Raw genomic sequence first — 193,224 nt, forward strand, 5'->3', positions numbered from 1 at the left:
CCCCCGTCGATCTTGCACTTTCTGTCGCCGCATAAGCCGCATAAGCTCACGTATCGGCGACCAGAAGTGCAAGATCGACGGGGCTGGGCGGGACGGGACAGACCCAGGGGACGGGGACGGGGCGGGGGAGAGGGGAGGCAGGGGTGGGGGTGGGGGAGGTTCGGGCGGCGCTTGCGGGGGTGGCGGATGCCGAGCGGGCGGCGGGGGTGAGTCGGTATCTGCAGATGGTGCCGGGTGGGTACGGCGAGGGGGATCGGGCCATCGGTGTCAGCGTGCCGGAGCAGCGGCGGGTGGCTGGGCGGTACTGGCGTCAGTTGTCTCTGGACGATGTGGCGACGCTGTTGGGTGGCGAGGTGCACGAGGAGCGGCTGACCGCGATCTTCGTCCTGGTGCGCAAGTTCGCCAAGGGGGACGAGGTGGAACGCGAGGCCATCTACCGGCTGGTGCTGGCCAACACGGAGCGGATCAACAACTGGGACCTGGTGGACTCGTGCGCGCCGTACCTCGTCGGGCCCTGGCTGATCGACAAGGACCGCGCTGTCCTCGATCAGCTGGCCGGCTCCGAGCTGGTGTGGGAGCGGCGAATGGCGATCATGGCGACCTTCGCCTTCATCAAGGCCGGCGACTTCGGGTGGACCCTGCGGCTCGCCGAGCGGTTGCTGGGCGACCCGCACGACCTCGTCCACAAGGCCGTCGGCTGGATGCTGCGTGAGGTGGGCAACCGGGACCGGGCAGTGGCCGAGGAGTTCCTGTCCCGGTGGCACCGGGACATGCCTCGGGTGATGCTGCGGTACGCGATCGAGAAGTTCGAGCCGGAGCGGCGACGGCAGTATCTGTCCGGTGTGCTCACCCCGTACCGGTGAGGTACGCCGGCTACAGCCAGCCCTTGTGGTACGCCACCCGGGCCGCCTCGTGCGGGTCGGGCGCCCCGGTCTTCGACACGGCGGCCACCACGTGCGCCTGGAGGGTCGCGCTCGACAGCCCGAGGACCGACCGCAGCGCCGCTACCGGCATGCCGTCGTGCAGCGCGGACAGGATGCCGCGTTCGCGCTGGGTCAGCGGGCCGGTTCGGGGACGTTCGGCCGGTCCGGCCGAGGCGGAACTGCTGTCGGCGAGTTCGATGTCGATGACCCGGCGTCCGGCGTACACGTCCCGGATGGCGCGGCACAGCCGGTCGCTCGGCGCGTCCTTGACCAGGAAACCGGCCACCCCGGCCTGCATGGCCCGGTCGAAGTTGCCCGGCGTGCCGACGCTCGTCAGCACCAGGATGCGGACCGGCGAACCGGCGTCCTTGAGCCGCTGGGCGGCGGCGATCCCGTCCATGCCGGGCAGGTCGATGTCGACCACCGCGACGTCCGGCCGGTGCTGTTCGATCTCGGCCAGGATGGTGTCCCCGCGCGCGGTCTCCGCCACCACGGTGATGTCGCTCTCCAACGACATCAGGGCCACCAACGCACCCCGGATGAGGTTCTGATCCTCAGCCACCAACACCCTGATCATGGCTTCTCCTCGGTTGTCAGCAAGGTACGAGCACGGTGAGGACGAATTCGCCGTCGGCGCGGTGCCCGGCGGTGAGGGTTCCGCCCAGCGGGGCCAGTCGTTCGGCCAGACCGGTGAGCCCGCTGCCACCGATGTCGTCGGTGGGTGCGGGGGAGGCCGCGCCGTCGTTGGCGACGTCGAGGCGTACCTCGTCGTCGGAGCGGTGCATGCTGATGCGGCAGCGGCTGGCGCTGCTGTGGCGCAGCAGGTTTGTCGCCGCCTCACGGACGGCCCAGGCGAGCACCTCCTCGACCGGTGCGGGCAGGGCCTCGGCAGGTGTCGCGACCTCGCACCGCACGCCGGCGGCGACCAGGACGGACTGCACGCCCTCCAACTCCCGTTGCAGCGAGTCGCGGCGGTAGCCCTTGACCACGGTGCGGACATCGCGCAGCGAGTCGCGGGCGATGCCGTATACGTCGTTGAGTTCCGACCGGGCGCGGACCGCGTCGCGATCGAGCAGTCGCAGGGCGAGTTCGCTCTTCAGCGCGATGGCGGAGAGGTTGTGGCCCAGGGTGTCGTGCAGGTCGCGGGCGAACCGGACCCGTTCCGCGTCGACTGCGAGGCGGGCGACCTCGGCGCGGGCGGTGAACAGTTCCTCGATGAACGCGACGAGCACGATGATGCCGGCCAGGGCGGCACCGGTGAGCACGTCCTGCACGGTCAGGAAGACGACGCCCGGGGTGTCGAGCATGATCCGTTCCACCGTGATCAGGATGAGCACCCCGATGGCCAGGAGCAGGCCGTAGCGGGGACGGAAGGTGACCGCCACGGCGGCGAGTGCCAGGAAGCCGATCACCTGCCAGTTCCGGTCGACGAGCACGGGCAGCAGCAGCACGATGCCGGTGACCAGCAGGGCGTCCTCACGCCTGCGGTTGCTCCACGGATGGCGCATGGCGTGGGTGACGAGCCGGATGAAGGCGGTGGCGACGACCGCGAAGCCGCCGGCGCCGACGATCACCACCCACCAGGAGCGGCGCTCGGTGACTGCGGTGACGATCGGCAGCAGACCGAAGCCGAGCATGACGACCGTGAAGACGTACGCGACGGTACGGGTGACCACGACCGCCCGAGCCCGGCGGACCTGCCCGGCGGCGGGCGATCCCGCGCCCGCCGCCGGAGTGATTGACTGAACGGTGCCGGAGGTCATCTCAGGCACTCATTCCGACACAGGCGCCGGGGCAGCTGACGGTGCCGATCGTGGCCATCGCCGCGCCGGCGGTGGTGCTCAGGTCCTCGACGGCGATCTCGCCCGGTGCGGGCGGCAGGTCGGGGATCTCGTCGCCGGCGCCGAGCACGATGCCGTACTCGGCCAGAACGGCGGTGGGGTCGAGCTGGTATCGATCGGCGAGGGTGGGATCGGACCACGCGTCGGCGACCAACCGAGCAAAGCGGGTGCGGTGTTCCGCCGGTACAGAGGCCATCGGTTTTCTCCCTTCCACGCGATCGGCTGGGGCGCCCCGCGCTGCCTGCCGCTGACGGGGGGCAGCAGGACAGGCTGCGCGGGACGCCGGCACCGGGTGGGTCAGTTGGCGATCGGCTCTTCGATGCTGAACGTGCCGGCGGTGCTGGCCGTGAAGGCGGTACCACCGATGGTGCTGATCGAGCTCGCGCTGCCCAGCGTGCCCTCGGCGGCGCCGGCCGCGACGGCCTCCAGCGCCTCCATGCTCAGGTCGCCGCTCGGCTTCGGCGGCAGCAGCGGCGGGGCGACCGCGGCGGGGTAGTCGATGCCGTGCTCGGCCAGCACCTCGTACGGGGTGTTCTGGTAGCGGTCCGCGAACTCGGTGTCGGACCAGGCGCTCGACACGATCTTGGCAAACTTCCGGCGGTCCTCGTCCGACAGGACGTAGATCCCTTCGGCCATGACGATCCTCCTCGTACCGCGCCGGCGGGGGCCGGCGCTTGGGGATGTGCGAGGAGCGGACATCTGGACTGTCCGCTGCTCCGGTGGACGCACGATTGCGGCACCGGGCCGCCTCCGGAGAGTCACCGGTCTGCTGCTCTCCGGCGGATCGGCCACACACATGGTGGCGTCAGGCGAGCGATCTCAAACAGTCATCATCGACACGACCTGTGCATGACGAGTGTCATGTGCAACCGCCGGACCGTGGACACGACGACGCCACCCTCGCGCGGTGCGAGGGTGGCGTCGGTCCTGGTCAAGCGCTGATCCAGCCCCGGTCGCGGGCAATGCGGATCGCGTCCACCCGGTTGCGGGCCCCGATCTTCGACATGATGGCCGACAGGTAGTTGCGGACGGTACCCGGTGCGAGATAGAGCTTCGCGGCCACATCGGAGACGTCGGAGCCCTTGGCGACGTGGGTGAGGACGTCTCGTTCGCGTTCGGTGAGCGGGTTGGGGCCATGGTGGAACGCCGCCACGACGATCTCGGAGTCGATCACCCGTTCGCCCCGGTGCACCCGTCGGATGGCGTCGGCCAACCGGGCCGGCGGGGCGTCCTTGGGCAGGAAGCCGGAGACCCCGATCAGCATCGCCCGGGCGATGTTCGCCGAGTCGGCGTGGCTGGTCAGCATGATGGTCCGGCAGGTCGGCAACTGTTGACCCAGCGCGCCAGCCGCCGCCAGGCCGTCGATGCCGGGCAGTCCGATGTCGAGTACGGCCACGTCGGGCCGGTGCGTCAACGCGTTGGGCAGGATCGCGGTGCCCTCGGCCACCTCCGCCACCACCTCGAGGTCCGGCTCCAGGGACAGCAGCGCGACGAGCGCACCGCGAACCATGTGCATGTCCTCGGCCAGCAAAATCCTGATCATCGGGTTGCCTCCACCATCGCTGCCTTCGTGGCCATGCTCGGCACGAAGACCACAAGTTCGAAAGATCCGCCACCGACCGGGCCGGCGTGCAGCTGCCCGTCCAGTTCGAGCAGCCGCTCCCGCAGACCTTCCAGACCGCTGCCCGCCGGATGCGGTGGTCCGGGAGGTACGCCGTCGTTGACGATCCGCAGCACGAGGCCGTCGTCCTGCGGTCGTAGGGTGATCGAGCAGTGCCGGGCGATGCTGTGCCGCAGCACGTTGGTGGCACCCTCCCGCAGGGCGAACGCCAACGGGGTGGCGGCGTCGGCCGGCAGAGTGTCCAGTGGCACGGTGTCCACCTCGCACTCGATGCCGGCCGAGGTGAGCACCGAGGTCACCCCGGTCATCTCACCGGCGAGCGAGACGCTGCGATACCCGGCCACCACCTCCCGGATGTCGCGGTGCGCCTCCCGGGCCAGCCCGATCACCTCGTTGATCTCCCGCTCCGCGGACTCCGGGCGGCTGTGCAGGACGGCGGCGGCCAACTCGCCCTTGAGCGCGATCGCGCAGAGCTGGTGCCCGAGCACGTCGTGCAGGTCGCGGGCGAAGCGCAGCCGCTCGACGTCGACGGCCCGGTGGGCGAGCGTGGCCCGCAGCCGGTGCACCTCCCACACCAGGGTCGCCATCTTCACGAAGCCGAAGACCACCGCGCCGGTCAACGCGACGCCGAGGGTGGCGTACGCGATGTCGCTGGGTTCCTCATGCACGAGCAGGGCGAACGGGATCTCCGCCAGCACCACCGCGAGGTAGGCGACGTAGGACAGCGGGGAACGCAGGGTGATCAGCAGCGAGGCGGCCAGGAAGGACGGCACGCCCAGCCACGCGTCGCCGGCCAGCGGGGCCGGCGCGTACGACAGGATCGCCTGCAACAGCAGGGTCCACGACCAGGTGACCGGCGGCTCCCCACGCAGCCCGTGCCAGGTGTGCCGGAACTGCAACAGCGCCACACCGGTCAGGGCCAGCAGGGCCAGCCCGGCGTTCGGCACCGGCTGCGTGGTGATCACACGGGAAGCGGGAATGCTCAGGTAGGCGATGGAGAGGAGGAAGACCAGCGTCTGGGCGGTCCGTACGGCGACGCCTGTCGTCGCACTCGCCGCATGGGGCGCACTGCCCACGTCGACCATCTCTAGTTACCCCCAAGCACTTGCCCGGAAATCCTCACATCCATCGATGGGGGCAACAACCAGCCGAACAGATGCCGTTATTCGACCGCCCTACCGCTTTCCTTCCCAGCGGAAGAACCGCCGGGTGGTGATCACACCCACCGCCCACCAGACCCCGAGCACCGCCGCGTCCCGGGGCAGCGCGCCGCCGCCGTAGAACGCCGCCCGGACCGCGTCGGCCAACGCGGTGACCGGCAGTAGTTCCGCGATCGTCCGTAGCCAGTCCGGGAAGACCGACAATGGAACGAATATTCCCGAGCAGGCGAAACAGGCGAACAGCACGGGAATGCAGAGAATCTGAGCGCTTTCGGCATTGGGGATGAGCGCCGTGTAGGCGGCCGCCAACACGGCGAACACCGCGGTCCCGTACGCCAGGGCCACCATCAGCAGGATCGGATTGTCCGGCGCCGGCACGCCCAGGGCGAGCAGCCCGATGGTCAGCAGCAACACCAACTGCAACCCACTGAGGACGTACGCGGTGAGCACGTTGCCGGCCAGGATCGACCGGTTGGACAGCTCGGTGCCGCGTAACCGTTTGAGGATCAACGCGTCCCGGCGGCTGGTCAACGTCACCACAAGCGTGGTGAACGTGGAGTACACGGTGATCATGGCGATCATGGCGGTCAGGAAGTGACCCCGGTAGGGCACCCCGTCCCAGTCCAGGCCCGCCGGCACGGTGAACGGGATGCTGACGCACATCGCCACCGGCACCAGGAACGTCGGCACCACCAGGGCCCGGTTGCGCCAGAACAGCCGCTGCTCCAGCCGCCACACCGCCACCGACCCGCCGACCACCGTCACCGCGCTCATCGGTGCCCCACCTTCTGCGGCACGGTCTCCACCGGACCGCGTTGCCGATCCTCGGTCAGCCCCAGGTAGACCTCTTCCAGGCTGGCCGGTCGGACCGCCACCTGCGGCAGCACCCGACCGCCGGCCGCCGCCCAGGCGAACACCTCGGCGGCCGTGTCGTCGAGCGTCCGGGTACGGATCACCACGCGACCGGCGGCGTACTCGGCCAGCCAGCCGGCGGGCAGATCCTCCGGCAGCCGGTCCGCGGCGAAACTGACAGTGCCCGTCCCGGCGGACAGCACGGTCGGCAGGTCGCCGGAGACCGTCAGCCGCCCGGCCTCCATCATCAACACCCGACCGGCCAGCCGCTCCGCCTCCTCCAGGTAGTGAGTGGTCAGCAGCACGGTCGTGCCGGCCTGCGCCAACCCCTCGATGACCTGCCAGGTGTTCTGCCGGGCCTGCGGGTCCAGCCCGGTGCTCGGCTCGTCGAGGAACAGCACCCGAGGCCGGTGCAGGATCGCCAGCGCCAGGTCCAGGCGGCGTCGCTGCCCGCCGGACAACCGGCCGACCCGGATCCGGGCCTGGGCGCGCAGGTCCACCAGATCGAGCACCTCGTCGCGGGGCAGCGGATCGCGGCCGAACCGGCGCCACGCCTGCACCGTCTCCGCCACTGTCAACTCACCGAGAAAACCGGCCTCCTGCAACATGATGCCGACGCTTCTGCGCACCGTCGCCCGGTCCCGGTACGGGTCGCCGCCGGCCACCCGTACCCGCCCCGACGTCGCCGCCCGGTGCCCGGCCAACACCTGCATGGTGCTGGTCTTCCCGGCACCGTTGCGGCCCAGCAGGGCCACCACCTCGCCGGGCGCCACCTGGAAGCTCACCCCTCGCACGGCGTGCACCGAGCCGTACGCCACCGTCAGCTCCTCCACCTCGATCATGACGGTTCCTCCGACGCGACGCGGTCGTGGCGGGCGGCGCTGAGCAACCGACCGGCCCGTCTCGCCCAGTCCGGGTCGTTGGCGCCGCGCCAGTTGGTCCGGCCCTGGTGCGGATCGGTGCCGTCGGCCCAGCGCGGCAGGCTGCCGAGCATGAATTCGCCGACCGACGACTCGACCTGCCAGTCCAACCCGAAGACCCGCGCCGACAGGTGGGCGTCGCCGCTGCCGAGGCCGCAGGGGGCCAGCCCCATCGCGGTCGCGACCAGGTACGCGGTCTGGTAGGCCACCCCGACGTGCTTGAGGGTGGCCGCGTACCCCATCGCGTCGTACTTCCAGGTCAGACGGCCGAAGCGGGAGGTGAAGGTGATCAGCGCGTCGGGGGTGGGGGTGCCGCCGGTGGCCTGCGCGGCACCGGCGAGCAGCCCCTGGATCAGCGTCGGATCGTCGCAGACCTGGACCAGCCGGTGTTCCCAGGCGTCGTAGTGGTAGGCGGCCCGCGGCAGACCGGCCACCCGGTGCGCGGTGACGTAGATTTCCAGGTCGCCGGAGGCACCCCCGGTCGGGTACGGCCGGTCGACGCCCTCGTACGGCATCCGGTTGTCGTGGTCGGGCCCGTACACCGATCGCACCCGACCGACCCGGTAGAGGAACTCGCCGAGTTGCGCAAGCGTCATCGGCTCGACACCGAATCCCCGCACCGACCGACGGGCCTCCTGCACCAGCACCAGCGGCGGATCGGTGGCCCGCAACGCGTCGAAGTCCGGTCGGGGCAGTGCGACGGCCGGGCCGTCCGGGGCCGGTTTGACAGGCGGCAGCGGTGGTCGTACGTCGACGAAGGGGAAGGTGGCCCCGAACGACTCGTCGGTGCGCCCGCACCGGCTGCGGGAGTGGAAGTACAGCTCGTGCGGGTCCCACTGGTCGGCGGCCGGGTCGACCGCGTCGGTGAGCTGCGCGGCGGCGAGGAAACCGACCAGGTGCCGGATCGCGGTCTCGTCCAGCCCCAGCCGGACGGCCAGGTCCGCCACGGTGCGCGGCTCGGTGAGCGCGCCGACCAGGGCGAGCGCCTGCTCGTGCAGCACACTGACCCGAAACGGCGCGAGCCCCGACTCGACCACCATCCGGCCGTCGCGGCGGCGCAGCAGCGCCAGCCGGGACAGCGCCACCGCAGCATTGCCGGTGTACGGGCGGTGGGTGAACCGCAGGTCGCCGGTCAACGCGGTCACCCGCAGCCAGCCCGGCTCACCGGCCGGACCGATCTGCTGCTGCAGCGCGTTGCCGATCCGGTCGAGCAGCCAGTGCAGCCGGGCCAGCACGGCGATCTCGTCGTCGGTCGCGGTGGCCCCCGCGGTGGCCAGCGCCAGCCGCTCCAGGTCGGTAGGTGTCACCTCGGTCGTGGCGAGGGCCTGCAGCACCGCGACCATCGGCCGGTCGCGTTGGCCCACGGCGACCCGGCCGAACCGGGACCACAGGGTGAGCTGCCCGCCGCCGGGGGTCAGCCGGCTCGACGGGTCCAGCCGCAGGAGTCGCTCGTACGGCCGGGTCGACTGTGTCAGGGTCATCGCACCCCTTTCAACAACCATGGACGGGGTCACAGGAACATCGGAATGGGATTGAGGGCGTCCTCGGGCGTGGCCTGGTCGAGCCAGCCGAGCCGTACCGGTACGTCGTAGAGCCGCCCGGCACCGAACCGGGCCCAGAAGTGCCGCATGCCGGGCACGATCACCTTGACCACCGGCAGTTCCAGGTCGGGCCGGGTCTGGTCGAGCACCAGCATCTGCATGCCGGCCCGCTCGACGAGCCCGCGTACGGTGTCCACGTCGGTCTTCAGGTCGTCGGAGGCCAGGTTGCGGTGCGTGGTCGCGGTGGACACCTGCGCGGCCGGCGCCAGGTAGCCCTCCGAGGCCAGCGTGGCGTGCCGCCACCAGCCCTGCTGGACCGGGTCCGGGTAGGCGTAGCCGCTGCCGTCGGGCTGCACGTCGATGACCGCCGGCAGGAACTGGTTCATCTCGCTGAGCGCCCGCTGCACCGCGGTCTTCGCGTCCAGGTGGGCGCCGAAGGCCATCAGGATGTCCTCGGCCGGCTTGTCGGTGCGGCGACTGATCGCGGCGGCCACCGGAATGCCGAGGTCGGCGGTCAGATCCAGCACCCACAGCTCGCGGTTGAGCCCGGCGTAGACCTCGCGGAACTCGTCGAACCACGGCTCGCCGAAGCTGTCCAGGTCGAACCGCGGCATGGTGAGCCGGTTGTACCACCACAGCGCGACGCTGTCGCGTTCGACAAGTTCCAGGAAACCCTGCAGCACGGCGTCCTCGATGCTCGACCCGGCGGCGTTGCCGTTGGAGCAGGCCGACGCGAACAGCTCACCGGGCCGGCTCGGGTACTGGAAGTACAGGTGCGCGGTCGGCACGTGGAAGTGCCGCTCGTGGGTCAGCGACCAGACCGGACTCCACTCGATCGGCCGGTCGGCCGGCAGCGGGTCGCAGACGATCTGGAAGCTCGACCGTTGCGCCGCGTTCCACGCCACCCGGTTCTCGTGCTGCCGGGGGCTGTAGAGCTGCAAGTCGTTCGGGGCCAACGCCCGGTCGCCCAACTCCGCCAGGGTGGCGGTGATCCGGGGTTCGTCGCCGACGAACAGGCCGCTGTAGCGTTCGATCGCCTCGCAGATCGCGCTGGCCCGGGCCTGGGTGTCGGTGGTGCCCTTGCCGGCCGCCATGCTGCGCAACCCGCTGCGCAGATGCCGCAGGTTGTGCACCCGGCGGGCGAAGTTGTGCCCGGCGTAGTACCCCTTGACGAAGTCCCGGCCGGTGGCGAAGGGACGCAGTTCCCGTACCACGCCGGTGACCGAGCTGACCTGCGGCGAATACCGGGCGAGCACCTCGTCGGGCCGCTGGGCCCGGTGGCCGCCGTCACCGGTGTAGGTCTTCGCCCGCGACTGCAGGCGTACCGGTGCGGCGAACCGCCGGGCGACCAGTTCCGGTTCCCCGCAGGACGGGCACTGCGGGCGGCGGTGCAGCGGATGCCGCTGGGTGTCGAAGTAGATCGTGTCGAGGGTGAGGATGCCGTCCTCCTGCTCGGTGCCGAGGCCGGCGACGTGCTTGACCGCCTCCAACGCGGTGAGCCGCGCACCGATGTCCCGGGTGGTCGGCAGGTCGGCCAGCGGCACCCGCAGCGGGCCGACGTGTTCGAGCTTGTCGCGCAGGTACTCGTCGACCTGCCGGTGCCCGGCCAGCCGGAACGCCACGCACGCCCAGCAGCCGTGCTCCCGGCTCGCCGGCTTGAACGTCGGGCCGATCCACAGCACCGAACCGACCGGCTTGGTGAGCAGCCACGGGCGACCGCTGCGCAGCGCCGCGTCGTTGAGCTCGGCCAGCTCCGGGTTGAGGTAGTTGTCGGTGGCCACCACCGACAGGTCGACCGGGCTCGCCGGGCCGGCGCCCACCGGCGTGACCCGCAGACCGGCGGCCTCGAGCGCGGCCAGCAGCGGCTCCGGGTCGACCTCGCCGACGACCGACAGGCCGACCGTGGCCGCGGCGAGCCTGTCGGCGACCACCTCGGCGCTGGTGCCGGCCATGTCCCAGAAGGCCGATTCACGTTGCGGCAACTCCGGGTCGACCCGCAGCACGACCCCCATCCGGACCAGCCGCTCGATGAGGTAGAGCACCCGCTCCGGCGGTTCGTCGGCCAGGGCGTCGAGCACGTCGTCGACGTCGTGCTTGCCATCCAGCAGCGGCAGGACCCGCTCGGTCAGCTCGCCCTCGATGACCTGGTGGCCACGCTCGGAGAACACGTACACGGCCTCGCCGGGCAGGTTCTCCACGCGCAGGTTGCGGCGTACCCGTGGACGGATCGTCATGGCATATCTCCCGTCAGCTCATCGTGCGAAGCGAGGTAACGTCCTCTTCGGCCAGAGCCAGGCAGGCCAGCCCGGCGGCCGCGAGACCGTCCACGGCGGACAACTGGGTCCGGTCGGCGCGCCGCCGGTCCGGGAACCAGCGTCCCTGGCTGGCGCGGCGGCTCAGCAGCGTACGGGCGGCGGCGTGCGCGGCCGTGTGCTGCTGTTCGTCTCCGTCGCCCCGCCAGGCCGCCAGGCCCAGCTCGATCCGGTCGAGCAGGTCGACGCTGGACGGTGACCCGGTCGGCGTCGGTGGCTGCGCCTGCGCGGGCCGGGCCCGGCCGAGCGCCGCCGAGGCCACCGTCGCCGCCAACCGGCCCCCCGGCGTGGACCCGACGGCCGGCGCCAGGTGCTCGTCGTCGAGGCTCAGGCCGTGCCGCTCGGCGTAGCGGGCCAGCGCCATCGCCACCCCCGGCGCCCCGGACGGCAACGCGTCGAGCAGCGCGACCCCGGCCGGGTAGACCGCCGGCACTCCGCGCGGCAGCTCGGTGAGGAGCTGCTCGTACAGGCTGGCGGCCAACTCGTCGGCCGCCGCGCAGGGCTGCGCCTCGGTGAGCTTGAGCAGGGCCAGCAGCAGCCCGGCCCGGCCGGTCACCGGGTCGGCGACGCTGGTGCCGGCGGCCAGCAGGTCACGGGCGGTGGGCACCAGGCTCTGCGCCTGGGCCAGCAGCTGCGGGTCGCCGATCACCTGCCCGCAGCGGGCCAGTGCGTAGATGGTCGCGCCGATGCCGACGAACCCGCCGACGGGCTGCCGACCGCCGGCCATCCGCCGGTAGAGGCTGGCCTGCCCGGCGACAGTGGTGAATTCGGTGGTGGCGGCCAGCGCGTCCTGCGCGAACGCCCAGTAGGTCGGCTTGCCGGTGGTCTGGTAGAGCTCGGCGAGGAAGACCGCGATCCCGGCGGTGCCGGTGAGCAGGTCCCCGTGCAGCGGTTCGAGTTGGTCGAGCCCGAACGCCGGGTAGTGGACCGCACCGACCCAGCCGTGCTGCCCGTCGCCGACCGGTACGGCGGCGGCGATGATGTCGTCGGCCGCCGCGCAGGCGCCCGCCAGGAGTTGACCGTGGTCGACCTCGGCCCGGAACGCCTTCGGGTGGTAGACCGAGATGCCCAGCAACGCCGGGTCGCGGCGACCGTCGGGGTCACCGGGCGGCGGGGCCCAGATCGGCCGGCCGCCGGAGGCGAAGTCCAGGCAGGCGGCCAACGCCTCCTCCGGCATCGGCGTGCCGCACTCGGCCCGTTCGACGAGTTCGTCGAGGCGGTCCCGCAGCCGCTGCCAGGCGGTGCCGGAGAAGTGGTTCTCAACCCGCGAGCCCTCCGGGGTACGGACCGTCGAGGTCATCGGCTCGGACTGGAACAGCGGAATGTCCAGCCGGCGCAGCGACTCGATCTCCCGCTCAATCATCTCCAAACTGTCGGTGCGGCGCGGGTCGGTGTGCAGCACCTCGCGGGCGCCCCGGAACAACCGGGCCAGCACGATCTCCCGGGCTACCCCGTCGGTCAACGCCAGCGGCCCGGACGCAACCTGGAGCATCGTCAGGTAGTCCCAGGTGCTGCGCCAGATGTAGCGGACCCGGGCCTGGGACAGCAGGTGCAGGGGACCACGTTCGGCGGCCAGCGCCCGGGCGTTGGCGACCAGGCAGGCGTCCATCTCGCGGTAACCGGTCAACACGTCGTCGGCGTGCGCCGCCGGGTCGACGTGACGGCCGTCGACGATCGGCCGGTACGGCGGCGGCTCCCACCCGTCCGGGAAACCGTCGGAGTCGACCGCCAACTGTTCCTGCATCGGCGCGCAGCAGCCGATGTCGTGTGCCCGCCGGCCCGGCATCCCGATCCTCGGGTACGACACGACGGCGGTCTTCGCGACGCTCTCCTCGATCTCGTGCCAGAGCGCCTCGGCGCGCGGGCCGAGCAGCACCGGCTTACGCATCCGGCCCTGAAGCACGTTCTCCAGGTCGATGAACATCGGCCGTTCACCGATGGCGATGAGGTTGTCCGCCCACAGGTCGCGGCACTCCAGCAGCTGCGCCAGCCGGGTGAGCATGCCGAGCCGTCGGTAGAAGCGGGCCGGGTCCTCGCCGCTGACGCAGGGCCGCGCCACGACGTACTCCTCCCAGCCGTAGCCGTCGCGCAGCAGCACCCGCCGGGTCGTCAGGTCCAGCGGCAGCCCGTGGGTGTTGAGGAAGGTCAGCACGTCCATGAAACCGGCGACGCTGCTGAGGTCCTTGGGCTTGTAGACGACCCGCTGGCCACCGGCGAACGACAACAGGCTGACCGTACGGCCGCTGTCGTGCAGGTCACCGGAGTCACCGGAGTACGAGGCGAGGGCGCCCGGGTCCGCCCAGGCCCACAGTTCCCGGCGCAGCATCGGCAGGTCCTGGTGCAGCCGGTCGAAGATCTCACCGACGGCCCGCTTGTAGTTGAGGCAGGTCACCCCGATCAGGTACGCCAGACCCGGCAGGCTCTCCAGCCGGCCGAGCCAGCCGAGCCGGCTGACGTCGATGCCGGCGCGCCCGTACCAGTTGACCGGGGTCGCCGCACCGTCGGCGATCTGGAGTTCGAAGCCGAGCGCGGCGTGGCACACCTTGATCAGGCGTTGCACCAGTTGCCCTGTGACGTCGTCGGCGGCCTCCGGCGTCAGGGCGACCCCACGCAGGTTGTTCTGCCGCAGCCCGGTCAGTCGGATCGCCGCCCGCTGGAAGGAGACGAACACCCCGCCGACGAGTTCGGCCGCCGGGTCCTGTGCGGCGGTGGGTGGCTGGGCGAGCAGGAAGTCCACCAGGGCGTACGCCCAGTCGGGCAGCTTGCCCGGGTCGCGGACGACCACGTCGACCAGGCCGGCGCCGAGGTCCCGGTTGGTCTGCTGGCGGTGCAGCAGCAGGGCCCGCAGGGACACGTCGTCGTCGGCGACGGCCGAGCGCAGCCAGCGCTGCGACCGTTCGGCGAGCTTACGACGCCCGCCGGTGCGGACCGGAGCGAAGTAGACGCCGGCCTCCCGCTCGTCGAACGGCGCGGCCAACGCGATGACGTTGAGCAGTCGTTCGTCGGCACCGCCGAGACCGAGCAGGGTGTCGGGAGCGGACATCGCACCCAGACCGAGGGATGCACTTGTTGTGGTCATCAGGTGACCTCCTGCCTGGCGACGAGTCGAGCGAACAGCGGTGCGGTGGCGACCAGATGGTCGAAGGTGCCCTCGGCCACGATCCGTCCGTTGTCCAGCACGTAAATGCGGTCTGCGGCACGGATGGTGCTGAGCCGGTGGGCGACGACGATCCGGGTGACGGCGAGATCGGCGATGCGGTCGGTCACCTTGCGTTGGGTGATGTTGTCCAGCGCGCTGGTGGCCTCGTCGAGCACCAGCACCGGCGGCTGCTTGGCCAGCGCGCGGGCCACCATCAGCCGCTGGATCTGACCGCCGGAGAAGGCCTTGTTGTCCTCGCTGACCATGGTGTGCAACCCCATCGGCATGTCCCGCACCTCGTCGGCCAGACCGGCCAGCCGCAGGGCCTGCCAGATGGCTTCGTCGGTGAGGTCCTCGGTGCCGGCGGCGACGTTGTCCCGGATCGAGCCGCGTACCGCCCGGGCCTGCTGGAGCACCACGCCCAGCTGCGCGCGGACCGCCCGTACGTCCAGCTCGGACAGGTCGCGCCCGTCGTAGCGGACCGCGCCGGAGCTGGGTGGGACGAGGCCGAGCAGGAGCCGGATCAGGGTGGACTTGCCGGCCCCGGACGGGCCGACGACGGCGATGAACTCACCCGGTTCGGCGGTGATGCTGACCCGGTCGAGGACGGGCCGACCGGTGCCGGGATAGGTGAAGGTGACCTCGTGCAGCTGCACCCGACCCCGCAGCCGCCCAGGATCCGCCGCGCCCGGCGCGACATCCGGCGGGGCGGTCAGCACCGGCACCAACCGGCGGTACGCGGCGACCAGGGAGAACGCCGAGATCACACCGCCCTGGAGCATGCCGACCGAGGCGGCGAACTGGCCCACCGCGATGCTGGCCGCGACGAAGGTGCCGAGCGCGACGTCCTGGCGCAGGGCCACCACGATGCCCAGCGTGGCCAGCAGGATCGGTTGCAGCGCCGCCGAGCAGGCCGCCACCCGCGCCTGCCAGCGCAGCGTCGCCGCGTCGGTGGACCGCTGCCGGGCGTATCGCTGCGCCCAGCCGGCGAAGATCCGCTCCTCCCGGGCCGCGACCTGGATCTTCTCGATCGCCAGCAGGGCGGTGTGCAGGAAGCCGGCAACGGCGGCGAACGCCTCCCGGTTGGCCAGCTCGTGGCGCTGTTGCCGGATGGCCGCATAGCTCGCCGCGGCCATCAACAGCACGGTCGCGCCGAGCACACAACCACCGACCACCGGGTCGACGAAGATCAGTGCGGCCAGGCTGACCAGACCGAAGGCGCTGCCGAGGACACCGGCGGCGACGCTGTCGGACAGCGCCTTGCGCATCTCGGTGACCGAGTTCGCGCGCTGCACCAGGTCACTGGTGCCCATCTCCTCCAGCGCGCGCAGGTCCCGGCTGAGCAGGTGACTCCAGACCGCCGGCTCCAGGCGGAGCTGCAACCGCCCCTGCAACCGGACCAGAGCGGCGTTGCGGGCCGAGAGCAGCAGCGCGTTCGCCACCACGAAGCTGGCGATCAGCGCGGCCAGGCTCCACAGCAGGTGGCCGCCGACACTGCCACCGGCCACCCCGGTGATGATCCACGCCGACAGGAACGGCAGGACACCACCGATCAGCGCGGCGAGCAACCCGGCAGCCAGCAGGAAACGCAGGTCGGGCCCGGTGCCCTGGGCGGCGAACCGGAGCAGGTGACGGGTGGTCACCGGTTGCCCGGCCGACAGTGGAGGGTAGACCTGCCAGGCGGTCCGGCCATACTCACCGGCGTCGGCCGCGGTGACCCGACGCCCGTCGGCGGTGCGGTAGCCGCGCCGGGCCGGCAGGAGCGCCACGGCCGGACCGGAAGCCGGGAAGACGATCAACGGTGCCGCACCGCGCCGGTACCAGCGTCCGTCGAGCCGTACCTCGGTCCAGTGCAGACCGGCGGCGCGCAACGCCGTGACCAGCCCGGTGCCGGGGGTGGGCGGCGGTAGGTCGTAGTGGGCGGCGAGGATCCGCGCGGCGTCGTCGTCCGGTCGCTCGGGCCGTTCGGCGGCGGCCGCGGCGAGCCGCCGCCAGGCCTCGTCGACCGCGGCGAGATCCGCGGTGGCCCGGCCGACGACGGTGTCGGACCGCTCAGCGGTCAGCGTGTCCATGATCGGGTCGACGGTGGTCATGCCGACCGCCCGTCGGTGGCCAGCCGGCGGTAGACGCCGTCGGTGCCGATCAGTTCCGCATGGGTGCCGCGTTGCACGATCTCACCCCGTTCGAGCACCAGGATCAGGTCGGCGTCCCGCACGGTCGAGATCCGGTGGGCGATGAACATGCAGGTGACCCCCCGTCGGCGAAGTGCTTCCAGGACCGCGAACTCGGTGGTCGCGTCGAGCGCGCTTGTCGCCTCGTCGAGCACCAGCAGCGGCGGGTCGGCCGCCAGCGCCCGGGCCAGTTCCAGGCGCTGCTGTTCCCCGCCGGAGAGGTTGCGGGCGTGTTCGTTGACCGCGCCGTGGTCCAGGCCACCACGCTGCTCGACCAGGCGGTCGATGCGGGCGTCGACCAGGGCGGCCCGCAGCCGCTCCTCGGGCAGGGTCGGATCCCACAGAGTCAGGTTGTCGCGCAGGTTGCCCTCGAAGAGTCGCAGCTGCTGCTCCACGTAGCCGATCGACGCGGCAAGCGTCCGGCGGGAGTAGCTCTCGCGGGGCCGGCCGTCGAGCAGCACCGCCCCGCTCCACGGTTCGGCCGCGCCGACGGCCAGCCTGGCCAGGGTCGACTTGCCGCTGCCGCTGACACCGACCAGGGCCACCCACTGGCCCGGCTCGACGGCGAACGAGATGTCCCGGACCAGCGGCGGGCGGTGCCGGTCGTAGCCGAAGCTGACTCGGTCGAACTCAATGCGGCCGGAGAGCCGGGCCGGCTGGGCGGGTTCCGGCGGCGCGTCCGGTGCCAGCACGGTGGCACGGGCCGGATGCGGACTGGCGGCCAGGGCGTCGTCGATCACCGAGACGTGCACCCGGGTCACCTGGATCTCCGAGCCCAGCCCGACGAGCAGCCCGAGCGGGGCGAGCATCGCACCGCCCACCAGTTGGGCGGTGAGCAGCGTACCGAGGTCGATGCGGCCGGCGGCGACGTCGTGCGCGCCGACCAACGCCAACCCGGCCAACGCGGCCGGGCCGACCGCCGCGCTGAGCGCCATCACCCCCAGCGTCGCCGAGGCCAGCGCGTTGGCGGCGTCCAGGGTCCGGCCGGCGGATCGCGCCCAGGAGGCGAAGAGCCACCGCTCGGCGCCGTCGGCCTTTACCGACTCGATCATCTTGAGTCCGCTGTGCGCGGTGCTGTCCCGCCGCAACTGCTCGAACAGCAGCCGCTGCTGGTGCGGGCCCGCCCGCCGTCGGACCACGTTCAGCAGCACGATCTGTGCCGCCATCGCCAACGACATCACCACCAGCAGCCGGGGTGCCAGACTGCCGATGAACAGCCCGTACCCGGCCACGGTCACCGCGGCGGCGGCGGGCAGCACCACCCGCTCGGACAGCGCGATGGCCAGGCCGTCGTTCATCTGGGTGCGATTGACCAGGCCGCTGAGGTGCCGGCGGTGGAAGAACTCGCCGGGCAGCCGCAGCAGCGCGGTCAGGTAGCGGCTGGAGAAGCGGGTGGCCATCGCCGCCAGCGCGGTGGCGAAGATCCGCTGCTGGGCCCATCCGGCCAGCGCGGCTAGCATCGCACCGCCGACCAGGATCGCCAGCAACGCCGGCCGCCAGGCCAGGTCGCCGAGAATCAGCACCCGGTTGAGCACAGCCCGCATGGTCAACGAGGCCAGCAGGGTGGGCACCGCGGCGACGCCGCCGAGCAGCGCCCCGGCGAGGATCATCGGCGCGTACGGTCGGATGCGCTGCGCCACCGCGCGGGCGAACGGCCAGCGGTCACCGCCCGGCTCGAACTCCGGTGTCGGCGTGGCGACAAGTACCGGGCCGTTGGCTCGGGTGGCGAACTCGGCCGGGGTCAGCGGTAGCCGACCGACCGCCGGGTCGTTGATCCAGGCCCGACCGCGTCGGACGCCCTCCAGCACCGCGTAGTGCCGGCCGTCGAGGAACACCACCGCCGGCACCGGCACCCGGGCGGCCATGTCCAGGTCGGAGGTCTCGATCCAGCGTCCGGTGACCTTGAGTCCGTAGCCGGCGGCGGCCCGCGCGAATCCGGAGGCGGTCATCCCGTCCCGACCGACCCCGCAGCGGTCCCGCAGTTCGGCGAGCGGCACCCGTCGGCCGTGGTGGCTGAGGATGATGCTCAGGCAGGCCGCACCGCAGTCGGCGTCCTCCATCTGCGGCGTCTCGACGGTGCGTACGGCCCGCTGCCGGCGTGGCTGCGGCTGCGGTTCCTCCGACGGTGGCGTCGTGGCCTGGCTGTCGGCGAGCACGACCATCAGCGACCACCTCCGAGCAGCACGTCGACGGGCCGTTCGGCACCGACGATGAGGTCCAGCCGGATCGGGGTCAGGGTGGCGCCCGGCCAGGCCGACACCCCGAGGTCGACAAGGACCGGCCGGACCAGCCGCTCGTCGTCGTGTCCGGGCAGTCGCGCGATGCCGTACCGGCCGGCGAGATCGGCCGTGCTCAGCGGGTACGCCTCGACATGGGTGACGGTGCCGGTCAGGCCCGCGCCGCGGACCTGCGTCCCGGCCGGGACGGCGGCCGGCTGACCGGCGTCGAGCAGCAACAGCGCGGACAGCCGCTCATCGGCGCGGTCGACGACGCCGAGGGTGGCACCGCCCTTGACCTGCGTGCCGGGGCGGGCGGTCAGGGTGGTGAGGATCCCGGCCACCGGGCTGGTCACCGTCACCGCATCGTCGTCGTCCCCGCCGTGCAGGGTCAGCAGCACCTCTCCGGCCGCGACCGGCCGGCCGACGACCGCGCTGACCGACGCGACCGTGGCCGAGGCCGGTGCGGTCACCAGGGCCGGACCCGCACCGGCCAGCAGGATGCCGTCCAGCGACACCGTCGACTCGATCCGGGCGACCACGGCCCACGTCGTGCCGGCGCCGAGCGCCAGCAGCACGGCCGCCAGCAGGGCCCAGCTACGCCGAGTGGTCAGGCGTACGACGTCGTCCAATTCACCGGCTCGTGGCATGGAGCCTCGCCTCCGCTCGCCTCGACAGGGGCTCGCCGGCCGGCGTGACCGTCACCGGCAGCGAGTCGTACGTGTTCAGGGCGGCGGTGTGCCGCCGCCGGGCCGGACCGGGTCCCGCCCGCAGGTGCTCGTACGCAGCCAGTTGTCGCAGCACCTCGGCGGCCTGGACCCGGGCCATGGCCGCGCCGAGACAGTGATGCGGCCCCCGCCCGAACGCGAGATGACGACCGGCACGGCCGGCCCGGAACTCGTCGGGATGCGCGAAGACGGCCGGGTCCCGGTTGGCCACCGCCCAGAGCAGGAACACCGGATCGTTGGCCTCGATCACCTGACCATCCACCTCGATCGGTGCGAGCGCCCGCCGGGCGGCCAGCCACACCGGGCTATCGAGGCGCAGGCACTCGTCGACCACCTCCGGGGCGTGGTCGGGCTCCCGGCGCAGCCGTGCGGCCAGCTCCGGGCGGCGCAGCAGCTGCGCCACACAGATCGAGATGGCTGCGGTGGCCGTCTCCAGACCGTTGATGAACAGCAGCACCACGAACGAGACGAACTCGTCGTGGCTGAGCCGGGCATCGGCGCCCTGGGCGGCGTCGAACAGTTCCGCGACGAGGTCACCGCCGCGATCGCGGCGGTGCGCGGCGAGATCGTCGATGAACCGGGTCATCTCGTCGACCTGGCGATGCACCTCGGCCAGCTGGTCGGCGGACTGACCGAAGCGGAACAGTTGGCCGGTCAGGGTCCGGGCCCACGCGTCGACCCGGGACCAGTGCTCGGTCGGCAGGTCGAGCAGCCGGCAGGTGGTGAGCACGGGCAGCCGCTCGGCGATCGCCAGCACCACGTCGAACTCTGCGTCGCCGGCCTGCGCGACCAGGTCGGCGACGAGGTCGCGGACGGTCTGTTCGAGGGCGTTGGTGCGGCGGGCACTGAACGCCCCGGACACGAGCTGCCGCAGCCGCCGGTGGGCCGCACCGTCGCGGAAGCTGAGCATCCGACCGAAGATCGACTCCAGTCGTTCCGACTGGGTCAGGGGCAACGGCGGGTCGCCGGCCCGCGGGTCGATCACCAGTCGCGGGTCACCGGCCAACCTCGACACCTGCTGGTAGCCCGACACCAGCCACAACCCGGCGGTACGCAGAACAGGCGCCTCGGCGTGCAGGCGCCGGTAGAGGGTCGGGTCGTCGCGGGTGGACGGGTCGAGCAGCAGCGCGTGCCCTGCCGAGGGCAGCCCGGACATCGGTGTTACTCCGGCAACGGCGTGCCGACCCAGCAGAACGTGCCGAGGCAGAAGCACGGAACCGGCTCGGTCGGCTCGGTGGCCAGGTTCTCCACCCGTAGCAGGTCCTGCGGGGCCCCGGCCTCACCGTCGAGCCAGGAGGCCGCGAGCGCGGCGGCCCGCGCACGGATCACGCTGATGCTGTCTGCTCCGAAGTCGCGCATGTCGTCTCTCCTGAAGTGGCGCATCGTGGTTCATGCACGGGCGAGCAATTCCGGCTAGGATGAAGCCAGCTGTGGGTATCTGGACTACCCACAGCTGTTTCGTGTCGGCTGTCCCGCGTGAACGGGCAGCCCGTCCTCACCCGACTGCTCTCCGTGCCACTGTCGGCTCGGCTGCGTTGCGGATCAGTTTTCCCGCACCCCCTCACCAGCGGTAGGGCACCGCGCACCTCCCACCCATGACACTTGTCATCCCCCACCCCACCCCACCCACTCATCCCCGCCGATCTTGCACTTCCCGTCGCGACATAAGCCGCAAAAGCCACGTATCGGCGACCACAAGTGCAAGATCGGCGCGGGGGAGGGGGTGGGGTGGGGTGGGGGCGGCCTAGGGTGGGGTGGTGGGGGGTTCGGTGCAGCGTTCGACGACGGTGGCACGCCTTGGTTCGGGGGCGGTGGAGTACCGGTTGGATCGGAGGGGCGACACCGTCGTGGTGGTTCTGCACGGTGGGCATCTACGGGCCGGGCTGGTCTGGGACGAGACCGTGTTCGTCGACGCGGGGATCACCGTGTTGGCGCCGTCGCGTCCCGGCTACGGGCGGACCCCGCTGTCGACAGGTACGACCAGAGCGGGGTTCGCCGACGTCACCGCCGAACTCTGCCGGCACCTCGGGATCGACAAGGTCGCGGCCGTGCTCGGCATCTCCGCCGGCGGCCCGACTGCGATGACCGTCGCTGCCCGCCACCCTGGCCTGGTCGAGCGGCTGATCCTCCAGTGTTCCCAGGGCCCGCACTGGCCGAGGCGTCGTGAGCGGTTACTGGCGAACCTGATCTTCTCACCGGCTGCCGAGCGGCTGACCTGGGGTAGCCTGCGCGGGCTGCTGCGTCGTGCACCGGACACCGGCCTGCGGATGCTGCTCGGCGGGCTGTCCACCGTGCCGCCCCGGCAGTTGCTCGCGGGCATGTGGCCCGAGCATCGCGCCACGTTGATCGCCCTGTTCTCGGCGATGCGCTCCGGTGCGGGCTTCCGTCAGGACCTGCGACCCTACACCGACGTCACCGCCGAGATCGGGCAGCCGACACTGGTGATCGCCAGCCGGCACGACGGTGCCGTCTCCTTCGACGACGCCGAGCACCTGGCCACCGCGATCCGTCGGGCCGAACTGGTCGAGAGCCGGTCCGACAGTCACTTCCTCGAACTCGGCGCGGACTGGCCCGCCATCTCCGAGGCCATCCGTGTCTTCCTGACCTCCGAGCCGCGCGATTTCGCAGCGCGCGGCTGACTCCGGCAAACCAGCTTCCTCAGGTGTCGATTGGGGGCAGGGTTGACCGGCACTATTCCCACAAGGAATAGTGGGGTGATGTCGACCGCACATGTGCTGCTTGGTGTCCTTGCCGCTCAGGGGGTCAGCCATGGTTATGAGCTCAAGCACGAGCACGACCGCAGGCTGCTCGGGGTCAGGCCGTTGGCTTTCGGGCAGCTGTACACGACGTTGGCCCGGATGCTGCGCGACGGGTACATCGTGGAAGCGGCCCACCAGCGCGTCGGTGGGCCGGATCGGGTGGCCTACCGGCTCACGCCGGAGGGCATGACCGCGCTGGACGGGTGGCTGAGTCGGGCCGTACCGCCCGCGGTGCATGTGTCGGGCGAGTTGTTCGTCAAGGTCATCGTCGCGTTGCTCGCCACCCCGGACGAGGTGACCGCCCGGTCGTACCTGGCCGCGCAGCGCGCCGCCCACCTGGCCCGGATGCGGGAGTTGACCGCCGTCAAGACCGGTGGCAGCGCCTCGGTGACGGAACTGGCCGCCGCCGACTACCTGCTCAATCACCTCGATGCCGACCTGCGCTGGATGGCGACCACGTTGGACCGGATCGGTCAGCTTCGCTCGGAGGTACGGTCATGAGCGCACCGATTCTGCACGCCGAGCACATGGAGAAGTGGTACGGGCCGACCGCAGCCCTACGCGACGTGTCGGTGAGCATCGACAAGGGCGAGATCGTGGCGGTCACCGGCCCGAGTGGCTGTGGCAAGTCGACGTTGCTGCACTGCCTGTCCGGCATCCTGGCTCCGCAGCGGGGCAGCGTGCGGTTCCAGGGGCGGGAGATCGGCACCGCCGGCGAGGCGGAGCGCTCCCGGTTGCGTCGTACCGTCTTCGGGGTGCTCTTCCAGTTCGGTCAGGTCGTGCCGGAACTGACCGGGATCGAGAACGTGACCCTGCCGCTGCAACTCGGCGGCCTCGGCTACCGGGACGCCGCGGTACGAGCACGGGCGCTGCTCGACCGGCTGGGCGTGGGTGACCTGGCCGGTAAGCGGCCCGGCGAGATGTCCGGCGGTCAACAGCAGCGGGTGGCGTTGGCCCGTGCTCTGGTCACCGAACCGCAGGTGCTCTTCGCCGACGAACCGACCGGGGCGCTGGACAGCCTCGCCGGTGAGCAGGTGATGGTGGAGCTGGTCCGGCTGGCCCGTGAGCACGGCACGACGGTGCTGGTGGTGACCCACAACGCGCAGGTGGCCGCGTACGCGGACCGAGAGATCACCATGCGCGACGGCCGCGTGGACAGCGACGGCCGCAGCGACAACTACGGCCGGGACAACAGCAGCGACGGTCGGGGCGACGGTGACCATCGGGTCGTGCTCCGCGGGGAGGTGCGGTGAGACCGGGCACCCTGTTCCGTCTGGCCTTCGTCGGCACCCGCAGCGACCGGGCCCGGGTGCCGGTCACCGCCGCCGGTGCGGCGATCGCGGTGCTGGTGCTGCTCTGCTGCGCCACCGTGCTCAGCATCGAGCCGGCTGCCGGGCGGTACCACAACCGGATGCTCACCCAACCGGGCCTCCTGCTCAACGTCGCGGTGGCGATGCTGCTGTTCAGCATCCCGGTCCTGTTCCTGGTCGGGCAGTGTGCCCGGCTCGGCGCGCCGGCGCGTAACCGTCGGCTCGCGGCCCTGCGGATGGCCGGCGCGACGCCGAGGCAGATCGCCTGGGTCGCCGCCGTGGAGACCGGGCTGGCCGCGACGATCGGCGCGGCGGCCGGCACGGCCGGCTACTTCGTCGGGCGGGTGCTGCTCGACCGCCCGGACCTCGCCGGGGTACGGCCCCTGCCGACGGACGTGCTGCCGCCCGTCACGGCGATCGTCGCCATCGCGGTAGGGGTGCCGCTGCTGGCCACGCTGCTCACCGTCGCGTTGCTGCGTCGAGTGGCGATCACCCCGTTCGGCGTGCTGCGGCAGAGCCGGCAACAGCCGGTACGGGCTTGGCCCACGTTGCTGCTGGGGATCGGCCTGCTCGGCCTGGTGGCGATCAACGCGGCGATGCGCAGCGAATACGTCCGGCAGGGCGGGTTCGGTGCCAACCGCGACGACCTGTTCGTCATCGCGCTGCTCGGCTGCACCGTCGTGATGCTGCTCGGCCTGATGTTCACGGTGGCCTGGATCGGTTACCACAGCGCCCGGCTGCTGCTGCGGGTCACGCGGCGGCCCAGCGCGCTGATCGCGGCCCGGCAGATCCTCGCCGACCCGCATGCCGGCAGCCGCAGCTTCACCGTCATCCTGGTCGTCACCGCCTTCGGCGCGGCCGCGATGATGCTGCACTCCTGGCTGGTCACCGACGTGGCGGTGCGGACCGCCGCGATGCTCGACCCGGCCCTCGGCTACGACCGGCCGCCACTGGATCTCAGCGGCACCGCCGCCTTCCGCTCGGACGTCCACACCATCGTCAACACGGTGCTCATCGGCCTCATCGGGGTGGCCGCGCTCACCCTGCTGATCGCCCTCGTCGAATCCGGCGTCGCCCGCCGACGGGCCATCGCCGCCCTGGTCGCCGGTGGTACGCCGCGCGCCGTGCTGGCCCGTGCCCTGTGTTGGCGGGTTCTCCTGCCGGCGGTGCCCGGCATTGCCATCGCGGGGCTGGTCGGGATGCTCGGGATGCGCGCGTTCACGACCACCGCCACCGCGGGTTGGAGCCGGACGGTCTGCGTCGGCACCCCGGCCGAGTGTGCCGGGCCGGACGCCGAGCGTCACCTGGAGTACCGCGAGGTCACCCACACCCTCCAGACCTCGGTGCCCTGGGCCGAGGTCGGGGCGGTCATGTCTGTCGCGTTGCTGGCCGTGCTCCTGGTGATCGGGGCGAGTGTGCTGATGCAGCGCTCCACCACCGATCCCGCCGAACTGCGTGCCGGCTGAGCAGTCAGGACGGCTGGCTGAGCAGGACGGCTGGCTGAGCAGGACGGCTGGCTGAGCAGTCAGGGCGGCTGGCTGGGCGGGCGGGGTGGCCGGTGATGCCGGCTGCCCCGCCCCGGCGGTCAAGGCGTTGGGGTGCCGTCGGGGGCCGGCACAGCGGGTGACCAGGGAACTGTCCCTTGTGGCCGATCCGGGTGCGGAAGCGGTCCAGGGGTGTCATAGGCTGCCGTCCGGTCATGAGCCGACGAGGAGTGATATGACGCGTACTGTCCGTGGTCCGTTGCACCGGCTCGCCGCCCGGTGCCAGGCCCTCGTCGGCGCCTCCTGGTTCAACCTGGCCAGCTTCGCCGTGGTCATCGTCAACGCGATGGCGTTGGGCCTGGAGACGTACGGCGGGGTCGTCGCAATCGTGGGGACCGCGCTGCGGACGGTCGAGTACGTCTGTCTCACCCTGTTCGTGCTGGAACTGCTGGTGCGCTTCGGTGCCCACGCGCCGGCTCCCGGCGGGTTCTTCCGGGACCGGTGGAACGTCTTCGACCTGGTGATCGTGGCCGCGCCGCTGCTGCCCGGCGTCCGGGAGAACGTGACCCTGCTGCGGTTGTTGCGGCTGGCCCGCATCGTCCGGGCGTTCCGGCTCTTCCCGAGCCTGCGGGTGATCCTGGTCGGCATCCGGCGCAGCCTGCCCGGGCTGGGCAGCTTCCTGCTGGTCACCGCGCTGCTGCTGTACGGGTACGCGATGCTGGGCTGGATGCTGTTCGGCGCCGCCTACCCGCAGGAGTACGGCAGCGTCGGGCAGGCCATGCTCACCCTGTTCCTGCTGCTGTCGCTGGACGGCATCACCGACACGCTCCAGGCCGGCCGGGAGGTCACCGGCTGGGCGGTGCTGTACTACGTCTCCTACATGGTGGCCGCCTGCTACCTGCTCACCAACCTGCTTGTGGGTCTGGTGCTGACCGCTCTGCAGGAAGCGCACCAGGACGAGCAGGTAGCCGCCCAACGGAGCGGTCGCCCGACCGATGGACACCCGGAGGACGAACCGTCGGTCCGCGAGCAGTTGGCCCGGGTGCAGGCCATCATCACCGACCTCGAACGGCGGCTGCCCGAGCAGCAGCTCATCGGTCCGCCGGCCACCGGCCGGGTGACCGCCGAGGCCGGCACGCTTGTGCTGTCCAAGCCGCAGGTAGGCCAGCGGTCCCGGACCAGAGGCCGCCGCAAACGCCGCTGACCATCACCGCAAAGCGCCAGGGCATGTTCGGCGCTACCGCGTGGCGGCCAACGTCACCGGTACGGAGACCAGCTTGGTGGGGCTGCCGTCGGCGGCGGACACCTCGTAGGCCTCGATGGTGCCGGGCTGTTCACGGTCCAGCCGGTAGCCGATGGTGACCCGGTAGCCGCCCCGGCAGCCGGTGCCGCAGGTGGCCGTGGTGAACGCGGTGGCCAGTTGTCGGCCGGTGGCGTCGCGTACCCGGACGCTGACGGTCGCCTCGAACACGTCGGCGCTGCCGCTGACGGTGACCGGGCTGGTCACCCGGTCTCCGATGACCGGGTGGGTGACCACGATCGCGGGCAGCAGGTCGGCGTAGTCGACGCGTCCGGCCGGTGCCGCGGTGCCGAAGGCGACCCGCCGGACGGTGGGGAACTGGGTGAGCGTGTAGACCACCTGCGCCTCGCGCAGCCGTGCGGTGCCCGGATCGGGGGCATCGGGCAGGCGTACCGTGGCGACCCCGGCCTCGATCCGGCTCACCTCGGCTGCGGTCAGCAGGGTGACCAGACCGGCGTCGGCCTCCGCCCGGTTCGGTCCGGCGACCAGCTCGGCAAGTGCCAGCCGTGAGGTGGCGACGGTGGTGGGGCGGGTACGACGGGTCGGGGCGAGACGACCGTCCCGGACGTACCACAGCTCCAGGGTGAGGTTCGCAGGCCGGCTGCTGGCCACGGGCCCGGCGCTCGGCGGCGGGGGAGCGGAGGTGCCGGCGGCGGTCGTGGCGGTGGCGGCCGACGAAGCGACGCTGGCGGGCCCGCCGGGCACGGCGGCGGTGGTGGGTACGCCGGTGGTGGGTGCGGGCACGGCCGGTGCCGGGCCGAGCGATCCGGACCGTGACGGCGCGCATCCCACGGCCAGGACCAGCACCACGACGGCAACGGCCGACAGGTGTCGGAACCGCCACGGTGCCGCCGCGCCGACCGGGTGCCGGCTCACCCGGCACCACCGGCGGTGACGTCCGACGAGCCCGCGTCACACCGATCGGTGCCGGCGTCCAGCCGGTCGGGCAGGTCGAGACGGTCGGGCAGGTCGAGACGGAACCGGGTGCCGCTGCCCGCGGCGCTGTGCACGGTGAGCCGGCCGCCGAGCAGTTGGGCGTTCTCCTGGGCGATGGCCAGGCCGAGCCCGCTGCCACCGCCGGAGCGGGCCGGGTCGACCTTGTGGAAGCGGTCGAACAGGCGCGGCAGGTGTACGGCGGGGATGCCGGGCCCCTGGTCGTCGACGTCGAAGAACACCCGGTCACCGGCCCGCGTGACCCGGGCACGGATCTCGCCGTCGCCGTGCTGCACCGCGTTGGCGATCAGGTTGCCCAGCACCCGTTCCAGTCGGCGCGGGTCGGTGCGCAGCCGGACCGGCTCGTCGTCGACCTCGACCCGGCCCTGCCAGCCTCGGGTCGCCACGATCGCGCGCAACAGGGCCGGTGCGTCCACATCGGCGACCACGACGGCCTCCTGCCCGGCGTCCAGTCGGGAGATCTCCATCAGGTCCTCGACCAGGCGTCGCAGCCGGACCACGTCGTCGACCAGCAGCTCACCGGCGCGTCGGGCGTCGCCGGGCAGTTGGTCGAGGTGCTCGCGCAGCAGCGAGGCCGCGGCCACCAGAGCGGTGACGGGGGTACGCAGCTCGTGCGCGACGTCGGCGGTGAACCGCCGCTGGAGATCCTGCGCCCGGCGCAGCGCGACGATCTTCGCCTGCAACGCCTCCGCCATCTCGTTGAACGAGGCGGCCCAGGCGCTGAACTCGTCCCGGCCACGTACCGGCAGCCGGGTGGCCAGCAGCCCTTCGGTGATCGCCCGGGCGGCCCGGCTCGCCCGCCCGACCGGTTCCAGGGTGCGCCGGGCGAGGGTGTGTCCGATCGCGGCGGCGAGCACCGTCACCAGGACCCAGCCGGCCGCCAGGGCGTTGCGCAGCCGATCGAGGCCGGTGGCGACGTCGTCCTCGCCGGTGATCACGTACAGCTCGGCGGTGGAGCCGGGAATCCGCCCGCCCACCACGAGCAGCCGGGGTGGCCCGTCGCTGCGCTGGTAGCCGAGTTGCCCGGCCGCGACGGTGGCCCGGAGCGGTTCGCCCAGTGTCGGCGCGTGCTGCGGATGCGAGGGCCACACGTCCCCGGTGACCAGCACCACGTGCCGGCCGCTGCCCTCGAAGCTGGTGAGCAGTTCCGTGCGGCGCTGCTCGGTCAACGGCAGGAACTGCCCGGCCAGCACCAGCCGGTACCGGGCGTCCGCGGCGGCGGCGTGCAGCGAGGCGTCGTAGCTGGCCTGCCGCAGCAGCAGGTACGACCCGCCGGCGAGCACCCCGGCGGAGACCCCGGCGACCAGTACGAACGCGACGGTCAGGCGGCGACGTAGCCGGCCGGGACGTACCGGGTCCGTGGCCATCGCCGTCGCCCGCTCAGCTCGCGGTCAGCTTGTAGCCGGCACCGCGTACGGTGCGGATCAGGCGTGGACTGGCCGGATCGTCCTCGATCTTGGCCCGCAGCCGCTGCACGGCCACGTCGACCAGCCGGCTGTCGCCGAGGTAGCCCTGCTCCCAGACCCGTTCCAGCAGCAGCTCGCGGGTGAAGACCTGACCCGGGCGGCGGGCCAGCTCCAGCAGCAGCCGGAACTCGGTGGCGGTCAGCGGCAGCTCGTGACCGTCGCGGCGGGCCACGAAGGCGCCCGGGTCGATCTCCAGGCGACCGATCCGCAGCGGGCCCGGCTCGGGTGCTGCGACGGAGCGGCGTAGCAGCGACCGTACCCGGGCCACCAGTTCGGGCAGGTCGAAGGGTTTACGCAGGTAGTCGTCGGCGCCGCACTCCAGCCCGACCACCACGTCGATGGTGTCGGTGCGGGCGGTGAGCATGAGGATCGGCACCGCGCTGCTGCGCCGGATCTCCCGGCACACCTGCAGACCGTCCAGGCCCGGCAGCAGCACGTCCAACACGATCAGATCGACCGACCCGGCCCGCCAGGCGGCCAGACCCTGTCGACCGTCGGCGGCGGTGTCCACCCGGAACCCGGCGCGGCGCAGCCCGAGGGCGGTGACCTCCCTGATGGAGGCGTCGTCCTCGACCACCAGCACGCGGCCGTCCATGACGTACCCAGGGTAGTCCTGCTCACCCCGGTCGTCGCTCGCCGTGACGGTCGGGGGCGGGTGCCCGAACGCCGGACACCCGCCCCAGTTGCCGATCACTACTGCCCCTGCCCGGTCACTGCTGCCACTGGTGTGCCACGTCGAGGACGATCCGGCTGTGGGTGCCCGGCCCGGCCAAGACGAGGACCCGGAACGGCAGCCGGGCCCGTACGCCGACGGCGAAGGTGCTGTAGCCCTCGAAGCTGCCGCCGAAGACCACGTCGCGCAGCGTCTGGTAGCGCAGCACGTTGGCCACATGGTCACCGACCCGGTACGGCACGGTGGCGAGGTGCTCGTCGTCGTACGCGGGCGCCCGCAGCGACACCCGCAGCAGCGCGCCACCCGCGGTGTACGGCGACAGGGCCAGCCCTTCACCCTCGGTGTACGTCTCGCCGTAGCCGATCGAGTAGCCGGTGACCGTCCCGTCGAACTCGAACACCACCCGGTCGTAGCAGTCGTGCCGTCCGGTGCGTACCTCGGTCAACGGGGCGTCGCTCAGCGTGCCGGCCACCTTGTCCCCGCTGCCCCAGGTGATTCCGCAGTACGGCTCGCCGGTCGCGGCGGCTCTTGTACCGGCGGTGCCCGTCGTGCCGGCAGTGCCCGTCGTGCCTGAGGTGGTCGTCGTGCCGGCGGTGGCCGTTGTCCCGGCGGTGGTCAGGAGGACGGCGCACGCCACCGTCAAGGCGGCGAGAGTTCTGCTGATTCGCATCGTGGATCTCCTCTCCGCTGCCGGCCCGCCCGCGCGGGCCGGTGATGCTCGTGGAGTCCACCGTCGACACGCTTCGCCACCGCGCCTTCACCGGGACGTAACAGCCGGGCAACAGCCGGTGCAGGCGGTATGACACTTCCGTGATGACATCTATTGACTGATGTCTACTAATATCCACGGACATCGATCGCGGTGCGTCGATGTGCCGCGGGTATCCGCAGGGGAGTACGAGATGATCCGACACAGACTGCTGCGCGCGGCCACCGTCGCGCTGGCAGCGGTGCTGACCGCGACCGGGCTGCAGGTGGCCACCGCCACCAGCGCCTCCGCCGCCCGAACCGTCTACTACGACGCGAGCCGGGCCGGGGAGTTCCGGACCAACTTCGACCAGGCCGCCCAGATCTGGAACAGCAAGGTCAGCAACGTCCGGCTGGTGCCCGGCACCCCCGCCAACGTCACCATCCTGGTCGACACCGGCTGGCCCCGGGCGCAGGTCACCGGCTTCGGCTCCGGCCGGATCTGGATGGGCTGGCAGGCAGTCAACCAGGGCTACCACCGCACCCGGATCGCCACCCACGAGTTCGGTCACATCCTCGGGCTGCCCGACCGGCGTACCGGGCTCTGCTCCGACCTGATGTCCGGCAGCAGCGCGCCGGTCTCCTGCACCAACGCCAACCCCAGCGCCGCCGAGGCCAGCCGGGTCAACCAGCTCTTCGCCGGCAGCCGCAGCACCGCCGAGGTCGCCGAGACGTACACCTGGACCGGGGACGAGGCCGGAGGGATCGGCACGCTCGTGGTCAACGGGCGCCCGGCCACCGAGAACTACCCCTGGCTGGTCTACACCTCCGGCTGCACCGGCACCCTGATCAAGGCCAACTGGGTGGTCACCGCCAAGCACTGCTCGACCCCCTCCTCGGTGCGGGTGGGCAGCATCAACCGCACCAGCGGCGGCACCGTCGTCGGCGTGAGCCGGGCGGTCAACCACCCGAGCATCGACGTCAAGCTGTTCCAGCTCTCCAGCTCGGTCAGCTACGCGCCGGCCCCGATCCCGACCACCTCGGGCGCGGTCGGCACCGCCACCCGGATCATCGGCTGGGGCCAGACCTGCGCGCCCCGCGGCTGCGGCTCCGCGCCGACCATCGCGAACGAGCTGGACACCTCGATCGTGGCCGACAGCCGGTGCCTGGGCATCAACGGCCCGTACGAGATCTGCACCAACAACACCAACGGCAACGCCGGCGCCTGCTACGGCGACTCGGGCGGCCCGCAGGTGCGGAAGATCAACGGCGTGTGGAACGTGATCGGTGCGACCAGCCGCGCCGGCAACAACAGCTCCACCTGCGCCACCGCCCCGTCCATCTACGGTGACCTCCCCTCGATCCGCTCCTGGATCAACACCCAGGTCGGCGGTCTGCCCGCCTGACCCTGACACCGCTCGATCACCTGGTGCCCGCGAGCCCGGACAGGGCTCGCGGGCACCAGGCCGCTTGCGCAGGGCGGCGGGGGCCGGCGGGTGCCGCCGTGGAATAGTGGCTGGTCGTGAAACGGTATGGGGTGCTGATTCTGCCGTCGAGTAACCGGGTGTACTCGGGGGCGGCTGTCGAGTTGACGCGGGCGGAGCTGGAGATCTTCGGCGGGGCGGTGCTCGGCGGGCGACTCGGGGCGGTGGAGACGACCACCGTGGGTGGCGTCCCGTACGTCACGTTCGGTGTCGAGGGCGGGCTGGGCGAGCGGGACGTGGCGTTGCTGAGCAACCTGTCCAGCGCGTACGCGATCTTCGAGTTCGTCGACGATCTGCTGCGTCCGGTGCCGCTGACCCGGCTGGACCGCTACGACGACGACCTGGTCACCATCCAGAAGTACCCGGGCAAGACCAACGAACAGTTCACCAAGCTGCTGCTCAACGTCACGCTGCTCGCCTCGACCTGGGCCGACGAGCTGCTGACCCGGCGGTTCCGGGTGATCGATCCGCTGTGCGGCCGGGGGACCACGGTCAACCAGGCCATGATGTACGGCTTCGACGCCGCCGGCCTGGACCGCGACAGCAAGGACTTCGAGGCGTACCAGACGTTCCTCAGTACCTGGCTCAAGCGCAAGCGGGTCAAGCACCGGGTGCTGGAGTCCGGGCCGGTACGCCGGGAACGCAAGGTGGTCGGCCGGCGACTGCGGCTGGAGGTGGCGGCCTCGAAGGAGGCGCACAAGGCCGGCGACGTGCAGACCGTGGACGTGGTCAACGCCGACACCACCCGGATCGGGGAGTTCTTCCGCCCGGAGAGCGTCGACCTGGTGGTCGCCGACGCGCCGTACGGCGTGCAGCACGGCAGCCGTACCGCCGACGGTCTGGCCCGTGACCCCCTCGCCCTGCTTGCCGCGGCCGTGCCGGGCTGGGCGCGGCTGCTGCGCCCCGGCGGCGCTCTCGGCATCTCCTGGAACACCAACGTGGCCAGCCGGGAGGCTGCCGCCGAACACCTGACCGCCGCCGGTCTCACAGTCCTGGACCACGGCCCCTGGCGCACCCTGTCCCACCGCGTCGACCAGGCCATCGTCCGCGACATCCTCGTAGCCCAAAAACCCACCCCCTAACCCCTAACCGCCACCCGCCCCGCCCGTCGCCTTGCCCCTCGCCACCCCACCCGCCCCGCCCGTCGCCTTGCCCCGTCGATCTTGCACTTTCGGTCGTCGTGATGAGGCTTTTGCGGCGTATGCGGGGACACAAAGTGCAAGATCGACGGGGTGGGGCGCGGCGGGGTGGGGCGCGGCGGGGCGGGGTTGTGGGCGGGGTGGGGGAGGGGAGTGGATGTTGACGGGGGTCGGTGGGGGTGGGAATATCGACTGTTGTGAGTGTTAGCGCTCACACTGTTGGGTGCGCTGAGGACTAGTGGCAGGAGTGGTGATGGGGATGAGGGTGCGATGGCTTGCGGCGGTGGCCGCGGTCGGGCTCGCGGTCAGTGCGGTGGTGACAGCGGCGGGGACCGCCAGTGCGGAGTCCAACGGTGGGGTACGGGTGATGCCGCTCGGTGACTCGATCACCGAGGGCACTCAGATCCCGGGCGGCTACCGGATCGGCCTGTGGCAGCGCCTGGTCAACGGCAGGTACACGGTGGACTTCGTCGGGTCGCAGTTCAACGGGCCGACCAGCCTCGGTGACCGGGACCATCAGGGGCATCCTGGCTGGCGGATCGACCAGATCGACGCCAACATCGTCAACTGGCTGAACACGCAGCGACCGCAGACCGTGCTGCTGCACATCGGCACCAACGACATCCTGCAGAACTACAACGTCAGCAGCGCACCGAACCGGCTCTCCACCCTGATCGACCGCATCACCAACACCGTCCCCAACGCGGAGGTGTTCGTCGCGCAGATCATCACGCTGTCGAACACCAATCAGGCGGCGGCGGTACGCACCTTCAACGCCGCGATTCCCGGCATCGTGCAGAGCAAGGTGAACGCGGGCAAGCGGGTGCACCTGGTCAACATGCACGCCGCGTTGACCACCGGCGACCTGATCGACGGCGTCCACCCGACCGCCAACGGCTACGACAAGATGGCCGCGGTCTGGTACAACGCCCTGCAGTCGGTGCCGGGCAGCATCGGCACCCCCGGTAACGGCGGCACTCCCACTCCCACCCCCACCCCGGGTCCCACCAACGGCGCGATCGTCGGCAACCAGTCCGGCCGGTGCGTCGACGTGCCGGGCTACAGCACCGCCAACAGCACCCAGTTGCAGTTGTGGGACTGCCACGGCGGCACCAACCAGCAGTGGAGCTACACCTCCGGCCGGGCGCTCACCGTGTACGGCAACAAGTGCCTCGACGCCGAGGGTTACGGCACCTCGCCGGGCACCCGGGTCACCATCTACGACTGCCACGGTGCGACGAACCAGCAGTGGAACGTCAACGCCAACGGCACCATCACCGGCGTGCAGTCCGGCCTCTGCCTGGACGCCAACGGCGGGGGCACCGCCAACGGCACCCGGCTCGTCCTCTGGACCTGCAACGGCCAGGCCAACCAGCAGTGGAGCCGGCGGTAGTCACCACCACCGGCCCCACACCCTGACCGGCCCACGCCCCGGCCCCACGCTCTGACCCGGCCCCACGCTCTGACCTGGCTCGGCCTCAGCGGGACTGCGCCTGCGGCCGGGCCGGGGCGGAGCCGAAGGTGGTGAGGAAACGGTCGCGGAAGGAATCCATCGACCAGACCGGGGCGGCGGCGTCCGGGGTGAGGCCGTCCTGCCAGCCCCAGTCGGCGATCCGCTCCAGCACGGCGGGATCCTTCGCGATCAGGTGGATCGGCACGTCCGGGCTGGCATTGTCCCCGGTGACCACCGGCGCGGGCTGGTGGTCACCGAGGACCACCAGCACCGTGTCGTCGTCACCGTGGGTCTCCAGGTAGGAGATGAGGGTACGCAGGCTGTAGCTGACCGCGTGCCGGTAACCGGTGCGGGCCTGTGCCGTCGGCGTACCGATGATGCCCTTGCGGAACACCTCGCCGTCGTCGATGTCGTCCCAGTCGACGAGCGAGGGCACCTTGGTCCAGGGGGAGTGGCTGGAGACCAGCGCCAACTCGGCCATCACCGGCCGATCCCGCGGCCCGACCCGCTCCCGGGAGTGGAACTCGTTTATCGCGTACTGGTCGGGCATCGGGGAGAAGGCGAACCGGGGACCCCGGTAGCCGAGGTCAGGGCCACTGTAGAACTGCTCGTAGCCGTAGAACTTCCCCTCCGGCCAGGCCTGGTTGACCGCCGGCATCACCCCGACCGTACGCCAGCCTGCGCTGCGGAAGGCGTCGCCGAGGGTGAACCGGTCGCTGGCCAGCAGGCTCTTGTGCCGCTGGTTGTTGTCGATCCACAGCCCGGACAGCAGGGTGGCGTGTGCCAGCCAACTGCCGCCGCCGATGGTCGGCGAGGTGAGGAAGCCGCTGCGCGAGGAGAAACCGGCCGCCTGCAACCGCCCGGCGCCGTCGTCGAGCAGCCGCTGCACGGAGGCGAACTCCGGGTCGGAGACCGCGTCGCGGCCGTAACTCTCCACGAAGGCGATGAGCACGTCCTTGCCGCGCAGCCCGGTCAGCAGCTGGTCTGCGGGCACGTCGCGGAACGGGTCCGCACTCACCTCGGTACGGAACGCCGCCCGGTCGTTGATCCGTTCGCGGACCTCCGAGACGTGCTCGTAGACGATGGTGCTGGCGTTGCTGTCGGCGACCAGCACACCGGTCACGATCCGGGCCTGGAACGCGGCAAGCAGCGCCCAGACCAGGACCAGCGACGCGACGACCCGGGTGCCGGCGGTACGGTGCCGCGCCAGCAACCGGGACAGCCGCACCGTGGACAGCGCGGTCAGCACCGGAACGGCCAGCAGCACCAGCACGACGCCGACGGCGATGGCGATGGCACCGGGCCGGCCGATCGACTCGGCCACGAAGGCGAACGCCTCGTCCAGCAGGGACCAGTCCAGCACCAGGTCGAACGGCCGCCCCAACGACGAGTAGAACCCGAGGTCGCCGATCTTCACCAGCACCACCAGGCCGAGCAGCACTCCGGCCACGGCGGCGACCAGCCGGCGGGGTCGGCCGGGCAGCGCGAGCAGCGCGGCGGCGAGCAGCAGCGCCTCCAGCGGAATCCGCAGGAACGCGCCGGCCTGCATCCGCCACGGCTGGTTGGGCAGGGTGAAGGCGGCCAGGACCAGCACGACGGCCAGTACGGTGACCACCCGGGCCAGCATCCGTCGGCGGCCGGACGCGGCAGGGGCGTCGGAGGCTTCGGTCACCGCCTCGGCGTCCGGGAAGTCGGTCGTGGGAAGGCGCTCGGCGGTGTTCGTGGCGCGCGCAGCATCGGAGGTCGACAAGGGGTTCTCCTGGGTCAGCGCAGCGACAGGACAGGCGCGGGGGGCAGGTCGGGTTCCTCGACCCGGTCGAGCGGACGACCGCGCAGCGGCACCGTCGCGACGACGATCGGGGAGACGGTACGCGGCAGACGACGCCGCCACAGCCAGGCCACGTCCCGGCCGAACGACTCGACCAGCAGCCCGAGCGCTGCCAGCAGCACCAGCAGGGTCACCGGGGCGGGCAGCAGCTGGGAGGCGGCGACGGCGAGCACGATTCCCTGGACCGCGGCGACCACCTTCCGCCAGTACCGGGGCGGAAGCTGCGCGTCCATCCAGGGCAGCACCCAGCTCGCGGCGAGGAAGGCGTACCGCATCAGGCCGATGGCGAGCACCCAGACCCCGACCGACGGCGCCACGTAGAGGCTCAACATCAGCACCAGGATCGAGTCGACCTCCATGTCGAAGCGGGCACCGAGCCCGCTGACCGTCCCGGTCCGCCGGGCCACCTTGCCGTCGACCGCGTCCAACGCCAGCGCGACCCCGGTCAGCACCACCAGCACCACCGTCGGCGCGGGCCGGCCGGCGATCAGCGCGTCGGCGATCAGCGCGGTCACCGCCCCCACCAGCAGCCCCCGACCCATGGTGACCCAGTCGGCCGGGCCCAGCCGGGGCGAGTCGGTGCGCCGCAGCGCCCGGATGAGTGCCAGGCAGGTCACGGCACCGTACGTCAGGCCCGCGAGCCAGCCGGCGACGCCGAGGCCGACCGTCGTGGCGAGCCCGCCCAGCAGGACGACCTGGACGAGCATCCCGATTTGCGGACCGGTTCGAACTGTGGACACCGTGCCTCCGTGTTTATGATCGACGACCCCTGTCAGGAAGTACGGAAAACATGACGGATCGGTTCGGTCCGGACGCAGGTGAGGAGAAGAACCGGTGACGCGACCCGCTCGCGCCTTCTGGCTGCGCGCACCCGGTGCGGGAGAGATCCGACCGGTGACGCTACCCGAACCGGGCTCCGACGAACTGCAGGTACGCACCCTGTTTTCCGGAGTCAGCCGAGGCACCGAGACCCTGGTGTTCGCCGGCAAGGTGCCGGACAGCCAGTACGCCACGATGCGCGCCCCGTTCCAGGAGGGCGACTTCCCGGCCCCGGTCAAGTACGGCTACCTCAACGTGGGCGAGGTCGAACAGGGCCCGGCCCACCTGCGCGGACGTACGGTGTTCTGCCTGTACCCGCACCAGAGCGCGTACGTGGTGCCGGTCGACGCGGTGACCGTCGTACCGGAGCAGGTGCCGGCGTCCCGCGCGGTGCTGGCCGGCACAGTGGAGACCGCGGTCAACGCGCTGTGGGACGCGCCACCGCTGCTCGGCGACCGGGTCAGCGTGGTGGGCGCGGGCATGGTCGGCTGCGCTGTCGCGGCGCTGCTGGCCCGCTTCCCCGGCGTGGCGGTGGAACTCGTCGACACCGACCCGACCCGGGCCGAGGTGGCCGCCGCGCTCGGCGTCGACTTCGCCACCCCCGAGGCGGCGACCGGCGGCCGCGACCTGGTGGTGCACGCCAGCGCCAGCGCCGCCGGCCTGCAACGCAGCCTGGACCTGCTCGCCGCCGAAGGCACCGTGCTCGAACTGAGCTGGTACGGCGACCGCCAGGTGCAGCTCTCCCTCGGCGCGGCCTTCCACTCCGGGCGGCTGACCATCCGCAGCAGCCAGGTCGGCATGGTCGCCCCCGCGCGGCGCAGCAGCCGAGGGTACGCCGACCGGATGGCGCTCGCCCTCGACCTGCTGGCCGACCCGGTCTTCGACGCGTTGATCACCGGGCGGTCGGCGTTCGCGGACCTGCCCGACGTCCTTGCCCGACTCAGCGCCGGCAGCCTGCCCGCGCTGTGCCACCTCATCACCTACGACGGGGAGTGACTCCGTGTTCAGTGTGACCGTACGTGACCACATCATGATCGCCCACAGCTTCCGGGGCGACGTCTTCGGCCCCGCGCAGCGGCTGCACGGCGCGACGTTCGTGGTCGACGCCACGTTCCGCCGCCCGGATCTCGACGCCGACGGCATCGTGGTCGACATCGGGCTGGCCACCGACCAGCTCAAGGCCGTGCTCGGCGAACTGAACTACCGAAACCTGGACGACGAGCCCGCCTTCGCCGGCACCAACACCACCACCGAGGTGCTGGCCCGAACCATCGCCGACCGGCTCGCCGACCGGGTGCACGCCGGCGACCTGGGCGCCGGCGCGCACGGGCTGACCGGCATCACCGTCACCCTGCACGAGTCACACGTCGCCTGGGCCAGCTACGAACGGTCACTGCCGGGGGCGAGCGGCACCGGCGCCTGACGTGCCGAGCGTGCACGTGGTCCTGCCCGGCGACATCGACGATCCGGCCACGCCCAGCGGCGGCAACGGCTACGACCGGCGGATCTGCGCCGGGCTCGCCGCCGCCGGCTGGTCGGTGCGCGAACATCCCGTACCGGGAGCGTGGCCGACCCCGTCCCCGGCGGAACACGCCCGGCTCGCCGAACTGCTCACCGCCCTGCCCGACGGCGCGCTCGTCCTGGTCGACGGGCTGGTCGCCTCGGTGGTGCCGGACGCCCTGGCCACGCAGGCCCGGCGGTTGCGGCTGGTCCCGCTGGTGCACCTGCCCCGCGACGACGACACCGAGGCGCGGGCCCTGGCCAGCGCCACCGTCATCGTCGCCACCAGCACCTGGACCCGCGACCGGCTGCTGCACCAGTACGCGCTGCCGCCGTCGCTGGTGCACGTCGCCGCCCCCGGGGTGGACCCGGCGCCGCCGGTCACCGGATCGCCGGCCGGTTCGGCGCTGCTCTGCGTCGCCGCGGTCGCCGCCCACAAGGGCCATGACCTGCTGGTCGAGGCGTTGGCGGCGGTGACCGACCGGGACTGGACGCTTACCTGCGTCGGCCCGCTGCACCGCGAACCGGACTTCGTCGACCGGCTCCGCACGCAGATCACCACCCACCGGCTCGGCGACCGGATCCGGCTGGCCGGTCCGCTGTCCGGTGGCCGGCTGGCCGCCGCGTACGCCGCCGCCGACCTGCTGGTGCACCCGTCACGCGGGGAGACGTACGGGATGGTGGTCACCGAGGCGTTGGCGCGCGGCATCCCGGTGCTCGCCACGGCGGTCGGTGGCCTGCCCGACGCCCTCGGCCACGTCGGCGGGGAACGCCCCGGCGTGCTGGTGCCGCCCGAGCAGCCGGCGGCGCTGGCCGACGCGCTGCGCCGCTGGCTGGACGAGGCGACCCTACGGGCGCGGCTGCGCCGCATCGCCGCCCGGCGACGGAGCACCCTCGACGACTGGACGAGCACCACCACCCGGATCACCACGGCCCTGGAAGAGGCGATGGCGTCATGACCGAGCAGCAGGCAGTCCAGGATGCGCCCGTCGAGCTGCCGCCGGACTTCGCGCAGTGGCTCGCGCTGCGGGAGCCGGCCGACGTGGCCGCCCGCGCCACGGACCTGGTCGACACGGTACGCGCCACGCTGCCCGGCAGTACGCCGTACGTGGTGCATGACCTGGGGGCCGGCACCGGCTCGCTGGGCCGCTGGCTGGCCCCGCTGCTGCCCGGCCCGCAGCACTGGGTCCTCTACGACCAGGACCCGGACCTGCTGGCTCGGGCCCGCGCCGGCATGCCCACCGTCGCCGCCGACAGCGCGCCGGTGACGGTGCAGACCCGCCGCGGTGACCTGACCCGGCTCACCGCCACCGACCTGGCCGGCGCGGCGCTGGTCACCGCCTCGGCGCTGCTCGACATGCTCACCGCCGCCGAGATCGAACGGCTGGTCGCGGCCTGCGCGGAGGCCGGCAGCCCGGCGCTGTTCCTGATCTCGGTCACCGGCACCGTGCAACTGACCCCGGCCGACCCCCTCGACGTCGAGATCGCCGACGCGTTCAACGCCCACCAGCGCCGCGCCGTGGGGGCCCGTCGACTGCTCGGCCCCGACGCCGTCGACGCCTGCGCGGCGGCGTTCACCCGGCACGGAATGACCGTGCAGACCCGGCCCAGCCCGTGGCGGCTCGGGCCGGAGCAGGCCGCCCTGACCGCGCAGTGGTTCACCGGCTGGCTCGACGCGGCCTGCGAGCAACGCCCGGAACTTGTCGATCTCACCCACGAGTACGCCAAGCGTCGACGCAACGAGGCTAACGCGGGCCGACTCGGGGTACTGGTCGATCACACCGACCTGCTGGCCGTACCCCGTTGAACCGGCGGCCCGCGAGTTACGTGCGTACAGTCAGGGAAAGATCACCATGCCGGGAGGCTTGCGTGGCGGACGAAGCTGGTGACGTCGGGTCCACGGCGGCCCCGACCGGCCGGTCCTTCTGGGGCTGGCTGCGCCTGGCACTCGGGCTCGCCGTGCTGGTGGGGCTGCTGTGCTGGCTGGGCACCGGGCCGTTCCTGGCCGGGCTGCGCCTGATCGACGCCCCCGCGCTGGCTGCCGCGCTGGCCTTGGGCGCGCTCACCACCGTCTGTGTCGCCTGGCGGTGGAGCCTGGTCGCCGGCGGGCTCGGCGTGGGGATGCCGCTGCGCGAAGCCGTGGCCCACTGCTACCGGGCCGTCTTCCTCAACGCCACCCTGCCCGGCGGGATCCTCGGCGACGTGCACCGGGCGGTACGGCACGGCCGTGACGTCGGTGACGTCGGTCGGGGCATCCGGGCCGTGGTCTGGGAGCGTGTCGCCGGCCAGGTCGTCCTGGTCGCCGTCGCCGTGGTGCTGCTGTTCGCCTTCCCGTCGCCGGTGCGACCGTACCTGCCGGTGGCCACCGCGGTCGTGGTGACCGCGCTTGTCGCCGTGGTGCTGGCCGCCCGCCTGCTGCCGCACTCGGGTGCCTCCCGGTTCACCCGCGCGATGGTCACCGCCGTGGCCGACGTACGTGCCGGGTTGCTGGGCAAGCGCACCTGGGCCGGGGTGCTGGTCGCCTCCGCGCTCGCGGTCGCCGGGCACCTCGCCACGTTCCTGGTGGCCGCCCGAACTGCCGGTTCCACCGCCCCGCTGACCCTGCTGCTGCCGTTGACCCTGCTGGCCCTGCTCGCGATGGGGGTGCCGGCCAACGTCGCCGGGTTCGGCCCCCGCGAGGGGGTGGCCGCGTGGGCGTTCGCCGCCGCCGGCCTGACCGCCGCCGAGGGGGTGGCCACCGCAACGGTGTACGGCGCCCTGGTGCTCGTCGCGAGCCTGCCCGGAGCCGCCGTGCTGCTGGCCCGTCGTGTCCGTGTACCCGCCACCGTCTGACGAGGAGAGCCATGTCCGAATCACTGCCTGCCGCCACCATCCGGACGCAGGTCACCGTGCCGCTGCGCTTCTCCGACGGATACCAGACCACCGCCCGGCTGCACACCTTCGACGGGCTGGTCGACGGTCGCGAGCACCTCGCCTTCGCCCTCGGTGACCACACCGCCGCCGGGGCGGTGCCGCTGGTCCGTCCACACAGCGAATGCCTGACCGGCGACGTGTTCGGCAGCCAGCGCTGCGACTGCGGTCCCCAGCTGCGCGAGGCCGTGCAGCGCATCGCCGAGGCCGGCGGGTACCTGCTCTACCTGCGGCAGGAGGGTCGCGGCATCGGCCTGTACGCCAAGCTCGACGCGTACGCCCTGCAGGACGCCGGGCTGGACACCTTCGAGGCCAACGTCGCTCTCGGCCACGACGAGGACGAGCGGGACTACACCGTCGCCGCGCAGATGCTCACCGCGCTGGGCGTCGGGCCGATCGCGGTGTTGACGAACAACCCGGAGAAGACCGACCAGCTCAGCCGGCTCGGCGTCACCGTGACCGAGCAGGTGCCCACCGGCATGTTCCTCTCCCCGGCCAACGCCGACTACCTCGCGGCGAAGGCCAGCCGCGCCGCCCGTGCCGCCGACCTCCCCGCAGTCCGGTGACCGGCCCGGCCACGGCCCGCCGGCCGTACGTGCTGCTCAGCTGCGCCACCTCGATCGACGGCTACATCGACGACGCCACCGACGAACGGCTGATGCTGTCCAACGACGCCGACCTGGACCGGGTCGACGAGGTACGTGCCAGCTGCGACGCCATCCTGGTGGGTGCCGGGACCGTCCGCCGCGACGACCCCCGCCTGCTGGTGCGCTGCGACCGCCGCCGCGCCGACCGGATCGCCCGTGGCCTGCCGGAGTCCCCGATCCGGGTGACAGTGACCGGCTGCGGGGACCTGGACCCGGCGGCCCGGTTCTTCACCGTCGGTGACACCGAGCGGATCGTCTACTGTGCCAGCGCCGCCTTGGAGAAGACCCGGCACCGGGTGGGGGAGCGGGCCACAGTGGTCGACGCCGGTGACCCGATCGACCTGTCCCGGGCCCTGACCGACCTGGCCGACCGAGGAGTACGCCGACTGCTTGTGGAAGGTGGTGCCCTGGTCCACGGCCAGTTCCTCACCGCGGGGCTCGCCGACGAACTGCACCTGGTGGTGGCCCCCTTCTTCGTGGGCGACCGTCGGGCACCCCGCTTCGTCGGCGACGGCCGGTTCCCGTGGCATTCCGCCCGACGCGCCCAGGTGGTCGAGGCCCGCCAGATCGGCGACGTGGTGCTGACCCGCTACGCCCTGTCGGAACGCTGCGAACTGGCCTAGCGTCCGGATCCCCTCGTGCTGACGGTCTGCGGCCTGCATCGGTTGCAGGTCGAGACGCTGGCCGACAACGCCGCGATGATCCGAGCAGCCACCCAGGCCGGGTTCGTGCGCGAAGGCACCCTGCGCCGCGCGGCATGGGTGCATGGGGAATTCGCTGACCAGGTCGTTCTCGGGCTACTCGCCACCGAATGGGACGCCGACGCGCGGGGCTAGGTGCCAGGCTGTGGCACCCACCGGTCGCCGAGGGCTGTGTGGAGGGCCAGCAGGACAAGGCTGATCACGATCGACGCGAGGATGCCCAGTCCGAGACCAAGGATGCCGCTGTCTCGCCGGTCAACGTGCCCGGCCGGAGTCGCCGAAGCCGACCACGGGTGCTCCCGGGCCCACCAGTACAGCAACCCGAGGCCGTACGGTGTGATGGAGATCAGCCAGAACCAGAACCACCGAGTGCCCCGTACCGGAGCCGGTCCGGCGACGACGACGCCGACAGAGATGACAGCGAGGACGAGACCCGCCCAGATGACGACGGGTGTCGGTAGGTGGAGTGCGCCGGCCCGGTGTTCGAGGCCGGAGGCTCGCAGGTCCTGCGCGACACCGATGGCACCAGGCCCGGAGTAGCTGCCATTGTCGACGGTGTCGGTGATGGTCACCTGGTCGAACCGGTCGGTGTCGGTCCAGTGCCTCCGGCCGTCGGGGGTTCTCCACGCGAACAGGGGACCGAGGGTGTCGGAGCTGTGCAAGGCGGGAGTGTCGAACCATCGTGGAGGGGTGCTGACGTCCCATCGGTCGCCCCACTGGTATGCCGTGATGCGGCCCGCAGCGGCGTCCGCCCTCGCCTGGTCGTAGCCCTGCTGCCGGGGAGCCGTCCACCAGGTCATCCCCGCCGCGAGCAGCCAGAGGAGAACCAGAGCGAGCCGCAGCGCAGGCCACCACCGCCACGTTCGTCCGGCCGGTGCGCCGGGTGCGCCTTCATTCATGACCAGCAGCTCCCGTCGCTTGTCAGTCCGTTCCCCCTCCGCCACCGCCTGAGCCGAAGTGTGCCGCGTCGCCGTAGACGGCGTTCTCCGCGATGGCGGCGGAGTGCCGGTCGGGCACCCCTCCGCCCGGCCCGACGACGCCGCGACGAGGGCGCGGCGAATCACGGCGGATGGCACGCATGGCGGATCGTGCGGCTGCCGCCTTCTCCTCGACGGTCTGCGGCTGGCGACGGCCACGCCTGTAGATCAGGACTGCGATGCCCATGGCGAGCCCGATGCCGGCGAGCAGGAGATACCACCACATGTGCTCACCGTAGAAGGGGCGTGCATCTGCCGACGAGGCGCAGCGGGATAACCGTTGGTGGCCGTGGCACGGGGTCGGGCAGCATCAGGGCATGATGCTTCTCGTTCCCTGCGACCCGGTGCGGCTGGAGTCATCAGGATGACGACCACCTACCGGCTGCTGCGGCAGACGAGCCGCACCTCGCGATTCGCTGCGGTCACCGTCGAGGTTGCGCCATCGAGTGGGCCTGAGGTGGAGGTGACCGCTGCCGTCACCACAGCACACCGACGGGAAGCCGACCTGGGCGCTCGGTGGGCGCTGCGCGGCCTCCCGGCGGCGGCGAAGGTCACGGTGACCGACGTGCTCACCACCGAGGTCGACACGACTACGGGAGACGTCCACGAGGCCACCGCCCGCGCCGTGTGGCAGGCCCTGGGCATCGAACACCCGACACCGTACGTGGGGTTCGGCGACCCTCGGATGGTCGCATCCTGGCTCGACGACATGGCGGGCCGACGGCTCGAGGCGGTGACGGAAGCCCGGTACTGGTACGCCGGACGATGCGAGCCCGACGCTGCGAGCCTGCTGCACGCGTGGCTGCACTTCGAATCCGCCCTGCCCGTCGGCCTGCACGGCATGGGTGACCGGTTGATGCTGGCGAAGGAGGGCCCGTACCCCTCCTACGACATGGGTGAGTACGGGGAGACAAGGGTCGGCCCGGCACTGGGTCCGGGCGTACTGTCCGGGTTCGTCGGGGCCAGACTTGTCGACGGCACCGTGATCATCGGCCCGGACGGCGACCTGATCTGCGCTGCTCTGATGCTGCGGTCGGCCGTCCCACGGTCGGATTCGGCAGGACACGCACTCGCGGGCCGATGGAGCAGGGCGAAGCAGGGCAGCCGGGATGTGGTTACCTTCTGATATGCCGCATCCCATCATGTTCGACGAGGCGGACCCGATCCTGGGCCGGGTGCGGACGCTCGCCCTGGCCTTCCCCGACGCGGCCGAGAAGGTCTCCCATGGACGTCCCGCCTTCTTCACCACGAAGGTCTTCGCCTACTACGGCGGTTCGGTGAAGGTCGACGGCGTCTATCGCCAGCACGACCAGTCGGTGATGGTGCTTGTCGACCCCGAGGAGCGCGCGGCGCTGCTGACGGAGGAGCGGTGCTTCGTGCCGGCCTACCTGGGCCCCTCCGGCTGGGTGGGGGTGGACCTGACCGACGACACCAGCTGGGACGAGGTCGGCGAACTGCTCGACGCCAGCTATCGACTCACGGCCGGGGCCCGCCGGATCGCGCGGCTCGACGCCCGGCAGCCCTGAGCATCGCGCAGCCGCTCGGCAGCTCAACCGTAGGCGCCGGCGCGGGCGGCGGTGGCTGCGCTGCGGGCCACCTGTTCGGGAAGGCGGGGGTCGGGCGCGGACCGCAGGAGTACCAGTTCGTGGTACAGCGGGGCGGTGGCGGCGATGAGCAGCCGGCGCGCATCGATGCCTGCCGGTATCTCACCGCGGTCGACGGCGCGCCGCACGATGTCGGTGCAGCGGTCGTACCGGTCGGTCCAGAAGGCACGTAGGGCCGTGGCGGCCTGTCCGGATCGGAACGACGCGGCGATCAGCGCGACGGTCACCGGATCACCGGTCAGTGCGCCATGGACCTCCTGGTTCACCTCGACCAGGTCGCCTTCGAGTGAACCGGTGTCGGGTGGACGCCAGGCGTCGACGCTGGCCTCGTGCAGGACGTCGGCCAGCAGGCCACCGACATCCCGCCAGCGCCGATACACAGTCGTGCGGTGTACGCCGGAGCGCTCAGCCACCACGTCGATGCTCAGCGAGTCGTAGCCGTGCTGCACCAGCTGGGCGAGGGCGGCGTCCAGCACCCGACGGCGTACCGCGGCACTGCGCCCACCGGGGCGGCGCGCCCGGTCGGTCGCGGAGTCGTCGGGAAGTTCGCTTGTCGGTCGTGGCGACGCCATGCCACGATGCTATCGCTACATGTGTAGTTTTAGTGAACGGGACCGAGATCGAAGCCATCGCCGTCGCAAACGGACTGGAGCAGACGCCATGACCGTGATTGAGGAGTACGGGGTGGTCGACCCCGGTGCCGGCCCGTACGGCATCACCACCGGCCCCGACGGTGCCCTGTGGTTCACCCTCGTCCACGCCGGCCAGATCGGACGCATGGTCCCGGGCGAGGAACCCACCACCTACCAACTCGACCCGGCCGGGCAGCCCACGATCATCACCACCGGCCCCGACGGTGCGCTGTGGTTCACCGAGTCTCGGGCCCACCACATCGGCCGGATCACCACCGGCGGGGTGATCACCCGATTTCCGGTGCCCAGCCGCGACGGCGGCCCGTACGGCATCGCCGCCGGGCCCGACGGTGCCCTGTGGTTCACCGAGATGAACGCCGACCGCATCGGCCGGATCACCCCCGGTGGAGAGAGCACCGAGTTCCCGCTCCCGGTCACCGGTGCCTACCCCTCGGCCATCACCGCAGGCACCGACGGCGGCATGTGGTTCACGATGAACCAGGCCAACGCGATCGGCCGGATCGACATGGACGGCACCATCACCACCTGTCCGCTGCCGACGGAAGCCGCCGCCCCGGTGGGCATCACCACCGGCCCCGACGGCGCGATCTGGTTCGTCGAGATCGCCGCCGGCCAGATCGGGCGGATCACCCCCGACGGCACGATCACCGAGTTCCCGCTACCGGACCGCGCCGCCCGACCGCACGCCATCACCAGCGACGGCGATGGCCGCCTGTGGTTCACCGAGTGGGCGGGCAACCGGGTCGGGTCCATCACCACGGACGGGATCATCGACATCCACGACCTGCCGACCCCTCGCTCGGAGCCGCACGGCATCACCCTCGGACCCGACGGGGCCCTGTGGACGGCACTGGAAAACGGAGCGCTGGCCCGCATCGCCATCCCCGGGCGATGACGGCGACGCGGACCGACCTGGCGCGAAGCGTCAGGGGATGAGCCGGTCGAGCAGGTCGAACCGCTCGAACGGCTGGTCGTAGTCACCGAAGTGCCCGTCGTCGCGCACGATCTGGGTGCCGCCGAGCCGCTCGAACATGGCCCGTCCCTGCCGGTCGTCGCAGCCGTACGGATCGGTGCGGGAGTTGACGAAGTAGATGTCCCGCACGTGCTCCCGGATCGCAGCCCAGCCGTAGCTCGGTTGCAGGACCGGCTCCTCCTCGGCGTTGGGTGGGGTGCAGTAGCCGGCGACCAGGATCGCCTGGGCGACTGTCACGTCCAGGTGTTCCAGGAGCGCGAGCAGCAGGGCCGCCCCGCCGGAATGCCCCACCAGGACGGTGTCCTCGTCAAAGGTGTGGCTGCCCAGCACCTTCGGCAGGAACGTGGAGATCGGCTCGACGTTGATGCCCGGGTGGTGCGGCACCTCGACGGCATATCCCCGCGTGGCGAGCCGCCCGGCCAGCCAGCGATACCAGCAGTTGTCCGGGCTGCCGCCGGTCCCGTGGAAGATGATCGCGTTGCGTCCCACCGTGCCCCCATCCGAGTTTCGCCGATCCAATCACCCGAGTCCGACACAATCGGCGGGCCGGCTCACCGCCCGTGGGCTGAAACGGCGGCGGGTGGGCCGTCGGCGGGGTCCGAGGCGCGGTCGAGGAACATCAGTCGGGCCCGCTTGTGCGGCAGGTCGATCAGCGGCCCTTCGGCGAAGCCTGCCCGCTTCAGTCGGGCGATGGCCTTGTCGTTGCGGGCGTCCGGCTCCATCACCAGCCGCAGTCGGGTGGGGTCGGTGAAGACGAATGCGATGAACTCGGCCAGCAGGGTGCCGGTGAAGCCCGGCTCGGGCCGTACCGGGGTGCCGATCAGCAGGTGACCGCCGTGGTCGCCGGGGCGTACCGGGTAGCACTCGCCGACCGGGTCGTGTTCGGGCTGGTAGGTCTGGAACAGCGCCACCGGCTGCCCGTCGCGCAGGGTCAGCCAGGCGTGGTGGGTGGGCAGCGAGTCGACGTACCGGTAGATCTCGGCGACCCGGTCGCGGTCGGCGTCGCGCATCCCCCAGAACCGGGCCCGTTCCTGGCTGGTCCAGCCATGGATGACCTCGGCGTCGGCGTCGGGATCGACCGGCCGGAAGGTGACCGTCCCGAAGCCGGGGACCTGCCGCTGGTAGTGGTCAGTCATCGTGCTCCTCGGTCAGCCGGTCCCAGTCGCCTGTCACCTCGATCAGGTCGCCGCGTACCCACAGGGGCAGTTGGTCGTCGTGGTGCGGCCCGGCGCCGGTGGCGCCCAGCGGCACCACCCACCGGCTGTTCTCCCGCCGGCCCAGGTCCCACACGTAGCGGGCGGACGGGCCACGTCCGCACAGGTCGGTGACGCCGGGAATGCTGGAGGTGGCCAGCACGCAGTCGTGGTCCCCGGCCAGTTCCGGTCCCGGTGCGGCGGCCGGGTCGGGCAGCGCCCGCCACGCCGCGAGCCGGTGCCGCTCACCCCAGCGGCGGGTGTCGTCGGCCGCCGCGACCTGTTCGGCCGCCGTCCGCACCAGTTCCGCCGGGTCGAGGCCGGGCAGGTCGGCGCGCAGCAGCGAGGGCAGCGCGTACCCGATCCGGGGCAGCAGGGTCAGCCAGGGCGTGAACACCTCCGGGTGGGCCGGTGGTGTGGTCAGCTCGGCCAGCGCCGGGTGGGCGGCGAGCGCGTGGACCACCGCCGCCCGCAGGTCGGCGAAGCGGGCCGCGTCGACGCTGTCGGCGGCCATCCGGCGGTCCCAGCGCAGCAACCGATCCCGCAGCGCCTGCGCCGGTGCGCTGAGACCGTCGACGTCGGCGAGCAGGTCCAGCAGCGGTCCGGCCGCCGCCAGGTAGGTGTCGGTGTGCACGGAGGCCATCTGCTCGGCCCGCCAGTCGGTGCGCTCGCCGAGCAGCTCACGGATCCGGTCGGCCCGGTACGGCGGGGCGTACTCCACGCCGAGGCCGGCGGAGATGCTGCGTTCGTTGGCCATCACCGCAACCTGGTCGACCGGGCGTTTCGGCATCGGATGCCAGCCCTGCCAGGCGTACGCGGGCTCCCAGGCGGGCACCACCCGCAGCCCGTTGTCCGGGTGTCGGCGGGGGACCCGGCCGGCGACCCGGTGCAGCAGCCCACCGGCGGTGTCCGCGGCCAGCACCACGTTGACCGGCTCCACCCAGCCGTCGAGGGCGGCGTCCAGATCGCCGACGGTACGGGCGCGCAGCAGCGCGGGCAGTACGGCGAAGCCGAGGTCGCCGGTGACCCGGGGCGGATACCGCAGGCTGACCGTCACCTCGGGCTGCTCGTCGGGGCCGCCGGAGATCACCGGCCCCCGCTCGGTCTCGATCACCTCGACCTCGACCGGATCAGCACCGGCCACCTCGATGGTCTCGACGTGCCGGTGCACCGGCTGCCACCCCTGCTGCCCGTACGCCTGCACGCCGTCACCGTCGCGGCGCAGCCGTTCGGCGTACACGTCCTGGTAGTCGGCGGAAGCGTTGGTGATGGCCCAGGCGACCGTGCCGGCGTGCCCGAAATGCGCGATGCCCGGTACGCCGGGCACGGCGAAGCCGAGCACGTCGTACTCCGGGCAGGCCAGCCGGATCTGCTGGTAGATGCCGGGGGCCTCGATGAAGCGGTGCGGGTCACCGGCGATCAGCGCCGTGCCGGTGGCGGTGCGCTCGCCAGCCAGCAGCCAGCCGTTGCTGCCGGAGGTGCCGTGCCCGTCGACGGCGAACAGTCGGGCCGCGCCCGGACCGAGCCGGCGGATCACGTGTTCGCGCCAGAGCTTGCCCGGGAAGCCGGCGAAGAGCACATGGTGGCCGAGCCAGATCGCCAGCGGCGTCCACGGCTCCCAGCGTCCGGGGTTCAGCCCGGTGGCGGCGAACTCGGGTGCGCGTGCCGCACCGGCGGCCAGCCCGGCGTTGACCCCGTCGACGTAGCGACCCACCCACGCGGCGGTCGCCGGGTCGAGGGCGGCGTGGCAGCGGCGGGCGGTGTCGTCCAGCCGTACCCGGCGGGCGAAGCTGTCCCAGCTCAGCGCCTCCGGCCCGAGAAAGGCGGCGCTGCTGCCCTGGGAGCGGTGCCGTTCCACCTCGATCTGCCAGGCCCGGTCCCGCGCGGTGACCCGGCCCTGGGCGAACGCCAGCGCCTCATGGTCGTCGGCGCGCAGATGCGGAATCCCGTACCCGTCGCGGTACCGCTTGCTCATGCCCGGCCTCCGGTGCGGATGCGGGCGGCCGGGATGACAAGCGGGGTGCCGGTCTCCGGGTCGTCGATGACCCGGCAGGGCAGCCCGAATACCTCCTCGACCAGCTCGGCGGTGACGATCTGGCCGGGCTCACCGGCGGCCACCACCCGTCCGTCGCGCATCGCGATCAGGTGGGTGGCGTAGCGGGCGGCGTGGTTGAGGTCGTGCAACACCGCGACAAGGGTACGGCCCTGTTCCTCGTGCAGCCGGGCGCACAGGTCGAGGACCTCGATCTGGTGGGCGATGTCCAGGTAGGTGGTCGGCTCGTCGAGCAGCAGCAGCGGGGTCTGCTGGGCCAGCGCCATGGCCAACCAGACCCGTTGCCGCTGGCCGCCGGAAAGCTCGTCGACCAGCCGGTCGGCCAGGTCGGCGACACCTGTCGCGGCCATCGCCTCCGCCACGATCCGTTCGTCGTCGCGGGACCACTGGCGCAGCAGCCCCTGGTGCGGGTAGCGGCCCCGGGCCACCAGGTCGGCCACCCCGATGCCGTCCGGCGCGATCGGCGACTGCGGCAGCAGCCCGAGGGTACGGGCCACCGCCCGGGCCGGCCGTCGCTGGATGTCCTCACCGTCGAGCAGCACCGCCCCGACGGCCGGTTTCAGCAGCCGGGACAACGCCCGCAGCAGGGTGGACTTGCCGCAGGCGTTCGGGCCGATGATGACCGTGAAGGACCGGTCCGGCACGGCGACGGTCAGGTCGTCGGCGACCACCCGCCGTTCGTAGGCCAGCCGCAGTCCGCTGCCACCCAGCCGGGAGGTCGGCATGCTTGTCGCTCCGTTCTCGTTGTCGCGGATCACAGCCGGCCCGCCCGGCGCTGCGTGGCCAGCAGCCAGACCAGGTAGCCGCCGCCGAGCACCCCGGTCACCACGCCGACCGGCAGTTGGCTGGGGAAGGCCCGCAGCGCCACCTGGTCGCCGACCACGATGATCAGCGCGCCGATGATCGCGGCGGGCAGCAGGTTGGTGCCGGGTGCCCGGGTCAGCCTACGGGCCAGGTGCGGGGCGGTGAGCGCGACGAACGACACCGGGCCGGCGGCGGCCGCCGACAGGGAGACCAGGATGACCGCCGTGGCCAGCAGCAGCATCCGCAGCCGGGGCACGGGTACGCCGAGCCCGGTGGCCGCGTCGTCGCCCAACTCGGTCATCCGCAGCGCCGGGCCGCAGGCCAGCAGCACCGGTACGGTGACCGCGAGGGCGGCCAGCAGCGGCGCGGCGTCGGACCAGCCGCGACCGTCGAGGCTGCCGGTGAGCCAGAGCATCGCCCGGGCCGCCTCCATCAGCGGGGCGCGGGTCAGCAGGTAGCCGTTGACGCCGGTGAGGATGGCCGACACACCGATGCCGACAAGCACCAGCCGGTAGCCGTGTAGGCCACGCCGCCAGGCGACCAGGTAGATCAGCAGGCCGGTGAGCACACCGCCGATCGCGGCGGCCCCGGCCAGCGCGGCGCTGCTGCCGCCGACGACCACCACGATCAGCGCGCCGGTCGCCGCACCCTGGGTGAAGCCGAGCACGTCCGGGCTGCCCAGCGGGTTACGGACCAGGGCCTGGAACACCGCACCGGCCAGCCCGAGCGCGGCGCCCACGGCCAACGCCGTGACCAGCCGGGGCAGGCGCAACTGGGTGACGATGAAATCCTCGGCGGGGCTGCCGCCACCGGTCAGGGTGCGCAGCACGTCGGCCGGGGACATCGGATAGTCGCCGTGGCCGACGGCCAGCACACCGACGGCGAGCGTGAGCAGCAGGCCGGTCGTCCCGACGGCGAGGGCGCGGGGGTGCAGCCGCACCGACAGGCGGCCCGGAACCCGAATCACGATCATGGGCGGGCCGTCCTCGTCCGGGTCACCAGCCAGAGGAAGAGCGGACCGCCGAGCACGGCGGTGACCAGCCCCACCTGCAACTCGCCGGGACGGCCGAGGACCCGACCGAGCACGTCGGCGCCGAGCAGCAGCACCGGCGCCAGCAGCGCACAGTACGGCAGCAGCCACCGCAGGTCAGGCCCGGTGAGCGTACGCACCAGGTGCGGCACCAGCAGCCCGACGAAGACGATCGGCCCGCAGGCGGCGGTGGCGGCGCCGCAGAGCAGCGTGATGGCGGCGATCACCGCGGCCCGGATCCACGCCGGTCGGGCGCCCAGGGCGCGGGCGGTGTCGTCGCCGAGGGCCAGCGCGTTGAGCGGTCGGGCGGCGGCCAGGGCGGCCACCAGACCGACCGCGATGAACGGCAGGACCCGCCGTACGGTGGCGTCGTCGGCGCTGGCCAGCGAGCCGACGGTCCAGAACCGCAACCGTTGCAGCCCGGCGGAGTCGAGCAGCATCACCGCGCTGACGTACGAGTACAGGGCCGCGTTGAGTGCCGCGCCGGCCAACGCCAGCCGGGCCGGGGTGGCGGTCCGGCCGCCACCGACAGCGTACACGCCCACGGTGACCGCGGCGGCGCCGCCGAGCGCGAACCAGACCTGACCGGTGCCGCCGCCCACACCGAACAGCAACGAGGCGGTGGCGATCGCGGCGGCGGCGCCGGCGTTGATGCCGAGCAGACCGGGGTCGGCCAGCGGGTTGCGGGTCAGCGCCTGCATCGCCGCACCGGCCGTGCCGAGCGCCAGGCCGGCGAGCAGCCCGAGCAGGGTTCGGGGCAGGCGCATGTCGTGCACGACGGCGTAGTCGACGGCACCCGGATCGGTGAGGGCCGCCCACACCTGGGTCAGCGGGATCGGTTTGGCGCCGACGGCGATGCTGAGCACCACCACGACGACCAGAGCCAGTGCGGCGACGGCGAGGCCGGCGGCGCGTGACGCGGCATGACCTGCCCGCGGCGGTGGTTGGTCCCGCAGTGGTGTCGCGGCGGGAGGCGACTCGGTGACGGACAGTGTGAACTCCAGTGCGGTGCGAAACGCCGTGCGGGACTTGACAGGCAGTTAGGTTAGGTTAGCCTAACCGCGGCTGTCCATGGCCATCCGCACACCCTGATCGGAAGACGACACCATGCCTGATCCCGTTTCCGCCCGCCGCCTCTCCCGTCGCGGCCTGCTCGCCGCCGGTGGCGCCGCCGCCCTCGCCGCTGTGCTCGTCGGCTGCGGGCGGGACGAGGCCGACAAAGCCAGCACCAGCAACGGTTCCGGATCGTGGTCGTTCACCGACGACCGCCCGGAGGCGGTCACCGCTCCGGCGCGGCCCGCCCGGGTGGTGGCCTTCACCGGCTCGGCAGCCGCCCTGGTCGATTTCGGACTCGGGCGCGAGGTGGTCGGTGTCTTCGGCGAGACGAAGAAGGCCGACGGCAGCAAGGAACCACAGGCCGGCGACCTGGACGTGGAGAGCGTGGAGATCCTCGGCAACGTCTGGGGCGAGTTCAGCGTCGAGAAGTACGCGGCGCTGCGCCCGGAACTGCTCGTCACCCACATGTACGACCCGGGCGCCTACTGGTACGTGCCGGACGAGAGCAAGGACAAGATCCTTCCGCTCGCGCCGGTGGTCACCATCACCACCGCCCGCGTCCCGATGACCAAGCCGATCGAACGGTACGCCGCACTCGCCGAGTCCCTCGGCGCCGACCTGTCGGCATCGAAGGTCACCGACGCCAAGGCGCGCTTCGAGGCCGCCGCCGAGGCGGTACGCCAGGCGGTCAAGGCCAACCCCGGCATCAAGGTGCTGGCCGCCTCCGGCAGCCCGGACCTGTTCTACGTCTCCAACCCGAAGGTCAGCACCGACCTGATGTACTTCGCCGAACTCGGCGTCGACATCGTGGTGCCCACCAAGCTGGAGTCCGGCGACTACTTCGAGGCGCTCAGCTGGGAGAACGCCGGCAAGTTCCCGGCCGACCTGATCCTGCTCGACAACCGCAGCACCGCCCTGCAACCGGCCGACCTGGCCGCCAAGCCCACCTGGACGCAGTTGCCCGCCGTGCAGGCCGGCCAGGTGACCGGATGGGACGCGGTGCCCCGCTTCTCGTACGCCGGGGCCGCCCCGCTGCTCGAAGACCTCGCCAAGGCGATCCAGGGCGCGAAGAAGCTGACCTGACCCGCCACGGACGACCGGCGTGACCTGAGACCGCCGGTCGTCCGCCCACCACCCTCATCGACGCCAACCCGCCGCGCGCTGCGCGGGCGGCGGGTTCCGGCTGCCCGGAAACCGAACCGCCGAGCGTGGAGGACACGTCCATGACCCTGCCGGTGCACACCGTGACACCGCCGAGCGCCGCCCGAGCCCACCTGTTCCACGACGGCACAGTCGACGACTACCGGGCTGCGGTGACAGCCGGTGCCGACCGGGTGGCTCGGCGCGTCACCGAGGCGACCGGACCGTTCACCGGCGTACGCCCGGAGCAGTTGGCGCCGCTGGTGGACGCGATCGACCTGGACCGGCCGCTGTGCGACACCACCGCCGCCCTCGACGAACTCGACGAGGTCTACCTGCGCGACGCCGTCTGGTTCCACCACCCGCGCTACCTGGCCCACCTCAACTGCCCGGTCGTCATCCCGGCCCTGCTCGGCGAGGCCGTGCTCAGCGCCGTGAACTCCTCGATGGACACCTGGGACCAGAGCGCCGGCGCCACCCTGATCGAGCGACGCCTGATCGACTGGACCGCCGCCCGGATCGGTCTCGGCCCGGCCGCCGACGGCGTGTTCACCAGCGGCGGCACCCAGTCCAACCTGCACGCGCTGCTGCTGGCCCGGGAGGAGGCCCTGGCGGGTGCGAGCCCGACCGACCGGCGGATCCTGCTGCCCCGCCTGCGGATCATCACCTCTGCCGCGGGCCACTTCAGCGTGCAGAAGGCCGCCAAGCTGCTCGGCCTGGCCCCGGACGCGGTCGTGGTGGTGCAGACCGGCCCGGACCGGCGGATGCGTGCCGGTGCCGTCCGCCACGAGATCAGCCGCTGCCGGCGGGCCGGCCTGACCGTGCTCGCGGTGGTCGCCACCGCCGGCACCACCGACTTCGGCACCATCGACCCGCTCGACGAGATCGCCGAGGTGTGCGCCACCTCCGGCGTGTGGCTGCACGTCGACGCCGCGTACGGCTGCGGGTTGCTGGTCTCGCCGACCCGCCGGCACCTGCTCGACGGCATAGAACGGGCCGACTCGGTGACCGTCGACTACCACAAGTCGTTCTTCCAGCCGGTCAGCTCCAGCGCCGTGCTGGTCCGCGACCGGCGTACGCTGCGACACGCCACCTGGCACGCCGACTACCTCAACCCGGCCCGGATGGTCGCCGAACGCATCCCCAACCAGGTCGACAAGTCCTTGCAGACCACCCGCCGCTTCGACGCCCTCAAGCTCTGGCTGACCCTGCGGGTGATGGGCCCCGACGCCATCGGCGAACTGTTCGACGAGGTCTGTGACCGGGCCGCCCAGGCGTGGCAGCTGGCCGCCGCCGACCCCCGGTTCGAGGTGCTGACCGCGTCGGCGTTGAGCACAGTGGTGTTCCGCTGGCGGCCCGCCGGCACCCCGGCGGACCTGGCCGACGCGGCGAACCTGCACGCCCGGTCGGCGCTGGCCGCCTCCGGCCTGGCCGTGGTCGCCGGCACCAAGGTCGACGGCCGGCAGTACCTCAAGTTCACAGTCCTCAACCCGGCGACCAGCCCCGACGACGTGGCGTACGTGCTCGACCTGATCGCCGAGCACGCCGGCCGGTACGCGCCCAAGACGTCCACTTTGGAGCTTCCTTGTCCGGTGGGCTGAGCAGGTCGACGCAGAAACCGAGCATGGAGGGCCGAATGAGAAGCTACGACGTCATCGGGATCGGCCTGGGGCCGTACAACCTGGGTCTGGCCTGCCTGACCGCGCCGATCGCCGAGATCGACGCGCTGTTCCTGGAGGCCCGCGACGACGTCTCCTGGCACCCCGGCATGCTGCTGGAGTCGTCCCGGTTGCAGACCCCGTTCCTGGCCGACCTGGTCACCCTGGCCGACCCCACCTCGCCGTTCTCCTTCCTCGCCTACCTCAAGGAGATCGGCCGCCTCTACCCCTTCTACATCCGGGAGAGCTTCTTCCCGCTGCGCGCCGAGTACGACGCCTACTGCCGGTGGGCCGCGGCGAAGCTGCCCAACCTGCGCTTCGGTCACCAGGTCAGCACCGTCGAGTACGACCCGACGAGCGAGCAGTACGTGGTGACCGCCACGGTCGGCGGCGACACCGTCACCCACCGGGCCCGGCACCTGGTGCTCGGCACCGGCACCCCGCCGTACCTGCCGGAGGCCTGCGCCGGGCTGGACTCCGACGCGGTGCACAACTCCCGCTACCTGGAACACCGTGACGCGCTGCGCGCCAAACGCAGCATCACCATCGTCGGCAGCGGGCAGAGCGCCGCCGAGATCTACCACGACCTGCTCTCCGACATCGGCACGTACGGCTACCAGCTGAACTGGGTGACCCGCTCACCCCGGTTCTTCCCGCTGGAATACACCAAGCTGACCCTGGAGATGACCTCACCGGACTACGTGGACTACTTCCACGCCCTGCCCGAGCAGACCCGCTACGACCTGGAGGCCGAGCAGAAGGGGCTGTTCAAGGGCATCTCCGCCGACCTGGTCAACGACATCTTCGACCTGCTCTACGCCACGAGCGTGCCCGGCCCGGTGAACACCCGACTGCTGACCAACACCGAGTTGACCGGGGTCGACCACGACCGGTCCACCGGCCGGCACACCCTGCGGCTGCGCCACGTCGAGCAGGGACGTGAGCACACCCTGGACACCGAGGGGCTGGTGCTGGCCACCGGCTACCGCTACCAGGTGCCCGCCTTCTGCGACCCGATCCGCGACCGGCTGCGCTTCGACGCCCACGGCCGCCTCGACGTGGCCCGCAACTACAGCGTCGACCACACCGGGCGGGGGATCTTCCTCCAGAACGGCGGCACCCACACGCACAGCATCACCTCACCGGATCTCGGCATGGGTCCGTACCGCAACTCGTGGATCATCCGGGAGCTGGTCGGCCGGGAGGTGTACCCGATCGAGAAGTCGATCACCTTCCAGGAGTTCGGGGTGCCCGCATGAGCGCCACCGTGCACATCCGGACCGATCCGGTGCTGGGGGAGTTCGCCCTGCGTACGCTCGACGTGGCCGCCGACGCGCCGCTGCTGCACGGCTGGGTGACCCACCCCAAGGCGGCGTTCTGGCTGATGCAGGACGCCGACCTGGCCGCAGTGGTGCAGGAATACCAGCGCATCGCCGCGCATCCGCACCACGACGCCTTCCTCGGGCTGTGGCGCGGCGAGCCGGCCTTCCTCGCCGAACGGTACGACCCGGCCCAGGTCGAGTTGGTCGGGCTCTACGACGCCCAGCCCGGTGACGTGGGCATGCACTTCCTCTGCGCGCCCACCGAGACCCCGGTGCACGGCTTCACCCGCGCTGTGATCACCACCGTGATGTCGTGGCTGTTCGCCGACCCCGACACCGTCCGGGTGGTGGTCGAGCCGGACGTCCGCAACACCGCCGTGCACGCCCTGAACGCGGCAGTCGGTTTCGAGGTGATCGGCCCGATCACCAAGCCGGAGAAGCAGGCCCTGCTGAGCATCTGCACCCGCGAGCGGTTCCTCGCCGCGACCCGTGACCAAGGAGCAACGCTGTGACCACCACCGACCCGGTCTCCCACCTGCGCCCGCAGACCTGGGAGCGGGCCAACCGGCTGCTGGTGCGCAAGGCGCTGGCCGAGTTCGCCCACGAGCGGCTGATCACCCCCGAGCCGGACGGCCTCGCCGCCGGAGGCCGCGGCTGGTACACGGTGACAAGCGACTGCGGCACCGTCCGCTACCGGTTCACCGCCCGGCTGCGCACCCTGGAGCACTGGGACATCGACCCGGAGAGCATCACCCGGCAGCGCGACGGGCAGCCGCAGCCCCTCGACGCCGTCGACCTCTGCCTGGATCTGCGCACCTCGCTCGGCCTCACCGACCGGATCCTGCCGGTCTACCTGGAGGAGATCAGCTCCACCCTGGCCGGCAGTGCCTACAAGCTGGACCGGGCCCTGCCCTCGGCGGCGAAACTGATCGAGGCCGACTTCCAGACCATCGAGACGTCGATGACCGAGGGACATCCCTGCTTCGTGGCCAACAACGGCCGCCTCGGCTTCGGCGTCGACGAATACCACAGCTACGCCCCCGAGGCGGCCCGGCCCGTACGCCTGATCTGGCTGGCCGCCCACCGCGACCACGCCACGTTCACCAGCGCCGCCGACCTCGACTACGACACCCTGCTCCGCACCGAACTGGGCGAGGCGACGCTGGCCCGGTTCGCCGAGACCATGGCCGCCCTCGACCTGGACCTGGCCGACTACCTGCTCATCCCGGTGCACCCCTGGCAGTGGTGGAACAAGCTGTCGGTGACCTTCGCCGGTGAGGTGGCCCGCCGCCGCCTGGTGCACCTCGGCGAGAGCGACGACGACTACCTCGCCCAGCAGTCCATCCGCACCTTCTTCAACGTCAGCGCGCCGCACCGGCACTACGTCAAGACGTCGCTGTCGGTGCTGAACATGGGCTTCATGCGAGGGTTGTCGGCGGCGTACATGGAAGCCACCCCGGCCATCAACGACTGGCTGGCCGATCTGATCACCGCCGACGAGGTGTTCCAGGCCACCGGCCTGACGATCATCCGGGAGCGGGCCGCCGTCGGCTACCGCAACCGGCAGTACGAAGCCGCCACCGACCGCTACTCGCCGTACCGCAAGATGCTTGCCGCGCTGTGGCGGGAGAGCCCGGTGCCCACCCTGGCCCCCGGCGAACGGCTGGCCACCATGGCCTCGCTGCTGCACGTCGACGCCGACGGCCGGTCCTTCGCCGCCGAACTGATCACCGCCTCCGGGCTGGCACCGGCGCAATGGCTACGCCGCTACCTGCACGCCTACCTCACCCCGCTGCTGCACGCCTTCTACGCCTACGACCTGGCGTTCATGCCGCACGGCGAGAACGTCATCCTGGTGCTGCGCGACCACGCCGTACAACGGGTGATCTTCAAGGACATCGCCGAGGAGATCGTGGTGATGAACACCGAGGCGGCCCTGCCCCCGGCGGTCGAACGGATCCGCGCCGAGGTGCCGGAGGAGATGAAACTGCTGTCCATCTTCACCGACGTCTTCGACTGCTTCTTCCGCTTCCTCGGCGCCACCCTCGCCGACCAGGGCATCGCCGACGAGGAGACCTTCTGGCGTACGGTCGCCGACTGCGCCACCGACTACGCCGCCCGGGTACCACACCTGGCCGACCGGCTGGCCCGCTACGACCTGTTCGCCCCCGAGTTCGCCCTGTCCTGCCTCAACCGGCTGCAACTGCGCGACAACCAGCAGATGGTCGACCTGGCCGACCCGTCGGCCGCCCTGCAGCTCGTCGGCGCCCTCACCAACCCCCTGGCCCGGCACGCACCCTCCTGACCCGCCACCGACGCTCACCTGTCCGTGCCCGCCGATGAAACATGTCCGCGGATGGACCACGTCCGCCGATGGACCATGTCCGCGGATGGAACATGTCGGCAGACATGGAACTCGTCGGCGGCCACGGACAGGTACAGGTGTGACAGCACAGTTGCGGCGTCGGATCCGAGCCGGCGACACCGACGCCTTTGGTGAACTCTTCGACGAGCATGCCGACGCGGTCCACCGCCATGCGGTGTGGAGCGAGGGCGACCCGGTGCTCGCCGAGGACGTGGTGTCGCTGACCTTCCTCGAGGCGTGGCGGATCCGGGAGTCGCTTCGACCGGACGGGGAGAGCCTGCGGCCCTGGCTGCTCGGCATCGCCACAAACGTGCTGCGTAACCGGCGGCGGGCGGCGCGCCGGCACCGGGCGGCGCTACGGCGGCTGCCGGTACGCGACACGGTGCCGGACTTCGCCGACGACGTGGTCGGCCGGATGCACGACGCCGACCAGCTCGCCGCCGCCGTGGCGGCCCTGCGGGCCCTGCGTCGGGCGGACCGGGAGGTGTTCCTGCTGTGCGTCTGGTCGCAGCTGGACTACGCGGCAGCAGCCGAAGCCCTGGGGGTTCCCGTCGGGACCGTGCGTTCGCGGCTGTCCCGGGCCCGAACCCGGCTGCGGGCGCTGGCCCAGCAGGAACTGGACCGTCCGCGAGGCACCCCCGTCGAGCAGGGAGAGTACCGATGAGCGAGCCGACTGTTCCGCACGTGCCGGCGATGGCCACCGCGCACCGGCAGGCCCTGCGCCGGCACCTGATGAACGAGATCACCCGGCCGGCCCGGCGGCCGAAGCGGACGCCGGTGCTCGCGGGCGCGGTGGGCGTACTGGCCGCGGTGATCGCGGCCGGGACGATCGCGCTGCCCGGGGTGCCGCAGAGCGCGCCGCTTGTCGTAACTGTGCAACAGGCGGAACCGGCGGCCGCGACGACATTGCTGAACGCGATGGCCGCCGCCGTCGTCGAGAAGCCGGAACCGGGCGACGGGAGGTACGTCTACATCAGGAGCCTGGGCGCCTACGCCGAACTGGGTGGCGGTCCGGCCCGGCTGCGACCGGTACGCGAGCGGGAGATCTGGATCCCCCGGTACGAGCCGGGCGATGGTCTGCTCCGACAGCCGTTCTTCGAACTGCCGGTCATCGGCGTGATCCCCGAGCGGGTGACGCTGACCGACATGACGCCGAACGCGGCGGTCGTCGATCTGCCCGACGACCCGGATGAACTGCTGGCCAAGCTCTACCGGGAACGTGCCGAGCGGGGCCACGGCAGCAGCCGCGACGGCGCGGCGTTCACCGCGATCGGCGACATCCTGCGGGAATCGCTGGTGCCGCCACAGACAAGCGCCGCTCTCTACCGGGCCGCAGCCCGGATTCCCGGAGTCGAGGTGATCCGTCAGGTGACCGACGCGGCGGGCCGGCGGGGGACCGCCGTCGCGTACACCGAACGGGACCGCCGCGACGAGTGGATCTTCGATGAGCGGACCTTCGAGTACCTCGGCTCGCGTAGCTACCTCGTGGCGGACACTGCCGATGGACCGGCCGGCACCGTGCTGGCCACCACTGCGGTGCTGCAACGTGCCGTGGTGCCGAAGCTCGGGCAGCGTCCGTGATCACGCGCCGCGCACAGCGGCCGGTTACTCGGCGCTCAGGTCCGCCAGGTCGCGGTCGAGTAGCTCGGCGAGCAGGGTGTGTCGGCCGGGGTCGTTGCCGACGGTGATGCCCCGGCTGGGCATCTCCACGGTCATCAGCAGGTGCAGGTGCATCCGGTACAACGCCAACCGGCGGCGTACCCGGTCGTCGAAGACCAGCGGCGTGCCGACGGCGTCGGCGTAGCCGTGCAGGAACGGATGCTCCGGCTCGTCCTCGGCGCGCCGGAACAGCAGGGGCGAGACCAGGTCCAGCATCGGGTCGCCGTAGAGGAACCGTTCGCCGTCGACAAGCCCGCACATCCGGTACGCCCCGTGCGCGTCGGGCGCGGCCAGCACGTTGCCGTCCCAGCCGTCGAAGTGCAGCAGGGCGGGTCGGCGCACCTGGTCGAGCAGGCCGGCGTGCCGGGCCACCACCTCCCGGAACCGCTGCGGCGGCGCGGGAAGTGTGACGTTCCAGTCGACCGCGTCGGCGAGCAGATCGTCGACGATCGCCGCGAACGCCACCGACCAGGTAATGCCGCCGGCACGGCCGGCGTCGTAGCCGAACCGGTCACCGGTGATCCGGTGCAGGGTGGCCACCGTCGCCCCGAAGTCGTAGCGTGCGCCCTCGTCGGCACCGTCCAGGTCGGGCAGCGCCCGGCCGGGCAGCCGACCGGTGACCAGCCACTCGCCGAGACGGGCGTCGCGACCGTGGTGCAGCACCGGCGGCACCGGCACCTGCGGGGCCCGGGCGGCGACCAGCCGGAAGTAACGGGCCTCGGCGGCGAGCATCCCGGTCTCGTAGCGCAGCAGCGGCACGTGCGACGGTGGCCCGACCTTGAGGACGACGTCTGCGCCGTCGTCGAGGCGTACCCACCAGACGGTGGCGAACCCGCCGCCGGTCAGCGGCCCGCAGTCGGCGACCTGCCGGTCCGCGCCGAACGAGGCGGCGATGTAGTCGGCCACGTCGTCGGGGGAGAGGAGCTGCTGGGTGGGGCTCAGCGGTGGCACCGGCACAGGGTATCCGTACCGGTGCCACCGCGGCGTCCCCGCTCAGCCGTCGGTCACCACACCGGTCAGCACCGGCGGCAGCTGCGGCCCGTCCGGCTCCTGGTCGAAGCGCAGCTCGATCCACTCGTCCGGCTCGACCACCGAGTCGGTGATCGTCGGGACGGTGATCTCAGCGACGACCGCGTCCGGGGCCAGGTCCAGGTACGGCACCAGCCAGGTCTGGGACAGTGGCCGTTCGGGCTCCACCGGCGAGTACGCGTGCTCGGTGAACCAGTCCGGATCGACGTCCATGGTGGACAGCTCGGGGCCGTCGGTCGGCGGCTGCGGCCAGGCGATGGCGAAGATGCCCTGTTCCGTCGGCGCGGACGAGGTGAAACGCCAGGTCAACGTCTCGCCTTCGGTGACGCGCTGGACGGGTTCGACGGTGATGGTCGGCGCCGGATCGTCGTTGAGCACGTCGAGACCGCCGAGGTAGCTGCCGACCACCATGCCCTGCTGCGCCTTGGCGGTCAGCAGGTACCGCTCGGTGTAGTTCCACAGCGTGTCACCGACCACCTCGGCCGGCACCCGGATGCTGCGCTGACCGGGCCGGACGGTGGCCAGCCAGGAGCGGCTGACGAACATGTCATCGGTCAGGTTCAGCTGTACTGTCGCGCTGCCGCGTCCCGTGATGGTCGCCGGGATCTCGTACGTCTTCGTGCCGGAGTCACCCTCGGCCACCTCCAAGGTGCCGATGTCGAGCCGCGGCAGGCGGGGGGCACGCGGGTCGGGGGTGCCCGGCTTCCAGCCCCACGCGTCGAGCAGCCATGCCTGCCCGAACGCGGTGCGTGGCGTGACCTCGATGGCGGCCAGTCGAGCGGGTGCCCCCTTCAACGGCACCCGCACCTCCTGCGCCCAGTGCGAGGTCGTGTTGCCGGTGCCGGGCAGACCGTCGATGCGTACCTCGCCCAGCCGGCTGCGCCGCCCGTCGGTGCCGACGACTGTCACGTCGAACCGGGTGTCGGTCGTGTTCGGCGCGACGATGATCCGCAGCGCCAGGTCACGGGCGCCGGCGACGGAAACCGGCCGGGCCGGAGCCAGCCGGATCGGTGTGCCGGCACGGGACCAGGCCAGCTCGGCCGCGTACCGGTTGGGCTCGGGGATGGTCCAGAGGAAGGGCGTGAAGTGTGCGAGGAAAGCGTTGCGATCCATCGGGTCGAGGCAGGACCGCTCGGCGTCGTCGGTGACCTGGTCGCAGATCCGGGCACCACCCGACAGCTGCGTCGACGCGTCCGGGGTGAGCACCGGCGTGCGGTTGCCGCCGAGGGCGTGGGCGAGCACCCGCGCCGGGTCGGCCGAGGGTGCCCGTCGGCCGGTGCCGTCGAGCAGCGGCCGGATCCGGTCGTCACCTTCGACGAAGAGCCGCGCGGCGGCGGCGATGTAGGTGGCGCCGACGGTCTGCTGCTGGTTGGCGGTGAGCCGGCTCGGCATGCCCGGTGAACAGACCAGGTCCGGCTCGTCGTCTCTGGTGTAGAAGTCGTCCTGGGACGGTGCCACCGACTGTCCGGGCGTCCATTCGGTGTTGAAGTAGTTGTGGTTGGCCCCGATCACGTACAGCGCGCTGCGCAGTGCGCGACTCGGGCTGAGTCCGCGCGTGGCGTCGACGAACATCTGGCCCTGCAGGTCGAAGACGTCACCGTCGCAGCCGGGCAGGATGGTCACCGACGGGACGTCCGGCACCGGGTTGTGCCCGAAGAGCGTGGGACCGATCAGCAGCATGCCGCGTACGGTCCAGCGAACTCTGCCGGGGTAGCCGTCCTGGGCCCTCGGCGGTGGGGTGAGTGAGTCCATCGCCGCCCGGCTGACCCCCTCGCCACCACGGGAGTGACCCATCAGGAACACCTGGGACAGGTCGGCCCGGGGCGCGGCCCGCACGATGCTCGGCGCTGCGGCACGACCCGTACCGGCCCAGTCGGCCCACTTCGCCAGGTGCAGCCGTACGAGCGAGGAGCGGGCCTGGGCACCGCCGTCGGCGGCGGCCCAGTCCTGACCGTTGATGCCGTTGGCCGAGATGGACACGGTCACGTAGCCCTGCGAGGCGAGCAGCCGCTGCGCCTGCAGGTAGCCACGGTGGCTCGGGATCGGATCGGTGCCGGCCGGGCACGGCCACTGCTGGGGCACCTGCTCGTCGCCCCGGTAGCAGACGGCGTGGCGACCGTGCAGGAACAGCGCCAGTGGCCGGGCGCCGGTGGTGCCCTGCGGCGCGACCACCACCGCCCGCATCTCGACCTTCTCCGGGAACTCCGGCAGGGTGACCCCGGGAAGGTCGTACTCCCCGGTGATCTGCCGGTACGGTCCGGGCCTGCCGGGGTCGACGGGGCCGGCGGGCTGCGGGGCCGCCGCGGCGGCGACCGGTTCCGACCGGCGGGCGCTCTCGCGCGGGGCGTCCGCGTCGATGCGCCTGCCGCCGACCCGCACCGCGAGTTCGTCGGGTTCGACCGGCGCGGTCAGCGGAAGGCTGAAGGTCCGACCGTCCGGGTGCGGACGAGCCGCGCCGAGCCGCCGCTGGCCCGACCAGAATTCGACGGCGGCGTCGCCCATCGGCACCGGTGTGTCGGAACGCCAGGTCAGCTCGCCGTCGGCCACCGACCAGCCTTCGACGGCGGATCGGGGAGCGGGGTTGTGGGGTGGCTCGGCCGCCGCCGGCCCGGTGGCCCCGGTCACCAGCGCCACCACGAGAGCGGCTGAGATCAGGAGTTTACGCATGTGACTATATCTATCCCATTCGCGCAAATCTCCCGTGATGCGCCTCAGTGCGGCGGTGGTCCGGAACTGTCGCGGCGGACCAGTTCGGCGGCGAGCGACTCGACCCGGGGCCCGGCGGAACCACCGTCCAGGGCCAGCGCCATCGCTCGGGCACCCATCTCGACGAGCGGCAACCGGATCGTGGTCAGCGCCGGGGTGACGTCGCGGGCCATCGGCATGTCGTCGAAGCCGAAGACGCTCACCTGATCGGGCACCGCCACCGCGCGGGAGCGCAGCAACGACAACGCGCCGATGGCCATCGAGTCGTTGAGCGCCGCGATCGCGGTCAGCCCGGGCTCGGCGTCCAACAGGGCGGCGGTCGCCTCGGCGCCGCTGTCCCGGTCGAAATCGGCGTACCGGACGAGCTGATCCGGTAGCTGCCGACCGTGTTCGGCGAGCGCCTCGCGCAGCCCGGTCAGCCGGTCGGTGGTGGTGGTCAGCACCCGGGGCCCGGCCACCACCCCGATGCGTCGGTGGCCGAGCCGGCAGATCTCCTGCCCGAGCAGCCGCGCGCCGTCGCGGTTGTCCGGCATCACCGCGTCACCGGAGTGCTCGTGGCGGCCGATCACCGCGACCCGCCCGCCGGTGGCCTCGTACGCGGCCAGCTTGCCGTTGAGCAGCGTGGTGAAGTCGGCATCGTGGTAGCCGGAGCCGGCCAGGATGATCGCGGCCACCTGCTGCCCGCGCAGCAGTTCGACGTACTCCAGCTCCCGGTCCGGGTCCCGGTAGCTGTTGCAGATCATCAGCAGCCGCCCCTGGTCGGTGGCGACCCGTTGCAGCCCCCGGGTGATCTCGGAGAAGTACGGGTCGGAGACGTCGTGCACGATCACGCCGACCGCGCCTCGATGGGAACGGGCCAGCAGTTGGGCGTGGGCGTTGGGCACGTACTGCAACTCGGCGACGGCTTGCAGGACCCGTTCCCGCAACTCGTCGGTGACCGGCTTGCTGCTGCCGTTGATCACTCGAGAAGCCGTGGCGGGGGAGACGCCCGCCCGCCGCGCCACATCGGACAGCGTCGCCACCCGCGTCCCCTCCCGTGTCGCGTCGGCCGCGTCGTTGACGGCCAGCGCCACCGTACCGCAGTGCGGGACTTTTGCCGCCGCATGGTTCGTGCAGGTCACACCGGTAGGTCCGGCTGGTTCGGACGGGTTCGTGACGGGTCGCCGGGCACCGTCGCCCGGGCGAGCAGATGGGCGCTGGTCGCGACAAGTGCCGGTTCGTCGCGGTACGTCCTGGCCAGCGCCAGCGCGGCGGTGAACAGTTGCTCCGCCGTCGGTCCGTGCGCCCCCGCTTCGGCGGCGAGCCACGCCGGCCCTTCGACACCCTCGACAGTGACGTTTACCAGGCCCGCCGTGAGGCATTCGTCGACCAGTTCCTCGAGACGATGGAAGTAGGCGTGGGTGAAGCCGAGAACCGGGTCGTTGCGACCATCGGTGAGCAGCGTCCGGGCCCGTTCGATCGTCCGATCGTCGAGCCGTCCGGTGGCCGCGAAGTCGAGCGGCAGGGCGAACCGGGAGATCGCGGCGGCGAAGACCGTGCCGCCGGGACGGGTGACGCGGACCGCCTCGGCCAGGGCGGTGCACCGGTCCGCGTGCTCCGGCAGGTGGTAGAGCGGACCGAGCAGCAGCGTCGCGTCGTAGCTGTCGTCGTCCTCGGGCAGCGCGCGGGCGTCGGCGACCTCCGCGTCGAGGCCGGGGTGCCCCGCGCGGGCCTGCGCGACGTGGGCGGGCACCAGGTCGAGCAGCCGGACCCGGTGGCCCAGGGCGACGAGGGCCCGGGCGTACTCGCCCGTTGCGCCACCCACGTCCAGGATCCGAGCCGGTGCCGGGGGCAGCGACTCCCGCAGGATCTCCAGGGTCCGCTGTCGTTCCAGCCGAGCCTGTGGCCGCCCTGCACTGAGCCGCAGATCCTCGCGGTACCGGAGGGTGTAGTAGTCGACGATCTCGCGGGCCTGTGGGTCCATGTGGCCCATGGTCTGCGCCACGGCGGCGTAGCGCGACAGCATTTCGCCGGCCGGATCGTTGCCGGCGGGAAAGCCCTTGCCCCGGCGTTCCTGCGCGCTCTAGGCTGCGCAGGAAAGCGCTTACCTGGCCTCGTTGCGGAAGGATCCCTCAATGACCCGCAGGTCGATCGGCATCATCGTCAACGGCGTCACCGGCCGGATGGGCTACCGCCAGCATCTGGTGCGTTCCCTGCTGGCCATCCGGGACGCCGGTGGCCTGCCACTGGCCGACGGCACCACCGTCTGGCCGCACCTGGTCCTGGTCGGACGCAGCGAGACCAAGCTGCGCGAGATCGCGCAACGGCACGGCCTGGACGACTGGACGACCGACCTGGCGGCGGCGCTGGCCCGCGACGACGTCGAGATCTACTTCGACGCCCAGGTCACCCAGCAGCGGGAGAAGGCCATCCGGGCGGCGATCGAGGCCGGCAAGCACATCTACACCGAGAAGCCCCTCGCCGAGGACACTGCCGCGGCCCTCGACCTGGCCCGCGCGGCCCGCGCCGCCGGCGTACGCACCGGTGTGGTGCAGGACAAGCTGTTCCTGCCCGGCCTACGCAAACTCAAGCGCCTGCTCGACGGCGGCTTCTTCGGTCAGGTGCTGTCGGTGCGCGGCGAGTTCGGCTACTGGGTCTTCGAGGGTGACTGGCAGCCCGCCCAGCGTCCCTCCTGGAACTATCGGGCCGAGGACGGCGGCGGCATCGTGGTGGACATGTTCCCGCACTGGCACTACGTGCTGGCGGAGCTGTTCGGCGAGGTGCGTGCGGTCTCCGCCACCATCGCCACCCACGTTCCGCGCCGGGTCGACGAGGCGGGCCGGCCCTACCAGGCCACCGCCGACGACGCCGCGTACGCCGTCTTCGAGCTCGACGGCGGGGTGATCGCCCAGCTCAACTCGTCCTGGGCGGTGCGGGTGTTCCGCGACGAACTCGTCGAGTTCCAGGTCGACGGCACCGAGGGCAGCGCGGTGGCGGGACTGCGGCGGTGTCGGGTGCAGCACCGGGCCCTCACCCCGAAACCGGTGTGGAATCCCGACCTGCCGGCCACCGAGGACTTCCGGTCACAGTGGTCCGAGGTGCCGGACAACGAGGACTTCGACAACGGCTTCAAGGTGCAGTGGGAGGCGTTCCTGCGGCACGTGGTGGCCGGTGAGCCGTTCCGGTGGGACTTCCTGGCCGGGGCGCGCGGCGTGCAGCTGGCCGAGTCGGGTCTGCTGTCGGCCCGCGAGGGTCGTCGCGTCGAGGTGCCGGAGCTGTCGCTGTGAGCGGCACGACCGTCACCCTGCCCGGCGGGCGGCGACTGCGGCTGGCCGGCGGCACCGGGCATCCGCGCCCCGACGGCCCGCCGCGCAGCCGCATCGCGTACGCCGCCGCGCACGTGGTGGCCGATCCGGGCGCCGACAACACCCCGGGCACCTCGGCCGTGCTCGACTGGGACCGCACCCTCGCCTTCCGCGAGCACCTCTGGTCGTACGGCCTCGGGGTGGCCGAGGCGATGGACACCGCGCAGCGCGGCATGGGCCTGGACTATCCGAGCACCCGGGAGCTGATCCGGCGCAGCGCGGCGCAGGCCCGCGCGGTCGGCGGCCGGATCGTCGCCGGGGTCGCCACCGACCAGCTTCCGCCCGGCCCGGCCACCCTGGCCGAGGTCACCGCCGCCTACCGCGAGCAACTCGCCGACGTGCAGGCCGCCGGCGCGGTGCCGGTGCTGATGTGCAGCCGCCACCTGGCCGCCGTCGCCCGCCACGCCGAGGACTACCTGCGGGTGTACGACGACCTGCTGACCGCTGCCGACGGCCCGGTGCTGCTGCACTGGCTCGGCCCGATGTTCGACCCGGCGCTGACCGGCTACTGGGGCTCGACCGACCTGGACCTGGCCGCCGACACCGTCGTCGAGCTGATCAAGGCCCATGTGTCGCGGGTGGACGGCATCAAGATGTCGCTGCTCGACGCCGGCCGCGAGGTGGCGTTGCGGCGGCGGCTGCCGGCCGGGGTACGCCTCTACACCGGCGACGACTTCAACTATCCGGAGCTGATCCGGGGCGACGACAGCGGTCACTCCGACGCGCTGCTGGGCGTCTTCGCCGCCATCGCCCCGGCCGCCGCCGCCGCGCTTGCCGCTCTCGACCGCGGCGACCTGACCGGGTACGACGAGATCTTCGCCCCGACCGTGCCGCTGGCCCGGCACCTGTTCGCCGCACCCACCTGGTACTACAAGACCGGCATCGTCTTCCTCGCCTGGCTGGCCGGCCACCAGGACCACTTCACCATGGTCGGCGGCCTGCAGTCCGGCCGGTCCCCGGCACACCTGGCCACCCTGCTCACCCTCGCCGAGGACGCCGGGCTGCTGCCCGACGCCGACCTGGCCGCCGCCCGCGCCCGGGCGTACTTCACGGTCGCGGGGGTGGCCCAGTGACCTCCGACCGGGCGGCGCTGCGCCGCTTCTCGCTCAACCAGGCCACCACGAAACACTGGCCGCTGCCCGACGTGGTGGCCGGCTGCGTGGCCGCCGGCGTGCCGGGCATCGGCCTGTGGCGGGAACCGGTCGCCGAGTACGGCCTGGCCCGCACCGCCACGCTGGTCCGCGACGCCGGGCTGGCGGTGACCACCCTGTGCCGGGGCGGCTTCTTCACCGCCGACGACTGGCGCGAGGAGAACCTGCGCGCCATCGAGGAGGCCGCCACGCTCGGCGCACCCGTGCTGGTGCTGGTCTGCGGCGGGCTACCGGAGGGCAGCAGGGACATCGACGGGGCCCGGGCCCGGGTGGCCGACGCGATCGCCGACCTCGCCCCGCACGCCGAGGCCGCCGGGGTGCGGCTCGCGATCGAGCCGCTGCACCCGATGTTCACCGCCGACCGGTGTGTCATCGCCACCCTCGGCCAGGCCCTCGACATCGCGGAACGGTTCGACCCCGACGTGGTCGGCGTGGTGGTGGACGCCTACCACGTCTGGTGGGACGACACCGTGTACGCGCAGATCGTCCGGGCGGGGGAGCGGATCGCCTCGTTCCAGGTCTGCGACTGGATCACCCCGCTGCCCGAGGGGGTGCTGCTCGGCCGGGCGCTGCCCGGCGACGGCTGCATCGAACTGCGCCGGCTGCGCGAGGCGGTCGATCGGGCCGGCTACACCGGCCCGATCGAGGTGGAGGTCTTCAATGCCGACGTCTGGGCCCGCCCCGGCGAGCAGGTGCTCGCCGCCTCGATCGACGGCTACCTGCGCGAGGTCGTCTAGGAGTCGGCGCCTGTGGCGAGGGCGTCGACCAGGCGGCGGGTGGAGCCGGCCAGGTTCCACCGTTGGGCCAGGTCGAGCAGCCGATCCGGGTCGGCGGGCGCGGTCGGCAACTCGGTGGGCAGCGGTGGCAGCGGCACGTCCAGGGCGACCCGGACCACCTTCGGGGCCACCGCGAGGTAGTCCCGTGCGGCGGCGAGCTTGGCGCGCAGGCCGGGCGCGAATCCGGAGGCCGGGTCGTCCAGGGCGGCGAGGATGCCGGCGATGTCGCCGTACCGGTCGATCAGCCGGGCGGCGGTCTTCTCGCCGACACCTGCCACTCCGGGCAGCCCGTCGCTGGGGTCGCCGCGCAGCGCGGCGAACTCGGCGTACCGGTCGGCCGGCACACCGTAGCGGGCGCGCACCGCAGCGTCGTCGCAGTCGTCCAGTTTGGCCACGCCCCGGCCGATGTAGAGCAGCCGCACCCCGCGGGCGTCGTCGATCAACTGGAACAGGTCACGGTCGCCGGAGACCACCTCCACCGGGCCGGGCTGGGTGACCGAGAGGGTGCCGAGCACGTCGTCGGCCTCGTAGCCGGCCGCGCCGACCACGGTGATGCCCAGCGCCTCCAGCACGTCGAGGAGCATCGGCACCTGCGGGGAGAGGGTGTCCGGCACGATCTCGCCGCCCTCCGGCGCCACCCGGTGCGCCTTGTACGACGGCAGCAGCGCCACCCGCCAGTCCGGTCGCCAGTCGTGGTCCATCGCGCACACCATCCGGCCCGGGCGGCGGGTGCGCACCAGTTGGGCGAGCATGTCGAGGAAGCCGCGTACGGCGTTGACCGGCTGGCCGTCGGCGGTCTTCGCGGCGGACTCGGGGATGCCGAAGTAGGCGCGGAAGTAGAGACTGGGCGCGTCGACGAGCATGATCGGGGTCTGCTGTGCCACGTCCGACAGCCTGGCACACCCCACCGACGTTCGGGGTGCCCGGCACGACCAGGAGGACAACAGATGTCCGTACCCACCCGGCTGAGGTTGACCACGGTCAACCTGGACACGCCCGACCCGGCCGCGCTGGCCCGCTTCTACGTGCGGCTGCTCGGCTGGGAGATCAAGGTCGAGGAGGCCGACGACGTCATCCTGCACAACGTCGACGGTGGTGTCGGACTGTCGTTCCAGCGGGAACGGGCGTACGTCCGCCCGACCTGGCCGGCGCAGCCGGGCCGGCAGCAGATGTCGATGCACCTGGAGATCGGCGTCGAGGATCTGGACGCGGCCCTGGCGCACGCGTTGGCCTGCGGCGCGACCATGGCCGAGTTCCAGCCGCAGGATGACGTCCGGGTCTGCCTGGACCCGGACGGCCACCCGTTCTGCCTCTGGCTGATGCACTGAGCCGTGCCGAGGCGGCTCGCGGTGCGGCGCCGCCGCACTCAGCTCGCGGTGCGTCGCCGCCGGACGGCGTACGGCAGCACGAACAGGTACAACCCGGTGAACAGGAGCAGGGCCAGCGGGGGTAGTGGCAGGTAGAAGAGCCATTCGGCGGGTTCCGCCTGGGCGGCGGCGACGAAGGCGACGATGACCGTCACCACGAAGATGATCGAGGTCCATCGGTGGGTCTGTCGGACGGTATTGTTCCAGCGCACGGCGACCTCCAGCAGAGATGAGCTGCCCGGCCCGACGGGACGTGCCGGGCGGGATGTCCTGAAGGTCAGCTTGCTGTGCTGCGCCGCGGAGTGCTTCTCGATTCCTGACCGGTCGGCGGGCTACGCTCGGCCGCGACCGTCCACAACCCGCCCCCAAACGACCGTTAAGCTGTGCGGGTGGGAATCGACGAACTCTACCCGCCGCAGCGACTGGTGGCCGCGCAACGCGCCATCGCCGCCGCCGGCCTGGACGCCCTGCTGCTCAGCCCCGGCTCCGACCTGCGCTACCTCACCGGCTACGACGCGCACGCCGGTGAGCGGCTGACCCTGCTGGTGCTGCCCGCCGAGGGCGAGCCGACCCTGATCGTGCCGACCCTGGAACGGCCTGCGGCCGAGGCGTCCCCGGCGCCGGCCACCGGCGTGCGCATCGTCGACCACACCGACGGCAGCGACCCGTACCCGCTGGTGACCGCGGCCCTCGACGGGGCTCTCGACGCGGTGGGACTGGCCGACCGGATGTGGGCCGAGCAGGTCCTCGCGCTGCGTGCGGTGTTGCCCGGTGCCCGGCAGCGGCTGGCCTCCGAGGTGCTGCGGGAGCTGCGGATCGTCAAGTCGCCCGCCGAGATCGCGGCGCTCGCCGAGGCCGGTGCGGCGATCGACGCGGTGCACGAGCGGATGGGCGAGTGGCTGCGGCCGGGGCGTACCGAGGTGGAGGTGGCCGCCGACATCGCCGCGGCGATCCGCGCCGCCGGGCACGTCACCGTCGACTTCGTGATAGTCGCCGCCGGCCCGAACGGGGCCAGCCCGCATCACGGCACCTCCGACCGGCCGATCGGGGTGGGTGAGCCGGTGGTGGTGGACATCGGCGGCACCATGCCCTCGGGCTACCGCTCCGACTGCACCCGTACCTATGTGGCCGGTGGCCCGGCGCCGGCCGAGTTCGTCGACTACTACGCGGTGCTGCGCGACGCGCAACACGCCGCCGTGGCCGCGGTCCGTCCGGGGGTGACCGCCGAGGCGGTCGACGCCGCGGCCCGCGAGCCGATCGCCGCCGCCGGATACGGCGCGGCCTTCCTGCACCGTACCGGGCACGGCATCGGTCTGGACGGCCACGAGGAGCCGTACGTGGTGGCCGGCAACGACCGCCCGCTGGTCGCCGGGATGGCCTTCTCCGTGGAACCGGGCATCTACCTCGCCGGGCGGCACGGCGCCCGCATCGAGGACATCGTCGTCTGCACGACCGACGGCGTACGTCGGCTCAACACCACCACCACGGAGCTGATCGAGCTATGACCGTCGAGCGGATCCTGCCCACCGACGAGGCCCACGACCTGCTGGAGCTGACCACCGAACTCGCCGACCGGGAGCTCGCACCCAGGGTCGTCGAGCACGAGCAGCGTGGGGAGTTCCCCCGGGAGGTGCTGCGCACCCTGGGCCGCGCCGGGCTGCTGGGGCTGCCGTACCCCGAGGAGTACGGCGGCGCGGCCCAGCCCTACGAGGTCTACCTGCAGGTGCTGGAGATCCTGGCCGGGCGCTGGCTCACCGTCGCCGAGGCGGTGAGCGTGCACACCCTGTCCTGCTACCCGGTGGCCGCGTTCGGCACCGACGAGCAGCGCAGCCTGCTGCCGGACATGATCGGTGGCGAGTTGCTGGGCGCGTACTGCCTCTCCGAGCCCCAGGGTGGCTCGGACGCCGCGGCGCTGACCACGAAGGCGGTCCGCGACGGCGACGACTACGTCGTCACCGGCACCAAGGCCTGGATCACCCACGCCCACACGGCCGACTTCTACAACATCTTCTGCCGCACCGGCGGGCCCGGCCCGAAGGGCATCTCCTGCCTGCTCGCCGACCGGGCGACGCCGGGGATCACGCCGCAGACCGCCGAGCGCACCATGGGGCTGCGTTCCTCACCGGTGGCGCAGCTGGTCTTCGACGACGCCCGGGTGCCCGCCGACCGGCTGATCGGCGGGGAGGGCAAGGGCTTCACCATCGCCATGGCCGCGTTGGACTCCGGTCGACTCGGCATCGCCGCCTGCGCGGTGGGGCTGGCCCAGGCGGCGTTGGACTACGCGGTGACCTACGCCCGCGAGCGTCAGCAGTTCGGCCGCGCCATCATCGAGTTCCAGGGGCTCGGGTTCACCCTGGCCGACATGGCCACCCAGATCTCCGCCGCCCGGGCGTTGACGTTGGCCGCGGCGCGGCTGCGCGACGCCGGCCGGCCGTACTCGATCGAGGCGGCCAAGGCGAAGCTGTTCGCCACCGACGTGGCGATGCGGGTGACCACCGACGCGGTGCAGGTGCTCGGCGGCGCCGGCTACGTGGCCGATCATCCGGTGGAGCGTTACTTCCGGGAGGCGAAGGTGTTGCAGATCGTCGAGGGCACCAACCAGATCCAGCGGATGGTGATTTCCCGGGCGTTGGCGAAGGGCTGAACGTCGCACATCGGGCGCTCAGCGGGTAGGTTGCACGCCGTGGAGGAGATCGATCGGGCCATCGTCGCGGCACTGACCGTCGACGGTCGGCTGTCGTACACGGACCTCGCCGAGCGGGTCGGCCTGTCGGTCTCCGCGGTGCACCAGCGGGTACGTCGGCTGGAGCAGCGCGGTGTCATCAAGGGCTACGGCGCGAAAGTCTCCTTCGAGGCGCTCGACCTGCCACTTACCGCGTTCGTGGCGATCCGGCCCTTCGACCCTTCGCAGCCCGACGACGCGCCGGAACGCCTGGCCCATCTGCCGGAGATCGACTCGTGCTACTCGGTCGCGGGTGAGGACTTCTACCTGCTGCTGGTGCGGGTGGCCGGGCCGGCGGACCTGGAGCGGGTGCTCCAGGAGATCCGGACCTCGGCGAACGTCACCACCCGCACGACAGTGGTGCTCTCCACCCCGTACGAGCACCGTCCGCCGAAGCTCGCGCTGCCGGCGGAGCAGCCTCGGCCGCGTGGTGTCGCCGCCGAGCCGTCCGGCGGTTAGCCGAGCGGCCCGCCCTGACCAGGCGTTTCGGGATGGCGTCTGGTGAGGGCTGAGGGGAATGCGTGGAATGCGACGAGATGATCAAGAACATCCGACCCCGGTGCGGTGAACTTCCGGGATACGGAGCTAGGATCCATCCCTGATTCTGCGGAAGTGAGACCCGATCGTGAGCGGCGCGAGCCAGTACGCGCGCTGTTCCCTGGTGGTGCCGCGGCACCGGGTCGCTCGGGGTGTCGTCAAGGGGAGGATGAGATGTTCCGACCGGCACGGTCGCGGTTCAGCCACACAGGGTCCGGTGCCCGCTCATGACACGCATCCTCGTACGTGCCGGCAAACATCCGGCGACAGTGCTGTCCCACGAGCAGAGTCTGGCCACCTCCCGACTCGGGGTGTTCGGGTCGAACTCCGGCAACATGCTCTTCTACAGCGCGGTCTTCCGGGCGCTGAGCGTGCCCGACGCCGAGCTGGTCGCCAACTCGTACGTGCACGAACGTCCGGTTCACCTGGGCCGGTACATCGCGCGGACGAACGAGGAGTTCGACCGGTTCGTGCTGCCGATGGCCAATTCGTACCGGGACACCTTCCTGCCGCACCTGGAACGACTCGCGAAGGTCATCGAGAAGCTGACCATCCCCGTCACCGTGGTCGGCATCGGCGCCCAGCTGCCGTACGGCACCGAGTTCGACTCGCTGCCCGACGAGTACAAGCGGATCGTCACCCGGTTCACCCGGGCCGTACTGGACCGCTCCGCCTCCATCGGCGTACGCGGTGAGTACACCGCGCGGATGCTGAAGTACCTCGGCTTCGGCGACGAGCACGTGCGGGTCATCGGCTGCCCGTCGATGTTCGGCAACGGGCCGCTCGGCCCGCTGGTGCGCAAGGTCGGGCACCTGCGCTACGACAGCCCGCTGGCCATCTCGTACACCCCGAAGGTCAAGGGGGTGGACCGGCTGGTCGAGGCGAACACCGACCGCTACCCGAACAGCGTCATCGTGCCGCAGCAGCACCACCGCCTCGCCCTGATGCTCTGGGGTGAGAACCCGGCCAAGGTCGGCAACAAGCGGATGCCGATCCACACCGAGCATCCGCTGTACGAGAACGACCGGATGCGCTTCTTCGTGGACGCCTCGACCTGGGTCGAGTTCATGGCCGAGCAGCACTTCGCCTTCGGCACCCGCATCCACGGCAACGTCGCGGCGGTGCTGGCCGGTACGCCGGCGGTGGTGCTGGCCCACGACTCGCGCACCGTCGAGCTGGCCGAGTACCACGGCATCCCGTACCGCCTCTACGCCGACCTGCCGCCGGACGTCGACGCGCAGCGGCTCTACGAGGAGGCCGACTTCGACGCCTTCCTGCCGCGCCAGGTGCCGACCTTCGAGACCTACCTGCGCTTCCTGGAGCACAACGACCTCGAGCACGTGTTCCAGCCCGGCAAGGAGAACCCCGCCTACGACAAGGCGATCGCCTCCGCCAACTTCCCCGGGCCGGTGCACACGCTGATGGCCTCGGACGCCGTCGGGCGTCGCCAGGTCATGTCGCGGCTGCGCTGGCTGCGGCAGGGCCACGACGGTGACCTGGCCCGACCTGCCTACGACTTCGAACCCCCATTCCGCGAGCCCCGCGGATCCAAGTCACTCGAGGAGCGGGTAACCCAGTTGGAGAAGGAACTGAAGGTCCAGCAGACCTTCCTGGCGAGCTGGCGCGGCCGGGTCAGCCGGGTGCTGCGGATGAACGGCACGTCGACGGGCGCCCGCCGGTGAACGCCAAGTCCGGGTTGCGGGGGTGGCTGGCGGGCCGAATGCCCGCCCTGGCCGCCGAGGTGGCGGCGCTGGCCGCGCTGCTGCTGGCGGCGGTGGCGGACTCGCCGTGGTGGGCGCTGCCCCCGGCCCTGGTCGCGCTCGGCCTGCTCGGTTACCTGTGGCGCAACGCGCTGAGCGGCGGCCCGACCCCCTCCGGTTCGACACTCGTGATCCGCCTGCTCCTGCTGGCCTGCGCCTACCTGCTCGGCGTGGTGCACTCCGGCGCGGATCTGGTGCTGGCCCTGGGGGTCGGCGTGGCGGCGTTGGCGATTCTCGCCGAGCCGGCGGTGACGGCCACCTCCCGCTCGGTCTATCCGGTGTCGGCCAATCTGCGCGGCAGCGGTCTGCGGCCCAACCTGCGGCCCAACACCAGTCGGGCGGTGCTTGTCAACGGCGCTGCCGTGGTGGTGGCGCTGGTCTGCGCGTTCGCCGGCACCCTCGAGGTGATCTCGCTGGTGGTGTCGGTCGCCGCGCTCGCCCTGATCGCGTTCACCGGCTGGCAGGCGGTGACCCGGGTACGGGCCCGGCACGCCAGCGAGACGCGGTTGAATGCGGCGCTGGCCGCGTACGAGCCGGTCTTCCTGCTGCACTGGGAGGCGCCGGCCGGCACGGCCTACCAGGTCGGGATGTGGCTGCCCTACCTGGAGCGGCTGGGCAAGAAGTTCTTCGTGCTGGTGCGCTCCGAGGCCAACTTCAACGAGGTGCTGCGGATGACCACGGCGCCGGTGGTGCTGCGCTCGGGGTTGACCCAGATCGACGACGTGATCGTCCCGTCGCTGCGGGCGGCGTTCTACGTCAACACGGCGACGAAGAACAACCACCTCGTGCGGTACACGAACCTGACGCACATCCAGCTCAACCACGGTGACAGCGACAAGGTGCCGAGCCACAACCCGGTCTTCCGGATGTACGACAAGAACTTCGTCGCCGGTCAGGCCGCAGTGGACCGGTTCGCGGCCAACGGTGTGAGCATGCCGGCGGAGATGTTCAGCATCGTCGGGCGTCCGCAGGTGGAGAACGTCGCCATCGCCGCCGCGCCGATCGCCTCGTTGACCGCGCCGCGGGTGCTGTACGCCCCGACCTGGGCCGGCTTCTACGCCGACTCGAACTACTCGTCGCTGCTGGTGGGCTACGACATCGTCAAGGCGTTGGTGTCGCGGGGTTGCAGCATCGTGTTCCGGCCGCACCCGTACACGATGCGCTCGGCGGCGTTGACGCAGGAGTCGGAGCGGATCAAGGCGCTGCTCGCCGAGGACCGTCGCACGAGCGGCCGCAAGCACGTGTTCGGTGCCGAGGCCGAGACGAAGATGTCGGTGGTGGACTGTTTCAACGCCTCGGACGCGATGGTGTCGGACGTGTCCAGTGTGGTCGCCGACTACCTGTACTCGGAGAAGCCGTTCGCGATGGTCGCGGTCTCCACGCCGGCGGAGCGGTTCACCGACGCCTTCCCGCTGGCCCGGGCGGCGTACGTGATCGACGCGCAAAGCGGCCGGGTGACAAACCTGGACCCGGTGCTGGACGATCTGCTCGGCAGTGACCCGCTGGCGGCCACCCGGCACGACCTGAAGAAGTACTACCTCGGGGACATTCCGTCGGAGGGGTACGCGCAGCACTTCATCGACGAGGCGAATCGTTACCTCTGACCTGTCGCGGCGACTGGCTCCGCCTTCCGGCACCCGCCGGGGCGGAGCCAGTCGCCGTTTCGTGGCTCAGTGTCGGGCCGTCGTGGCGTCCACCGCGTCGACAGGCGGTGCGGGCGGGTGGTTCCAGCGCAGGATGACCCGGCGTCCGTGTTCGGTGCCGAGCAGGCTGAGGGTGGCGGTGTCCAGTCGCAGCAGTCCACCGGCCGACGGTGGCAGGCCGACCCACCGGGCACCCAGCACGCGCAGCGAGTGGGCGTGCCCGACGAGAGCGACGTGACCCTTGTCGAGCAGGGGATGGAGCCTGCTGAGCAGCCGGTCGACGCGTTCGCCGACCTCGCTGGGGGATTCCCCGCCCGGGCACCCGTCGGTCCAGACGCTCCAACCCGGCTGGTCTTCGTGGATCTCGGCGGTGGTCTGTCCCTCGTACTCGCCGTAGTTCCACTCCGCCAGGTCCTCGTCGGTGTCGGTGATGGTCAGGCCGGCCAGGTCGGCGGTGCGTACCGCCCGCAGTCGGGGACTGCTGAGCACCGCGACGAACCGTTCGGCGGCGAGGGCGGGACGCAGCGATCGGGCCTGCCGCTCGCCGTCGGGCGTCAGCCCCAGGTCGGTGTACGAGGTGTGCCGTCGTGCGGTGCTCCAGGTGGTGGCGCCGTGTCGGATGAGCGTGATCTGTCCCATTGGCCCAGTCAACCAGTCCCCGTCTCCCGCCGACCACCTAGCATCCTAGGACGCCTTACGCGATGTGCCGCCCACCTCGGGTTTTCACCCGCGACACCCGGGGACACCAACAACACGGGGCTTGGCCGTCCCGGCCGAGCAGAGGAGGCGAGATGAGCTTCATCGACAAGGCGAAGAACAAGGTCGAGGAGATGAGCGGCACCGCCAAGGAGCGCATCGGCGACATGGCCGACAACGAGCGCATGCGCGCCGAGGGCGCCGGCGAGCAGGCCGAGGCCCGCGCGCGACGGGCGGGCGAGGACATGAAGAACAAGGCGAAGAACGCCTTCGACAGGTGACGAGCGACGCGAAGGGGCCCCCGGACAATCCCGGGGGCCCCTTCGCGGTACGTGCCGTCAGTGCGTCAGTCGTCGCGGTGGGTCTGCCACCACTGCTGGCCGGCCTCGGGCAGGGTGTCGATCGGGTCGTAGTAGGCGTACCGCTTGCTCAACGCCGCCAGGTCGGCCGACTCGATGGAGGTGCGGTAGTTCTTGGTCCAGTACGAGATGCCGCGCTCGCGGTCGTACTCGGTGACCATGTGCACCCAGCGCTTGCCGACGAACGGCACGTCACAGACGATCCGAGGGGTGGCGTAGCCGGGCAGGTAGCCCATGATGTCGTGCTGGAGCTGCTGGGCGTGCCAGACCGGCACCCGCCAGTGCTCCGCGTTGGGGATCATGTCGCACATGTAGAAGTAGTACGGCAGGATGCCGGCCTCGCCCTGCAGGCCGAAGCACAGGTCGAGCAGGTCCTTGCTGGTGGCGTTGACGCCGCGCATGAGCACACCCTGGTTGCGGACGTCGCGTACGCCGACGTCGAGGGCGGTCTGTGCGGCCTTGGCGACAAGTGGGGTGAGCGACTGGGCGTGGTTGACGTGGGTGTGGATGGCGAGGTTGACGCCGCGGCGGGCGGCGGTGCGGGCCACCCGCTCCAGGCCCTCGACGACGTCGGGTTGCAGCCAGTGCTGGGGCAGGCCCATGAGGGCCTTGGTGGCGAGTCGGATGTCCCGGATGGTTTCGATCTCCAGCAGGCGCATCAGGTAGGACTCGAGGTTGCGCCAGGGCACGTTGGCCACGTCGCCACCGGAGACCACCACGTCGCGTACGCCGGGGTGGGCCTTGAGGTAGGTGATGTGCGCGTCGTAGCGGTCGACCGGCTTGAGGCTGAGTTTGAGCTTGTCGACGGCGGGGGTGGAGTTGCCGACCAGGTCCATGCGGGTGCAGTGGCCGCAGTACTGGGGGCAGGTGGCGAGCAGTTCGGCGAGGACTTTGGTGGGGTAGCGGTGGGTGAGGCCCTCGGCGACCCACATGTCGTGTTCGTGCAGGGAGTCGCGGCTGGCGTAGGGGTGTGAGGGCCAGTCGGTGCGGCGGTCGGAGGCGACCGGGATCATGTAGCGCCGGATCGGGTCGGCGAGCAGCGCTTCGGTGCTGGGCGGCGCGAACGGCACCATCGTGTTGATCATCTGTGGCGGCACCAGCATGGACATGGTGGCCATGGCGCGTTGGTCGGCTTCCAGGTCGGCGTAGAAGCTCTCGTCGACGGTGTCGCCGAGCACGGTGCGCAGCTGTTTGACGTTCTTGACGCAGTTGACGCGCTGCCACTGGGCGTTTTCCCACTGGTCGCGGGTGACGTGGCGCCAGCCGGGGAAGCGGGTCCAGTCGGGTTCGACGAGTGGGGTGCGGCGGTATTCGTAGGGCTGGCCGGTGGTGTTGGCGGGGGCCGGCTGGGCAGCCGGGGTGCTCTGCACCGGCGGGTGGGTCTGGGTCACGGCCCCTCCTGGTGGTTGATCGAAGGTACTGAAGGGTACTGGAAAATATCCGGTCAAGAAATTAGTCTGCCGTAAGTTTTCCCGCCTCGCGAGCCTCGGCCGGAGGTTCAGGCGGTCGGACAGGGAGGTCGGCGTGACGTCACCGGTGGGTCTGCACCGCGTCGTGGAACCGGCGGGGGTGCTGCCGCAGGCGGCCTGGCGGCTTGACGCGCGCCCGGAGATCGCGGCGAACGAGGTACGCATCCGGGTGGAGCGGCTGAACCTGGATGCGGCGAGTTTCCGGCAGCTGTTCGACAAGCACGGCGGTGATGGTGCTGCGGTCCGCGCCGAGGTTCTGGAGATCATCTCGACGCGGGGGAAGATGCAGAACCCGGTGACCGGGTCGGGTGGCATGTTGATCGGCACGGTCGAGGAGGCCGGCCGGCGTTCGCCGCTGGGGTTGAAGTCGGGTGAGCGGGTCGCCACGTTGGTGTCGCTGACGTTGACGCCGCTGGTGGTGACCGACGGCCTGGCCCGCTGGGACGGCCGCAGTGAGCAGGTGCCGTGTGACGGGTGGGCGATCCTGTTCGCCCGGTCGGTCGCGGCGGTGCTGCCGCAGGATCTGGATCCGCAGTTGTCGCTGGCGGTGCTTGACGTGTGCGGGGCGCCTGCGCTTACCGCGCGGGTGGTGTCGCGGTACGTGGCCGAGCGGGCGGTGGACGGGCCGCCGGTGACGGTGGCGGTGATCGGTGGCGCGGGTAAGAGTGGCTCGCTGTCGCTGGCGGCGGCGCGGCAGGCGGGGGCGGGTCGTACGGTCGGGGTGGTGCCGGTGGCGGCGGAGCGTGACGCGCTGACGGCGGCCGGGTTGTGTGATGCGGTGGCGATGGCCGACGCCCGGGATCCGGTGGCGTTGTCGACGGCGGTGACGTCGGCGTTGGGGGTGCCGGCGGATGTGACGGTGGTCTGCGTGGACGTGCCGGGCTGTGAGCACGGTGCGGTGTTGGCGACGGCCGACGGCGGAACAGTGATCTTTTTCTCGATGGCGACGAGTTTCTCGGCGGCGGCGTTGGGGGCCGAGGGCCTGGCCGCGGACGTGACGATGCTGGTCGGCAACGGGTACGTGCCGGGGCACGCGGAGTTGGCGTTGGGGTTGTTGCGGGCTGATCCCGGGGTGCGGGGGCTGTTCGAGGCTCGGCTGGCGGCAGACTGAGGCCATGACGAACAACCCCTCGACGTTGTACCGCGGTGGCGTGCTGCATTGTCCGGCGGAACCGTCCGCGACGGCATTGTTGGTACGGGATGGGCGGATTGCCTGGTTGGGTGCTGATGCGGACGCGCCGACCGCCGACCGGGTGGTGGACCTGGCCGGGGCGTTGGTGACGCCGGCGTTCGTGGACGCGCATGTGCATGTCAGCGACACCGGGCTGGCGTTGTCGGGGCTGGACCTGTCCGGGGTGCGCTCGGCCGGTGAGTTGTTGGACGCGGTGTCGGCGTTCGCGGCGGGGTTGCCTGCGGACGCGGTGGTGTTGGGTCACGGGTGGGACGAGTCGACGTGGTCGGTGCCGCAGCCGCCGTCGGCGGTGGAGTTGGGGCGGGCGGCCGGTGGGCGGCGGGTGTATCTGTCGCAGGCGTCGATTCATTCGGCGTTGGGGTCCTCGGCGTTGCTGGCGGCGTGTCCGCAGGCGGCGGCGGTGTCCGGGTATGACGGGTCGGGTTGGTTGCGGCTGGACGCGCATCACGTGGTGCGGGCGGCGGCGCGGGCGTCGGTGACGCGGGCGCAGCGGGTGGCGGCGCAGCGGGTGGCGTTGGCGCATGCGGCGTCGTTGGGGATCGCGGCGGTGCACGAGTGTGGTGGGCCGGAGATCTCCGACGAGGAGGACTTCACCGGCTTGTTGTCGATCTCCGGTGCGGGGGTGCCGGAGGTGTACGGGTACTGGGGTGAGTTGGGTGGTGCGGCGCGGGCGCGGGAGTTGGGTGCGGTGGGGGCCGGTGGGGATCTGTTCGCGGACGGGGCGCTGGGGTCGCGTACGGCGTTTCTGTCGCAGGCGTACGTCGACGGTGACGGGTGTGGTCACGGGTATCTGAGTGCGGAGCAGGTGCGTGATCACCTGTTGGACTGTGCGGCGCACGGGATGCAGGGCGGCTTCCATGCGATCGGCGATGCGGCGATCTCGACTGTGGTGGCGGGGTTCGCGGCGGCGGCGCAGCGGCTGGGTACGGATCGGGTGCGGGCGGCGCGGCATCGGGTGGAGCACGCGGAGGTGATGGATCGGCGGTTGATCGCCGCTTTCGTGGAGTACGGGGTGGTGGCGTCGATGCAGCCGGCGTTCGACCGGTTGTGGGGTGGTGCGGGTCGGATGTACGAGGCGCGGTTGGGGTTGGAGCGGTCGTTGGCGTCGAATCCGATGGGGGCGATGCACGGGGTGGGGGTGACGTTGGCGTTCGGTTCGGATTCGCCTGTGACGCCGTTGGATCCGTGGGGTTCGGTGCGGGCGGCGGCGGCTCATCACAGTCCGGTGCAGCGGATGACGGTGCGGGCGGCGTTCGCGGCGCACACCCGGGGTGGCTGGCGGGCGGTGCACATGGACAGCGAGGGGGTGTTGGCGTTGGGGGCGCCGGCGACGTTCGCGGTGTGGTCGACGCCGGCGGGGGTGCAGCGGGGTCTGCCGGTGTTGCAGGCCGAGGATCCGGAGTTGCGGGGGGAGCAGGATCCGACGCCGTTGCCGGTGTGTCGGGCGACGGTGTTGCGTGGTGACGTGATCTATCAGGGGGAAGGGCTTTCGTGACGGGCAAGCTTGATCTGGATCCGGTGCTGGTGGCGCGGGCGCGGGAGTTGGCGCGTCGGGCGGGGCGTCCGGTGGTGGAGTTGGCGCGTAGCCACACCACGGTGTCGGTGGAGCGGGCCGTGTTGCGGTTGGCGGGGGTCACCGGCGCGGATCCGGATGGCATTCCGTGGGTGAATCGGCTGGTGGATGCCGTGGTGGCGGATGTGGGGTTGGGGCACGGGGTGGCGGTGCCGGTGTTCGATGCGCTGACGCGGGAGCAGATCACCGATGTGACGTTGTTGGCGCAGAAGGCGGCGGCGGGGTCGGTGCGGTTCGAGGTGCCGTCGGGAAAGGCGGCGACGGCGGCGCGGCGGGCGGCGCGTAGGGCGGTGGGTGCGGGGGTTCGGCGCATCGATCGGCGGCGGGCGGAGCGGGAGCGCCTGGTGCGGCGGTTCGGGGATCCGGCGCGGCGGCCGTGGATCTATCTGATCGTGGCGACGGGGGACATCTACGAGGACATTCCGCAGGCGCAGGCGGCGGCGCGGGCCGGGGCGGATGTGATCGCGGTGATCCGGTCGACGGGGCAGTCGTTGTTGGACTATGTGCCGGAGGGGGCGACGCGGGAGGGGTTCGCGGGCACGTACGCGACGCAGGAGAATTTCCGGTTGATGCGGGCGGCGTTGGATTCGTCGTCGAAGGAGTTGGGCCGCTATGTGCGGTTGACGAATTACGCGTCGGGGTTGTGTATGCCGGAGATGGCGACGTTGGCGGGTCTTGAGCGGTTGGACATGATGCTCAACGATTCGATGTACGGGATTTTGTTCCGGGACATCAATCCGATTCGGACGTTTGTGGATCAGCGTTTTTCGCGGCAGGTGCATGCGCGGGCGGGGATCATCATCAACACCGGTGAGGACAACTATCTGACCACTGCGGATGCGGTCGACGAGGCGCACACGGTGACGGTGTCGCAGTTGTTGAACGAGTATTTCGCGCATGAGGCGGGGTTGGCGGACTGGCAGTTGGGGTTGGGGCACGCGTTCGAGATCAATCCTGATGTGCCGGAGTCGTTGCGGTTGGAGTTGGCGCACGCGTTGTTGGCGCGGGAGTTGTTTCCGGATGCGCCGTTGAAGTGGATGCCGCCGACGAAGCACATGACCGGTGACGTGTTCCGGGGGAATCTGCTCGACGGGTTCTTCAATCTGGTGGGCACGATGACGGGGCAGGGCATTCTGCTGGTGGGGATGATGACCGAGGCGGTGGTGACGCCGTGGTTGTCGGATCGGGACATCGCGTTGCAGAACGTGCGGTACGTGCTGGGGGCGGCCGGCGGGTTGCATGAGGATTTCGTGCCGGCGTCGGGCGGGTTCATCCAGCAGCGGGCGCACCGCGTGCTCGGTGAGGCGGTGGAGCTGTTGGAGCGGATCGGGGATCAGTCGTTGTTGACGGCGATCGCGGAGGGCACGTTCGGGATCATGAAGCGGCCGGCGGATCGGGGGAAGGGTCTGGACGGGGTGGCCCGGCACGAGGCGGACTACTACAACCCGGCCACGGAGATCCTGGAGCAGTCGGCATGAGTGAACGCACCGAGCGCAGCGAGGGCCGTGAAGGCATGCCCAGCCGGCACAGCATGAGTGAACCCACCGAGCGCAGCGAGGGCCGTGCGGGCCGGCACGGCATGAGTGAGAAGACGGTGGTGCGGCCGTACGGGGACACCACTGGTGACGGCATGGTGCAGGTGTCGTTCACGTTGCCGGTGCCGCATGACAAGCGGGCCGAGGGCGCGGCGGTGCAGTTGGCCAACAAGATGGGCATGGATCCGGCGATGCTGGTGCACGCCAAGCCGATCGGTGACGGGTTCACGTTCTTCGTGGTGTACGGGCGGGTGAACCATCTGGTGGACCTGGCGAAGGTGCAGGTGGTGGAGCGCGATTTTCCGCTGCTGAGCGCCAAGGAGGTCAACGCGGTGGTGAAGCGGCGGTTGCGTCGCAAGTTGTCGGTGGTGGGGGCGTGCATCGGTACGGACGCGCACACGGTGGGCATCGACGCGATTCTCAACGTCAAGGGCATTGCCGGTGAGAAGGGCCTGGAGTACTACCGGGAGTTGAAGGTGACGAACCTGGGTGCGCAGGTGAGTGTGCCGGAGCTGGTCGAGGCGGCCCGGCGGGAGCGTGCCGACGCGGTGCTGGTGTCGCAGGTGGTGACGCAGCGCGATGCGCATCTGCACAACACGCGGGAGATGTCGGCGGCGTTCCGGGAGGCGATGCCGGCGGGGCGGCGGCCGTTGCTGATCGTCGGTGGGCCGCGGTTCGACGAGTCGATGGCGGCCGAGCTGGGGGTGGATCGGATCTTCGGTCGGGGGACGACGCCGGGTGAGGTGGCCAGTTACCTGGTCCATGCGTTGCTCACGGACACGAACAAGAGGGTGAAGTGATGTCTGATTCGCGGGTCGGGTTGTCGGTGACGCACCGGCGGTACGTGCCGTATTCGCACGCCCACTATGCCGGTGATCTGGTCGACGGGGCGTACGCGTTGGGGTTGTTCGGTGATGTGGCCACGGAGGTGTGTATCCGCACCGACGGGGACGAGGGGTTGTTCGCGTCCTATTCGGATGTGCAGTTCCGGGCGCCGATCCGGGCGGGGGACGTGCTGGAGGTGGTGGCGACGGTGACGCGGGTCGGTACCCGTAGCCGGACCCTCGATTTCGAGGCGCGGGTGGTGTGTCGGGGGCGGCCTGATCGGGGTGGGTCGGCGGCGGAGGTGTTGGCGGAGCCGGTGGTGGTGGTGACGGCGACCGGCACGGTGGTCGTTCCGCCGGTGGCGTGAGGGTCGCGGTCTGCGCCGACGTCGGTTCGACGTTCACCAAGGTGCTTGTGGTGGATCTCGACGGCGGTGGGTTGGTGGCGTCGGCGTCGGCGCGTACGTCGGTGGACACGGATGTGCTGCACGGCCTGGAGGCGGCGGTCGGGTCGGCGTTGACGGGCCTGGGGGCGCGGGATGTGCCGTGGTTTGTGTGTTCGTCGGCGGGGGGTGGGTTGCGGCTGGCGGTGGTGGGTTACGAGCCGCTGGTGACGGCGCAGGCGGGTCGGCGGGTCGGGTTGTCGGCGGGCGCGAACGTGGTGCATGTGGCCGCCGGGCGGCTCGGTCGTGGTGAGTTGACGGCGTTGCGGGCGGCCCGCGCGGATGTGGTGCTGCTGGTCGGTGGCACTGACGGTGGGGATGCCGAGACGTTGCTGCACAACGCGACCCGGCTGGCACGGGCCCGGTTCCGGGTGCCGGTGGTGGTGGCGGGCAACGCGGATGTCCGGGACGAGGTGCAGGGGTTGTTGGCGGCGGCGGGGGTGCCGGTGACGGTGGCCGACAACGTGTTGCCGCGGATCGGGGTGTTGGCGCCGGCCTCGGCGCGGGAGGCGATCCGGCAGGTGTTCCTGCGGCATGTCATCGGTGGTAAGCGGTTGTCGCGGGGGCGTCGGTTCGCCGGCCTGGTGCGGGCGGCGACTCCGGATGCGGTGTTGACCGGGGTGGAGGCGTTGGCCGAGGTGGCCGGTGGTGATCTGGTGGTGGTGGATGTGGGTGGCGCGACCACGGATGTGTATTCGGTGTTGACGCCGGACGAGCGGGCCAGTGGGCCGGGTCGGGAGGTGGCGGGGTCGTTGTGGCGGGCCCGCACGGTCGAGGGTGATCTGGGGATGCGGTGGAGTGCGCCGGGGGTGGTGCGGGCCGCGGTCGAGGAACGGCTGGTGGGGCAGGCCGAGCGGGACGAGTTGGCGTCGGCGGCGGCGCGGCGGGCCGCCGATGCGGGGTTTCTGCCGGCCGATGCGGCGGGGCGGGCGGTGGATGCGCGGATCGCGGCGTTGGCGGCGACGGTGGCGGTGCGTCGGCATGCCCGTGGGGTCGGTACGGGGGAGCGGTCGGGGCGGGATCTGCGGGATGTGCGGCTGCTGGTCGGGTCGGGTGGGGTGTTGCGCCACGCCCGGGACAACGAGGCGGGCGGTGTGCTGGACGCGGTGTTGACCGATCATGCCGGTGGGTGGGCGGTGCCGCGGGCGGCGCGGCCGGTGGTCGATGTGGACTACGTGTTGGCGGCGGCGGGTCTGCTGGTGGGGGAGTATCCGGTGGCGGCGCGGGGGTTGCTGCGGTCGCTGCTCGGTTGACCGGCTGCACCGTGCGGGTGGTGTGCGACACGCCGATGTGTGGTGACGACTCGGCGGTGGTGGGTTGACAAGGGCGGGGGTGGCCCACGTACCGTCTTTGAGTCCTACCACGGGAAGTGGCTGTTGTTCGCTTCGTCCCTTCGTCCGCTGGCCGAGCGACATGTTGTTGCGGCGGCCAGGTCCAGCGGGCGGGGGTCGGCGGGGCGGCGCGAACCGGCCGCGGTTACCGGTGTACGGGCAGGGTGAGGTGCACGGCCAGTAGACAACGGCCCGACGGGGACAGCCAGTCACCGTCGTGTCGGTCCGAAGGTCGGCGTGCCGCACTCTCGCCCCACCGGCCGGGAAGGGGCCTGGGAGCATCGGGGCGCGGCGCACGCCGCGCCCCGACTTGGTGTGGTGGTCGGTCAGCCGGTGGCGGGTCGGGCCCGCACGTGCAGGCGTTCGCCCTGCGGGCCGAACAGGTTGAGCACCTCGGCGGTTTCGGGGCCGGGGTTGCTGATGTGGTGCGGGGTGCGGGTGTCGAACTCGGCCACCTCGCCCGGTTCGAGGATCAGGTCGTGCTCGCCGAGTTGCAGTCGCAGCCGGCCGGAGAGCACGTACAGCCATTCGTAGCCTTCGTGGGACTGTAGTTGCGTCTCGGTGGGGCTGTGCGGGGGCAGGATCTGTTTGAAGGCTTGCAGGCCGCCGGGGCGGCGGGTCAGCGGCAGGAACGTGGTGCCGTGGCGGACGATCGGGCGGGGGTGTACCCGGGGGTCGCCGACGGCGGGTGCGCCGACAAGTTCGTCCAGCGGCACCTGGTGGGCACGGGCCAGGGGCAGCAGCAGTTCCAGGGTGGGGCGGCGTTGTCCGGATTCGAGCCGGGACAGGGTGCTCACCGAGATGCCGGTGGTGTCGGCGAGTTCGCTCAGGGTGGTGCCGCGGTTCTTGCGCAGGGCCCGCAGGCGGGGACCCACCGCCGCCAGCACCGCCTCGTTGTTTGCCACAACGGCAACAATACTTGTCATCACCGGTGGTGCGGGTGGATGGTGACGCACGGAACCGACGAGGGAGCGGACATGGACGACAGGTACGACGTGGTGGTGGTCGGTGGCGGGGCCGCCGGTCTGGCGGGGGCGTTGACGCTGGCCCGGGCACGCCGTTCGGTGCTGGTGGTGGACGCCGGTGAGCCGCGTAACGCCCCGGCCGCCGGGGTGCACAACTACCCGGGTCGGGAGGGCATGCCGCCGGCGCAGTTGGCGGCGATCAGCCGCGACGAGGTGGCCGGTTACGGCGGGCAGCTGGTGACCGGGCGGGTCACCGGTGTCGACCGCGACGGCGACGAGTTCACGGTGACCGTCGACGGCGGGCGTACGGTGCGGGCACGGCGGCTGCTGGTCACCACCGGTCTGGTCGACGAGTTGCCGCCGCTGCCGGGGCTGGCGAAGCGGTGGGGACGTGACGTGCTGCACTGCCCGTACTGCCACGGGTGGGAGGCGGCCGACAGACGTATCGCGGTGCTGGCCACCGGGCCGCTGGCGGCACACCAGGCGCGGCTGTGGCGGCAGTGGAGCGCCGACGTGCTGCTTCTGCTGCACCACGAGCCGGCGCCTGACGCGGAGGAGGCCGAGCGGCTGGCCGCGCTGGGGGTGGCCGTGGTGCCGGGCCCGGTGGCCGAGCTGACGGTCGACGCCGACCAGGTCACCGGGGTGCGGCTGGCCTCGGGGGAGCACGTGGAGTGCGACGTGCTGGTGGTGGGTCCGAAGATGACCGCCCGGTCGGAGTTGCTGGGGTCGTTGGGGTTGGCGGCGGAGCCGGTGGAGATGTTCGGGCATGTGCTCGGTGAGCAGGTGCCGGCCGGGCCGTCGGGGGCCACCTCGGTGCCGGGGGTGTGGGTGGCCGGCAACGTCGCCGACCTGTCGGCGAAGGTGATCCGCGCGGCCGGGGCCGGGATCACCGCCGCGGCGGCGATCAACGCGGACCTGATGGAGGAGGACACCCGGCAGGCGGTGGCGCGGCACCGCCGCGTGCGAGAGGAGGCGTTCACCGAGGCCGGCTGGGAGCAGCGGTACCAGGAACGGCCGGCGGTGTGGAGTGGCCGACCCAACCCGCAGCTGGTGGCCGAGGCGGCGGAGTTGACGCCGGGGCGGGCGCTGGATGTGGGCTGCGGTGAGGGGGCCGACGCGGTGTGGCTGGCCGAACGGGGTTGGCGGGTCACCGGGGTGGACATCTCCAAGACCGCCCTGCAGCGGGCCGCGCAGCACGCCCGCGAGGTGGGTGAGCAGGTCGCGCAGCGCATCGAGTGGGTGCACACCGACCTGCTGCGCGGCGAGCTGGACGAGGGGGCGTACGACCTGGTGTCGGCGCAGTTCATGCATCTGCCGCCGCAGCCGCGGCGGGAGCTGTATGCGCGGCTGGCCGCTGCGGTGGCGCCCGGTGGGCGGCTGCTGATCGTCGGGCATCACCCGCAGGATCTGCGGTCCACGGCGCACCGCATGCACTACCCGGAGATGATGTTCACCGCCGAGCAGGTCGCCGCCGACCTGGACCCGCAGCAGTTCGAGGTGCTCGTGGCGCAGACCCGCCCGCGTGGCGCGGTGGACCCGCAGGGCCGCGACATCGTCGTGCACGACGCGGTGCTGGTGGCCCGCCGGATGTGAGTCGGCCGACCGGCGGCGTCACCGCCCCGATGGTCCCGGTAGCCTTCGGCGGGTGACCGTGCCCGACTCGCCCGTGACGACCGTGGACCCTGTCGCCGCAGCCACCCCGCCATCGCGCCTGTCGCCGGTGCGTTTGCCGGTGGCGCTGGCGATGGCGGTGGCCGCCGGGTTGGCGTTGCTGCTGGCCTTCCCGCCGTACGGGTGGTGGCCGTTGGCCCCGGTGGGGGTGGCGCTGCTGGCCGCGGCGACGCACCGGCGGCGGCTGCGCGCCGGTGCCGGTCTGGGGTTCGTGACCGGTGTGGCGCTGTTCGCGCCGTTGCTGGCGTGGACGAACCTGCACACCGGCTACCTGCCGTGGGTGTTGTTGTCGCTGTTGCAGGCCGCATATCTGGCGTTGTTGGGTGTGGCGACGGCGTGGGTGTCGCCGCTGGTCGACCGGTTCCCGCCGGTGTGGCCGGTGGTGACCGGTGTGCTGTGGGTGGGTCAGGAGGCGCTGCGTGACCGCACCCCGTTCGGTGGGTTTCCGTGGGGGCGGCTGGCGTTCGGTCAGGACGGTTCGCCGCTGCTGCGCCTGGCCGCCCTCGGCGGTGCCCCGCTGGTGACGTTCGCGGTGGCGGTGTCCGGTGGGCTGCTCGTCGCCGGGCTCTGGTGGTTGGCCCGGGCCCGGCGGCAGCCCACTGCGCCCCGCTGGTGGGTGCCGGCCGCCGGGCCCGGGGCGGCCGTGCTGGTGCTGTTCAGCACCGCGTTGCTGGTGCCGCTGGGCGGGTCCGCACGCGGTGGCAGTGTCACCGTCGCCATCGTGCAGGGCAACGTGCCGCGGCTGGGGTTGGACTTCAACGCCCAACGGCAGGCGGTGCTCGACAACCACGTCGACGCCACGATCGAACTGGCCGCCCAGGTGGCCGCCGGTGCGCGGGAGCAGCCCGACCTGGTGGTGTGGCCGGAGAACTCCAGCGACATCGACCCGCTGCGCAACCCGGCCGCCGGCGCCCGCATCTCGGCCGCTGCTGACGCCGTCGGCGTGCCGATCCTGGTCGGGGCCGTGTTGAGCGGGCCGGAGCAGGGGCAGGTGCGCAACGCGGGGCTGCTGTGGCGTCCGGGTACCGGCCCGGACCTGGAGCAGCTGTATATCAAGCGGCATCCGGTGCCGTTCGCCGAATATGTGCCGATGCGCGACATCGCCCGGATGGTCAGCAAGCAGGTCGACCGGGTCCGCGCCGACTTCGTGGCCGGCACCGAGGCGGGTGTGGTGCGTACCCCGGCGGTGGTGCTCGGCGACGTGATCTGTTTCGAGGTCGCCTACGACGGGCTGGTGCGGGACACCGTGACCGGTGGGGCGCAGTTGCTGGTGGTGCAGACCAACAACGCCACCTTCGACGTGGCCGAGGCCCGTCAGCAGTTGGCCATGGTGCGGTTGCGGGCCGTCGAGCACGGTCGTCCGGCGTTGATGGCCTCCACGGTCGGGGTGTCCGGGTTCGTCGCCCCGGACGGGCGGGTAAGCGATGCGACCGGCTTCAACACCCGCGCGGTCGTGGTACGGCAGCTGACGCTGACCGAGGGGCGCACCCTGGCCACCCGGATCGGGATGCTGCCGGAGGTGCTGCTGGCCGGGCTGGCCGTGGCTGCGCTGGCCGGCGCGGCGGTGCTGCGGCGGCGCCCCGGCTAGACCCGCGGGCCGGCACGAGGGAGGCAGCGGTGATGCAGGAGACCATTCGTCCGGCGATAACCGAGGTGCCTGGGGTGGGCCGGGTGCTGGTGGTGATTCCCACCTTCAACGAGGCCGACAACGTCTCGGCGATCGTGGGTCGGGTCCGGCGGGCCGCCCCGCAGGTGGAGGTGCTCGTCGCCGACGACAACAGTCCTGACGGCACCGGGGCCATCGTCGAGGACCTGGCCCGCGCCGACGCTCAGGTGCACGTGCTGCACCGCGAAGGCAAGCAGGGGCTCGGCGCGGCGTACCTGGCCGGGTTCGCGTGGGCGCGGCAGCGGGGCTTCGACGCGGTGGTGGAGATGGACGCCGACGGGTCGCACGATCCGCGGGATCTGCCCGCCCTGCTGGCCGCGGCCGTCGACGCCGACGTGGTGATCGGGTCGCGGTGGACGCGGGGCGCGCGGGTGGTCAACTGGCCGCTGCGGCGGCTGCTGTTGTCGCGGGGCGGCAACCTGTACGCGCGGCTGGCGTTGGGGATGCCGGTGGCCGATGCGACAGGCGGTTACCGGGTCTACCGGTCGAGCCTGCTGGACCTGCTGGACCTGGAGTCGGTGTCCTCGCAGGGCTACTCGTTCCAGGTGGAGTTGTGCCGGTTGGCGCATCGGGCCGGGGCCCGCATCGCGGAGGTGCCGATCACGTTCGCGGAGCGGGAACGCGGCGCCAGCAAGATGAGTCCGCTGATCGTGGTGGAGGCGTTGTGGCGGATCACCGGGTGGGCGGTGGACGACAGGCGCACGGCGGTGCGTCGGGGGTGGCGGGCGGCCACGGCGGGGCAGGCGCGGTGGCCGTGAGCCGGGTCGTGTCATGCTGGAGGTACGCAGACGGCTGCGCCGCACCGGCCAGCCGCGTACGTTGACACGCCATGCGGCGGATGGGGTGATATGCGCCGGTCACTGCGGTTCGTACCGTTGGCCCTGCTGGTGTCCGTGGTCGCGGAGCTGGCCGTGTTCGTGCTGGTGGGCCGGGCGATCGGCTTCGGCGCGGCGACCCTGCTGGTGTTCGCGGCGTCGCTGCTCGGCATGGTGCTACTGCGGCGGGAAGGCATCCGCGCCTGGCGGGGCTTCCGGGAGGCCGCGCAGTCCGGTCGGCCGCCGGGACGGCAGGTGACCGACGGGCTGGTGGGGTTGCTCGGCGCGTTGCTGCTGGCGACCCCGGGCCTGGTCAGTGGCCTGGTGGGGGTGGTGTTGCTGGTGCCGCCGGTGCGGAAGGTGGCGCGCGGCGGGATGCAGCGGGCTGCCGAGCGTCGGGTGTCGTCGATGACCGCCGGTGACCTGTTCGGGCCGCGTCGGGTGCGGGTGTACCGGGGTGCGCCGCAACCGGGCGAGGCGGGCCGACCGGAGCCCACCGGTCCCGCCGCACCGCCCCCGCCGGTCGCGCCCGTGGTCGACAACGGTCAGGCCATCGAAGGTGAGATCGTCGAGCCACGCTGACGAGACAACGAACGACGCCCCCGGGAGTGGATCTCCCGGGGGCGTCGCTTGTCGGACGGGTCAGGCGCGACCGCGGCGGGTGCGTACCTCCTGCAGCCGCTCGGCGAGGATGTCCTCCAGTTCGGCGATCGAACGCCGCTCCAAAAGCATGTCCCAGTGGGTACGCGGCGGCTTGGCCTTCTTCTGCTCCGGCTCGGTGCCGTCGACCAGCCGGGCCACGCTGCCGTCGAACTTGCATTCCCAGGTGGTGGGCACCTCGGCGTCGACGGCGAACGGAACCTCGAACTGGTGGCCCTTGGCGCACAGGTACTCGCGGGTCTGCCGCGGCGCGAGCTCCGTGTTGCGATCGGATTCGTAGCTGACCGCGCCCAGTCGGCTACCGCGCAGCATGCGCTCGCCCATGATCGACTTCCCCTCTTCGGTGGTGCTGGTCCTGTCGGTGTAACGGTCCGCCGTCGCCGGGCCATTCCCCACAGCCACGCCTCGACGGCCCGCTACCCGCGGGTGCACGGTCAAGGGTAACCGGCCACGGCATGTGCCCGGCGGGGTCCGCCCCGGCCGGGTCGTGCGGCCCATCGCCGCCGTCAGCGCAAATCCTAGCCCGCCGCCCCACCGCACCGGCGTAGCGCCTCGCCACCTTCACCCCGAAACCCTCCCCGACCGGGCGCGCGAGGGGCGGCGTGGCTAGCCGGTGGGGGCGCGCCGGGTCAGCGCGGTGGCCAGCTCGGCGACCTGACCGGCGAGCTGGGCGACCCGCTCCCGGGCATCGTCGCGGTCGCTCTCGGCCACCCGCAGCCGCTGCGTCAGCTCGCCGATGCGGCTGTCGGCGGCCGCCGCCGCCTCCCGTACGGCGGCCAGGTCGGCGCGCAGGGTGTCGGCGAGGGCGACGGCGGCGGCCAGATCGACGCGCAGCGAATCGGTGTCGGCGATCGCCGCGGCCAGGTCGCCCCCGACCTGCCGGGCCGTGGCCTGGGCCCGCTGCCGGTCCGCCTCGGCCTGCGCCCGGGCCTGCTGCGCCTGGTCGAGGTCGACGCGAACGGCGGCCAGCCGCGTGGTCGCCTGCTCGGCGTCGGTACGGGCCTGGGCCAGTTCGGCCCGCACCTGCTGTTCCTGCCTGCGGACCTGCTCCACCTCGGCGCGCAGCGCCTCGATGCGTGCCGTGGCCTCCGCGGCGACCCGGTCGGCGCGGTGCGCCTCGGCGCGGGCGGTGTCACGTTCGGCGACCAGCGTGGCGGTGCGACGTCGCTCGGCGTCCAGGTCGGTGCGGGTGGCCGCCACCTGTGCGCGGACGTCGTCCAGGTCGGTCTGCGCCTGCGCGCGCAGCGCCTCGGCGGCGACCGCGGCCCGACGGGCCTCGTCCCGGTCGGTCTGCGCCTGCTCGGCCCGCGCATCGGCGGCCGCCGCCTGCTGCGCGGCCCGGTCGGCGTCGACGCGGGCCGCATCGCGTTCGGCGGTGGCGGCCTGCGCCTGCCGGCGGTCCCGCTCGGCCCGGGCCGCGGCGTCCTCGGCCGCCCGCACCGCCTCGTCGCGTTCGGTCTGCGCCGCGGCGACCGCACCGGCCGTCTCCGCCCGTACCTGCGCCAACTGCCGTTCCACCCCGGCCGGGGACAGTTCGGCGTGCAGGGCCTCGGTCAACGTCTGCACGATCTGGTCGAGTCGGTCCACCGCCTCCCAGGTGCGGGCCACCTGACCGGGCAGGCCGGGGGCGTTGCGGTGACGCATCCGGCTGTTGCGGGAGGCGCGCTGGCAGGCGCCGTCGTTGTCCCGGCAGTAGCGGAAGGGTCGGCCCGCGCCGGCCCGTTGCGGCACGTCGGCACCGCAGTGGGCGCAGGGGCGGGTGTCGGTGGCGGGCTCGGCGTCCATCGAACGGGCAGTCTAGTGGCCGGGGCGGGCGGTGCTGTCGCGCACAGTCAACCGTGGCGGCAGCAGTGTGACCTCCGGCACCGGCTCGTCGCGGAGTTTGCCCATCACCAGCGACACCGCCTGCCGGCCGATCTCCTCGGCGGGCACCGGCACACAGGTCAACCGGGGACTGGCATGGTCGGCGAACTGGTCGGGGCAGACCGCCACCACCGACACGTCGTCGGGCACCCGGCGACCCGACGCGGCCAGGGCCGCCTGCATCGGTGCGACCGCCGCCTCGTTCTGCACGATCAACGCGGAGATGTCCGGGTGGCGGGCGAACAGCCCGGCCACCCGGTGGTGGACGTCGGCGGCGTTCTCCTCGCAGGGCATGGTCACCGCGTCGACACCGTGGCGGGCCGCCGCCTCGATCACCCCGGCGCGGGTGCGGTGGGCGAACCCGGTGCCCCGGTCGTAGACGGCCCCCGGTGCGCCGAGCAGGGCGATCCGTCGGTGACCGAGGCCCGCCAGATGCTCCACGCACAGCTGCCCGGCCCGGTGGAAGTCCAGGTCCACACAGGTCAGCTCGCTGGTGTCGGCGGGCAGCCCGATCAGGACGCTGGGTCGGCCCAGCTGCCGCAGCAACGGCACCCGTACGTCGTGCAACTCCACGTCCATCACCAGCACCCCGTCGACCAGGGCGCCGGCGGCGATGCGGCGCAGCCCTTCCGGGCCCTCGTCGGAGGTGAGCAGCAGCACGTCGTGGTCGTGGCGGCGGGCCGAGGTCACCACGGCGGTGGCGAACTGCATCACCACCGGCACCTGGATGCCCGAGCGCAGCGGCAGCACCAACGCGATCACGTTGGAGCGGCGGCTGGCCAACGCCCTCGCCCCGGCGTTCGGGTGGTAGCCGAGCACCCGGATGCTGGACAGCACCCGGCTGCGGGTCACCTCGGAGATGGCCCGTTTGCCGCTGAGCACGTACGACACGGTGCTCACCGCGACACCCGCGTGGCGGGCCACGTCGGCGATGGTCGGCTGCCCGGACGCCACCCGTCCGCGCCCGCTCACCGCGCCCCGCTCGTGCTGGACAGCCGCGACGCACACGGCAGCGTCTCACCGCGTACGGCCACGGTGCCGGTGAGCCGGACGTCGGTCGCGGAGCGGCCCACCAGCACACTGTGGGTGGCGTCCTCCACCACCAGGCGGCCCTGGTCGGCGTCCCACCAGCTCAGCTCCGCGGTGCGCAGCCGCAGGGTGACCGTGCGGCACTCGCCGGGCGCCACCGTCACCCGGGCGAAGTCCCGCAGCTGACGCAACGGCTGCTTGACCCGGGAGCGACGCTGCCGGGTGTAGAGCTGCACCACCTCCTCGCCGACCCGCTCGCCGGTGTTGGTGACGTCCACGCTCACCTCGACCTCCGCACCGGCCGGCACCGCCGTCGCGCTCAGGCGCAGGTTGGTGTAGTCGAAGTCGGTGTAGGACAGGCCGTGTCCGAACGGGAACAGCGGCTCACCCCGGTGGTACAGGTAGGTGAAGTCGGCGCCGATCACGTCGTAGTCGAGCAGGTCGGGCAGTTCGGCGGTGTCGGCGTACCAGGTCTGGGTGAGCCGGCCGGCCGGTTCGGCGTCGCCGAGCAGCACGTCGGCCAGGGCGTTGCCGTGTTCCTGTCCACCGTGCGCTGACCACAGCACCGCCGGCAGGTGCTGTTCGGCCCAGCCGATCGCGTACGGGTAGCTGCTGGTCACCACCAGCACGGTGCGTGGGTTGGCGGCGTACACGGCCCGCAGCAGCGCCTCCTGGCGGGCCGGCAGGGCCAGGTCGACCCGGTCCTCGGTCTCCCGGCCGTTGACCATCGGATGGTTGCCCAGCGCCACCACCGCCACGTCGGCGGCGGCGGCCAGCGCGGCGGCCTCGGCGGCCCCGTCGCCACCGACTTCGATCACGAAGGCGGTGGCGGCCTGCGGTCCGTCGCCGTCGACCCGCAGCCGCCCGTCGGCGTCGACGGTGACGTACCGGTCGGTGGCCAGGTGTCGCAGCAGCACCGTGCCGGCGGGCAGCGGGTCGAACTGGAAGGTCTCCCGTACCACCCAGCCGCCCGGCCCCGGGCGGTCGTTGACCAGCACGCCGTCGTCGTCGACGCCGACGTGTCGGCCGTTGCCGACGGCCCGCAACGCCACCGTGTCCCGTCCCCAGTCGAACACGTCGAACCAGGCCGGTTCGACATCGACGGTCAGCGGGCCACCGTCGGCGTCGTCCGGGCAGCCGACGTAGCGTCCGGCCACCCGCAACGCGATCCGGTCGGCGCCGGCATGGGTGCTGACCTGCGGCAGCCGCGCGGCCAGCGCATCGTGCAGGGTTACCGCGTACGGCAGGGTGCCGCTGTACCAGTCCTCGTACACGGTGTCGGCCAGCGGGCCGAGCACGGCGATGCGCGGCGGCGCGGTCAGGGGCAGCAGGCCGTCGTTGCGCAGCAGCACCACGCACTGGCGGGCGGCTTCCCGGGCCAGTCGCCGGTGCGCCGGGCAGTCGATCACGTCGGTGCCGGTGACGTACGGGTCGGTCTCCGGTGGGTCCAGATCACCCAGGCGGGAGCGGAGGGTGAGGATCCGGCGTACCGCCCGGTCGACGTCGGCCACGCTGATCAGTCCTCGACGCAGCGCCTCGGTCAGGCGTTGCCGGGTGGGGGCGCTGTCGGTGTCGTCCTCGGTGAAGCTGTCGACGCCGGCCCGCAGGGCGGCGGCGAATCCGCTGACGTGGTCGGGCAGGTGGCGTTGCACCCCGGCGAGGTTGCTCACCGCACCCGCGTCACCGACGACCAGCACCTCACCCGGCGCCCAGCGACGTAACTCGGCCTCGATCAGCGGGCTCAGGTGCGCCGGCACCCCGTCGACCAGGTTGTAGGAGGCCATCGCGGCGACCGCCGCGCCGGCGGCGATGGGGGCCCGGAACGCGGGCAGTTCGTACTCGTGCAGCACCCGGGGTGGCAGGTCGCTGGAGGTGGTGGCCCGGTCGGTCTCGTTGTTGTAGGCGAGGAAGTGTTTGACCGTGGGGGCGGTCCGCAGCCGCTGCGGATGGTCACCGCGCAGCCCGTGGGCGTACGCGGTGGCCAGCGTCCCGGTCAGCCACGGATCCTCCGACCAGCCTTCCTCGTTGCGTCCCCAGCGGGGGTCGCGCAGCGGGTTGACCACCGGCGCCCACACGTTGAGGCCAACACGCTGCGGGTCGGCGTGATGCTTGGCGCGTACCTCCTCGCCGACGGCGACGCCGACGGCCCGCACCAGGTCCGGGTTCCAGCTGCTGGCCAGGCCGATCACCTGGGGGAAGACGGTGGCCGGGCCGAGCCAGGCGACACCGTGCAGCGCCTCCGTGCCGGTGCGGAAGCCGGGCAGGCCGAGCCGGGGCACCGGCGCCTGCCACTGGTGCAGCAGGCCGATCTTCTCCGGCAGGGTCAGCGCGGCGACCAGGTCGTCGACGCGTGTCTGGTGCGGGGGCGTACTGCGGTCGGTCATGGTGGTTCGCCTTCCAGTGCCCGGCACGCCGGGAGTCGAAGCGCTTCGACGACCGATGGCCGAGCGGCGTCGCAGGTCAGGGTGGGATGACGGTCGTCGGCCCGGACGCTGGTGAAGCGCTTCGACAAACCGTGGAAAGCAAGCCGCCCCGGGTGCCCGAACGGAGCGGCTCGCTTCGAGGTTGGCACCCGGCACGGGTCCGGTCAAGACTCGGCGCAGGGTCGGACGCGGTGCTCCGTCGAGCACCCGGATCGGGCGGCGTCGCCGGGGTCAGCGCCCGGGCAGGCGTCCTGCCTCGACGGCGGCCAAGGCGGCGGTGGCGCCACCCAGGGCCGCCGCGGTGTCCAGGATGGAGGCGTCCAGCCGGCAGCCACCGGCGCCGGGTGCGTGGGCGCGGGTGGCCAGCCCGGACCGGGCCGCGGGCAGCAGCCAGGGGGCCAGGGTGGCGAGGTGGTCGCCCACCACCACCGCCTCCGGGTTGAGCAGGTCGACCAGGACGGCCACCCCCTGCCCGAGGTGCCGGCCGACCTCGGCCAGCCCGCTGAGCACGGCCGGGTCGTCCTGCCGGGCCAGCGCCACGATCCGCTGCAACTCCGGCAGGTAGTCGGTGACCGGGCCGTCGGCCTCGACGTCGGGCAGCAGCCGGCGGACCACCGCGGGCAGGCCGACCAGGGCGCTCAGGCAGCCCCGGCCGCCGCAGAAGCATCGCGGGCCGCTCGGGTCGAGGCACAGGTGGCCGATCTCGCCGGCGAAGCCCCGCCCGCCGCGCAGCAGCCGTCCGTCGGCGATGATGCCCGCGCCGACGGCGATGCCGCCGGTCAGGTGCACCAGGTCGGCGGTGCCGGCGTGCCCGCCGTGCCGCTGTTCGGCGATGGCGGCGAGGTTGGCGACGGTGTCGACGCCGACGGTGAAGGCCGGTTCCCGCAGCGCGGCACGCAGTTCGGCGGCGACGGGCACCTCCCGCCAGCCGAGGGCGGTGGCCACCGGCACCGTGCCGGCCGAGTCGACAAGCCCGGGCACGCCGACGGTCAGACCCAGCACGGTACGGCCCTGCGCGCCGACCCGGCCGATCGCCCGACGGGCCAGCACGGCCAGCGCCCGTAGCGTCTCGGTGGGGGAGGCCGTGCCGGCGGCGAAGGCCCGCCGCCAGGTCAGCAGGCGGTTGCCGGCCAGGTCGATGGCGACCGCGACGAGTTCGTCGGCGCCGATCTGCAGGCCGAGGGCGGCGTACGGCTCACCGTCGAGCACGAGCATCGTCGCGGGGCGGCCGACCCGGTTCTCGGTCAGCCCGGTCTCGCGGATCAACCGCTTGTCGATCAGCTCGGCCACCAGGCTGGAGACGGTGGCCTTGTTCAGGCCCGTGTGCGCGGCGATGTCGGCCCGGGAACACGGGGCGTGCAGACGGACGTGTCGCAGCACGACCGCCCGGTTGGCGACCCGCACGTCACCGAGGTCGGTCGGCTGCGGCTCGCTGTGGATGCTGATCACGATCTGCCCGCTCCCTGCGCCGGTGTCACGGCGTGCGTCCATCATCGCGTACGGCCGTGGCAGGCCGGGCACGCCGCCGGCCGCGCTGGCACTTGCCTGCCCTGGGACAGATCACCGTCGATCGGTCTATTGGATTGGAAACCCAACTAATGCTAGTCGGGGCGCCGGAGGCGGCAAACTCCCTTCCGCTGTGCCGGTTCCGGCCGGTCCCTGCGGTGGACCGACCCACCGCAGGCGGTGCCGACAGTTTCTTTAACTTTCCAACGAACTGTCAACGAGTTGCCGGCATCCCGGAAGTATCGGCCGGGTTTGACATGGGCAGAGTCCATCCCTAGTTTGGACGGATCTCAAACTAAATGGGCGGGTGGGTGGCATGTTCAGCGACGGCCGACTCTGCTTCGGCGGGGACTACAACCCGGAACAGTGGCCGGCGTCGGTGTGGGCCGAGGACGTCGCGTTGATGCGCCAGGCCGGGGTCAACCTGGTCACCGTCGGCGTGTTCGCCTGGTCCCGCCTGGAACCGGCCCCCGGCCGGTACACCTTCGACTGGCTCGACGAGGTGCTCGACCTGCTGCACGCCGGCGGCATCCGCGTCGCCCTGGCCACCCCGACAGCCTCCCCGCCGCCGTGGTTCTCCGCGGCCCACCCGGGCGCCCTGCCGGTCACCGCCGACGGCGTACGCCTGCACCACGGCAGCCGGGACACCTACTGTGCCGCCGCACCCGCCTACCGTACGGCCGCCCTGGCCATCGCCGGCGCCCTCGCCGACCGGTACGCCCACCACCCGGCCCTGGCACTGTGGCGCGTGCACAACGAGTACGGCACCACCTGCCACTGCGAACACACCGCCCGCGCGTTCCGCCGCTGGCTGGCCGACCGACACGGCGACCTCGCCGGGCTCAACGACGCCTGGGTCACCAGCTTCTGGAGCCAGCACTACAGCGACTGGACGCAGATCAGCACCCCCCGCGCCACCCAGCACCTGGCCAACCCCGGCCAGCTGCTCGACTTCCGTCGCTTCTGGTCGGACACCCTGCTGGCCGCGTACCGCGAACAACGCGACCTGCTGCGCGCCGCCAACCCGGCCATCCCGGTCACCACCAACTACGTGCTCGGCGACTGGGTACCGGTCGACCACGCCCGGTGGGCCGGCGAGGTGGACCTGGTCGCCGTCGACCACTACCCGTCGGCGGTCGACATCGGCGCAGAGGAACAGACTGCCCTGGTCGGCGACCTGGCCCGAGGCTGGGCGCGGCACGGCAGCCGCCACCGTGGCGACGCGACGTCGGCCTGGCTGTTGATGGAAAGCGCCCCCCACCAGATCCACACCACCGGTCGGATGCACACCAAGGAACCCGGCCGCATGACCCGACACAGCCTCGCCCACGTCGCCCGCGGCTCGCAGGGGGCGATGTTCTTCCAGTGGCGGGCCCCTGTCGGCGGCGCCGAACGCTTCCACTCGGCGCTGGTGCCACACGCCGGCCCGGACAGCCGGGTCTTCCGCGAGGCAACCGCCCTCGGCGCCGCCCTGCACCGACTCGCCGAGGTCGACGGGCAGGTCGAGGCCGGTGTGGCGCTGGTGGTGGACGCGGCGAGCGGGTGGGCGCTGCGCCACCCGGGTATGCCCTCGGACCGGCTCGATCACCAGCAGGAGACCGCCGCCGCCCATCGCGCCCTCTGGCACACCGGCTACGGCTGCGACATCGTGCTGCCCGGCGATCCGCTCACCGGGTACCGGCTGCTCGTCCTGCCCGCCCTCTACCTGGCCGACGACGACACCGCGCAGTGGGTCCGCGAGTACGTCACCGGCGGGGGACACCTGCTGGCCACGTACCTCAGCGGGGTCGCCGACGAACACGCCCGGGTGCGACTCGGCGGCTACCCGGGCGCACTCCGCGACCTGCTCGGCATACGGGTCGAGGAGTTCCACCCGCTCGCCGCCGACGAGCAGGTACGACTGCGCGACGGCGGGACCGGACGGATCTGGGCCGAGACGTTACGGCCGACCGGCGCGCAGGTGATCACCGCGTACGCCGGTGGGGTCCTCGACGGCCAGCCGGCGATCACCCGGCACCGGGCCGGCTCCGGGACCGCCTGGTACGTCTCCACCCGACCCGACGACGCCACCTACCGCCGGCTGCTCGACGAGGCGGCCCGGTCGGCCGGTATCACCCCGGTGTGCCCGGACGCGCCGGCCGGTGTCGAGGCGGTCCGCCGCCGTGGTGCGCATGGCAGCTGGCTGTTCCTGTTCAACCACACCGACACCCCGCAACGGGTTGCGGCACGCGGCACCGACCTGCTCACCGCGAGCACGGTCGACGAGGCGGTGCAGTTGCCGCCCGGCGGTGTCGCCGTGCTGCGCGAACACTGACAGCTTGAGGTCAGGGCGCGGCCACGGCGGCGTGCGAACGGTCGGCGGCGATGCGCACGGCCAGCGCCGCCAGCACCGTACCCATCACCAGCCGCTGCGCGCGCAGCCACATGGGCCGTCGGCCGAGGAACCCGGCGATGCTGCCGGCGGTGAGCACGATCAGCCCGTTCACCGTCAACGCCACCGCGATCTGGGTCGACCCGAGCAGCAGGCTCTGCACCGCCACCGCACCCCGGCTCGGGTCGATGAACTGTGGCAGCAGCGACACGTACAGGATGGCGATCTTGGGGTTGAGCAGGTTGGTGACCAGGCCCATGGTGAACAGCCGACGGTTCGGGTCGGCCGGCAGCGGCGTCGGGGTGAACGGCGAATGCCCACCCGGGCGCACCGCCTGCCACGCCAGCCACAGCAGGTATCCCGCACCGGCCACCTTCACCGCCGTGTACAGCGCCGGCACCAGCACGAACACCGTGGCGATGCCGGCCACCGCGGCGGCCAGGTAGACCGCGAAACCGGCCGCCACCCCGAGCAGCGAGATCAACCCGGCGCGCCGCCCCTGGGTCACCGACCGCGACACCAGGTAGACCATGTTCGGCCCCGGAGTCAGCACCAGCCCCAGAGCAACAAGCGCGATCCCGACAATTCCGGCAGTACTCACCATCGTCGTACACCCCCCGTCTTCGTCGGGGAGCCTAGTGCCGCCCTGGTGCGGCTCGACGGACGACTCGCGGAATGCCGACGGACGCGGTGACGCTGTGCATCGGGTACCCGTGGTCGCGTTACCGTGAGGTGGGGGAGGTGGCGGAATGGACAGCTGGCAGGCGTCGGTCGAAGCACAGATCCGCTCGGCCCAGGAACGCGGCGAGTTCGACAACCTGCCCGGTGCCGGCAAGCCGATCCCCGGCCGTGGCCTGCCCTACGACGAGTCCTGGTGGATCAAGAGCTTCATGGAACGCGAGCAGGTGCCCACCGATCTGCTGCTACCCACCCCGCTGCTGCTGCGCCGCCGCATCGAGCAGCTGCCCGCCGAGGTGCGTGACCTGCCCACCGAAGGGTCCGTGCGGGCCTGCGTCGCCGCCCTGAACGAAGAGATCATGGCGTGGCTGCGTAACCCGTCCGGCCCGCGGGTGGTGGTGCGTCCGGTGAACGCCGACACGGTGGTGCAGCGCTGGCAGGCCGACCGCCGAGCCGCCCGTACCGCCTCGCAGGCCGCTGCCGACGAGACGCCGCCGCCGCGCAGGCGTACCTGGTTCCGCCGCCGCCGCGCCGGCTGACCGCCTACGACCCGACGCCCGCTGCTGCGGCGGACCGATCGCGCTCCGACGGCGCCCCGTCCTGACGGCGGGTCCGGCGTAGTTGGAGGACGGCGACGGAGGAGAGCACCAGCACGCCGCCGAACAGCTGTACCGGGGTCAGGGACTCGCCGAGGACGAGGGTGGCAAGTGCGGCGGTGACCACCGGCTCGAAGGTGGACAGGATCGCCGCCGTCGACGGGCCGGTGCGTTTGAGCCCGGCGAAGAAGGTGAGCATCGCCACGACGGTGGAGACCACGGCGATGCAGGCCAGCCAGAACCATCCCGACGGCCCGAACCCGAGGTCGACGCCGCCGGTGAGCACGGCGCGGACGCCGAGCGTGCCGGCGGCACCGGTCATCACCAGGACCGTCAGGACCACCGGGGCCAACCGGTGCACCACCGTGTCGGCGATGAGGATGTAGACGGTGTAGGTGACCGCGGAGGCGAACGCCAGCAGCGCCCCGACCGGGTGGAAGTTCACCCCGCCGGCACCGAGCAGCACCAGCAGGGTGCCCGCCGAGGCCGCCACGAGCGCCGCCCCGCGCGCGGGGCTGAGCCGGTCCCGGCCGAGCGCCACCGCCACCACGGTCACCATGACCGGGTACGTGTAGAGGATCAGGGCCAGCAGCGAGGCGTCCATCCGTTGCAGTGCGGAGAAGAACAGGCTCGCCTGCGTGGCGTACCCGACCGCGCCCAGGCCGATGGCGATGGCCAGCACCCGCCCCCGCCTCATCGGCGTCCGCCCGGGCGCGTCGCCGGCGCGCGCACCGGCGTGGCGCAGGCCCGGTCGCACCAGCAGGACCATCGCCAGCAGGACGGCGGCCAGGCTGAAGCGCACCAGCAGCAATGCCCCGGGTGACACCCCGGCGTCGTACGCGAGCTTTCCGAAGATCGCCATCGCGCCGAAGCAGGCCGCGGAGAGAAGACACAGTGCTGCACCCATGCGTGCAATGATCTTGGACGGTGACCCCTCGGGTCCAGCGACGATTCCCGTGGTAGCTAGGGCAGTGCTGCCGCGAGGTCGGTGGCGGCCTCGTACGCGGCAGCAGCCCGGGTGGCGTCGTCCGCGCTCAACGCGACCCGCTCGACGCGCGCGAGCATCTCGGCCGCCGTCGGCGGATCGTTCAGGGCCATCGCCACCTCGGCGCGGTAGACGAGCACCTCCACCAACGCGACCGGGTCGTCATCCGGCTCGGGGTGCGCCAACGCGCTGTCAAGGATCCGAGCCGCCTGTCGGGCGTCCCCTCGGGAGTCGGCCTGCACGACGGCGTTCGCCATCGCCTTGCCCAGCCGGCCGGTCGGTGCCGGGGTGGGGGAGGCCGGGGTGTTCTGGAAGATGCGGATCCAGTTGCCGCCGGGGTCGATGACGCTGAAGCCGCTCAGCCCGTCGGCGTTCTTCCGCGCCCGGGGCCGGGTCATCCGCGGCGTTCCGGAGACCAGCACCTTGCCGTACGCGGCGCGCATTCCCGCCGCGAAAGCCTGGTACAGCTGCCTCGTGTCCGAGGTCAGCACGATGCAGGAGCCGTAGGACTGCGCGGGATCGAACCCCGGGATCTCGAAGAACTGCAGGTTCAGGTCTTCCCGTTGCAACCCCGCGGCCGGGTTGGGTTTGCGCTGCTTGTACGTGGTGTGGAACCCGAGCACCGAGTAGAAGTCGACGATGTCGTCGATCGACGGGCAGGGCAGCAGGGGAATGGTCACCTCGTTCGTCATTCGTCCTTCGTAGCCGTCGGGTCGGGGCGCTCGCACATGGGAATGTCCGATCGCCGGCCACGGACGACCGAACGGTCGATGTGACGCGGAGCGGCGCTGGCTCGCAAGCGACGCTCCGCCGTACGTCACAGCGGGGTGCGGCTCCAGCCGGACAGGCGGCGGACCGCCCCTGATCGCTCGTGGCACAGAACGCTCGCTGGAACCACAGGTGGGTGGATCCCCGGAGACGGACCCGGCTCGCATGAATTACTGGATTACTTTGCTCGACAATCCAATAGTTCTCCGCCACAAAGCGGGCATATCGTGCGTGCATCATAATGACTGTTATTATGCGTAAGCAGTTAGGCTGGTGTAGTTGTGGCGCTGACCGAGGATCAGGGTCCGGCAGCGGGGCTTCGACGCGGTGGTGGGAGATGGACGCCAATCAGGACGGCTGGCGTCCGTACGTGGCGCGGGCGTCGGCGACCGTCGCGGCCTGGCGCTCACGCCACCGCTGTTGCGCCTGTCGGTTGCAGACCCGACAGACCCGCCGTAGCCGGCCCGTCACGGGATCGGTCTCCCGGTCGTGGCCGTTGCGGCACCGCGGACGTTGGGCACGTTCCCGGCAGTTGTCCGCGTGGCTGAGCTGACGCAGATGGCTGGGCTCGATGCAGTCCGGGGTACCGCAGTCGTGGTGGACCTCAAAGGTGGGGTCGTAGCCGCCGACGAAGACCACGTACGCGGCGATGTGCGCCCAGGCCCGACCGGCCAGCTTCTGATACACGCCGCGCTGAGGGCCATAGCCACGCACGACGAGACATCCGTTGTCGGCACGCGTGGAGCGGCTCAGCAGGTAGGCCCGCAGGGTCTCCTCGGTGAAGTGTCGCGACAGCCCGTTGATCTGGGACAGCATCGGTTCATGCTATGGCCCGCCGCCGACAGGTTGCCGTCGTAGCAGGCGGCGCGAACGGCAGCCGGCACACCTCTACCGGTTGGTCGCCGGGACGCAGTAGACGTCGCCGGAGTTGGTCTCGTGCGGCAGCGCGAGCAGGTGCGTGGCCATCTCGGCGGCGTCGACCCAACGGCCGAGGGTCAGCGCCTTGGTGTCGCCGAGGGCCACGTCGAAACCGCCGAAGCCGAGGGCGGCCAGCCGGTCCAGGCAGCGCAGCGCCACCGACCGTCCGATCGTGGTGAACTCGAACGACAGCGCCGGCAGCGGTCGACTCAGACCGGCGAGCACCGCGTCCTCGAATCCTTCCACGTCGATTTTGGTGAAGGCAGGTGTGCCGTGCTCGGCGATCAACGCGTCGACGGTGGTGACGGGTACCTCGATCTGGCCGTCCCAGACCTGGTCCTCCCAGCCGCCGGCCCCGGCCGCGGCGGCGACGAAGTCGGAGGAGGCGGTGGAGACTGTCGGGTTGGCGGAGTTGACCAGGAAACCGATCCGACCCGGTTGTGCCCCGCAGGCCGCCGCCACCAGGGTGACCTGGTCGTCGTCGGCGTAGATGGCCCGCAGCGCGCGCAGGCACAGCGGTTGCGGCTCCACGGCGATCACCCGGGCCCCGAGGCGGCGGAAGCTGCCGATGTGGTCGCCCACGTGCGAGCCGATGTCGAACACCAGGTCGCCGGGGCGTACGAAGCGGGCGTAGAAGGCGTCCATCGCCGCGTCGCGCTCCGGGTCGCCGTAGTAGACCTCGAGGGAGCGGTGCAGTGAAGCGGTGGCCGGATCGGCCTTGAGCGCCTCGACCGCGGCAGACTGGAAGCTCATCGCCGCACCTTAACCCGTCCACACCATCGGCCATGGCGCTTCGTTGATGCCACGGTCACCCGCTGTGGCGTACCTCGGTGGCCCAGATGTCGGCCCACGGGCGGCGCAGGCCCCGGCACAGCCAGATCGGTCCGCCGTTCTCGTCGTTGTCCACCGCCACCCGCTGGTCCACCCGGCCAGCCAGGGTCACCTCGGTGAACCACGTACGCAGTTGGTGTGGTTGTTGCCAGCCGACGGCGATCACCACGTCCGCGTCGTCCGGTGGCCGGCCGAAGTCGGCCATGCTGTTGTGCCCGGAGTAGGCGGCGGGCAGGCCACGTTGCGGGCCGTACCGGGCCACCGCGCCGGCCTCGCCGTAGTTGCCGGTGAGGATCACCGCCCGGGCCTGCTCGTCGGCCGGTAGCCGGTGGTGCACGGCGGCGAGGGAGTCGACGAACGCCGGCCAGCCGATGGTCTCGCCGGTGTCGTAGTTGACGGCGACCACGAAGCCGGGCAGCCGGTCGACCGGCAACGCCGGCAGCAGCAGCACCGTGTTGCTGACGGCGGTGAGCACCACGACGGCCGCCAGCAACGCCCGGCGCGCGCGGGCCCGGCCGTGCCGCGCCCACCCGGCGGCCACCGCCGCGCCGGCGGCGGTCAGCACCAGCAGCAGTGGGGCGGGGTAGTAGCCCTTGCCGCCGACGAGCAGTACGACACCGACGACGACCAGCCACGCCCAGCCCAGTGCCCGGTACCTGCGCCATGCCGGGTGGCGCAACAGCACGATCAGTCCGGTCGACCAGATCGGCACGACGAACGGGCTGATGATCAGGAACTGGAGGATGGCCGCGTCGAGTCGACCGCTGTAGGAGCTGTCCCCGCCGGAGATGGTGGCGGCGACCCCGAGCTGGGGTAATCCGTGGGTCGCCTGCCAGAGCAGGCTCGGCGCGGCGAGCAGCGTGAAGATCCCGGCGGCGAGGAAGACGGTGCGGTCGCGCAGCAGCCGGCGGGGTCCGGCGATCGCCAGCCCGGCGAGCAGACCGACGGCGAGCAGCGCGGGCAGCAGCTTGTTGAGCATGCCGATGCCGAGGACCGCGCCGACGGCCAGCGCCCACCGGCTGTCCCCGGTCCGCAGCAGCCGGACCGTGCACAGCGCGGCGGCGAGCCAGACCACCAGGTCGACGGTGGTGGTGCTGAGCAGGTGACCGCTGGCCAGCGTGATGCCCGACGCGCCGCCGAGGGCCGCGGCGAGCAGCTGTCCGCCGCGGCCGGCACCGAACTGCCGGGCGATCGCGGCGACCATCAGCACCGCCGCACCGGCCAGCAGCGCGGACGGCGTACGCAGGGCGAGCAGGCTGTCCGGCGCGATCGTGTCGACCAGCCGGGCCAGGGCGGGCACCAGCGGCCCCTGGTCCACGTACCCCCAGTCGAGGTGGCGCCCGGCGAGCAGGAAATACAGTTCGTCGCGGTGGTAGCCGTACCGGGGCGCCATGATCAGCAGCAGGATCGTGACCGCCGCGGCGACCAGCCACGGGTCACCGGACCGGGGGCCCGGAGCGGGTGGGCCCGGCCGATGGGGCTGGCCGAGGTCGGTCTCGGGTGCCGTCGACCGCGTCACGGCACCCATTGTCGGTCAGATCGGCCGCCGACGGGTACCCGGTCCGTGATCGAGGCAACGATCCCGGTTCGGAATATGTTGTTAACCTCAGGGCATGACCATCCCGTCGCCGGGGCGCCCGTCGGACTTGATGTTTCTGCTCAGTTGGGCCAGCCACGCCCTGCGCGCGGAGCACGCCGTGGGCCTGGCCGAGCTCGGCATCACTCCTCGGGACCACTGCGTGCTGGCCCGGGCCCGGGCCGGCGGTCTCACCCAGCGGCAGCTCGGTGAGCTCTGCGGGGTGGACAAGACGACAATGGTGGTGACCCTGGATCACCTTGAGGCCGCCGGCCTGGCCCGCCGGGTCCCGTCGCCGACCGACCGACGGGCCCGGCTGGTGGAGGTGACAGCGCAGGGCGAGCAGGTGCTCGACCAGGCTCAGGAGATCGCCGCCGGGCTGGAGCAGGACGTGCTCGCCGCGTTGCCGGACAGCGAGCGTGAGGTGTTCCTCAGCGCGGTGCAGCGGCTGGTCGGCGGGCGGCTGTCCCGGGTCAACGCCTGCGGGCCGGCCGGCTCGGTCTGTTAGCGGCGAGTTTCAGGCCGCGATGGTCGCCACCGTCCGGGTCAGGAAGTCCCGGATGTGGCCGGCCGCGGTGTCGAGGTGACTTTCGAGCAGGAAGTGACCGCCTCCGGGCACCAGGCGTATCTCGGCCGCCGGTAGATCGCGGGTGAAGGCGCGTGCGCCGTCCGGGCCGAAGATGAGGTCTTCGGCGCCCCATACGGCCAGCAGCGGCACCTGGCTGTGCCGGAAGTACGCGTGCAGCCGGGGATACAGGGGCGGGTTGGTGGCGTAGTCGCGGAAGAGGGCGAGCTGGGCCTGGTCGTTGCCGGGGCGGTTGATGTCGCGGTGGTCGAACGTCCAGGTGTCGGGGTCGACCAGTTCGGGCCGGTCCACGCCGTGCAGGTACTGCCAGCGGATGGCGTCGAGGCTGAGCGCCTCGCGGACCGCGGGCTCCGTGTCCGGTCCCGGGTTCTTGGCGTACGCCCACACGGGTGCCCAGAACTGTGGGACGAAGCCGTCGTCGTACGCGTTGCCGTTCTGGCTGATCACGGCGGTGACGGCCGCCGGGGTGCGCAGCGCGAGCCGCCATCCGATGGGAGCGCCGTAGTCCTGCACGTAGATGGCGTAGCGGGTGACGCCGAGGTCGGTCAGCAGCGCCTCGGTGAGGTCGGCGAGCGCGTCGAAGGTGTAGGTGAACGTGTCGGCGGGCGGGGTGTCGGAGTGGCCGAAGCCGAGGTGGTCGGGGGCGATGACGTGGAACCGGTCGGCGAGGCGGGGGATCAGGTGGCGGAACATCCGTGAGCTGGTGGGGAAGCCGTGCAGGAGCAGCAGCGTCGGCGCGTCGTGGGGCCCTGCCTCGCGGTAGAAGATGCGGTGTCCTCGCACGGTGGCGTACCGGTGACGAACCTCGACCATGACTAACCCTCTCGACAACTTTTGATGGTTACCTGCACCCAGTGGACCGGATGTCGGGGTAACCTGTCAAGACAATCAATAGGGTTAGCTGACCGGGTGGGTGGATGATCGACGAAGAGGCGCTACTGGAAGCGCTGAACAGCACTCCGGTGGTGGGCGGCCGACCGCAGGACCGGTGGGCCGACGAGGGCGCACTGCGGCAGTGGGCGCGGGAGCACGGCGGCGCGGATGACGCGCAGGCGATCGAGTGGCTACGTACGGCCAGGGACGTGCTTCAGGTCGCCACGCGCGGCCCGGCGCCGGAGGGGGACCTGCGCCGGATCCTCGCCGACATCCAGCAGGTGCCCGAGGTCGACGGGTCGACCCTGCGCTGGCGGTTGTGCGGGCCGCCCGAACGGATGCTCGCGGTGGAGTTGGTGCTCACCTGGTACGACGTGCAGGCGCGCCACCCCGGTCGACTGCGCCCCTGCGGCAACGACGAGTGCCGCCTGTTCCACCTGGACCGCAGTCGCGCCAACACCGCCCGCTGGTGCTCGATGAAGACCTGCGGCAACCGCTTGAAGGCCCGTCGCCACCAGGAGCGCGCCCGCCGCGAACCGGCGACCTGACCGGCACTTCGAACGCCTGCTTGATCTCGAAAGAGATCGTCCCGCGCGGGATCATCTGATACGGTCACTGTGCAGGTACCCAACCAAGGAGTGGCCCATGAGCAGCACCACCGCGCCATCCGTCAGCACCACCGCGTCCCTGCGCCGCCGATCCCTCGGCATCCTGGCGGCCGTTGCCGCCTGTGTCGCGATCTGGCTGGTCGGGGCGTTCGGCGGCGCCGACTACGCGGTACGCAGCCCCGGTCAGGCCGTAATGGTCGTCAACCTCGTCCCGGTCGTCGTCGTCTCCCTCGCAGCAGCCCTGCTGGGCTGGGCGGCACTGGCCGTGCTGGAGCGATTCACCGGACGATCCGCCACCACCATCTGGTTCAGCCTCGTGGTGGCGGCCACTTTGCTGTCGTTCGCGCCTCTGCTCCAGGTCGACGCCACCGCCGGCGCCAAGATCGCCCTGGGAGCGATGCACCTGATGGTGCCGGTCGTCCTGGTCAGCCAACTACCCGAGCACGACCACTGAAAACTCGACTTGACGACGAGCGCCGAGCGCGTTAAACACGTAGGTGAAGTTGAGTCGTACGGACTCAACTCTGAAACCTTCGGCCCAAGGAACCGAGGAGGCACGACATGCTGATGCGCACCGACCCGTTCCGGGAGATCGACCGGATCGCCGAGCAGTTCTTCGGCACCACCAGCCGTCCCGCCGTCATGCACATGGACGCCTACCGCGACGGTGACTACTTCTATGCGGCATTCGACCTGCCCGGCGTCGACCCGGACAGCATCGACTGCACCGTGCAACGCAACGTGCTGACCGTCCGCGCCGAGCGTCGCCGCCCCACCGGCGACAGCGTCGAACTCGTCGCCGCCGAGCGCCCGATGGGGGTGTTCCACCGGCAGCTCTTCCTCGGCGACACGCTCGACACCGACAAGCTCGAAGCCGGCTACGACAACGGCGTACTGACGCTGCGCATCCCGGTGGCCGAGCGGGCCAAGCCCCGCAAGGTGGCCATCAGCGCCACCGGCAACGGCCGCAAGCAGATCAACGCCTGAAACGACGACCGCGACGACGGCGGGACGGGTGCCGTCCCGCCGTCGTCGGTCACTCCACATCGCCCGGACCAGCCGCCCAGGGTTGCTGATCATGTTCCGGCGCGCCTGATCGTGAACCGGCCTTTCGGCTGGGAACCTTTTTCACATGGCCGTGTCCAACACTCCGGTACTGTTCCGCCCACCGGATCATCCCGCTCTGCCCGGCGGCCCGACCGCCGTCACCGAGGCGTGGCTGCGCAACCGGCGACTCAGTGAGCACACCCGCGACGCCTACCGACGCGACGTCGCCAACTGGCTCGCCTGGTGCACCGACCGCCACCTGGACCCGCTGCGGGTGAACTTCCTGCACGTCAACGAGTACGCGCGAACACTGGAGTCCACACTGGTGGCGCGCACCGGGCGTCCACTCACCCCGGCGACCGTGGCCCGCCGCCTGTCGGCCCTGTCCAGCTGGTACGACTTCCTGGTCAAGCTGCGCGCCGTCGACACCAACCCGGTCGCCGACGCCGACCGGCCCCGCGTCGACCGCGACCACTCCGCCACCATCGGGCTCACCCCCGACGAGGTCGACGCGCTGCTCACCGCCGCCGACGCCGACACCGGGCCGACCGCCGCCCGCAACCGGGCCGCCATCGCCCTGCTGGCCGACCTCGGCCTGCGGGTCGGGGAACTTGTCGCCCTGGACATCACCGACCTCGGCGCGGAACGGGGACACCGCAGCGTCCGCTTCGTCGGCAAGGGCGGCAAGGCCCGCCGCCGGGCGCTGACCCCCTCCACCGCCCACGCCGTCGACACGTACCTGGCGCAGCGGGCCGCCGCCGAGGGCGTGCAGGTCAACGAGCTCACCGGCCCGCTGCTGGTCACCGCCAGCGGCGCCCGCCTGGACCGGCACTCGGTGTTCCGGCTGGTCCGCCGACTCGCCCGCAGCGCCCAGATACCGGCCTGGGCGCACCTGTCGCCGCACTCGCTGCGGCACGCCTTCGCCACCACCGCCCGCGCCGAGGGCGTACCGCTGGAAGACGTGCAGGACGCGATGGGCCACGCCGACCCGCGCACCACCCGCCGCTACGACCGGGACCGGCACAACCTCGACCGCGATCCCGCGTACGTCATCTGGGCCGCCCGCGCCCGCCGTCGCGGCTGAGCGTCACGCAGCGCCCACCCCACCGACGGCGGCGGCTTTCCGCCCGCCGTGGCGGCGAATTCTCTACCGTCTGAGGGTGTGGGCGCTGCGCAGTCGTGGAGCAGACCGGCCCGGCGACGCCACCCGATGCGGGCTGGGCTCACCTTCGCCGGGATCGGGGTGGCCCTGTGCTGCGTCGGCGTCGCCGGCCTGGGCGCCTGGAACGTCCAGGTCGTCACGCAGGCCGCCGGCCCGGTCCGGGAGACCGCCGAAGGGTTCCTGCGGCAGGTCACCGCGGGCGACACCGACGGCGCGTACGAGCGGCTGTGCAGCGACGCGCGCAGCCGGTGGAGCGAACTGGGCTTCACCAGCTGGGTCCGCACCCCGCCGGTGGTGCGCGACTACGAGATCGTCGACGTGTCGGTGGCCACCCGCGCCGGCCGGCCGTACGGCACCGTCACCGTACGGCTGACCCGCGACAGCGGCAGCACCGAGGAGCGGGACCTGTCGGTGGTGCGTGAGGAGGACGGCTGGCGGGTCTGCGGCGACCCGTACTGACCGTCACACACCGACCGGCTCGGACGACTCGACCAGCCGACCGTCGCGCAGCACCAGCACCCGGTCGGCCAACTCCATCAACGTCGGATCGTGCGTGGCCACCAGCGCGGTCATCCCACGGGCGTGCACCAACGCCCGCAACAGGTCCATCACCGCCCGACCGGTCTCCGAATCCAGCTGACCGGTCGGCTCGTCGGCGATCAGCAATGCCGGGTCGTTGGCCAGTGCCCGGGCGATCGCCACCCGCTGCTGCTGCCCACCGGACATCTCGTACGGCCGCTGCGCCGCGTGACCACCCAACCCGACCAGCTCCAGCAGCACCGACACCCGTTCCTCGCGCTGCGCCGCCGGCACCTTCGCCAACCGCATCGGCACCCCGACGTTCTCCGCCGCCGACAGGATCGGGATCAACCCGAACGACTGGAACACGAACCCGATGTCGTCGCGCCGCAGCCGCAGCAGGTCCCGCTCGCCGGCCGCGGTCACCTCGTGACCGGCCACCCACACCCGTCCCGCGGTGGGCCGGTCCAGACCACCGATCAGGTTCAACAGGGTGGTCTTGCCCGCACCCGAACGGCCCCGCACCGCCACCAGTTCACCGCGTCCGGCGCGCAGCGACACGTCCCGCAGCGCGTGCACCACCCGGTCGCCGCTGCCGTAGTCGCGGCACAGGCCCTGCACCCGGACCAGATCCTCGCTCACACCGTCTTCCTCTCCTCGCCGGAGCGGACCTGCACGTGATCCGGCTCCAGGGTCAGCTTCACCCGGTCCCGCAACGCCAACGCGTCGACGAAACCGGCGGGCAACTGCATCCGACCGGCCCGGTCGAGCACCGCGTACTCCTCGGTGACCAGTTCCTCGACGCCGTCGGCGCCGACGCGCGCGGTGCGGTGCACCTCGGAGGCGGTCCGGCCGTCGCGGATCGCGATGGTGCGCCGCACCTGCGAGGCCACCTGCGGATCATGGGTGACCACCACGACGGTGACCCCCAGCTCCGCGTTGATGGCCCGCAACGCGCCGAACACCTCGGCGGCGGTGGCCTCGTCCAGCTCACCCGTCGGCTCGTCGGCGAAGAGCACCTCCGGGTCGTTGGCCACCGCCACCGCGACCGCGCACCGCTGCTGCTCGCCGCCGCTCATCTGCCCCGGCCGGCGATCCGCGCAGTAGCCGACCCCGACCATCTCCAGCAGCTCCGTCGCCCGCCGCCGACCGGCCCGGCCGCCCCGGCCGGCCAGCCGCATCGGCAACTCGACGTTCTCCCGGGCGGTCAGATAGGGCAGCAGGTTGCGCCCGGTCTGCTGCCACACGAACCCGACCGTGTGCCGCCGGTACCGCAACCGCTTCCGCGCCGACATCGTCAACAGGTCGTAGCCGGCCACCCGGGCGATCCCCGCGGTCGGGGTGTCCAACCCGGACAGGATGTTGAGCACCGTCGACTTGCCCGAACCCGATGCCCCCACGATGGCCACCAGCTCACCCCGGTCGACCACCAGGTCCAGGCCCTGCAGGGCGACGACCTCCACCCCCTCGCTGGTGAAGATGCGCACCAGCCCGTCGCAGACGATGTGCCCACGCAACCGGTCCGCGCCGCCGGCCCGGGCGGCGGCCCGTTCCGCCGCGCGCCGTTGCAGCGTCGCGAGGTCCGGCGCGTCCTTGACCACGGTCATGCGTTCCCCTCTCCGAGACGCAGCGCCTCACCGAGACGCATCCGTCGGTTCACCAGGTTCTCCACCAACAGGCCGGCCAGCAGCCCGAGCAACACCAGCGCCAGCACCCCGCCCACGACCAACGGGTCCAGGTGATCGCGCATCGGCACACCGGGCGCGAACTGTGACAACCCGAGAGTCGAGCCGAGCAGCCGGGGCAGGGCGACCCCCACCGCCGCACCGGTCACCGCCGCGACCACCACCAGCGGCACCAGCTCGTACACCAGCAGCCGGCGGCCGTGCGCGGCGGACAGGCCCATCGTGCGCAGCCGCGACAGCATCCGGCCCCGGCCGGCCGCGTCGGCCACCACCGCGAACCCGACAGCGAGCACGGCGAGTGCCGCGCCGCCGGCCGCACCCGCGGCGAAAGCCAAGGTCAACACCTCGTTGGCCCCGGTACGCTCCAACCCCTCCCGGTACGCCTGCCGGGTCTCCAACGTCGCCGGCATCTGCGTCCGGGTCACCTCCCTGCCGAGCACCTCGGACTGCCGGCGACGCTGCGTGGCGTCGGCCACCTCCAGCAGCTTCGCCTCGTCGACACCGTCGCCGGCGATCAGATACCGGTTCGGAATGATCGGGGTGAACTCGTACTCCGGCAGCGCCTGCCACGGCAGCACCACGAACCGGTCGACCCCCAACCCCACACCGGGGAAGCTGTCGGCGACCGCGGCGACGCGGAACTCGTACCACCGGCTCTGCACATCGGCCACCGCGGTGGTGTCGCCGAGTTCCGCCGCCAACGTCGGCGACACCACCGCGGGTACCGGCCCGTCACCGCGGGCCGCGGACCGCAACGCGGCGGGCACCTGCACGTCGACTCCGCTGCGGGCCACCACCTCGGCGAAGGCCGGGGCGTCCACCACCAGCACCCGCGCCTGCCCGAGCGCCCTCGCCTGCGGCCCGGCCTCGGACAGCAGCCGCCGGCTGGACTCCACCGACGCACGGGCCACCGCCTGCACCCCGGGCACCCGGTTCAGCTCGTCCGCCGCGTCCGGGGAGAAGGCCCACCCGGTCAGCCAGGCGTCGGCCGGCACCGTAAGCGTCGCGGCCCGATCCCGGGCGGCGGCCACAGTGGTCGTGACGACCCCACCGAACACGCCGGTGCTGACCGCGACGATCAACACCGCCAACGGCCCCAACGCCACCGGCGCGCCCCGACCGGCCCGCGCCACACCGAGGAACAACGGCGCGCCCCGGGTCCGGCCGGTCAGCCGGCCGACCAGTCGCAGCGGCCACGGCAGCAGCCGGATCGCCACAAGCGCGGCGGCGACCGCGACCAGCACCGGCACCGAGCTGAGGTACGCGTCGACACCGCCGGCCGGGTCGAGGCCACGGCGACGCAGCAGCACCACACCCAGACCGGCGAGCACCAGCACGCCGGCCTCCAGCACCAACCGGCGTACGGACGGGCGCTGCCGGACCAGGTCGACCCGCCCGGCGGTCAGCGCGGCCCGCCGCTGCGACAGCATGGCCAGCACCGGCACCACGGCGGTGGTGAGCACCGCCAGCAGCACCACCCCCCACGGCGTCCCCTCCGATCGGCCCGGCACCCGGGTGGCGATCAGCCACCCGAGCAGCACCGCGACCGGTTGCACCGGCACCGCCTCGACGAGCGCTCGCCGTCCGATCGCAGCCAGCGAGGCGCCTCGGGCGCGCAGCAACGCCAACTCGTCGCGACGGCGTTGCACGGTCAGGCGTGCGGCCAACAGGATCAGCCCGAGCAGGCTGGCGACCAGGCCGGTCTGCGCGATGGCCAGCAGGGCCTGCACCGCCCGCAACTGGTCGCCGAACCGGACCAGCGCGACGTCCAGCGACGTGTGCACCGTCGAGCGGGGCAGCCATTCGGTGCGCCGGGTGTCGCCGATGGCCGTGACCACCGTCTCCAGCGTGGCGGTGTCCAGTCGCCGCTCGTCGAGGCGGTACCGCCACTGGTAGCTGACCGGCACACCGCTGCCGGCGACCACGGTGTCGATCCCGGCCCAGTCGGTGACCGCCATGGCGAGGTAGGGCTCACCGTCGGCGACCGGCACGATCGGGTTCAGGCCCAACGTCAGGTCGTCCCAGATCGGATCGCCGGCATCGCGCGGGTTGAACACGCCGACGACCTGCGCCGACGCCTGATTCGCCGCACTGGCGCCGGTGAAGCGCAGCCGGCTGCCGGGACGCAGCGACAGGATCTCGGCCACCGCCGTGGACACCGCCACCTCAGCCGACCCGCCGGTCTTGGTGTCCGGCCAGCGACCGGCGGTGAGCACCGCCGAATCCTGCAGGCCGGTCTGTGCACGCAGGCCGATCTTCTTGGTCGCCCCGCCGTCCATCGGCGGATCGTCACCGGTGGCGGACAGGTTCTGCTCGTCCAGCACGGCGGCGTACCACCGGCGATCCACAAGCGCGGGCAGCGGCTGCGGCAACGCCGCGGCGAACCGCTCCAGGCTGGCCTCACCCGCCGCAGCCGGCTTCGCCTCGTCGGAACGCTGCTGGTCGGGGCGCTGCTCGACGGCGAGCGCCACGTCACGGACCAGGTGCGGCAGCCGGGCCACATCGGCGTGCAGACTACGGTCGGCGTACTCGTTGGCCAAGCGGGGCATCGCGGTCAGCAGCACCGCCGCCACCAACCCCAGCACCGCCAACAGCCCCACCTGGGCGCCGTACGCCCCGATCCGCCTCACCACTTGTCGTGCCTTTCGTTCGCGGCTGCGGGGCTCGCAAGCTCACTCCTCGCGCTCACGGTGCCGTGCCTTTCGTTCGCGACTGCGGGGCTGATGCTCATCGGTCCTCCCCGATGCGCAGTTGGGTGGCGGTCAGGCGGTTCCGCATGGTCACCGAGACCGCGGCGCTGAAGGTCAGCGCCAACAGCAGCAGGCCCGCGCCGGTGGCGACCACCGGTGGCCAGTCGACGCTCAACAACGGCGGCGGATGAGGTCGTTCGGCGGACGGGGTGAGGATGACCAGGGGTGCCATCGTCGCGGCGACCCCGACCCCCACCGCCAGGCCGACCAGCACACCCACCCCGGCCAGGAACGCCTGCTCGGCCAGCAGCGACCGGGCGACCAGGCGATGTCCGGCGCCGAGGGTGTGCAGCACGGCCAACTCGGTGGCCCGTCGACGGGCGGTGGCGCTGACGTCCACCGCCACCCCGACGGCGGCCAGCAGCACCGCGGCGAGGGCGGCGGCGAACAGCGCACCTCGGGCACCCACCCCGAACGGGTCACGGGCCAGGTCGTCGGCGACCTTCTCCCGGTTCAGCACGGTCAGGCCGTCGAGGGCGGCGGCCGCGTTCGCCGCCTGTTCCGCCTGACCGGGCCGGGTGGCCAGCCACCACTCCTCCGGCGGGCGGACGATGCCGTAGTCGTGGAAGAGTCGGGTGGCCAGCGACGGCAGGTCGACCAGCAGCGCGGCGTCGTCGGTGTCGCCGGGCACCGCGACCATCGTGTCGACCATGGTCAGGTCGACGTCGGCGCCGCCGAGGAACAACTGGGTCTGCGTGCCGACGTCGCGCCGCAGTGCGGCGAGCGCCTGCGGTGTGGCCACCGCCGGCACCAGACCGCCGGCCGCGGGTCGGGAGATGCCCAGCCGCAGCGTCTTGCTTCGCGCGTAGAGATCCGCCCCCTGGGCTCCCACGTAGCTGACCTTCAGGGTGCTCCCGGTGGCCCTCGGCGCGGCCACCGGACCGGACGGGTCGACCATCCGCCACGGCCCGTCGGCCGCCAGGTCGACCGGTTCCCCACGGGAGGCGTCCCGGCTGGCCCGCAGGTCGGACAGCTGCCAGTCGATGGTGATCCGGTCGCTGCCGGCCGTCTCGACGGTGAAGCCGACCAGTCGCCAGGGCGTGTCTGCGGCCGGCAGTTCGACGGAGAAGGGCAGCCGCTCGCCGTTGCCGGTGACGCCGAGCAGCAACCGCCGGTATCCGTTCCCCGGCCCGGCGAGCACCGCATGGTGGCGTACCGGGGTGACGACACCGAACGGGTGATCGATCTTGGTCCGAAGTTGTCCGGTCAGCCGTCGGGTGCCCGCCGGAAGCGGGGTCTCCGGTGCCGTCACACGCCCGGCGGTGAGGCCGTCGAACAGCTTGTCGGCCGAGCCGTCGGCCAGGTCGGGACGGATCCGCACCACCTCGCCGGCGTTCTCGGCGTCCCAGGCCAGCACGGTGAGCGGTTGCAGGTCCGGCCCGACCCGCAGGCGGTCCCGCCAGCCGGCCAGGACCGCCGTCGTACCCGGCAGCTCGGCGAGCCGGTCGGCCCGGTCGTCGGGTGCCGATCCGTCGGTCTCGGTCAGCCGCAGGTCGGCCCCGACCTGGTGGGCAGCCTGGTCGTCGAGGGACTGTCGGGACGTACTCGCCAGTGACCAGGCGAGGGTGCCGACCGCGACGGCGAGGGCGAGCAGCAGCACCGGACCGGCGTGCGGTCGCCGACCGGCCTGCCAGGTGCCGAGCATGGTGGCGGTCCACGGCCTGCGGTCCACCCAGCGTTCCGCGAGCCGGACCAGCGGGGGCAGCAGCCGCAGGGCGAGCACCGCCCCGGCCAGCACCCCGAGCGTGGGTGCGGCGGCCAGCAGCGGGTCGATGCCCAACTCGCCGCCCCGGCTGCGCGACAGCGGCGAGGAGTACCGGCTCAGCTGGTACCACGCCAGCAGGGCCAGACCGACAAGCAGCACGTCGAGTCCGGCCCGTTGCACCATGCCGCGGCGGCTCGGCCGGGAACGGCTGGCCAGGTCGGCGACGTAACTGCCGCCCCGGCGCAGGCTCGGCCCGATCATCGCCAGCGCACAACCGGCGGCTGCGGCCCCGGCGACCAGCCAGATCATCGCGTCCAGTGACGCGTCCGGGCGCAGCGACACCGCGGCGAGCCCGGGTATGTGCCCGGCCAGGCCGAGCAGTTCGGTGACGAGCAGCGGGGCCAGGACGGCGGCGGGCAGGACGACCAGGGTGGCCTCGCGGGCGGTCAGCCCGGCCAGTTGCCATCGGCTGGCGCCTCGGGCGCGCAGCAGCGCCGTCTCACCCCGGCGGTGCTCGGTGAGCAGGACCGCGACGAGCAGCAGCGCGTACCCGCCGAGGACCACCACCAGCAGCATCGGAGTGACCAACGCGGACCGGCCGACGAGGGTGGCCTGCTGCAGCCGGGGCACCAGGCTGGCGAGGTCGCTGATGGCCACCGCGGAGTCCCCGAGGCCGGCCTGCGCCGTGGTGGTGGTGACGATCCGGGTGGCCACCTGCGCCAACCGGTCCAACTCGCTTGTGGTGCTGGTCGTGGACAGGTCAGGCTCGACCAGCCAGCCGGCGGAGGCGTTGGCCAGGAAATGGGTGACGAAGTCGTCGCGGTGCACGATCATCGGGCCGTAGGTGGCCGCCTGCGGCAGCGAACCGGTCGCCGTCTCCGGCGCGAGCCGCCAGTACGCGGCGTCGGGGTCCACCGGCGTGAACACCCCCACCACTGTCACCTCGGTGACCCGTTCGGCGAGTCCGTCGGTGATCGGGATGCGGTCACCGACCCCCACCCGCAGCGTCGCCGCCGCCGCGGCGGCCAACACGGTTTCCGGTCGCGCGGATCCGGCCTGCGGCCAGGCGCCCGCGGTGAGCCGGGCGTGTTCCGGCAGGTCGTCGAGGAACATCACCGAGGCGTAGATGCTGCCGGTACGGTCGGCGGTGGCGTCACCGGCATCGCCGCGCAACTGCCGACCGGCCGCGTACCCGGCGGAGGTGACCCGGGCGGCCAACCCGTCCACGTCGACGCGTACCTGCTCGCGTAGGGCGGTGTCGCGTTCCCGCAGGGCGTCGGCGGTACGCCCGGCCGCCGACCGGATCAGCACCGACCGTTCCTGCGGGGTGGCCGCGGCGAGCACGTTACGGGTGCCCGAGTCGACCACGTCCCGGTTGTACGCGGCCAGCCCGGTGAGGGCGACGGTGGCCACCAGCGCCGCCCCGGCGGCGGCCAGCAGCAGCCCTTTCGTGCCTCGGGCACGCCGCAACGCGAACCTCATTCGATCTGTACCCCCACCGGTTCGCGGGGCGCCGAGGGCCCCTGCTCACGTGTCGTCATGCACCAGAAGGGGCGGGACCCGGGGAAAGGTTCGCAGCAGTGATCGTTTTGTTATCCGCCGAAGGCGACAGGTGGCGGGGGACGGCTGTCAGGCGTCGACGGTGATGCGGGGACCCAGGTCGCCGTTGCGGTGGTGACGCCGGCAGAGCACCTGGTAGCGCACTTCGGCGGTGTCGACGGTGTCACCGATGACGACCTGCTCGCCTTCGCGGACCACCCGCCCGCCGGCGACCCGGGCGTTGAGCAGCCCTTCACGCCCGCACCAGCAGAGCACCTCGACCTGGATGCGAGCCACCGAGTCGGCCAGTTCGAACAGCCGCTGGGCGGCGGGGAACAGGCAGGACCGGAAGTCGGTGGCCAGACCGAAGGCGTACACGTCGACGTCGTAGCTGTCGACCAGTTCGGCCATCTGCTCCACGTGCTGCACCGAGTAGAAGCTGGCCTCGTCGCAGATCAGGTAGTCCACCCGTACCCCGTCGGCCCAGGCGTCGCGGACCAGGGCACGCAGGTCCACCTCGTCGGTGATCTCGATCGCCTCGTGGGCCAGCCCGATGCGGGTGGTGACCTGCGGACCCAGCGAACGGTCGATGCGGGTGGTGACCAGTCCGCGCCGGCCCTGCCGGGCGTGGTTGTAGTTCATCTGCAGCGCCATCGTCGACTTGCCGCAGTCCATCGGCCCCCAGTAGAACCGCAGCGCGGCGGCGTGCGCGGGCCGCCCGTCGACGCCACGGGCGGCGACACACCCGGCCGGGGTGTCGCTCGACCCGTCCAACGTGGGTCGGGACAAACAGGTCGGTACGGCGTCTGCGGGGCTCGTCACGGACGGGCAGCCTAGCCGATCGGCGGGGCCCGGCCGATCACGGCCGGGCCCGCGATGTGCCTCAGAGCACCCGTGGTGGGGTGTTGCCGGCCGCGACGATCGCCCGGCGCATCGGCACCGCCAGCAGCAACACGAACCCGACCACGAAGAAGATCAGCAGGGAGACCAGACCGACCCGGTAGGAGTTGGTGAGCTGGAACACCAGGCCGAACGCCAGTGGGCCGAGCCAGCTGGTGCCCTTGTCGCTGATCTCGTAAAAGCCGTAGTACTCGCCTTCCTTGCCGGCCGGGATCAGCTGGCTGAACAGGGAGCGGCTCAACGCCTGGCTGCCGCCGAGCACCAGACCGATGGCCGCGCCGAGCAGCATGAACGGCAGCGGCGCCTCGGCCGGCAACCGGAACGCCCCGACGATCACCGCGGTCCACAGCACCAGGCTCAGCAGCACCGTCTTCCAGGCGCCGATGCGCCCGGCCAACGCGCCCAGGCCCAACGCGCCACCGAAGGCCAGGAACTGCACCAGCAGGATCGTCACGATCAGGGTGCTCTGATCCAGCCGCAGCTCCTCGGTGCCGTACTGGCTGGCCAGGGTGATGACGGTCTGGATGCCGTCGTTGTAGACCAGGAACGCGAGCAGGAAGAACAACGTCAACGGGTACGCCTTGACCTCCCGCAGGGTGCGGCCGAGCTGCCGGAACCCGTCGGTGAGCACGTTGCCCCGACCACCGGCGGCCAACGCCGCCGCGGTGGGGTGTTCCCGCAGCCAGCGCAGCGGCACCAGGGTGAACACCGCCCACCACAGACCCGCCGAGACGATCGACCAGCGGGCCAGATCCAGGGTCCGCTCGGCGGTGCCGTTGTCGAACGACTGCACCGCGACCAGGTTCAACGCCAGCAGCAGACCACCGCCGAGGTAGCCCAGCGCCCAACCCCGGCTGGAGATGCCGTCGCGCTCGTCCGGGCCACCCAGCTGCGGCAGGAACGAGTTGTACACCACGATGGCCGCACCGAAGGCGATGTTGGCCACCATGAACAGCAGGCCGCCGAGCAGGTACCGGTCCCCGGTCACGAAGATCATGCCGATGGTGGCGAAGGCGCCGGTGAACGCGGTGGCGGCCAGCAGCCGCTTCTTGTGCAGCGACCGGTCGGCGATCGCCCCGATCACCGGCAGCACGAAGACGGTCAGCAACACCGACAGCGAGATCAGGTACGGGTAGTAGGAGCCGGCGGCGACCTTGATGCCCAGCGGGTAGACGTAGCCGGTGCAGTCGTCGGCCCCCAGCTCGCACCCGGCGGCGACCTTGGCCACGCTGGTCAGGAACGGCCCGAGGAACACCGTGATGACGGTGGTCTGGAACGCCGAGTTGGCCCAGTCGTAGAAGTACCAGCCGGTGCGCTCGCGGCGGGTGCTGGCGGGGGGAGGAGCGTCGTCCTGCGCGGCGGGGGTCACCGTCTCGGCCATGTGGGGTCCCTTGCCCTGTTTGCTCAGGCGGCCCAGTGGCCGCGGCTGCGGTAGACGTCGCGCAGCACGCCGACGTGGTCGGTCATGATGCCATCAACACCAAGATCAAGTAACTCGTGCATCTCGGCAGGTTCGTCGATCGTCCAGACATGCACCTGCAACCCCAACCGATGCGCCGTACGCAGAAACCGGCGGTCGACCAGCGGCAGCCGCCCGTAGCGCACCGGCACCTGCGCGGCCACCACCGACGGCGGCAGGCGCAGTCGCCGCCCGGTCAGCGAGGCCCAGCGCAGCCGCGCCACCCCCCGTACCCCGAGGCTTGTCGCCACCTGCTCGCCGGTCAACGCCCGCAGCCTGCTCAACCGGGTGTCGCTGAACGAGGCGAGCAGCACCCGGTCGCCGGCGCCGGCCCGGGTCACCGTGGCCACCGTCGGCACCACCGCCCGGTCGGACTTGACGTCGATGTTGAACCGCACCTGCGGCCAGGCGTCGAGCACCTCGTCGAGGCGGGGCACCGCTGCGGCCCCACCGACGCGCACCGCCGCCAGGTCGGCCCAGCGCAGGTCGGCCACCCGGCCGGGCGCACCGGTGACCCGTTGCAGGGTGTCGTCGTGGAACACCACGGCCACGCCGTCGGCGGTGGCGTGCACGTCGGTCTCCACGTACCGGTAGCCGAGGTCGATCGCACGGGCGAACGCCGCAGTGGTGTTCTCGTCGCCGTCGGCGGCACCGCCACGGTGCGCGAACGCCAGCGGGGTCGAGCCGTCGAGATAGCGGGAACCGGGTGGCACGCAGCGCAGTATGCCCGGCCCCGGTGACCTGCGGGTGGCCGGGACGTGGCCGCCACCCGCACCGGGCACCTTCGGACCGGTTGTGCTATCCACACACCATGATCGAGAAGCAGTCCCGCACCGTGACCGACGTCCGCACCCACCGGCTGATCTACGGGTGCATGGGGTTGGGCGGGGGATGGGACCGGCAACCCTACGGCCCCGCGGAGATCGACGCCGCCGAGGCCGCCATCGACGCCGCCCTGACGGCCGGCATAACCGCCTTCGACCACGCCGACATCTACCGACACGGCAAGTCCGAGGCCGTCTTCGGTGAGGTGCTGGCCCGTACGCCAGGTCTGCGCGAGCGCATCCTGCTGCAGACCAAGTGCGGCATCCACCTGCCCGAGGGTGACCGGCCCGGCTACTACGACCTGCGCGGCACCCACATCCGGCACAGCGTCGAGCAGAGCCTGACCCGGCTGCGTACCGACGTGATCGACGTGTTGCTGCTGCACCGGCCGGATCCGTTGGCCGATCCGGAGGACGTCGCCGAGACGTTGACCGCGCTGCACCGGGAGGGCCTGGTGCGGTACTTCGGCGTGTCGAACATGGCCGCCGCGCAGATCGCCTACCTCCAGGCGCACCTGGACCTGCCGCTGATCGTCAACCAGTTGCAGATGAGCCTGGCCGACCGTGACTGGTTGGAGGCCGGCGTCCTGGTCAACACCCGACCTGCCGCCACGCTCGGGTTTCCCCTCGGCACCGTCGAGCGCGGCCTGCTCGACCGGGTCGGGGTGCAGGCCTGGGGTCCGCTGGCCCGGGGACGGTTCACCGGTGCCGCCCAGACCCCGGCCGAGCACGCCACCACCGCGCACGTGGCGGCCCTGGCCGAGCAGTACGACACCACGCCGGAGACCATCCTGCTGTGGTGGCTGCAGCGGCACCCCGCCCGGATCGTGCCGGTGATCGGCACCTCCCGACCCGAGCGCATCCACGCCTGCGCCGACGCGGTACGCCGCGAACCCGCCCTCACCCACGAGCAGTGGTACGAGCTGTGGCTCACCGCCCGCGGCGAAGCCCTGCCGTGACGACCCTGACCGCGTGACCCGACCCGACCGGGCCGAGCCAGGCCGGGTCGGTCAGTCGGCGGCGGTGCGTCGCCGGTGGGAGCGGCTGGTGTCGACCGGCCGTCCCGGGTCGACGTGCCGGGGCCGGTCCGGTTCGTCCGGGCGCAACGGGGCGAGGGTGTCGGTGAGGGCGTCGATGATCCGGTCGGTGGCCAGCCGGGCCACGCCGGGGCGCCCCGGCGTCAGGTCGGCCAGCGGCACCGGCTCACCGAAGTGCACACGTATCGTCGGGCGACGCAGCAGCGCGCGGGCCACGCCACCGAGCAGTCCCTTGGGCGCCTGGTAGGGGAGGACCTCGTGGGAGCCCCACTGGGCGACCGGGATGACCGGGGCGCCGCAGGCCAGGGCGAGCCGGGCGGTGCCGGTCTTGCCGCGTTCGGGCCACAGGCCCGGGTCCAGGCTGATGCGCCCCTCCGGATAGACCAGGATCACCGCACCCGCGGCGACCGCCGCGGCGGCGTCGTCCAGGGCGCGGTGCACTGCGCTGGTACCCCTGTCGACGCGGATGTGCCCGGCGGCGCGCATGGCGGCGCCGATCACCGGTACCCGGAACAGCCCGCCGGTGGCCATGATCCGGGGCGCGATCCGGCGTTGCCGGCAGGCGGCGGTGAGGACGATCGGGTCGAACGGGCTGATGTGGTTGGCGGCGAGGATCAGCGGCCTGTCGCGTAGCGACGCGGGCAGGTCGCCGGTGACCTCCAGCCGGGCCAGCAGCGCGACCGTGCCACGGGCGAGCGCCTGCGCGGCGCGCCAGATCAGCGGAGCTTGCCAGGGGGAGTGCGCGAGGTCCATCAGCGGGCATGGTCGCATGCCCTGGCCACGTACCGATGCTCGGGGCGGAAGCCCCTGCGCAGGTAATCGCCCGGCTGACCGGGCAGCGCCGTCGTCGGCGGCCGGGCCGATCGCGGCGGGCCCTCCGGCAGAGGTGAGCAGGGTCATTGGTCCCGGGCCCGTTCGGGCCCCTCGACTCTGCATTTTGCTGTACGACGAGCGGTAGTATCTACTACGTCTTGTAGTATGAGCAGCAGCCTGGGGGGTCGCAGGTGGACGCGTTGGACGTCGCCCGCTGGCAGTTCGGTGTCACCACCGTCTACCACTTTCTCTTTGTTCCACTGACCATCGGGCTTTCCGTCCTGGTCGCCATCCTCCAGACCCTCTGGCACCGCACCGGTAACGAGAAGTACCTCAAGCTCACCAAGTTCTTCGGCAAGCTGTTCCTGATCAACTTCGCGATGGGTGTGGTCACCGGCATCGTGCAGGAATTCCAGTTCGGCATGAACTGGAGCGACTACTCCCGCTTCGTCGGTGACATCTTCGGCGCCCCACTGGCCATCGAGGCCCTTGTCGCCTTCTTCCTCGAATCCACCTTCATCGGCCTGTGGATCTTCGGCTGGGACCGGCTGCCCAAGCGCCTGCACCTGGCCAGCATCTGGGCCGCCGCGATCGGCACCAACCTGTCGGCCTACTTCATCCTCGCGGCCAACTCGTTCATGCAGAACCCGGTCGGCTACCGCTTCAACCCCGAGACCGGCCGCGCCGAACTGACCGACTTCGTCGCCGTACTGACCAACAAGGTCGCCCTGATCACCTTCCCGCACACCATCGCGGGTTCCTTCCTGGTCGCCGGAAGCCTGCTGGTCGCCGTCGCCCTGTGGCACCTGATCCGCAACCGCGACAGCGCCGACACCCCGGCCTACCGCTTCGCCGCGAAGTTCGGTTCCTGGGTCACCCTCGTCTCCGCCGTCGCCGTCTCCATCACCGGCGACATCCAGGGCAAGATCATGACCCAGGTGCAGCCGATGAAGATGGCCGCCGCCGAAGGTCTCTACCAGACCGAGAGCCCCGCGTCGTTCTCCGTACTGACCGTCGGCAGCCTCGACGGCAGCCGCGAACTGTTCGCCATCAAGATCCCCTACCTGCTGTCGTACCTCGGCACCGGCGACCCCAACGGCACCGTGCAGGGCATCAACGACCTGCAGGCCCTCTACACCGCCCAGTACGGCGCCGGCAGCTACACCCCGATCATCCCGGTCACCTACTGGAGCTTCCGCTTCATGATCGGCTTCGGGCTCGCTGCCGCCGCCATCGCCCTGCTGGTCCTCTGGACCCACCGCAAGGGCCGCACCACCCCCGACAGCAAGTGGCTGCTGCGCGCCGGCCTGGCGATGCCGATCCTGCCCCTGCTGGCCAACTCCTTCGGCTGGATCTTCACCGAGATGGGCCGCCAGCCCTGGATCGTCTTCGGCGAGATGCTCACCCGCGACGGCGTGTCGCGCAGCGTCTCCCTCACCGAGGTCCTCACCAGCTTCACCGCCTTCACTCTCATCTACGCCCTCCTCGCCGTCGTCGAGGTCAAACTCCTGCTGCGCTACGCCAAGGCCGGGGTGCCCGACGTCACCCCCGACCCCGAACCCGACGACACCGACGACAGCGAGCGCCCGCTCGCCTTCGCCTACTGACCCGGAGCCCCATCGTGGAACTGACCACCATCTGGTTTCTCCTCGTCGCCGTGCTGTTCACCGGCTACTTCATCCTCGAGGGCTTCGACTTCGGCGTCGGCATGCTGCTACCCGTACTCGGCCGTGACGACCGGGAACGCCGCGTCATGATCAACACGATCGGGCCGGTCTGGGACGGCAACGAGGTCTGGCTGATCACCGCCGGCGGCGCCATGTTCGCCGCCTTCCCCGAGTGGTACGCCACCCTCTTCTCCGGCTTCTACCTGCCGTTGCTGCTCATCCTGCTGGCCCTGATCGTGCGTGGGGTCGCCTTCGAGTACCGCCACAAGCGCCCGGAGGCCTCCTGGAAACGACGCTGGGACGCCGCCATCTTCTTCGGCTCGCTCATCCCGGCCATCCTGTGGGGCGTCGCGTTCGCCAACATCCTGCGCGGCGTACCCCTGACCGCCGACCACGAGTACGCCGGCGGCCTGTTCAACCTGCTCAACCCGTACGCCCTGCTCGGTGGCGCCACCACCGCGGCCCTGTTCCTCACGCACGGCGCGGTGTTCATCGCCCTCAAGACCGTCGGCGACATCCGGGACCGCGCCGCCGCCCTGGCCGTACGCCTCGGGGTCGGCACCGCCGTGCTCGCCGTGGCCTTCCTCAGCTGGACCCTGACCATCCGCTCCAGCACTGCCGCCGTCGTCTTCGCCGTCGGCGCGGCGCTGGCCCTGCTCGGTGGTCTCGCCGCCGCCAAGGTACGCCGCGAAGGCTGGGCCTTCACCGGCACCGCGGTGGCCATCGCCCTGGCCGTGGCCACCCTGTTCGCCGCGCTGTTCCCCAACGTGCTGCCCTCGACGCTGGACCCGGCCGGCACGCTGACCGCCGTCAATGCCGCCTCCACCCCCTACACCCTGAAGATCATGACCTGGGTGGCGGTGATCTTCACCCCGATCGTGCTGGCCTACCAGGGCTGGACCTACTGGGTGTTCCGCAAGCGCATCGGCGTCGCCCACATCCCGCAACACTGACCGCCGGGGTCAGTGCGCGGCCAGCGCCGCCTCGGCGCGTTGCCGCACCGTCTCCAACACCCGCGCCGTCGCGGCCACGTCGTCAACCGACAGGTCGGTCCAGAGCCGGGCGCCGATCGCCGCACCGGCGGCCGCCGCCCGGCTCTGGACCGACCGGCCCCGCTCGGTGATCGTGACGCGGTCAGCGTCGGCGGACACCAGTGCCGCGTCGACCAGTTCGGCCAGTACGCCGCGCGCGGTCGCCAGGTCGACCTTCAGTCCGTCGACCAGCCGCCGCACGGCTTGGTCGCCCGGGATCGGGCCGTGTGCGGCGGCGACGGCGGTGAGCAGCAACGACTGGGCGAAAGTCAGCCCGAGCGCGGTCAACTCCCGCTCCAGCACCGCCCGGGTGGCGTAGTGGGTACGACCGAGCAACTGACCGTTGAGGGTGACGGACATGACCGACTCCATTCGTTGGCGCAGCCAATGTTGGCCCGACCAACGTAACACCGATCGTGGGTGCGACCAACGATTAGCGGTAGAGTCCACGGCATGCAGCCCACCGGCGTACCCAGCCAACTGAGCACCACCCCCAGCTGGCTGCTCACCCAGACCGCCGCCCACGCCAGCCGCATCGTCAGCACCGCGCTCGGCACCCGCCACGCCCGCGGCTACCACTACCGCGTCCTCGCCACCCTCGCCGACACCGGCCCCGCCAGCCAGGCCGACCTCAGCCGACACAGCGGCATCGACCGCAGCGACATCGTCGCCACCATCAACGACCTCGGCGACCGCGACCTCGTCCAGCGCCAACCGGACCCGGCCGACCGGCGGCGCAACATCATCCACATCACCCCCGCCGGACGCCGCGAACTCACCCACCTGCAACACACCCTCGACGCCGCCCAGGAGACCCTGCTCGCCCCCCTCGACCCCACCGAGCGCCACGAACTCGTCCGCCTCCTGCGCCGCCTGCTCACTCACCACCAGGAACCGAGAGACTGACCATGCCGCGCCTGCACACCCACACCTACGCCACCACCGTCACCTGGACCGGCAACCTCGGCACCGGCACCAGCGGCTACCGCGACTACCGCCGCGACCACGACGTCACCGCCGACGGTCACCCGGTCATCCCCGGCAGCTCCGACCCCACCTTCCGCGGCGACCCGACCCGCTGGAACCCGGAAGAACTCCTGCTCGCCGCCCTGTCCCAGTGCCACATGCTCGCCTACCTGCACCTGTGCGCCGACAACGGCATCGTCGTCACCGACTACGTCGACCACGCCACCGGCACCATGACCACCGACAACACCGGCAGCGGACGCTTCACCGAGGTCGTCCTGCACCCGGAGGTCACCGTCGCCGACCCGGACACCGTCGAGGCCGCCACCGCGCTGCACGACGGCGCCCACCACGTCTGCTTCATCGCCAACTCGGTCAACTTCCCGGTTCGCCACCAACCGAGCACCCGCACCGGCTGACCGGACGTCACTATCGTCAGGCCGTGCAACTGACCATCCGCGAACTCACCGCAGACGACCTGCCCGCCGCCTGGCAGTTGGGCCGACTCACCTTCGGCTCCGACCCGCAGCCACCCCCGCAGCCCGCCGCTGCACCCGCCGGACGCACCAGCTACGGCGCCCTCGACCCGGCCGGCACCCTTGTCGGCAAGGCCGTCGACCTGCACGACGAGCAGTGGTGGACCGGCCGGGCCGTGCCCGCCGCCGACGTCGCCGGGGTCGCCATCGCCCCCGAGGCACGCGGCACCGGCATCGCCCGAGCACTGCTGCGCGCCCTGCTGCGGGGCGCCCACGAACGCGGCGCCGCCGTCAGCACCCTCTTCGCCACCACCAGCGGCCCTTACCGCGCCCTCGGCTGGGACGTCACGGGACACCTGCGCACCCTCGACCTGCCCACCACCGCGCTACCCCGACACCGGCCGGCACCGCACCTCGTCGTACGCGCCGGCACCCCCGCCGACCTACCGGCCACCGTCGACCTGTACCGCCGCGTCGCCGCACACCGCAACGGCCTGCTCACCCGCACCCACCCCCGGTTCGCCGCCGGCGACGAACTGCCCTACGACGGGCTCACCCTCGTCGAACACGACGGCACCCTGGTCGGCTACGCCGGCTGGAACCGTGGCCGTGGCTACGGCCCCGACGCCGTACTGACCGTCGAGGACGCCCTCGCCACCACCGCCGACGCCGCCCGCGCCCTCATCGGCGTCCTCGCCAGCTGGCACAGCGTCACCCCCACGGTGCGGCTCACGCCACTGACCGGCGACGCGATCAGCGCGCACCTGCCCCTCGAACGCGCCAGCGAACACGAACGCGACACCTGGATGCACCGTCCCGTCGACATCGTCCGCGCCGTCGAGGCCCGCGGCTGGCCCGCCCACGTCCGCGGACAGGTCACCTTCAGCCTCACCGACGAACTCGCCGACTGGAACACCGGCACCTGGCAGCTCACCGTCGCCGACGGCCAGGCCCAGCTGCGCCGCAGCAGCAGCGACACCGACCTGCACCTGACCGTACGGGGGTTCGCCCGCCTCTACACGGCCACCGCCACCGCCCGCACCCTCGCCGAAGCCGGCCTCCTGCAGCACCGCACACCCGACCCCGGCGCTCTGGACCTGCTCGCCGCCGGCCCACCCGCCCAGGCCCTCGACTCCTTCTGACAAACGAGCGTGGGGCCCGGGGCGTCGACCCCGGACCCCACGGCACCGACTCCGGTCAGCTGGCCTCGCGCAACTCCGCCAGCCGGGCCTCGATCTCGGCCAGCTCGGCCCGCAGCTTCTCCGCCTGCCGTTCGGCCTCGGCGCGTTCCGCCGCCAGGATCTGCTCCACCGCCTCGTGCACCCCCGGCACGTCCACCAGGGCCACCATCCGCAGCGCCTCCGCCGGCTTCACCACGTACGGCTTCGCCAACGCCTTCGCGCCCTGCTGGGCGGCCACCGTCCACTCGCCCTCGGCGTACGCCAACGTCACCGTCAACCCTGCCGGGCCCTTCGGCTTCGCCGCCTTCACCGCCCGCCGGGCCGGCTTCGCCTCCGCTGCCTCCACCTTCGACTCCTCCCGCACCTTCGGCTCCTCCCGACGCGGCTGCGGCACCTGGTCCAACACGAACTCCGGCTCCGCGGCCACCGGCTCGGCCGGGGCAGCCTCCACCTTCGACTCGGCCGGTCGGCGACCCGCACCTCGCGGCGCCATCGCCACATCTGCGGGGGAGAAGGGCAACTCGTCGCGCCCGAAGCGCACCACCACGAACTCGTCGGACACCGACGGATCGGTCAACTCGACGACCTGACCCAACTGCCCGGCGATCTGACCCGCCGCCGCCGTGAACACCACCTTCGGCTTACGGCCCGCGGCCAGCGCCTCCCGGATGCCACGAACCTCGTCATCGGACAAACCCTGGTCAGCGGCACCCATCACACGACCTCTCCCTCGTACACGTGTTCAATCGCCTGCCTTGATACCAGTCGCCGCCGACAACCCGAAGATCAGCCCCCACGCCCGGGCCGCACGCGTGGCCACCCGGCCGCCGGGTGCCGGGTGCCGGGTGCCGGCATCGAATCACGAATCGGTGATGCACCCGGTCGTGTGCTGCGCCACATCACGCTGCCCACCGCATCGACCGTCACGGTAACGTCGCCGCCACCGGTCGGGACAGGGGAGACAGTCAATGACACCACCGGTCACCGTCATCACCGGCGGCAGCCGTGGCATCGGGGCCGCCACCGCCCGACGCCTCGCCGCCGCCGGCCACCATCTCGCCCTCGGCTACCGCCGCGACCACGCCACCGCCGAGGCCGTCGCCACCGAACTGCGCGCCACCGGCGTACGCGTCGTCGCCGTACCCGCCGACACCCGCGACCCCGACCAGGTCAGCGCCCTGTTCGACGCCGCCGCCGCGCTCGGCCCCGTCACCGGGCTGGTCAACAACGCCGGCATCACCAGCCCGATCGGCCCCTTCACCGACCTGCGCGTCGACGACCTGCGGGAGGTCGTCGACGTCAACCTCGTCGGCTACGTGCTCTGCGCCCAACAGGCCGCGCACCGGATGACCGATGGCGCGGCCATCGTCAACATCTCCTCCGTCGCCGCCACCCTCGGCAGCCCCGGGGAGTACGTGCACTACGCCGCCGTCAAGGCCGCCACCGACGCCCTGACCATTGGCCTGGCCAAGGAACTCGCACCCCGGGGCATCCGGGTCAACGCCGTCGCCCCCGGCATCATCCGCACCGACATCCACGCCCTGTCCGGCCAACCGGACCGGCCCGACCGCGCCGCCGCCCGCATTCCGCTGGGCCGCCCCGGCGAACCCGACGAGGTCGCCGCCGCCGTCGCCTGGCTGTTGAGCCCGGACGCCTCCTACACCACCGGCGCCGTCCTGCGCGTCGGTGGCGGCCTCTGACCCGGACCGGTTCAGCACGTCCTGCCTGGTCGCGCCGTGTCATCGGCCGCTGCGGGAGCGGTCACGAACGGGTTGACCCGATCCCACCCCAGCCCCTATCGTTCCAGTACGTAGAACGGCGTACGGCTCAGTCGAACGATTTGGTAGGTGTGGGTGATGGAGAAAGCACTGGGCATCATCGTCCCACCGGCCAACCCGACGGTGGAGCCTGAGCTGCGCCGGCTGCTGCCGCTGCGCGTCCGCTACCACGTGGCGCGCCTGCCGGTCGTGGACGGCCCGCTGGCACAGCGGCTGGACCGGTACGCCGAACTGCTGTCCGAGACCGCCGCCACCCTGCACGGCCTGGACCTGGCGGCCACCTACGTCGCCTGCACCGGCTGCTACTACCGGCCGGGGCACACCGACGCGCACCGCACCGACGACGCGGCGACGCAGCGACTCGGCACGCCGGTGTTCGGTGCCGCGAGCGCGGTGCGGCAGCTGCTCGACCGACTCGGCGTACGCTCGCTGACCCTGGTCTCGCCGTACCCGGACTGGCTCACCGAGCAGGCGGCGGCGTTCTGGCGCACCACCGGCCGTACGGTCGGTGCGCCGGTGCGGGTGCCCGGCACGGGCGCCATCTACGACCTGACCTCGACCACCGTGCGCGACACCGTCCGGCAGGTGCTGCAGGCCGACGGGTTCCCGCCCGGGCATGCGGTGCTGTTGACCGGCACCGGCGCGCCCAGCCTGGACGTGCTCGACGAGGTCCTGCCGACCGCACCCGTGCCGGTGCTCTCGTCGAACCTGGCCGGCGCCTGGCAGCTGCTGGAGACCGCCGGCGCGACCGACCTGGCGGGCGAGTCGCCGAGCCCGGCGCTGCGGCAGTTGGCCGCGCTCGTGGCGCACACCTCGATGACCGGAGTCGTCGGCGACATCGCCGGCGGGAAGGAGTGAACGTGGCGTCACCCAGCCACCCCGTACAAGCACCTGTCGTCGTCCTCGGCGGCGGACCCGTCGGCATGGTGACGGCTCTGGCCCTGGCCCGACGCGACATCCCGGTGATCGTCCTGGAACGCGGTCAGGACGAGGTGCAGTCGGAGTGGCGGGGCTCGACCGTCCACCCGCCGACCACCGAGCTGCTCGACGAACTGGATCTGGCCGCGCCGATGCTCGCCGAAGCGGTCCGGGTGCACCGGCTGGACTACCGCGACCTGGAGCTGACCGAGACGGCCCGCTTTCCCTACGAACTGCTGGAAGGCGAGACCCGTTACCCGTTCCGTCTGCAGTTCGAGCAGTACAAGCTGGTCCGGCTGCTGCGCCAGGCCGTCGCGCAGGACCCGAACGTGGACATCCGGTTCGGACACGAGGTGGTCGGGCTGCGCCAGGACGACACCCAGGTCACCCTGGACGTCGCCGTGGACGGCACCCGCACCGCGGTGACCTGCCGTTGGGTGGTTGCCGCCGACGGCGCGCACAGCACCGCCCGCAAGCTGCTGGAGGTGCCGTTCCCCGGCTTCACGTACCCGACGATGAGTCTGGTCGTGGCCACCCCGTTCCGGTTCGAGGACGCGGTGCCCGACCTCGGCGCGGTCGGCTACTGGTCCGGCCCCCGGGGCCGCTTCTCGCTGATCCGGACCCCGGACATCTGGCGGGCGGCGCTGTCGACCGGGACCGGGGTCGACGACGAGCCGCCGTCGGGCACCCACCCGGACTTCCTGGCCGCCGTCGCGCTGCTGCTGGGTGATCGGCCGGACGCCGGTGAGCTGCCGCTGAGCCAGCACCAGATGTACCGCAGCCACCAGCGGCTGGCGGCCTCCTTCCGGATCGGTCGGGTGCTGCTGGCCGGCGACGCCGCCCACCTGAGCAGCACCACCGGCGGGATGGGACTGAACTCCGGGATCCACGACGCGGTGGCGGTCGCCGCCGCCCTGGCCGAACCCGACCAGGACGCGGCCACCGCGGCGTACGCGCAACGCCGCCGGTCGATCGCCGAGCAGTTCGTCCAGCCGACCACGACGGAGAACCGCACCTCGGCCGACGGCGTCGAACTGGCCGGCCGCCGCGAACGGTTGATCCGCCTGCGGACGCTCGCCGAAAATCCCAAGGACGCCAAAGAGTATCTACGTCGTGTCAGTATGCTCGGCATCCAGCACTAGACGCCGGGCGCTCGCGGCGGCCCGGACGGGCCGCCGCCGTCGTACGGCAGGTGTCAGCACAGTCAGGGCCGAATGGGGGATCAGCGGTGCCGGTGATTGAACCAGCGGACGGTCACCGCTACACGACAAGCGGCCTCGGTCGCGCGTTGGCCGTGATCGACCTGCTCGCCGAACGCAGCCCGGACATGGTCGGAGTGTCCACTGTCGCGCGTGAGCTGGATCTGCCCAAGGCGGTGGCCCACCGCATCCTCAAGGAACTGACCGCCAACCAGTTCGTCACCTTCGACGAAGGCACCCGGCGGTACCGGCTGGGGGCCGGCGCCCTGGCGGTCGGTCTGGCCGCGCTGCGCGCCATCGACGTCCAGGCCGTCACCAACCGCCACATGCGCCGGTTGACGGAGGCCACCGGGGAGACCGCGACCCTGTCGATGCGGCAGGGCTGGGTACGGGTCTACACCGACCAGGTGCTCTCGCCGCACGAGATCCGGATGTCGGTCACGCTCGGTTCCCGACATTCGTTGCTCGCCGGGTCGTCGTCCAAGGCGATCCTGGCGGCGCTGCCCGACGCCGAGGTGGCCGAGTATCTCGCCGACCACGAGTTGGTGGCGCTCACGCCGGCCACCATCACCTCGGTGGAGCACCTCTGGGCCGACCTGCGGCAGGTCCGTGAGCAGGGCTACGCGGTCAGCCAGGGTGAGCGGCAGGCCGGTGCGGCGAGCGTGGCGGCGGCGATCCGCCTCGCCTCGGGTGAGGTCTACGGTTCGTTGTCGCTGTGCGGGCCCCAGAACCGCTTCTCGCCGCGCCTGCTGGCCGAGTACGGCGACCTGGTGGCCGATGCGGCCCGCCAGGTCAGCGCGGAGCTGGGCTACCAGCCGGCCGCCGCCGGTGCCCCGGCGGAGCCGGAGCAGGGCGACCGCAGGCGCGTGACGCGCCGTCAGGCGGCAAGGCCCGCCGCGGACCAGTCCGAGAGCAGCTCGGCCGAGGTCGTGGTCTCGCAGAAGTAGAACCCGAGGTTGCGGATCGCCGCCTCGGCGAGGTCCGCGCGGGTCCAGCCGACCAGGTCGGTCGGCATCGTGGTGGCCAGATCGGCCATGTACGCGTCCCGGATGGTGGAGTCCACGCAGACGTTGGCTGCCGTCCCGACCACCACCACGTGGTCGCGTCCGTGCGCGCGCAGCAGGTTGTGCAGGGGTGTGCCGACGAAGGCGCTGTAGCGGGTCTTCTCCAGGTGACAGTCGCCCGGCTCGGGCCGCAGCCCGTCGGCGAGTTCGGCACCCCAGGAGCCCGCGGCGCAGACGCTGAGCGGGCTGCGTCCCATCGCCTCGGCCCGCGCCCGCCGGGCCGGTGAGACGAGCTGTTCGTGGGCGGCCTGCCGCACCCAGACGACCAGGCAGCCGGCGTCGCGTGCGCGGTCAAGGAAATTCGGCAGCCGACCGGCCAGAGCGGCGTTGACCTGCACGTCGGCGCCGAGGGCCGCCATCGCGCCGGCGGGGGAGCAGAAGTCGTTCTGCATGTCGATGACCAGCACCGCAGTGCGTTGCGCCGGATGTTTCATGGCATTAACTCCCGACTTGGGGGATTGGTATGGAACCAGTGGCGCCGAGTCAGGCCCCCCGGACCATTGACCTTGCCGCCGAACATAGCTTACGTTCGCACCAACAGAACGGCGTACTGCACAAGCGAACAATCTCGCGATAATCGCGAGCCCGGCGGGCGACAGGGGTGGCCATGAGTGCGATCAAAGTGGAGGGCGTCAGCAAGGTTTTCGCCGGCGCTGGCGGGCAGTCGATGCTCGCGCTGAGCGACGTCTCGCTCGACATCGCCGACGGCGAGTTCGTCGTGCTGCTCGGCCCCTCCGGCTGCGGCAAGACCACCCTGCTACGGATCATCGGTCAGTTGGAGAGCCCCACCGTCGGGCGGGTCCGCCTCGACCACGGCGACCGACCGGAGCGCGCCGACCGGCCGCTGGGCTTCGTCTTCCAGGAGGCGACGCTGATGCCGTGGCGCACGACCGGCGCCAACGTCGCCCTGCCGCTGGAGATGGCCGGCATGGGTCGGCGGGAACGCACCGAGAAGGTCCGCGAGATGCTGACCCTCGTCGGGCTGCCCGAGGCGGAGAACAAGCTCCCGCACCAACTCTCCGGCGGCATGCGGCAGCGGGTCTCCATCGCCCGTGCGCTCGCGCACGACCCGCAGGTGTTGCTGATGGACGAACCCTTCGGCGCCCTGGACGCGCAGACCCGCGACATGATGAACGTGGAGTTGCAGCGCATCTGGCTGGAGAACCGCAAGACGGTCGTCTTCGTGACCCACTCCGTCTCCGAGGCGGTGTTCCTGGCCGACCGGATCGTGATGCTGGGGACCAAGCCCGGCCACATCCACTCCATCACCGAGGTGACGCTGCCCCGGCCGCGGACCATCGACATGACCGAGTCCGCCGAGTTCCGCCACCTCACCGCCGAACTGCGTCGTCAGATCGGCGAGGTGCAGGACACCGAAGCCCGACCCGCCGTCTCGGCCTGACCCGTACTCGAGGTGTCGCACGTGACCACTACAGACCAGCGCCCCTCGGCGCCGACATCGCCCTCCGGACAGCTCCTGCGGCCCCCGCCACCGACCTGGTCGCAGCGACTGCGCAACAACCGCTGGCTGTCCTTCTACACCAGCCCACTGCTGATCGCGTTGTTCCTGCTGGCCTGGAAGCTCTACGTCGAGATCACGGACCTGTCCCGGTTCGTGCTGCCGCCACCGGAGGCGGTGTTCAGCTCGTTCATCGAGCAGATCACCGACCCGTTCGTGTGGCAGACCCACATCTGGACGACCTTCTACGAGGTCATGATGGGCCTGGCGCTGGCGATCGTGCTGGGCGTCGGACTCGGCCTGCTGATCGGCAAGTCACCGCTGTTCGACCGGATCGCCCGGCCGTTCATCGTCGGCACCCAGGTGGTGCCGAAGGTCGCGCTGGTGCCGCTGTTCATCCTCTGGCTCGGCTTCGGTCCGTCGTCCAAGGTGGTCATGGCGGCCCTGCTGGCCTTCTTCCCGCTGCTGATCAACACCTCGTTCGGCATCCGCTCGGTGCCCGGCTCCATGCACGACCTGATGACGACGTTGAAGGCGTCGCGCTGGGAGCGGTTCTGGCGCGCCGACCTGCCGTACACGATGCCCTTCATCCTGGCCGGCATGGAACTGGCGGTCGTGCAGGCCACCATCGGCGCGATCGTCGGTGAGTACCTCGGCGGCGACAAGGGCCTCGGCCGGTACGCGGTCAACCTGCAGAACGGCCTCCAGGTCGACAAGCTGTTCGGCGCGATCCTGATCATGGCGTTGTTCGGCTTCACCCTCTACAGCATCGTCACCGGCGCCCGTCGCCTGCTGATTCCCTGGCACGAGTCGGTGCAGCCGCGACGCACGCCCTGACGGGCCGTACCCTCTCTCACCCCCACGCAGATCCACGGTCGGCGCCGCGACGCGGCGCGGGCGGACCTCTCCTTGCCTTCATCCCCCTCACCCCCCCCCATCCAGCAACTTCCTCGGCACCGGGAGCTTCTCGTGAAAAATGACCGTTCCATCGGCGCGCCGGTCTCGCGGCGCTCGTTCCTCCGGCTCGGCGCCACCGCAGGGCTGCTGCTGCCCAGCGCCGGCGGCATGACCCTGCTGCTCAGCGGCTGCGGCAGCGACGACAACAAGGTCAACGCCGACGGCAGCATCTCCGGCACGTACATGGCCGCGTCCAGCCTGACGCTGAGCTACGTGGAGACCATGGTCGCCAAGGAGCGCGGCTACTTCGCCGAGTACGGCCTGGACATGGAGATCAAGGGTGGCCAGGGCACCGCCACCGCCATCCAGGCGGTGCTCGGTGGCTCGGCCGACCTGACCCGGGCCAACGGCATCAACGCGGTCATCGCGGTGGCCAACGAGCAGGCCCCGCTGGTCAGCATCGCCAGCCTGCGGCAGAAGTCGCAGTTCGAGGTCGTCTCCATGCCCGACAAGGCGATCCGCAACCCGGCCCAGCTGGCCGGGCGCACCTGCGGCATCGTCTCCACCGGTGGCGCCACCGAGAACCTGCTCGACGTCATGCTGATCAACGCCGGCGTCGACCCGAAGACGGTGAAGCGTCCGGTCACCGGTGTCGGCACCGCCGCGTACGAGCTGGCCCGCAAGGGCGAGGTCGACGCCTGGATCTGCGTCAACACCGACCGCGCCACCATCCAGAAGGACATCGGCGAGGTCGTCTTCTTCAGCACCGACGACTTCGCCCCGATGCCGTCGGACTCGTACAACACCAGCCTCAAGATGATCGAGTCGGACAGCGAGATGCCGGTGAAGTTCCTCGCCGGTGTGCTCAAGGCCATCGAGTACGCCAGCAAGGAAGAGAACTGGGACCAGGTCATCGAAGACCTGCGCAAGTACAACCCGGAGGCCAACCCGGCCCAGGCCCGCGCCGAGCTGCCGCTGCTGGTGGAGAGCTGGCTGGCCGCCGGCCCGGACAAGGTCCTGCAGATGAACGAGCAGACCTGGCTGTCCGGCCAGGAGAGCCTGATCAAGGCCGGCCTGGTCAAGTCCGCGGCACCGATCGAGAAGCTGATCTACAAGGACTACCTCGATCGCGCGAGGAACCTGTGACCAGCGGCCCGGCCGCTGCCAGCGCCGCGGCGGCGGTGCTGGCAGCGGCGGCGGCCAGCGGCGTGCAGCGGCTGTGGTTCAACAGCGGTTCCGAGCTGACGTCGTTCCAGGAAGCCAACGCGCAGGCCCGCCACCACGGCCGGCCGACCCCGGAACTCATCACCTGCCCGCACGAGCACGTGGCGCTCACCGCCGCGATGGGCGAAACCATGGTCACCGGGCGACCCGCCATGACCGCGGCCCACGCCGACCTCGGTCTGCTGCACCACGGCGGCGCCATCCACAACGCGATGTGGGGCGACCACCCCATCATGATCATGTCGGGTTATCCGCCCACCCGCGCCGAGGCACGCACCTCACCGGTGTTCTGGAAGCAGCAGCGCTGGGACCAGGGCTCGATCGTCCGGCAGTACGTCAAGTGGGACTACAAGCTGTCCGCCCTCGACGACGCCGGCCTGGTGGTGGCGCGCGGCCTGCAGGTCGCGCTCGCCCCCCGACCCGGCCCCGTCTACCTGGCGATGCCCGAGGAGGTGGGCCGGCACCCGGTGCCGGCCGACGGCCCGACCCCCAGCGCCCAGAGGCTCGGCATTCCGCGGCTCGGCCCCGGCGACCCCGACGTGGTCAGCGAGGTGGCCCGCCGACTGACCACCGCCCGGCGGCCGGTCGTCGTCACCGACCGGGTCGGCGTGAACCCGCAGGCCGTCGCGCTGCTGGCCGACCTGGCCGACACCCTCGGTGTGCAGGTGCGCGCCTCCCGCTACCGGATGAACCTGCCGGACGACAACCCGTGGCACACCACCGATCCGCTGGACCAGTTCGACGTCATCGTCGTGCTGGACCACCCGGTGCCGTGGATGCCCGCCGTGGAACGGCCGCGCGACGACGCGTGGATCGGCTGGGTGGGACCCGACCCGATCGAGAGCCGGGTACCGCTCTACGAACTGCGTGCCGACGCCCGTACCACCGCCGATCCGGCGGCGTTCCTGGCCGCGGTGCTCGCCGAGGTGGGCTCTGCCGGGCCGGGTGACGCCGACAGCATCCGGCGACGCCGGCAACACCCGCCCGCTGCCAGGGCGCGGCGGGCGACCGACGGCGGGGCGGCGGCGAGCGGCGTACCCACGCCGGCTCTGATCGCCGCGGCGCTGGACCGGCATCTGCGCCCCGACGACCTGCTGACCTGGGAGGTGTTCGACACCGCCACGGTCAGCCGGACGAAGCCGGGCACCCTGTTCGAGAAGGGCGGGTCCAGCCTCGGCTGGTCGGTGGCGGCGGCGACCGGCGCCAGCATCGCCGCCGGCGGCGCGCACGCGGTGGCGGTGACCGGGGACGGCTCGTACCTGTTCGGCTCCCCGGACTCGTGCCTGTGGTTGCAGCAGCAGTGCGACGCCCCGGTGGTCACCGTGGTGGTCAACAACGGCGGCTACCGCACCGGCACGACCACGCTTGCCGCGCACTACCCGGGCGGTCTGGCGGTCACCGAACCCACGGTGCTCGGCGGCCACCTCACCCCGTCGCCGGACTTCGCGGCCCACGCCCGATCCCAGGGCTGCTACGGCGAACGGGTGGTCGCCGCGGCCGACCTGGCCGCCGCCCTGGACCGGGCCCGCACCGCCGTCGAGCGTGACCGGGTGCCGGCCGTGCTGGACGTCTGGGTGCCCGAACACCTCACCGGGTCGATGGATCCGGGACGCCGGGCGCGCACCCCGGCTGACGAAGGGAACACCGATGGTTGATGTCGTCTCGCCCATCGACGCGCAGGTCCTGGCCCGCGTCGCACCGACCGCGCCGGCCGACGTGGACGCCGCCGTCCGGGCAGCCCGCGCCGCCCAGCCGGCCTGGGCCCGGCGTACCGGCAGTGAGCGGGCGCGGGTTCTGCACGCGATCGCCGACCTCATCGAGGCCCAGGTCGACGACCTGGCCGAGACCGAGACCCGCAACACCGGCAAGATCCTCAGCGACACCCGGCGTGAGGTACGCCGGGCGGCTGGCAGCTTCCGCTACTACGCGGGCTGGGCGGAGCAGGTACGCGGGGAGACCATCCCGGTCGGGCCCGAGTACCACACGTACACGGTGCCGGAGCCGCACGGTGTGGTCGCCGGGGTCATCCCGTGGAACGTGCCGTTCTTCTTCGCCGCCAAGAAGATCGCCCCGGCGCTCGCCTTCGGCAACGCCTGTCTGCTCAAGCCGGCCGAGGAGACGCCGTTGACCGCCCTGCGGTTGGGTGAGCTGCTGGCCGAGGCGGGCATTCCGCAGGGGTTGGTGCAGGTGCTGCCGGGCGGCCGGGAGACCGGTGCGACACTGGTGTCGCATCCGGGCGTCGACCTGATCGTGTTCACCGGGCACCACGACACCGGAAAGGCGATCGCCCGCGCGGCGGCGGAGAACCTGACCCCGATCGCGTTGGAGTTGGGCGGCAAGTCGCCGCAGGTCGTCTTCCCCGACGCCGACCTGGACCGGGCGGTCGACGCCGTGGTGCTGGGGGTATTCGCCTCCTGCGGTCAGATGTGCATCGCCGGTTCGCGGCTGGTGTTGCACGAGTCCATCTACGACGAGGTCCTCGACCGGGTGGCCGCGCGGGTGCGCACGTTGCAGGTGGGTGACCCGTTCGACGAGCGGACCGACCTCGGCCCGCAGATCACCGCGGCGCAGCGGGACAAGACGGCGGCGTTCATCGCCGAGACCCGCGGCGCCGGCCGGCTGGTCGCGCAGGCCGCGCTGCCCGACGACGAGCGGCTGCGGGACGGCTTCTACGTGCCGCCGACCGTGTTCGACCGGCTCGACGAGGGCGCCCGCGTGCTGCGCGAGGAGGTCTTCGGGCCGGTGCTGGCGGTGTCGTCGTTCCGCGACGACGCCGAGGCGCTGCGGCTGGCCGACGACACCCAGTTCGGTCTCGCCGCCGGTGTCTGGACCGCCGACATCGCCCGGGCGCACCGTTTCGCCGGGCAGGTACGCGCCGGCACGGTGTGGATCAACACGTACCGGGTGTTGTCGGACCTGGTGCCGTTCGGTGGGGTCGGCCTGTCCGGTTACGGCCGGGAGAACGGCACTGAGGCGGCCCGGCTCTACCTGCGCCCCAAGTCGGTGTGGACCTCGCTGGCCGGCGGTATCCCGCAGGGGTACGGAATGGGAGGCGCTGGTGCGTCAGGCTGACCGCCCGGCCGATGCACCGGCCGACGTGCCAGCCGACGACGAGGTGGGACGCGGCGGTCTCGCGTTGCTGCGGGACCGCCGCTTCGGTCCGTACTTCTTCGGGTCGCTGGCGTCCAACACCGGTACGTGGTTCCAGAACGTCGCGGCGATCCTGACCATCTTCGCGCTGACCCGTTCGGCGTTCATGGTGGGTCTGGTCACCGCCCTGCAGTTCGCCATGCAGTTGGTCCTCGCCCCGGTGATCGGGGCGGTGGCCGACCGGGCCGACCGGCGGCTGCTGATCATCGTGGGGCAGACGTTGGGCGGTACCGCCGCCGCCGTGCTCGCGGTGCTGGCGTTCCTGGACGCGTTGAACCCGTGGCTGCTGCTCACCTTCGTCGGACTGTCCGGGGTGGGTCAGGCGGTCACCGGTCCGGCCGCGCAGGCGCTGGTGCCCAACATCGTCGGCCGCGCCGACGTCGCCCAGGCGATCGCCCTGCACTCGTTGACCTTCAACCTGTCCCGCGCCATCGGCCCGGTCGCCGGTGCGGCCACCTACGCGGTCGCGGGCGCCGGTACCGCGTTCGCCGTCAACGCCGCCAGCTTCCTGGTGTTCGCGGTGGCGTTGGCCGGCGTACGGCTGCCCCGGCCCGCCGAGGGGGCCCGCCGCAGCGGCGGGCTCGGCGTCTTCGACGGCCTGGCCTATGTGCGTCGCCGTCCGGTGTTGCTGCGTTGCCTGGTGGCGGTGGCCCTGATCGGGCTGGCCATGGAACCGATCAACACGCTGTCGCCGCTGTTCGCCGAGGGTTTCGGCGGCGGTGAGCTACTGGTGGGCATCTTCATCACCTTCTTCGGCATCGGTTCGGCGTTGATCGCCGGCTGGGTCGGCAAGCTGCGCCGCACGATGGGCAGTGGCCGTACGGGTGCGTGGGGGGTGCTCGCCCTGGGCGCCGGGATGGTGGTGCTGGCGGTCAGTCCCGGACCGGTGGTCGCCACCGTCGGCATCGCCGTCGGTGGCGCCGGTTACCTGCTCGCGGTCAGCGACGTCAACGCCACCATGCAGCAGGGCCTGGCCGACGCGGTACGCGGCCGGGTGATGGCCCTGTGGTCGATGTGTTTTCTCGGCATCCGGCCGGGTGCGGCGATGCTGCACGGCTGGCTGGGTGACACGTTCTCGGCACGTACCGGCGCGTTCGTGGCCGCCGTGTCTGCGCTGCTCGCGGCGGTGGTGCTGCGGGGCCGGTCGACCTGGCGTCGACCGGGCCAGGGGTGAGAGGCCGCGTTGACCCCGTACCTGATCGCGGACTATTCTGCTGAGCGAAACACCGTTCGCTTGAAGCGAACGAAATGGATAGGGGAGGCCCAGTGCACGACGGACCGCTGACCGGACTCCGCGTCATCGACGCCTCGACGATCCTGGCGGGCCCGCTGTGCTGCCAGATCCTCGGCGACTTCGGTGCCGACGTCATCAAGGTCGAACACCCCGTCGCCGGGGACAGCATGCGCGGCCACGGTCACGCCAAGAACGGCGTTCCGCTGTGGTGGAAGGAGATCTCCCGCAACAAGCGGACGATCGGCCTGAAGCTGTCCACTCCGGAAGGCGCCGACCTGCTGCGTCGCCTCGCCGCCACCGCCGACGTGCTGGTCGAGAACTTCCGCCCGGGCACCCTGGAACGGTGGGGGATCAGCCCGCAACAGCTCCAGGAGCTCAACCCCGGCCTGGTCGTCGTGCGCATCTCCGGCTTCGGCCAGAAGGGCCCCTACGCGCACCGGCCCGGTTTCGGCACCCTCGCCGAGGCGATGAGCGGCTTCGCCCACCTGACCGGCGAGGCCGACGGCCCACCCACCCTGCCGGCGTTCGGCCTGGCCGACAGCATCTGCGGCATCGCCGCCTCCTCGGCCACCATGGTGGCGCTGTGGGCCCGCACCCGCAACGGCGGCAAGGGCCAGGTCGTCGACCTCAGCCTCCTCGAACCGATCATGACGGCGGTCGGCCCCGGCCCCACCGTCTACGACCAGCTCGGTGTCATCGGCCACCGGCACGGCAACCGGTCCACCAACAACGCCCCCCGCAACACCTACCGCACCAGGGACGGCGACTGGGTCGCGGTGTCCACAAGCGCCCAGACCATCGCCGAACGGGTACTGCGGCTCGTCGGGCACCCCGAGGTCATCGACGAACCGTGGTTCGCCTCCGGACGTGAACGCGCCGCGCACGCCGACCTGCTCGACGACTACGTGGGCGGCTGGATCGCCGAACGCACCCGCGACGAGGTCATGCGCGCCTTCGAAGAGGCCGGCGCGGCCGTCGCACCCGTCTACACCGCCCGCGACATCGTCACCGACGAACACGTCCAGGCCGCCGAGATGGTGGTCAAGGTGCCCGACGCCGACCTCGGCGAGGTGCTGATGCACAACGTGATGTGGCGCATGTCGGAGAACCCGGGCCGGATCCGCTTCACCGGTCGACCCCTCGGGGCCGACACCGACGACCTCCTCGTCAACGAACTCGGCTGCACCCCCGAGGCCGTCGCCGAGCTGCGCGCCCGGGAGATCGTGGCCTGACGGCCGCCACCACAGAAGGTAAGGATTGTCGTGACCACAACGAGCACCACTGCCGCAACCAGCCCGGTGACCGGGACGCAGGCGCTCCTGGCCGCCGTCGGCGCCGGAGTGCGGACCTACGACCTGGGCCGCCGGCTGACCATCGGTATGCCGCAGTCGCCGAACCACCCGCCGTTCTGGCACGCCCTGCCCCGCCGGCACGGCGACAACGTGCGCGCCGACGGTGGTTCCGCCGCCAACGACATCATCACCATGGGCACCCACGTCGGCACCCACATCGACGCCTTCGCCCACGTCTCCCAGGACGGCCGGCTGGTCGACGGCTCCGACGCCACCGTCGCCGGCCGCGGTGGACGCTTCGCCGAACTGGGCGCGCACACCATCGCCCCGATCCTCCGCCGGGGTGTGTTGCTCGACGTCCCGGCGGCCCTGGGTCAGCCCGACGGTTGCCCGCCCGGATACGAGATCACCCCGCAGGACCTGTCGGCCGCGGCGCAACGGCAGGGCACCCCGGTCCGCCCCGGTGACGTGGTGCTGATCCGCAGCGGCTGGGGACGCCTGTTCGACCACGAGGACCGCACCCGCTACGTCGGGCACGCCAGCGGCGTGCCGGGCGTCGGTGCGGCCGGCGCCACCTGGCTCGCCGACGCCGGCGCACACGCCGTCGGCGCCGACACCATCGCCTTCGAGTGCCTGCGGCCGGGTGCCGGGCACAGCGTCCTCCCGGCGCACCGGGTGCTGCTCGTCGAACGCGGGGTCTACATCATCGAGACGATGGCGCTTGAGGAACTGGCCGCCGACGCCGTCCACGAGTTCCTGTTCGTGCTCTCGCCGCTGGCCATCTTCGGCGCCACCGGCTCGCCGGTGCGCCCGCTGGCGGTGATCGCCAATGGCTGAGCAGACCCTCGCCCAGCACCTCGCCGCCTTCGCCGCCGGCACCAGCGCCACCGCTCTGCCCGACCGGCTCGCCGCCAGTGTGCGCCAACGCGTCCTGGACATCCTCGGGCTGTGCGTGGCCGCGCACCGGCTGCCCACCAGCCGCGCCGCCCTGGACTACGTCGCCGACCTGGGTGGACGCGGCCAGGCACACGTCGTCGGCCTCCCCGATGCGGTACCCGCCGCGCAGGCCGCGTTCGGCAACGGCGTGCTCGCCCACTCGCTGGACTACGACGACACCCACCTGCCCTCGGTGCTGCACCCCAGCGCCGCGGTGGTCCCGGCCGCCCTGGCCGCCGCGCAGGCCGCCGGCGCCGACGGCACCGCCCTGACCAACGCCGTCGCGGTCGGCATCGAGACGACCGTACGGCTGGGCATGGCCGGTTTCGACCCGGTCCTGAACAACTCGGTGTTCTTCGAACACGGCCAGCACGCCACCTCCATCTGCGGTGCGATGGGCGGTGCCGTCGCCGCCGGCATGCTGCTCGGACTCGACGAGAAGCAGCTCACCGACGTGCTCGGGGTGACCGCCTCGATGGCCGCCGGGCTGATCGAGGCCAACCGCACCGGCGGCACGGTCAAGCGGCTGCACTGCGGCTGGGCCGCGCACAGCGCCGTCACCGCCGCCGACCTGGTCCGCCGCGGCTTCACCGGGCCACCCACCGTGCTGGAGGGCCGGTTCGGTTTCTACACCGCCTTCCTGCGCGGGGAAGCCGACCACGAGCAGATCACCGACGGACTCGGTGAACGCTGGTCGGTGCCGGACATCTTCTTCAAGCCGTACCCGGCCAACCACTTCACCCACGCCGCCATCGACGCCGGTCTGGCGCTGCGCGCCCGGGGCGTGCCGGTGGACCGGATCACCCACATCGAACTGCGGGTACCCGCAGCGGTGATCCGCACCATCGGGGAACCGATCGCCACCAAACGGGCCCCCGACACCGGCTACCAGGCGCAGTTCAGCGGGCCGTACGCGATCGTCGCCGGGCTGCTCGGCGGTGGGGGACTGGGCCTCGGCCTGGGTGACTTCACCGACGAGTTGGCCCGTGACCCGCAGCGCCGGGCGCTGATGGCCCGCGTCGACGTGGTTCCCGACGACGAGTGCAACAAGATCTTCCCGTACCAGTTCCCGGCCATCGTGACCGTACGCACCGACGACGGCCGTACGTGGCGCGAGGAGGTCCTGGCCAACCGCGGCGGCCCGCAACGACCGCTGTCCGACGCCGAACTGGCGATGAAGTTCCGGGACAACGTCGCCGGGCGCATCGCCCCGGAGACCGCCGACCAGGTGGTGTCCACCGTGCTCGGCCTCGCCGACGTCACCGACGTCAGCGACCTGCTGCGCCCACTGACCCACCTCCGCACCGACGTCGACTGACACCGGCCTCGCGGCCCGCCAACCTCAGGAGCACATCGTGGAACCCTTCGATCTCGTAGTGACAAACGTCCGAGTGGTGCGGCACGACCAGGCCGAGCCGGCGGCGCTGGACATCGGTGTCCGCGACGGCCGGATCGCCGCCCTCGCGCCCCACCTCGACCCCACCGGCGCGAAGTCCGTCGTGGACGCCGGCGGCAAGCTCGCCTTCCCGGGTGTCGTCGACGCCCACCAGCACTGGGGCATCTACCACCCGCTGGCCGAGGACGCCGCCACCGAGAGCCGCGCCTGCGCGCAGGGCGGTGTCACCTCCGCGCTCAACTACATCCGTACCGGGCAGTACTACCTCAACCGCGGTGGACCGTACCGCGAGTTCTTCCCCGAGGTGCACCGCGCCACCGACCAGAAGTCCTACGTCGACTTCGCCTTCCACGTGGCCCCGATGACCACCGAACACATCGACGAGATCCCCGAGCTGATCCGTGACCACGGCGTCACCTCGTTCAAGATCTTCATGTTCTACGGTGGTCACGGGCTGCACGGCCGCTCGGCCGACCAGAGTTCCTTCCTGATGATCCCGCCGGACGCCCGGTACGACTACGCCCACTTCGAGTTCGTCATGCGCGGCGTGCAGGCCGCCCGGGAACAGTTCCCGGAGTTGGCCGACGAGATCTCGCTGTCGCTGCACTGCGAGACCGCGGAGATCATGCGGGCGTACACCCGGCTGGTCGAGGAGGACGGCAGCCTCAAGGGGCTCGCCGCCTACAGCGCCTCCCGGCCGCCGCACTCCGAGGGCCTGGCGGTCACCATCGCCGCCTACCTGGCCCACGAGACCGGCCTGCCCACCATCAACCTGCTGCACCTGACCTCCGCCAAGGCGGTCGACGCGGCGCTGCGGATGGCGCAGGCGTTCCCGCACGTCGACTTCCGCCGCGAGGTGACCATCGGTCACCTGCTGGCCGACATCGACACCGCCTACGGCCTCGGCGGCAAGGTCAACCCGCCGCTTCGGCCCCGCGAGGACGTCGAGGCCCTGTGGGGTCACATGCTCGACGGCGCGATCGACTGGGTGGTCAGCGACCACGCCTGCTGCCGCGCCGAGGTCAAGTTCGGTGAGCCGAAGGACGACATCTTCGTCGCCAAGTCCGGCTTCGGTGGCGCCGAGTACCTGCTGCCCGGCTTGATCAGCGAAGGCGTCAAGCGGGGCCTGTCCTACGGTCGGGTCGCCGAGCTGACCTCGTGGGCGCCCGCGCGGCGTTTCGGGTTGGCCACCAAGGGCGCCATCGCCGAGGGGCTGGACGCGGACTTCTGCCTCGTCGACCCGAACCACACCTGGACGGTGCGGGCGCAGGACTCGCTGTCGACGCAGGAGTACACCCCGTTCGAGGGCATGGAGTTGACCGCGAAGGTCACCGACACCTTCCTGCGCGGTGAGCAGATCCTGCGCGCCGGCAACGTGGTCGGCCAGCCCCGCGGCCGCTACCTGGCCCGGCCGACCCGGCCGTGACCGCCCTGGGAACACCGCCGGCCGCCGCCCGTAGCTACCTGTACGTGCCGGCGGACCAGCCGGACAAGTTGGCGCGGGCCGCGACCCGGGGCGCCGACGCCTGCATCCTCGACCTCGAAGACGCGGTCGCGGCGGCCCACAAGGCCGCCGCCCGCAGCGCGCTCGGCGCGTTCCTCACCGACCCGGCCGCCGGCCCCCAGTGGTGGGTACGCATCAACGCCGACACCCCGGCCGCCGACATCGCCGCGGTGGCCGGGCCGCACCTGACCGGTGTGGTCGTGCCGAAGGCCGACGTCGAATCGGTGACCGAGGTGCACCGGCTGCTCGGCGAAGCCGAACGGCAGCACGACCTGCCGGCCGGTCAGCTGGCGGTGTTCGCCCTGCTGGAGACGGCAGAAGGTGTCCTGCGCGCCGAGGCCGTGGCCGCCGCCCCCCGGGTGGTACGCCTCGGCCTCGGCGAGGCCGACCTGGCGGCCGAACTGTGCCTGCAACCCGGCCCGGACAAGATGGAACTGTGGCCGCTGCGCTCCCGGGTCGTGCTGGCCTGCGCGGTGGCCCGGATCGCCCCGCCGGTGGGCCCGACGGAGACGGCCCTGCGGGACCCGGAGCGGCTGGAGGCCACCAGCCGGCTGCTGCTGCGGCAGGGTTACCGCGGTCGTACCGCGATCCATCCCGCCCAGGTGCCCGTGGTCAACCGGGTGTTCTCGCCGACGCCCGAGGAGGTCGCCACGGCCCGCGACATCGTCGACCGGTTGACCGCCGCGGAACGCGACGGCTCCGCTGTGGCGGTCTCCGCCGACGGTCGGATGATCGACGCGGCGGTCGCCCGCAGCGCCCGGGAGGTGCTGGGCCGGGCCGTCACGGGCGACTGAAGCCCAGGCCAGTCGGCCTGTCGGGCGGGTGAAGCGGGTACGGACAGACCCTTGCCGCTAAAACATCATCATGTTTAGCATGTTAAACGTGGTGAAGGGAGACGGCATGAGCCTCGCACCCGCCCGACAGCGACCCACCCTGCATCAGCACACCAGCCAGATGTTCACCTGCCAGGTGACCCTGGCCAGCTACGGACCGCCGGCCACCCCGTTCACCGAGGTCCAACGACGACTCCACGCCCTGGACCGCCGCTTCTCCCGCTTCCGCCCCGACAGCGAACTGAGCGCACTCAACGCCGCCGCCGGGCACTGGCACCCCATCTCCGACCCACTGCACGCCATGCTGCGGCACGCCCTCACCGTCGCCACCGCCAGCACCGGCCTGGTCAACATCGCCGTACTGCCCCAACTCCTCGCCGCCGGCTACCGCCGATCCTGGGCCACCGGCACCCCCGCGACCTCCGTGGTGGCCGACACGGTCACGGCCGTGCCACCCCTGGCCGACATCCTGGAACTACGCGGCCACACCGCCCGCCTGGCCCCCGGCCACAGCCTCGACATCGGCGCCCTCGCCAAAGGCGCCTGGGCCGACGACATCGTCACCTGGCTCGGCCCCAACAGCGCCGCCAGCATCGGGGGAGACGTGGCATGCCGCGGACCCGGCCCCGACGGCGACGGCTGGCCCGTCGCACTACCCCACGGCGAAACCCTGCACGTGCGCGACGGCGGCGTCGCCACCAGCGGCACCGCCAAACGCCGCTGGGGCACCGACGCCCACCACCTCATCGACCCCCGCACCGGACGCCCCGCCACCTCCGACATCACCCAGGCCACCGTCCACGCCGCCACCGGCGCCACCGCCGACTGGGTCGCCTCCGCAGCCGTCATCGGCGGACAAGCAGCAGCCGACCACCTCACCCACCGAGCCGACGTACACCACCTCTGGCTCAACCAGACCGGAGCACCCCGATGACCCACACCGGCCCCGACCGCCTCGTCGAAACCGCCCGCTTCCGGGCCGCCTTCCGGCAGGTACCCGCACCGGTGGCGATCATCCTCGTGCCCGGCGGCCCCGCCGGCGTCACCGGCCTCACCTGCACCTCCGCCACCTCACTGTCCGGCGAACCCCCCATGGCCATGGTCGCCATCGACAAGAAAACCGGCCTCGCCACACTGGCCGAACAAGCCGGCCGATTCAGCATCAACTACCTCGCCGCCGACCGCGCCACCTGTGCACAAGCCTTCGCCACCCGCAGCCGCAACCTCGACGAACTCGCCGCCGCCGTGATCGCCGGACACACCACAGTGCCCACCCTCGCCACCGGCACCACCGCCGTCCTCGAATGCCGCACCACCACCGTCCACGAGGGCGGCGACCACTTCATCCTGTGCGGCGAGGTCCTGCACGCCCGCGCACAGACCGACGCACCGCCCCTGCTCTACCTCGGCGGACGCTACGGCAGCTTCCAGCCCGACCCCCGCTGACAGCCCCAACCCACCCCCGGAGACCGCAACGATGGCCCCACCACGCCCGCACACCGTCAACGCCGGCGGATTCACCACCCGCTACTGGGAAAGCACCCCACCCGGACAACCACGAGGCACCGTCGTACTCATCCACGACGGCGCCTTCGGCGGCGACGCCATCGGCAGCTGGTCCGCCGTCATGCCCCTGCTCGCCCAGCACTACCGGGTCCTCGCACCCGACCTGCTCGGCTACGGCGACACCGACAAGGTCGTCTACCTCGACCGCTCACCGTACGCCTTCCGCACCGCCCACCTCGCCGCCTTCTGCGCCGCCCTCGACATCGACGCCGCACACTTCGCCGGCCAGTCCTTCGGCGGCTCCCTGCTGCTGCGCGCCCTCGCCACCCCCACCCCCGAACTACCCGCCCTGTCCGCCGTCAGCATCTGCGGCACCGGCGGCCCCTGGCGCTCCAGCAAAGGCGTCACCGAACTCGGCAACTTCGACGGCACCGAAAACGACATGCGCCGCCTGGTCGCCCTCATGACCGACGACTTCGCCGGCTTCGAAAACACCGTCGCCCTGCGCTACGCCAACACCCGCAAACCCGGCCACGTCACCGCCTGCCTGGCCCCCCGCCTGCGCCACCCCAACCTGCCCAAACCAGAAGTCCGCGACGACTGGCCCACCCCACTGCGCGACAGCCCCGTGCCCGTACTCGTCGTCGAAGCCACCCGCGACGACCTGCTCGAACCCGACTGGGGCCACCACTTCGACAACCTGGCACCACACATCCACGTCCACCGCATGGACGCCCGACACGCACCCAACCTCGACCAACCCGACGCCGTCGCCGACCTGCTGCTGACCTTCTTCGACCAGGGGAGCGCACCATGAGCACCCTGCTGTTCCTGCACGACGCCGACGTGCTCCCCGGACCCGTCGGCGCCCTCAGCCGACTCGCCGACGACCACACCGTCGTCGTACCCCGCCACCCCGGCTTCGGCACCACCCTGGACACCACCGCCGAAGACTGGGACAGCGTCGCCGACCTCGCCCAACACCACCTCACCGACACCCTCACCGACCTGCCACCCGCCCCCGTACACCTGGCCGGCGCCGGCTTCGGCGGCTGGATCGCCCTGGAGATGGCGGTACGCGCACCCCACCGCTTCGCCTCACTGCTGCTCGTCTCCCCGTACGGCGTCAAACTCGGCGGACCCACCGAACCCGACTTCGCCGACATCCTGCTGCTCGACCCCACCGAAATCGTCGAACTCGGCTGGGCCGACCCCACCGCCTGCCACGACCTGCGGATGCCCGGATTCCCCACCGGCCTGACCGACAGCGAATACGAACGGGCATTCACCGACCGGGCCGCCCTGTCCCGCTACGCCTGGAAACCCTTCCTGCACGACCCACGACTACGCCGCTGGCTGCACCTGGCCACCATGCCCACCCTGGTCCTCGCCGGCAGCCACAACCGACTCGTACCACCCCGACACAGCGCCGCCCTGGCCGACCTGCTGCCCGCAGCCCACTACGTCGAAATCCCCGACGCCGGCCACTACCCGTACCTGGAACGTCCCGACGAGTTCCACCGGATCGTCCGGTCCTTCCTGAACGGAGAGACCCCGTGAGGCTCTACCACTTCACCGAAATGCCCTACCCCGACGTGCCAGCCGAGGCGGAAGAGGCAAACCGGGGACTCAAGTACTTCATGCCCAACCAGTACTACGACCCGACAATCGGCCACCAGCTCTACCAGCGCTACCTCGACGAGTACGAACTCGCCGACGAACTCGGCTTCGACCTCATGGTCAACGAACACCACCAGTCCGCCTCCACCCTTCAGGTGTCCGCCACCCTCAGCGCCGCCTCCGTGCTGCACCGCACCCGACGCGGCCGCGTCCTGGTCCTGGGCACCCCACTACCGCACCGGGAAAGCCCCATCCGCGTCGCCGAGGAGATCGCCTACCTCGACTCGGTCAGCGGCGGACGCATCGACTGCGGCTTCGTCCGCGGCGTCCAGGGCGAAACCTTCCCCTCCAACCAGAACCCCGTCCACAACCTGGACATGTTCATCGAAGCCCACGACCTCATCAAGAAGGCGTGGACCCACGGCGACGTCTTCTCCTGGGAAGGCCGCCACTACCACTACCGCTACGTCAGCGTCTGGCCCCGCCCGTACCAGCAACCCCACCCACCGATCTGGATCAGCGGCACCTCCACCCGCCTGGTCGAATGGACCGCCCGACACGGCTACACCCTGTGCAACCTGCTCGGCACCTACGAGGACACCGCCACCTCGTTCCGGCTCTACCGCCGCACCGCCGTCGCCGACGGCCAACCCGAACCCGGCCCCGACCGCTTCGCCTACATGGCCCTGTGCCACGTCGCCTCCACCGAAGCCAAGGCCCGCGAGATCGGCCGCAAACTCATGTACTACCTCAAGCCCGGCAAACTCCGCCTCGGCGCCGCCAGCCCACCCGGCTACTTCCCACCCGCCGCCGCCGTCGCCGCCCTACGCGGCCGCCTCGGCGCCGTCCGCCGCATGAGCTACGAAGACCTCATCGACGCCGGCATCCTCCTCGTCGGCACCCCCGACCAGGTCACCGCACAAATCCACCGACTCTACAAAGAGACCGGCGCCGGACACCTCATCCTGATGAACCACGCCGGCGACATGACAAGCAACGAGGTACGCGACCACCTCACCCTGTTCGCCCGCGAAGTCATGCCCGAGGTCACCACCATCGGCACCGACTGGCGCGACCAGGACACCACCTGGCGCGTCGACCAGGACCAGACACCGGTACGACCCGTACTCTCCAGCGCCCTGTCCTGACCCGACCTCACCTCACCACCAGCCGACCACCTCGTCGTGCAACCCCGCATAGTCACGTTCGAGGTGGTCGGCCAGGGCCAGCATGTGCGCCCGCATCAACCGCTCCGCCTCCGCCCCGTCCCCGTCCGCGATCGCCGCAGCCACCGCCTGATGCTCACGCCGCACGTCCTCCCACCGCTCCGGACGACGCTCCGCCGCCACCACCCGCTCGGTGTAGATCTCCTTCAACGCCCGACCGAACAGATCCAGCACCCCGTTGCCCGACAACCCCGCCACCACACCATGGAACCGCTGCATGACCGCCAGATAACTGGCCTCGTCACGCTCCTCCAACGTGCTGTGCTCCCGCATCGACTCGGCCAACTCCCGCAACCGCGCCGCATCACGACGCTCCGCAGCCAGCCGCGCCATCAACGGCTCCATGATCACGCGCGCCTCGACCAGCTCACCGAAGCGGGTCCGGCCCATCTGCATGAACAACGCCATCGTCCGACCGAACGTGTGCGGATCCACCGCCCCGACGATCGGCCCACCACCACGACCCGGCCGCACCCGCAGCAGACCGTTGTGCTCCAGGATCCGCAGCGCCTCCCGCAACGTGCCACGACTGACCCCGTACGCCTGCAACATCTGCGCCTCGGTCGGCAACGCCGCACCGGGGGAGAGCCCCTGCTCGACGATGTCCTCCAGGATCTGCCGGGCCACCAGCTCACCCATCTTCGCCGCACGCTGACGAAACCGCGGAGTCGGCTGGGTCTCGGACATGACCCGAGTCTACGGGTGCCACGATCTTGCCCCCGTCCACCGCTCCCACCGCCCGACGAACACGACGACCAGCTCACAATGCCCGGAGCCGGCAGGCGAGGGGAGTGGTGGACCAACTGCACCCATCGACATCCTTGCCTGTCCTGCACGGCAACTGCCAGAGTGACGGCGTAACCGACAGAACAGGCGGGAGCGCATGGGCACCATTCACCACGAAGCGACGCTGACGGTGCCGGCAGACGTGGCGTGGGACTTCCTGGACCGCTACACCCGCGCCGAGGTCCACGTCTTCTCCGCCTGCGTCAGCGAACGTCGCAAGGACGACCACCGGGTCGTCACCCTCATCGACGGCACCGAACTCTGGGAACGAAACGTGACCGTCGATCCGCAACGGAAGCGGGCCGTTTACGCGATACCCGGTTTCCCCGGGGCAGAGCACCACCAGGCCGAGATGCGGGTGCTCACCGACGACGACGGCACGGCAACCCTGCTCTGGACCACCGACATCCTGCCGCACGAACTCGCCACCCACCTCAGCGACACGTACGCGGTCATGTTCAGCGAACTGCTCACGGCGGTCAACAGCCACCGCCCGTAAAACTCGCCGCCGCCGCTCAACCTGCCCCCGCCAGGAAGCGTCTACCTTCCATGCGAACAGCAGAACGGTGGACGATATGGGCACGTCATGCCGGATGACGACGAGGAACGATTCCGCGAGTTCGTGTCGCAGCAGTGGGGGCCGTTGACCCGAACGGCATATCTGCTCACCGGCGACCGGGGCGCCGCCGAAGACCTGGTCCAGTCAGCGCTGGAGAAAACCCACCGGCGGTGGAGTCGGATTCTCCGCAAGGACGCCCCCGGCGCATACGTCCGCCGCACGATGATCAACACCGCGGTGTCGTGGCGACGCCGACGCCGAACAATCGAGGTCCCACTCCTCGACGCCGACACCATCGCCACCCCCGACGCCTATCAGCACGCGGAGAGCCGGCATCAGTTGCTGGCGGCGCTGCGCCGCCTCCCGCCACGAATGCGCGCCGTGCTCGTCCTGCGGTACTTCGAGGACCTGAGCGAGGCCGACGTCGCCCGACTGCTCGACTGTTCAACCGGAACGGTCAAGAGCCAGGCATCACGAGGACTGGCCCGGCTACGCGCCGACCTGGAGCCGCCGTCCACCATCACCGAGACCAGCCTCCAGGAGGATCCCGCATGACCGAGAACGTGGAAACCAGACTCCGGGAAGCCCTCCGCACCGAGGCTGACACCATCGCGGTGACGGCGGATCCCTGGCCACGATTCACCCGAACCGAGGCAGGGCACCGCCGCGCACGACGGATCCGTACCGGTGCGATCGCCGCTTTCCTGGCCGCCGCCGTCGCCATTCAGACCAACCTGATTCCCCTCCCGGGCTGGGTGCCCGGCATCGCCGTCGCCTCGTCGCCGTCACCGCTCGCGGACGGCCCCGCACGCGGCGCCCTTGCCGCCGACCGCGCCTGGACGGACGGCCTGCTCAGACAGGTTGCCGACCTGCAGAATCCGGGGGAATGGTGGAGGGTCACCGACCGCAACAACATCCGGATCGTGTACGCCGACGACATACCCGGTCGCCGAATCGCGCTGCTCTTCGTCCCGCTGCGCATGGGCCTGTTCACCGACGCGACGCTTGTCTGGTTCAGCGGCCCACCCGGAGCCGAACCGGAACAGATGCAACAGGGCGGCAACGAACCCGCCGACACTCCAGTGGCGATCTGGATGGAAAGCGACCCGACGAACGGGGGCGCCGCAGTGGTCATCGGCCCCGCGGGTTCCTCCGTGACGATCAACGGGTTCTCCGGCTATTCCTCAACGGGCGTCGTCGAAAGCCACCAGCTCTCCTCATCTGTCGGTACGGGCATCGGTGTCACCTCGCTGCCACCCACCGATCTGATCGGCGGGCCCGCACTCACCGCCCGGGTCACCAACGGCGACACCCTCATCTACGAAGGTCCCGTGTACGGCGGGTGGAGCGGGTCGGACACCGACCGCCAGGAGCCGACCGACGAGATGCTCACTGCCGCCGTCCGCGACACCCGAGGAGCGGTCATAGACCGAGACGTCCTCACACGGTTCATCGATCACGCGTTGCGAGACAGTCGACTGTCGGCCCAGGGCGTCACGATCCGCGTGCGTTGGTGCGGCACCGTCAACGACAAACCCGCCACACTGTTCACCATCCAACCCACCGACGGCGGAGTCATCGCCTACGCCATGCACGGCGACCTCACCAGTTGGCGAACCGACCTACGGCTGCTGCTGCCCGCAGACGGCGCCGAGCAACGCCCCATCGCATGGCGGATGCGCGCCGAGGGTGGGGACACCCGGACGGACCGCGTCAACCTGGTGGCACCGCCGGGAGCAGTCACCGCAGCCATCACCGCCGGGGACGGCACTCGGACCCCGGTCGCCCTGGACCCCTCCGGCTTCGGCAGCACCACCATCCCGCCGAGCATGCCCGCGACCGTCACCGCCAGCACCGCCGACGGGACCCCTTTCATCAGCACGCCCGTGCCGGCCTTCGAAACCAACAGCGGCGGCCTACCCGGCACCTCCCGGAACACCCGAATCACCGATTAGCACCTGAACAACCCCTGTGGCTCCGGGGAAGGGGCCGGACCCACAGGGGTTGATTCGCGTACGCCGGCCGCCACGGCGCGTGCCGGCAGGCATGTACGACTGCCGTGCCTGTGCCTGTGCCTGTGTGGGACGTGGCTCAGCAATCGCAGGCGTCGAGGTGACAGCGAGCCCTTCATCGCAGATCCTGCGCGCAGACGAGCCCCACCGGAACTCCAGACCGAGATTCGATAATTGACATTATGTAAAGTTGAGCGGGAGGAGGGATCCTCCGCGGGCGAGCGGCGGCGTTGCCGGCCCAGCCGGACTGCACCCCGCTCACGATGCCTTTGACCGACCTCACCTCGTCCGGGGCACCAACAGCTTCACCCGGCGGGCGACCATCTGGCTACGGGCGGCCACGACGGGTGCGGACGGCTCCATGCAGGCCGCAGGACGCTGCCATGAACCCGGTGCCGCGCCGTACCGACCGAAATCCAGTGGCCCGCCCGGCCGACCCGCAGGTTGATCCGGTCGATCACCCGGCGGTAAGCCCCGACGGCGATGCGGCGCCACCACCCCGCGCCAAGGAACGCTGTCAGCTCTTCCCCGCCCACCCAGGCCCGCCCGACCCGGCCGGCGTCCTCGATGTGCGGCCGGAACAGCAGGAACCCGCCAGGAACCGCCGGTCATGCGTGATCGTCAAGCGCGCTCCCCTGGACTGGCCGACAACCCGAAAAACATGCATAATATGCCTTATGCACGACAAATCGGGTGTTCTGGTCATCGAGTTGATCGAAGGGTTCCTGACCGCGCGGGCCACCCGTAAGCCCTCACCGCACACCCAGGCGGCGTACCGGCGGGATCTGATCGGGGTCGCGACGCTCGCCGCGGAATTGACCACCCCTCCCCTCCCCCTTGCCGATCTTCGGATCGATGCGCTCTCCCCCGGCCTGCTGCGGACGGCGTTCGCCGGCTTCGCCGCCGACCGGGCCGCCGCCTCGGTCGGTCGCGCCTGGTCGACCTGGAACAGCTTCTTCACGTTCCTGGTGGCCGAGCAGGTGGTGCCGGGCAATCCGATGCCGGCGGTGGGTCGCCCGCGCATGCCGCTCCCCCAGCCCAAGCCGCTGCGTGGTGAGGACACTCCGGAGCAGTTGCTGGCCTCGGCGGCGCGGGGTGAGGGGCGGCAGCGTGATCCGTGGCCGGAGCGGGATGTGGCGGTGTTGGCGTTGGCGCTGTGTGCGGGGTTGCGGTTGTCGGAGTTGTTGGCGCTGCGGGTCGGTTCGCTGTCGGGGCGGCCCGGTGAGCGTCGGGTGGAGGTGGCCGGCAAGGGTGGGCGGCCTCGGGTGTTGCCGGTGGAGCCGGGCCTGGACGAGGTGTTGTCGGCCTACCTGGACAGTCGGGTGCGTCGCTTCGGTACGCGTACGGTGCGACCGGACTCGCCGTTGCTGGTGGATCGGCAGGGTGAGCCGCTGCGCCGGGGTGGGTTGCAGTATCTGGTGGAGTCCTGTTACCGGCGGGCCGGGATCGGTGATCGGGTGCCGCGGGGCGCGCGGCTGCACGCGTTGCGGCACACCTTCGCGACACGGTTGGCGGAGGACGGCGCGGGGGCGGCGGAGATCATGCGGTTGTTGGGGCACGCGTCGTTGGCGTCGTCGCAGACGTACATCGAGGTGACAGCGGGTGCTCAGCGGGAGGCGGTGCGCGCCAACCGCACGAACCGGGCGCTTGTCGGCTTGCTGCGTGCGGCGGTGGGTTGAGCGGGGGCCTATTCGCGGGTGAGGACGGTGGTCTCGGGTGATCCGGGTGCGGTGAGGGTGAGTTTGTCGCCGAGCAGGTTGAGCTTGCCGTCGAAGGAGGTGCGGAAGATCCCGCAGTCCATTTCCAGGACGTAGCGGGAGCGGGCCGGTGAGGTGACTCGGCCGGGGCAGGACCAGTTGGGGTCGGTGATGGCGAAGGTGCCGTTACGGCGGATGGTGATGCGGTCGTCGTGGGGTGGTTCGCCGCTGGTCCAGGTGCCGGCGAGTTTGTTGAGTCGGGCGCTTTCGGTGAGGCCGGCGTGGGGCAGGACCAGGTTGACCAGGATGATGCCGTTGATTGTCAGCAGGACGGCGGCGACGGCGGCGATCAGGAGGATGACGACGGCGTTGGGCTGGCGGTGTGGTGGTGGTTCGTGGTGGGGGCGGTAGGCGGGTGGCAGATCGCGGGTGAGTTGGTCGACGAGGTGGTGGAGTTCGGCGGCGAACTGCGGGTCGGCTTCCGCTTCGACGGTGACGGCGCGGGTGGTGTCTCGGCGGGCGGTGGGGTCCGTCGGCTGGTTTTCCAGTTCCCGCAGCAGGTGGGTGCCGATGACGGTGGTGTGGAGTCTGCTGGCGATGCTGCGGTAGAGGTGGTCGGCGGTGGTGTCGGTGTGGTGGCCGGTGCCGGTGGCGGCGATCCGGTCCGCTGCGGCTGCCACGGCCGTGTGTACGACCTGGGCCAGTTCCATGCGTCCTCACCCCGCTGTCGAGTCGGTCGAATCCTTGTCGGATTGCCAACTGTCGATGACGCGGTGGGTGCAGTCAAGACCGGTGTGGTCAGCCGAGATCGACCAGCAGGGGCCGGTGGTCGGAGATGGTCGACAGGGGTGTGTGTACGGCGGTGACCGGGGGCAGGTGGGTGAAGCCGCGCCGGTCGGCCAGGGCGTGGTCGAGTTGGACGCGGGGTGCTCCGGCCGGGTAGGTGGGTCGGCGGCCGAGCAGGTGCCAGCCGGTGGCCAGGCGGGTGGCCCAGGCGGGCAGGTTGAGGTCGCCGAGCAGGATCCGTGGTGCGGGCAGGGTGCGCAGGGCACGGATGACCTGGCGGAGTTGGAGGACGTTCCAGCCGGGGACGAAGGACAGGTGGGTGGCGGCGACGGTGAGCGGTCCGTGGGGGGTGTCCAGGACGGCGGCGAGGACGACGCGGGGTTCGTCGCGGAGCAGGATGAGTCCGCCGCCGCCGGGTCCGGGTGCGTAGACCGGGGAGCGTACGGGTGCGGGTTTCAGGCGGGTGACCTGCCAGGTGGTGACGGGGTGGCGGGAGATCAGGCCGACGCCGTAGCAGGGTTCGCCGTGGCCGTCGTCGTCGTGGGTGAGGGGGCGGAAGGCTATGCCGGGGGTGCCGACGACGGCGGCGGCGAAGCGGTGTTCGTCGGCGTGCAGGGCTTGGGCGGCGATGGCGGTGAGGTCCAGGTTGCCGCTGCGGGACTGGTCGCGGTCGACTTCCTGCAGGGCGAGTACGTCGGCGTCGAGGGCGGTGACGGCGGCGGCGAGGCGGTGGGGGTCGACCAGTCCGTCGGTCAGTGATCGTCCGTGCAGCAGGTTGAACGTGGCCAGGCGCACGCTGCCACCTTAGCGACGGTGGGTGGCACAGTTTCGTGGATGATGCGGGGTCTGTTCTGTTCGATGCTGCTTTTCCTGGCCGTGGGTGGGGTGGGGATCTGGGTGCGGCGGTTGCGGGGCCGGTGAGGCTGACCACAGATGCCCACGTCAGCGGGGTCGTGGTGGGCAGAATGCGGCGCGTGGAGCTTGATCCTTCGACCGTCGCGATCCTGTTGACGGCTGCCGCGATGGCCGGGTGGGTTGATGCGGTGGTCGGTGGTGGGGGTTTGTTGTTGTTGCCGGCGTTGCTGGTGGCGGCGCCGGGTATGCCGCCGGCCACCGCGTTGGGGACGAACAAGTTGGCGGCGATCGCGGGTACGACGACGGCGGCGTTGACGTTCGCCCGCCGTACGAAGATCGATTGGGCGGTGGCGGGGCCGGCGGCGGCGGTGGCGGTGGTGTGTGCCGGGGTGGGTGCGGCGTTGGCGGGTGCGGTGCCGCCGTCGGCGTACCGGCCGGTGGTGCTTGTGGTGTTGCTGGTGGTGGCGTTGTTCGTGTTGTTGCGGCCGCGGTTGGGGGTGGCGGCGGCGCCGCATCGGCGTACGCGGTCTCGGGTCGTGGTGGCGGTGTTGGTGGCGGGGGTGGGTATCGCCGCCTATGACGGGTTGATCGGGCCGGGTACGGGCACGTTTCTGGTGTTGGCGTTCACGGCGTTGGTGGGTGCGGATTTCCTGCACGGTTCGGCGATGGCGAAGGTGGTGAACGCGGGTACGAACGCGGGGGCGTTGGCGGTGTTCGCGGTGACGGGGAACGTGTGGTGGTTGCTCGGCGCGGCGATGGCGGTGTGCAACATCGTGGGGGCGATGGTCGGGGCGCGGATGGCGTTGCGGCGGGGTGCCGGGTTCGTGCGGGTGGTGTTGCTGGTGGTGGTGCTGGCGTTGGTGGCGAAGCTGGGTTACGACCAGTGGCTGGCCGGTTGAGGGTGGGCTGCGGCTGTCGTGTGATCATCGGTTGATGCCGGTGCGTGCGGAACATGATCGGTCGGTGTTGGCGGGGCTGTTGGGTCGGGATCCTCAACTGCACGCCTACGAGCTGGGTGATCTGGACGAGTTCTTCTGGCCGTACACGTCGTGGTATCGGCGGGGTGAGTCGGTGGCGTTGCTGTATCACGGGATGCGGCCGCCGACGTTGCTGGCGTTGACGCGGCCGGAGGGGGTCGCGGAGTCGGCGGCGTTGCTGGGTGAGTTGGCGCCGGTGTTGCCGGCGCGGTTGTGGGCGCACCTGTCCCCCGGTGTGGAGGTGGGGTTGGCGGGGGCGTTTCGGGTGGTGTCGGCGGGTGCGCATCTGAAGATGGCGTTGACGCGGCCGGATCGGTTGGCGGGTGTGGCGGCGGCCGGTGAGGTGCTGGGCCGTGAGCATGTGCCGGCGTTGCGGGAGTTGTACGCGGTGGCGTATCCGGGGAACTGGTTCGATGCCCGGATGGTGGACACGGGCCGGTATGTGGGTGTGTGGGCCGGTGGTGTGTTGGTGGCGGTGGCGGGGGTGCATGTGTACTCCCCCGGGTTCGGGGTGGCGGCGTTGGGCAATGTGACCACTCATCCGGTGTGGCGTGGTCGTGGGTTGGCCTCGGCGGTGGTGGCCCGGTTGTGTGGGTTGCTGCGGGCCGAGGTGGAGCAGGTGACGTTGAACGTGAAGGCCGACAACGGTGTCGCGGTGCGGTTGTACGAGCGGCTGGGTTTCCGTCGGGTGGCGCAGTACGGGGAGTTCGATCTGGCCGCGGTCGGCTGCTGAGGCGGGTTTTCGGGTCGCTTGGGTGGGTGTGCGGTGGGCAGAATGCGCGGATGACTCAGGCGACGTTGCGTACGGCCCGGTTGGTGTTGGTGCCGTTGGCGGATGAGCATCTGCCCGGTGAGATCGAGCTGGACGCCGATGCGCAGGTGATGCGGTTTCTGGGGCCGGTGCGGTCGGCCGAGCAGGTGCGTGAGGTGCATCGGCGGCGGTTGGCGGTGGCCGGGCAGGCGCCGGGGTTGGGGTTCTGGGCGGGTCTGGTGGAGGGTGAGTTCGTCGGCTGGTGGCTGTTGGAGCCGCCGCAGCGTGCCGATCAGGGGCCGGTGGCCGGGCAGGCGGAGTTGGGGTACCGGTTGGCGCGCCGGTGGTGGCGGCGGGGGTTGGCCAGCGAGGGGGCCCGGGAGTTGATCCGGCACGGTTTCGTGGATCTGGGGTTGGGGCGGATCTTCGCCGAGACGATGGCGGTGAATGTGGCGTCACGGGCGACGATGGCGGCGGTGGGGATGCGGTATGTGCGCACGTTCCACCAGTCGTGGTCGGATCCGTTGCCGGGTGCGGAGCAGGGTGAGGTGGAGTACGAGATCACCCGGGAGCGGTGGGTGGCGTCAGCGGCGGGGTGAGTCGTAGCGTCCGGCGCGGATCTCCCGTAGTGCGCGGCGGCGGACGTCGCCGCGCAGGGTGTCGACGTAGAGGCGGCCGTGCAGGTGGTCGGTTTCGTGTTGCAGGGCGCGGGCGAGGAAGCCGCTGCCGGCGATGGTGAGGGGTTCGCCGTGTTGGTCGAAGCCGTGGGCGGTGGCGTGCAGGGCGCGGGGGGTCGGGAAGTAGAGGCCGGGGATGGACAGGCAGCCTTCGTCGTCGTCCTGTAGTTCGTCGGACAGGTCGAGGGTGGGGTTGATCATGTGGCCGCGGTGGCCGTCGGCGTCGTAGACGAAGACCTGGGCGTTGACGCCGATCTGCGGGGCGGCGACGCCGGCGCGGCCGGGTCTGCCGAGCAGGGTGTCCATCAGGTCGGTGACCAGGGCGCGTAGTTCGGCGTCGAAGCTGGTGATCGGTTCGCTGGGGGTGCGTAGCACCGGGTCGCCGATGATTCGGATGTCCCGCATGGTCATGTCGGAAAGGCTAGTCGGTGGTCGGTGTGCCAGGTGTGTCTGGTTGCGGATCATTGCAGGGCGGCGCGTACGGGGCGGGTTTTGGCTGCTGCTTCGGCGACTTCGGCGTCGGGGTCGCTGTCCCAGGTGATGCCGCCGCCGGCCCACACGTGCACGGTGTGGTGGTCGACGGCGGCGGTGCGGATGGTCAGGCCGAGGTCGATGTGGCCGGGGGCGACCCAGCCGAGGCCACCCATGCTGGCGCCGCGGCCGACGGGTTCCAGGGCGGCGATGTGGTGCAGGGCGGCGAGTTTCGGGGCGCCGGTGACGGAGCCGCCGGGGCAGACGGCGCGGAGCAGGTCGGCCAGGCCGAGGCCGTCGGCGGCCTGGGCGCGGATGGTGGATTCGGCCTGCCACAGGTCACACCATCGGCGTACGGCGAACAGGTCGTCGACGCCGACGCTGCCGGTGGCGGCGATGCGGGCCAGGTCGTTGCGTTCCAGGTCGACGATCATGATGTGTTCGGCGCGTTCCTTGCTGGAGGCGAGCAGGTCGGCGCGGCCGGCGGCGGTGGCGGGGCGGGTGCCTTTGATGGGGCGGGTGGTGAGGGTGCCGTCGCGGACCTCGATGAGGGTTTCCGGGCTGGCGCAGCCGATGGCCCAGTCGGGGCCGGACAGGACGCCGCCGTAGCGGGCGCCGGGGAGTCGGCCGAGGCGGGCCAGGGCGGGCAGCGGGTCGCCGGTGTACGGGGCGGCGGCGTGGCCGACGAGGTTGACCTGGTAGACCTGGCCGCGGCTGATGGCGTGGCGGACGGCTTCGACGGCGGCGGCGTGTTGCTGTGGGCTCCAGCTTTCGGTCCAGGGTCCCCGCGACCAGCCGCTGGTGGTCGGTGGCGGGGTTGGTGGTGGGGTGTCGGTGTGGCCGTAGATGACGACGGCGACGTCGGGCAGGTCGGCGGGGCTGGGTGGGCCGGGGTCGCCGCCGACCATCAGGGCGCCGGCGGTGGCGGAGACGTAGAGGGCGGCGCCGCAGAGCTGCTCGTGGTGGTGGTCGTGGCGGGGTGCGGGGCGGGCGAGGTCGTGCAGGTGCAGGTCGTGGGCGGTGAGGAAGTCCTGGATTGCGGTGGCGGGGTCACCGCCGTCGGTGGGTCGCCACTGCCAGCGGGCGCGTTCGATGAGGCGGCCGTGGCAGGCGGTGGGGGCGGCGGGTGGCGCGACCACCATTCGTGGGAGCGCTTCCATGACGTCTGACCGATGGATGCTCATCCGTTCAGTGGATTTCCCACGTGCCGCGCGGACATCTGCTCGATGCCGCGCGCTTCCGCTTGGTACTGTGCGTCACTGGTCATGTGAACCATGACACAGTGCCCCCACAGTCCGGAGAACCCGATGTGCCAGCACCAACCCACCTGCCCCTCCGCCGACGCCACCGACCGGGAAGCCGCCAAGGCCATCGCCGGTTTTCCTGAGCAGGGCTGGAGCCTGCTCTGCAACGGCGTCATCGTTTTCGAGGACACCGGCGAGTTGCTTCCCGACGGCAGCAGCATCGCACCCCACCGCGGACCAGCCCGCCACGCCCTCGCCGCCTGACCCGACCACGATCCGTCACGACCTTTCCCGCGTCGCCTCAGGCTAGCCCCCCACTACGGCGCTGGTCACCGCAGGTCGGCGTACCACCGGGGCGGCCCCGGTGCACACCCTGCCGCTCAGTCCTCGTACGCCTGCGGTGCCGGGCACGAACACACCAGATTCCGGTCGCCGTAGCCGCCGTCGACCCGCCGCACCGGCGGCCAGTACTTCGCCACCCGGTCCACCCCGGCCGGATAGCCGCCCACTGACCGCGGGTACGCGTGCGGCCACTGGTCGCCGGAGACCATCGCCGCGGTGTGCGGCGCGTTGACCAGCGGATTGTCGTCGGCCGGCCACTGCCCCGCCGCCACCGCGTCGATCTCCGCCCGGATGGCGATCATCGCGTCGCAGAACCGGTCCAGTTCGGCCAGATCCTCGCTCTCCGTCGGCTCCACCATCAACGTCCCGGCCACCGGGAACGACATGGTCGGCGCGTGGAACCCGTAGTCGATGAGCCGCTTGGCCACGTCGTCGACACTGACCCCGGTCGCCTTCGTCACCGGCCGCAGATCCAGGATGCACTCGTGGGCCACCAGCCCCTTGTTGCCGGCGTACAGCACCGGGAAGTGCCCGCGCAGCCGCGCCGCCACGTAGTTGGCCGCCAGCACCGCCACCCCGGTGGCCCGGGCCAGCCCGTGCGCGCCCATCATCCGCAGGTACACCCACGGGATCGGCAGGATGCCCGCCGACCCGTACCGGGCGGCCGAGATCGCGGGCCGGCCATCGACCTGCTCGCCGACCGGGTCACCGGGCAGGAACGGCGCCAGATGCGCGCGTACCGCCACCGGACCGACCCCCGGCCCACCGCCGCCGTGCGGAATGCAGAACGTCTTGTGCAGGTTCAGGTGCGACACGTCCGCCCCGAACCGGCCCGGCTTGGCGAAGCCGACAAGCGCGTTGAGGTTCGCCCCGTCGACGTACACCTGACCGCCGGCGTCGTGGACCTTCGCGCACAGCGACGCGATGCCCGTCTCGTACACCCCGTGCGTCGACGGATACGTCACCATGATCGCCGCCAGGGTGTCGGCGTGCGCCTCGATCTTCGCGTCCAGGTCGACCAGGTCGACGTTGCCGTCGGCGTCGCAGCCGACCACCACCACCCGCATGCCGGCCATCACCGCGCTGGCGGCGTTGGTGCCGTGCGCCGACGACGGGATCAGACACACGGTGCGGTGCCCCTCACCGCGGGAGCGGTGGTAGGCGCGGATCGCCAGCAGACCCGCCAACTCCCCCTGTGAGCCGGCGTTGGGCTGCACACTTACCGCGTCGTAGCCGGTCACCTCCGCCAGCCACCCCTCCAACTGGGTGATCATCTTGCGGTAGCCGGTGGTCTGGTCGGCCGGCGCGAACGGATGCAGGTGCGCGAACTGCGCCCAGCTGATCGGCTCCATCTCGGTGGTCGCGTTGAGTTTCATGGTGCACGAACCCAACGGGATCATGCCCCGGTCCAGGGCGTAGTCCAGGTCGGCGAGGCGACGCAGGTACCGCAGCATCGCCGTCTCCGAGTGGTGGCTGCGGAACACCGGGTGGGTCAGGAACTCCGACGTACGGGCCAACGCGCCCGGCAGGGCCGCGTCCACGTCACCGTCGACGCCGTCGACGCCGAAAGCCGCCCACACCGCCGCCAGGTGCGCCGCCGTGGTGGTCTCGTCGCAGGAGATCCCCACCCGGTCGGCGTCGACCAGCCGCAGGTTGACGTTGCGGGCCGCCGCGGCGGCCACCACCTCGGCGGCGCGCCCCGGCACGGTCGCGGTGACGGTGTCGAAGAACGGCACGTCGGCCACGTCGACGCCACCGGCGCGCAGGCCGGCCGCGAGCCGGGCCGCCATCTCATGGGTACGCGTCGCGATGCGCCGCAGCCCGTCCGGGCCGTGGTAGACGGCGTACATGCTGGCCATCACCGCCAGCAACACCTGCGCGGTGCAGATGTTGCTTGTCGCCTTCTCCCGCCGGATGTGCTGTTCGCGGGTCTGCAACGCCAACCGGTACGCCGACTGCCCGGCCGTGTCCCGCGACACCCCGACCAGCCGGCCCGGCAGCATCCGCTCCAGCCCCCGCCGGACCGCCAGATATCCGGCGTGCGGGCCACCGAAGCCCATCGGCACCCCGAAGCGTTGGGTGGTGCCCGCGGCGATGTCGACACCGATCTCCCCCGGCGGACGCAGCAGCGTCAACGCCAGCAGGTCCGCCGCGACGGTCACCAACGCGCCCACGCCGTGCGCGGCCTCCACCAACCGGGCATGATCACGTACGGTTCCCGAGGCGCCCGGATACTGCAGGTGCAGACCGAAGAACTCCGCCGGCAACTCGTCACGGTCCACGTCGACGACCCGCACCTCGATGCCGAGCGGCTGCGCCCGGCCGGTGATCACCGCGAGGGTCTGCGGCAGCGTGTCGGCGTCGACCACGTACACCGCGCTGGAACTCTTCGACGCCCGCCGGGCCAGGGTCATCGCCTCCGCCGCCGCCGTGCCCTCATCCAGCATCGACGCGTTGGCGGTCGCCAGGCCGGTCAGATCCGACACCATGGTCTGGAAGTTCAGCAGCGCCTCCAACCGGCCCTGACTGATCTCCGGCTGGTACGGCGTGTACGCGGTGTACCAGGCCGGGTTCTCCAGCACGTTACGGCGGATCACCGCCGGGGTGTGCGTACCGTGGTAACCCAACCCGATCATCGACACGGCGACGGTGTTCTCGGCGGCCAGGGCCCGCAACTCGGCCAGGGCCTCGTGCTCGCCGGCCGGCTCCGGCAGATCCAACCGGCCGTGCCAGCGGATCACCTCCGGGATCGCCGCGTCCATCAACTCGTCGATCGACGCGTACCCGACGGTTTCCAACATCCGGCGCTCATCGTCCGGGCCGGGACCGATGTGACGGTCGGCGAACAGCTCTGCGGTCATGGGTGGCGCTCCCGCGAAGGTGGGGGTCGACAGGTCGGCCCTCCCCCTCTGTCACACCCACAGGCGCTCCACAGTGCCTGACACCACGCGGTCCTTTTGCCTGAGAGGTTCCGGGGAGGATTTGCCCCTTCGGCGCCGACCCGGCTACGCCAGGACGGTCTCTCCCACGTGGGTGCTACCGGCACGATCAACGCTACCAGCGCCCCCGCGGGCCCACACCGAACCCCCGGCCGACCCGCCTCGCAGGTGTCGTCGGGTGCCCCGCTCAGCCGGCGGCCGGCGTCACCGCGTCGACTGCCGTCGGCTGCGCACCGGCGGTCAGCAGCCGCTGCGCCAGGGCCGGCAACACCTGCCCCAACGGCGCGTCCACCCGCAGCAGGGCATGGGCGTCGCCCCGCGTCGCCCCCTGGTTGACGATCACCACCGGCACCCCGTGCCGGGCCGCCGCGGTGACGAACCGACGCCCCGACAACACCGTCAACGACGACCCGAGCACCAGCAGCAACCGGGCTGCGGCCACCATCGCGAAACAGTCCCGCACCCGCCCGGCCGGCACCGTCTCACCGAAGAACACCACGTCGGGCTTGAGCATCCCACCGCAGCTGCGGCAGTCGACCGTACGGAAACCGGCCACCTCGGTGTCGTCGAGTTCCACGTCACCGTCGGGGTTGATCGCGGCGGCCCGGCCGGTGAAATCCGGGTTCAGCAGCCGCAGCCGCCCGTCCAACTCCTGCCGCGACGTGCGCTGCCCACAGCCCAGGCAGACCACCTGGTCGAGCCGACCGTGCAACTCCACCACGTCACGGCTGCCCGCCGCGGTGTGCAGCCCGTCGACGTTCTGGGTGATCACCCCGGTCACCAGGCCGCCGTGCTGCAGCCGGGCCACCGCCCGGTGACCGTCGTTCGGCGCCGCCTGCGCCATCAACCGCCACCCCAGGTGACTGCGGGCCCAGTAGCGGCGGCGGGCCTGCGCGTCACCCACGAACATCTGATACGTCATCGGGGTGTGCCGGCGGGCCACCCCACTCGGCCCCCGATAGTCCGGAATGCCCGACTCGGTGGACAGGCCGGCGCCGCTGAGCACCACCACCTCACCACCGGCCACCAGCCCCGCCACCGGCTCGATCACGTCTGCCACCCGACCCATGCTGCCCCAGCCGGCAGGCCCCCGACCAGCCGCCGCACCGGCGAGGACGGTCAGGGCTGCTGGTGACGCGGCACCGCACCCGCCGGCACCGCCGGCGCGCCGATGCGCTCCATCGTGCGCGCCAACTGGGCACTGCCGTCGTCGAGGTGCCGCGCCGCCGCCCGCATGTGCGAGATCATCATCTCGCCGTAGATCCGCAACGCCTCCCGCGCCGCCACCCCGTCGTCGAACGACGCCCCGGCCGACGCCCGGTAATCCTGCACCGCCCGCTCCGCCTCCTGGCGGGCCTGCTCCACCGCCGCCCGCACGTAACTCTCGTACTGGGTACGGGCGTACTCGGCGACCCGCCGCGCATAGTCGTGCGCCTGCGCGATGATCTGCTCGGCCTCCCGCTGCGCCGCCGACAGCAGATTCACCTCCTTGGTCGCCGGCAACGACGCCGTCGGCTCCGCGCTCGGAATCACCCCGTGCCGGTGCAACTCCACGTGGTCACCCAACCGCTCGTTCTCGGCGCGCAGGTTCGCCACCTGGGTGGCCAGCAGATCCAACTCGTCGGCCACCTGCATCCGGAACCGGTCCACGTCGGCCTGGTCGTAGCCGCGCCGCGCGAACGACGACGAACCGAACTCCCACCGCCGGACCCGGTCCGCGGTGATCCGCACCGGCACCCCACCGACGGAATCGGTGCCGTCGTACCGGCCGAGGGGCACCGCCACCCCGACACGACCGCGAGACTCACTCACCGGGCACCTCCGCGCTCATCAGGGACGTGCGACGTCGACACCGCCGACCGCCACGCCGGGCCGTACCACCGCTGACCCGGATCCTCGTGGTGCAGCTGCCCCCGGTGATAACCCGCCCGGGTCAACGCCGCCACCGTCCGCGCCACCACGTCATCGGAACCACACACGTACACGTGCCGGGACCGCCAGTCACCATCGGCCAACGCCCGGTCCACCGGATAGACGAACTCACCCGGCCGCTGCAGGTCCAACCCGGCCACCTGCGTCACCGTCAACCACGGATACGACGCCGCCAGCTTGTCGAGCCCCTCAGCGTCGTAACACTCGCCGGGGGAACGAAACCCGACGTACAGGTCCACGCGGCGCGGCGACTCCTCGGCCGCCACCTGCTCCACCAACGCCTTCAACGGCGCCCAGCCGGTACCGGCGGCCAGCAGCAACAGATTCGCCGACCCGGCCGAGGACAACGTCAACCCGTCCCCCACCGGCGCCGCCAGATGCACCTGGTCGCCCACCGCGCACCCGTACACCAGCCGCGACGACACCGCACCACCCGGCACGGCCCGCACATGCAACTCCAGCGTGCCGTCGGTGCGGGGAGCGTTCGCCGGCGAGTAGTACCGCCACGACCGCAACGCCGGATGCGACAGCCCGATCGACTGGCCCGGCGTGAACGGCAACAGGTACTGCGGTCGTACCGTCAGCACCGCCACGTCGAAACCCCGCCGCTCATGACCGACCACCTCCGCCACCCACCACGGTGGCTGCACCGCCTCGGCGGCCTGCGCGGCCTCCGTCATCACCTTCGCCACCAGCCCGTACTCCGCCGACCAGTCCTGCGCCAGCTCGTCGGTCCACGCCTCGGCGAGAAAATGCCGCAACGTCGCCAGCAGCGCCTGACCGACCGCCGGATAGTGCTCCGCCCGCACCGCGAACTTGCGGTGGTCGGCACCCAGCTCCTGCAGGTAACCGGCCAGCCGGTCGACCTGATCCACCTGCGACACGATGTGACCGAGCGCGGCGACCAGCCGATCCCGCTGACCCGCCATGTTCGTCGGGAACATCTGCCGGGTCTGCGGATGGGTCAGGAACAGCGTCGAATAGAAGTACAGCGGCACCTGGTCACCGTGCGCGGCAACCGCCGACCAGCTGCGCTTGAGTCGGGAAACGTCCACGCTCAGGCGTCCGCCTGACGCCCGCCGGCCACCACCTGGTCCTGCACCTGCGCCAACACCGCCTGCACATCGGTGATCACGTCACCCGGCACGTTCAACTGCGTCAACACCGCCGTCAGATGCCCGCCCACCTGCTGGTAGTGCGCCACCGGAATCTGCAACGGCTGATGCGCCGTGGCCAGATCACGACCCCGGTACTCGTTCGGGCCACCCAGCACCACGGTCAACATCTGCGCCATGTGCCGACGCTGCCCGGCCATGTCCACCTCGGTGAAGTAGCCGGCCAACTCCGGGTCGGCCAGCACCCGGTCGTAGAACAACTCGACAGCGGCCTTGACCGAACCGGCCCCACCGATGCGCTCGAAATGCGAAACCGGCGTGGGCTCCTCGGTAACCGTCACAGGTCATTCCTTCCGTCCGTCCAGCAGGGGTGGGCGCGTCGACGCGCACCGACGACGATCCGCCGACATCGACCGTGCCGCGACGCTACGACAGCGACGCCATGCAGACCGTGACGGACGATAGCGTGCCGCGCCGCCCACGTCAGGACCAACCTGTCAGCTGACCGACAGCACAGAATCACGAAGAGTGACCGCCGAAAACTGGTCGTCATCGGACGGACACGCAAAGCGGTCACCGTCCACTGGGCCCACACCCCGACCACCGGCACTGGCCAGCACCGACAAACCGACCCGCCGGCCCGCGACCCACCACACCAGACCGACACCGGCGACCAGAACAACACTCAACGTGATCGAGAAAAAACCAAAGAATGGAAACCCTCACCCGGCACACCCACGGGTGGCACCACCACATGACGGTCGCGACTCAGCCGACCGACCGAGCAGTCAGCCCGCCCGACGCCGCGCCCGACGCGCCGCCAACTCGTCACCCACCGCCGGCTCCTGCGGCTCGTCCGGCTCCACCGCCACCCCCGCCGGCTCCGCCGGCAGATGCGACAACGACCCCTGGATCTCCTTGAACGCACCACCGATCGCGATGCCGAACACCCCCTGGCCGCCCTGCAACAGGTCGACCACCTCCTCCGGAGACCGACACTCGTACACCGTCGTCCCATCGGAGATCAGCGTGATGCCCGCCAGATCCGCCACACCACGCGAACGCAACGCCTCGATCGCCTTACGAATGTTCTGCAACGACACCCCGGCGTCCAACAACCGCTTCACGACCTTCAACACCACCAGGTCGCGGAACGAGTACAACCGCTGCGTCCCCGAACCCGACGCATCCCGCACACTCGGCACCACCAACGCCGTACGCGCCCAGTAGTCCAACTGCCGGTAACTGATGCCCACCGCGTGGCACGCCGTCACACCCCGGTACCCCACCGCACCGTCACTGTCAGTCGCCGACCCGGGTGTCCCACCCGACTCGTCCAGCCCGCTCACCGGATCGGAATCCCGCGGCTCGTGCATCTGGACAACCTCCCCGTCAGTGCGGTGACACGTCGTCTCTGAGACGCGCACCCCTCGACACGGGCAACCCTATAGCGACCGTCGAGCGTTACCACGGAGAAACCATCGCGACACGCCGCGCATCGACAGCGACGAGCATCACCATCACCGACAGTGACCGCCAGTGTGGGGCGAGCAGCAACCAGCCCGCGACCCGGGCCCACCAGCTCAGCCGGCGAAATCCTCCGGACGCACCTGCTCCAGGAACTCCCGGAACTTCTCCACCTCGTCCTCCTGCTCGTCAGGGATCACGATCCCCGCCTCACTGAGGACCTGCTCGGCACAACGAATCGGCGCACCGACCCGCAACGCCAAAGCGATCGAATCACTGGGCCGCGCCGAGACCCGCAGCCCGTCACCGATCAACAGATCAGCGAAGAACACGTTCTCCTTCAGCTCAGTGATCTCCACCGCCCGCAACGGCGCCTTCAACGCCGCCAACACATCCCGCAGAAGATCGTGAGTCAACGGCCGGGCCGGCTTGACACCCTGCTGCTCGTAAGCGATCGCCGTCGCCTCCACCGCGCCGATCCAGATCGGCAGATAGCGGTCCCCCTCGACCTCCCTGAGCAGGACGATCGGCTGGTTACTGGGCAACTCAACCCGAACCCCGACCACGCTCAGCTCGCGCACCGCCGCCTCCGTGTCGTTGTCACCTACGCCGCACCGCGCCCTTCTCTGCACGGTACACGGACCGCGACACGGCCGTCCCATGCGCTTCCCGCACCAACAACCGCGCCAGAAGAGGGGTTACCCCCGCAAGCCTACGCCACGCACGGCCGGGCAGATCCGACCACACACAGCCGCCTCAGCGCCCCAGCGTCGAGCGCAACCCCACCCGCACCAGCGCCGCATGCAACTGCTGCGACAAGCCCACCAGCTCCCGCGCCGTCTCCGCCGCCCGCGCCCGCGCCGCCGGATCACTCTGCCGCACCAACGGCGCCACCAACTGCGCGAACAAACCGACCTCCCGGTCAGCCGCCGTCCGATAACCCCGCAGATGCCGCGGCTGGAACCCGTACGCCGAAAGCCCCGCCACCGCCTTCGCGATGATCAACGCATCGCCGTCGTACCAACCCGGCGGATCCGACACCACCAGCCCGAGCCGCTCCAACTCCCCCAACGTCGACTCGTCGATCCCGCTGCGCGACACCAACTCCGAGCGGCCCAGCCGCACCTGAGCCGACTCCGGACCAGCACCCCGCCCCGGCACCTCACCATCGGGACCCACCGCCACCAACGCCGGCCGGGACCGCTCCGGCACCTCACCCGTGGCTTCCCACCCCGCCAACTGCTCACGAATCACCCGCAACGGCAGATACTGATCCCGCTGCGCGGTCAACACGAACCGCAACCGCGCAACATCGTCCCAGCCGTACTTCCGGTAACCCGCCGCCGTGCGCTGCGGCTCCACCAGGCCCTCGGCCTCAAGGAACCGCAGCTTCGAAATGGTCACGTCGGGAAAATCCACCCGCAGCTGGGCCAGCACCTCGCCGATGCTCATCAACGGCTGGGCGCGACCCGCCCCGGACGGCGTCGAGGCCGCAGGCTCGTTCACCCCCGGCCGGCCTCGCCCTCAGGGCGCGGACCGGCGATGAACACCACCCGGAACTTGCCGATCTGCACCTCGTCACCGTTGGTCAACGTCGCCGCCTCGACCCGCTCCCGGTTCACGTACGTGCCGTTCAAACTGCCCACGTCCCGCACCGTGAACGTCCCACCATCACGGTGGAACTCCGCATGCCGACGCGACACCGTCACATCGTCGAGAAAAATGTCACTGTCCGGGTGCCGGCCACTGGTCGTCACATCGTGATCCAGCAGGAACCGGGCACCCGCGTTCGGACCCCGACGAACCACCAGCAGCGCCATCCCCGGCGGCAACGAACCGGACATCCGGCTCGGCACCACATCGGTGTCCGGCCCCTCCAACGCTTCTTCGAGCGAACCGAGATTGAGCGTCGACGTGACGTCGAGCGGGGGGAACTCGTCGCCTGGGCGAGTCATGGGACCACCTCACGGATCTGTTTCGGTCGGCGTCGGGTGACGGCGGGTCTGGCCGCCGGGGCGCACATCCCCCCGGCGGCTGGCTCTCCGTGCCCCGAAAGGCTGTCCGCGACGCTCAACAAATGGGTTCTCGGTCGACTGGGCGAGCCTAGCCAGCGCCGAAAAACAGGGCAACCGGACGCGCGGCACAGACACCAACGCGCCGACACAGCAAAACGCTCAGCTCTCCGTCAACTCGCGATACGCGTCCGCGGTGAGCAGCCCGTCGACCGCCGCCGGATCCGCCACAGCGATCTCCACCAACCAACCCGACCCGTACGGATCCGTGTTGATCACCTCGGGCGTGTCGGCCAACACCTCGTTACGCGCCGACACCGTACCCGCCACCGGGGCGTACAACTCCGACACGCTCTTGGTCGACTCGATCTCACCCAACGGCTCACCGGCCGCCACCACCGCACCGGCCTCCGGCAACTGCACGTACACGATGTCGCCGAGAGCATCCTGCGCGAAATGAGTGATGCCGACCCGCACGGCCCCGCCGTCAGCGGCCGCCACCCACTCATGCTCAGCGGTGTAACGCAGATCCTCAGGAATCACCAGCGTCCTCATCCATCGCGACACCGGACCTCACCGATGCCGGCCCACCAGGCCTAACCGACCGGACGGGCGTGTTCCAGTGTTCTGGGCACGTGCAGCGCCGAAACCTCGGCAACCTCACGATCCTCAACGATCACGTTACCGCCGTCCTGCGCCACCGACGCCACCACCCCACCGGGAATGTTCAACCCCGTACGCATCGTCGCCGGATCACCGATCACCGTGATCGTGAACGGACCCGACAACGGACGCCCATCCACGATCAACGAGCCGTTCTCCCCGTCCAGGAAGTACGTCGACGCCACGATCCGCACCGACGCCCGGTCACCACCGGAAATCTGCATCGCCTCCGCGCCGGCACCCCGCAACTCCTGCACCGCATCCAACACCCGGATCGCCGAAATCGGCTTCGCACCCGCCTGGAACCGCACCGCCAGACCCGGACCCCGCGCCGGCAACGTACCCGCCAGAATCCCCAACTCGTCCGCCCGCCGCGTCGCCTCCTGCAACGCCGCCTGACGCCCCTGCTCACCCGAACGCAACTGCCGCTGACTCTCCTCCAACGTCGAGATGTCCTGCCGCAGCCGAACGTCCCGCGCCTCCAGGTCGTACAGAATCCGCACCAGGTCCTCCTGGCGCGCCGCCGCCAACGACGAATCCGTCGACGTGGTCTTCAACTGCACCGCCAGCGTGAACCCCAACAACACCAGCAACACGCTGATCATCACCGTCGCGGAACCGAACCGCCGCCAACCCGCCGCCACCGCCGCCGCGAACGACCCCGCCGCCGACTCGTCCCCACCCTTGGCCGGCGCATCGTCCTGCGGCGGGCGCCCCTGCGGCGACAACGGACTCAGCTCGTCCGGATCCGGTGCCTCCGGCCGCGGATCCGGCTCACCCGCCGGACCATCCGGCCGCACCGGACCCGCCGGCTGCGGCCACCCCGTACCCGTCTCGGTGTGCTCGTCAGTCACGCCACAAACCTACGCCCGGAACAGGTGCCGGCGGATCGCCGCCACGTTTCCGAAGATACGCACACCCAACACGACCACCACACCGGTGGACAACTGCCCACCCACACCCAACTGGTCACCCAGATACACGATCAACGCCGCCACCAGCACGTTGGAGATGAACGACACCACGAACTGCTTGTCGTCGAAGATGCGGTCCAACTTCGCCCGGACCCCACCGAACACCGCGTCCAGCGCCGCCACCACCGCGATCGGCAGGTACGGCTGCAACGCCGCCGGCACCGTGGGATCCAACCACAGACCGAGCACCACACCGGCCAGCAGAGCCAGCACCGCGATCATCGACCACCTCCGGAGGGACTGGGGGACCCGCTACCCGACGGCGACACACTCGGACTCACCGCAGGCTCCGCGTAGCGTAGCCGCGGCTCCGGCGCCGCCGGCAACGTGAGGTCATCGACCTGCCGCACACCGAACGACAACCCGGTGTCCTGCGCCACCTTGCGCATCGTCAATGCGCTCCGGCTGGCCTCGTACCGCTCACGCATCGACCTCGGACCGATCGCCGACACCTCGTACGGCCCGGTCACCGGCCGGAAGTCCACCAGGATCGCCTGACCCGCGTTGCGGATCGTCGAGGTCGCCGTCAACCGCTGCCCGTTGATCGCGATCGCCTCCGCCCCCGCACCCCACAGGTCGTTGGCCACCCCCTGAAGGTCGCTGTAGAGCACCTGCGACGGGCCGACGTTGGCCCCACCGAGGCCATCCTGACCACTCGGGCCGTCCTCCAACCGGACCACCACACCGTCACCACGCACCCGACCCAGACCGGTACTCGCCGCAAGATTGCGCAGCCGCGACGCCTGCGAACCGCTCAGCTGCGCCTCCCGCTGCCGGTTCACCTCATCGCGCAGCTGGTCGGCGCGCTCCGACATCGCGTCCGTGTCGGCCTGCCGCTGCTTGATCTGCGCCACCAGACCCGAGCGGGCCTGCGCCCGCCCCGACTCCTCGGCCGTGGTCTGCCGGTACGCCACCGCGCAGAGAAAACCCAGCAGCACGATCAACACCAGGCTCACCGGACTCACCGTCCAGCCGGGTCGAGGCGATCGCCCGCGACGCGCCCGCGCCTGCGCCGCGTCGGCGTAACCCGGATCCAACGGGTTACGGAACAACTCGGTCAGGAAGTCCGGAGTGAAGGTCCGTACGCCGCGACGCTCGTCGTCGTCACCCACGCGCTCGCTCATGCCTCCCCCCGTCCCCGTACCGCCCGCACCAGCTGGCGGGCCTGGATCACGTAGAACGCGCCGGCCACCCAGTAGAGCACCAGACCCCACCAGGCCAGGGCCCAGCCCATCGGGTGCGCGACCGCCGTGGTGGCCGACACCGTCGCGGCCAGCAGCAGCAGCGGAAAGGCCGCGAGCAGCAGGAACGTGGCGGTCTTACCGACGTAGTGCACCGGCGGCGGACCGTAGCCGTGCCGGCGCAGCACCGCCAGCGACACCAGCAGCAGCGCCTCCCGGGCCAGCAGGGCCGCGGTGAACTGCCAGGGCACCACGTCCCGGGCGGTGAAGGCGATCAGGACGGCGAGGATGTACAGCCGGTCGGCGAGCGGGTCGAGCAGCTCACCGAGGCGGCTGACCTGGCGCAGGCGACGGGCGATCCAACCGTCGACCCAGTCGCTGGTGCCGCCGACGGCCAGCACCACGACCGCGGCCACGTCCGCGCGGGCGACGAGAAACAGGTAGAGGAACAACGGGACACCGGCCAGCCGCACGAAGCTGATCACGTTCGGCACGGTCAGTACGCGGTGCTCTCCACCGGCGTCGGCGCCCTGGGGTGGCTCCGTTCGAGCGGGCCGACGCGACACCGAACCTCCTTCGCGGCACGCCGGTCCGCTGCGGGCCCCTGGTCCGCCGGCGGTCGTACGCGCTGTCCCGTCGGCTGACGCCGACTCCCCCTGTGATCCCGATCCGGGATCGTCCCTGGCCCTGCCGTCCGCTGTCGAAGATCGCGAACCGGCGGAATGCGCTGCCACTATATCGGGCCCGGGTGCGGGTCCCGCCTTCTAGCAGCGTCGGGTGGGATGTCTGGTGTCGAGGTGACGGTGGTCACCATGCGTAGAGCGTCCTAGGATGAATGCTGTGGGGTGGTGGGTTGCTGCCTACTCGTCAACCGTCCGCCCGGTCGCCCCCGCCGTGCCAGTCCAGGCACACCACCACCGCGTCGTCGCGCAGGTCGGCGTCGGCGTGGAAGGCCTGCAACTCGCGCATCACCGTACCGACCGCCTCACTCGGCGGCTGCAACCGCGTGGCCCGCATGGACCGGGCCATCGCCCGCTGGCCGTACGCCTCCTTGCCGCTCGGATCGGCCCCCCACACACCGTCGGAGACGACGAACAACCGGTCCCCCGGATCCAGGTCGAACTCCTGAAGGTCGTACCGGGTCTCGGCGAACATGCCCAACGGCAACTGCTGCTCCAGCACCAGGCGGGTGACCGCGCCACCCCGCAACCGCATCAGGTGCGGCGAGCCCGCGTCGACGGCCCGCACCCGCCCGGTCGTGCAGTCCAGTTCGAGCAGCACGGTGGCCACGTGCCGGTGCCCACGATGCTGGTAGTAGACCGTGTCGGAGGCCAGTTCGGCCTGTTCCACGAGTCCGCCGCCGGAGCGGCGGGCGTTGCGCATCGCGTTGACCGTCACCGCGGTCAGCAAGGCCGCGGCGAGCCCGATGGTTTCGCCGTTGAGCACGGTCACGGTCAGCCGGTCGTCGTTCAACGACCAGTCGAAGTGGTCACCGCTGACCGTGTACGCCGGTTCGAGCTGGCCCGCCACCTGGAAGGCCTCGTGGCTGATGCCGCGTCCGGGCAGCAACTCCCACTGCAACTCGGCCGCCATGCTCAGCCGCTCCCGGCGGCGGGCCCGCCGGTACCTGTCGGTCTCCCGGTCCGCGGCGCGCAACGCCATGGCCACCTCACCGGCGATGTCCGTCGCCGCGGCGACGATCTCCTCCGACGGGGCCTGCGGCAACTCGACCATCAGCACACCCAGCCGCTCCCCCCACACCGTCAGCGGCAGGTAGAGCCGGCAGCGGCCCTGCGGCTCACTGCCGCGCACCGACTGCTGACTGCTGAAGCAGCGCTGCACCATGCTCTGCACCGCCTGACCGGCGACCTGCGGCTGGCGGGCGTCGAGCACCGGCCACAGACCGTTGATCCGGTAGTCGGCGACGAACACGGCGGTGCCCAAGGCACCGAGTACGGAACGAATGGCCTGGTCGGCGGCCTCGACCACCCGGTCGGGCGGGGCCTCGCGCAGGGCGCGGGAGATCCCCGTGAGCGCATCCGCCATGACCATCCTCCGAAAAATACTTGCCCTGGGGCAAGCATCATACGGAGGTGGGGCGACCCCGGGTCACCCGGCCGACCGCACCGCCACCACGCCGTGGAAGGCCGCCGGCACCTCCTCCGGCGCCCCGTCCGGCCGCCAGCGCGACACCGCGACGATTCCCTCCGATGTGGGCGTCCACCGCCCCAGCAGCGGCGCGAACGCCGCCGGTGACCGCATCCGGAACGCCGGCCCCATCATGGCCAGCGCCTCGGGGTGGCCGGCCAGTTCCTCGGTGTCGAAGTCGATGGCCAGGTGACTGCCCACAGCCGACGCCCGGTACAACTCGTCGAGCGTACGGGCGAGGGTCTCGTCGTCGAGAAAGGCGGCCAGACCGAGGAACACCACACCCACCGGCCGTCGACCCCAGCCCGGCACGAAGCGGTGCAGCAACGCCGGATCGATCGTGCCGATGTCGGTGGCGTCACCGTAGCCGTAGCCGGCCCGGTCGCTGCCGGCCAGCAGGCGTTGCCCGAGGCGGATGGTGACCGGGTCCACGTCGGTGTAGAGCACTGTCGCCTCCGGAGCCACCTCGTGCACGTTGCCCAACGTCGGCACCCCCGCGCCGAAGACCAGGAAGCTGTCCACACCGGTCGCGGCGATCGCGCGTACGGCCCGGCCGAGGAAGGCCCGCAGCGCCCGGAAAACCGGCGCGCACGGCCCGTACGCCTGCTCGAAGGCGTGTGCCGCGGCCACGTCGACCGGGTAGTGGTGCGTCCCGCCGAGCCAGAAGTCGATCATCCGTGCCGTGCTCGGCTGGTCGGGCTCCACCATCGACGACGCTCCCTCCCCCGGCGGCCGGGGTCAGCGTACCGACATCGGCCCCCTGGCCGGTATAGCCCCGCTGACCTGCGGCGGCCCGCGATACTGACGCAAACCGGCAGACGGGGGTGGCGGTGGACTCGGCGGTGGTGGTCGGCGTGGACGGCTCCGAGGCGGCACTCGCCGCGGTACGGCTCGCCGCGGCGGAGGCGGCGCGCTGGCATCGACCGTTGCGGGTGGTGCACGCCTTCATCTGGCCGTCGCTGCACTCCCCCTTCACCCCGGGCACCGAGGGCCCGGCCGACGGAGGGCTGCGCGGTCAGGCCCACCAGCTCGTCACCGCCGCCGTCGATGCGGCGCAGACCACCGCACCGGGACTACGGGTGACCGGCGAGATCGTCGACGGTGCGCCGACTGCCGTCCTGCTGCAGGCCTCCACCGACGCGGCGCTGGTGGTGCTCGGCGACCGTGGACTGGGGGGCTTCACCGCCCTGGTGGTCGGCTCGGTCGCGGTGACCGTCGCCGCGCACGCCCACTGCCCGGTCCTGGTGGCCCGCGGTACGGCCGACCCGCAGGGGCCGATCGTGGTCGGGGTGGACGGCTCCGACGTGTCCCGCCTGGCCGTGGAGTTCGCGGTGCAGACCGCCGCGTTTCGCGGCGCTACCGTGGTGGCGACCCACGCCTACCGGCATCCCGCCTCGACCGGCCCGGGCGACATGCAACCCCTGGTGTACGACGAGTCGCAGCTGCAGGCCGAGGAGCAGCGGGCACTCGCGGAGTCCATCACCGGGCTGACCGACCGCTACCCGGACGTGACGATTCGCCGTGAGTCGGTGCGGGGACGCGCCCCGAAGGTGCTCACCGAGGCGTCTCGTACGGCGCAGCTGCTGGTGGTGGGCGGTCAGGGGCGCGGCGAGCTGACCGGGTTGCTGCTGGGGTCGGTGAGCCGGTCGATGCTGCACCACAGCCACTGCCCGGTCGCGGTGGTCCGGGGGGACGGGGTTGGCCCCCCTCCAGGCGGGTAGACGGGGCGCGTACGTGACCGGCGAGCACCAGAGGAGACAGCGATGCCTGGACCGAGGCCTGGTAGTAACGCCTACGACAAGCAACGCGCCCGCCTGCGCAACGCCCTCGACAACTCCGGTCGGGGCGTCACGGACGAACGGGCCGACGAGGCCGCCAACCGGATCCTGCAGGACGAACGGGGTCAGCGCGGCATAGCCCGGGGCGAGCGCACCTACGGCCCGAAGGGCAACCGTGAACCGGGTGACCCGAAGTGAGCCGCAGCGCGCTCACCGACGGGCTGATCGCGGGGGCGGTGGGTACCACCGCCCTCAACGTCGCCACCTACGTGGACATGACGGTACGGGCCCGACCGGCCAGCCAGAGCCCGCAGGAGAGCGCTGGTCGGGTGGCCGACGTGGCTCACCTGGACCTCGGGTCACCACGACGGGCCGAGAACCGGCTCTCCGGTCTCGGCGCGTTGATGGGGTACGGGCTCGGCGTGGCCGCCGCCGTCGGCTTCGCGGCGTTGACACGGGGTCGGCGGCAACCCCTGCTGCGGGCCGCGGCCCTGCTCGGCGGCGGGGCGATGACCCTCGCCGACGGGACGCTGACCCTGCTCGGCGTCACCGACCCGCGCACCTGGCGGCGCAGCGACTGGCTCGCCGACCTGCTGCCGCACCTCGCGTACGGGCTGACGGCCGCAGCCACCTGGAACCGGCTGCGGCCGTCAACGGCGACCGGAGGTTAGTCCCGGTCGCTCTCGTCCTGCGCGACCGGCTGCCCGGTCGGCCCGTACGGCGACACCTGTCCCCGGGGCACCGGACGTCCGGCGTCGGCCCGCGAGGTGCCACGGTTACGCGGATGACCGGTCGGAGCCGGTCCCTTGCTGTCCTGACTGGTGGCGCCCAGGGCGTTGCGGCGCAACTCCTGCTGCTGCGGGTTCGTCATGGTCGTCTCCCTTCGCCAAGTGGCGGGACGCGACAGTCGACCACGTCCACGAGCGGCTTACCCATCGCCGTCGACCGCATTCCGTAGCCGGCGCTGCGGCCCGGGACTGCTCGGCCGCGCAGCGGGTATCTCCCTGCGATGGGTGACCAACGGGCTGTCGCGCGGGCCCTGCTGACTCGCCGCACGTACGCCGAGGAGGCGGGGATCTCCCTCGCCGACCGGCCCGCACCGCTCTATCAGCTGCTGGTGCTGGTGACGCTGCTCAGTACCCGGATCAGGGCACAGGTGGCGGTGGCCGCCGCCCGGGAACTGTTCGCCGCCGGATACCGCACCCCGGCGGCGATGGAGGCGGCGAGCTGGCAGCAGCGGGTCGACGCGCTCGGTCGTGGCCACTACCGCCGCTACGACGAGCGGACCGCGACGATGCTCGGCACCGGCGCCCGGCTCTGCCTGGACCGCTGGCACGGTGACCTGCGGCGGCTGCGCCGGCAGGCCGACGGTGACCAGGACCAGCTGCGCCGCCTGCTCGTCGAGTTCCCCGGCATCGGCCCCACCGGCGCGGACATCTTCCTGCGCGAGGTGCAGACGGTCTGGCCGCAACTGCGACCGTACGCCGACCGACGCGCGGTCGCCGGGGCCAAGCGGCTCGGTCTGCCGGCCGCCACGGACCGGCTGGCCGGTCTGGTCGACGAGGGCGAGTTCGGCCGGTTGGCCTCGGCGCTGGTGCGGGTGGCCCTCGGCGAGGAGTCGGCGGGGCAGATCACCCGCAGTGTCGCCGCCGGCTGAGCCCACCGACACTCACTTGGCGGCGTTGCCGCCGGGCTTGGTCAGGTGCCACACCAGCAGCGACGCGAGCAACGCCAGCACCACCAGCCCACCGGAGAGCCCACTGCCCTCCTCCGGGGAACGGCCGGTCGTGCCGAAGTAGATCACCGCCAGGCCGGCCAGCACCGCGAACAGCTTGCGGATACCTCGGTCCTTCACAGCTGGCACGGTAAAGGCGCAGACCGGGCGGTTGTGGGCATTTCGCCGCAGGTCCCTCGACCGGGCGATGAGCTCAGTCGGTCTCCAGGTCGTCGAGGGAGATCTTGTGGCTCATCAGCCAGCGGGCCAACGCGGACATGCCGAACAGCCACAGCGGCGCCGACTCGGTGGTGCCGTTCGTGGCGAAGATGGCGAACCGCAGATCCGGTGCCCGGTACGCCTCGATCCGCCACCGGTGCTGCCGGTCCCGCCAGACCGCGCTCGGGTCCATGCCGTCACGGTAGGCGCTGCACCGGCCCGCCGGCCGACGGATGCCGCCAACTCAACTGTCCACCACCATCCGGGTGTCGTCGGGCAGCCGACGGGTGGCGCCCTGCCGGTCCAGCAACTCCAGCAGCGGCACCGCCACCCGACGGGTGGTGTCCAGGGCCTGCCGGGCCGCGCTGAGCGTGAACGGTTGCGGCAGGGTGGCCAGCACCCGTACGGCCTGCTGCGGCGCATCCGAGGGCAGCAGCACGTTGCCGGTCAGCCGCAGCAGCACACCGGCGCGTACCGCGGCACCGATCTCGCGGGTGCCCAGCCCGACGGCGGCGAGCCGGTCGGCTTCGGGTGCGCGGAACGGTCGGGTCGTCAACTCCTCGTGCAGCAGCGCCAACGCGCGGGCCACCGGCTCGGGCACCGCGTCGGTGTCGGCGGTGCCGACCCGGCCGGCCACCAACCGCAGCGGCTCCCGCACCAGCGCCTCCACCAGCGCCCGGTCCGGCAGCTCCAGCCGCTGACGCAGCACCTCCACCGGCGCCCCCGGCTCCAGCGGATGCCGGCGGGCATGCTCGGCGACCGCGTCGGCGAGGCGGCGACCCAGCTGCCGCCAGTGCTCCGGGTCGACCAACCAGTCCCCGCACACCGGTGACCCGGTCACCGGCACCCCCGCCCGACGCAGGTCGGCGGCGCGCATCAGGCCCCGACGGCGTAGCTCGCCGGCCAGGTCGGGACGGCCGTCCATGCTCGCCAACACGGCTGCCCGGGCCGCCGCGGCACCACGGCGACGCAGCGGCGGCGGCGCGACGTCCAGCACGGTGAGTCCACCGGCCACGTGATGGCGGCCGGGGTCACGCAGCAACGCCCGGTCACCGATGAGCAGCGGCAGCGGCCGGGCCAGCCGCAGCCGCAGGGTGTCGACACCCAGGGGGCGTACCCGCACCGGCACCGCCGCCGACCCGATGTGCAGGGTCAGTGTTGCGGGCAGGTCGGCCGCCGGATCACCGGCCAGCCGCACGTCGATCAGGTCGGTGCCGGCGAACCCGTCGGGGGTGAGCAGGGCGTCGCCCCGGGCGATCCGGTCCCGGGGCATCCCGCGCAGGTTGACCGCCACCCGGGCGACCGGCCCCACCTGTTCGCACGGCTGACCGAGCCGGTGCAGGCCACGTACCCGCACCGGCTCGCCGCTGCCGGCCACCACCAGTTCGGTGCCGACCCGCAGCTCACCGGCGCCCAGGGTGCCGGTGACCACGGTGCCGCTGCCGCGCATGGTGAAGCTGCGGTCCACCCAGAGCCGTACCGGGCCGTCGGTCGGTGCGGTGGGCAGCCGGGCGGCCAGCCGGTCCAGCGCCGCCTGCACCTGCGGCAGCCCGGCACCGGTGACCGCGCTGACCGCCACCGCCTCCACGTCGCGCAGCGAGGTCGCCGCCAGGTGCGCACCGGCGCGCTCCAGGACCGGCCCCGGGTCGGCCAGGTCCGCGCGGGTCACCACCAGCAGCCCGTACGCGACCCCGAGCGCGTCCAACGCGGCCAGGTGCTCCGCGGACTGCGGCATCCAGCCCTCGTCGGCGGCGACCACCACCATGGCGGCGGGCACCGGACCGACACCGGCGAGCATGTTCGGTACGAACCGTTCGTGTCCCGGCACGTCGACGAACGCGACAGTGGCGCCGGACGGCAGCGTCGTCCAGGCGAACCCGAGGTCGATGGTCATGCCCCGGCGGCGTTCCTCCGCCCACCGGTCCGGTTCCATCCCGGTCAGTGCCCGCACCAGGGTGGACTTGCCGTGGTCGACGTGCCCGGCGGTCGCCACCACCAGCATGGTCAGTGTTCTCCCGGCACGGCCAGCACGGCGGCGCGTACGGCGTCGTCGGCGTGCGGCGGCACGCACCGCAGGTCCAGCAGCAGCCGCCCGTGCGTGACCCGACCCAGCACCGGCGGCTCGCCGGTGCGCAGCGGACGGGCGTAGTGCTCCGGCAGGCTCAACGCCCACGAGTCCAACTCCACCCCGGGAGCGCCGCCGCCACCGACGACCGCCACCGACGGCACCACCTCGACCTTGTGCCCGTCGGCCGCGATGGCCTCGCGCAGCCGCTCGGTGCGCTCCCGCAGACTCGCCGGGTCGGTGTGCAGCGCCGCCCGGGTGGGTGTGGCCGGATCACCGAGGGTCGCCGCCAGCGCGGCCAGGGTCAGTTTGTCCACCCGCAACGCCCGGGCCAGCGGATGGCGGCGCAGCCGATCCACCAGCTCGGCGCGGCCGAGCAGCAGCCCGGCCTGCGGCCCACCGAGCAGCTTGTCGCCGCTGGCGGTGACAAGCGCCGCCCCGGCGGTCAGGGTGCTCGCCGCGTCCGGCTCGTCGGGCAGCAACGCATCTGCGGCGAGCAGCCCGGAGCCGATGTCGACGACCACCGGCACCCCGAGCTCGGCCAACCGTCGCACCGGCACCGCCGAGGTGAAGCCACTGACCTGAAAGTTCGACGGGTGCACCTTCAACACGAACCCGGTGTCCGGGCCGATCGCGTCGGCGTAGTCGGCAAGGGTGCTCCGGTTGGTGGTGCCGACCTCCCGCAGCCGCGCCCCGGTGCTGACGATCAGGTCGGGTAGCCGGAACCCGTCACCGATCTCCACCAGTTCACCTCGACTGACCACGATCTCGGCGCCGGCGGCCAACGCGGTGGCCGCCAGGACCAGGGCGGCGGCACCGTTGTTCACCACGTGCACCGCCTCGGCCTGCGGCACGGCGGCGGCCAGGGCGTCCAGCGCGTCACGGCCACGGCGGGCCCGCCGCCCGGTCCGAAGGTCCAGTTCGACGTCGGTGTGCCCGGCGGCGGCGACCATCGCGGTCACCGCCGCGTCCGACAACGCGGCCCGACCCAGGTTGGTGTGCAGCACCACCCCGGTGGCGTTGAGCACGGCACGCGGCGCGGCCGGCGGCAACGCGGCCAGGGCGGCGTCGCGTACCTGATCGGGGTCGATCTCGCCGCGGCGGGCCCGGTCCTGGGCCTGCCGCACGGCGGCCTTCACCCGGTCCCGGCCCAGGCTGACGACGGCCGCGGCCAACCGGGGCTCGGCCAGCAGCGCGTCGGTGCGCGGCACCCGACGCCGTGGGTCGGCGCAACCGTCGCCCATCGGGTCATCTCCTCGGCAGCGTTGGCGGAGACGGACGGGAATCGAACCCGCCTGGCCCGGGTCCCGGACCACACCGGTTTTGAAGACCGGGAGGGGCACCAGCCACCTGAACGCCTCCACCCAGCATTTGATCACAGCCAGCTGGTGATCAGGCCGGGAGGTGGCCGAACGCTGACGCTACGGGGTCTCGGCGGCGCGCCGCCGCGCAAGCCGCTCCCGCTGCGGCAGCACCGTGTACCGGGGGTCGCGGGCGGAGGCGACACCGGCACGGAACACCCCGAACCGGGTGGCCACCGACGCCGCCAGCAACGCCGCACCGGACAACGCCGCCACCACCCGGCTACGACCACCCAGCACCGCACCGGCCACCCCGACGGCGGTCAACGTCCGCCCGGCCCGCAACAGCTGACCGGCGCGACCGGTCCGGTACGGCTCGCTGAGCAGCCCGAGCCGGCTCTCCACCTGATGCGCGCCGTACAACTCCAGCGCGGCACCGGCCACCGCCATCCGCCGGGCCGGCCCCGCCTGCGCCGGCGGCACGGCGATCAGACCCACACCGGCGCCGCTGGCCAACGCGCTGCCCGCGAACACCACAGGCAGATGGGGGTACGCCTCATGCCACGACGGCACGGCCGTGTCGGCCAGCAGCACCCCCGTGTACGTGCCCAGAGCCGGTGCGGTCGCCGCCGCCGCCAACCCGGCGACCCGCCCCACCGGCGGCAACACCCGGCGGACCAGCCCCAGCGGACCCCGGCGCGGCAGCAGGGGCGCCGCCTCGGCGATCGCGGCCAGCCCGGCGGCCGGCCCGTAGGCGGCGACGATCCACGTCCCCACCGACATCGGGGAGGTCGGCTTGGCCACCCGCAGCATGTGGTGGAAGCGCTCCGGCCGACCCAGATCCTTGACCAGCAGCCCGGCGCTGGCGGTCACGGCAGCCAACGCGGCGACCCGCCCGGCACGCCGCATCGCCGGCCGGCCGGTCAACTGCCCACCGGCGGCCAGCAGCGACGAACCGGCGGCCACCCCACCGGTGAACAGGTAGGCGGCGATCTCCCAGGTCCACACCGGCGGTTTGAGGATGGGCCGCCCGTAGTAGGAGCTGAACTCGGCCGGCGGCACCGCCAACCCGGCGTCGCGCCGCTGGCGGGACCGGCGGAACCGCTCCCCCACCGGCGGTTGCTGACTGCTCACCGTTTTCCTCCGAGGAACGCCACGACCGCGCCCGCCGCCATGGCCAGCGCCGCCACCCCCGCACGTTTCCACATCTTCGGCAGGTCGTGGGTGGGCACCTGCGGGTCGGGCGGCAGACCGTACACCTCCGGCTCGTCGAGCAGGAGGAAGAACGCACCGTCACCACCGACCCCGTCGCTGGGGTCGTGGCCGTAGAGCCGGGCCTCGGGCACCCCCCGCTCGTGCAGGGTGGCGACCCGGGCGGCGGCCCGCTCCCGCAACTCGTCGAGCGGGCCGTACTGGATCGACTCGGTGGGGCAGGCCTGCGCGCAGGCCGGGGTCATGCCCGCACCGATCCGGTCGTAGCACAGGGTGCACTTCCACACCCGGCCGTCGTCGACCCGCCGGTCGATGACCCCGTACGGGCAGGCCGACACGCAGTAGCCGCAGCCGTTGCAGATGTCCTCCTGCACCACCACGGTGCCGAACTCGGTGCGGAACAGCGCCCCGGTCGGGCAGACGTCCAGGCAACCGGCCCGGGTGCAGTGCTTGCACACGTCCGACATCATCAGCCAGCGGAAATCGTTGCGCCCCTCGGCCGTGCCGGTACGCCCCGGCGGCCCGGACTGCGGCATCCCGAGGAACTGGGTGGTGGTGTCGGTCTGCTCCGATGCGGCGGCCGGCCGGGGTTGCTCGATGAACGCGACGTGCCGCCACGAGTTCGCGGTCAACGCCCCGGTGTTGTCGTACGACATGCCGAGCAGGTCCAGCCCGGAGGTGGGTACGCCGTTCCACTCCTTGCAGGCCACCTCGCACGCCTTGCAGCCGATGCAGACGCTGGTGTCGGTGAAGAACCCCATCCGTGGCGGCGGGTCGACCCAACCGGCACCCGTCGCCGGGTCCCGTGGCGTCGACCGGTCATCCGTGTCGACCATCACCGGTCCCCTCTTTCGTCAGCGCCGGTTTCCCGCTCGCCCGCTGTCTCGCCAGGTTGGTCGACCGGCACGCCGGGGGTGACCGCCGGCGGCACGGCACCGGCCACGATGCCGGCGCGGGTGCGGTAATCGTCCACCAGGTCCCGCAACGCCGGCCCGGTGGGGCGGCGCCCCGGCCGCACGTCACAGGTGCCGATCTTGCTTTCCTGGATCAGCACGTTCGGGTCCAGGGTGATGCCGAACAGGTCGTTGGCCGAGTCGCCGGTCACCAACCCCTCGAACCCGAAGTGGTACGGCAGCCACAGCTGGTGAATCACCCGACCGTCCACCCGCAACGGCACCAGCCGGTCGGTGACCAGCACCTTCGCCTCGATCACCGCACGGGCGCTGATCAGGTGCGCCCAGCCGAGATGAGTCAGCCCGGCCACCGCCGCCAACGCCGGGGACACCTCGACGAACATCTCCGGCTGCAACTCCGCCAACGGCGCCACCGTACGGCTCATCCCGCCGGCGGTGTGATGCTCGGTCAACCGGCTGACCGTGAACACGTACGGGAACACCTGGCTGTGTTCCTGCGGCGGACTCGGATTTATCGAGTTCACCGGATGCCGGTACGTCTTGCGGGTCGGGTTGTCCTGCTGACCGTAGAACGAGTTGCGCACCGGCGACTCGGCCGGCTCGTAATGCGTGGGCAGCGGGCCGTCGACCACGCCACTGGGCGCGAACAACCAGCCCTTGCCGTCGGACTGCATGACGAACGGATCGTCGCCGGCCAACGCGGCCGGACCCGTGGCACCCTCCGGCGGCCGGTACGTCGGCGCCTTCGTCACCTCGAAATCCGGCACGTCGTAACCGGTCCACCGGCCCGCCGACTCGTCCCACCACACGTACCGTTTGCGTTCGCTCCACGGCCGGCCCTGCGGATCGGCCGACGCCCGGTTGTAGAGCATGCGCCGGTTCGCCGGCCACGCCCAACCCCACTCGGCCGCCACCCAGTCCTGCTCACGACCGGGCCGCCGACGCGCCGCCTGGTTCACCCCGTCGGCGTACACCCCGGCGTAGATCCAGCAGCCCACCGCGGTCGTACCGTCGTCCCGGGCCTCGGCGAAGCTGGCGAGGGGACGGCCGGTCGCCACCTCGTACCCGTTGATCTCCCGCAGCACCGCCTCGGCGTCCGGCTCGTCGTGCGGACCGTGGGTGGGATAGTCCCAGGCCAGGTCCAGCAGCGCCCGGTCGCGCGGCAGCGTCGACCCGGCCAGCTTCTCCCGCAGCCTGCGGCCCAGGTGGTAGAAGAACCACAACTCCGAACGGGCGTCACCCGGCGGGTCCACGGCCTTCTCGCGCCACTGCACCAACCGCTGCGTCTGGGTGAAGGTGCCCTCCTTCTCCACATGCGAGGCCGCCGGCAGGAAGAACACCTCGGTACGGCACTCCTGCGGCACGATCTCCCCGGTGGCCACCTCGGGGCCACGCTGCCAGAACGTCGCACTCTCGATCATGAACAGGTCCCGGACCACAAGCCAGTCCAGATTCGCCATGCCGAGCCGCTGCGCCCGACCGTGCGCCGAACCGACCGCCGGGTTCTGACCGAGCAGGAAATAGCCCTTGATCTTCCCGTCGATCATGTCCAGGACCTGCTGATAGGTGCCGTGGTCACCGGTCATCCGAGGCAGATAGCCGTAACAGAAGTCGTTGTCCGGGGTCGCCGCGTCCCCCCAGTACGCCTTGAGCAGACTCGCCGCGTACGCCCGCGCATTGCCCCAGAAACCCTTCTGGCCGGGGTGCCGGATGGCGTCCACCCATTCGTCGAAGGTCGGATGTTGGGCGTGGTGCGGCATCGGCAGATAGCCCGGCAGCAGGTTGAACAGGGTCGGGATGTCGGTGGACCCCTGGATGCTGGCATGCCCACGCAGCGCCAACACCCCACCACCGGGGCGACCCACGTTACCCAGCAACAACTGGATGATCGCGCCGGTACGGATGTACTGCACGCCGACGCTGTGCTGCGTCCACCCCACCGAGTAGATCAGGCAACCGGTCCGCTCCCGACCCGAATTCTGCGTCCACGCACGGGCCAACTCCAGGAACTTCTCCTGCGGCAGACCACAGACCCGCTCCACCATCTCCGGCGTGTAGCGGACGAAGTGCCGCTTGAGGATCTGGTACACGCAGCGCGGATGCTGCAACGTGTCGTCCCGCTCGACCTGCCCGGCGATCGGCGCACCATGCGACTCGTGCCGCAACCCGGCGGCCGTGTCCCGCTCCGTCGCCGTGTGGCCGCTGCCGGAATCCCGCTCGTGCCCGGCGTACTGCCAGCTGTCCTGCACGTAGCTGCCGGTCTCCGGATCGAAGCCGGAGAACAGACCGTCGGCGTCCTCGGCGTCGACATAATCCTCGCTGACGATCGTCGCTGCGTTTGTATACGCCAGCACGTACTCCCGGAAGTCCAACTCGTTGCTCAGGATGTAGTTGACCACCCCACCGAGCAACGCGATGTCCGAGCCCGCCCGGATCGGCAGGTACGTGTCAGCCGACGCGCTGGTCCGGGTGAACCGGGGATCGACATGGAACACCTTCGCCCCGCGCTTACGCGCCTCCATCACCCACTGGAAGCCCACCGGGTGGGCCTCGGCCATGTTCGAGCCCTGGATGACGATGACGTCAGCGTTCGCCACGTCCTGTTGGAAAACCGTCGCGCCGCCGCGACCGAAGCTGGCCCCCAGACCGGGGACGGTGGCGGAGTGTCAAATCCGCGCCTGGTTCTCGATCTGAAGTGCCCCCATCGCGGTGAACAACTTCTTGATGAGGTAGTTCTCCTCGTTGTCCAGCGTCGCCCCGCCGAGGCTGGAGATGCCCAACGTACGGTTCAGCGGGCGACCCTCGGCGTCGACGTCCTCCCAGGTCTCGGCACGCGCGGCGAGAATCCGGTCGGCGATCATGTCCAGCGCCGTGTCGAGGTCCAGGTCCTCCCACTCGGTGGCGTACGGCCGCCGATACCGCACCGTCGTCTGCCGCAGCGGACTGGTCACCAGACTCTTGCTCGCCGACCCCTTCGGGCAGAGCCGACCACGGGAGATGGGGCTGTCCGGGTCGCCCTCGATCTGGGTCACCCGGTTGTCGGAGACGAAGACCCGCTGCCCACAACCGACCGCACAGTACGGGCAGACGGAACGGGCCACCCGGTCGGCGTCCTCGGTGCGCGCAGTGAGCCCGGCCGAACGAGCGGACTGCGCCGCCGCGCCCCGGCCCAGCGGATCGGTGCCCGTGAGCTGCCGGTACACCGGCCAGCCCAACAACACGTCCCGCAGACCCACGCTCGTCACCTCCGCCCTTGATCCTTCCCCCTGACCTTAGGGCAGCGGGGCGCGGTCGGACAGGCGGGCCGACAGAACTCGGGAAACAGCACACCGCCCCCGGCCCGTTGACGGGGCCGGGGGCGGTGCGTGGGTGTCGGTGTGCAGGTCGCCTCTCGGCGAGTGGCGCGACGCGGCTCCAGCCGGACGGTATTCCGCGAAGGCAAATTAGGTGAGGCCCGGGGACACTGGATCACACCGACGCTCGGTACAACCGACCCACGCCCGTTCTTGTTCCCACTTGCTGTCGGCTCACTCCCACTTGTTTTTGTGGGGCGGTTGCGGTGGGGG

At 71.6% G+C, this 193,224-nt stretch carries 182 protein-coding genes, 1 tRNA gene, 3 pseudogenes and 1 riboswitch; of the genes and pseudogenes, 93 read left to right on the forward strand and 93 right to left on the reverse strand.

All coding sequences use genetic code 11. The annotated features are described in order from the left end of the window. The first annotated feature begins 149 nt into the window (after positions 1 to 149). Complete coding sequence (locus Vgi01_RS10470) at positions 150 to 863, forward strand: DNA alkylation repair protein (RefSeq protein WP_204290882.1); 714 nt, start codon at positions 150 to 152, stop codon at positions 861 to 863. A 10-nt stretch (positions 864 to 873) separates the two neighbouring features. On the opposite strand, the gene Vgi01_RS10475 is transcribed toward Vgi01_RS10470, so the two are convergent. From Vgi01_RS10475 to Vgi01_RS10550, 16 genes are all read right to left on the reverse strand, one after another. Continuing rightward, positions 874 to 1,500, reverse strand: a complete 627-nt coding sequence (locus tag Vgi01_RS10475; protein WP_204290883.1) for a response regulator transcription factor — start codon at positions 1,498 to 1,500, stop codon at positions 874 to 876. 16 nt (positions 1,501 to 1,516) lie between these two features. Continuing rightward, positions 1,517 to 2,686: a sensor histidine kinase gene (locus tag Vgi01_RS10480; RefSeq protein ID WP_102660533.1), complete on the reverse strand. Its 1,170-nt coding sequence runs from the start codon at positions 2,684 to 2,686 to the stop codon at positions 1,517 to 1,519. A 1-nt stretch (position 2,687) separates the two neighbouring features. Beyond that, entirely contained in the window at positions 2,688 to 2,960 is a 273-nt protein-coding gene (locus tag Vgi01_RS10485; RefSeq protein WP_102660534.1) for a TIGR04351 family putative TOMM peptide, read from the reverse strand. A gap of 101 nt (positions 2,961 to 3,061) precedes the next feature. Next, a complete protein-coding gene (locus Vgi01_RS10490) occupies positions 3,062 to 3,400 on the reverse strand; it encodes a TIGR04351 family putative TOMM peptide (protein WP_158244947.1) in 339 nt (112 codons plus the stop codon). A gap of 295 nt (positions 3,401 to 3,695) precedes the next feature. Continuing rightward, positions 3,696 to 4,307, reverse strand: coding sequence for a response regulator transcription factor (locus tag Vgi01_RS10495; RefSeq protein WP_204290884.1), 612 nt, complete (start codon positions 4,305 to 4,307; stop codon positions 3,696 to 3,698). Continuing rightward, complete coding sequence (locus Vgi01_RS10500; protein ID WP_204290885.1) at positions 4,304 to 5,461, reverse strand: sensor histidine kinase; 1,158 nt, start codon at positions 5,459 to 5,461, stop codon at positions 4,304 to 4,306. The genes Vgi01_RS10495 and Vgi01_RS10500 overlap by 4 nt, the downstream gene beginning before the upstream one ends. 99 nt (positions 5,462 to 5,560) lie before the next feature. Further along, a complete protein-coding gene (locus tag Vgi01_RS10505; RefSeq protein ID WP_102660538.1) occupies positions 5,561 to 6,319 on the reverse strand; it encodes an ABC transporter permease in 759 nt (252 codons plus the stop codon). Then, positions 6,316 to 7,239 (reverse strand): ABC transporter ATP-binding protein, encoded by a 924-nt coding sequence (locus tag Vgi01_RS10510; RefSeq protein WP_204290886.1) that lies wholly within the window; start codon positions 7,237 to 7,239, stop codon positions 6,316 to 6,318. Before Vgi01_RS10510 ends, Vgi01_RS10505 begins: the two co-directional genes overlap by 4 nt. After that, the gene (locus Vgi01_RS10515) at positions 7,236 to 8,798 is read right to left on the reverse strand and encodes a SagB/ThcOx family dehydrogenase (protein WP_204290887.1); all 1,563 of its coding nucleotides are present in this window, start codon (positions 8,796 to 8,798) and stop codon (positions 7,236 to 7,238) included. The genes Vgi01_RS10510 and Vgi01_RS10515 overlap by 4 nt, the downstream gene beginning before the upstream one ends. Before the next feature lie 29 nt (positions 8,799 to 8,827). Further along, positions 8,828 to 11,092, reverse strand: coding sequence for a TOMM precursor leader peptide-binding protein (locus tag Vgi01_RS10520; RefSeq protein ID WP_204290888.1), 2,265 nt, complete (start codon positions 11,090 to 11,092; stop codon positions 8,828 to 8,830). A 13-nt stretch (positions 11,093 to 11,105) separates the two neighbouring features. Then, complete coding sequence (locus Vgi01_RS10525) at positions 11,106 to 14,249, reverse strand: DUF4135 domain-containing protein (protein ID WP_102660542.1); 3,144 nt, start codon at positions 14,247 to 14,249, stop codon at positions 11,106 to 11,108. After that, a complete protein-coding gene (locus tag Vgi01_RS10530; RefSeq protein ID WP_204290889.1) occupies positions 14,249 to 16,402 on the reverse strand; it encodes an ATP-binding cassette domain-containing protein in 2,154 nt (717 codons plus the stop codon). The genes Vgi01_RS10525 and Vgi01_RS10530 overlap by 1 nt, the downstream gene beginning before the upstream one ends. Next, positions 16,399 to 18,642 carry an ATP-binding cassette domain-containing protein gene (locus Vgi01_RS10535; RefSeq protein WP_204290890.1) on the reverse strand — a complete coding sequence of 748 codons (2,244 nt, stop codon included), beginning with the start codon at positions 18,640 to 18,642 and terminating at the stop codon, positions 16,399 to 16,401. Before Vgi01_RS10535 ends, Vgi01_RS10530 begins: the two co-directional genes overlap by 4 nt. Further along, on the reverse strand, positions 18,642 to 19,346 hold the full coding sequence (locus Vgi01_RS10540) for a hypothetical protein (RefSeq protein ID WP_102660545.1): 705 nt from the start codon (positions 19,344 to 19,346) through the stop codon (positions 18,642 to 18,644). Before Vgi01_RS10540 ends, Vgi01_RS10535 begins: the two co-directional genes overlap by 1 nt. After that, positions 19,330 to 20,580, reverse strand: a complete 1,251-nt coding sequence (locus tag Vgi01_RS10545) for a cytochrome P450 (protein ID WP_204290891.1) — start codon at positions 20,578 to 20,580, stop codon at positions 19,330 to 19,332. The genes Vgi01_RS10540 and Vgi01_RS10545 overlap by 17 nt, the downstream gene beginning before the upstream one ends. Positions 20,581 to 20,585: 5 nt before the next feature. Next, positions 20,586 to 20,783: a hypothetical protein gene (locus Vgi01_RS10550; protein ID WP_102660547.1), complete on the reverse strand. Its 198-nt coding sequence runs from the start codon at positions 20,781 to 20,783 to the stop codon at positions 20,586 to 20,588. A 398-nt stretch (positions 20,784 to 21,181) separates the two neighbouring features. On the opposite strand from Vgi01_RS10550, the gene Vgi01_RS10555 reads away from it, so the two are divergent. From Vgi01_RS10555 to Vgi01_RS10575, 5 genes are all read left to right on the forward strand, one after another. Beyond that, the gene (locus tag Vgi01_RS10555; RefSeq protein ID WP_239088891.1) at positions 21,182 to 22,063 is read left to right on the forward strand and encodes an alpha/beta fold hydrolase; all 882 of its coding nucleotides are present in this window, start codon (positions 21,182 to 21,184) and stop codon (positions 22,061 to 22,063) included. Positions 22,064 to 22,141: 78 nt separating this feature from the next. Then, positions 22,142 to 22,684, forward strand: coding sequence for a PadR family transcriptional regulator (locus Vgi01_RS10560; RefSeq protein WP_204290892.1), 543 nt, complete (start codon positions 22,142 to 22,144; stop codon positions 22,682 to 22,684). Continuing rightward, complete coding sequence (locus Vgi01_RS10565; protein WP_204290893.1) at positions 22,681 to 23,436, forward strand: ABC transporter ATP-binding protein; 756 nt, start codon at positions 22,681 to 22,683, stop codon at positions 23,434 to 23,436. Before Vgi01_RS10560 ends, Vgi01_RS10565 begins: the two co-directional genes overlap by 4 nt. Further along, on the forward strand, positions 23,433 to 24,959 hold the full coding sequence (locus Vgi01_RS10570) for an FtsX-like permease family protein (protein WP_204290894.1): 1,527 nt from the start codon (positions 23,433 to 23,435) through the stop codon (positions 24,957 to 24,959). Before Vgi01_RS10565 ends, Vgi01_RS10570 begins: the two co-directional genes overlap by 4 nt. Positions 24,960 to 25,212: 253 nt before the next feature. After that, complete coding sequence (locus tag Vgi01_RS10575) at positions 25,213 to 26,181, forward strand: ion transporter (protein ID WP_204290895.1); 969 nt, start codon at positions 25,213 to 25,215, stop codon at positions 26,179 to 26,181. A gap of 33 nt (positions 26,182 to 26,214) precedes the next feature. Here the strand turns inward: Vgi01_RS10575 and Vgi01_RS10580 are convergent, their stop codons facing one another. The 4 genes from Vgi01_RS10580 to Vgi01_RS10595 form a co-directional block, all read right to left on the reverse strand. Continuing rightward, positions 26,215 to 27,153 carry a Gmad2 immunoglobulin-like domain-containing protein gene (locus Vgi01_RS10580; RefSeq protein ID WP_204290896.1) on the reverse strand — a complete coding sequence of 313 codons (939 nt, stop codon included), beginning with the start codon at positions 27,151 to 27,153 and terminating at the stop codon, positions 26,215 to 26,217. Further along, positions 27,150 to 28,598 (reverse strand): ATP-binding protein, encoded by a 1,449-nt coding sequence (locus Vgi01_RS10585; RefSeq protein ID WP_204290897.1) that lies wholly within the window; start codon positions 28,596 to 28,598, stop codon positions 27,150 to 27,152. The genes Vgi01_RS10580 and Vgi01_RS10585 overlap by 4 nt, the downstream gene beginning before the upstream one ends. Positions 28,599 to 28,611: 13 nt before the next feature. Then, on the reverse strand, positions 28,612 to 29,292 hold the full coding sequence (locus Vgi01_RS10590) for a response regulator (RefSeq protein ID WP_102660935.1): 681 nt from the start codon (positions 29,290 to 29,292) through the stop codon (positions 28,612 to 28,614). Positions 29,293 to 29,407: 115 nt separating this feature from the next. After that, entirely contained in the window at positions 29,408 to 30,040 is a 633-nt protein-coding gene (locus Vgi01_RS10595) for an AMIN-like domain-containing (lipo)protein (RefSeq protein ID WP_204290898.1), read from the reverse strand. Between the two features lie 232 nt (positions 30,041 to 30,272). Between Vgi01_RS10595 and Vgi01_RS10600 the strand changes: the two genes are divergently transcribed. The 3 genes from Vgi01_RS10600 (at position 30,273) to Vgi01_RS10610 (ending at position 34,073) form a co-directional block, all read left to right on the forward strand. Further along, positions 30,273 to 31,463: a snapalysin family zinc-dependent metalloprotease gene (locus Vgi01_RS10600; RefSeq protein ID WP_204290899.1), complete on the forward strand. Its 1,191-nt coding sequence runs from the start codon at positions 30,273 to 30,275 to the stop codon at positions 31,461 to 31,463. Between the two features lie 116 nt (positions 31,464 to 31,579). Then, complete coding sequence (locus Vgi01_RS10605) at positions 31,580 to 32,623, forward strand: TRM11 family SAM-dependent methyltransferase (protein WP_204290900.1); 1,044 nt, start codon at positions 31,580 to 31,582, stop codon at positions 32,621 to 32,623. A gap of 310 nt (positions 32,624 to 32,933) precedes the next feature. Beyond that, complete coding sequence (locus tag Vgi01_RS10610) at positions 32,934 to 34,073, forward strand: ricin-type beta-trefoil lectin domain protein (RefSeq protein ID WP_204290901.1); 1,140 nt, start codon at positions 32,934 to 32,936, stop codon at positions 34,071 to 34,073. 85 nt (positions 34,074 to 34,158) lie between these two features. On the opposite strand, the gene Vgi01_RS31400 is transcribed toward Vgi01_RS10610, so the two are convergent. Both Vgi01_RS31400 and Vgi01_RS31610 read right to left on the reverse strand, forming a co-directional pair. After that, on the reverse strand, positions 34,159 to 35,883 hold the full coding sequence (locus Vgi01_RS31400) for a sulfatase-like hydrolase/transferase (protein ID WP_204290902.1): 1,725 nt from the start codon (positions 35,881 to 35,883) through the stop codon (positions 34,159 to 34,161). 110 nt (positions 35,884 to 35,993) lie between these two features. Beyond that, positions 35,994 to 36,668 (reverse strand): annotated as a pseudogene (locus Vgi01_RS31610) (CDP-alcohol phosphatidyltransferase family protein); the annotation flags it as partial. Between the two features lie 127 nt (positions 36,669 to 36,795). Between Vgi01_RS31610 and Vgi01_RS10625 the strand changes: the two are divergent. From Vgi01_RS10625 to Vgi01_RS10660, 8 genes are all read left to right on the forward strand, one after another. Then, the gene (locus Vgi01_RS10625) at positions 36,796 to 37,776 is read left to right on the forward strand and encodes a zinc-dependent alcohol dehydrogenase (protein WP_102656146.1); all 981 of its coding nucleotides are present in this window, start codon (positions 36,796 to 36,798) and stop codon (positions 37,774 to 37,776) included. Between the two features lie 4 nt (positions 37,777 to 37,780). Continuing rightward, complete coding sequence (locus tag Vgi01_RS10630; RefSeq protein WP_013733787.1) at positions 37,781 to 38,203, forward strand: 6-pyruvoyl trahydropterin synthase family protein; 423 nt, start codon at positions 37,781 to 37,783, stop codon at positions 38,201 to 38,203. Between the two features lies 1 nt (position 38,204). After that, positions 38,205 to 39,239 (forward strand): glycosyltransferase family 4 protein, encoded by a 1,035-nt coding sequence (locus tag Vgi01_RS10635; RefSeq protein WP_204290903.1) that lies wholly within the window; start codon positions 38,205 to 38,207, stop codon positions 39,237 to 39,239. After that, complete coding sequence (locus tag Vgi01_RS10640; RefSeq protein ID WP_102656144.1) at positions 39,236 to 40,087, forward strand: class I SAM-dependent methyltransferase; 852 nt, start codon at positions 39,236 to 39,238, stop codon at positions 40,085 to 40,087. The genes Vgi01_RS10635 and Vgi01_RS10640 overlap by 4 nt, the downstream gene beginning before the upstream one ends. 128 nt (positions 40,088 to 40,215) lie before the next feature. After that, entirely contained in the window at positions 40,216 to 41,112 is an 897-nt protein-coding gene (locus Vgi01_RS10645; protein WP_232510889.1) for a lysylphosphatidylglycerol synthase domain-containing protein, read from the forward strand. A gap of 11 nt (positions 41,113 to 41,123) precedes the next feature. Beyond that, complete coding sequence (locus Vgi01_RS10650) at positions 41,124 to 41,756, forward strand: GTP cyclohydrolase II (RefSeq protein ID WP_102656143.1); 633 nt, start codon at positions 41,124 to 41,126, stop codon at positions 41,754 to 41,756. Beyond that, positions 41,753 to 42,460 (forward strand): RibD family protein, encoded by a 708-nt coding sequence (locus Vgi01_RS10655; RefSeq protein ID WP_102656142.1) that lies wholly within the window; start codon positions 41,753 to 41,755, stop codon positions 42,458 to 42,460. Before Vgi01_RS10650 ends, Vgi01_RS10655 begins: the two co-directional genes overlap by 4 nt. Before the next feature lie 15 nt (positions 42,461 to 42,475). Further along, on the forward strand, positions 42,476 to 42,673 hold the full coding sequence (locus Vgi01_RS10660) for a GNAT family N-acetyltransferase (protein WP_204290904.1): 198 nt from the start codon (positions 42,476 to 42,478) through the stop codon (positions 42,671 to 42,673). Here the strand turns inward: Vgi01_RS10660 and Vgi01_RS10665 are convergent. Then, the gene (locus tag Vgi01_RS10665; RefSeq protein WP_204290905.1) at positions 42,670 to 43,437 is read right to left on the reverse strand and encodes a hypothetical protein; all 768 of its coding nucleotides are present in this window, start codon (positions 43,435 to 43,437) and stop codon (positions 42,670 to 42,672) included. The two genes, Vgi01_RS10660 and Vgi01_RS10665, sit on opposite strands and share 4 nt — an antisense overlap. 22 nt (positions 43,438 to 43,459) lie before the next feature. Beyond that, positions 43,460 to 43,741, reverse strand: coding sequence for a hypothetical protein (locus Vgi01_RS10670; RefSeq protein ID WP_102656141.1), 282 nt, complete (start codon positions 43,739 to 43,741; stop codon positions 43,460 to 43,462). A 138-nt stretch (positions 43,742 to 43,879) separates the two neighbouring features. On the opposite strand from Vgi01_RS10670, the gene Vgi01_RS10675 reads away from it, so the two are divergent. Together Vgi01_RS10675 and Vgi01_RS10680 are read left to right on the forward strand one after the other, a co-directional pair. Then, a complete protein-coding gene (locus Vgi01_RS10675; RefSeq protein WP_204290906.1) occupies positions 43,880 to 44,641 on the forward strand; it encodes a hypothetical protein in 762 nt (253 codons plus the stop codon). A gap of 1 nt (position 44,642) precedes the next feature. Beyond that, a complete protein-coding gene (locus tag Vgi01_RS10680) occupies positions 44,643 to 45,041 on the forward strand; it encodes an MmcQ/YjbR family DNA-binding protein (protein ID WP_204290907.1) in 399 nt (132 codons plus the stop codon). 23 nt (positions 45,042 to 45,064) lie between these two features. On the opposite strand, the gene Vgi01_RS10685 is transcribed toward Vgi01_RS10680, so the two are convergent. Next, on the reverse strand, positions 45,065 to 45,595 hold the full coding sequence (locus Vgi01_RS10685) for a TetR/AcrR family transcriptional regulator (RefSeq protein ID WP_204290977.1): 531 nt from the start codon (positions 45,593 to 45,595) through the stop codon (positions 45,065 to 45,067). Positions 45,596 to 45,779: 184 nt separating this feature from the next. Between Vgi01_RS10685 and Vgi01_RS10690 the strand changes: the two genes are divergently transcribed. Next, positions 45,780 to 46,667, forward strand: coding sequence for a Vgb family protein (locus Vgi01_RS10690; protein ID WP_204290908.1), 888 nt, complete (start codon positions 45,780 to 45,782; stop codon positions 46,665 to 46,667). A gap of 30 nt (positions 46,668 to 46,697) precedes the next feature. Here Vgi01_RS10690 and Vgi01_RS10695 read toward each other — a convergent pair whose 3' ends face one another. The 6 genes and pseudogenes from Vgi01_RS10695 to Vgi01_RS10720 form a co-directional block, all read right to left on the reverse strand. Further along, complete coding sequence (locus tag Vgi01_RS10695) at positions 46,698 to 47,234, reverse strand: RBBP9/YdeN family alpha/beta hydrolase (RefSeq protein WP_204290909.1); 537 nt, start codon at positions 47,232 to 47,234, stop codon at positions 46,698 to 46,700. A gap of 62 nt (positions 47,235 to 47,296) precedes the next feature. Then, complete coding sequence (locus tag Vgi01_RS10700) at positions 47,297 to 47,881, reverse strand: GNAT family N-acetyltransferase (RefSeq protein ID WP_204290910.1); 585 nt, start codon at positions 47,879 to 47,881, stop codon at positions 47,297 to 47,299. Continuing rightward, complete coding sequence (locus Vgi01_RS10705; RefSeq protein ID WP_204290911.1) at positions 47,874 to 49,913, reverse strand: penicillin acylase family protein; 2,040 nt, start codon at positions 49,911 to 49,913, stop codon at positions 47,874 to 47,876. Before Vgi01_RS10705 ends, Vgi01_RS10700 begins: the two co-directional genes overlap by 8 nt. After that, on the reverse strand, positions 49,910 to 50,716 hold the full coding sequence (locus Vgi01_RS10710; protein WP_013733801.1) for an ABC transporter ATP-binding protein: 807 nt from the start codon (positions 50,714 to 50,716) through the stop codon (positions 49,910 to 49,912). The genes Vgi01_RS10705 and Vgi01_RS10710 overlap by 4 nt, the downstream gene beginning before the upstream one ends. A gap of 29 nt (positions 50,717 to 50,745) precedes the next feature. Further along, positions 50,746 to 51,768 (reverse strand): FecCD family ABC transporter permease, encoded by a 1,023-nt coding sequence (locus Vgi01_RS10715; protein ID WP_204290912.1) that lies wholly within the window; start codon positions 51,766 to 51,768, stop codon positions 50,746 to 50,748. Continuing rightward, positions 51,765 to 52,861, reverse strand: a pseudogene (locus Vgi01_RS10720) (FecCD family ABC transporter permease). Before Vgi01_RS10720 ends, Vgi01_RS10715 begins: the two are co-directional and overlap by 4 nt. 71 nt (positions 52,862 to 52,932) lie before the next feature. Here Vgi01_RS10720 and Vgi01_RS10725 point away from each other — a divergent pair. From Vgi01_RS10725 to Vgi01_RS10755, 7 genes are all read left to right on the forward strand, one after another. Beyond that, entirely contained in the window at positions 52,933 to 53,964 is a 1,032-nt protein-coding gene (locus Vgi01_RS10725) for an ABC transporter substrate-binding protein (protein WP_204290913.1), read from the forward strand. A 140-nt stretch (positions 53,965 to 54,104) separates the two neighbouring features. After that, positions 54,105 to 55,622, forward strand: a complete 1,518-nt coding sequence (locus Vgi01_RS10730) for a pyridoxal phosphate-dependent decarboxylase family protein (RefSeq protein WP_204290914.1) — start codon at positions 54,105 to 54,107, stop codon at positions 55,620 to 55,622. Between the two features lie 35 nt (positions 55,623 to 55,657). Then, the gene (locus Vgi01_RS10735) at positions 55,658 to 56,938 is read left to right on the forward strand and encodes a lysine N(6)-hydroxylase/L-ornithine N(5)-oxygenase family protein (protein ID WP_013733806.1); all 1,281 of its coding nucleotides are present in this window, start codon (positions 55,658 to 55,660) and stop codon (positions 56,936 to 56,938) included. Then, positions 56,935 to 57,513 (forward strand): GNAT family N-acetyltransferase, encoded by a 579-nt coding sequence (locus tag Vgi01_RS10740; RefSeq protein ID WP_204290915.1) that lies wholly within the window; start codon positions 56,935 to 56,937, stop codon positions 57,511 to 57,513. Before Vgi01_RS10735 ends, Vgi01_RS10740 begins: the two co-directional genes overlap by 4 nt. Next, positions 57,510 to 59,306, forward strand: coding sequence for an IucA/IucC family protein (locus Vgi01_RS10745; RefSeq protein WP_204290916.1), 1,797 nt, complete (start codon positions 57,510 to 57,512; stop codon positions 59,304 to 59,306). The genes Vgi01_RS10740 and Vgi01_RS10745 overlap by 4 nt, the downstream gene beginning before the upstream one ends. 139 nt (positions 59,307 to 59,445) lie before the next feature. Continuing rightward, a complete protein-coding gene (locus Vgi01_RS10750; protein WP_013733809.1) occupies positions 59,446 to 60,030 on the forward strand; it encodes an RNA polymerase sigma factor in 585 nt (194 codons plus the stop codon). Then, entirely contained in the window at positions 60,027 to 60,947 is a 921-nt protein-coding gene (locus tag Vgi01_RS10755; protein WP_043720824.1) for a CU044_5270 family protein, read from the forward strand. Before Vgi01_RS10750 ends, Vgi01_RS10755 begins: the two co-directional genes overlap by 4 nt. 24 nt (positions 60,948 to 60,971) lie before the next feature. Here Vgi01_RS10755 and Vgi01_RS10760 read toward each other — a convergent pair whose 3' ends face one another. From Vgi01_RS10760 to Vgi01_RS10775, 4 genes are all read right to left on the reverse strand, one after another. Further along, the gene (locus tag Vgi01_RS10760) at positions 60,972 to 61,976 is read right to left on the reverse strand and encodes a phosphotransferase family protein (RefSeq protein WP_239088893.1); all 1,005 of its coding nucleotides are present in this window, start codon (positions 61,974 to 61,976) and stop codon (positions 60,972 to 60,974) included. A gap of 42 nt (positions 61,977 to 62,018) precedes the next feature. Beyond that, positions 62,019 to 64,721 (reverse strand): alpha/beta hydrolase, encoded by a 2,703-nt coding sequence (locus tag Vgi01_RS10765; RefSeq protein ID WP_204290918.1) that lies wholly within the window; start codon positions 64,719 to 64,721, stop codon positions 62,019 to 62,021. Positions 64,722 to 64,765: 44 nt separating this feature from the next. Further along, positions 64,766 to 65,782, reverse strand: coding sequence for a LacI family DNA-binding transcriptional regulator (locus Vgi01_RS10770; RefSeq protein WP_043724413.1), 1,017 nt, complete (start codon positions 65,780 to 65,782; stop codon positions 64,766 to 64,768). A 95-nt stretch (positions 65,783 to 65,877) separates the two neighbouring features. Beyond that, a complete protein-coding gene (locus Vgi01_RS10775; protein WP_204290919.1) occupies positions 65,878 to 66,765 on the reverse strand; it encodes a class I SAM-dependent methyltransferase in 888 nt (295 codons plus the stop codon). A 109-nt stretch (positions 66,766 to 66,874) separates the two neighbouring features. On the opposite strand from Vgi01_RS10775, the gene Vgi01_RS10780 reads away from it, so the two are divergent. The 3 genes from Vgi01_RS10780 to Vgi01_RS10790 are packed head-to-tail and all read left to right on the forward strand — an operon-like array spanning position 66,875 to position 69,992. After that, the gene (locus Vgi01_RS10780) at positions 66,875 to 68,026 is read left to right on the forward strand and encodes a Gfo/Idh/MocA family protein (protein ID WP_013733815.1); all 1,152 of its coding nucleotides are present in this window, start codon (positions 66,875 to 66,877) and stop codon (positions 68,024 to 68,026) included. Continuing rightward, the gene (locus tag Vgi01_RS10785) at positions 68,023 to 69,177 is read left to right on the forward strand and encodes a dihydrodipicolinate synthase family protein (RefSeq protein ID WP_013733816.1); all 1,155 of its coding nucleotides are present in this window, start codon (positions 68,023 to 68,025) and stop codon (positions 69,175 to 69,177) included. Before Vgi01_RS10780 ends, Vgi01_RS10785 begins: the two co-directional genes overlap by 4 nt. Next, complete coding sequence (locus tag Vgi01_RS10790) at positions 69,174 to 69,992, forward strand: sugar phosphate isomerase/epimerase family protein (protein ID WP_204290920.1); 819 nt, start codon at positions 69,174 to 69,176, stop codon at positions 69,990 to 69,992. The genes Vgi01_RS10785 and Vgi01_RS10790 overlap by 4 nt, the downstream gene beginning before the upstream one ends. On the opposite strand, the gene Vgi01_RS10795 is transcribed toward Vgi01_RS10790, so the two are convergent. After that, positions 69,989 to 70,894, reverse strand: coding sequence for a 5'-3' exonuclease (locus Vgi01_RS10795; RefSeq protein WP_199180053.1), 906 nt, complete (start codon positions 70,892 to 70,894; stop codon positions 69,989 to 69,991). The genes Vgi01_RS10790 and Vgi01_RS10795 overlap by 4 nt on opposite strands. A gap of 84 nt (positions 70,895 to 70,978) precedes the next feature. Between Vgi01_RS10795 and Vgi01_RS10800 the strand changes: the two genes are divergently transcribed. Next, complete coding sequence (locus tag Vgi01_RS10800) at positions 70,979 to 71,359, forward strand: VOC family protein (RefSeq protein WP_204290921.1); 381 nt, start codon at positions 70,979 to 70,981, stop codon at positions 71,357 to 71,359. Between the two features lie 38 nt (positions 71,360 to 71,397). Here the strand turns inward: Vgi01_RS10800 and Vgi01_RS10805 are convergent, their stop codons facing one another. Next, positions 71,398 to 71,610: a hypothetical protein gene (locus Vgi01_RS10805; RefSeq protein ID WP_013733820.1), complete on the reverse strand. Its 213-nt coding sequence runs from the start codon at positions 71,608 to 71,610 to the stop codon at positions 71,398 to 71,400. Positions 71,611 to 71,781: 171 nt separating this feature from the next. Here Vgi01_RS10805 and Vgi01_RS10810 point away from each other — a divergent pair, with 171 nt between their 5' ends. The 5 genes from Vgi01_RS10810 (at position 71,782) to Vgi01_RS10830 (ending at position 78,021) form a co-directional block, all read left to right on the forward strand. Next, on the forward strand, positions 71,782 to 72,903 hold the full coding sequence (locus Vgi01_RS10810; RefSeq protein WP_199180047.1) for a M24 family metallopeptidase: 1,122 nt from the start codon (positions 71,782 to 71,784) through the stop codon (positions 72,901 to 72,903). After that, positions 72,900 to 74,042 (forward strand): acyl-CoA dehydrogenase family protein, encoded by a 1,143-nt coding sequence (locus tag Vgi01_RS10815; RefSeq protein ID WP_102656123.1) that lies wholly within the window; start codon positions 72,900 to 72,902, stop codon positions 74,040 to 74,042. The genes Vgi01_RS10810 and Vgi01_RS10815 overlap by 4 nt, the downstream gene beginning before the upstream one ends. A 39-nt stretch (positions 74,043 to 74,081) precedes the next feature. After that, complete coding sequence (locus tag Vgi01_RS10820) at positions 74,082 to 74,579, forward strand: Lrp/AsnC family transcriptional regulator (RefSeq protein ID WP_013733823.1); 498 nt, start codon at positions 74,082 to 74,084, stop codon at positions 74,577 to 74,579. Between the two features lie 305 nt (positions 74,580 to 74,884). Further along, complete coding sequence (locus Vgi01_RS10825; RefSeq protein ID WP_013733824.1) at positions 74,885 to 76,339, forward strand: polysaccharide pyruvyl transferase family protein; 1,455 nt, start codon at positions 74,885 to 74,887, stop codon at positions 76,337 to 76,339. Further along, complete coding sequence (locus Vgi01_RS10830) at positions 76,336 to 78,021, forward strand: CDP-glycerol glycerophosphotransferase family protein (RefSeq protein WP_204290922.1); 1,686 nt, start codon at positions 76,336 to 76,338, stop codon at positions 78,019 to 78,021. The genes Vgi01_RS10825 and Vgi01_RS10830 overlap by 4 nt, the downstream gene beginning before the upstream one ends. 66 nt (positions 78,022 to 78,087) lie before the next feature. On the opposite strand, the gene Vgi01_RS10835 is transcribed toward Vgi01_RS10830, so the two are convergent. Then, positions 78,088 to 78,699, reverse strand: coding sequence for a histidine phosphatase family protein (locus Vgi01_RS10835; RefSeq protein ID WP_013733826.1), 612 nt, complete (start codon positions 78,697 to 78,699; stop codon positions 78,088 to 78,090). A gap of 152 nt (positions 78,700 to 78,851) precedes the next feature. Here Vgi01_RS10835 and Vgi01_RS10840 point away from each other — a divergent pair, with 152 nt between their 5' ends. Continuing rightward, entirely contained in the window at positions 78,852 to 79,037 is a 186-nt protein-coding gene (locus tag Vgi01_RS10840; protein ID WP_013733827.1) for a CsbD family protein, read from the forward strand. A gap of 65 nt (positions 79,038 to 79,102) precedes the next feature. Here Vgi01_RS10840 and Vgi01_RS10845 read toward each other — a convergent pair whose 3' ends face one another. Then, complete coding sequence (locus Vgi01_RS10845; RefSeq protein ID WP_013733828.1) at positions 79,103 to 80,506, reverse strand: KamA family radical SAM protein; 1,404 nt, start codon at positions 80,504 to 80,506, stop codon at positions 79,103 to 79,105. 133 nt (positions 80,507 to 80,639) lie between these two features. On the opposite strand from Vgi01_RS10845, the gene kdd reads away from it, so the two are divergent. The 6 genes from kdd (at position 80,640) to Vgi01_RS10880 (ending at position 87,404) form a co-directional block, all read left to right on the forward strand. Further along, on the forward strand, positions 80,640 to 81,695 hold the full coding sequence (gene kdd / locus Vgi01_RS10850; RefSeq protein WP_455565548.1) for an L-erythro-3,5-diaminohexanoate dehydrogenase: 1,056 nt from the start codon (positions 80,640 to 80,642) through the stop codon (positions 81,693 to 81,695). A gap of 4 nt (positions 81,696 to 81,699) precedes the next feature. Continuing rightward, positions 81,700 to 83,271 carry an amidohydrolase gene (locus Vgi01_RS10855; RefSeq protein WP_204290923.1) on the forward strand — a complete coding sequence of 524 codons (1,572 nt, stop codon included), beginning with the start codon at positions 81,700 to 81,702 and terminating at the stop codon, positions 83,269 to 83,271. Then, positions 83,268 to 84,827 (forward strand): lysine 5,6-aminomutase subunit alpha, encoded by a 1,560-nt coding sequence (gene kamD, locus Vgi01_RS10860; protein ID WP_204290924.1) that lies wholly within the window; start codon positions 83,268 to 83,270, stop codon positions 84,825 to 84,827. Before Vgi01_RS10855 ends, kamD begins: the two co-directional genes overlap by 4 nt. A gap of 101 nt (positions 84,828 to 84,928) precedes the next feature. Next, positions 84,929 to 85,684 (forward strand): lysine 5,6-aminomutase subunit beta, encoded by a 756-nt coding sequence (gene kamE / locus Vgi01_RS10870; protein WP_204290979.1) that lies wholly within the window; start codon positions 84,929 to 84,931, stop codon positions 85,682 to 85,684. Beyond that, the gene (kal, locus tag Vgi01_RS10875) at positions 85,684 to 86,076 is read left to right on the forward strand and encodes a 3-aminobutyryl-CoA ammonia lyase (protein ID WP_204290925.1); all 393 of its coding nucleotides are present in this window, start codon (positions 85,684 to 85,686) and stop codon (positions 86,074 to 86,076) included. The genes kamE and kal overlap by 1 nt, the downstream gene beginning before the upstream one ends. Further along, positions 86,073 to 87,404, forward strand: a complete 1,332-nt coding sequence (locus Vgi01_RS10880; protein ID WP_102656117.1) for a glutamate mutase L — start codon at positions 86,073 to 86,075, stop codon at positions 87,402 to 87,404. Before kal ends, Vgi01_RS10880 begins: the two co-directional genes overlap by 4 nt. Before the next feature lie 404 nt (positions 87,405 to 87,808). On the opposite strand, the gene Vgi01_RS10885 is transcribed toward Vgi01_RS10880, so the two are convergent. Continuing rightward, a complete protein-coding gene (locus tag Vgi01_RS10885) occupies positions 87,809 to 88,408 on the reverse strand; it encodes a helix-turn-helix domain-containing protein (protein WP_043720873.1) in 600 nt (199 codons plus the stop codon). Positions 88,409 to 88,459: 51 nt separating this feature from the next. Between Vgi01_RS10885 and Vgi01_RS10890 the strand changes: the two genes are divergently transcribed. The 4 genes from Vgi01_RS10890 (at position 88,460) to Vgi01_RS10905 (ending at position 93,181) form a co-directional block, all read left to right on the forward strand. Next, positions 88,460 to 90,040, forward strand: coding sequence for a bifunctional NAD(P)/FAD-dependent oxidoreductase/class I SAM-dependent methyltransferase (locus Vgi01_RS10890; RefSeq protein ID WP_204290980.1), 1,581 nt, complete (start codon positions 88,460 to 88,462; stop codon positions 90,038 to 90,040). Positions 90,041 to 90,092: 52 nt separating this feature from the next. After that, positions 90,093 to 91,706 (forward strand): apolipoprotein N-acyltransferase, encoded by a 1,614-nt coding sequence (gene lnt, locus Vgi01_RS10895; protein WP_204290926.1) that lies wholly within the window; start codon positions 90,093 to 90,095, stop codon positions 91,704 to 91,706. A 32-nt stretch (positions 91,707 to 91,738) separates the two neighbouring features. Continuing rightward, positions 91,739 to 92,542, forward strand: coding sequence for a polyprenol monophosphomannose synthase (locus Vgi01_RS10900; RefSeq protein WP_102656115.1), 804 nt, complete (start codon positions 91,739 to 91,741; stop codon positions 92,540 to 92,542). A 90-nt stretch (positions 92,543 to 92,632) separates the two neighbouring features. Continuing rightward, a complete protein-coding gene (locus tag Vgi01_RS10905; protein ID WP_013733839.1) occupies positions 92,633 to 93,181 on the forward strand; it encodes an FxsA family protein in 549 nt (182 codons plus the stop codon). 60 nt (positions 93,182 to 93,241) lie between these two features. Here the strand turns inward: Vgi01_RS10905 and Vgi01_RS10910 are convergent, their stop codons facing one another. The 5 genes from Vgi01_RS10910 to Vgi01_RS10930 form a co-directional block, all read right to left on the reverse strand. Beyond that, the gene (locus Vgi01_RS10910; RefSeq protein WP_007070998.1) at positions 93,242 to 93,583 is read right to left on the reverse strand and encodes an RNA polymerase-binding protein RbpA; all 342 of its coding nucleotides are present in this window, start codon (positions 93,581 to 93,583) and stop codon (positions 93,242 to 93,244) included. Positions 93,584 to 93,865: 282 nt separating this feature from the next. After that, the gene (locus Vgi01_RS10915; protein ID WP_204290927.1) at positions 93,866 to 95,044 is read right to left on the reverse strand and encodes a coiled-coil domain-containing protein; all 1,179 of its coding nucleotides are present in this window, start codon (positions 95,042 to 95,044) and stop codon (positions 93,866 to 93,868) included. A gap of 12 nt (positions 95,045 to 95,056) precedes the next feature. Continuing rightward, positions 95,057 to 96,094, reverse strand: coding sequence for a LacI family DNA-binding transcriptional regulator (locus tag Vgi01_RS10920; RefSeq protein WP_232510813.1), 1,038 nt, complete (start codon positions 96,092 to 96,094; stop codon positions 95,057 to 95,059). After that, the gene (locus Vgi01_RS10925; protein ID WP_204290928.1) at positions 96,091 to 98,535 is read right to left on the reverse strand and encodes a beta-glucosidase family protein; all 2,445 of its coding nucleotides are present in this window, start codon (positions 98,533 to 98,535) and stop codon (positions 96,091 to 96,093) included. The genes Vgi01_RS10920 and Vgi01_RS10925 overlap by 4 nt, the downstream gene beginning before the upstream one ends. A gap of 270 nt (positions 98,536 to 98,805) precedes the next feature. Then, on the reverse strand, positions 98,806 to 100,023 hold the full coding sequence (locus Vgi01_RS10930; protein ID WP_239088895.1) for an ROK family transcriptional regulator: 1,218 nt from the start codon (positions 100,021 to 100,023) through the stop codon (positions 98,806 to 98,808). A 373-nt stretch (positions 100,024 to 100,396) separates the two neighbouring features. Between Vgi01_RS10930 and Vgi01_RS10935 the strand changes: the two genes are divergently transcribed. Next, complete coding sequence (locus tag Vgi01_RS10935; protein ID WP_204290929.1) at positions 100,397 to 102,394, forward strand: beta-galactosidase; 1,998 nt, start codon at positions 100,397 to 100,399, stop codon at positions 102,392 to 102,394. 10 nt (positions 102,395 to 102,404) lie between these two features. Here the strand turns inward: Vgi01_RS10935 and Vgi01_RS10940 are convergent, their stop codons facing one another. Then, positions 102,405 to 103,055, reverse strand: a complete 651-nt coding sequence (locus Vgi01_RS10940; RefSeq protein ID WP_102656111.1) for a LysE family translocator — start codon at positions 103,053 to 103,055, stop codon at positions 102,405 to 102,407. A 145-nt stretch (positions 103,056 to 103,200) separates the two neighbouring features. Here Vgi01_RS10940 and Vgi01_RS10945 point away from each other — a divergent pair, with 145 nt between their 5' ends. Next, positions 103,201 to 103,668 (forward strand): DnaJ family domain-containing protein, encoded by a 468-nt coding sequence (locus Vgi01_RS10945; protein ID WP_102656110.1) that lies wholly within the window; start codon positions 103,201 to 103,203, stop codon positions 103,666 to 103,668. A 4-nt stretch (positions 103,669 to 103,672) separates the two neighbouring features. On the opposite strand, the gene Vgi01_RS10950 is transcribed toward Vgi01_RS10945, so the two are convergent. The 5 genes from Vgi01_RS10950 to Vgi01_RS10970 form a co-directional block, all read right to left on the reverse strand. Beyond that, complete coding sequence (locus Vgi01_RS10950) at positions 103,673 to 104,632, reverse strand: DMT family transporter (RefSeq protein ID WP_204290930.1); 960 nt, start codon at positions 104,630 to 104,632, stop codon at positions 103,673 to 103,675. Positions 104,633 to 104,688: 56 nt separating this feature from the next. Then, on the reverse strand, positions 104,689 to 105,402 hold the full coding sequence (locus Vgi01_RS10955) for a DUF8817 family protein (RefSeq protein WP_204290931.1): 714 nt from the start codon (positions 105,400 to 105,402) through the stop codon (positions 104,689 to 104,691). A gap of 424 nt (positions 105,403 to 105,826) precedes the next feature. Next, positions 105,827 to 106,294: an HNH endonuclease gene (locus tag Vgi01_RS10960; RefSeq protein WP_102656107.1), complete on the reverse strand. Its 468-nt coding sequence runs from the start codon at positions 106,292 to 106,294 to the stop codon at positions 105,827 to 105,829. A 72-nt stretch (positions 106,295 to 106,366) separates the two neighbouring features. Then, positions 106,367 to 107,149 carry an FkbM family methyltransferase gene (locus Vgi01_RS10965; RefSeq protein ID WP_204290932.1) on the reverse strand — a complete coding sequence of 261 codons (783 nt, stop codon included), beginning with the start codon at positions 107,147 to 107,149 and terminating at the stop codon, positions 106,367 to 106,369. Positions 107,150 to 107,204: 55 nt separating this feature from the next. After that, positions 107,205 to 108,755 (reverse strand): ArnT family glycosyltransferase, encoded by a 1,551-nt coding sequence (locus Vgi01_RS10970; protein ID WP_204290933.1) that lies wholly within the window; start codon positions 108,753 to 108,755, stop codon positions 107,205 to 107,207. Between the two features lie 85 nt (positions 108,756 to 108,840). Between Vgi01_RS10970 and Vgi01_RS10975 the strand changes: the two genes are divergently transcribed. Continuing rightward, positions 108,841 to 109,311 carry a MarR family winged helix-turn-helix transcriptional regulator gene (locus Vgi01_RS10975; protein WP_204290934.1) on the forward strand — a complete coding sequence of 157 codons (471 nt, stop codon included), beginning with the start codon at positions 108,841 to 108,843 and terminating at the stop codon, positions 109,309 to 109,311. Positions 109,312 to 109,320: 9 nt separating this feature from the next. Here Vgi01_RS10975 and Vgi01_RS10980 read toward each other — a convergent pair whose 3' ends face one another. Further along, entirely contained in the window at positions 109,321 to 110,202 is an 882-nt protein-coding gene (locus Vgi01_RS10980; protein WP_102656104.1) for an alpha/beta fold hydrolase, read from the reverse strand. Positions 110,203 to 110,306: 104 nt separating this feature from the next. On the opposite strand from Vgi01_RS10980, the gene Vgi01_RS10985 reads away from it, so the two are divergent. From Vgi01_RS10985 to Vgi01_RS11005, 5 genes are all read left to right on the forward strand, one after another. Then, positions 110,307 to 110,810, forward strand: coding sequence for a CGNR zinc finger domain-containing protein (locus Vgi01_RS10985; RefSeq protein WP_102656103.1), 504 nt, complete (start codon positions 110,307 to 110,309; stop codon positions 110,808 to 110,810). Between the two features lie 97 nt (positions 110,811 to 110,907). After that, positions 110,908 to 111,324: a DUF6069 family protein gene (locus Vgi01_RS10990; protein ID WP_102656102.1), complete on the forward strand. Its 417-nt coding sequence runs from the start codon at positions 110,908 to 110,910 to the stop codon at positions 111,322 to 111,324. A gap of 107 nt (positions 111,325 to 111,431) precedes the next feature. Beyond that, positions 111,432 to 111,857 (forward strand): Hsp20/alpha crystallin family protein, encoded by a 426-nt coding sequence (locus Vgi01_RS10995; protein WP_013733857.1) that lies wholly within the window; start codon positions 111,432 to 111,434, stop codon positions 111,855 to 111,857. Between the two features lie 145 nt (positions 111,858 to 112,002). Then, positions 112,003 to 113,001 carry a tyrosine-type recombinase/integrase gene (locus Vgi01_RS11000; RefSeq protein ID WP_204290935.1) on the forward strand — a complete coding sequence of 333 codons (999 nt, stop codon included), beginning with the start codon at positions 112,003 to 112,005 and terminating at the stop codon, positions 112,999 to 113,001. 126 nt (positions 113,002 to 113,127) lie between these two features. Continuing rightward, positions 113,128 to 113,538, forward strand: a complete 411-nt coding sequence (locus Vgi01_RS11005; protein WP_102656100.1) for an Rv0361 family membrane protein — start codon at positions 113,128 to 113,130, stop codon at positions 113,536 to 113,538. A gap of 3 nt (positions 113,539 to 113,541) precedes the next feature. Here Vgi01_RS11005 and Vgi01_RS11010 read toward each other — a convergent pair whose 3' ends face one another. From Vgi01_RS11010 to Vgi01_RS11040, 7 genes are all read right to left on the reverse strand, one after another. After that, positions 113,542 to 114,240 (reverse strand): ABC transporter ATP-binding protein, encoded by a 699-nt coding sequence (locus tag Vgi01_RS11010; protein WP_013733860.1) that lies wholly within the window; start codon positions 114,238 to 114,240, stop codon positions 113,542 to 113,544. After that, positions 114,237 to 115,205 carry an ABC transporter ATP-binding protein gene (locus Vgi01_RS11015; protein ID WP_102656099.1) on the reverse strand — a complete coding sequence of 323 codons (969 nt, stop codon included), beginning with the start codon at positions 115,203 to 115,205 and terminating at the stop codon, positions 114,237 to 114,239. The genes Vgi01_RS11010 and Vgi01_RS11015 overlap by 4 nt, the downstream gene beginning before the upstream one ends. Further along, complete coding sequence (locus tag Vgi01_RS11020) at positions 115,202 to 117,916, reverse strand: ABC transporter permease (RefSeq protein WP_204290936.1); 2,715 nt, start codon at positions 117,914 to 117,916, stop codon at positions 115,202 to 115,204. The genes Vgi01_RS11015 and Vgi01_RS11020 overlap by 4 nt, the downstream gene beginning before the upstream one ends. A gap of 94 nt (positions 117,917 to 118,010) precedes the next feature. Then, positions 118,011 to 121,220 (reverse strand): FtsX-like permease family protein, encoded by a 3,210-nt coding sequence (locus tag Vgi01_RS11025; protein ID WP_204290937.1) that lies wholly within the window; start codon positions 121,218 to 121,220, stop codon positions 118,011 to 118,013. A 147-nt stretch (positions 121,221 to 121,367) separates the two neighbouring features. Beyond that, positions 121,368 to 122,099 carry a thymidine kinase gene (locus tag Vgi01_RS11030; RefSeq protein ID WP_373306923.1) on the reverse strand — a complete coding sequence of 244 codons (732 nt, stop codon included), beginning with the start codon at positions 122,097 to 122,099 and terminating at the stop codon, positions 121,368 to 121,370. 61 nt (positions 122,100 to 122,160) lie between these two features. After that, complete coding sequence (locus Vgi01_RS11035; protein WP_204290938.1) at positions 122,161 to 123,558, reverse strand: MFS transporter; 1,398 nt, start codon at positions 123,556 to 123,558, stop codon at positions 122,161 to 122,163. Between the two features lie 23 nt (positions 123,559 to 123,581). After that, positions 123,582 to 124,349 carry a glycerophosphodiester phosphodiesterase family protein gene (locus Vgi01_RS11040; protein WP_204290939.1) on the reverse strand — a complete coding sequence of 256 codons (768 nt, stop codon included), beginning with the start codon at positions 124,347 to 124,349 and terminating at the stop codon, positions 123,582 to 123,584. A gap of 98 nt (positions 124,350 to 124,447) precedes the next feature. Between Vgi01_RS11040 and Vgi01_RS11045 the strand changes: the two genes are divergently transcribed. Further along, positions 124,448 to 125,419 (forward strand): aldo/keto reductase, encoded by a 972-nt coding sequence (locus Vgi01_RS11045; RefSeq protein WP_204290940.1) that lies wholly within the window; start codon positions 124,448 to 124,450, stop codon positions 125,417 to 125,419. A gap of 51 nt (positions 125,420 to 125,470) precedes the next feature. Here the strand turns inward: Vgi01_RS11045 and Vgi01_RS11050 are convergent, their stop codons facing one another. Next, positions 125,471 to 126,250, reverse strand: a complete 780-nt coding sequence (locus Vgi01_RS11050) for a lysophospholipid acyltransferase family protein (protein WP_102656093.1) — start codon at positions 126,248 to 126,250, stop codon at positions 125,471 to 125,473. Between the two features lie 251 nt (positions 126,251 to 126,501). On the opposite strand from Vgi01_RS11050, the gene Vgi01_RS11055 reads away from it, so the two are divergent. Both Vgi01_RS11055 and cydB read left to right on the forward strand, forming a co-directional pair. Then, positions 126,502 to 127,917 (forward strand): cytochrome ubiquinol oxidase subunit I, encoded by a 1,416-nt coding sequence (locus Vgi01_RS11055; protein ID WP_204290941.1) that lies wholly within the window; start codon positions 126,502 to 126,504, stop codon positions 127,915 to 127,917. A 14-nt stretch (positions 127,918 to 127,931) separates the two neighbouring features. Further along, the gene (gene cydB / locus Vgi01_RS11060) at positions 127,932 to 128,930 is read left to right on the forward strand and encodes a cytochrome d ubiquinol oxidase subunit II (protein ID WP_013733870.1); all 999 of its coding nucleotides are present in this window, start codon (positions 127,932 to 127,934) and stop codon (positions 128,928 to 128,930) included. 9 nt (positions 128,931 to 128,939) lie between these two features. Here the strand turns inward: cydB and Vgi01_RS11065 are convergent, their stop codons facing one another. Continuing rightward, on the reverse strand, positions 128,940 to 129,368 hold the full coding sequence (locus tag Vgi01_RS11065; RefSeq protein ID WP_204290942.1) for a winged helix DNA-binding protein: 429 nt from the start codon (positions 129,366 to 129,368) through the stop codon (positions 128,940 to 128,942). Positions 129,369 to 129,461: 93 nt separating this feature from the next. Between Vgi01_RS11065 and Vgi01_RS11070 the strand changes: the two genes are divergently transcribed. The 3 genes from Vgi01_RS11070 to Vgi01_RS11080 are packed head-to-tail and all read left to right on the forward strand — an operon-like array spanning position 129,462 to position 131,592. Further along, a complete protein-coding gene (locus Vgi01_RS11070) occupies positions 129,462 to 129,914 on the forward strand; it encodes a MarR family winged helix-turn-helix transcriptional regulator (RefSeq protein ID WP_102656089.1) in 453 nt (150 codons plus the stop codon). A 2-nt stretch (positions 129,915 to 129,916) separates the two neighbouring features. Then, positions 129,917 to 130,393, forward strand: coding sequence for an OsmC family protein (locus Vgi01_RS11075; RefSeq protein WP_102656088.1), 477 nt, complete (start codon positions 129,917 to 129,919; stop codon positions 130,391 to 130,393). A 29-nt stretch (positions 130,394 to 130,422) separates the two neighbouring features. Then, the gene (locus Vgi01_RS11080; RefSeq protein ID WP_102656155.1) at positions 130,423 to 131,592 is read left to right on the forward strand and encodes a GNAT family N-acetyltransferase; all 1,170 of its coding nucleotides are present in this window, start codon (positions 130,423 to 130,425) and stop codon (positions 131,590 to 131,592) included. A 55-nt stretch (positions 131,593 to 131,647) separates the two neighbouring features. Here the strand turns inward: Vgi01_RS11080 and Vgi01_RS11085 are convergent, their stop codons facing one another. After that, positions 131,648 to 132,346 carry a hypothetical protein gene (locus Vgi01_RS11085; RefSeq protein WP_102656087.1) on the reverse strand — a complete coding sequence of 233 codons (699 nt, stop codon included), beginning with the start codon at positions 132,344 to 132,346 and terminating at the stop codon, positions 131,648 to 131,650. Between the two features lie 253 nt (positions 132,347 to 132,599). On the opposite strand from Vgi01_RS11085, the gene Vgi01_RS11090 reads away from it, so the two are divergent. The 4 genes from Vgi01_RS11090 (at position 132,600) to Vgi01_RS11105 (ending at position 136,473) form a co-directional block, all read left to right on the forward strand. Further along, positions 132,600 to 133,331 (forward strand): SDR family oxidoreductase, encoded by a 732-nt coding sequence (locus Vgi01_RS11090; protein WP_102656086.1) that lies wholly within the window; start codon positions 132,600 to 132,602, stop codon positions 133,329 to 133,331. A 156-nt stretch (positions 133,332 to 133,487) separates the two neighbouring features. Then, on the forward strand, positions 133,488 to 134,267 hold the full coding sequence (locus Vgi01_RS11095; protein WP_204290943.1) for an aspartate racemase/maleate isomerase family protein: 780 nt from the start codon (positions 133,488 to 133,490) through the stop codon (positions 134,265 to 134,267). 2 nt (positions 134,268 to 134,269) lie between these two features. After that, positions 134,270 to 135,469 carry an FAD-dependent oxidoreductase gene (locus tag Vgi01_RS11100; RefSeq protein WP_204290944.1) on the forward strand — a complete coding sequence of 400 codons (1,200 nt, stop codon included), beginning with the start codon at positions 134,270 to 134,272 and terminating at the stop codon, positions 135,467 to 135,469. Positions 135,470 to 135,561: 92 nt separating this feature from the next. Then, positions 135,562 to 136,473: an IclR family transcriptional regulator gene (locus Vgi01_RS11105; RefSeq protein WP_239088896.1), complete on the forward strand. Its 912-nt coding sequence runs from the start codon at positions 135,562 to 135,564 to the stop codon at positions 136,471 to 136,473. On the opposite strand, the gene Vgi01_RS11110 is transcribed toward Vgi01_RS11105, so the two are convergent. Further along, positions 136,404 to 137,024: a cysteine hydrolase family protein gene (locus Vgi01_RS11110; RefSeq protein WP_204290946.1), complete on the reverse strand. Its 621-nt coding sequence runs from the start codon at positions 137,022 to 137,024 to the stop codon at positions 136,404 to 136,406. The two genes, Vgi01_RS11105 and Vgi01_RS11110, sit on opposite strands and share 70 nt — an antisense overlap. A 173-nt stretch (positions 137,025 to 137,197) precedes the next feature. On the opposite strand from Vgi01_RS11110, the gene Vgi01_RS11115 reads away from it, so the two are divergent. The 16 genes from Vgi01_RS11115 to Vgi01_RS11190 all read left to right on the forward strand — a co-directional run bounded on the left by Vgi01_RS11115 (position 137,198) and on the right by Vgi01_RS11190 (position 154,789). Further along, positions 137,198 to 137,992 carry an ABC transporter ATP-binding protein gene (locus Vgi01_RS11115; RefSeq protein WP_013733879.1) on the forward strand — a complete coding sequence of 265 codons (795 nt, stop codon included), beginning with the start codon at positions 137,198 to 137,200 and terminating at the stop codon, positions 137,990 to 137,992. 21 nt (positions 137,993 to 138,013) lie between these two features. Next, positions 138,014 to 138,886: an ABC transporter permease gene (locus Vgi01_RS11120; protein ID WP_102656154.1), complete on the forward strand. Its 873-nt coding sequence runs from the start codon at positions 138,014 to 138,016 to the stop codon at positions 138,884 to 138,886. 132 nt (positions 138,887 to 139,018) lie between these two features. Next, the gene (locus tag Vgi01_RS11125) at positions 139,019 to 140,092 is read left to right on the forward strand and encodes an ABC transporter substrate-binding protein (RefSeq protein WP_102656081.1); all 1,074 of its coding nucleotides are present in this window, start codon (positions 139,019 to 139,021) and stop codon (positions 140,090 to 140,092) included. Further along, on the forward strand, positions 140,089 to 141,825 hold the full coding sequence (locus Vgi01_RS11130) for a thiamine pyrophosphate-dependent enzyme (RefSeq protein WP_204290947.1): 1,737 nt from the start codon (positions 140,089 to 140,091) through the stop codon (positions 141,823 to 141,825). The genes Vgi01_RS11125 and Vgi01_RS11130 overlap by 4 nt, the downstream gene beginning before the upstream one ends. After that, complete coding sequence (locus Vgi01_RS11135; RefSeq protein ID WP_102656079.1) at positions 141,818 to 143,242, forward strand: aldehyde dehydrogenase family protein; 1,425 nt, start codon at positions 141,818 to 141,820, stop codon at positions 143,240 to 143,242. The genes Vgi01_RS11130 and Vgi01_RS11135 overlap by 8 nt, the downstream gene beginning before the upstream one ends. Beyond that, the gene (locus Vgi01_RS11140; protein ID WP_158244825.1) at positions 143,229 to 144,494 is read left to right on the forward strand and encodes an MFS transporter; all 1,266 of its coding nucleotides are present in this window, start codon (positions 143,229 to 143,231) and stop codon (positions 144,492 to 144,494) included. Before Vgi01_RS11135 ends, Vgi01_RS11140 begins: the two co-directional genes overlap by 14 nt. A 92-nt stretch (positions 144,495 to 144,586) precedes the next feature. Then, the gene (locus Vgi01_RS11145) at positions 144,587 to 145,786 is read left to right on the forward strand and encodes a CaiB/BaiF CoA transferase family protein (protein WP_102656077.1); all 1,200 of its coding nucleotides are present in this window, start codon (positions 144,587 to 144,589) and stop codon (positions 145,784 to 145,786) included. 30 nt (positions 145,787 to 145,816) lie between these two features. After that, positions 145,817 to 146,683, forward strand: a complete 867-nt coding sequence (locus Vgi01_RS11150) for a cyclase family protein (protein WP_199180045.1) — start codon at positions 145,817 to 145,819, stop codon at positions 146,681 to 146,683. Further along, on the forward strand, positions 146,676 to 148,100 hold the full coding sequence (locus Vgi01_RS11155; RefSeq protein ID WP_204290948.1) for an MmgE/PrpD family protein: 1,425 nt from the start codon (positions 146,676 to 146,678) through the stop codon (positions 148,098 to 148,100). The genes Vgi01_RS11150 and Vgi01_RS11155 overlap by 8 nt, the downstream gene beginning before the upstream one ends. 37 nt (positions 148,101 to 148,137) lie before the next feature. Then, positions 148,138 to 149,604 (forward strand): dihydroorotase, encoded by a 1,467-nt coding sequence (locus Vgi01_RS11160; RefSeq protein ID WP_102656075.1) that lies wholly within the window; start codon positions 148,138 to 148,140, stop codon positions 149,602 to 149,604. Then, positions 149,601 to 150,476 carry an HpcH/HpaI aldolase/citrate lyase family protein gene (locus tag Vgi01_RS11165; RefSeq protein WP_204290949.1) on the forward strand — a complete coding sequence of 292 codons (876 nt, stop codon included), beginning with the start codon at positions 149,601 to 149,603 and terminating at the stop codon, positions 150,474 to 150,476. The genes Vgi01_RS11160 and Vgi01_RS11165 overlap by 4 nt, the downstream gene beginning before the upstream one ends. A gap of 106 nt (positions 150,477 to 150,582) precedes the next feature. Next, a complete protein-coding gene (locus Vgi01_RS11170; RefSeq protein ID WP_158244824.1) occupies positions 150,583 to 151,449 on the forward strand; it encodes an FAD:protein FMN transferase in 867 nt (288 codons plus the stop codon). Continuing rightward, positions 151,446 to 151,961, forward strand: coding sequence for a flavin reductase family protein (locus Vgi01_RS11175; RefSeq protein WP_204290950.1), 516 nt, complete (start codon positions 151,446 to 151,448; stop codon positions 151,959 to 151,961). The genes Vgi01_RS11170 and Vgi01_RS11175 overlap by 4 nt, the downstream gene beginning before the upstream one ends. A 31-nt stretch (positions 151,962 to 151,992) precedes the next feature. Further along, positions 151,993 to 152,838, forward strand: coding sequence for an alpha/beta fold hydrolase (locus Vgi01_RS11180; protein ID WP_204290951.1), 846 nt, complete (start codon positions 151,993 to 151,995; stop codon positions 152,836 to 152,838). Continuing rightward, positions 152,835 to 153,581, forward strand: coding sequence for an alpha/beta fold hydrolase (locus Vgi01_RS11185; protein WP_204290952.1), 747 nt, complete (start codon positions 152,835 to 152,837; stop codon positions 153,579 to 153,581). Before Vgi01_RS11180 ends, Vgi01_RS11185 begins: the two co-directional genes overlap by 4 nt. Next, positions 153,578 to 154,789, forward strand: a complete 1,212-nt coding sequence (locus Vgi01_RS11190) for an LLM class flavin-dependent oxidoreductase (protein WP_204290953.1) — start codon at positions 153,578 to 153,580, stop codon at positions 154,787 to 154,789. Before Vgi01_RS11185 ends, Vgi01_RS11190 begins: the two co-directional genes overlap by 4 nt. Before the next feature lie 12 nt (positions 154,790 to 154,801). Here the strand turns inward: Vgi01_RS11190 and Vgi01_RS11195 are convergent, their stop codons facing one another. Next, positions 154,802 to 155,554 carry a FadR/GntR family transcriptional regulator gene (locus tag Vgi01_RS11195; protein ID WP_204290954.1) on the reverse strand — a complete coding sequence of 251 codons (753 nt, stop codon included), beginning with the start codon at positions 155,552 to 155,554 and terminating at the stop codon, positions 154,802 to 154,804. 196 nt (positions 155,555 to 155,750) lie between these two features. On the opposite strand from Vgi01_RS11195, the gene Vgi01_RS11200 reads away from it, so the two are divergent. From Vgi01_RS11200 to Vgi01_RS11215, 4 genes are all read left to right on the forward strand, one after another. Continuing rightward, positions 155,751 to 156,152, forward strand: coding sequence for an SRPBCC family protein (locus tag Vgi01_RS11200; protein ID WP_204290955.1), 402 nt, complete (start codon positions 155,751 to 155,753; stop codon positions 156,150 to 156,152). Positions 156,153 to 156,239: 87 nt separating this feature from the next. Then, entirely contained in the window at positions 156,240 to 156,767 is a 528-nt protein-coding gene (locus tag Vgi01_RS11205; RefSeq protein ID WP_204290956.1) for a SigE family RNA polymerase sigma factor, read from the forward strand. After that, the gene (locus Vgi01_RS11210; RefSeq protein WP_204290957.1) at positions 156,764 to 158,167 is read left to right on the forward strand and encodes a hypothetical protein; all 1,404 of its coding nucleotides are present in this window, start codon (positions 156,764 to 156,766) and stop codon (positions 158,165 to 158,167) included. Before Vgi01_RS11205 ends, Vgi01_RS11210 begins: the two co-directional genes overlap by 4 nt. Before the next feature lie 734 nt (positions 158,168 to 158,901). After that, the gene (locus Vgi01_RS11215) at positions 158,902 to 159,903 is read left to right on the forward strand and encodes a tyrosine-type recombinase/integrase (protein WP_102656064.1); all 1,002 of its coding nucleotides are present in this window, start codon (positions 158,902 to 158,904) and stop codon (positions 159,901 to 159,903) included. 8 nt (positions 159,904 to 159,911) lie between these two features. Here Vgi01_RS11215 and Vgi01_RS11220 read toward each other — a convergent pair whose 3' ends face one another. Beyond that, positions 159,912 to 160,631: a hypothetical protein gene (locus tag Vgi01_RS11220; protein ID WP_204290958.1), complete on the reverse strand. Its 720-nt coding sequence runs from the start codon at positions 160,629 to 160,631 to the stop codon at positions 159,912 to 159,914. Between the two features lie 88 nt (positions 160,632 to 160,719). Then, a complete protein-coding gene (locus Vgi01_RS11225; protein WP_204290959.1) occupies positions 160,720 to 161,502 on the reverse strand; it encodes an endonuclease/exonuclease/phosphatase family protein in 783 nt (260 codons plus the stop codon). A gap of 170 nt (positions 161,503 to 161,672) precedes the next feature. Between Vgi01_RS11225 and Vgi01_RS11230 the strand changes: the two genes are divergently transcribed. From Vgi01_RS11230 to Vgi01_RS11240, 3 genes are read left to right on the forward strand one after another with little or no spacing between them, the layout of a single operon-like run. Beyond that, complete coding sequence (locus Vgi01_RS11230) at positions 161,673 to 162,461, forward strand: TSUP family transporter (RefSeq protein WP_275409904.1); 789 nt, start codon at positions 161,673 to 161,675, stop codon at positions 162,459 to 162,461. A gap of 34 nt (positions 162,462 to 162,495) precedes the next feature. Then, positions 162,496 to 163,272, forward strand: coding sequence for a GNAT family N-acetyltransferase (locus Vgi01_RS11235; RefSeq protein WP_204290960.1), 777 nt, complete (start codon positions 162,496 to 162,498; stop codon positions 163,270 to 163,272). Positions 163,273 to 163,322: 50 nt separating this feature from the next. After that, a complete protein-coding gene (locus tag Vgi01_RS11240; RefSeq protein ID WP_102656059.1) occupies positions 163,323 to 163,889 on the forward strand; it encodes a GNAT family N-acetyltransferase in 567 nt (188 codons plus the stop codon). Here Vgi01_RS11240 and def read toward each other — a convergent pair. Continuing rightward, positions 163,875 to 164,378, reverse strand: coding sequence for a peptide deformylase (gene def / locus Vgi01_RS11245; RefSeq protein ID WP_204290961.1), 504 nt, complete (start codon positions 164,376 to 164,378; stop codon positions 163,875 to 163,877). The genes Vgi01_RS11240 and def overlap by 15 nt on opposite strands. Positions 164,379 to 164,428: 50 nt before the next feature. Further along, positions 164,429 to 165,580 carry a chorismate-binding protein gene (locus Vgi01_RS11250; RefSeq protein WP_373306928.1) on the reverse strand — a complete coding sequence of 384 codons (1,152 nt, stop codon included), beginning with the start codon at positions 165,578 to 165,580 and terminating at the stop codon, positions 164,429 to 164,431. Positions 165,581 to 165,745: 165 nt separating this feature from the next. Here Vgi01_RS11250 and Vgi01_RS11255 point away from each other — a divergent pair, with 165 nt between their 5' ends. Beyond that, entirely contained in the window at positions 165,746 to 165,946 is a 201-nt protein-coding gene (locus tag Vgi01_RS11255; RefSeq protein ID WP_102656056.1) for a DUF5999 family protein, read from the forward strand. Positions 165,947 to 166,062: 116 nt separating this feature from the next. Here the strand turns inward: Vgi01_RS11255 and gcvP are convergent, their stop codons facing one another. The 16 genes from gcvP to Vgi01_RS11335 all read right to left on the reverse strand — a co-directional run bounded on the left by gcvP (position 166,063) and on the right by Vgi01_RS11335 (position 181,163). Further along, positions 166,063 to 168,885 (reverse strand): aminomethyl-transferring glycine dehydrogenase, encoded by a 2,823-nt coding sequence (gcvP, locus tag Vgi01_RS11260; RefSeq protein ID WP_204290963.1) that lies wholly within the window; start codon positions 168,883 to 168,885, stop codon positions 166,063 to 166,065. Positions 168,886 to 168,963: 78 nt separating this feature from the next. Next, positions 168,964 to 169,062: riboswitch (glycine riboswitch) on the reverse strand. Positions 169,063 to 169,150: 88 nt separating this feature from the next. Further along, on the reverse strand, positions 169,151 to 170,032 hold the full coding sequence (locus Vgi01_RS11265; RefSeq protein WP_204290964.1) for an NAD-dependent protein deacetylase: 882 nt from the start codon (positions 170,030 to 170,032) through the stop codon (positions 169,151 to 169,153). Positions 170,033 to 170,082: 50 nt separating this feature from the next. Then, positions 170,083 to 170,775, reverse strand: coding sequence for a DivIVA domain-containing protein (locus Vgi01_RS11270; protein WP_239088898.1), 693 nt, complete (start codon positions 170,773 to 170,775; stop codon positions 170,083 to 170,085). Beyond that, positions 170,772 to 171,950 (reverse strand): globin domain-containing protein, encoded by a 1,179-nt coding sequence (locus tag Vgi01_RS11275; RefSeq protein ID WP_204290965.1) that lies wholly within the window; start codon positions 171,948 to 171,950, stop codon positions 170,772 to 170,774. The genes Vgi01_RS11270 and Vgi01_RS11275 overlap by 4 nt, the downstream gene beginning before the upstream one ends. Positions 171,951 to 171,952: 2 nt before the next feature. Next, complete coding sequence (locus tag Vgi01_RS11280) at positions 171,953 to 172,351, reverse strand: group I truncated hemoglobin (RefSeq protein ID WP_204290966.1); 399 nt, start codon at positions 172,349 to 172,351, stop codon at positions 171,953 to 171,955. Between the two features lie 447 nt (positions 172,352 to 172,798). Then, positions 172,799 to 173,386 carry a MerR family transcriptional regulator gene (locus Vgi01_RS11285; protein WP_102656051.1) on the reverse strand — a complete coding sequence of 196 codons (588 nt, stop codon included), beginning with the start codon at positions 173,384 to 173,386 and terminating at the stop codon, positions 172,799 to 172,801. A 207-nt stretch (positions 173,387 to 173,593) separates the two neighbouring features. Then, a complete protein-coding gene (locus tag Vgi01_RS11290) occupies positions 173,594 to 174,058 on the reverse strand; it encodes a bifunctional nuclease family protein (protein WP_102656050.1) in 465 nt (154 codons plus the stop codon). 175 nt (positions 174,059 to 174,233) lie between these two features. Next, on the reverse strand, positions 174,234 to 174,929 hold the full coding sequence (gene ftsR, locus Vgi01_RS11295; RefSeq protein WP_199180050.1) for a transcriptional regulator FtsR: 696 nt from the start codon (positions 174,927 to 174,929) through the stop codon (positions 174,234 to 174,236). Positions 174,930 to 174,979: 50 nt separating this feature from the next. Next, positions 174,980 to 175,432 (reverse strand): oxoglutarate dehydrogenase inhibitor Odhl, encoded by a 453-nt coding sequence (gene odhI / locus Vgi01_RS11300; RefSeq protein WP_013733916.1) that lies wholly within the window; start codon positions 175,430 to 175,432, stop codon positions 174,980 to 174,982. Positions 175,433 to 175,651: 219 nt separating this feature from the next. Next, positions 175,652 to 176,032 carry a glycine cleavage system protein GcvH gene (gene gcvH, locus Vgi01_RS11305; RefSeq protein ID WP_102656048.1) on the reverse strand — a complete coding sequence of 127 codons (381 nt, stop codon included), beginning with the start codon at positions 176,030 to 176,032 and terminating at the stop codon, positions 175,652 to 175,654. Between the two features lie 53 nt (positions 176,033 to 176,085). Then, a complete protein-coding gene (locus Vgi01_RS11310; protein ID WP_102656047.1) occupies positions 176,086 to 177,006 on the reverse strand; it encodes a DUF881 domain-containing protein in 921 nt (306 codons plus the stop codon). Between the two features lie 9 nt (positions 177,007 to 177,015). Beyond that, positions 177,016 to 177,348, reverse strand: a complete 333-nt coding sequence (locus Vgi01_RS11315; protein WP_013733919.1) for a small basic family protein — start codon at positions 177,346 to 177,348, stop codon at positions 177,016 to 177,018. Continuing rightward, positions 177,345 to 178,250 carry a DUF881 domain-containing protein gene (locus tag Vgi01_RS11320; RefSeq protein WP_102656046.1) on the reverse strand — a complete coding sequence of 302 codons (906 nt, stop codon included), beginning with the start codon at positions 178,248 to 178,250 and terminating at the stop codon, positions 177,345 to 177,347. Before Vgi01_RS11320 ends, Vgi01_RS11315 begins: the two co-directional genes overlap by 4 nt. Beyond that, positions 178,247 to 178,873, reverse strand: a complete 627-nt coding sequence (clsA, locus tag Vgi01_RS11325; RefSeq protein ID WP_102656045.1) for a cardiolipin synthase ClsA — start codon at positions 178,871 to 178,873, stop codon at positions 178,247 to 178,249. Before clsA ends, Vgi01_RS11320 begins: the two co-directional genes overlap by 4 nt. A gap of 301 nt (positions 178,874 to 179,174) precedes the next feature. Next, positions 179,175 to 180,353, reverse strand: coding sequence for a PP2C family protein-serine/threonine phosphatase (locus Vgi01_RS11330; protein WP_204290967.1), 1,179 nt, complete (start codon positions 180,351 to 180,353; stop codon positions 179,175 to 179,177). A gap of 63 nt (positions 180,354 to 180,416) precedes the next feature. Continuing rightward, on the reverse strand, positions 180,417 to 181,163 hold the full coding sequence (locus tag Vgi01_RS11335; RefSeq protein WP_204290968.1) for an SAM-dependent methyltransferase: 747 nt from the start codon (positions 181,161 to 181,163) through the stop codon (positions 180,417 to 180,419). A 122-nt stretch (positions 181,164 to 181,285) separates the two neighbouring features. On the opposite strand from Vgi01_RS11335, the gene Vgi01_RS11340 reads away from it, so the two are divergent. Genes Vgi01_RS11340 through Vgi01_RS11350 form a run of 3 tightly spaced genes read left to right on the forward strand, consistent with a single transcriptional unit; the run spans position 181,286 to position 182,904 of the window. After that, on the forward strand, positions 181,286 to 182,176 hold the full coding sequence (locus Vgi01_RS11340) for a universal stress protein (protein ID WP_204290983.1): 891 nt from the start codon (positions 181,286 to 181,288) through the stop codon (positions 182,174 to 182,176). A 42-nt stretch (positions 182,177 to 182,218) separates the two neighbouring features. Then, complete coding sequence (locus tag Vgi01_RS11345; RefSeq protein WP_013733925.1) at positions 182,219 to 182,431, forward strand: hypothetical protein; 213 nt, start codon at positions 182,219 to 182,221, stop codon at positions 182,429 to 182,431. Further along, entirely contained in the window at positions 182,428 to 182,904 is a 477-nt protein-coding gene (locus tag Vgi01_RS11350) for a hypothetical protein (protein WP_204290969.1), read from the forward strand. The genes Vgi01_RS11345 and Vgi01_RS11350 overlap by 4 nt, the downstream gene beginning before the upstream one ends. Here Vgi01_RS11350 and Vgi01_RS11355 read toward each other — a convergent pair. Further along, a complete protein-coding gene (locus tag Vgi01_RS11355; protein WP_102656042.1) occupies positions 182,901 to 183,104 on the reverse strand; it encodes a hypothetical protein in 204 nt (67 codons plus the stop codon). The genes Vgi01_RS11350 and Vgi01_RS11355 overlap by 4 nt on opposite strands. Positions 183,105 to 183,242: 138 nt before the next feature. On the opposite strand from Vgi01_RS11355, the gene Vgi01_RS11360 reads away from it, so the two are divergent. Further along, entirely contained in the window at positions 183,243 to 183,890 is a 648-nt protein-coding gene (locus tag Vgi01_RS11360) for a hypothetical protein (RefSeq protein WP_204290970.1), read from the forward strand. Between the two features lie 12 nt (positions 183,891 to 183,902). Here the strand turns inward: Vgi01_RS11360 and Vgi01_RS11365 are convergent, their stop codons facing one another. The 8 genes and pseudogenes from Vgi01_RS11365 to fdh all read right to left on the reverse strand — a co-directional run. Next, entirely contained in the window at positions 183,903 to 184,088 is a 186-nt protein-coding gene (locus tag Vgi01_RS11365) for a hypothetical protein (protein ID WP_102656040.1), read from the reverse strand. Between the two features lie 73 nt (positions 184,089 to 184,161). After that, entirely contained in the window at positions 184,162 to 184,359 is a 198-nt protein-coding gene (locus Vgi01_RS11370) for a hypothetical protein (RefSeq protein WP_013733930.1), read from the reverse strand. Positions 184,360 to 184,410: 51 nt separating this feature from the next. Next, a complete protein-coding gene (gene selB, locus Vgi01_RS11375; protein WP_102656039.1) occupies positions 184,411 to 186,168 on the reverse strand; it encodes a selenocysteine-specific translation elongation factor in 1,758 nt (585 codons plus the stop codon). A 2-nt stretch (positions 186,169 to 186,170) separates the two neighbouring features. After that, a complete protein-coding gene (gene selA / locus Vgi01_RS11380) occupies positions 186,171 to 187,475 on the reverse strand; it encodes an L-seryl-tRNA(Sec) selenium transferase (RefSeq protein WP_204290971.1) in 1,305 nt (434 codons plus the stop codon). Between the two features lie 22 nt (positions 187,476 to 187,497). Continuing rightward, positions 187,498 to 187,593, reverse strand: a tRNA-Sec gene (locus tag Vgi01_RS11385). 59 nt (positions 187,594 to 187,652) lie between these two features. Continuing rightward, positions 187,653 to 188,666, reverse strand: coding sequence for an NrfD/PsrC family molybdoenzyme membrane anchor subunit (nrfD, locus tag Vgi01_RS11390; protein ID WP_204290972.1), 1,014 nt, complete (start codon positions 188,664 to 188,666; stop codon positions 187,653 to 187,655). After that, positions 188,663 to 189,580 (reverse strand): 4Fe-4S dicluster domain-containing protein, encoded by a 918-nt coding sequence (locus Vgi01_RS11395; protein WP_204290973.1) that lies wholly within the window; start codon positions 189,578 to 189,580, stop codon positions 188,663 to 188,665. Before Vgi01_RS11395 ends, nrfD begins: the two co-directional genes overlap by 4 nt. A 106-nt stretch (positions 189,581 to 189,686) precedes the next feature. Continuing rightward, positions 189,687 to 192,894 (reverse strand): annotated as a pseudogene (gene fdh, locus Vgi01_RS11400) (formate dehydrogenase); the annotation flags it as partial. Between the last annotated feature and the right edge of the window lie 330 nt (positions 192,895 to 193,224).

The organism is Micromonospora gifhornensis (assembly GCF_016863515.1).
GTDB lineage: Bacteria > Actinomycetota > Actinomycetes > Mycobacteriales > Micromonosporaceae > Micromonospora > Micromonospora gifhornensis.

Coding starts and splice junctions, on each gene's coding strand:
- Vgi01_RS10475 (WP_204290883.1), bottom strand. CDS start 1,500: ATGATCAGGGTGTTGGTGGCTGAGGATCAGAACCTCATCCGGGGTGCG.
- Vgi01_RS10480 (WP_102660533.1), bottom strand. CDS start 2,686: ATGACCTCCGGCACCGTTCAGTCAATCACTCCGGCGGCGGGCGCGGGA.
- Vgi01_RS10485 (WP_102660534.1), bottom strand. CDS start 2,960: ATGGCCTCTGTACCGGCGGAACACCGCACCCGCTTTGCTCGGTTGGTC.
- Vgi01_RS10490 (WP_158244947.1), bottom strand. CDS start 3,400: ATGGCCGAAGGGATCTACGTCCTGTCGGACGAGGACCGCCGGAAGTTT.
- Vgi01_RS10495 (WP_204290884.1), bottom strand. CDS start 4,307: ATGATCAGGATTTTGCTGGCCGAGGACATGCACATGGTTCGCGGTGCG.
- Vgi01_RS10505 (WP_102660538.1), bottom strand. CDS start 6,319: ATGAGCGCGGTGACGGTGGTCGGCGGGTCGGTGGCGGTGTGGCGGCTG.
- Vgi01_RS10510 (WP_204290886.1), bottom strand. CDS start 7,239: ATGATCGAGGTGGAGGAGCTGACGGTGGCGTACGGCTCGGTGCACGCC.
- Vgi01_RS10515 (WP_204290887.1), bottom strand. CDS start 8,798: ATGACCCTGACACAGTCGACCCGGCCGTACGAGCGACTCCTGCGGCTG.
- Vgi01_RS10520 (WP_204290888.1), bottom strand. CDS start 11,092: ATGACGATCCGTCCACGGGTACGCCGCAACCTGCGCGTGGAGAACCTG.
- Vgi01_RS10525 (WP_102660542.1), bottom strand. CDS start 14,249: ATGACCACAACAAGTGCATCCCTCGGTCTGGGTGCGATGTCCGCTCCC.
- Vgi01_RS10530 (WP_204290889.1), bottom strand. CDS start 16,402: ATGACCACCGTCGACCCGATCATGGACACGCTGACCGCTGAGCGGTCC.
- Vgi01_RS10535 (WP_204290890.1), bottom strand. CDS start 18,642: ATGGTCGTGCTCGCCGACAGCCAGGCCACGACGCCACCGTCGGAGGAA.
- Vgi01_RS10540 (WP_102660545.1), bottom strand. CDS start 19,346: ATGCCACGAGCCGGTGAATTGGACGACGTCGTACGCCTGACCACTCGG.
- Vgi01_RS10545 (WP_204290891.1), bottom strand. CDS start 20,580: ATGTCCGGGCTGCCCTCGGCAGGGCACGCGCTGCTGCTCGACCCGTCC.
- Vgi01_RS10550 (WP_102660547.1), bottom strand. CDS start 20,783: ATGCGCGACTTCGGAGCAGACAGCATCAGCGTGATCCGTGCGCGGGCC.
- Vgi01_RS10560 (WP_204290892.1), top strand. CDS start 22,142: ATGTCGACCGCACATGTGCTGCTTGGTGTCCTTGCCGCTCAGGGGGTC.
- Vgi01_RS10565 (WP_204290893.1), top strand. CDS start 22,681: ATGAGCGCACCGATTCTGCACGCCGAGCACATGGAGAAGTGGTACGGG.
- Vgi01_RS10575 (WP_204290895.1), top strand. CDS start 25,213: ATGACGCGTACTGTCCGTGGTCCGTTGCACCGGCTCGCCGCCCGGTGC.
- Vgi01_RS10585 (WP_204290897.1), bottom strand. CDS start 28,598: ATGGCCACGGACCCGGTACGTCCCGGCCGGCTACGTCGCCGCCTGACC.
- Vgi01_RS10590 (WP_102660935.1), bottom strand. CDS start 29,292: ATGGACGGCCGCGTGCTGGTGGTCGAGGACGACGCCTCCATCAGGGAG.
- Vgi01_RS10595 (WP_204290898.1), bottom strand. CDS start 30,040: ATGCGAATCAGCAGAACTCTCGCCGCCTTGACGGTGGCGTGCGCCGTC.
- Vgi01_RS10600 (WP_204290899.1), top strand. CDS start 30,273: ATGATCCGACACAGACTGCTGCGCGCGGCCACCGTCGCGCTGGCAGCG.
- Vgi01_RS10610 (WP_204290901.1), top strand. CDS start 32,934: ATGGGGATGAGGGTGCGATGGCTTGCGGCGGTGGCCGCGGTCGGGCTC.
- Vgi01_RS10640 (WP_102656144.1), top strand. CDS start 39,236: ATGACCGAGCAGCAGGCAGTCCAGGATGCGCCCGTCGAGCTGCCGCCG.
- Vgi01_RS10650 (WP_102656143.1), top strand. CDS start 41,124: ATGTCCGAATCACTGCCTGCCGCCACCATCCGGACGCAGGTCACCGTG.
- Vgi01_RS10665 (WP_204290905.1), bottom strand. CDS start 43,437: ATGAATGAAGGCGCACCCGGCGCACCGGCCGGACGAACGTGGCGGTGG.
- Vgi01_RS10670 (WP_102656141.1), bottom strand. CDS start 43,741: ATGTGGTGGTATCTCCTGCTCGCCGGCATCGGGCTCGCCATGGGCATC.
- Vgi01_RS10675 (WP_204290906.1), top strand. CDS start 43,880: ATGACGACCACCTACCGGCTGCTGCGGCAGACGAGCCGCACCTCGCGA.
- Vgi01_RS10680 (WP_204290907.1), top strand. CDS start 44,643: ATGCCGCATCCCATCATGTTCGACGAGGCGGACCCGATCCTGGGCCGG.
- Vgi01_RS10690 (WP_204290908.1), top strand. CDS start 45,780: ATGACCGTGATTGAGGAGTACGGGGTGGTCGACCCCGGTGCCGGCCCG.
- Vgi01_RS10700 (WP_204290910.1), bottom strand. CDS start 47,881: ATGACTGACCACTACCAGCGGCAGGTCCCCGGCTTCGGGACGGTCACC.
- Vgi01_RS10705 (WP_204290911.1), bottom strand. CDS start 49,913: ATGAGCAAGCGGTACCGCGACGGGTACGGGATTCCGCATCTGCGCGCC.
- Vgi01_RS10710 (WP_013733801.1), bottom strand. CDS start 50,716: ATGCCGACCTCCCGGCTGGGTGGCAGCGGACTGCGGCTGGCCTACGAA.
- Vgi01_RS10715 (WP_204290912.1), bottom strand. CDS start 51,768: ATGATCGTGATTCGGGTTCCGGGCCGCCTGTCGGTGCGGCTGCACCCC.
- Vgi01_RS10725 (WP_204290913.1), top strand. CDS start 52,933: ATGCCTGATCCCGTTTCCGCCCGCCGCCTCTCCCGTCGCGGCCTGCTC.
- Vgi01_RS10730 (WP_204290914.1), top strand. CDS start 54,105: ATGACCCTGCCGGTGCACACCGTGACACCGCCGAGCGCCGCCCGAGCC.
- Vgi01_RS10735 (WP_013733806.1), top strand. CDS start 55,658: ATGAGAAGCTACGACGTCATCGGGATCGGCCTGGGGCCGTACAACCTG.
- Vgi01_RS10740 (WP_204290915.1), top strand. CDS start 56,935: ATGAGCGCCACCGTGCACATCCGGACCGATCCGGTGCTGGGGGAGTTC.
- Vgi01_RS10755 (WP_043720824.1), top strand. CDS start 60,027: ATGAGCGAGCCGACTGTTCCGCACGTGCCGGCGATGGCCACCGCGCAC.
- Vgi01_RS10765 (WP_204290918.1), bottom strand. CDS start 64,721: ATGCGTAAACTCCTGATCTCAGCCGCTCTCGTGGTGGCGCTGGTGACC.
- Vgi01_RS10775 (WP_204290919.1), bottom strand. CDS start 66,765: ATGCTGTCGCGCTACGCCGCCGTGGCGCAGACCATGGGCCACATGGAC.
- Vgi01_RS10780 (WP_013733815.1), top strand. CDS start 66,875: ATGACCCGCAGGTCGATCGGCATCATCGTCAACGGCGTCACCGGCCGG.
- Vgi01_RS10795 (WP_199180053.1), bottom strand. CDS start 70,894: ATGCTCGTCGACGCGCCCAGTCTCTACTTCCGCGCCTACTTCGGCATC.
- Vgi01_RS10800 (WP_204290921.1), top strand. CDS start 70,979: ATGTCCGTACCCACCCGGCTGAGGTTGACCACGGTCAACCTGGACACG.
- Vgi01_RS10815 (WP_102656123.1), top strand. CDS start 72,900: ATGACCGTCGAGCGGATCCTGCCCACCGACGAGGCCCACGACCTGCTG.
- Vgi01_RS10825 (WP_013733824.1), top strand. CDS start 74,885: ATGACACGCATCCTCGTACGTGCCGGCAAACATCCGGCGACAGTGCTG.
- Vgi01_RS10835 (WP_013733826.1), bottom strand. CDS start 78,699: ATGGGACAGATCACGCTCATCCGACACGGCGCCACCACCTGGAGCACC.
- Vgi01_RS10840 (WP_013733827.1), top strand. CDS start 78,852: ATGAGCTTCATCGACAAGGCGAAGAACAAGGTCGAGGAGATGAGCGGC.
- Vgi01_RS10855 (WP_204290923.1), top strand. CDS start 81,700: ATGACGAACAACCCCTCGACGTTGTACCGCGGTGGCGTGCTGCATTGT.
- kamE (WP_204290979.1), top strand. CDS start 84,929: ATGAGTGAGAAGACGGTGGTGCGGCCGTACGGGGACACCACTGGTGAC.
- kal (WP_204290925.1), top strand. CDS start 85,684: ATGTCTGATTCGCGGGTCGGGTTGTCGGTGACGCACCGGCGGTACGTG.
- Vgi01_RS10885 (WP_043720873.1), bottom strand. CDS start 88,408: ATGACAAGTATTGTTGCCGTTGTGGCAAACAACGAGGCGGTGCTGGCG.
- Vgi01_RS10890 (WP_204290980.1), top strand. CDS start 88,460: ATGGACGACAGGTACGACGTGGTGGTGGTCGGTGGCGGGGCCGCCGGT.
- Vgi01_RS10900 (WP_102656115.1), top strand. CDS start 91,739: ATGCAGGAGACCATTCGTCCGGCGATAACCGAGGTGCCTGGGGTGGGC.
- Vgi01_RS10905 (WP_013733839.1), top strand. CDS start 92,633: ATGCGCCGGTCACTGCGGTTCGTACCGTTGGCCCTGCTGGTGTCCGTG.
- Vgi01_RS10910 (WP_007070998.1), bottom strand. CDS start 93,583: ATGGGCGAGCGCATGCTGCGCGGTAGCCGACTGGGCGCGGTCAGCTAC.
- Vgi01_RS10915 (WP_204290927.1), bottom strand. CDS start 95,044: ATGGACGCCGAGCCCGCCACCGACACCCGCCCCTGCGCCCACTGCGGT.
- Vgi01_RS10925 (WP_204290928.1), bottom strand. CDS start 98,535: ATGACCGACCGCAGTACGCCCCCGCACCAGACACGCGTCGACGACCTG.
- Vgi01_RS10935 (WP_204290929.1), top strand. CDS start 100,397: ATGTTCAGCGACGGCCGACTCTGCTTCGGCGGGGACTACAACCCGGAA.
- Vgi01_RS10940 (WP_102656111.1), bottom strand. CDS start 103,055: ATGGTGAGTACTGCCGGAATTGTCGGGATCGCGCTTGTTGCTCTGGGG.
- Vgi01_RS10945 (WP_102656110.1), top strand. CDS start 103,201: ATGGACAGCTGGCAGGCGTCGGTCGAAGCACAGATCCGCTCGGCCCAG.
- Vgi01_RS10950 (WP_204290930.1), bottom strand. CDS start 104,632: ATGGGTGCAGCACTGTGTCTTCTCTCCGCGGCCTGCTTCGGCGCGATG.
- Vgi01_RS10955 (WP_204290931.1), bottom strand. CDS start 105,402: ATGACGAACGAGGTGACCATTCCCCTGCTGCCCTGCCCGTCGATCGAC.
- Vgi01_RS10960 (WP_102656107.1), bottom strand. CDS start 106,294: ATGCTGTCCCAGATCAACGGGCTGTCGCGACACTTCACCGAGGAGACC.
- Vgi01_RS10965 (WP_204290932.1), bottom strand. CDS start 107,149: ATGAGCTTCCAGTCTGCCGCGGTCGAGGCGCTCAAGGCCGATCCGGCC.
- Vgi01_RS10970 (WP_204290933.1), bottom strand. CDS start 108,755: ATGGGTGCCGTGACGCGGTCGACGGCACCCGAGACCGACCTCGGCCAG.
- Vgi01_RS10975 (WP_204290934.1), top strand. CDS start 108,841: ATGACCATCCCGTCGCCGGGGCGCCCGTCGGACTTGATGTTTCTGCTC.
- Vgi01_RS10980 (WP_102656104.1), bottom strand. CDS start 110,202: ATGGTCGAGGTTCGTCACCGGTACGCCACCGTGCGAGGACACCGCATC.
- Vgi01_RS10985 (WP_102656103.1), top strand. CDS start 110,307: ATGATCGACGAAGAGGCGCTACTGGAAGCGCTGAACAGCACTCCGGTG.
- Vgi01_RS10990 (WP_102656102.1), top strand. CDS start 110,908: ATGAGCAGCACCACCGCGCCATCCGTCAGCACCACCGCGTCCCTGCGC.
- Vgi01_RS10995 (WP_013733857.1), top strand. CDS start 111,432: ATGCTGATGCGCACCGACCCGTTCCGGGAGATCGACCGGATCGCCGAG.
- Vgi01_RS11000 (WP_204290935.1), top strand. CDS start 112,003: ATGGCCGTGTCCAACACTCCGGTACTGTTCCGCCCACCGGATCATCCC.
- Vgi01_RS11005 (WP_102656100.1), top strand. CDS start 113,128: ATGCGGGCTGGGCTCACCTTCGCCGGGATCGGGGTGGCCCTGTGCTGC.
- Vgi01_RS11015 (WP_102656099.1), bottom strand. CDS start 115,205: ATGACCGTGGTCAAGGACGCGCCGGACCTCGCGACGCTGCAACGGCGC.
- Vgi01_RS11025 (WP_204290937.1), bottom strand. CDS start 121,220: ATGAGGTTCGCGTTGCGGCGTGCCCGAGGCACGAAAGGGCTGCTGCTG.
- Vgi01_RS11035 (WP_204290938.1), bottom strand. CDS start 123,558: ATGGCCGAGACGGTGACCCCCGCCGCGCAGGACGACGCTCCTCCCCCC.
- Vgi01_RS11045 (WP_204290940.1), top strand. CDS start 124,448: ATGATCGAGAAGCAGTCCCGCACCGTGACCGACGTCCGCACCCACCGG.
- Vgi01_RS11050 (WP_102656093.1), bottom strand. CDS start 126,250: ATGGACCTCGCGCACTCCCCCTGGCAAGCTCCGCTGATCTGGCGCGCC.
- Vgi01_RS11065 (WP_204290942.1), bottom strand. CDS start 129,368: ATGTCCGTCACCCTCAACGGTCAGTTGCTCGGTCGTACCCACTACGCC.
- Vgi01_RS11070 (WP_102656089.1), top strand. CDS start 129,462: ATGCAGCCCACCGGCGTACCCAGCCAACTGAGCACCACCCCCAGCTGG.
- Vgi01_RS11075 (WP_102656088.1), top strand. CDS start 129,917: ATGCCGCGCCTGCACACCCACACCTACGCCACCACCGTCACCTGGACC.
- Vgi01_RS11085 (WP_102656087.1), bottom strand. CDS start 132,346: ATGGGTGCCGCTGACCAGGGTTTGTCCGATGACGAGGTTCGTGGCATC.
- Vgi01_RS11090 (WP_102656086.1), top strand. CDS start 132,600: ATGACACCACCGGTCACCGTCATCACCGGCGGCAGCCGTGGCATCGGG.
- Vgi01_RS11095 (WP_204290943.1), top strand. CDS start 133,488: ATGGAGAAAGCACTGGGCATCATCGTCCCACCGGCCAACCCGACGGTG.
- Vgi01_RS11110 (WP_204290946.1), bottom strand. CDS start 137,024: ATGAAACATCCGGCGCAACGCACTGCGGTGCTGGTCATCGACATGCAG.
- Vgi01_RS11115 (WP_013733879.1), top strand. CDS start 137,198: ATGAGTGCGATCAAAGTGGAGGGCGTCAGCAAGGTTTTCGCCGGCGCT.
- Vgi01_RS11135 (WP_102656079.1), top strand. CDS start 141,818: ATGGTTGATGTCGTCTCGCCCATCGACGCGCAGGTCCTGGCCCGCGTC.
- Vgi01_RS11155 (WP_204290948.1), top strand. CDS start 146,676: ATGGCTGAGCAGACCCTCGCCCAGCACCTCGCCGCCTTCGCCGCCGGC.
- Vgi01_RS11170 (WP_158244824.1), top strand. CDS start 150,583: ATGAGCCTCGCACCCGCCCGACAGCGACCCACCCTGCATCAGCACACC.
- Vgi01_RS11175 (WP_204290950.1), top strand. CDS start 151,446: ATGACCCACACCGGCCCCGACCGCCTCGTCGAAACCGCCCGCTTCCGG.
- Vgi01_RS11180 (WP_204290951.1), top strand. CDS start 151,993: ATGGCCCCACCACGCCCGCACACCGTCAACGCCGGCGGATTCACCACC.
- Vgi01_RS11185 (WP_204290952.1), top strand. CDS start 152,835: ATGAGCACCCTGCTGTTCCTGCACGACGCCGACGTGCTCCCCGGACCC.
- Vgi01_RS11195 (WP_204290954.1), bottom strand. CDS start 155,554: ATGTCCGAGACCCAGCCGACTCCGCGGTTTCGTCAGCGTGCGGCGAAG.
- Vgi01_RS11200 (WP_204290955.1), top strand. CDS start 155,751: ATGGGCACCATTCACCACGAAGCGACGCTGACGGTGCCGGCAGACGTG.
- Vgi01_RS11205 (WP_204290956.1), top strand. CDS start 156,240: ATGCCGGATGACGACGAGGAACGATTCCGCGAGTTCGTGTCGCAGCAG.
- Vgi01_RS11210 (WP_204290957.1), top strand. CDS start 156,764: ATGACCGAGAACGTGGAAACCAGACTCCGGGAAGCCCTCCGCACCGAG.
- Vgi01_RS11215 (WP_102656064.1), top strand. CDS start 158,902: ATGCACGACAAATCGGGTGTTCTGGTCATCGAGTTGATCGAAGGGTTC.
- Vgi01_RS11220 (WP_204290958.1), bottom strand. CDS start 160,631: ATGGAACTGGCCCAGGTCGTACACACGGCCGTGGCAGCCGCAGCGGAC.
- Vgi01_RS11230 (WP_275409904.1), top strand. CDS start 161,673: ATGCGGCGCGTGGAGCTTGATCCTTCGACCGTCGCGATCCTGTTGACG.
- Vgi01_RS11235 (WP_204290960.1), top strand. CDS start 162,496: ATGCCGGTGCGTGCGGAACATGATCGGTCGGTGTTGGCGGGGCTGTTG.
- Vgi01_RS11240 (WP_102656059.1), top strand. CDS start 163,323: ATGACTCAGGCGACGTTGCGTACGGCCCGGTTGGTGTTGGTGCCGTTG.
- def (WP_204290961.1), bottom strand. CDS start 164,378: ATGACCATGCGGGACATCCGAATCATCGGCGACCCGGTGCTACGCACC.
- Vgi01_RS11250 (WP_373306928.1), bottom strand. CDS start 165,580: ATGGTGGTCGCGCCACCCGCCGCCCCCACCGCCTGCCACGGCCGCCTC.
- Vgi01_RS11255 (WP_102656056.1), top strand. CDS start 165,746: ATGTGCCAGCACCAACCCACCTGCCCCTCCGCCGACGCCACCGACCGG.
- gcvP (WP_204290963.1), bottom strand. CDS start 168,885: ATGACCGCAGAGCTGTTCGCCGACCGTCACATCGGTCCCGGCCCGGAC.
- Vgi01_RS11265 (WP_204290964.1), bottom strand. CDS start 170,032: ATGGGTCGGGTGGCAGACGTGATCGAGCCGGTGGCGGGGCTGGTGGCC.
- Vgi01_RS11285 (WP_102656051.1), bottom strand. CDS start 173,386: ATGCACGAGCCGCGGGATTCCGATCCGGTGAGCGGGCTGGACGAGTCG.
- ftsR (WP_199180050.1), bottom strand. CDS start 174,929: ATGAGCATCGGCGAGGTGCTGGCCCAGCTGCGGGTGGATTTTCCCGAC.
- odhI (WP_013733916.1), bottom strand. CDS start 175,432: ATGACTCGCCCAGGCGACGAGTTCCCCCCGCTCGACGTCACGTCGACG.
- Vgi01_RS11315 (WP_013733919.1), bottom strand. CDS start 177,348: ATGATCGCGGTGCTGGCTCTGCTGGCCGGTGTGGTGCTCGGTCTGTGG.
- Vgi01_RS11320 (WP_102656046.1), bottom strand. CDS start 178,250: ATGAGCGAGCGCGTGGGTGACGACGACGAGCGTCGCGGCGTACGGACC.
- Vgi01_RS11330 (WP_204290967.1), bottom strand. CDS start 180,353: ATGGCGGATGCGCTCACGGGGATCTCCCGCGCCCTGCGCGAGGCCCCG.
- Vgi01_RS11335 (WP_204290968.1), bottom strand. CDS start 181,163: ATGGTGGAGCCCGACCAGCCGAGCACGGCACGGATGATCGACTTCTGG.
- Vgi01_RS11345 (WP_013733925.1), top strand. CDS start 182,219: ATGCCTGGACCGAGGCCTGGTAGTAACGCCTACGACAAGCAACGCGCC.
- Vgi01_RS11355 (WP_102656042.1), bottom strand. CDS start 183,104: ATGACGAACCCGCAGCAGCAGGAGTTGCGCCGCAACGCCCTGGGCGCC.
- Vgi01_RS11360 (WP_204290970.1), top strand. CDS start 183,243: ATGGGTGACCAACGGGCTGTCGCGCGGGCCCTGCTGACTCGCCGCACG.
- Vgi01_RS11370 (WP_013733930.1), bottom strand. CDS start 184,359: ATGGACCCGAGCGCGGTCTGGCGGGACCGGCAGCACCGGTGGCGGATC.
- selB (WP_102656039.1), bottom strand. CDS start 186,168: ATGCTGGTGGTGGCGACCGCCGGGCACGTCGACCACGGCAAGTCCACC.
- selA (WP_204290971.1), bottom strand. CDS start 187,475: ATGGGCGACGGTTGCGCCGACCCACGGCGTCGGGTGCCGCGCACCGAC.
- Vgi01_RS11395 (WP_204290973.1), bottom strand. CDS start 189,580: ATGGTCGACACGGATGACCGGTCGACGCCACGGGACCCGGCGACGGGT.